This window comes from Paenibacillus sp. FSL R7-0333 (assembly GCF_038000365.1).
Taxonomy (GTDB): Bacteria; Bacillota; Bacilli; order Paenibacillales; family Paenibacillaceae; genus Paenibacillus_AQ; species Paenibacillus_AQ silagei.
The window spans coordinates 980414-1211099 of record NZ_JBBOBZ010000001.1; the positions used below are offsets into that span (position 1 = coordinate 980414).

Annotated in this window: 218 protein-coding genes, 5 tRNA genes, 1 pseudogene and 6 CRISPR repeat arrays (2 of these 230 cut by a window edge); of the genes and pseudogenes, 173 read left to right on the plus strand and 51 right to left on the minus strand. The window is 52.1% G+C overall.

What is annotated here, in order from left to right:
* A protein-coding gene (locus tag MKY86_RS04010; protein WP_076079525.1) for a helix-turn-helix domain-containing protein crosses the window boundary here: on the plus strand, positions 1-497 show its 3' portion. The gene continues 406 nt to the left of window position 1, outside the view; only the last 497 of its 903 coding nucleotides appear in the window; the start codon falls outside the window, past its left edge; it ends in the stop codon at positions 495-497.
* On the opposite strand, the gene MKY86_RS04015 is transcribed toward MKY86_RS04010, so the two are convergent.
* The 6 genes from MKY86_RS04015 to MKY86_RS04040 form a co-directional block, all read right to left on the minus strand.
* Positions 489-1583, minus strand: coding sequence for a GerAB/ArcD/ProY family transporter (locus MKY86_RS04015; RefSeq protein WP_076079527.1), 1095 nt, complete (start codon positions 1581-1583; stop codon positions 489-491). The genes MKY86_RS04010 and MKY86_RS04015 overlap by 9 nt on opposite strands.
* A 10-nt stretch (positions 1584-1593) precedes the next feature.
* On the minus strand, positions 1594-1827 hold the full coding sequence (locus MKY86_RS04020; RefSeq protein WP_076079529.1) for a hypothetical protein: 234 nt from the start codon (positions 1825-1827) through the stop codon (positions 1594-1596).
* 12 nt (positions 1828-1839) lie between these two features.
* Positions 1840-3075, minus strand: coding sequence for a Ger(x)C family spore germination protein (locus MKY86_RS04025; protein ID WP_340826255.1), 1236 nt, complete (start codon positions 3073-3075; stop codon positions 1840-1842).
* Positions 3072-4175, minus strand: coding sequence for a GerAB/ArcD/ProY family transporter (locus MKY86_RS04030; RefSeq protein ID WP_076079530.1), 1104 nt, complete (start codon positions 4173-4175; stop codon positions 3072-3074). Before MKY86_RS04030 ends, MKY86_RS04025 begins: the two co-directional genes overlap by 4 nt.
* Positions 4172-5794, minus strand: coding sequence for a spore germination protein (locus MKY86_RS04035; protein WP_076079532.1), 1623 nt, complete (start codon positions 5792-5794; stop codon positions 4172-4174). Before MKY86_RS04035 ends, MKY86_RS04030 begins: the two co-directional genes overlap by 4 nt.
* Before the next feature lie 218 nt (positions 5795-6012).
* A complete protein-coding gene (locus MKY86_RS04040) occupies positions 6013-7179 on the minus strand; it encodes a phosphodiester glycosidase family protein (RefSeq protein ID WP_076079534.1) in 1167 nt (388 codons plus the stop codon).
* Between the two features lie 196 nt (positions 7180-7375).
* Here MKY86_RS04040 and MKY86_RS04045 point away from each other — a divergent pair, with 196 nt between their 5' ends.
* Both MKY86_RS04045 and MKY86_RS04050 read left to right on the plus strand, forming a co-directional pair.
* Positions 7376-7954, plus strand: coding sequence for a histidine phosphatase family protein (locus MKY86_RS04045; protein ID WP_076079535.1), 579 nt, complete (start codon positions 7376-7378; stop codon positions 7952-7954).
* Positions 7955-8156: 202 nt separating this feature from the next.
* Positions 8157-9008, plus strand: coding sequence for a GGDEF domain-containing protein (locus MKY86_RS04050; protein ID WP_076079545.1), 852 nt, complete (start codon positions 8157-8159; stop codon positions 9006-9008).
* 87 nt (positions 9009-9095) lie between these two features.
* On the opposite strand, the gene MKY86_RS04055 is transcribed toward MKY86_RS04050, so the two are convergent.
* On the minus strand, positions 9096-9830 hold the full coding sequence (locus MKY86_RS04055) for a glycerophosphodiester phosphodiesterase (RefSeq protein ID WP_036723244.1): 735 nt from the start codon (positions 9828-9830) through the stop codon (positions 9096-9098).
* Between the two features lie 235 nt (positions 9831-10065).
* Here MKY86_RS04055 and MKY86_RS04060 point away from each other — a divergent pair, with 235 nt between their 5' ends.
* Complete coding sequence (locus MKY86_RS04060) at positions 10066-10557, plus strand: NAD(+) diphosphatase (protein WP_063830883.1); 492 nt, start codon at positions 10066-10068, stop codon at positions 10555-10557.
* A gap of 28 nt (positions 10558-10585) precedes the next feature.
* Here MKY86_RS04060 and MKY86_RS04065 read toward each other — a convergent pair whose 3' ends face one another.
* Both MKY86_RS04065 and MKY86_RS04070 read right to left on the minus strand, forming a co-directional pair.
* The gene (locus MKY86_RS04065) at positions 10586-11188 is read right to left on the minus strand and encodes a hypothetical protein (protein WP_076079548.1); all 603 of its coding nucleotides are present in this window, start codon (positions 11186-11188) and stop codon (positions 10586-10588) included.
* Positions 11189-11299: 111 nt separating this feature from the next.
* Positions 11300-11971: a sensor domain-containing protein gene (locus tag MKY86_RS04070; RefSeq protein ID WP_076079551.1), complete on the minus strand. Its 672-nt coding sequence runs from the start codon at positions 11969-11971 to the stop codon at positions 11300-11302.
* Between the two features lie 213 nt (positions 11972-12184).
* Here MKY86_RS04070 and MKY86_RS04075 point away from each other — a divergent pair, with 213 nt between their 5' ends.
* Positions 12185-12880: a copper homeostasis protein CutC gene (locus MKY86_RS04075; protein ID WP_076079553.1), complete on the plus strand. Its 696-nt coding sequence runs from the start codon at positions 12185-12187 to the stop codon at positions 12878-12880.
* Here MKY86_RS04075 and MKY86_RS04080 read toward each other — a convergent pair.
* Both MKY86_RS04080 and MKY86_RS04085 read right to left on the minus strand, forming a co-directional pair.
* Entirely contained in the window at positions 12877-14550 is a 1674-nt protein-coding gene (locus MKY86_RS04080; RefSeq protein ID WP_340826267.1) for a helix-turn-helix domain-containing protein, read from the minus strand. The genes MKY86_RS04075 and MKY86_RS04080 overlap by 4 nt on opposite strands.
* A 134-nt stretch (positions 14551-14684) precedes the next feature.
* On the minus strand, positions 14685-15668 hold the full coding sequence (locus MKY86_RS04085) for an ABC transporter substrate-binding protein (protein ID WP_076079555.1): 984 nt from the start codon (positions 15666-15668) through the stop codon (positions 14685-14687).
* Positions 15669-15951: 283 nt separating this feature from the next.
* On the opposite strand from MKY86_RS04085, the gene MKY86_RS04090 reads away from it, so the two are divergent.
* Together MKY86_RS04090 and MKY86_RS04095 are read left to right on the plus strand one after the other, a co-directional pair.
* Positions 15952-17007: an SPFH domain-containing protein gene (locus MKY86_RS04090; protein WP_076079557.1), complete on the plus strand. Its 1056-nt coding sequence runs from the start codon at positions 15952-15954 to the stop codon at positions 17005-17007.
* On the plus strand, positions 17004-17987 hold the full coding sequence (locus MKY86_RS04095) for an NAD(+)/NADH kinase (protein ID WP_076079558.1): 984 nt from the start codon (positions 17004-17006) through the stop codon (positions 17985-17987). The genes MKY86_RS04090 and MKY86_RS04095 overlap by 4 nt, the downstream gene beginning before the upstream one ends.
* Before the next feature lie 136 nt (positions 17988-18123).
* Here the strand turns inward: MKY86_RS04095 and MKY86_RS04100 are convergent, their stop codons facing one another.
* Positions 18124-18681, minus strand: coding sequence for a hypothetical protein (locus tag MKY86_RS04100; protein ID WP_076079559.1), 558 nt, complete (start codon positions 18679-18681; stop codon positions 18124-18126).
* 256 nt (positions 18682-18937) lie between these two features.
* Between MKY86_RS04100 and MKY86_RS04105 the strand changes: the two genes are divergently transcribed.
* From MKY86_RS04105 to MKY86_RS04135, 7 genes are all read left to right on the plus strand, one after another.
* Entirely contained in the window at positions 18938-19843 is a 906-nt protein-coding gene (locus MKY86_RS04105; protein WP_076079560.1) for a L,D-transpeptidase family protein, read from the plus strand.
* A gap of 122 nt (positions 19844-19965) precedes the next feature.
* The gene (locus MKY86_RS04110) at positions 19966-20571 is read left to right on the plus strand and encodes a hypothetical protein (protein ID WP_340826277.1); all 606 of its coding nucleotides are present in this window, start codon (positions 19966-19968) and stop codon (positions 20569-20571) included.
* A gap of 115 nt (positions 20572-20686) precedes the next feature.
* Positions 20687-21256 carry an RDD family protein gene (locus tag MKY86_RS04115; protein ID WP_076079561.1) on the plus strand — a complete coding sequence of 190 codons (570 nt, stop codon included), beginning with the start codon at positions 20687-20689 and terminating at the stop codon, positions 21254-21256.
* A 120-nt stretch (positions 21257-21376) separates the two neighbouring features.
* Complete coding sequence (locus tag MKY86_RS04120) at positions 21377-22129, plus strand: YjgB family protein (RefSeq protein ID WP_076079562.1); 753 nt, start codon at positions 21377-21379, stop codon at positions 22127-22129.
* A gap of 210 nt (positions 22130-22339) precedes the next feature.
* Positions 22340-23494, plus strand: coding sequence for a winged helix-turn-helix domain-containing protein (locus tag MKY86_RS04125; protein ID WP_076079563.1), 1155 nt, complete (start codon positions 22340-22342; stop codon positions 23492-23494).
* A gap of 82 nt (positions 23495-23576) precedes the next feature.
* Entirely contained in the window at positions 23577-24860 is a 1284-nt protein-coding gene (locus tag MKY86_RS04130) for an MFS transporter (RefSeq protein WP_083685149.1), read from the plus strand.
* 48 nt (positions 24861-24908) lie between these two features.
* Positions 24909-25475 (plus strand): histidine phosphatase family protein, encoded by a 567-nt coding sequence (locus MKY86_RS04135; RefSeq protein ID WP_076079565.1) that lies wholly within the window; start codon positions 24909-24911, stop codon positions 25473-25475.
* Positions 25476-26064: 589 nt separating this feature from the next.
* Here the strand turns inward: MKY86_RS04135 and MKY86_RS04140 are convergent.
* From MKY86_RS04140 to MKY86_RS04150, 3 genes are all read right to left on the minus strand, one after another.
* Entirely contained in the window at positions 26065-26844 is a 780-nt protein-coding gene (locus MKY86_RS04140) for a TatD family hydrolase (protein ID WP_076079566.1), read from the minus strand.
* Between the two features lie 27 nt (positions 26845-26871).
* Entirely contained in the window at positions 26872-27996 is a 1125-nt protein-coding gene (locus MKY86_RS04145; protein WP_076079567.1) for a stalk domain-containing protein, read from the minus strand.
* Positions 27997-28191: 195 nt separating this feature from the next.
* Positions 28192-28767, minus strand: a complete 576-nt coding sequence (locus MKY86_RS04150) for a TetR/AcrR family transcriptional regulator (protein WP_076079568.1) — start codon at positions 28765-28767, stop codon at positions 28192-28194.
* A 152-nt stretch (positions 28768-28919) separates the two neighbouring features.
* Between MKY86_RS04150 and MKY86_RS04155 the strand changes: the two genes are divergently transcribed.
* The 13 genes from MKY86_RS04155 to MKY86_RS04215 all read left to right on the plus strand — a co-directional run bounded on the left by MKY86_RS04155 (position 28920) and on the right by MKY86_RS04215 (position 42744).
* Complete coding sequence (locus MKY86_RS04155; RefSeq protein WP_083685152.1) at positions 28920-30140, plus strand: MFS transporter; 1221 nt, start codon at positions 28920-28922, stop codon at positions 30138-30140.
* Between the two features lie 287 nt (positions 30141-30427).
* On the plus strand, positions 30428-30991 hold the full coding sequence (locus tag MKY86_RS04160) for a sigma-70 family RNA polymerase sigma factor (RefSeq protein ID WP_076079569.1): 564 nt from the start codon (positions 30428-30430) through the stop codon (positions 30989-30991).
* The gene (locus MKY86_RS04165; protein ID WP_076079570.1) at positions 30988-31905 is read left to right on the plus strand and encodes a DUF4367 domain-containing protein; all 918 of its coding nucleotides are present in this window, start codon (positions 30988-30990) and stop codon (positions 31903-31905) included. Before MKY86_RS04160 ends, MKY86_RS04165 begins: the two co-directional genes overlap by 4 nt.
* A 300-nt stretch (positions 31906-32205) precedes the next feature.
* A complete protein-coding gene (locus MKY86_RS04170) occupies positions 32206-33288 on the plus strand; it encodes a LolA family protein (protein WP_076079571.1) in 1083 nt (360 codons plus the stop codon).
* 180 nt (positions 33289-33468) lie between these two features.
* Positions 33469-34650 (plus strand): alanine racemase, encoded by a 1182-nt coding sequence (gene alr, locus MKY86_RS04175; RefSeq protein ID WP_076079572.1) that lies wholly within the window; start codon positions 33469-33471, stop codon positions 34648-34650.
* Between the two features lie 211 nt (positions 34651-34861).
* Entirely contained in the window at positions 34862-35143 is a 282-nt protein-coding gene (locus MKY86_RS04180; protein ID WP_036697455.1) for a CopG family ribbon-helix-helix protein, read from the plus strand.
* 3 nt (positions 35144-35146) lie between these two features.
* Positions 35147-35497 (plus strand): type II toxin-antitoxin system PemK/MazF family toxin, encoded by a 351-nt coding sequence (locus tag MKY86_RS04185; protein ID WP_036697332.1) that lies wholly within the window; start codon positions 35147-35149, stop codon positions 35495-35497.
* A 112-nt stretch (positions 35498-35609) separates the two neighbouring features.
* A complete protein-coding gene (locus tag MKY86_RS04190; RefSeq protein WP_076079573.1) occupies positions 35610-36305 on the plus strand; it encodes a TetR/AcrR family transcriptional regulator in 696 nt (231 codons plus the stop codon).
* Positions 36306-36373: 68 nt separating this feature from the next.
* On the plus strand, positions 36374-37585 hold the full coding sequence (locus tag MKY86_RS04195; protein WP_076079574.1) for an MFS transporter: 1212 nt from the start codon (positions 36374-36376) through the stop codon (positions 37583-37585).
* A 239-nt stretch (positions 37586-37824) separates the two neighbouring features.
* The gene (locus MKY86_RS04200; RefSeq protein ID WP_445668109.1) at positions 37825-39987 is read left to right on the plus strand and encodes a Tex family protein; all 2163 of its coding nucleotides are present in this window, start codon (positions 37825-37827) and stop codon (positions 39985-39987) included.
* Positions 39988-40628: 641 nt separating this feature from the next.
* Positions 40629-41060, plus strand: coding sequence for an Lrp/AsnC family transcriptional regulator (locus MKY86_RS04205; protein WP_076079576.1), 432 nt, complete (start codon positions 40629-40631; stop codon positions 41058-41060).
* A 20-nt stretch (positions 41061-41080) separates the two neighbouring features.
* Complete coding sequence (locus tag MKY86_RS04210; protein ID WP_076079577.1) at positions 41081-41713, plus strand: LysE family translocator; 633 nt, start codon at positions 41081-41083, stop codon at positions 41711-41713.
* A 116-nt stretch (positions 41714-41829) separates the two neighbouring features.
* Positions 41830-42744, plus strand: a complete 915-nt coding sequence (locus tag MKY86_RS04215) for a GNAT family N-acetyltransferase (RefSeq protein WP_340826298.1) — start codon at positions 41830-41832, stop codon at positions 42742-42744.
* A gap of 178 nt (positions 42745-42922) precedes the next feature.
* Here the strand turns inward: MKY86_RS04215 and MKY86_RS04220 are convergent, their stop codons facing one another.
* On the minus strand, positions 42923-43894 hold the full coding sequence (locus MKY86_RS04220) for an S-layer homology domain-containing protein (RefSeq protein ID WP_076079578.1): 972 nt from the start codon (positions 43892-43894) through the stop codon (positions 42923-42925).
* A gap of 344 nt (positions 43895-44238) precedes the next feature.
* Here MKY86_RS04220 and MKY86_RS04225 point away from each other — a divergent pair, with 344 nt between their 5' ends.
* The 4 genes from MKY86_RS04225 to MKY86_RS04240 are packed head-to-tail and all read left to right on the plus strand — an operon-like array spanning position 44239 to position 48787.
* On the plus strand, positions 44239-45873 hold the full coding sequence (locus MKY86_RS04225; protein ID WP_076079579.1) for an extracellular solute-binding protein: 1635 nt from the start codon (positions 44239-44241) through the stop codon (positions 45871-45873).
* Positions 45874-45901: 28 nt separating this feature from the next.
* Positions 45902-46855, plus strand: a complete 954-nt coding sequence (locus tag MKY86_RS04230; RefSeq protein WP_083685155.1) for an ABC transporter permease subunit — start codon at positions 45902-45904, stop codon at positions 46853-46855.
* Positions 46856-46867: 12 nt separating this feature from the next.
* Entirely contained in the window at positions 46868-47797 is a 930-nt protein-coding gene (locus MKY86_RS04235) for a carbohydrate ABC transporter permease (RefSeq protein ID WP_076079580.1), read from the plus strand.
* A 54-nt stretch (positions 47798-47851) separates the two neighbouring features.
* On the plus strand, positions 47852-48787 hold the full coding sequence (locus MKY86_RS04240) for a helix-turn-helix domain-containing protein (RefSeq protein ID WP_076079581.1): 936 nt from the start codon (positions 47852-47854) through the stop codon (positions 48785-48787).
* Positions 48788-49173: 386 nt separating this feature from the next.
* Here MKY86_RS04240 and MKY86_RS04245 read toward each other — a convergent pair whose 3' ends face one another.
* Together MKY86_RS04245 and MKY86_RS04250 are read right to left on the minus strand one after the other, a co-directional pair.
* Positions 49174-50169 (minus strand): S-layer homology domain-containing protein, encoded by a 996-nt coding sequence (locus MKY86_RS04245; RefSeq protein WP_083685158.1) that lies wholly within the window; start codon positions 50167-50169, stop codon positions 49174-49176.
* A gap of 77 nt (positions 50170-50246) precedes the next feature.
* Positions 50247-51086, minus strand: a complete 840-nt coding sequence (locus MKY86_RS04250; protein ID WP_076079583.1) for an aldo/keto reductase — start codon at positions 51084-51086, stop codon at positions 50247-50249.
* Between the two features lie 269 nt (positions 51087-51355).
* Between MKY86_RS04250 and MKY86_RS04255 the strand changes: the two genes are divergently transcribed.
* The 23 genes from MKY86_RS04255 (at position 51356) to MKY86_RS04365 (ending at position 72993) form a co-directional block, all read left to right on the plus strand.
* The gene (locus MKY86_RS04255) at positions 51356-51943 is read left to right on the plus strand and encodes a TetR/AcrR family transcriptional regulator (protein WP_076079584.1); all 588 of its coding nucleotides are present in this window, start codon (positions 51356-51358) and stop codon (positions 51941-51943) included.
* 109 nt (positions 51944-52052) lie between these two features.
* Positions 52053-53282, plus strand: a complete 1230-nt coding sequence (locus MKY86_RS04260) for an MFS transporter (RefSeq protein ID WP_076079585.1) — start codon at positions 52053-52055, stop codon at positions 53280-53282.
* A 289-nt stretch (positions 53283-53571) separates the two neighbouring features.
* Positions 53572-54171, plus strand: a complete 600-nt coding sequence (locus MKY86_RS04265) for a winged helix-turn-helix domain-containing protein (RefSeq protein WP_076079586.1) — start codon at positions 53572-53574, stop codon at positions 54169-54171.
* A gap of 174 nt (positions 54172-54345) precedes the next feature.
* Positions 54346-54801: an SRPBCC family protein gene (locus tag MKY86_RS04270; protein ID WP_076079587.1), complete on the plus strand. Its 456-nt coding sequence runs from the start codon at positions 54346-54348 to the stop codon at positions 54799-54801.
* 8 nt (positions 54802-54809) lie between these two features.
* Complete coding sequence (locus MKY86_RS04275; RefSeq protein WP_076079588.1) at positions 54810-56132, plus strand: beta-ketoacyl-[acyl-carrier-protein] synthase family protein; 1323 nt, start codon at positions 54810-54812, stop codon at positions 56130-56132.
* Entirely contained in the window at positions 56129-57373 is a 1245-nt protein-coding gene (locus MKY86_RS04280) for a beta-ketoacyl-[acyl-carrier-protein] synthase family protein (RefSeq protein ID WP_076079589.1), read from the plus strand. The genes MKY86_RS04275 and MKY86_RS04280 overlap by 4 nt, the downstream gene beginning before the upstream one ends.
* Before the next feature lie 46 nt (positions 57374-57419).
* The gene (locus MKY86_RS04285) at positions 57420-57638 is read left to right on the plus strand and encodes a phosphopantetheine-binding protein (RefSeq protein ID WP_036723283.1); all 219 of its coding nucleotides are present in this window, start codon (positions 57420-57422) and stop codon (positions 57636-57638) included.
* 14 nt (positions 57639-57652) lie between these two features.
* On the plus strand, positions 57653-58015 hold the full coding sequence (gene acpS / locus MKY86_RS04290; RefSeq protein WP_445669891.1) for a holo-ACP synthase: 363 nt from the start codon (positions 57653-57655) through the stop codon (positions 58013-58015).
* A 20-nt stretch (positions 58016-58035) separates the two neighbouring features.
* Positions 58036-59235 carry an MFS transporter gene (locus MKY86_RS04295; protein ID WP_076079591.1) on the plus strand — a complete coding sequence of 400 codons (1200 nt, stop codon included), beginning with the start codon at positions 58036-58038 and terminating at the stop codon, positions 59233-59235.
* Between the two features lie 10 nt (positions 59236-59245).
* The gene (locus MKY86_RS04300) at positions 59246-59626 is read left to right on the plus strand and encodes a cupin domain-containing protein (protein ID WP_036723287.1); all 381 of its coding nucleotides are present in this window, start codon (positions 59246-59248) and stop codon (positions 59624-59626) included.
* A 50-nt stretch (positions 59627-59676) separates the two neighbouring features.
* On the plus strand, positions 59677-60642 hold the full coding sequence (locus MKY86_RS04305) for an amidohydrolase family protein (protein WP_076079592.1): 966 nt from the start codon (positions 59677-59679) through the stop codon (positions 60640-60642).
* A gap of 9 nt (positions 60643-60651) precedes the next feature.
* Positions 60652-61413 (plus strand): cyclase family protein, encoded by a 762-nt coding sequence (locus MKY86_RS04310; protein WP_340826313.1) that lies wholly within the window; start codon positions 60652-60654, stop codon positions 61411-61413.
* Between the two features lie 53 nt (positions 61414-61466).
* Positions 61467-61775, plus strand: coding sequence for a TIGR04076 family protein (locus MKY86_RS04315; protein WP_076079594.1), 309 nt, complete (start codon positions 61467-61469; stop codon positions 61773-61775).
* Positions 61776-61791: 16 nt separating this feature from the next.
* Complete coding sequence (hemW, locus tag MKY86_RS04320; RefSeq protein ID WP_076079595.1) at positions 61792-63159, plus strand: radical SAM family heme chaperone HemW; 1368 nt, start codon at positions 61792-61794, stop codon at positions 63157-63159.
* 14 nt (positions 63160-63173) lie between these two features.
* Positions 63174-63491, plus strand: a complete 318-nt coding sequence (locus tag MKY86_RS04325; protein ID WP_076079596.1) for a carboxymuconolactone decarboxylase family protein — start codon at positions 63174-63176, stop codon at positions 63489-63491.
* Positions 63481-64863 carry a radical SAM family heme chaperone HemW gene (gene hemW / locus MKY86_RS04330; RefSeq protein ID WP_076079597.1) on the plus strand — a complete coding sequence of 461 codons (1383 nt, stop codon included), beginning with the start codon at positions 63481-63483 and terminating at the stop codon, positions 64861-64863. The genes MKY86_RS04325 and hemW (MKY86_RS04330) overlap by 11 nt, the downstream gene beginning before the upstream one ends.
* Entirely contained in the window at positions 64860-66299 is a 1440-nt protein-coding gene (locus MKY86_RS04335) for a U32 family peptidase (RefSeq protein WP_076079598.1), read from the plus strand. Before hemW (MKY86_RS04330) ends, MKY86_RS04335 begins: the two co-directional genes overlap by 4 nt.
* The gene (locus MKY86_RS04340) at positions 66296-67471 is read left to right on the plus strand and encodes a flavodoxin family protein (RefSeq protein ID WP_076079599.1); all 1176 of its coding nucleotides are present in this window, start codon (positions 66296-66298) and stop codon (positions 67469-67471) included. Before MKY86_RS04335 ends, MKY86_RS04340 begins: the two co-directional genes overlap by 4 nt.
* 39 nt (positions 67472-67510) lie before the next feature.
* Positions 67511-68269: an alpha/beta fold hydrolase gene (locus MKY86_RS04345; RefSeq protein WP_076079600.1), complete on the plus strand. Its 759-nt coding sequence runs from the start codon at positions 67511-67513 to the stop codon at positions 68267-68269.
* A gap of 2 nt (positions 68270-68271) precedes the next feature.
* Entirely contained in the window at positions 68272-69555 is a 1284-nt protein-coding gene (locus MKY86_RS04350) for a B12-binding domain-containing radical SAM protein (protein WP_076079601.1), read from the plus strand.
* Positions 69556-69581: 26 nt separating this feature from the next.
* A complete protein-coding gene (locus tag MKY86_RS04355; protein WP_076079602.1) occupies positions 69582-70868 on the plus strand; it encodes a B12-binding domain-containing radical SAM protein in 1287 nt (428 codons plus the stop codon).
* A gap of 4 nt (positions 70869-70872) precedes the next feature.
* Positions 70873-72171: a radical SAM family heme chaperone HemW gene (gene hemW, locus MKY86_RS04360; protein WP_076079603.1), complete on the plus strand. Its 1299-nt coding sequence runs from the start codon at positions 70873-70875 to the stop codon at positions 72169-72171.
* A 15-nt stretch (positions 72172-72186) separates the two neighbouring features.
* Entirely contained in the window at positions 72187-72993 is an 807-nt protein-coding gene (locus MKY86_RS04365; protein WP_076079604.1) for a hypothetical protein, read from the plus strand.
* Between the two features lie 525 nt (positions 72994-73518).
* Here the strand turns inward: MKY86_RS04365 and MKY86_RS04370 are convergent.
* A complete protein-coding gene (locus MKY86_RS04370) occupies positions 73519-74457 on the minus strand; it encodes a ketopantoate reductase family protein (protein ID WP_076079605.1) in 939 nt (312 codons plus the stop codon).
* Positions 74458-74604: 147 nt separating this feature from the next.
* On the opposite strand from MKY86_RS04370, the gene MKY86_RS04375 reads away from it, so the two are divergent.
* Together MKY86_RS04375 and MKY86_RS04380 are read left to right on the plus strand one after the other, a co-directional pair.
* Positions 74605-75156: a TetR/AcrR family transcriptional regulator gene (locus MKY86_RS04375; protein ID WP_076079606.1), complete on the plus strand. Its 552-nt coding sequence runs from the start codon at positions 74605-74607 to the stop codon at positions 75154-75156.
* Positions 75157-75712: 556 nt separating this feature from the next.
* The gene (locus MKY86_RS04380; RefSeq protein ID WP_143803732.1) at positions 75713-76444 is read left to right on the plus strand and encodes a hypothetical protein; all 732 of its coding nucleotides are present in this window, start codon (positions 75713-75715) and stop codon (positions 76442-76444) included.
* A 33-nt stretch (positions 76445-76477) separates the two neighbouring features.
* Here MKY86_RS04380 and pyk read toward each other — a convergent pair whose 3' ends face one another.
* Positions 76478-77926, minus strand: a complete 1449-nt coding sequence (gene pyk, locus MKY86_RS04385; RefSeq protein ID WP_076079608.1) for a pyruvate kinase — start codon at positions 77924-77926, stop codon at positions 76478-76480.
* 121 nt (positions 77927-78047) lie between these two features.
* Here pyk and MKY86_RS04390 point away from each other — a divergent pair, with 121 nt between their 5' ends.
* The 5 genes from MKY86_RS04390 (at position 78048) to MKY86_RS04410 (ending at position 83728) form a co-directional block, all read left to right on the plus strand.
* Positions 78048-78950, plus strand: coding sequence for a LysR family transcriptional regulator (locus MKY86_RS04390; RefSeq protein WP_076079609.1), 903 nt, complete (start codon positions 78048-78050; stop codon positions 78948-78950).
* A gap of 104 nt (positions 78951-79054) precedes the next feature.
* Positions 79055-79933 carry a PhzF family phenazine biosynthesis protein gene (locus MKY86_RS04395; protein WP_076079610.1) on the plus strand — a complete coding sequence of 293 codons (879 nt, stop codon included), beginning with the start codon at positions 79055-79057 and terminating at the stop codon, positions 79931-79933.
* Positions 79934-80049: 116 nt separating this feature from the next.
* Positions 80050-81507 (plus strand): spore germination protein, encoded by a 1458-nt coding sequence (locus MKY86_RS04400; protein ID WP_076079611.1) that lies wholly within the window; start codon positions 80050-80052, stop codon positions 81505-81507.
* On the plus strand, positions 81504-82619 hold the full coding sequence (locus tag MKY86_RS04405; RefSeq protein ID WP_076079612.1) for a GerAB/ArcD/ProY family transporter: 1116 nt from the start codon (positions 81504-81506) through the stop codon (positions 82617-82619). The genes MKY86_RS04400 and MKY86_RS04405 overlap by 4 nt, the downstream gene beginning before the upstream one ends.
* A gap of 2 nt (positions 82620-82621) precedes the next feature.
* Positions 82622-83728, plus strand: coding sequence for a Ger(x)C family spore germination protein (locus tag MKY86_RS04410; protein ID WP_076079613.1), 1107 nt, complete (start codon positions 82622-82624; stop codon positions 83726-83728).
* A 102-nt stretch (positions 83729-83830) separates the two neighbouring features.
* Here MKY86_RS04410 and MKY86_RS04415 read toward each other — a convergent pair whose 3' ends face one another.
* Positions 83831-84253: a TetR/AcrR family transcriptional regulator gene (locus MKY86_RS04415; RefSeq protein ID WP_076079614.1), complete on the minus strand. Its 423-nt coding sequence runs from the start codon at positions 84251-84253 to the stop codon at positions 83831-83833.
* Positions 84254-84318: 65 nt separating this feature from the next.
* Between MKY86_RS04415 and MKY86_RS04420 the strand changes: the two genes are divergently transcribed.
* From MKY86_RS04420 to MKY86_RS04470, 11 genes and pseudogenes are all read left to right on the plus strand, one after another.
* Positions 84319-84663: a hypothetical protein gene (locus MKY86_RS04420; protein ID WP_340826328.1), complete on the plus strand. Its 345-nt coding sequence runs from the start codon at positions 84319-84321 to the stop codon at positions 84661-84663.
* A 252-nt stretch (positions 84664-84915) separates the two neighbouring features.
* Positions 84916-85836, plus strand: a complete 921-nt coding sequence (locus MKY86_RS04425; RefSeq protein WP_076079616.1) for a helix-turn-helix transcriptional regulator — start codon at positions 84916-84918, stop codon at positions 85834-85836.
* A 93-nt stretch (positions 85837-85929) separates the two neighbouring features.
* Positions 85930-86847 carry a DUF2785 domain-containing protein gene (locus tag MKY86_RS04430; protein ID WP_076079617.1) on the plus strand — a complete coding sequence of 306 codons (918 nt, stop codon included), beginning with the start codon at positions 85930-85932 and terminating at the stop codon, positions 86845-86847.
* A complete protein-coding gene (locus MKY86_RS04435) occupies positions 86844-87209 on the plus strand; it encodes a hypothetical protein (RefSeq protein ID WP_340826332.1) in 366 nt (121 codons plus the stop codon). Before MKY86_RS04430 ends, MKY86_RS04435 begins: the two co-directional genes overlap by 4 nt.
* A 2-nt stretch (positions 87210-87211) precedes the next feature.
* Positions 87212-87499, plus strand: a complete 288-nt coding sequence (locus tag MKY86_RS04440; protein ID WP_340826335.1) for a hypothetical protein — start codon at positions 87212-87214, stop codon at positions 87497-87499.
* 44 nt (positions 87500-87543) lie between these two features.
* A pseudogene (locus tag MKY86_RS04445) lies at positions 87544-87630 on the plus strand (RidA family protein); the annotation flags it as partial.
* Between the two features lie 172 nt (positions 87631-87802).
* The gene (locus MKY86_RS04450) at positions 87803-88288 is read left to right on the plus strand and encodes a ferritin-like domain-containing protein (protein WP_340826338.1); all 486 of its coding nucleotides are present in this window, start codon (positions 87803-87805) and stop codon (positions 88286-88288) included.
* A 495-nt stretch (positions 88289-88783) separates the two neighbouring features.
* Entirely contained in the window at positions 88784-89776 is a 993-nt protein-coding gene (locus MKY86_RS04455; protein WP_076079619.1) for an HD domain-containing protein, read from the plus strand.
* A gap of 160 nt (positions 89777-89936) precedes the next feature.
* A complete protein-coding gene (gene tnpA / locus MKY86_RS04460; protein ID WP_143803733.1) occupies positions 89937-90338 on the plus strand; it encodes an IS200/IS605 family transposase in 402 nt (133 codons plus the stop codon).
* Positions 90339-90344: 6 nt separating this feature from the next.
* The gene (tnpB, locus tag MKY86_RS04465; RefSeq protein ID WP_076079621.1) at positions 90345-91418 is read left to right on the plus strand and encodes an IS200/IS605 family element RNA-guided endonuclease TnpB; all 1074 of its coding nucleotides are present in this window, start codon (positions 90345-90347) and stop codon (positions 91416-91418) included.
* A gap of 554 nt (positions 91419-91972) precedes the next feature.
* Positions 91973-93590: a CRISPR direct-repeat array (repeat unit 32 nt; unit sequence GTCGCACTCTACGTGAGTGCGTGGATTGAAAT).
* Between the two features lie 93 nt (positions 93591-93683).
* On the plus strand, positions 93684-94232 hold the full coding sequence (locus tag MKY86_RS04470; protein WP_076079622.1) for an HAD-IIIA family hydrolase: 549 nt from the start codon (positions 93684-93686) through the stop codon (positions 94230-94232).
* 38 nt (positions 94233-94270) lie between these two features.
* Here MKY86_RS04470 and MKY86_RS04475 read toward each other — a convergent pair whose 3' ends face one another.
* The gene (locus MKY86_RS04475) at positions 94271-94984 is read right to left on the minus strand and encodes a hypothetical protein (protein WP_143803734.1); all 714 of its coding nucleotides are present in this window, start codon (positions 94982-94984) and stop codon (positions 94271-94273) included.
* A gap of 357 nt (positions 94985-95341) precedes the next feature.
* Positions 95342-95770: direct repeats of the CRISPR family, unit length 32 nt; unit sequence GTCGCACTCTACACGAGTGCGTGGATTGAAAT.
* A gap of 197 nt (positions 95771-95967) precedes the next feature.
* Positions 95968-96201 carry a helix-turn-helix domain-containing protein gene (locus MKY86_RS04480; protein ID WP_076079624.1) on the minus strand — a complete coding sequence of 78 codons (234 nt, stop codon included), beginning with the start codon at positions 96199-96201 and terminating at the stop codon, positions 95968-95970.
* 117 nt (positions 96202-96318) lie between these two features.
* Here MKY86_RS04480 and MKY86_RS04485 point away from each other — a divergent pair, with 117 nt between their 5' ends.
* The 7 genes from MKY86_RS04485 (at position 96319) to MKY86_RS04515 (ending at position 105379) form a co-directional block, all read left to right on the plus strand.
* Positions 96319-96960: a hypothetical protein gene (locus tag MKY86_RS04485; RefSeq protein ID WP_340826343.1), complete on the plus strand. Its 642-nt coding sequence runs from the start codon at positions 96319-96321 to the stop codon at positions 96958-96960.
* A 1077-nt stretch (positions 96961-98037) separates the two neighbouring features.
* Positions 98038-98678: direct repeats of the CRISPR family, unit length 33 nt; unit sequence GTCGCACTCCGTATGGAGTGTGTGGATTGAAAT.
* Between the two features lie 57 nt (positions 98679-98735).
* A complete protein-coding gene (gene cas6 / locus MKY86_RS04490) occupies positions 98736-99620 on the plus strand; it encodes a CRISPR system precrRNA processing endoribonuclease RAMP protein Cas6 (RefSeq protein ID WP_076079625.1) in 885 nt (294 codons plus the stop codon).
* Positions 99621-99755: 135 nt separating this feature from the next.
* On the plus strand, positions 99756-100655 hold the full coding sequence (locus MKY86_RS04495) for a DUF6602 domain-containing protein (RefSeq protein WP_083685181.1): 900 nt from the start codon (positions 99756-99758) through the stop codon (positions 100653-100655).
* Positions 100656-100658: 3 nt separating this feature from the next.
* Positions 100659-102791 (plus strand): Cas10/Cmr2 second palm domain-containing protein, encoded by a 2133-nt coding sequence (locus MKY86_RS04500; RefSeq protein WP_076079626.1) that lies wholly within the window; start codon positions 100659-100661, stop codon positions 102789-102791.
* A gap of 3 nt (positions 102792-102794) precedes the next feature.
* Complete coding sequence (locus tag MKY86_RS04505) at positions 102795-103589, plus strand: RAMP superfamily CRISPR-associated protein (RefSeq protein WP_340826347.1); 795 nt, start codon at positions 102795-102797, stop codon at positions 103587-103589.
* The gene (locus MKY86_RS04510; protein WP_076079627.1) at positions 103582-104559 is read left to right on the plus strand and encodes a hypothetical protein; all 978 of its coding nucleotides are present in this window, start codon (positions 103582-103584) and stop codon (positions 104557-104559) included. The genes MKY86_RS04505 and MKY86_RS04510 overlap by 8 nt, the downstream gene beginning before the upstream one ends.
* Before the next feature lies 1 nt (position 104560).
* A complete protein-coding gene (locus MKY86_RS04515) occupies positions 104561-105379 on the plus strand; it encodes a hypothetical protein (protein WP_076079628.1) in 819 nt (272 codons plus the stop codon).
* Between the two features lie 735 nt (positions 105380-106114).
* Positions 106115-106669: direct repeats of the CRISPR family, unit length 30 nt; unit sequence CGCACTCCGTACGAGTGCGTGGATTGAAAT.
* A gap of 203 nt (positions 106670-106872) precedes the next feature.
* On the opposite strand, the gene MKY86_RS04520 is transcribed toward MKY86_RS04515, so the two are convergent.
* The 3 genes from MKY86_RS04520 to MKY86_RS04530 are packed head-to-tail and all read right to left on the minus strand — an operon-like array spanning position 106873 to position 108898.
* Positions 106873-107709, minus strand: a complete 837-nt coding sequence (locus tag MKY86_RS04520; protein ID WP_076079629.1) for a hypothetical protein — start codon at positions 107707-107709, stop codon at positions 106873-106875.
* On the minus strand, positions 107702-108520 hold the full coding sequence (locus tag MKY86_RS04525) for an ImmA/IrrE family metallo-endopeptidase (RefSeq protein WP_076079630.1): 819 nt from the start codon (positions 108518-108520) through the stop codon (positions 107702-107704). Before MKY86_RS04525 ends, MKY86_RS04520 begins: the two co-directional genes overlap by 8 nt.
* A gap of 12 nt (positions 108521-108532) precedes the next feature.
* A complete protein-coding gene (locus MKY86_RS04530) occupies positions 108533-108898 on the minus strand; it encodes a helix-turn-helix transcriptional regulator (protein ID WP_076079631.1) in 366 nt (121 codons plus the stop codon).
* Positions 108899-109319: 421 nt separating this feature from the next.
* A CRISPR array of direct repeats spans positions 109320-110146; the repeat unit is 32 nt; unit sequence GTCGCACTCTACATGAGTGCGTGGATTGAAAT.
* A gap of 259 nt (positions 110147-110405) precedes the next feature.
* Between MKY86_RS04530 and MKY86_RS04535 the strand changes: the two genes are divergently transcribed.
* From MKY86_RS04535 to MKY86_RS04570, 8 genes are all read left to right on the plus strand, one after another.
* Positions 110406-112853: a CRISPR-associated helicase/endonuclease Cas3 gene (locus MKY86_RS04535; RefSeq protein WP_076079632.1), complete on the plus strand. Its 2448-nt coding sequence runs from the start codon at positions 110406-110408 to the stop codon at positions 112851-112853.
* Positions 112854-112894: 41 nt separating this feature from the next.
* Entirely contained in the window at positions 112895-113617 is a 723-nt protein-coding gene (gene cas5c, locus MKY86_RS04540) for a type I-C CRISPR-associated protein Cas5c (protein WP_076079633.1), read from the plus strand.
* On the plus strand, positions 113614-115557 hold the full coding sequence (cas8c, locus tag MKY86_RS04545) for a type I-C CRISPR-associated protein Cas8c/Csd1 (RefSeq protein WP_076079634.1): 1944 nt from the start codon (positions 113614-113616) through the stop codon (positions 115555-115557). The genes cas5c and cas8c overlap by 4 nt, the downstream gene beginning before the upstream one ends.
* 3 nt (positions 115558-115560) lie before the next feature.
* Positions 115561-116427, plus strand: coding sequence for a type I-C CRISPR-associated protein Cas7/Csd2 (cas7c, locus tag MKY86_RS04550; RefSeq protein ID WP_076079635.1), 867 nt, complete (start codon positions 115561-115563; stop codon positions 116425-116427).
* Entirely contained in the window at positions 116414-117073 is a 660-nt protein-coding gene (gene cas4, locus MKY86_RS04555) for a CRISPR-associated protein Cas4 (protein WP_076079636.1), read from the plus strand. Before cas7c ends, cas4 begins: the two co-directional genes overlap by 14 nt.
* Complete coding sequence (gene cas1c / locus MKY86_RS04560) at positions 117070-118101, plus strand: type I-C CRISPR-associated endonuclease Cas1c (protein ID WP_076079637.1); 1032 nt, start codon at positions 117070-117072, stop codon at positions 118099-118101. The genes cas4 and cas1c overlap by 4 nt, the downstream gene beginning before the upstream one ends.
* A 9-nt stretch (positions 118102-118110) precedes the next feature.
* Complete coding sequence (gene cas2 / locus MKY86_RS04565) at positions 118111-118401, plus strand: CRISPR-associated endonuclease Cas2 (RefSeq protein ID WP_076079638.1); 291 nt, start codon at positions 118111-118113, stop codon at positions 118399-118401.
* A gap of 156 nt (positions 118402-118557) precedes the next feature.
* Positions 118558-119988: a CRISPR direct-repeat array (repeat unit 32 nt; unit sequence GTCGCTCCTCGTGCAGGAGCGTGGATTGAAAT).
* A gap of 277 nt (positions 119989-120265) precedes the next feature.
* A complete protein-coding gene (locus MKY86_RS04570) occupies positions 120266-121399 on the plus strand; it encodes a GGDEF domain-containing protein (protein ID WP_340826363.1) in 1134 nt (377 codons plus the stop codon).
* A 1-nt stretch (position 121400) separates the two neighbouring features.
* Here the strand turns inward: MKY86_RS04570 and MKY86_RS04575 are convergent, their stop codons facing one another.
* Positions 121401-121979 carry a CGNR zinc finger domain-containing protein gene (locus MKY86_RS04575; protein ID WP_340826365.1) on the minus strand — a complete coding sequence of 193 codons (579 nt, stop codon included), beginning with the start codon at positions 121977-121979 and terminating at the stop codon, positions 121401-121403.
* Between the two features lie 165 nt (positions 121980-122144).
* Here MKY86_RS04575 and MKY86_RS04580 point away from each other — a divergent pair, with 165 nt between their 5' ends.
* Complete coding sequence (locus MKY86_RS04580; RefSeq protein WP_036723331.1) at positions 122145-122639, plus strand: DinB family protein; 495 nt, start codon at positions 122145-122147, stop codon at positions 122637-122639.
* A gap of 151 nt (positions 122640-122790) precedes the next feature.
* Here the strand turns inward: MKY86_RS04580 and cmpA are convergent, their stop codons facing one another.
* The gene (gene cmpA / locus MKY86_RS04585) at positions 122791-122928 is read right to left on the minus strand and encodes a cortex morphogenetic protein CmpA (protein ID WP_143803736.1); all 138 of its coding nucleotides are present in this window, start codon (positions 122926-122928) and stop codon (positions 122791-122793) included.
* A gap of 119 nt (positions 122929-123047) precedes the next feature.
* Entirely contained in the window at positions 123048-123407 is a 360-nt protein-coding gene (locus MKY86_RS04590) for a hypothetical protein (RefSeq protein WP_036697237.1), read from the minus strand.
* A gap of 119 nt (positions 123408-123526) precedes the next feature.
* On the opposite strand from MKY86_RS04590, the gene MKY86_RS04595 reads away from it, so the two are divergent.
* The gene (locus MKY86_RS04595) at positions 123527-124012 is read left to right on the plus strand and encodes a SprT family protein (protein ID WP_076079655.1); all 486 of its coding nucleotides are present in this window, start codon (positions 123527-123529) and stop codon (positions 124010-124012) included.
* Here MKY86_RS04595 and MKY86_RS04600 read toward each other — a convergent pair.
* Both MKY86_RS04600 and MKY86_RS04605 read right to left on the minus strand, forming a co-directional pair.
* Positions 124009-124650, minus strand: a complete 642-nt coding sequence (locus MKY86_RS04600) for a pentapeptide repeat-containing protein (RefSeq protein WP_076079640.1) — start codon at positions 124648-124650, stop codon at positions 124009-124011. The genes MKY86_RS04595 and MKY86_RS04600 overlap by 4 nt on opposite strands.
* A 26-nt stretch (positions 124651-124676) precedes the next feature.
* Positions 124677-125111, minus strand: a complete 435-nt coding sequence (locus tag MKY86_RS04605; protein WP_445669892.1) for an Lrp/AsnC family transcriptional regulator — start codon at positions 125109-125111, stop codon at positions 124677-124679.
* Between the two features lie 132 nt (positions 125112-125243).
* Here MKY86_RS04605 and MKY86_RS04610 point away from each other — a divergent pair, with 132 nt between their 5' ends.
* From MKY86_RS04610 to MKY86_RS04720, 23 genes are all read left to right on the plus strand, one after another.
* Entirely contained in the window at positions 125244-125996 is a 753-nt protein-coding gene (locus MKY86_RS04610; protein WP_076079642.1) for an MBL fold metallo-hydrolase, read from the plus strand.
* Positions 125997-126121: 125 nt separating this feature from the next.
* Positions 126122-126197, plus strand: a tRNA-Asn gene (locus MKY86_RS04615).
* Positions 126198-126203: 6 nt separating this feature from the next.
* Positions 126204-126292 (plus strand) — tRNA-Ser (locus tag MKY86_RS04620).
* 350 nt (positions 126293-126642) lie between these two features.
* On the plus strand, positions 126643-127647 hold the full coding sequence (locus MKY86_RS04625; RefSeq protein WP_076086728.1) for a Gfo/Idh/MocA family protein: 1005 nt from the start codon (positions 126643-126645) through the stop codon (positions 127645-127647).
* 43 nt (positions 127648-127690) lie between these two features.
* Positions 127691-128614 carry a helix-turn-helix domain-containing protein gene (locus MKY86_RS04630; RefSeq protein WP_076086731.1) on the plus strand — a complete coding sequence of 308 codons (924 nt, stop codon included), beginning with the start codon at positions 127691-127693 and terminating at the stop codon, positions 128612-128614.
* A 13-nt stretch (positions 128615-128627) separates the two neighbouring features.
* The gene (locus tag MKY86_RS04635) at positions 128628-129710 is read left to right on the plus strand and encodes a Gfo/Idh/MocA family protein (RefSeq protein ID WP_076086734.1); all 1083 of its coding nucleotides are present in this window, start codon (positions 128628-128630) and stop codon (positions 129708-129710) included.
* 440 nt (positions 129711-130150) lie between these two features.
* On the plus strand, positions 130151-131056 hold the full coding sequence (locus tag MKY86_RS04640; RefSeq protein ID WP_036723345.1) for a branched-chain amino acid ABC transporter permease: 906 nt from the start codon (positions 130151-130153) through the stop codon (positions 131054-131056).
* A 12-nt stretch (positions 131057-131068) separates the two neighbouring features.
* Positions 131069-132037 (plus strand): branched-chain amino acid ABC transporter permease, encoded by a 969-nt coding sequence (locus tag MKY86_RS04645; protein WP_076086737.1) that lies wholly within the window; start codon positions 131069-131071, stop codon positions 132035-132037.
* A complete protein-coding gene (locus MKY86_RS04650; protein WP_076086757.1) occupies positions 132006-132788 on the plus strand; it encodes an ABC transporter ATP-binding protein in 783 nt (260 codons plus the stop codon). Before MKY86_RS04645 ends, MKY86_RS04650 begins: the two co-directional genes overlap by 32 nt.
* Positions 132789-132792: 4 nt before the next feature.
* Complete coding sequence (locus tag MKY86_RS04655) at positions 132793-133494, plus strand: ABC transporter ATP-binding protein (RefSeq protein WP_036723349.1); 702 nt, start codon at positions 132793-132795, stop codon at positions 133492-133494.
* 74 nt (positions 133495-133568) lie between these two features.
* The gene (locus tag MKY86_RS04660) at positions 133569-134765 is read left to right on the plus strand and encodes an ABC transporter substrate-binding protein (RefSeq protein ID WP_076086759.1); all 1197 of its coding nucleotides are present in this window, start codon (positions 133569-133571) and stop codon (positions 134763-134765) included.
* A 177-nt stretch (positions 134766-134942) separates the two neighbouring features.
* Positions 134943-136076, plus strand: a complete 1134-nt coding sequence (ald, locus tag MKY86_RS04665; protein WP_076086762.1) for an alanine dehydrogenase — start codon at positions 134943-134945, stop codon at positions 136074-136076.
* Positions 136077-136245: 169 nt separating this feature from the next.
* Positions 136246-136320: transfer RNA gene (locus MKY86_RS04670), tRNA-Glu, on the plus strand.
* A 4-nt stretch (positions 136321-136324) separates the two neighbouring features.
* Positions 136325-136407, plus strand: a tRNA-Leu gene (locus MKY86_RS04675).
* A gap of 651 nt (positions 136408-137058) precedes the next feature.
* Positions 137059-137529 (plus strand): DUF6323 family protein, encoded by a 471-nt coding sequence (locus tag MKY86_RS04680; protein WP_076082374.1) that lies wholly within the window; start codon positions 137059-137061, stop codon positions 137527-137529.
* On the plus strand, positions 137529-138968 hold the full coding sequence (locus MKY86_RS04685) for a DUF6179 domain-containing protein (protein WP_076082377.1): 1440 nt from the start codon (positions 137529-137531) through the stop codon (positions 138966-138968). Before MKY86_RS04680 ends, MKY86_RS04685 begins: the two co-directional genes overlap by 1 nt.
* Before the next feature lie 222 nt (positions 138969-139190).
* The gene (locus MKY86_RS04690; protein ID WP_083685558.1) at positions 139191-139733 is read left to right on the plus strand and encodes a GNAT family N-acetyltransferase; all 543 of its coding nucleotides are present in this window, start codon (positions 139191-139193) and stop codon (positions 139731-139733) included.
* Between the two features lie 58 nt (positions 139734-139791).
* Complete coding sequence (locus MKY86_RS04695) at positions 139792-140064, plus strand: hypothetical protein (protein ID WP_076082379.1); 273 nt, start codon at positions 139792-139794, stop codon at positions 140062-140064.
* Positions 140065-140204: 140 nt separating this feature from the next.
* Positions 140205-141749 carry a response regulator gene (locus tag MKY86_RS04700; protein ID WP_340826389.1) on the plus strand — a complete coding sequence of 515 codons (1545 nt, stop codon included), beginning with the start codon at positions 140205-140207 and terminating at the stop codon, positions 141747-141749.
* A gap of 2 nt (positions 141750-141751) precedes the next feature.
* Positions 141752-143482 carry a cache domain-containing sensor histidine kinase gene (locus MKY86_RS04705; RefSeq protein WP_076082383.1) on the plus strand — a complete coding sequence of 577 codons (1731 nt, stop codon included), beginning with the start codon at positions 141752-141754 and terminating at the stop codon, positions 143480-143482.
* Between the two features lie 144 nt (positions 143483-143626).
* Entirely contained in the window at positions 143627-144973 is a 1347-nt protein-coding gene (locus MKY86_RS04710; RefSeq protein ID WP_076082385.1) for an ABC transporter substrate-binding protein, read from the plus strand.
* A gap of 76 nt (positions 144974-145049) precedes the next feature.
* A complete protein-coding gene (locus MKY86_RS04715) occupies positions 145050-145976 on the plus strand; it encodes a carbohydrate ABC transporter permease (RefSeq protein WP_076082387.1) in 927 nt (308 codons plus the stop codon).
* A complete protein-coding gene (locus MKY86_RS04720; protein WP_076082389.1) occupies positions 145973-146785 on the plus strand; it encodes a carbohydrate ABC transporter permease in 813 nt (270 codons plus the stop codon). The genes MKY86_RS04715 and MKY86_RS04720 overlap by 4 nt, the downstream gene beginning before the upstream one ends.
* Positions 146786-147002: 217 nt before the next feature.
* Here the strand turns inward: MKY86_RS04720 and MKY86_RS04725 are convergent, their stop codons facing one another.
* Positions 147003-147200: a hypothetical protein gene (locus tag MKY86_RS04725; protein WP_036697411.1), complete on the minus strand. Its 198-nt coding sequence runs from the start codon at positions 147198-147200 to the stop codon at positions 147003-147005.
* A gap of 146 nt (positions 147201-147346) precedes the next feature.
* Between MKY86_RS04725 and MKY86_RS04730 the strand changes: the two genes are divergently transcribed.
* The 3 genes from MKY86_RS04730 to MKY86_RS04740 all read left to right on the plus strand — a co-directional run bounded on the left by MKY86_RS04730 (position 147347) and on the right by MKY86_RS04740 (position 148918).
* Positions 147347-147712, plus strand: coding sequence for a helix-turn-helix domain-containing protein (locus tag MKY86_RS04730; RefSeq protein WP_076082391.1), 366 nt, complete (start codon positions 147347-147349; stop codon positions 147710-147712).
* 83 nt (positions 147713-147795) lie between these two features.
* Positions 147796-147878 (plus strand) — tRNA-Leu (locus MKY86_RS04735).
* 179 nt (positions 147879-148057) lie between these two features.
* The gene (locus MKY86_RS04740; protein ID WP_340827764.1) at positions 148058-148918 is read left to right on the plus strand and encodes a polysaccharide deacetylase family protein; all 861 of its coding nucleotides are present in this window, start codon (positions 148058-148060) and stop codon (positions 148916-148918) included.
* Positions 148919-149052: 134 nt separating this feature from the next.
* Here the strand turns inward: MKY86_RS04740 and MKY86_RS04745 are convergent, their stop codons facing one another.
* Positions 149053-149532: a glutathione peroxidase gene (locus MKY86_RS04745; RefSeq protein ID WP_076082396.1), complete on the minus strand. Its 480-nt coding sequence runs from the start codon at positions 149530-149532 to the stop codon at positions 149053-149055.
* A gap of 186 nt (positions 149533-149718) precedes the next feature.
* On the opposite strand from MKY86_RS04745, the gene MKY86_RS04750 reads away from it, so the two are divergent.
* From MKY86_RS04750 to MKY86_RS04810, 13 genes are all read left to right on the plus strand, one after another.
* Positions 149719-150138, plus strand: coding sequence for an organic hydroperoxide resistance protein (locus MKY86_RS04750; protein WP_076082511.1), 420 nt, complete (start codon positions 149719-149721; stop codon positions 150136-150138).
* A gap of 280 nt (positions 150139-150418) precedes the next feature.
* Positions 150419-150697 (plus strand): hypothetical protein, encoded by a 279-nt coding sequence (locus MKY86_RS04755; RefSeq protein ID WP_036727511.1) that lies wholly within the window; start codon positions 150419-150421, stop codon positions 150695-150697.
* A gap of 107 nt (positions 150698-150804) precedes the next feature.
* Positions 150805-151224 carry a thiol-disulfide oxidoreductase DCC family protein gene (locus tag MKY86_RS04760; RefSeq protein ID WP_076082398.1) on the plus strand — a complete coding sequence of 140 codons (420 nt, stop codon included), beginning with the start codon at positions 150805-150807 and terminating at the stop codon, positions 151222-151224.
* Positions 151225-151418: 194 nt separating this feature from the next.
* A complete protein-coding gene (locus MKY86_RS04765) occupies positions 151419-152579 on the plus strand; it encodes a hypothetical protein (RefSeq protein WP_076082400.1) in 1161 nt (386 codons plus the stop codon).
* Positions 152576-153847 (plus strand): CpaF family protein, encoded by a 1272-nt coding sequence (locus MKY86_RS04770; protein WP_076082402.1) that lies wholly within the window; start codon positions 152576-152578, stop codon positions 153845-153847. Before MKY86_RS04765 ends, MKY86_RS04770 begins: the two co-directional genes overlap by 4 nt.
* Positions 153848-153900: 53 nt before the next feature.
* A complete protein-coding gene (locus tag MKY86_RS04775; RefSeq protein ID WP_076082513.1) occupies positions 153901-154701 on the plus strand; it encodes a type II secretion system F family protein in 801 nt (266 codons plus the stop codon).
* A 19-nt stretch (positions 154702-154720) separates the two neighbouring features.
* Entirely contained in the window at positions 154721-155593 is an 873-nt protein-coding gene (locus MKY86_RS04780) for a type II secretion system F family protein (RefSeq protein WP_076082404.1), read from the plus strand.
* A 13-nt stretch (positions 155594-155606) separates the two neighbouring features.
* A complete protein-coding gene (locus tag MKY86_RS04785) occupies positions 155607-155795 on the plus strand; it encodes a Flp1 family type IVb pilin (protein WP_076082406.1) in 189 nt (62 codons plus the stop codon).
* The gene (locus MKY86_RS04790) at positions 155792-156457 is read left to right on the plus strand and encodes a TadE/TadG family type IV pilus assembly protein (RefSeq protein ID WP_076082408.1); all 666 of its coding nucleotides are present in this window, start codon (positions 155792-155794) and stop codon (positions 156455-156457) included. The genes MKY86_RS04785 and MKY86_RS04790 overlap by 4 nt, the downstream gene beginning before the upstream one ends.
* A gap of 211 nt (positions 156458-156668) precedes the next feature.
* The gene (locus tag MKY86_RS04795) at positions 156669-158858 is read left to right on the plus strand and encodes a hypothetical protein (protein ID WP_340826399.1); all 2190 of its coding nucleotides are present in this window, start codon (positions 156669-156671) and stop codon (positions 158856-158858) included.
* Positions 158859-158871: 13 nt separating this feature from the next.
* The gene (locus MKY86_RS04800) at positions 158872-159864 is read left to right on the plus strand and encodes a TadE/TadG family type IV pilus assembly protein (protein ID WP_076082410.1); all 993 of its coding nucleotides are present in this window, start codon (positions 158872-158874) and stop codon (positions 159862-159864) included.
* 25 nt (positions 159865-159889) lie between these two features.
* Positions 159890-160399, plus strand: a complete 510-nt coding sequence (locus tag MKY86_RS04805; RefSeq protein WP_076082412.1) for an A24 family peptidase — start codon at positions 159890-159892, stop codon at positions 160397-160399.
* Between the two features lie 40 nt (positions 160400-160439).
* A complete protein-coding gene (locus MKY86_RS04810) occupies positions 160440-162158 on the plus strand; it encodes a DUF6382 domain-containing protein (protein WP_076082415.1) in 1719 nt (572 codons plus the stop codon).
* 41 nt (positions 162159-162199) lie between these two features.
* Here the strand turns inward: MKY86_RS04810 and MKY86_RS04815 are convergent, their stop codons facing one another.
* Both MKY86_RS04815 and MKY86_RS04820 read right to left on the minus strand, forming a co-directional pair.
* A complete protein-coding gene (locus tag MKY86_RS04815; RefSeq protein WP_076082417.1) occupies positions 162200-163102 on the minus strand; it encodes a TIGR01777 family oxidoreductase in 903 nt (300 codons plus the stop codon).
* Between the two features lie 22 nt (positions 163103-163124).
* Positions 163125-163589, minus strand: coding sequence for a DUF2621 family protein (locus MKY86_RS04820; protein WP_076082524.1), 465 nt, complete (start codon positions 163587-163589; stop codon positions 163125-163127).
* Positions 163590-163760: 171 nt separating this feature from the next.
* Here MKY86_RS04820 and MKY86_RS04825 point away from each other — a divergent pair, with 171 nt between their 5' ends.
* The 14 genes from MKY86_RS04825 to MKY86_RS04890 all read left to right on the plus strand — a co-directional run bounded on the left by MKY86_RS04825 (position 163761) and on the right by MKY86_RS04890 (position 179737).
* On the plus strand, positions 163761-164888 hold the full coding sequence (locus tag MKY86_RS04825) for a deoxyribonuclease IV (protein ID WP_076082419.1): 1128 nt from the start codon (positions 163761-163763) through the stop codon (positions 164886-164888).
* 45 nt (positions 164889-164933) lie between these two features.
* Positions 164934-165830 carry a formyltetrahydrofolate deformylase gene (gene purU / locus MKY86_RS04830; RefSeq protein ID WP_076082422.1) on the plus strand — a complete coding sequence of 299 codons (897 nt, stop codon included), beginning with the start codon at positions 164934-164936 and terminating at the stop codon, positions 165828-165830.
* Positions 165831-166104: 274 nt separating this feature from the next.
* On the plus strand, positions 166105-166893 hold the full coding sequence (locus MKY86_RS04835) for an SAF domain-containing protein (protein ID WP_076082424.1): 789 nt from the start codon (positions 166105-166107) through the stop codon (positions 166891-166893).
* A gap of 30 nt (positions 166894-166923) precedes the next feature.
* Complete coding sequence (locus tag MKY86_RS04840) at positions 166924-167988, plus strand: hypothetical protein (protein WP_076082426.1); 1065 nt, start codon at positions 166924-166926, stop codon at positions 167986-167988.
* Complete coding sequence (locus MKY86_RS04845; RefSeq protein ID WP_076082428.1) at positions 167985-169559, plus strand: ATPase, T2SS/T4P/T4SS family; 1575 nt, start codon at positions 167985-167987, stop codon at positions 169557-169559. The genes MKY86_RS04840 and MKY86_RS04845 overlap by 4 nt, the downstream gene beginning before the upstream one ends.
* 15 nt (positions 169560-169574) lie before the next feature.
* The gene (locus tag MKY86_RS04850) at positions 169575-170612 is read left to right on the plus strand and encodes a hypothetical protein (RefSeq protein WP_076082430.1); all 1038 of its coding nucleotides are present in this window, start codon (positions 169575-169577) and stop codon (positions 170610-170612) included.
* 11 nt (positions 170613-170623) lie between these two features.
* A complete protein-coding gene (locus tag MKY86_RS04855; protein WP_143803835.1) occupies positions 170624-171493 on the plus strand; it encodes a hypothetical protein in 870 nt (289 codons plus the stop codon).
* 100 nt (positions 171494-171593) lie between these two features.
* A complete protein-coding gene (locus MKY86_RS04860) occupies positions 171594-171803 on the plus strand; it encodes a hypothetical protein (RefSeq protein ID WP_076082434.1) in 210 nt (69 codons plus the stop codon).
* A gap of 5 nt (positions 171804-171808) precedes the next feature.
* Positions 171809-171952, plus strand: coding sequence for a hypothetical protein (locus MKY86_RS04865; protein ID WP_340826409.1), 144 nt, complete (start codon positions 171809-171811; stop codon positions 171950-171952).
* 15 nt (positions 171953-171967) lie between these two features.
* Entirely contained in the window at positions 171968-172348 is a 381-nt protein-coding gene (locus MKY86_RS04870; RefSeq protein ID WP_076082436.1) for a hypothetical protein, read from the plus strand.
* A 20-nt stretch (positions 172349-172368) separates the two neighbouring features.
* Positions 172369-172866: a hypothetical protein gene (locus MKY86_RS04875; RefSeq protein WP_076082438.1), complete on the plus strand. Its 498-nt coding sequence runs from the start codon at positions 172369-172371 to the stop codon at positions 172864-172866.
* A 73-nt stretch (positions 172867-172939) separates the two neighbouring features.
* The gene (locus MKY86_RS04880) at positions 172940-173539 is read left to right on the plus strand and encodes a hypothetical protein (RefSeq protein ID WP_076082440.1); all 600 of its coding nucleotides are present in this window, start codon (positions 172940-172942) and stop codon (positions 173537-173539) included.
* Between the two features lie 12 nt (positions 173540-173551).
* Positions 173552-175834, plus strand: coding sequence for a hypothetical protein (locus MKY86_RS04885; protein ID WP_076082442.1), 2283 nt, complete (start codon positions 173552-173554; stop codon positions 175832-175834).
* Between the two features lie 747 nt (positions 175835-176581).
* Entirely contained in the window at positions 176582-179737 is a 3156-nt protein-coding gene (locus MKY86_RS04890) for a hypothetical protein (protein ID WP_143803836.1), read from the plus strand.
* Between the two features lie 78 nt (positions 179738-179815).
* On the opposite strand, the gene MKY86_RS04895 is transcribed toward MKY86_RS04890, so the two are convergent.
* Positions 179816-180460 (minus strand): hypothetical protein, encoded by a 645-nt coding sequence (locus tag MKY86_RS04895; protein ID WP_340826418.1) that lies wholly within the window; start codon positions 180458-180460, stop codon positions 179816-179818.
* A 319-nt stretch (positions 180461-180779) separates the two neighbouring features.
* Between MKY86_RS04895 and tkt the strand changes: the two genes are divergently transcribed.
* On the plus strand, positions 180780-182828 hold the full coding sequence (gene tkt / locus MKY86_RS04900; RefSeq protein ID WP_076082448.1) for a transketolase: 2049 nt from the start codon (positions 180780-180782) through the stop codon (positions 182826-182828).
* 35 nt (positions 182829-182863) lie between these two features.
* Entirely contained in the window at positions 182864-183181 is a 318-nt protein-coding gene (gene ppnP / locus MKY86_RS04905) for a pyrimidine/purine nucleoside phosphorylase (protein ID WP_036727552.1), read from the plus strand.
* Between the two features lie 82 nt (positions 183182-183263).
* Here the strand turns inward: ppnP and MKY86_RS04910 are convergent, their stop codons facing one another.
* From MKY86_RS04910 to MKY86_RS04930, 5 genes are all read right to left on the minus strand, one after another.
* Complete coding sequence (locus tag MKY86_RS04910) at positions 183264-184055, minus strand: ABC transporter permease (RefSeq protein WP_076082460.1); 792 nt, start codon at positions 184053-184055, stop codon at positions 183264-183266.
* A 9-nt stretch (positions 184056-184064) separates the two neighbouring features.
* On the minus strand, positions 184065-184895 hold the full coding sequence (locus tag MKY86_RS04915; RefSeq protein WP_076082463.1) for an ABC transporter permease: 831 nt from the start codon (positions 184893-184895) through the stop codon (positions 184065-184067).
* A gap of 18 nt (positions 184896-184913) precedes the next feature.
* Positions 184914-185729: an ABC transporter ATP-binding protein gene (locus MKY86_RS04920; protein ID WP_340826427.1), complete on the minus strand. Its 816-nt coding sequence runs from the start codon at positions 185727-185729 to the stop codon at positions 184914-184916.
* Positions 185730-186170: 441 nt separating this feature from the next.
* Entirely contained in the window at positions 186171-186662 is a 492-nt protein-coding gene (locus MKY86_RS04925) for a GNAT family N-acetyltransferase (protein ID WP_076082465.1), read from the minus strand.
* A gap of 73 nt (positions 186663-186735) precedes the next feature.
* On the minus strand, positions 186736-187635 hold the full coding sequence (locus tag MKY86_RS04930) for an NAD(P)-dependent oxidoreductase (RefSeq protein ID WP_340827765.1): 900 nt from the start codon (positions 187633-187635) through the stop codon (positions 186736-186738).
* 260 nt (positions 187636-187895) lie between these two features.
* On the opposite strand from MKY86_RS04930, the gene MKY86_RS04935 reads away from it, so the two are divergent.
* The 3 genes from MKY86_RS04935 to MKY86_RS04945 all read left to right on the plus strand — a co-directional run bounded on the left by MKY86_RS04935 (position 187896) and on the right by MKY86_RS04945 (position 190595).
* Positions 187896-189251, plus strand: coding sequence for a glucose-6-phosphate isomerase (locus tag MKY86_RS04935; protein ID WP_036700477.1), 1356 nt, complete (start codon positions 187896-187898; stop codon positions 189249-189251).
* A gap of 126 nt (positions 189252-189377) precedes the next feature.
* Positions 189378-190010, plus strand: a complete 633-nt coding sequence (locus tag MKY86_RS04940; RefSeq protein WP_076082470.1) for a YigZ family protein — start codon at positions 189378-189380, stop codon at positions 190008-190010.
* 3 nt (positions 190011-190013) lie between these two features.
* On the plus strand, positions 190014-190595 hold the full coding sequence (locus MKY86_RS04945; RefSeq protein ID WP_076082473.1) for a TetR/AcrR family transcriptional regulator: 582 nt from the start codon (positions 190014-190016) through the stop codon (positions 190593-190595).
* 144 nt (positions 190596-190739) lie between these two features.
* Here MKY86_RS04945 and MKY86_RS04950 read toward each other — a convergent pair whose 3' ends face one another.
* Complete coding sequence (locus tag MKY86_RS04950; protein WP_076082526.1) at positions 190740-191141, minus strand: secondary thiamine-phosphate synthase enzyme YjbQ; 402 nt, start codon at positions 191139-191141, stop codon at positions 190740-190742.
* 194 nt (positions 191142-191335) lie between these two features.
* Between MKY86_RS04950 and cysT the strand changes: the two genes are divergently transcribed.
* From cysT to MKY86_RS04975, 5 genes are all read left to right on the plus strand, one after another.
* A complete protein-coding gene (gene cysT, locus MKY86_RS04955) occupies positions 191336-192151 on the plus strand; it encodes a sulfate ABC transporter permease subunit CysT (protein ID WP_036727564.1) in 816 nt (271 codons plus the stop codon).
* On the plus strand, positions 192148-192945 hold the full coding sequence (locus MKY86_RS04960) for a sulfate ABC transporter permease subunit (RefSeq protein WP_076082476.1): 798 nt from the start codon (positions 192148-192150) through the stop codon (positions 192943-192945). Before cysT ends, MKY86_RS04960 begins: the two co-directional genes overlap by 4 nt.
* Positions 192946-192947: 2 nt before the next feature.
* Positions 192948-194012 carry a sulfate/molybdate ABC transporter ATP-binding protein gene (locus MKY86_RS04965; protein ID WP_076082478.1) on the plus strand — a complete coding sequence of 355 codons (1065 nt, stop codon included), beginning with the start codon at positions 192948-192950 and terminating at the stop codon, positions 194010-194012.
* A 29-nt stretch (positions 194013-194041) separates the two neighbouring features.
* On the plus strand, positions 194042-195115 hold the full coding sequence (locus MKY86_RS04970) for a sulfate ABC transporter substrate-binding protein (protein WP_076082480.1): 1074 nt from the start codon (positions 194042-194044) through the stop codon (positions 195113-195115).
* A gap of 199 nt (positions 195116-195314) precedes the next feature.
* Positions 195315-196097, plus strand: a complete 783-nt coding sequence (locus tag MKY86_RS04975; protein WP_076082483.1) for an MBL fold metallo-hydrolase — start codon at positions 195315-195317, stop codon at positions 196095-196097.
* A 104-nt stretch (positions 196098-196201) separates the two neighbouring features.
* On the opposite strand, the gene MKY86_RS04980 is transcribed toward MKY86_RS04975, so the two are convergent.
* Together MKY86_RS04980 and MKY86_RS04985 are read right to left on the minus strand one after the other, a co-directional pair.
* Positions 196202-197179, minus strand: a complete 978-nt coding sequence (locus MKY86_RS04980) for an SDR family oxidoreductase (RefSeq protein ID WP_076082485.1) — start codon at positions 197177-197179, stop codon at positions 196202-196204.
* A gap of 210 nt (positions 197180-197389) precedes the next feature.
* Entirely contained in the window at positions 197390-198328 is a 939-nt protein-coding gene (locus MKY86_RS04985) for an AraC family transcriptional regulator (protein ID WP_076082488.1), read from the minus strand.
* A 479-nt stretch (positions 198329-198807) separates the two neighbouring features.
* Between MKY86_RS04985 and MKY86_RS04990 the strand changes: the two genes are divergently transcribed.
* Positions 198808-200571, plus strand: a complete 1764-nt coding sequence (locus MKY86_RS04990; RefSeq protein WP_076082490.1) for an ABC transporter ATP-binding protein — start codon at positions 198808-198810, stop codon at positions 200569-200571.
* A 4-nt stretch (positions 200572-200575) separates the two neighbouring features.
* Here MKY86_RS04990 and MKY86_RS04995 read toward each other — a convergent pair whose 3' ends face one another.
* The 3 genes from MKY86_RS04995 to MKY86_RS05005 all read right to left on the minus strand — a co-directional run bounded on the left by MKY86_RS04995 (position 200576) and on the right by MKY86_RS05005 (position 202993).
* Positions 200576-200929, minus strand: coding sequence for a hypothetical protein (locus MKY86_RS04995; protein WP_076082493.1), 354 nt, complete (start codon positions 200927-200929; stop codon positions 200576-200578).
* A gap of 198 nt (positions 200930-201127) precedes the next feature.
* Positions 201128-201940, minus strand: coding sequence for a Cof-type HAD-IIB family hydrolase (locus tag MKY86_RS05000; RefSeq protein WP_076082496.1), 813 nt, complete (start codon positions 201938-201940; stop codon positions 201128-201130).
* Between the two features lie 141 nt (positions 201941-202081).
* Positions 202082-202993: a DMT family transporter gene (locus MKY86_RS05005; RefSeq protein WP_076082499.1), complete on the minus strand. Its 912-nt coding sequence runs from the start codon at positions 202991-202993 to the stop codon at positions 202082-202084.
* A 231-nt stretch (positions 202994-203224) separates the two neighbouring features.
* Here MKY86_RS05005 and MKY86_RS05010 point away from each other — a divergent pair, with 231 nt between their 5' ends.
* Entirely contained in the window at positions 203225-203935 is a 711-nt protein-coding gene (locus MKY86_RS05010) for a metal-dependent hydrolase (protein ID WP_076082502.1), read from the plus strand.
* Positions 203936-204042: 107 nt separating this feature from the next.
* On the opposite strand, the gene MKY86_RS05015 is transcribed toward MKY86_RS05010, so the two are convergent.
* Positions 204043-205047, minus strand: a complete 1005-nt coding sequence (locus MKY86_RS05015) for a lipoate--protein ligase (protein ID WP_076082505.1) — start codon at positions 205045-205047, stop codon at positions 204043-204045.
* A gap of 888 nt (positions 205048-205935) precedes the next feature.
* Here MKY86_RS05015 and cobD point away from each other — a divergent pair.
* From cobD to MKY86_RS05075, 12 genes are all read left to right on the plus strand, one after another.
* Complete coding sequence (gene cobD / locus MKY86_RS05020) at positions 205936-207027, plus strand: threonine-phosphate decarboxylase CobD (RefSeq protein ID WP_076081879.1); 1092 nt, start codon at positions 205936-205938, stop codon at positions 207025-207027.
* Between the two features lie 74 nt (positions 207028-207101).
* Positions 207102-208013 (plus strand): adenosylcobinamide amidohydrolase, encoded by a 912-nt coding sequence (locus tag MKY86_RS05025; RefSeq protein ID WP_083685496.1) that lies wholly within the window; start codon positions 207102-207104, stop codon positions 208011-208013.
* Between the two features lie 40 nt (positions 208014-208053).
* Positions 208054-209019: an adenosylcobinamide-phosphate synthase CbiB gene (cbiB, locus tag MKY86_RS05030; protein WP_076081878.1), complete on the plus strand. Its 966-nt coding sequence runs from the start codon at positions 208054-208056 to the stop codon at positions 209017-209019.
* Between the two features lie 95 nt (positions 209020-209114).
* Positions 209115-209855, plus strand: coding sequence for a histidine phosphatase family protein (locus MKY86_RS05035; protein WP_076081877.1), 741 nt, complete (start codon positions 209115-209117; stop codon positions 209853-209855).
* Positions 209856-210403: 548 nt separating this feature from the next.
* Complete coding sequence (locus MKY86_RS05040) at positions 210404-211867, plus strand: aminotransferase-like domain-containing protein (RefSeq protein WP_076081876.1); 1464 nt, start codon at positions 210404-210406, stop codon at positions 211865-211867.
* Between the two features lie 9 nt (positions 211868-211876).
* Positions 211877-212851, plus strand: coding sequence for a D-alanine--D-alanine ligase (locus MKY86_RS05045; RefSeq protein ID WP_076081875.1), 975 nt, complete (start codon positions 211877-211879; stop codon positions 212849-212851).
* Positions 212848-214065, plus strand: a complete 1218-nt coding sequence (locus tag MKY86_RS05050; protein WP_076081874.1) for a pyridoxal phosphate-dependent aminotransferase — start codon at positions 212848-212850, stop codon at positions 214063-214065. Before MKY86_RS05045 ends, MKY86_RS05050 begins: the two co-directional genes overlap by 4 nt.
* A 219-nt stretch (positions 214066-214284) precedes the next feature.
* Positions 214285-215346: a nicotinate-nucleotide--dimethylbenzimidazole phosphoribosyltransferase gene (gene cobT, locus MKY86_RS05055; protein WP_076081873.1), complete on the plus strand. Its 1062-nt coding sequence runs from the start codon at positions 214285-214287 to the stop codon at positions 215344-215346.
* On the plus strand, positions 215343-215906 hold the full coding sequence (cobU, locus tag MKY86_RS05060) for a bifunctional adenosylcobinamide kinase/adenosylcobinamide-phosphate guanylyltransferase (protein WP_076081872.1): 564 nt from the start codon (positions 215343-215345) through the stop codon (positions 215904-215906). Before cobT ends, cobU begins: the two co-directional genes overlap by 4 nt.
* Entirely contained in the window at positions 215903-216715 is an 813-nt protein-coding gene (gene cobS / locus MKY86_RS05065; RefSeq protein WP_076081871.1) for an adenosylcobinamide-GDP ribazoletransferase, read from the plus strand. The genes cobU and cobS overlap by 4 nt, the downstream gene beginning before the upstream one ends.
* A gap of 905 nt (positions 216716-217620) precedes the next feature.
* On the plus strand, positions 217621-219252 hold the full coding sequence (locus MKY86_RS05070; protein WP_076081869.1) for a cobyric acid synthase: 1632 nt from the start codon (positions 217621-217623) through the stop codon (positions 219250-219252).
* 2 nt (positions 219253-219254) lie between these two features.
* Positions 219255-219581 carry a YnfA family protein gene (locus tag MKY86_RS05075; protein WP_076081868.1) on the plus strand — a complete coding sequence of 109 codons (327 nt, stop codon included), beginning with the start codon at positions 219255-219257 and terminating at the stop codon, positions 219579-219581.
* Between the two features lie 450 nt (positions 219582-220031).
* On the opposite strand, the gene MKY86_RS05080 is transcribed toward MKY86_RS05075, so the two are convergent.
* Positions 220032-221720 (minus strand): methyl-accepting chemotaxis protein, encoded by a 1689-nt coding sequence (locus tag MKY86_RS05080; RefSeq protein ID WP_076081867.1) that lies wholly within the window; start codon positions 221718-221720, stop codon positions 220032-220034.
* A gap of 301 nt (positions 221721-222021) precedes the next feature.
* On the opposite strand from MKY86_RS05080, the gene MKY86_RS05085 reads away from it, so the two are divergent.
* Positions 222022-222729, plus strand: a complete 708-nt coding sequence (locus tag MKY86_RS05085; RefSeq protein WP_076081866.1) for a queuosine precursor transporter — start codon at positions 222022-222024, stop codon at positions 222727-222729.
* Between the two features lie 116 nt (positions 222730-222845).
* Here MKY86_RS05085 and MKY86_RS05090 read toward each other — a convergent pair whose 3' ends face one another.
* The gene (locus tag MKY86_RS05090; protein ID WP_076081865.1) at positions 222846-223940 is read right to left on the minus strand and encodes a M24 family metallopeptidase; all 1095 of its coding nucleotides are present in this window, start codon (positions 223938-223940) and stop codon (positions 222846-222848) included.
* Positions 223941-224115: 175 nt separating this feature from the next.
* Here MKY86_RS05090 and MKY86_RS05095 point away from each other — a divergent pair, with 175 nt between their 5' ends.
* The 3 genes from MKY86_RS05095 to MKY86_RS05105 all read left to right on the plus strand — a co-directional run bounded on the left by MKY86_RS05095 (position 224116) and on the right by MKY86_RS05105 (position 226922).
* The gene (locus MKY86_RS05095) at positions 224116-225321 is read left to right on the plus strand and encodes a PQQ-dependent sugar dehydrogenase (protein ID WP_076081864.1); all 1206 of its coding nucleotides are present in this window, start codon (positions 224116-224118) and stop codon (positions 225319-225321) included.
* 135 nt (positions 225322-225456) lie between these two features.
* Complete coding sequence (locus MKY86_RS05100) at positions 225457-226299, plus strand: SDR family oxidoreductase (RefSeq protein ID WP_076081885.1); 843 nt, start codon at positions 225457-225459, stop codon at positions 226297-226299.
* Positions 226300-226418: 119 nt separating this feature from the next.
* Complete coding sequence (locus tag MKY86_RS05105; protein ID WP_076081863.1) at positions 226419-226922, plus strand: GNAT family N-acetyltransferase; 504 nt, start codon at positions 226419-226421, stop codon at positions 226920-226922.
* Positions 226923-226941: 19 nt separating this feature from the next.
* On the opposite strand, the gene MKY86_RS05110 is transcribed toward MKY86_RS05105, so the two are convergent.
* Positions 226942-227295, minus strand: coding sequence for a winged helix-turn-helix transcriptional regulator (locus MKY86_RS05110; protein WP_036727611.1), 354 nt, complete (start codon positions 227293-227295; stop codon positions 226942-226944).
* Between the two features lie 90 nt (positions 227296-227385).
* Here MKY86_RS05110 and MKY86_RS05115 point away from each other — a divergent pair, with 90 nt between their 5' ends.
* The 3 genes from MKY86_RS05115 to MKY86_RS05125 form a co-directional block, all read left to right on the plus strand.
* Positions 227386-227646 (plus strand): YqkE family protein, encoded by a 261-nt coding sequence (locus MKY86_RS05115; protein WP_076081862.1) that lies wholly within the window; start codon positions 227386-227388, stop codon positions 227644-227646.
* Between the two features lie 353 nt (positions 227647-227999).
* Positions 228000-229448, plus strand: coding sequence for an RtcB family protein (locus MKY86_RS05120; RefSeq protein WP_076081861.1), 1449 nt, complete (start codon positions 228000-228002; stop codon positions 229446-229448).
* Positions 229449-229450: 2 nt separating this feature from the next.
* Positions 229451-230686, plus strand: partial view of an ATP-binding protein gene (locus MKY86_RS05125; protein WP_076081860.1) — the 5' portion only. The gene runs 51 nt beyond the window's last position; 1236 of the gene's 1287 nt are visible here — the first part of the coding sequence; it begins with the start codon at positions 229451-229453; its stop codon lies off the right edge, out of view.

Genomic DNA, 230686 nt, shown 5'->3' on the forward strand with positions numbered 1-230686 from the left:
TCGAGATTGATCCCCGCGTCTGCTATAAGACAAGTCCCTCGATGCATCTTCACTCCAAAGAAGAGGCTGCGCAGGACGAGAATGGTTTTGGAACCTTGATGCAGCAGTTTCAGGCAAGAGAGTATCGGGGGAGACGGATGCGCTTCTCCGGGTTCGTTAGAACGGAGGAGGTCACCGGCTGGAGCGGCCTGTGGATGAGGGTGGATGATCATCAGCAGAATATGCTGGCATTTGACAACATGCAGAACCGGAGCATACAAGGAACCACGGAATGGAACCACTATGCTTGCGTCATGGATATTCCGTCCGAAGCCGATGTGATCAATATCGGAATTCTGCTGAGCGGAAGCGGACAGGTATGGCTGGGGGAATGTGAATTCGAGGAAGTAGGCAAGGATGTTCCCGTAACGGATGGCTCTACAGGTGCGGAGAACCTTCCGTCCGGGCCGCAGAATCTGAAGTTCGACCAGCAGCCGGAGCACTCTGCTTCAAGCTGAACGCTGTAACCGGCCCCGCACCCAGATCGACAGGGCCAGCAGCAGCGGAATGGCGACCTGGAATAGCGGGTCAAGCTTCAGGCTCGGCCCCAGGCCGACGGCGATATGCTGGGTGTAATCCCGTTCCAGGAATGAGGAGCCGTAGATGACTGCCCCCACAGGGAAGACCCACCATTTGGCCGGTTTGCCGGTCAGCTCTGCAAGAGCTTTTACGGAACAGAAGTAGAAGAGCATCATCTTGATCAGCAGCCCCAGGAAGAGCTGGATCGTGACCAGAATATCAAGCCGCTCGACAAATTTGAGATTGGACAGCACCCGGACGGTTTTGAGAAAAGGCAGCTGGCTCACTCCCGCTATCGCCGGGCCGAGGACGGCCACATTCAGCGCGTTCATGAAGATCAGGAATGCGCTGATGAGCAGATAGGCGTTCACTGTGTATTTTACAGGCACACCGGGCTTCTCCCATAGCGTCCACAGCATCAGAAAAACAATCATCTGCCCGAAGGGAAATGAGACGATCTCCGGCAGTGCCGCTTGCAGAACCGGCATCAGCCCGCCCTCCATCACCGGCGCCAGACGGCTGAGATCAATCGCCCCCATGATGCTCAGCATCACAATAAGCAGGAAATAGAAGAACAGCATGACCGGCAGCAGCACCTCAGGCAGCCTGAAGACAACCTCCGCCCCCTTCCAGATGGCATATAGGGCCAGCAGCACGAACACCAGCATCGTAATGGCCATCGGGGTTCTCGGCAGCATGGTCATCGCCGTCAGCTCGCCGAGGTCGCGGACATTGCGCATGGACTGATAGGCGAAATACAGGCTGTAGACCGCGCCGATGAACGCCCCTGGAGCTGTGCCGAAATGAGCTTTAAGCATTCCGATCAGGTCCGTGCCCGGAGACCGGTGCTGAATCCACATCAGCACAAGGAGAAGGACGAAGCCCGCCGCTGAACCTGCACACATCGCCAGCCAGGAATCCTGCTTAGCGGTGCCCCCAAGCAGGAACAGCGGCGTGCTGCCGATTTCAAACAGCATAATCATGAACGCAATCTGCAGGGAAGAGACCTGTTCTTTGTTCACCATGATTGCATCTTTAGCCTCCTAACCAATAGATAATGGCTCTGCCGACAGGCTGGAAGAACGCCGTATACAGGCTGCCCAGCGATACATGAGGGGTATTGGTAATTCCGCATAGATTAAGATACGCTCCGTACCCCATAATGCAGCCAAGTAAGAGCCGTCGCCGGCGGCGCTCTTCTCCGCGTAGCTTCGTCCACCCCCAACCATAGGCAAGCGCATAGAGTAGAAGGGTAATAGCTATTTTCATAGATATGCTCCCTTACTTCTGCTGGACAGACTTGAATGATTTATTACTGAGTCCGGTCCGTTCTATCTCGATGGAGACCTGCGGGCGGAGCTCAATCTCCTGAAAGACGCTGTCCCAGCTCTTCTCCTTCTCAATCTGCTTCCAGCGCTTCGGTTCGCTCCGGTGTACCCTCACAGCAAATCCGGTGACGTCTGCCCCTAGCCGCTTGACCTCCGCCCAGGCGTTATTCATTAGCTCCAGCACCCGCTGCTCCAGCGAGGCCTCCATTTCACTGATCGCCTTGCGGTCGTTCAGATCCATGACACTGCCAAGCTCCGTCAGCACACCGCTGCCCTTGACGTTAACCTCCATCACATAATGATCCTTGTCCCAGACCGGGTGGACGGTGGTGGCCGAATTCTGCAGGATGAAGGAAGCATCCAGCTTGTCGCTTGCCCCCGGCCGCGAGGGGAAGGCGATGGTGGCAGAATCAATGTTATCGGTCAGAAAAGAAAGCCCAAACGCCTGCTTCTGGCTGAGCCAGCCCGCGAACGTATCTCCTTTAATGACGCCCAGCCTTCCCAGCGCCAGCCGCGAGGGCAGGTCGGTAACTGCGGTCTCACTGGTCTCATCCATCGTCCGGGGGCCGGTCAGCAGTATCTCCGGCAACACCGCGCTTTTGGACTCGGAGGACAGCGCCATCGCCAGCTCATACAGCCGAATTCCCGGATAGTAGGACAAGAGCCTTGATTCCTGTTCGATCATAAGCTGGATGCCGGCGCCCTGATTCTTGGTCATCTGCATCAGCTGATCCAGAATCATCCCGGCATCTCCATGGGAGATGAACACAAAGACCGTTTCTCTGGCATCCTGCTTGCGCAGGAACATATCAATCAGCTGATTGATCCCGTGTCTGGCCAGGCTCTCGCCGATGACGGTGATTCTGGAGTGGGAGAAGAACATCTCCCGCGTACTGGTCAGATTCGTTCGTTCAATGGCTTCCATGATCGTCCGCCCCTTGACGGTGAAGGTGAGGAAAGGCGGCGAGCTGGTGCTGCCTCCTCCGCTGCCACCCATCCCGCTGGCGCCTGAAGAGGGGTTAATGACCTGATAAGTCGCCTTCCATTGATTATCCTCCCAGTCGTAGGCGGAGCCGGAGGTAATGCCCAGCTCGTTAAGCTCCCGGTCATCCCAGCAGCCGGAGAGCAGAACGGATAGAAGCGGGAGGCAGAGCAGGAGGCGCAGCAGGGTGCCCGGTTTGTTCATCATGTCTCCAGCCCCTTCCGTTTAGACCGGGCCTTGTGCAACCTGTTCAGCAGTACCGCGCCCAGCGGCACCAGGACGTTGAACAGGAAGAAGACCACGAACCGCCCTTCCTGATTGTAGTTGTTCAGCTTGGCTGAGCTTTGCCAGGAGAACAGGCATTCCAGGGCAATAATCAGACCTAAAGCTCCAATGAAGGGCCGGCTGCTGCTGACCCGGAACGTCTGCTTGAAGCACTCCACTGTCACGAACAGGAAGATCGCAAATTTCAGATAGATCGACAGCACCCAGTAAGAGATGAAGAGAATATCCAGCTTCTCTATGAACCGGCCGATCCGGAGGATGCTGATGGTAGCGAAGCCGGGATAGGCACTCAGCTTAATGAATTCCGGGCCGAATACCATCAGGGCGGTGATCAGAATGAACATCATCAGGATTGCAACGAACAGCAGGCCTGTCCAGCCGATAATCTTGGCTCTCTGCGGATATTGCAGATAAGGGGCCAGAAACAGCAGCACCGCCACTTCAGACATCCATGCAGTCGGTGTCAGGCTCGCCAGGGTGATCTCAGCCAGACTATGGTCGAACATAGGCAACAGATGATGCACATTCAGGTCGTTGTACAGCCCTAGCAGATACAGCGGTACGAAGAACAGATAGAGCAGAATAACCAGACTGTTCACTCTGGCGATAGCTTCAATGCCCTGCCTTACCATATAGATGGTGATGAAAAGAATCAGAATGACGAGCACCGTGATCGGAGTATTGATCAGGACGTTGTCTTTAAGGAAATTAACGAATTCCCGCAGAATGGTTGCCGTGGTGTCCAGGTAGAACTGGAGCATCAGCAGACCGAGAATCACGGACACTACCGGAGAGCTTTTCTCCCCGACCCACTCCAGAAAAGGAGCACCGTTGCTGCTCTGAATTACCGTCCCGACAATCCACGCTATTAGCAGCCCCGCCACGGTAGACAGGATAATCGCTAGCGGAGCGTCCTGCTCTGCATAGGAGCTGATAATGATAGGAAGCACGACGGTAGCTGTCGGCAGTATGGTATTGACGACAAGCATGACGGCCTGGGTGGTGCCGATTTTTCCATTCATGCTGGACCCTCTCCCTGCGGCTTGGGCTGTGCCGGTGATGGATTAGCGGCATTTTCAACGGGCTGCGGCTTCTGGTTAGGGGCTTGTCTGCGGGTCTCCTTGCCCAGATTGGTCTTGGGACGCATATTCATGCTCCACAGCGGAACGCGGATGAAGATATCCTTCAGATAACGGGGAATCATCGGCGCTACCGGAGACAGATAGGGAACTCCGAAGGAGCGCAGGCCTGCCATATGAATCAGCAGCACCATCAGGAAGGACATAATGCCGAACAGGCCGAGCGAGGCAGCGATGAACATCATCACGAAGCGGATCAGCCGGATGGAGTTGGCGATGGCCAGTGACGGAATTACGAAGTTCGAGATGGCGGTAAAAGAAACCACAATGACCATTGCCGCCGAGACCAGCCCGGCCTGAACGGCAGCCTGCCCCAGCACCAGCGCACCGACGATAGAAATAGCCGGCCCGATGGTGCGGGGCATACGTACCCCCGCTTCACGCAGGACGTCGAAGGTCAGCTCCATCAGCAGTGCCTCTGCGAAGGCGGGGAGCGGAACGCCTTCCCGCTGGGCAGCCAGACTGATCAGCAGCGTGGTCGGCAGCATCTCCTGGTGAAAGGTAGTAACGGCAATATAAAGTGCAGGCAGCAGCATAGAGACGAAGAACGCACCGTAGCGGATCAGCCGCAGAAAGGAGGAAATATCATACCGCTGGTAGTAATCCTCGCTGGATTGAAAAAAGTTGAAGAAGGTGGACGGGGCCAGCAGCGCAAAGGGAGTGCCGTCAATGACAATCCCCACCTGGCCTTCCAGAATGCCCCCGGCCATGGCGTCGGGACGTTCGGTATTCTGAATGGTGGGAAAAGGCGTCAGTCCGCCGTCCTGTATGAATTCTTCAATATAATTGCTCTCCAGAATGGCGTCGGTATTGATGGCGTTCAGCCGGCGGCGGATTTCGGTCAGCACCTGTTCACTGGCGAGGCCCTTCAGATAGACGAGGGCAATTCCGGTCCCGGTACGCTGGCCGACGGTATATTCCTCAATCCGCAGATCAGCAGTTTTCAGGCGGCGGCGCAGCATGGAGGTCCCGGTACGCAGACTCTCGGTGAAGCCTTCCTTGGGCCCGCGGATAACCCCCTGGGAGGTCGGCTCATTAATGCTTCTTTTCTCCCAGCCGGAGGTGTCGGCGGCCAGTGCGACCTGAAGCCCCTCGAACAGAATCAGGGTATAGCCGTCAAAGAGCAGGGGCAGCAGCACCTCCAGGGTCCGGGCCTCCTTCACTCCCCCAACCGGCAGAATGTGCTCCTTGATCAGATCGAAGGCAGCTTCTGTGGTCATCTGATCTCCGTTCAGCGTGCTGTTCTCCATTAAGGACTGGAGGACCGCCTGATTGACGGTATCGGCGTTGACCAGACCGTCAATATAAATGAAGGCAAGGGTAAGTGGAGGCTTGGCTTCACTCTTATAATGGCGGATGACAATATCGGAGCTGCTGCCGATCCGGCGGTTGAACTCCTGCAAATTCTCCTCAAGGGAGAGCTTCAGCGGAAGCGGTGCAGGCACGGAGGTTTCTACAGGATCATTGGTAGTCTGGCGGCTCTTCTTCGTTTGCTGAGGCATCTCGGGGGGCTCCTTTATGCTGAAATCTGGATGTGCTCCCTGTATTATCCCCCGCTGGCGGATTCCTTATTCTGCCTGATTACAGACTGAACTGAGCCCGCTTGAGGAGCCGCTGGAATCCAAAAAAAGAAACTGCCCCTTAGGAATGGCAGCTTCGCAGCATTCCATAAAGGCAGTTTCATCAACACACTTAAGATTTACATTCTAAGCTTGGTGCATTATTTTGTCTGTACGACCAGAGCGTTGCTGATCAGGCGTCCCGGAGTCGTCAGATACTTGCCATTGTAGTACAGGCCGCTTGAGGCGCCGCCATCCAGGTTCATCGCCTGGTAGGCTCCGGCCTGCTTCATAATTTCCGCCAGCTGGGGAATAGTTGCCCCTCCGGAGGTGAGCAGAATCAGCTTATGATCGCGGGTGATGCCCAATGCGCTGCGGGCGCCACCGCCAGTCAGGATTTTGGGGTCCCGGAAGCCTTCGGCCGCTACATTCAGCGCGACTTTCCCGTTGACCAACAGCCGTGGTCCCGCCTGGAGTGCGCCGAGAACGGAACCGGAATCGAAGCGGGCCTTGAATTCACTGCCCGGAATCAGCTCAGCCAGCATATTACTGTCGTAAGCGAAGACAGCCCGTTTATCTCCGGAGCTGTTCTTCAGCATCTTCCCGCCGCTGATGATGTAGCCGTAAGGAACCTTGAAGGCGCCGTCAGTATAGGCTGCGAAGAACGTGCCGTTTATCGCGGCGGCGGCATTGCTGCGCTTGGCGATGCTGGCAAGAGCTTCTGTCTTGCCGACGGTATTCCCGGCCAGAACGGCATCCAGCTTCACCGAAGGATGCAGCAGGGAGACCGTGACGGTCTGAACGCTGAAGGAGCGGCCGCCGACCTTGTAGGTATGATGTCCGCTGACTATAGCGGGCGATCCGCTTTTGATCAGGCTGCCGTTCTGTACAGGCAGGGTGGCTGTCTCAGCGGTGCCTGTTTCAGCCCCGCTTGTCAGCGTAAGTGAACCGGCCTCCTTGTTCCACTGGAGCTGTATGCCAAGTGTCTGGCTTACAAGAGATAAGGGAACGTAGGTAGTCCCGTTCTCACTGAAGGGCCGTACACTTGCGGTAACGGGCTTGCCGTTGACGGAAGCCCCGGGCTTGCCTGGAGTGAAGCTAATGGAATTCTCGCCGCGTGATATCTCAATCTGGCCGCCGGAAGCGGTAAGCACAGACTGGATACCGGCGAAGCCGTTCAGGAAGCGGACCGGGATGAAGGAGTGATTCTCCTTGTCCACATATACGGCAAGCTTGGCCTGCGGCGCCGCAGCGGCACCGGATTGCAGTGCTGGAAGAAGGACAGCCAGCAGACAGAAGGCGGTAAAGAGGGTGAGCAGTTTTTTCATGATACACAAAATCTCCTTTGCTTATAGCAGGTTGATCTGCAGGTTAGGATGATTCTGGAACAGGCCCCAGAATGCAGCACTTGAGCTACCATCATATAATCGTCTTCCGTTACCGTCAATGGAGCATGCATCCAGCAGCGGGTTAGTTTATAATGGGAACACATTAGAATATCTGCATATAAGGGTGGTAGCGATCATGACAAGAATAGGCTTAATCCGGCACGGCAGCACTCGCTGGAATCAGGAGGGCCGGGTCCAGGGCCACACGGATAATCCTCTGGACGAGGAAGGCTTCCGGCAGGCCGGCGTGCTTGCGGAGCGGCTTAGCGGCGAAGCGTGGGATTATATCTATTCAAGCGACCTGCTGCGGGCCAGACAGACGGCGGAGACTATCGCCGGGAGGCTGGGCATCCCGCTGGCCGGTCTCCTTCCGGACATCCGGGAGATGAACGGCGGATTGATTGAAGGAACCACAGAGAGCGAGCGGATCGAGCGCTTCGGCAGCCAGTGGAAGACGATGGATCTGAAGCTGGAGAGCCAGGAACTGGCCCGCGAACGGGGAGTCCGGGCGATTGAAGAGCTTGCTGCCCGCCATCCCGGCAGCAATGTGCTGGTAGTCAGCCACGGGGCTATTCTGCGGAGTACGCTGGCCGGACTTGTGCCTTCCCTGGATGTGAGCGTGCTGCTGAAGAACACCTCTATCACCTGCCTGGTCAATGAGAATGACAGCTGGAGCTGTGAATTGTACAACAGCGCGGAGCATATGGACGGATAGAACGGGATATTTCCGAGCATTTCATTACAATAAAGCGCCGGTCCTGCCGATAATATGCTTAGTGCTGATCCGGTGGGGGTATTAATGTCCAGCATCCCCTACGGGAGTTGTTCAGAATATGTTCAGTCGGATCCTGTACAGTAGCGCTTGAAAGCGATAAAACCATAAATTCATTGATAGGCTGAAGGAGGGCGTAAGACTAGTGGAAGAGGCCCGCAATTATATGCTGACGATTCTATCCATACTTATAGGGGTCCTGACCGTATATAGCACGCTCAGATTGACAAAGGATTTCTCCAGACAACCGCAAAGAACCCGGGCGGTCCGCTCGAGTCTTGTGGTGCTGGTAATTAGTGCCGGGCTTGGCGGCATGCATCTGCTGGGCAGAAGAGCCTTAACCGGCTTCACTACAGAAGGCAGAAGCCTGCTGATCTCTTTGTTCCTGTACATGCTGACACTTGCCGGTATACTATATCTGTTCCTGCGGGTGCGCATGATCCTTGGGGAGCGTGACCAGCTCAAGGAGTTGGCATACCGGGATACGCTGACCGGCCTGCTGAACAAGAACGGAATGGATCATTTTTGGGATCACTGCAAATTGAGCGAGCAGCTTGCGGTATTATATCTCGACCTGAACCGGTTCAAATCGATTAACGATACCCTCGGCCATCATACAGGGGATCTTTTACTGGAGGCTGTAGGAACCAGCCTGCAGCAATTTACCTGCAAAGGCAAGCGGCATATTTTCCGGGTGGGCGGAGATGAATTCGTCATTATCGCCAAACGCTGCAGCCGTAAGGAGTCAGAGCAGCTTGCCCTTAAGGTTCTGGAGCGCATCACCCGGACCTATAGGCTGGAGAGCCATGAATTATTCGTGTCCGCCAGTGTAGGCGTGACGATTAGCCAGGGCCGGATTGACCCGAAGCAGCTGCTTCAGGAGGCGGATTCGGCTATGTACAGTGCCAAGCAGCTGGGAAGCGGGCGTTATGCCGTATACAAGCAGGAGAGCCGTATTCCTTCCGTGAAGCTGGTCAGCAGCTCAAGGGCGCAATAAATATTTCGTCTAAAGCCCCACTTGGTGGGGCTTTTTTGACAATAGCGGCTGCGCCATCCTATGGACAGCGCAGCCGCGTTATATCAGTCAGACGCTTCTGGCAGCCAGCAGCCCGGCCAGAACATCCGGATGATCGGTAATGATCCCCGCCACCTCAGCATCGATTAGAGCCTGCATCCGCTCGGGATCATTAACCGTCCACGGATGATAGACAATGCCTTTCTCCGCTGCGGCATTCACGAACTCCGGCAGTACCGAGGAATGATGGGCATGCAGGGCATCCGCCTGCAGGGTAGCCGCGTAATTCCAAGGACGGTACAGCCCCTCGCCGTAGAGAATACCCGTACGGATCTCCGGTGCCAGTGACTTGCAGTAGGCCAGGGAATAATGATTGAAGCTGGAGATTACCACCCGCTCACTCATACCCTGCTCCCGGACAGCGGCGATGACCTTCTCTTCCATGCCGGGATAGAGGAAGGTCCCGTTCTTCAGCTCTATATTCAGAATCGTCTCCCGGCCCTGCAGCAGATCCAGCAGCTCGTCCAGTGTCGGAATCCGTTCTCCTGCAAACTCAGGGCTGAACCAGGAGCCTGCGTCCACCTCCAGCACCTCACGAAGCGTCTTATCCTTCACATAACCGCTGCCTGAAGTGGTGCGGTTAAGACTCTCATCATGGATCACTACTACTGCTCCGTCACTGGTCATTTGTACGTCGGTCTCAATGCCGGTTGCACCAAGCTCCAGACCCTTGCGGAAGGCCGCCATTGTGTTCTCCGGTGCGGCTGCGGATGCGCCGCGATGCGCGAAATTAATGATGTTCATGTCGAGTAGTTCCCTCCATCTCTAGATGTAATGCAGCCCGTAGTGTCCAGGCCTCTTATAGTATATTCCACATCACGTCAAGAAACCCTGTCCCCTGTTCTATAAAGGACGGGTTTCTTGAATTTTACCGTGGTACGTTCGGAAGCAATCGCTTAGAATAGACAACAACTATACTACCTACAGAAAGAAGCGATAAAGCTTGAAGTTTTGTCTGGAATGCGGAAGCCGCTTGGTAATGAAGGAATGCAATGGAGAAGGTGAGGTACCCTACTGTGATTCATGCGCCGTCTTCAGATTCCCTGTGTTCAGCACAGCGATGAGTACAGCCGTACTGAACCGGGGACTCGATAGAATCCTGCTCATCCAGCAGTATAAGCGCAAGGATTACATTCTGCTCGCCGGGTATGTGAATAAGGGAGAGAACGCCGAAGCGGCCCTGATCCGTGAAGTGAAGGAAGAAGCGGGGCTTGAGGTGATTGCTTATGAATATATGCGCAGCCAGTATTTCGCCCCGTCTAATACATTAATGCTCAATTACATTAGTGTGGCTGACACGGAGGACCTGAGTGCCATGAGCGACGAGCTGGACCACGCAGCCTGGTTCACACTGGATGAAGCTGCGGACGCCATATTACCAGGCAGCCTCGCGGAGAGCTTCCTGCTTACAATTATTGATAAGCTGAGACAGGGGAGGGCTCTGGAGGATTTTACAGCGGTTGTCCGGTAATTGTGAATTCTGAAGGCTAAGGCTTCCCTTATGCAGAGACGATGTCGCGGATTCTCTCATGTACCTGCTGCGCCTCCAGGAAGGCTGCGGAATATTGAAGATCTGTTTTGCGGGCCGGCAGGCGCGCCGGGAGAAAAGGAATGGATACCACAGGCGTATCTGCGCTGCTAAAATAGATTCTGAGCGTCAGCTCGCGGATCTCTTCGGCAGGACTGCCGCCCTGGACAGGCTCTGTGAATTCATAGCTTGCGGCGGCACCTGCCCGTATTCTCGGTGCACTGGTGGTAATCCGGCTGGTCTTGCTTACCTTGCTGAGAGTCAGAGCATTCTCGACAATCTCTGCTCCAAGGATGGCATCGAACGTATACAGGGTGGCTGTCGCCGGCTCCGGCTTCCCCGGATGCAGCAGCCCGATGGCGAGCGCCTGGCCTTCTTCGTCCAGGGCAATCAGATGGGATTCGTCTGGAGTTATGAACCGCTGGGGGAATTTCAGGCTGAAGGCGGACAGGGCATGGGTAGCCCCGCTATGGCCCGCAGCCCTGGGACGGGAGAGTCTGTACTGAAGAACCGCAGCCAACAGCAGGAGAGACACGCCAAGCACAGCAAACAGATACACCAGGATCATGAGCACTGAACCGCCTCCTCACAAGGTTGTGCGGGCTGCCCTTCCTGCAATCACTTTGGGCACAACCCGCTTCGTAAGCTTTGGCAAGTGAACTATTAATAGATATGCGGGAAGAGATCAGGTATGTATGACTTCAAGCGGAGTACTGGTGGAATTCACAGGTGTTCCTGAAACTGTGTTGATCCAGGCCGCGTACAGACGTCCAAGACCCACAAGCAGCAGCGGCAGAATCAGCAGCAGTACAAATCCGGTTCCGCATAGAATCCACGAGCGTTCATCTGAGGTTGTGCCGGACAGGAAGAAGAAGAACTCCGGGTCCAGCATATTCAGATCATAGGAGAATACCGATGAACTGATTCGCTGGGCCACAGGTGACATAAGAGCACTGAAGGCCACCGCAGGCAGAACCAGTGCTAGTGTGAACCCCAGAATACCTGCGGGCAGCTGGAGGAGACTGTACAGGATTCCCCGGTACGACTCCCTTTCGCGGAGCTGGTGTCCTAATGTCCGCAGCCCCTCCCAGCGGAAGGCGGGAGCATGAGCTGCGGCAGCAGGCAGCCCTGTTCCACGTCGGCTGTTGCCGCTGGACCAGGCTTCAACTGTTTTGTGTTCACTGGACATCATGCTGCGGCACCAGGCCAAGGTCAGGGCCAGCAGCGGCAGCCCCACCCATACAATAATCAAGGGCAGGCTTGCACATAGACCTGTAACAGCAATTACGAAGGCGATGATTCCTTTGGGCAGAGAGAGGATCAGCATTGTCCACGCGTGTATACTTTGTCTTATCATTCAGGGCGCTCCATTCCGGATTTCCAAATTTCAACTTCTTCAGTATAGAGGCTTCATCCAGAGAACACACTCTCCAAAAGGCGGGAAAAATCCTGGTCGCAGGTCTAGTACTGATATAGCCAAGAATCTTCCTGCTATTTACAATGTTTATCTTTATACTAAGGGTAGAGCGGTTTATAAGGATTACGACTAAGAAGGGGAGTGCAGCAATTTATGCTGTTAGAGGTTATAGCAACTACAGTAAATGATGCGGTCATAGCGGAGCGTTATGGTGCTGACCGGATTGAACTGGTCACGGGTATCCGGGAGGGCGGATTAACGCCCAGTCTGGGACTGATCGAAGCGGTCCGGGAGAAGGTCAGTATTCCTGTGAGAGTGATGGTCAGGCCGCATGCACGCTCCTTCGTGTATGACGCATCCGATGTGGAGACCATGCTGCGCGATATCCGCCATATAGCCGGGGTAGGCGGGCTGTCTTTGGTTATGGGCATGCTCCGCCAGGACCGGACAATAGATGAAGAACTGCTGAATCGGCTGCTGGAGCGGGCAGGGGGGATGGAGGTTACCTTCCACCGTGCGTTCGACGAGGTGCAGGACCAGCTTGAAGCCCTTGAGGTCTTGAAGCGGTATCCGCAGATTACCGATATCTTGACCTCCGGCGGGACTGCTGCGGCCAATACACCCGGCGGTATGGTAAGGCTCGCCGTATTGGAACGGCTGTCTGCCGGTTCTTCGCTCTCCATCCTGGCAGGCAGCGGTCTGAACGCCGCAGATCTGAAGGATTTCGTTACAAGGACCGGAGTCCGCCGGGTACACTTCGGATCGGCGGTCAGGGAGGAGGGCGATCCGCTGAAGCCCATTGACCCGGAGCGGCTTGAAGCCATCCGTGCGCTTCTCAAGCCCTATTAGAGGCCCAGCAGTCTGGGCAGCAGCGTCAGCAGCCGCTCCCGGGTCAGCGCATCGCCGGAATTCCATTTGGCTCCATCCAGCATATAGGCATGGCCCTGCTCCACGGCAGGCAGACTGCTCCAGAGCTCCGTCTGGAGCAGCTGCTCCATGGCCTCCCGGGAGTCCTCCCGCTCTGGAATCAGCATGAACACACGGTCCCCTGCGTAGCTGTGCAGCATCGCCGGGTCCACTTCGCGGAACCCCAGATCCTTGTCCAGAATGTCCTTGATCTCCGCTGTCGGCTGCAGGCCGCCAGGGGCATACAAGGCCGTGGACAAGCCGGTCATTCCCATGGCGTATAGATGGTTGCCATGGTCATAGAACAGCGCCGAAGCTGTTTCACCCTTCAAGAGTCCCCCGGCGTACAGATGCTGCCACATGGCTGCGTTCTTGGCATGATAGGCCTGCAGCCAGACCTCAGCTTCGCGCTGCTTCCCGAGCCACTCTCCAAGAATCCGCAGCCGCTGCTCCAGCGGTGCGAAGGAGTCGAAGGTGAGTGTTGGGGCGATGCCGGATACACCCCGGTAGATCTGTTCATCCGGGCTTGCGAGGATAATCAGATCAGGCCGGATGGACCGGGTCAGCTGCGGGTCCAGCGGAAATCCGACATTAGCTAAACGCTTGATCCGGTGGCTATAGACGCTGCCCCGGGCGAACGCTTCGTCACCGCCGACAGGCTTCACCCCCAGCGCCAGCACATCGCCCAGTGTCTCCCCGTGGTAGACAACACGCTTCGGACGCTCCGGGATGTCCACCGAATGTCCGGTCCAGTCCGTGACCGTAATCCGGCGCTGCTGCGACCGGGCATATTGCCCGGGAGTCATTCCCGTCTTCTGCCGGAAGCGGCGGCTGAAGTAGTATTCGTCGGAGAAGCCTACCCGCAGGGCAATCTCGCGCAGCGGCTCGGCGGCTTCAAGCAGATAAGTCTTCGAGTGCCCAATGCGCACATCGGTCAGATAATCGAGCGGGCGCTGGCCGGTCAGTTTCTGGAAGATCGGAGTGTATTGCCAGGGGGAGACACCAGCCATCTCCGCGAGCTGCTTCACCGTGATACTCTCCCTATAATGCTGCTGCATGAAGTGTATCGTACTCTCCACCGATTGCGCCGGACTTGGCAGCTGGCGGGTGGAGTAGTTCTGTTCAAGCAGCAGGAGCAGCAGCTCTTGGAATTGGAGCTGTTGTCTGACATGCTGGAGCTCATCCCTGCCGTTATGATGCGCAAGCAGCTCTTCCGCCAGCCGGATCACTCTGGTGAAGGGGTGGACAATCAGCTCTTTTTGCCCCGGGAGCAGTTCATCTACGTAGAACGCAGGGGAATCCCCTGTAGTCAAAGCGGCGAAAGTCAACACATAAAAATAAAGCGTCAGCTCCCGGTTATCCAGACTGTATGAGGTTCCGGGAGGCAGCAGACAGCACTTGTCCGCATGCACAGAGAGTGAGGTCTGCTCAGTGATTCCGAGTTCACCGCGCCCGCCCGTAAACAGCAGGAGCGTATGCTGCTCCGCTGTCTGCACACCCGATATAGTGTCAGCGCTCTGCATCACCAGTTCAATGCTTCTGAATTGAAACAGCAGGGAACGGAGAGGGGCGGACGGGAGTGCAGACAGGTGGTCGTGGTCAGGCTCGCGCAAGGCAGGCACTCCTTTCAGGCAGCTTAGAATTGAATTATATTGAGAACGATTATCAATAAACAATATTGTATATAAAATAAAGCAACTTATCAACAGGCGTTGATAAGCTGCTTTTCAGTCTGTCTGCCCCGGAATTATTGCTTGCCCAGCATGGTAGGAATCTCGCCGAGCAGCCACTCTCTGGTGGTAGCATCACTGGAGGTCTTCGTGATGTCCTGCGTGTAGACGTAGCCGTTCTTAACGGCAGGCAGGCTGTTCCACACCGCGCTCTTCAGCAGATTGCCGGTCGATTGCTTGGCTTCGTCTGCTACCGGAGTCAGCAGGAAGATACGATCTCCGGCGTATTCCCGAAGCACTTCCAGTGAGATTTCCTGGAAGCCCATATCGGCATCCAGCACCTTTTGAATAGCCGGGGTAGGCTTGAAGCCTTGCTCTCCGTACAGTACCTGCGAGAGGCCCGTCGTTGCCATTACGAACAGCCGGTCCCCCGGATAATAAGTGAAGACCGAAGCGGTCTCACCGTCCTTCATCCCCGAAGCCTTAAGCTGGGCCCACATCGCATCCTCCTTCGCCTGATACTGGGCCAGCCAAGTCTCCGCTTCCTGCTTCTTGCCTAAAATATCTCCAATATCCAGCATCCGCTCCTTCAGGGGGGCGAAGGTATCGAAGATAATCGTTGGAGCGATTTTGGAGAGAGCGTCGTAATCAGCTTCATCAATACCGGCGTAGATAATCAGATCGGGCTGAAGCTCCAGCGTCTTCTCCAGATTGATCGGGAACCCGACATCTGCAATTCCGGTCAGCTTGTCCTCGAAGACCTGGCCCTCCCCCATGGAGAGCGGATAGCCGATGGCTTGTACACCAAGTGCCAGCAGATCGCCATACGTTTCTCCGGAATAGATAATCCGCTGCGGATTCACTGGAATCTCCGCCGTATGGCCTTTGTAATCCGTGTGTGAACGGGTGGTAGCTGCAGCTTCAGCAGTGGCTTGCGCGTCAGGTGCGGTGGTTGCTGCACTACTCCCCTGATTATTCTTATTGCTGCTGCAGGCGAGCAGTAAAGTGCCCATCAGGAAGAGCATGCCCAGGATAGCGAAGGGTTGTCGAGTCTTGTTCATTGTATGTATGCCTCCCAAAGGTATTGTGATTACCAATAATGATAATCATTATCGTTTAGACCATCATAAATTATAGCCAGTTGTTACTCAATGGACAAAACACGAGGCAGGATTTGAATATGTACAATATTTTTTTGCCTGTTTTGTTAATAACATATTGATATTATCAAGGAGGTCTGCTATGATGTTGTTAATAACAAATTAATAATAACAATTAATTAATAACTGAGTTCACCTTTGCTCAACAGATGACTCAGAATACACCCCCTAGGAGGTAATGATCATGTTTGGATTCCGGTTCGTGAAATTTCAGCCTAGTGATTATGTGCTCAAGGTGAAGAATGGCAAGGTAGTGCGTGAAGGGGTCGGTCTCTCTTTTCATTATTATGCGCCGACAACTTCGGTGGTTGTCGTGCCTGTCTCCTCAATCGATGTTCCATTCATGTTCGAGGAAATTACGGCGGACTATCAGACGGTAACCGTCCAGGGGCAGCTGACCTACCGGATTGTCGATTACCGCAAGACCACCCAGATCCTCAACTACACCTATAATCTCAAAAAGAACACCTATCTCTCCGACGATCCGCACAAGCTGGCCCAGCGGGTGATTAATATCGCCAAGGTCCTGACCAAGAAGCAGCTCGGGCAGCTCCCGCTGAAGGAGGCAATCCAGTCGAGTGAACGTCTTGCCAAGATGATTACCCATGAAATCGGCCAGAGTGCTGAGATTGAGAAGCTGGGTATTGAGCTGATGGGCCTGTCCATTCTGGCGATTGTACCGAATAAGGAGACGCTACGGGCCCTGGAAGCGCAGGCCAGAGAGGAGATGCTCCGTAATGCGGATAACGCGCTATATGAGCGGCGCAATGCTTCGATTGAGCAGGAGCGGCGGGTGAAGGAGAATGAGCTGAATACGGAGATCGCCGTTCAGACGAAGAAGAGACAGATGCGTGAGGCGCTGCTTGATTCTGACCGGTCTGCGAAGCAGAAGCAGAATGAGATGAAGGAAGAGCAGCTGATTTTTGATACGGAGCTGGAGGAGAAGAAGCAGGCGCTGATTGAGCTGGCCATAGCGAATAAGAGAGCCGAAGCGGATGCCAAGGCTTACGAGCTGACGGCGGTAATGAATTCGCTGCAAAATGTATCGCCTAACGTCCTGCAGGCGCTGACGAATGTCGGCATGAACCCGGATAAGCTGATCGCCATCGCCTTCCAGGAGCTGGCGGTGAATGCCGGGAAGATCGGCCAGCTTAACATTACACCGGATCTGCTGCAAGGAATCATGGCCGGCTCGGCAGGAGGTGGAGCCGGAGCAGAAAGAGGAGGTAACGGACGATGAGCAGCCGGGGTTCGGAGAACAAAATCATACTGATCAAGCGCAAGACACGCCTGGAGGAGCTGGTGGTCCGCTACAACACAATCCAGCAGGCCCAGTTCTATATTGAACGGCTGGGAGCCGATTTCAGCGACTATTTAAGCGAGGATTTCCAATACCGCAAGGCGGTGGAGACCGCAGTGACCGAGCTCAGCGCCATCGGCCGGCTCCAGGTGCTGGAGCGGCAGCATGTGCCGAATTTCATCTTCGGGGCTGAGGATACCGTAGTGGTCCTGGGTCAGGACGGTCTGGTCGCCAATACGCTGAAATACCTTCAGGAGCAGCCGCTGATCGGAGTGAATCCTGACCCGCTGCGCTGGGATGGCGTGCTGCTGCCCTTCAGAGTCAAGGAGGTGCGGCAAGTGGTGAGTGAGGTGCTGCGCGCCCAGCGCCAGGTCCGTGAGGTTACCCTTGCCAAGGTGGAGCTGAATGACGGGCAGAGTCTGTACGGGGTGAACGATCTGTTCATCGGCCGCCGGACCCATGTCTCGGCCCGGTATCAGCTGGAGCTGAACGGGCAGCTGGAGCAGCAGTCCTCCAGCGGCATCATTGTCTCGACCGGCCTGGGCTCCACGGGCTGGCTCAAGAGTGTGCTCGCCGGAGCCGCAGGTATCGTCAGCCGTGCCACACAAATGCAGGATGCAGCTGCTGAACAGACAGCCCGGGTGTCTGCGGAGGTTGCCGCAGTCAGTGCGGGCAGCGGGCTGGCCTGGAATCATCCGGAGTTGTATTTCACTGTGCGGGAGCCTTTTCCAAGCCGGACGACTTCAGCAGAGCTGGTATTCGGGAGAATCAGCAGCAGTTTGCCGCTGCGCATCACTTCGCAGATGCCCGAGGACGGCGTGATCTTCAGCGATGGAGTGGAGAGCGATTATCTGGAGTTCAACTCCGGGGTGGAAGCGACGGTTGGGCTCGCGGAGAAGACCGGCAGGCTGGTAGTCTAGACGAGGCGCGGGCCGTTCATGGCGGGGCGGGTACGCCAAAAGGGTTCTCTCAGCTTCCGCTGCTGCGGTCTGAGAGAACCCTTTTTAGCATACAAAACAGCCGTTCAAGCGAAGCTGCCTATGCTCCCCGCTCTTCCTACAGGAAGCTTCGTCCCTGGTTCATTGGAGCGTTATAGGAGGAGCCTGCGGACATCGGTGCCTGCATTGGCGTATGCATCGGCTGGTGGTTAATCCCCGCGTTGATCGGGCTATGCAGTGAGTTCACCGGCTGGCTGTTTGAAGCGAAGGATGGGCTAAAGGAGGAGTTATACCCTCCCATTCCTGTATTGTGGCTCTGACCCATTGGCTGGTTCTGTTCCATAGAATGCATTAGTCCCATCTGGTTCCCGGAATTGAAGCTTGGAATGCTTGTATGGGTATTGAAGCCGGAAGTCTGCGGGAACTGCTCCATCGATCTGACCGACTGCGAGATCTGCTGCAGCTGCTGCATCGCGGTCTGATGGCCCTGCAGCGCCTGCTGGATCATCTGAATGGCCTTGCTGTTATGCTGGCTAAGCTCCTGGAGCTTGGCGGCATCCTGCTGCTCCTGCTGAAGAAGCTGCTGGTAATTCTGCGTTCCCTGCTGGGTCTGTGCCATCAGCTGCTGAACGATTTGCTCGCATTCCCGGATCTGTGCAGATGAGTTGGTATTCAAAATAGTTGACCTCCTTGAGATGGGTGTTATGGTCATGCGGGCTTATTATCTCTGATGGGGCTGGCGAATATTCACGCTTCGGTTGCAAGGGAGGCGCTTCCGCCCAGAACGGTTACAATATTGCAAACGTTGCGTCACTCCGGGCGGGACGAGTTGATAAGAATAGGTACAGGCTGCTCTGCAACTATTGCGGCAAATGAACGTCTATGTAGAAAAGACAATCCAGGATCATCCATTACCCGGAGGTGGGGCAACCATGAATCAGCAGGAACAGGCAAGCCGGATTCGAAAGTATTTCCCGAAAAGTATCGCACTTACACTGGTATTTATTATGCTTTTGACCGCATGCTTCACAGGATCGGCTGCTGCGGCATCGTCTTCCTCAGATCTGATCATTGTGAACAAAAAAACGAACAAACTGGCGTATTACAGCGATGGCAAGCTGGTGAAGATTTTTCCGGTCGCTACCGGTAAAACGAAAAGCCTGACGCCTGAAGGCAGCTTCAAGATGGTGGTCAAAATCAAGAACAGACCCTATTACAAGGAGAAGATTCCCGGAGGCGATCCGGCCAATCCGCTGGGGGACCGCTGGCTGGGGCTGGAGGTCAATGACACTTACGGCACGACCTACGCCATTCATGGCAACAACAATGAATCCTCTATCGGTAAATATGTCAGCGCCGGATGCATCCGCATGCATAATGACGATATTCATTGGTTGTATCCGAAGATTAAGAAGAATACCCGGGTAATCATTACAACCTCCGGGCTTGAGATGGCGAGCATTGCCGAGAAGAACGGCTACCGTCTGGGATCTACGATGATTGCGGGAGCTTTTGTCAAGGGCGGGGAGAAGCTGCCGGTGAAGAATTCCTTCCTGCTGGAGGATGCACGGGTGTACATTCCACTGAGTGAATCCGTGAAGCTGCTGGGCGGAAGCCTGATGCAGGAGGCGGGAACCGGAGCGCTCATCATCACAATAGGCAAGAATACAGCAGTTCACAAGCCGCTTAGCACGAAGGCAAAAGTGAACGGCAAAACGGTGGAGATGCTAGCCTCCAAAAGTATAGACGGGCGCCTGTATATTCCACTGGGCAGCTTAACGCCGCTGTTCGGCCTGCCGTTCAGCTGGAATGCTAAAGAGGGAGTAGTGAAGCTATAAAGTAGCAGGGCGCTGCGCAAGGCCAGATGATCCAACCAACATGCCGCCGTATACTGCGGCTCCAGAAGCCAGCCGATCGATTATTGATGGGCTGGCTTCAATGTTTCACCAGGTGGACTAGAGTGACAGGATACATAGAGAATAGTAATATGAGAGAGATTTGTTATATTCTTGATCTGCCAGGGGAGGGACTGAAGATTAGAGTACGTATTATAGGCGGCTGCGGGAGCGGGAAGACGTATATCGCCCGGAAATTAGCTCAAAGTTACGGAATTCCGTGCTATGAAACGGATAATTTTGTCTGGGATCGCAGGGACAACACCAAGAACTCCCCGGAGGTACGGGATGCCAAGCTCGCGGAAGCTATGGATGCGGAGTCGTGGATCATAGAGGGCGTACATTACCAGTGGGGAACAGAAAGCTTCCGGCAAGCGGATCTGATTTTTCTGATTCGGCCTAAGGCTTATGTACAGGATGCCCGGGTCATCAGCAGGTTCATGAAGACCAGGCTGGGGCTGGAGCAAGGGAATTATAAGCAGTCGTTCAAGTATCTCCGGGTGATGCTGCTGGAATGGAACCGCGGCTTCAGGAGGGAGGGTATTCCTGCGATCATGGCATTAACCGAACAGTATCAGGCTAAGCGGATCATCGTGCAGGAGAATCGTGAGATTTTGCAGCATGTGGGCAGGTATGTGCAGGGGAAGAGTGTGCGGGAAACGAGTGATTAATTCGATTATATGGGAGGCCCGAGTCTCATTGCCGTTGCGCTGCTGCTGATTGTGCTGCCGGGGTTATGGACATGGACATGAATGATGAGACTACTTCTGCGTGAGGGGTGAAAGTATGGAGCCGTGGATCGAGGAAGAACTTAATTTATACGATTTTGTAGGCTTTTGGAAAAGAGTGCTGATTAATATCATTGACTCACTTATTCTTATCCTACCTACCTATTTACTGACCAGGATTTCAGTGCCGGCGGCAGAGTCTGCAGGGTCAGCTTTTCCGCTTTTTATACAGTTTGTACTGCTTATGGCGTTCAATATATTTATGGTTGTCCGATACGGCGGGACGCCGGGCAGGCTGCTTCTGGGGGCAAGAATCGTTGATGAGAATGGAAGATATCCTGTGATCAAGCAGGCTTTGATCAGGGATAGTTTTATTATTGTTAACAGCTTCCTGGCAGTGGTTGTGAGTCTGAATACCGAGGCGTTATCCGCCATACCAAGCAGTCTGGTGAACTGGAGTCCGCTTGCGGCCGATATAAATGTGTTTTTTGGCTGGGTAGTGATCGTGGATTGCCTGTTCGTCGCATTCACCCAGCGCAAACGGGCGCTGCATGATCTGATGGCTCGTACTTATGTGGTGAACAAAACGGCGCTGGACCGTGATCAGACAGGGAAATTCATAGCATAAGGCAATGAGTATAATACCTGGATCAGGAGATCTGTACCTGCAACCTTTGTTAAAGGCGCTTCGTCATAGGGTACAGTTTAGACAAAAGAGGATGGTTCCCATAACGAAGGAGATGGCATCATGACTACATCAATTAGAACAATCACAGGTATTCTTATCGTTGGGGCGATGCTCAGCCTTACAGCCTGTAATTCCGGCAAAACGGAACCATCGCCTAACAATACGGCTGCGGCTACAGCAACTGTACAGCCAGGGGATAGCGCTTCATCGGCAGCAGAAGGTGCGCAGGTAAGCGAATCCGGTACAGATGACGGCGCTGCTGCGGGCGCAGAGCCTGTAACTGCTGACCCTGAAGCCGCCGCCGGAGCCACATCAGAGTCTACGGTAACTGAAGTCGCAGGGGCTGAAGCAGATACCGTGGCTCCCGCCACCCCGCAGGAACGGAGCAAGCAGCTGAAGGAGCTGCTGGAGCTTGCTAAGCAGGGCAAGGTGCCCGGCGTCGAATATGCTGCACATACCGGACTTATTGATGAGGTGGAAGCCGCGTGGGGAGAGCCGGACCTCAAGGAATCGGCAGGCAAAGGGATCTATTCCACATATTCAGGCAAGCAGGTGGTAATCGGCTTCAATAAGGGCAGCAAGATTTTCGATGTGCGCTCCAGCGCCCCGGACCTGCGTAACCTGACACTGGAGCAGATTGAAGAAGTACTCGGCAAGCCGGATGATACTACTGTGAATGGCGAGCATAACATCTATATTTATCAGGCCAACAAGCAGTATCAGCTCAAATTCATCATCCCGGAATCAACAGGAACGGTAGATCATATCTCGGTGTTCTCGGAGCAGGACTCCATTAATAATATGGCAGGCTAGCCTCGCGTCAACAGGTGGGCCGATTAGAGCGACTGTAGTCATATCAATATTGTAATGAGAAATCCCCTTACAGCGGCAACTGTAGGGGGATTTTTTGTGAATCGAATACAATAGGCCAGTGAGAGGGTGAATGGGATATCGTGCAAGCAAGTGCAAGCTGATATAATCGACTTGTGGATTCATTAGCAGAAGAAGAAAAGAGGCACCGCCATGCATCTGGAGTTGAACGGAAGTGAATATAAGGTATCCGCCGGAGGATTAACGGTAGAGCTGCTGCCCAAGGAGTTCGCGCTCCTGCAGTTTCTGTACCGTAACCGCGGGCGGACCTTCAGCCGGGAGCAGCTGCTGGATAAAGTGTGGCCGATGGAATATCCGGTGGAACGGACCGTTGACGATCATATCTACCGGCTGCGCAAGAAGCTGCGGTTACTGGGCGGGATTGACATTAAGACGATTCGCGGATTCGGGTACAGTCTGGCAATTCCGGGCGGCCTTGCGGGCGTAGCGGTAAATCCGGCAACGAATGACCCGGAGCTGCGGGACACGATGCGTGAGGTGTTCATGAAGTTCCATGTCTACGGTCAGGGGAACTCCATGCTCACTCTTGCCCGCCAGCAGGACATCCTCGGCTACGAGCTGGACCCGCATTATTCTATGGTTGTTCATTTTGTGCAGGGAGATTTGGATTGGTTGGTCCACACGGACGAGATTCCGCTGAAGGACCGGCTCTTTTACCTCAATCTGTTCTACTTCTTCATTGGTGATCCCAGGGAGAAGGTGGCGTACGCCGAGCGCCTGATTGCGCGGAATCTGCTGAACCCGCCAGAACAAACCGAGCTTGAGATTCTGACGATGCTGGACATGTACACCCTTGCAGGTCAGCCGGAAAAAGCACTGGAACGTCTGAAGCGTTCCTACCAGGTGATCGCCGGACCCGGCTTCGAGAATTTCATCCCGGTCACGGTAATTACAGAGCTGTTCATCCATCTCTCAGCGGGAGCTGGAGATGAAGAGCTGGAACGGATGGATGAAGCCGTCAGCCGGATTTTGCAGGACAAACCCTTTTTGCGGGAGATTGGCAACTACAAGGTAGTGAAGGGACTCTGGAAGCTGCGCCGTGAACAGTGGGCAGAGGGGGAGCGGCTCATCAATGAGGGATTGCAGGTGCTGGATATGTCGGGATTCGTGCCGCTGCGCTTCTATGCACTGTACAAGATTCATCATTTTTGCCGGATGTTCCTGACCGGAAGTGCCTTGGACCGAAAGTATAGTAGCCTGTTTGCGGCCGAGCTTGAAGCTTGTGGCCTGGACAGACTAGAACACACTCTGGAGCGCATCCTGCTGCCGCTGCTGGAGACCCCATGATAATTCTCTGACAATTCTCCGTTACTTTAGAATCATAGATGGAGCTTCATCTACGATCTTAGGTAACCTGGAGGAGTGTCAGATGGAACGATCAACCAAGCAGGGAAACAGTCTGCTTCATAACAAAACGTATATGCGGGTGTACAGCGCTTTTGCCACAGCGAGCTTCGGCGACTGGTTCGATGCACTGGCGATTCAGGTGCTGGTCGGTTACCGCTGGCAGGCTGGGCCGCTGATGCTGGCCCTCATCCCGGTAGCGCTGGCGCTGCCGAGTATTCTGCTCGGCTCGATTGCCGGGGTAGCCGCCGACCGGATGAACAAGCTGAAGCTGATGCGTACCTGCGACCTGCTGACAGCGCTCTTGACCCTGCTGGTGCTGTTCGCACCGAGCATGGTCTGGCTGCTGCCGCTGCTGGCCCTGCGCTCCGCGCTGTCCACGCTGAATATGCCGGCCCAGCAGTCATTGACCCGCAGTCTGGTCAGGGAGGATCAGCTGCTGCAAGCCTCATCGCTCAACGGTCTGGTCAACCAGGGCTCCAAGATCGCCGGCCCCTTACTCGGCGGTCTGGCGCTCGCCTTCCTTACGCCGCAGTGGTGCATCCTGCTCAATGCCTTACTGCGCGGCTGTTCTTATCTGCTGCTGCTGTCCGTAAAAAACATCCATACGGAGGAAGAAGACAGCAAACAGCCGGAAGCGCCGGACAACAAAATTTCGCTCCGTACCATGTGGCGGGAAGGCTGGAGCTTCATGCTCCGCAGCCGGCTGCTGCTGAATACGATGCTGTTCGGACTTGCCGGGTCGCTGGTCATTCAGGTCGTCGACTTTCAATTCACCAGCCTGTTCCGGGTGTTCGCACCAGACCGGGAATCACTGCTTGGCTGGATGGTAGCCGCTACCGGAGCGGGAGCTGTGTTAATCATCCTAATCCTGAACAAGCTGAAACTAGCAGCCGGTTATGGCTGGAAGCTGGGTTCTGGGTATGTCCTGATCGGCGGATCGATTGCAGCGCTGGGTCTGCTTCAGCCGGGGGCATCTCTGATTTGGGTGCTGCTGATCGGGTTTGTACTGGGGATCGGCAACGGGGTATTCATGATTACTTTCAATTACTGTCTGCAAAAAGAAACCCCGCCGCACATGACCGGCCGCATCTTCGGCATTCAGAACACCGTCCTCAGCACGGTACTCATTGTGGCACCTTTGCTGGGCGGCGTGCTTGTGCAATATGCAGGTCCGGCCCGCATTTTTGTTAACATTGGCTTACTACAGCTGCTCCTGGGTCTGATGGGTGTGACGTTCAGACGGCAGCTCTGGCCGGTGTCGAGGTCTACAGCGAAAGCCGCTCAGCCAGCGGTAGAGAGTAGCTAAGAAGGTTAACGGATCACTAATTTCTGTATGGACGATTAGGAGGAGCCTATGACAACTTATATCTACATGGTAAGGCACGGAGACTCGCTCCGTACCGGGGTGGATGAATGGACGCGCGGCCTGTCGCCCAAGGGGGAGGAGGATGCCCTGCAGGTCACGGAATGCCTTAAGGATGAAGGGATAGATGTGTTGTACAGCAGCCCGTATATCCGGGCGGTCGATACGATTGCCGATCTGGCTGATAAGCTGGGGCAGGAAATCATTTTAATCGATGATCTGAGAGAAAAGGTTTGGATGGAGGGCAACCAGCAGCTATCCGACGAAGGCTTATACGATGAACTCCAGAAGATGTACACCGATCCCGATTATGCCCTGCCGGGCGGGGAATCGAACCGGGAGTGCCAGGCACGGGCAGTGAAGGCGCTGCAGAATATTCTGCGGACCCATGAAGGGAAAAGAGTGGCCATCGGAACCCACGGCATGGTGATGTCCTTGATGATGGGCCATTTTGCCCCGGGATATGGTCTGGACTTCTTACTACAGACGACCAAGCCGGATATTTATGTCATGGAGTTCAAAGAAGATGAAGTACTGGTCCGGCGGATGTCTTTTTAAACTAAGGGGTAGAATAGTTATCGTTATTACAATAAAATGGTAAAATGAGGTGAGGAGTACAAGGAGGTTAGTATGAAAAATCCATTATTTCGAAGCTTAATTGTTGGACTAATTCGGGCATGAATATAGTCCATTAGGGGGAGTAATTGAATGCTCTGGTTTAATGCTACTTGGAATAATGGTTTACTTTACTTGGAGATTTTTGAGAATAGTTACTACTAAAAAGTGATAGTCACTACGCTAAAAGGCAACAATAACTCAATAAATCCAAGAGGCAGCCGACAAATGTGATCGGCTGCCTCTTTAAAGACCGGGTTAGAGGCGGACATTCAGGGCTAGTTGTATTATGTACATTTAAAAACAGTCAAAAGGAAGGATTTGCTCTTCTAGCTGTAGTTTGTACAACTAAATTGGTCCGAGTGGGCGAGATCCCGGATAATGAGACATTTTATATGTATGAAATACAACTAAACTTATATTTGGCAGTGAATCAAACGTTTTAGTTGTACGGAATGCACTTAAGTATATAGCTTAGTTTGTACCTTAACAGATTTAAGTCTGATGCTGTACTTAAGTAGAGTGGCTAGCCCTATAGCCCATAGAATCGTTTTGTGTTGGCCGTCAGCAGGGCCTGGGCCTCTGGAACGGAATATCCATGCAGTGCTCCCCAGGCGGCAGCAACGTCATGGACCATAGCCGGATGGGTGGTGCGCCCGGCGAACGGTCCTTCAAACGGCCAGGGGCCGTCCGTCTCCGCCATGACCAGCTCCGGCGGATAGCGGCGTGCCAGCTCCTGAATCTCCGGTTCGTAGAGGATATCGGGAGTGAAGGAAATGTAGTAACCGCAGCTAATCATCCGGTCAACGGTAGCAGCGGGGCCCTTGAACCAGTGGAAATGGGCCTGCGCAAGGCCATGCTGCTCCAGCAGATCGCATACGGTCCATGCATCCTCATAGACGGCATGCAGTACTACAGGCTTGCCCAAACGTGCAGCCAGTCCAAGAAGTCTGTCCAGAAGCTGAATGTAGGGTGCCATATCCCAAGCTTCGCCACGCTCCACAGCTGCTGCCCGGGAGTAGTAGGGAAGACCGATTTCACCAATAGCGACCATATTGTCCGCATGGTCTGTAATCCATTTCAGCAGCGCATTCAGCTCTTCCTCCGCAGGCAGAGGCTGCTCGGGATGGAAGCCGTAAGCCGGCTTCACCAGACCGGGATACCTGGCTGCGAGCTCCCGGGTACGCTTGCTGGAGGCGAGATTCATGGAGACCGCGATCAGGGCCTTAATGCCCTGCTCCGGCAGTCCCTCCAGCAGGGAGGACACTACGTGATCCTCATACTGGTCAAGATGAATATGGGCATCAATCATTGGCAAGCCTCTCCTTCCGGCAGCCGATTATTTCTCCACAATGGCTTCACCCCGTTCATGCGGCTCAAAAGCAATAGACCCCAGCTCCATCCCCGTCTTGCCTGCCTTATATTCTAGCTTCAGGGTACCGACACTCTCGGTCATGCCGACCATTAAGCTGGTATCTGCGAGCAGCTTGTTATTCTCAACTTTGTAGTAAGTCACTGCGCCAATGGCCGCTTTGCTGCCGAAATACTTCAGGCCGTCCTCAGCACGGTCCGGGAGTCTCAGCGTCAGTTTGGAGGGCGCGGATCCTGTAAGCTCAAGCTTCAGCAGGACATCGTCCTTATCGAGCGAAATACTGGAGGATACTACAGCAGAAGCCGCCTTGTCCGCAGCAGGCACGGAGAGCTCCTTCCCCTGCTCCGGCTTCACGACATGAACCTCCTGTGCAACCAGCGAGGTTCCGGTTCCCAGAGTGAACACAACCGTAGCCTCCGGTTTGCCGTCCGAATCTACATCGGCATAGAAGAGCTGAGGCGGGTGCGAATAGTCTCTGGGTACGGTCCAGTTGAAGTGTTGCTTTTTCCCGTTCACTTCAAGAATGAATCCTTTGTATGTATTGCCGTTTTTGAGCGCAGCGTACAGCTTCACCTTGGGATTATTCTCTGCAACGGCAAGGGGAGCTGCGGGTACTCTGACGGTTGTGCTAAGACTGCCCGGCGTAACGGTAACCCGGCTTCCTCCGGTCTTCAGTTCCGTAACAGCTCCCGTAAGGGAGTCCAAAGTGGCTGCCGCGATATACACACGGCCTGCCTTCAGCAGAACAGGGGAGTCCACATCCTCTTGATATCCTCCATCCGTTTGCGTATAGGTTACTTGCATGGAAGCGCTACCGGGCGTAAGAATCGTCTTGTCCCAGCTTGTGGACAGAGTAAGCTGCTTGAGGGTGTTGTTCCATTGCAGCTGCATCGGATAGAACTCCAGCAGCGTGCGGGCCGGAACATACAAGATGCCGCCGGAATGGAAGGGCGCAGCATAGGGCAGGACGGCTTGTCCATCTACAATAAGAGATAGCGGTGCAGGAGCAGAAAGGGCTGTATCTATAGGTGATGCCGCAGCAGCGCCAGCGAGGAGCAGGGCAAGGGCAGTAGCAGCGAGAATTTTTTTCATAAGATAACCTCCGGAGTCTGGAAATTCCAATCTCTTGTATTATAAATGAAAAACGCCGCCTGCGGGTCACGTTCTGTTAACAAAGATAAGACAAGCCTGTTACAGCCCTAGCTCATACAGCCCATACTGCCCATACTGTATTGTGCCTATCCGCCTGCAACTTGCCATCCCTTATATAGTAGTCTTGCAGGAACCTCAAGCTTGTAGCGCCTGAAGGGCAAGCGACACCAGGGATCTGACGGAGGCCTCGCTCAGTTCTCCCCCGGTCAGCAGCAGCCGGTAAAAAATAGGGCCGTAGACCAAGTCGATACAACTCCCGATATCGAGTCCCTGCTTCAGTTCCCCCTGGGCAATCCCCCGTTCAAACAGCTTCCGGGCTTCCTCGCGGCGCGGGCCGAAATATCTGCTCCGGTATGCCTCCGCCAGTCCGGTATCGGATTGCCCTTCACCAATCAGCTCCGTAATGACTTTACCTTCCCAGCTGGTGAGGAACTGCGCGAGCGTCCCCGCATGAATCAGAATATCCTCCTTGGCGGAACCGGTATCCGGGATCGGAAGTCTCGCATTAGCAGCATACAGATATCCGTCCATCACCACCGCCGCTTTATTCGGCCACCATTTATAGATCGTTGCCTTACTGACCTGGGCCTGCTCCGCAATCTTCTCCACGGTAACTGCGCCGAAGCCGGTCTTCAGCAATAATTCATATGAAGCGTTCAGAATAGCGTTCTTGGCCTCGGTATTGCGCGGGCGGCCTCTTTTTTTCTCCATGGTGATCCCTCCTGACTGTGCTGATTCAACTATAATTGGAGTATAGCATAAAATCGCCTATTTACAATACTGAACGTTTAGTATATTATTTGCTCATAACTAATTAGTGTACTTAGCGTTCAGTATTTAAAAACTGGAAGGTGGCGCTTCAAATGAAAGCTGGAATTCCTGCGCAACAACAATCAGTATCCCCTGTTACTCAAAAGGCTGTTCCCGGCTGGATCACATTTCTGCTGGCTGTCTCCTGCGGACTGATCGTGGCGAATCTCTATTATACCCAGACGCTGGTTGGGCCCATCGGGCAGGCCATTCATCTGTCCGCTGGAGCGACAGGGCTAATCGTTACCCTGACGCAGATCGGTTACGTAGCCGGGCTGCTGTTCATTGTCCCGCTCAGTGATATTATCGAGAACCGCCGGCTGACTGTGATGTCGCTGATTCTGGTTGTGGCCGCCCTGGCGCTATCCGTCCTGGCACCGAATGCACCGCTGTTCCTGGCCGCCTCCTTGCTGATCGGGCTGGGCTCGGTAGCTGCACAGGTCCTGGTGCCGTATGCCTCCTATCTGGCCACAGAGGAAGATCGCGGCCGCGTCGTCGGCAATGTGATGAGCGGCCTCTTGCTGGGCATTATGTTCGCCCGCCCGGTTGCCAGCTTCATGGCCGGACTCTGGGGCTGGCAGTCCATCTTCATAGTCTCGGCTGTCGTAACTGCGCTGCTGACGCTGCTGCTAGCCCGTGTCCTGCCTGCCCGGAAGCCCGCTCCCGGCTTGAGATACGGACAATTGCTCCGCTCTCTGGGCACATTGCTCATGCATACGCCGGTGCTGCGGCGCCGCGCTTTATACCAGGCCAGCCTGTTCGGTGCCTTCAGTCTGTTCTGGACGACAGTTCCCTTGTATCTGTCCAGCGAGTATCACCTGTCCCAGCAAGGAATTGCCCTGTTTGCCCTGGCTGGTGTGGGCGGAGCCGTAGCTGCGCCGATTGCGGGCAGATTGGCTGACAAAGGCTGGACCCGGTTATTGACCGGTCTAGGCATTTCACTGGCCGTTCTCTCCTTTATCCTGGCCTATCTGCTGCGGGATACCTCCAATCTTACACTAGGCCTGCTGGTGCTGACGGCCATTCTGCTCGATATGAGCGTGTCCGGTAATCTGGTGCTGGGGCAGCGGGCGATCTATTCACTGGGCAATGAGACCCGGGGACGGCTGAACGGCTTGTTCATGGCGATTTTCTTCATTGGAGGCGCCGTGGGATCATCACTCGGGGGCTGGGCGTATGCTTACGGCGGCTGGAGTCTGACCACCCTAATCGGGCTGGCACTGCCAGTGCTGGCGCTGATCTACTTTTTGACCGAGAAGAAGCAGTGCGCTTGAGAAAAGCAGACATGGCGTTCAGCAATAATCCGCATAGCCAGTAATTCCTAAAAAAACTACAGTAGGCAGAGGAGCTAGATCCTCTGTCTTTTTTTCGAAATATAAGAATGTAGGTTTCACGCTATACATTATCCTTCTATTTCTCGCCGAAACGGTACCGTCCTATAAAAGGACGGCAAAGCCGTTTCCACTTGCCTGCATATGTAATGGATTTGATAGATAGAGCGTATTAGCTCATGTAAATTACTTGGCCAAGTAAATTCAGCCTGGAAGGGAGGGCTTAAGGAATGCAAGAGCGCGCATTGCTGCCTTTGATACATGACAGGGTTTCATCCCATATAGAGACAGAGCTGGAGTTTTCAGCCGTTTTCGAAGTCTATTATAAACGGATATTCAACTATATCGCCTACCGGGTGAGCTGCCGTTACACCGCTGAGGATCTGGCCAGCCAGGTATTCGAGAAGACGCTATCCAAGCTGCCCGCCTACTCCCCGGAGAAAGCGCCGCTGGAAGTGTGGCTGTTCGCCATTGCCCGCAACGTAGTGAATGATTATTACCGGAGCCGCGCGCGTCAGCGCTTCTTCTCCCTGGACAGTATCCGGGAGCTGGTGTCGGGCAAAAAAGAGCCGGAGACGCTCATCCTCGGCAGAGAGCGCAGCGATAGGCTACAGGATGCGCTGGACACGCTCAGCCCGAAGGAACGTAACCTCATCGCTCTGAAATTCGGGGCGGATCTGAAGAATACGGAGATTGCCCGGATTACCGGAATCTCGGAGAGCAATGTCGGAGTCATTCTCTATCGCAGCATGCGAAAACTGAAATCTGAAATAGGGAGTGTGGAAGAGCTATGAATAACAAGAAGAGCGCCGCACAGGCGGAAGGGTTTGAACTTCAGGAGCTTCACGAGCTGGGCGAATACCTGGCGAAGCAGGACTTCTCCCGGGAGTCCGATCGGGCGGCGGTTCTCCGCCAGGTGAGAAGCCGCTCCATTCAGAAACAACAGGAGGAAGATAAAATGAAGAACAAACAACGGATTAGACGTCCGGTGATGATTGCAGCTTCTCTGCTGGTGGCAGCCGTGGTGAGTATATCCTTCGTCAGACCCTCGTTCGCACAGGAAATGCTGGAGCGTGTGCTGAATTCAGTCCATCTGGGACATATTGAGGTCGCTCAGATGGATGGGAGCCACCCTAAGGAGTTCCCGGATGCCTGGAAAGGCAAGATATTTGACCAGGAGGGGAATCCCGTCACCTCGTTTAACCCCATGCCGGAAGCCATCTTCAATGCTGCCGGGGAGGCCATCGTCAATTTCGACGGGGATAAGCTGATTACCCTGAGCGAGCAGGAGCAGCTTGACAAGGAAGCTTCAGAGCAGAAGTTTACCGTCAAGGAGGCAGTTAAGCTGGATCAATACGCTCTCTTCAAGGTGAAGCTGCCGGAATACCTGCCAGAGGGCTTTGCCTTTGACCACGGGGAGTTCTATAAGGACGAGGCGGGTGTAAGCGGGCAGATTGTTGAATTGTTCTTCGCTAGCAAAGATAAGGATAAGCGAATCTGGATGCAGCTGCGCTTGGCCAATGAGGAGAATGCCTTTTCAATGGCAACTGACGACAAGGTGGAGCAGGTGAAGCTTAAGGGGACGGATGCGGTTCTGGTCAGTGACAGAAGCCTGGACTGGGAAGCGAACGGCGTGATGTACGGCCTCAGCACCCGCGGCCTTGACCGGGCTGAGGTTCTGAAGATCGCAGAGTCGATTAACTGGTAAGCCGCTGAGGAGCGGATAAGAGAACAGGTACGAGGCATGGGATGAATCAGAGCACCAGACTGCAACCCCGGAGCGTGGCGGGGATCGCGGGCTGGTGCTTTTTGCAATAGTGTTTCTACTATATAGAAGGAAATAAGAGGAACCATACATAGATTGTTAGATTCCCGGGTGGCGGGAGCGGATTCGCGTCTGGAATAACACTTCTCTTCATGCTTGTCATGCCCGTCTGCATATTGAGGCCAAGTCCTTCATAGACATGTACTAATCAATGCATTCAAAACAGGTTAAGGGGATGATGTCATGCGCCGGATAACATGGGTACTCGCGATCATTATGAGCGTGGCCTTAGTATTGGCGGGGTGCGGGAAGAAGGATGCCGCCTCTGTGGTCAAGGATCTGAATCAAGTGTCTGACAAGCTGGAGAGCAAGCAGGGAGCTTATCAGGGCTCAGGCACGATGACCTTGTACACCGGGGAGCAGCCGCAGGATTACAAGGTGGAGGTATGGTATAAGAATCCTTCGTATTACCGGATCAGCCTGTCGAACGTCCAGAAGGATGTGAAGCAGATTGTGCTGCGCAATGATGAGGGCGTATTCGTCCTTACCCCAAGCCTGGGCAAAAGCTTCCGCTTCCAGAGCGACTGGCCGGACAGCCAGGGTCAGGTGTATCTGTACCAGACGCTGCTGAAGGGAATTGTCTCCGACAACAACCGGCAGTTCGTGGAGGACGGGGATAATTATGTGTTCGAGGTCGCTGCGAACTATCAGAGCAGTGCGCTGGTCCGCCAGAAGATCTGGCTGAACAAAAAGACCTATGAGCCGAAGCAGGTGCAGGTATCGGATTCCGAAGCCAAGGTTGTGGTGAATGTGACCTTCGACAGCTTCAAGTTCGATCCGGAATTCACAGCAGATTCCTTCGATATGCAGAAGAATATGGCGGCCGGCAGCCCTTCCGAGAACACGATGGCGGAAGTGGACCAAGAAGGTAATCCGGTGGTCTCTGAAGATGGTGAACAGGCCGGTGAGCCGGTTACGGCCGAGCTGGGCGACTTCGGAATCATTGAGCCGGCTTACATTCCGGCCGGTGTGAAGCTGAAGGACACGAACAAAATTGAAGGCAGCAAGGACCATGCGGTGCTGATCCGCTATGACGGCGTCTACCAGTATACGATTATGGAAGCCCGTCCGCTGGACCGTGCGGTGTCGCTGGCTCCCGGAACATTGGTCGATCTGGGCTTCACGGCAGGCCTGCTTAGCGGGGATGAGCAGCAGACGCTGACCTGGATGAGCGAGGGTGTAGAGTACCGGATAACAAGCGCAAATCTGCCAGTTACGGAAATGATGCAAATAGCCGCTTCTATGGAGGAACAATCGGGTAAATAAAAAACAGTGGGCGGATACTGCGCAAGGTGGGAATCATTCCTCTACCCGCGGTATCCGTTTTTTGTCTACATCTGCTCACATTGACAGCGGCCTTCACGAGCATTACCATTGGCAGTAAGACTTCTGATCTGTGCGAATAAGGCAGAGATGTTTTACTACAATGTAAGAAGGTGACCTGAAGTGAAGGCAAGCTATCGGCCGACAGCAGCCGAGATTAACCTGGATGATTTGCGTGCCAACTACGAAGCTTTTCGCGGCGTATTGCCGCAGGAGACCAAGTTCATGGGATGCGTCAAAGGAAATGCGTATGGACATGGGGCAGTGGAAGTGACGCGGGAGCTGGAGCGGCTTGGAGCGGACTACGTCAGTGTTGCTTTTCTCGATGAGGCATTGGAGCTGCGTCAGGCGGGAATACTACTTCCTATCCTGGTGCTGGGCTATACTTCACCGGAAGGCATTGCCGTAGCCTGGGAGAACAATATTACCGTTACACTGTTCACACCGGAGGTACTGGAAGCGGTTAGCGCCCTTCCTGTAGAGAAGGAGCACCGGCTGAAGGTACACATCAAGATTGACAGCGGAATGGGCAGACTGGGATTATTGCCGGAGGATGCGCCCGCATTCATCGCTGAGGTGCATGCGGTGGAACAGGCGGAGCTGGAGGGCATGTTCACCCATTTTGCCAGAGCAGACGAACACAACAAAAGCTATACACTAATGCAGCACCGACGTTTCATGAGCGTGGCGGAAGCGCTTCGGGACATGAACATTACCATCCCGATCATACATACGGGCAATAGCGCTACGGCCATTGATACACCTCTACTATCCATTAACATGGTGCGTGTAGGCATAAGCTTGTACGGATTCTACCCCTCGGCTGAGGTGAACCGTGAGCTGGTGGCCTTGCACCCGGTAATGACGCTGAAGACGCAGGCTGTATATGTCAAAACCCTGCCGCCTGACTCAGGCATCAGCTACGGCACCCGGTACTTCACGGCAGGCGATGAGGTTATCGCTACGCTCCCCGTGGGGTACGCTGACGGATATTCCCGCATGCTAACAGGCAAAGCGGAGGTGCTAATACGCGGACGCCGCGTTCCTGTCGTCGGAACGATCTGCATGGACCAGTGTATGGTATCACTGAAATCTTTCGCTCTAGAAGCGGAACAAATCAAAGCAGGCGAAGAGGTTGTACTCATCGGCCGCCAGGGCACCGAGTCGATCACGGCAGATGAACTGGCGCTCCATTTAGGGACGATCCACTACGAAGTAATCTGTATGCTGGCTCACCGGGTACCGCGCGTGTATGTACGCCATGGTATGCTACCCAACCTCGTTAATCCCTTGCTGCAAGCCTAATACCCTGACCAGATACCTAGTACAGGAACTGAATATAAGGAACGTACCGTATAGAGCTTGTGACTTATAGTCTATACGAACCGCCATTTCTAGTTTATAATGGGATGCAGCATACTTGATATACTGGCGGCATATATTCCTTGTATAAAATTCCTTGTATATTGTAACACTGGAACACAAGGGCAGAAGGTTTGTGGGGGTGGAAGAGAAGGTGGCCAATTTGCAGAACACCAAAAGAATCATGATCAGCTTGCCCGATCATCTCTTGCAGGAAGTAGATGGGATCGTTCAACTGGAGAACTCTAACCGTAGTGAATTGATCAGGCAGGCCATGAAGCTGTACTTGAGCGATCGGAGGAAACGCACCATCCGCGAGTCCATGCAGCGGGGCTATATGGAAATGGCTAAGATTAATTTGACCATGGCATGCGAGGCCTTTCTCGCTGAGGAAGATGCAGACAGTACTCTTGGCCGCTTAGTAAGCGGGGTGTAACTATTGATTGTTAAACGCGGCGATGTTTTTTTTGCCGACCTTTCACCGGTTGTGGGTTCTGAGCAAGGTGGAGTAAGGCCGGTACTGATTATTCAGAACGATATTGGCAATCGTTTCAGCCCGACTGTGATTGTGGCAGCTATCACTGCCCAGATCCAGAAGGCCAAGCTGCCGACTCACGTGGAGATTGATGCGGCTGCACATGGCTTTGACCGGGATTCCGTGATTCTGCTGGAGCAGGTTCGTACCATTGACAAGCAACGCTTAACGGATAAAATCACCCACCTGGACGATGAGACCATGAAGCTGGTGGATGATTCGCTGCAAATCAGCCTGGGGCTGATTGATTTCTGAACCCTACGGGGATATAACATCAACCATCGTAATAAAAGGCAGGCTGGATAGATTCCGGTGCTGCCTTTTTTGGCGTTCGTCCATATATACTTATTGATATACCCGAGGATAGATGAGTAGTGGCGGCGAGGGTTGTGCATGGGCACGACCGGGTGATATAATTGTACCGATCGGTCGGTCTAGAGGAGGGATAACCATTAAGGGACGTTCAGATGGAGAAGAAACGAAGAGCCGGATTCTGGAGCATGCCACCAGTTTATTTGCGCAAAAGGGGTACGGCGCTGTAAGCATGAACGAGGTCTGCACAGCCGCGAAGGTCAGCAAGGGCAGTCTGTATCACCATTTTCCGGGCAAGGATGAATTGTTCCTGTACGTGGTGGAGGTGGATACCCAGAATTGGCTGAATGAGTGGGAGGAGCTGCGGAGCGGGATTAGCGGAACGGAGGCCCGTCTATACGCGCTGGGGGATCACTATGCAAAGGATATCCAGAATCCGCTGATTCATGCCCTGGAGGAATACGGCAGATCCCATACACTGTCGAAGGAGATCAGCGAGCGCCTTTCACATATTTTCGAATCGGTAACAGAGGCCTGCCGTGTGCTGCTGCAGGAGGGGATGGATTCCGGTTACTTGATCCGTGGTGACCTGGATAACTATGTGATCACGCTTAGCGCTATGCTGGAGGGAATCAGCCGGGTCCATGAGATCACAGGTAAGACCGATACCCCGGAGACGATCAGGGCATACTACCGTGCGGGAATTCAGATCCTGCTTCAGGGGATTGGGTCCGGGAAGATGGAGCAATGAATAGAGATAACTGATGAATTGCAACTAGAGCATATAGCAAGGCTCTGGGATATACGGAGGGAAACACCATGTCATTACTGTTAAAAAACCGGGGAGCGATGCTGCTCCTGATGTTGAATATCTTTTTGGCGTTCACGGGGATTGGTCTGGTTGTCCCTATTATGCCTACCTATATGAACGAGCTGGGCATTGGCGGGAGTGTGGTCGGACTGCTGGTGGCAGCCTTCTCGCTGACGCAGCTGCTGGTCTCGCCCTTCGCCGGAAGACTGTCGGATAAGATGGGCCGCAAAAAAATCATTGTCGGCGGGCTGGCCGTATTCGCCTTCTCGGAGCTTCTGTTCGGTCTGGCCAATGCCTCCTGGGTGCTGTTCGTATCCAGAATGCTTGGCGGTATCGGTGCCGCGATGATTATGCCTGCGGTTATGGCTTATGTGGCAGACACCACGACTTCAGAGGAGCGGGCCAAGGGCATGGGCTTTATTAACGCAGCCATTACCACCGGCTTCATCATCGGGCCGGGAATCGGCGGCTATCTTGCGGAGCTGGGCATTCGCGTTCCCTTCTTCGTCGCTGCGGGGGCAGCCGCCATTGTTGCGGTTATCACCCTGTTAGTCCTGCCGGAATCGCGTTCAGCGGAGCTGCGCGAAGAATCAAGAACGATGGAAGGCAATAAGGATAGTCTAATCATGCAGCTCATGCGCTCGTATCGTGAGCCTTATTTTTTCGGATTAATTATTGTATTCGTGCTGTCCTTCGGACTGGCCAATTATGAGACGGTATTCGGACTGTTCGTAGATCATAAATTCGCGTTCACCCCTAAGGATATTGCGTTTGTTCTGACCTTCGGCTCCATTGCCGGGGCGGTGGTGCAGATTACCGCCTTCAGCTGGATTCTGAACAAATTCGGGGAGAGCCGGGTCATTTCCGCCTGTCTGCTGATCGCGGGCCTGTCGATTCTCCTGACCCTGTTCGTGCATGGCTTCGTAGCGATTGTTTCTGTGACCTTTGTTGTTTTTCTGGCTATGGATATTCTTCGCCCGGCTGTCGGCACCCAGCTCTCCAAGATGGCAGATGATTCGCAGCAGGGCCTGGTAATGGGAATGAATTCCGCGTATACGAGCCTTGGCAACATTGCCGGCCCGATTGTGGCGGGGGTTCTGTTCGACCTGGATATCAATTTCCCATATGCGGTGGCTGCGCTCGTCTTGTTCATCAGCTTCATGTTGTCGGTTGGCTATGCCCGGCGGAGAAGAAGCAAGCAGGTTACTGCGGTGCGCTAGTATCCGGGGCATGAATAGAATAACGGACTTATGATTGCGGCTGCGCTATCCCGGTGGGGACGGTGCAGCCGCTTCTTCTTGTGTAAGGGACAAACTTTGGTCCTGCGGCAAACTGTGATAGTATTTCAGTAGAGAGTTATGAACTCAGACTGTGTATAGAAAGAGGGATCTACTTGAGCGTTGATACGAATCAGGCGGCGAAGGCGGCGGAAGATGCCGCTGCCCGTCAGGAGCAGGAACTGATACTTGCAGCTATCGCGAAGGAGCTGGGCATCAGTCTGAAGCAGGTAAGAACAACGGTGGGACTGCTAGATGAGGGCAACACCATTCCGTTCATCGCCAGATACCGCAAGGAAATGACCGGGGAGCTGGACGAGAATGTCCTCCGCGATGTCGAAGAACGGCTCGGATATCTGCGTAACCTCGGTGACCGCAAGAAGGATGTGATCCGCAGCATCGAGGAGCAGGGCAAGCTTACTCCTGAGCTGCAGGCGAGCATCATGAAGGCGGTGAAGCTGCAGGAAGTGGAGGATCTGTACCGTCCGTTCAAGCAGAAGCGCAAGACACGGGCCAGTGTCGCCAAGGAACGGGGACTTGAACCGCTGGCGGATTGGGTGATGGAGCAGAGACGCCAAGGAGTTCCGTTGGAAGAGGCTGCGAAGTATGTTGATGCGGACCGGGGTGTGGAGAGTGCCGAGCTGGCGCTGCAAGGGGCGATGGACATCATTGCCGAGAATATTGCCGATGACCCGGCCATCCGTTCCTGGGTACGCCAGTATACAGCGAGTCAGGGGATTCTGGTCTCCGAAGCCAAGGATGCCCAGCAGGAAAGTGTATACGAGAATTATTATGCGTACCGGGAGCCTGTGCACCGGATCCCGCCGCATCGTATTCTCGCGATCAACCGCGGGGAGCGGGAGAATATCCTCAAGGTCGGCATCGAGGTGGTGCCGGACAAGATCCATGCGTTCATCATCCGCAAGCTGGTGAAGGGGCCTTCTCCGGTCAAGGAGCTGCTGGAAGCGGTGACCGAGGATGCCTACAAGCGGCTGATTGCCCCTTCCGTTGAGCGCGAGGTGCGCGGAGAGATGACAGAGAAGGGGGAGACGCAGGCGATCTCCATCTTCTCAGGTAATCTGCGCAGCCTGCTGCTGCAGCCGCCGGTGAAGGGACGGCATGTTCTGGGCGTCGACCCGGCCTACCGCACCGGCTGCAAGCTGGCCGTAGTGGACGATACCGGCAAGCTGCTGGAGGTAGCGGTCACGTATCCGACGCCGCCGAACAACAAGAAGCGTGAGGCGGCGGCCAAGTTCAAGGAGCTGATTGCCAAATATGGCATCCAGCTCATTGTGATCGGCAACGGCACCGGCTCGCGGGAGACGGAGCAGTTCACGGCCGAGGTCATTGCCGAGGTCGGCGACCCTGAGCTGGCCTACCTGATCGTTAACGAGGCAGGGGCCAGTGTGTATTCGGCCTCCAAGCTGGCGCAGGAGGAGTTCCCGGATCTGGATGTGGCGGAGCGCAGCGCCGCCTCCATCGCCCGCCGCGTGCAGGACCCGCTCGCGGAGCTGGTCAAGATCGACCCGAAGGCCATCGGTGTCGGGCAGTACCAGCATGATGTGTCGCAGAAGCATCTGGAAGAGAGCCTGAGGGGCGTCGTGGAGTCGGCGGTTAACCATGTCGGCGTCGACGTGAATACCGCTTCGGCCTCGCTGCTCTCCTATGTGGCAGGAGTGAATACGACGATTGCCAAGAATATTGTGAAGTTCCGCGAGGAGAACGGCAAGTTCACTACGCGCAAGGCACTGCAGAAGGTACCGCGCCTGGGCGCGAAATCCTACGAGCAGTGCATCGGGTTCCTGCGTATCCCCGGAGGCGACAATACGCTGGACCGCACGCCGATCCACCCGGAATCCTACGCGGTGGTCGACAAGTTGTTCCGCGAGCTGGGGCTGGATGTGAAGCAGCTCGGCAGCAAGGAGGTTGCAGAGCAGCTAAGCGCTCAGGATGCGGAGGAGCTTGCAGTGAAGCTTGCGGTGGGCGTGCCTACACTGCGCGACATCCTGGAGAGCCTTCAGCGCCCGGGCCGCGACCCGCGCGAGGAGCTGCCGCTGCCCATCTTCCGCAAGGATGTGCTGAAGATGGAAGACCTGCTGCCCGGCATGGAGATGCAGGGCACGGTGCGCAACGTAATCGACTTCGGCGCTTTCGTCGACATCGGGATCAAGAACGACGGGCTGGTCCATATCTCCCAGCTTAGCGGCAGCTATGTGAAGCATCCGATGGATGTGGTCTCCGTCGGCGACAATGTCACCGTATGGGTACTCGGCGTGGATGTGAAGAAGGGCCGCGTCAGCCTAACGATGCGCCAGCCGCGTGAGGCGGGGAGCAGCGGGGAGTAGAAGTAGAGGACGTTACGGACTCAGAGGACCTTATTTTGCTGAAATCGGCGTTTTGTGGATCGTTTGCGGACTCAGGAGCCGTTAATACAGGCTTCGGAGCCTGTAATTAGGCCTGACAGCCTCATTAGCGTCTTCTGAGTCCGTTTAGGGTGACGAAAGAGGCATTTTATTGCAAATAACGGCCTCCTGGTCCGCAAACAACCGGAGAATGCAAATAAGCTGTGCTTTCCTTCAACAGGATTGCACAGTTTTTTTATTGTATAGGAAACTATAGTATCCTGCTGCTGTGGAAAAGGTGAGTGTTAATTGCTTGAACCCGTATACAATTGGCTGGTACAGCGGCATATGGACCAAATGTATATGAAAAACAGTAATGTGTTTGCACACAGGCGCATGGCCCGAATGTATGTGGAAAACAGCATATATTGTGTTCGCGCGAAGATAATCTTATTCATCCGCTAAGATGATTTGTTCTGTAATGGGAGACTTTAACTATTTAAGTTTGCCCGCGTTGAAATCTGGTAATTATTAAACTTTTTAATACAAAATCAAATGAGCTTAAAAAAATTACGTATTTACCAGGAAGTATTTTCTTATTTTATACATATTGTATAATTCACTTTAAAAAGGAGGGGGAGCACATGGATGATATTGACCTGCAAATCCTGGAGCTGCTAAAGAGGAATAGCCGGATGACCAGCTCCGATATCTCTAAACTGATTCATCTGTCGATTCCATCCATTGCGGAGCGAATCCGGAAGCTGGAACGAAACGGGGTCATAGCGCAGTTCACGGTTAAGCTGGACCGTAAGGCTATGGGCAAGAACTGTGTAGTCTATATTTTCCTGCAGCTTAGCAACTCGGTGGAAACTCAAGACTTCCGTGAGGGCATCATCCAATCCGATGAAGTACTGGAGTGTCATCATATTTCTGGTGAATATGATTATCTTCTGAAAGTGGCATTAGCAGATATATCCGGTGTTGAGACCTTCATTACGCATACGCTTAAAGCCCGTTACAGCATTGTCCGTTCAAACACCATCTTTAGTCTATCTGCCCTGAAAGAGGAATAGAAGCGAAGGAGCGGTTATCTATGCCATGGGAATGGATATCGAAGGGTATGCTGCTGGGCCTGTCCATCGCGGCTCCCGTAGGGCCTATCAGTATTTTGTGCATCCGAACGACAATTACCAGAGGATTCAGAACAGGGCTGTACAGCGGGCTGGGTGCGGCAACCGCAGATGCCATCTACGGCATACTGGCAGGATTGGGATTGACAGCTTTGACCGCAGCTCTAATGAATTACAACATTATATTGCAGGTGCTTGGCGGATTGTTTATTTGCTGCTTTGGCATAAGATCGTTACTGCGGGTTCCATCCAGGGAAGAACCGCAGTCCCCTGCCAGCCCAGGTGTACTGGGCTCTTATGCGATGACATTTCTGCTGACGCTGTCTAACCCGATGACGATTATGTTTTTTCTGGGCGTATTCGGAGCTTCTGGTGTTCTACTGTCGCATAAGCTCACAGATATGGTGTTTCTGGTTACAGGCGTGTTCCTGGGCTCGGCACTATGGTGGGTCCTCCTCTCAGGAGCGGCTGCGCTGCTTCGGAATAAGGTACTGGAGGGACCCTTTAAGCTCTCCCTATTTAACAAAATGTCCGGGGGAGTACTGTTTGTATTCGGTGTAGTTACCCTTGTGAAATCCGCAGCTGTGTTTTTGTAACGAGGACGCTAGGCGCCACCAGCTCACCAGTATAAAACAACTATAGTTATTCAAGAACAGAAGCCCCCTGCCCGGCAGTGTTATGATGGACAGAAACAGAAGGTGGCGGATGGTAATTGAGTAACAGAGTGATCCGGCAGTTTGAAGAGAGGGATATGGCGGCGCTTGGTGCGATGTACAAGCAGGTGTCGGCACAGGAGGATGTGTTGTTCTGGTGGGTCGGGGATGCGGGCAACTGGGAGAATGTCTTCTGCGCTTTTGAAGGGGAGCAGATGGTGGCCAAGGGCCAGCTGCAGATATTTAACGTGGTGCCACCGGGACGCGCAGCGGAGAGTAAACACAAGATTTTCGTGAATCTGAAGACATGGCCCGGACGGGAAAAGGATCTGGAGCTGCGTGACAGCGTCTACGCCCTTCTGCTGGAACGGGCCCAGGTGCTGAAGCGTACGCTGCCCCCGGAATATGGAACCCTCCTGTGCACAGGCAATTATGCGGCGGAGGAGAGCTGCCGTGCTTATTTCGCAAAGCATCTTGGTTACCTGCCGGATAGCTGCTTGTATACGCTCCAGCGCGACCTTCGTGAACCCGTCCATGCGGTGGAGCTGGAGGAAGGCCTTGAATTGACCAATGCGCCTATGGATTCGCCGGAGCAGCGGGCGGCTTATCTGGAACTGGAGGCGGAGATCTGGCCGGAGACCCCGCTCGGAATGGAGCGTCTGCTGGAATATCAGGAGCATCCGCTCTGGACATGGATGGTTGTGCGGGATGCAGGCCGGGTGGCGGGCAGTCTGATGGTCTGGCAGGAAGAGGAGCTTGGCATCATCGAGGATGTATTTGTCTGTAAGCCCTGGAGAAGAAGAGGCATTGCCAAGGCGCTGCTGAATCGTGCGTTAATGTATCTTCAGGAGAAGGGTCTGGAGCAGGCGCAGCTGGTCGCACTGACCACGAATGATTCCGCGCTGTCTCTGTACCGGTCAGCCGGGTTCCAGACCGGGCGTCAGGAGATCCGGTACTATAAGGAGCTGGACTAAGCGCTAACCAGCCAGCCGCAGGCCGCGCTAACCAGCCGATCCAGAGTGTGAGATCTTCAGTCCGCAACGGGTGGACTTACTGGTTCATGGATATTGTAAAATCAAGCATCACAAAGAGCGCACCGGCCGGGTATCCGGCGGTGCGCTCTTTGTGATGCATCTAGTTAGGTGGAGGCTGTTACTTTATGACTCTGGAAGCAGCGGAGGTTGCCGAGCCTGGTACAGCTTGGGCTACTGCGGTATAGCCTTCCGGCAGATAGGTGACGGCGGTGCCTGCCGAGATGACCTGCGGGTTCATGGAACCGGGCTTCGGTGAGGTGACCTTGAAGTAGATCACTGCGGTTTTGTCAGCGCCGAATTCAATCCGTTCAATGACCAGGCCATATCCCGGGTTCGGCAGATTGGATACAGTCACCGTAGCTTTGTTGACACCGGCGGCGGCTTTGTCCAGTGTAACAGCAGCATCGTATGTGCCGGACGGAGCCGCAATGTTCTCATCCATCATAATCACTTCCTTCACGAATTTGGCCGCATCGTAGACCAGGACGGCAGCTTCTGCACGGGTAACCGCCTCGTTCGGACGGAAGGTGTTGTTCTTCTCCAGCGTGACCAGTCCGGTGTTAATCAGAATTTGCAGGCTGTTCATCTCAGAGGCGGACAGCTTGCCGCCGTCCGTAATGTTGGCATACATCTCCGTATACGCGAAATCTCCTTTGTTCTGTAGCGCCTGAAGCAGCAATTGTGCGAACTGGACCCGTGTCATCACAGCATTAGGATCAATAGACCGCTCCAGCGGCAAGCCGCTTTCTTTGGCCTCCAGGAAGGCGGAGGCATACCATGCCTTATTACTAACGTTGTCAAAATAATCGCTGGCCTTCTTGCCAGAGGGTTGCTGCGGAGCAAGCTTCAGGCCGCTCACCATGAACTGCACGCCTTGCGCATACGTAAGGCTGGACTTCGGCGCGAACTTGTCGCTGGTCACTCCGTTAAGGATGCCCTCCTGATGAAGTGCATTGATTTTGGCTTCCGCCGCGTGGCCCTTCAGATCTGAGAAAGCGGAAGCCGGTGCCCCGATCGCTAAGGTTGCCGCCAGAATGCTGCAGGCCAGCGAGATTTTGGCCGTGCGCATCCGGGTTAATGTATTCTTCATTGTACATCACCTCGTATCCTCTTAGATGGGTTTCAGGAGCAAAAGGTTGCAGCCCATCACTCCATAGATGGAATTATTATTCTCTAACCCCGCAGCGGTGATTCGCCGGAGGTCCAAACAATTCATCATGTGTCAATTTTCACCTACCGAAAGTCGAATCTTCGCCTGAATTCAGCTACTTTTGCAGCCGAAAAGGTCAATATACGATGATTAAAAGGTAATATACGGTGAGACAGGGTGCGGAAGAAAAATTATAATAATGATAACGCTTTCGTAAATAATGCGATGAAGGATTGGCTTGTATTACCGATCATTTATGAATTCCTACTAAGGGGGTAAGTCAAATGAGAAAAAAGAGTATTCTTGCCTTGATGCTGGCAGGCGCTTTGGCAGGACTATCACTCACAGGCTGCAGCAGTAAGGGAAACAGCCCGGATGCGGGGAACGACGGCAGCAACACGCCGGAGGGGAAGACGAAGCTGAAGGCGATTATCGTGAAGCATTCACTGACCAAAGATGTCACGCAAATGAAATGGCTCGCTGAAATAGAAGAGAAGGCGAATGTCGAAATTGAATGGCAGCAAATCTCTGCGGACTGGGACCAGAAGAAGAGTGCCCTGTTTGCCAGCGGTGAAATTCCGGATTTGCTGTTCAATGCGACCTCTAATTCCGATTTTGTACAATTCAACGGGTTGTTCGAGGATCTGGGCCCGCTGATTGAGAAGGACGCTCCTAATATTCAAAAGATGTTCAGCGAGCACCCGGAATTGAAAACGCTTGCTACACAGATCGACGGGAAGCTCTACGGCACTCCGCGTTATAAGGGCATCTGGCCCGGCTCCACCGCCTCGATGTTCATTAACAAAACCTGGCTCGATAATCTCGGCCTTCAGGTGCCTACGACTTGGGATGAGCTGGAGACTGTGCTGCTTGCCTTCCGCGAGGGAGACCCGAATCAGAACGGGGACAAGACGGATGAGATTCCGATGGACTTCAACCCGATCGGCTGGGATTTCACACCGAAGCTGTTGCTGGGCAGCCTTGGGCTGCCTCTGTCCAACGGGGCGAGCGACGGCTACTTCACCGAAGGGGCGCAGGTTAAGAATTTCTATGTAGATGAACGGTTCAAGATACTCATGCAATTCCTGCAGAAGCTGTACAGCCAGAACCTGATCAGCAAGGAAGTGGTCACGCAGGATTACTCCAAATACCAGTCTGTTGCCCGCGGAAATGGAACTACGGCCAAGGTAGGATTCACCTGGGGCTGGGAGACAGGAGACCGCTTCGGCAATGAGCTGAAGGATCAATATGTGACCCTGCCGCAGCTGAAGCAGCATGCAGACTCTACGAATGAGCTGTACTGGAGCAATGACTACTACTACCAGAATTACGGCTCCAATGCGGTGTCGGTCAGTGCCCGTTCTAAGAACAAGGAAGCCGCGATGCGGTTCATCGATGCTTTTTATGAGCCGGTGGTTAGTCTACAGGTCCTGTTCGGCGGGATGAATGACACAGATAAGGGAATCAAGGATAACGGGGACGGCACGTATGCGATTCTTCCTCCGGCGGATGCATCCCTCGACCCGGGCTCGTGGAAATGGACGAATTCGTTCGCGGACAACGGTCCGATGTACATTGCCGATGCGCTGAAGGACAAGGTGACGCTCGGCTCGGATATGCAGAATGTGCTGAAGGAGAAGGCCGTCTATGATGAGCTGCTGAATAAGGCGGACGAGAAGAGCAATGTCTATCCGCAGAACTTCATGAAGTACAGCACAGAGGACACCAACACCCTGGCAATGAATCAGGCGAACGTCAATAATATCACGGATCAAAAGTGGGCCAACTGGCTGACCACCAAGGTTGATATTGAGAAGGAGTGGGCTGCGTATGTCGCCTCCGTCAATAGCTCCGGCCTGGAGCAGAATCTGCAAATCCGCCAAAAGGCTTATGACGAATACCTCTCGACCTTGAAATAGTGGACTTGAATGGAAGGGGCGCTCCCAAATGAAACCAGCACAGACCACGGTGCCGCATCAGACGCTGCGCGGGAACGGATGGCTTCGTAAGCAGGCCGGGCATTACCAGCTATGGCTGATGGTGCTTCCTGCGGTCATATATATCGCCATTTTCTGCTATGGTCCGATGTATGGCATCCAGCTTGCTTTTCGTGAATTTGATTTCAGCAAAGGACTGACGGGCGGGGAATGGGCCGGGCTCAAATATTTCGAGCAGTATTTCAACAGCCCGATGTTCTGGCCTACGCTGCGAAATACGTTTATCATTGCGTTTTTCTCCATCCTGCTGGGCTTCCCGATGCCGATTCTGCTGGCGCTGGTGGTTAACTCGATACGCAGCAACAGACGCAAGCGTATCCTGCAGACTACGGTGTATATGCCTTACTTCATTTCTACTGTTGTTCTGGTTGCGTTGCTGCAAATTATGCTGTCGCCTACGACCGGGCTGATCGACGGCTTCCTGAAGGCCCTGCACCTGATCCCTGCGGATACGAATCTCATTGGTGATCCCGGTGCCTTCGTTCCGGTGTATGTCATCTCTGCCATCTGGCAGGCCTGCGGCTGGAACAGCATTATCTTCATCGCCGCCCTGTCCTCGGTGGATGCGCAGCAGTATGACGCCGCCCGGATTGACGGGGCTAACCGCTGGCAGACCGTCTGGCACGTGGAGCTTCCGGCCATCCTGCCGACGATTATTATTTTATTGATTATGAATATGGGCAGCATACTGAGTGTAGGCTTCGAGAAGACTTTTCTTATGCAAAATAGTCTTAACAAGCCCGTCTCGGAGGTCATCTCCACGTATGTCTTCAATGTGGGCGTGAAATCCAACCAGTTCAGCTTCGGTTCAGCGGTCGGACTATTCAATACCCTGATCAATTTCACGTTCCTGATGCTGGCGAATGCCCTGGCCAAAAAAACTTCAAAAATCAGTCTGATGTAGGGAGGAAATGGGATGTCAAACAGTCAAGCCGCTCATTCGCAAAAGATAAAGCATTCGGGCGGCATCGCAGACAGGCTGTACACGCTGGTGGTTGCGGTCATTAGCATCGCAGCGTTCATCATGGTCGCGTACCCGCTGTATTTCATCATCATAGCTTCCGTCAGCAACTCCACCATGGTGAACCAGGGACAGGTTATTCTATGGCCTAAGGACATTAACCTGTACGGCTATGAGCAGATATTCAAGGACACCCGAATCTGGCAAGGGTATAAAAATACGATTATCTACACGGTGCTGGGCACGCTGCTCAATCTGCTGGTCACGCTCCCTGCGGCGTATGCCTTGTCCCAGCGGAAATTCCGGGCACGCAGGTTCATTATGCCGCTGTTTGTGATCACGATGTATTTTGGCGGGGGGATGATTCCTACCTATCTGCTTATCCGTGACCTGAATCTGTTGAATACGCCCTGGGTAATGATTGTGAACGGTGCCATTAGTGTATACAATCTGATTATTACAAGAACCTTCTTCGAGACCGCTATCCCGGAGGAGCTGCACGAAGCGGCTACCCTGGATGGCTGCTCGCACTTCCGTTATTTCATTTCGGTGGTGGTTCCGCTGTCCAAGGCAGTGATCTCCGTCATCACGCTCTATTATGTGGTGGGTCACTGGAACGACTTCTTCAACGCCTTGCTCTATATCAATACGGATAGCTTACAGCCGCTGCAGATCGTCCTGCGCAATATTCTATTATCCAATCAGGCGTTCGCGGGCGGAGCCGGATCAGGTGCCGGGGCCGGTGCGGGCAGCTATGCCCAGCAGTTCGCGGATCAGATCAAATATGCGGTCATTATCGTATCGACGGTGCCGGTGCTGATTATCTATCCGTTTATCCAGAAGTACTTCGAGAAGGGCGTAATGATCGGTGCGGTGAAGGGCTGAGCGTATAGCTGACGCTGCGTGCAGCATCCGGTGGGCCGGGAGGAGGGAACCTCAGTGAAAAAAAGTCTTGAACTGCTCGATTCCATCGGCGAACCTGTATCTCAAGATATGAAGGAAAAGCTTATTCATGGCAGCAGACAATTCCGCATGAGTGTGCATGTAACCAAGCTATCCTCGCTCAATAATCTGGTGCTGTATTCCCACTGGCATGAAGAGCTGGAGCTGCTGTTCATGATCAAGGGCACGGCCAAATTCCATGTGGGGCAGGAGAAGCTGGTCGTCCAGAGCGGAGAGGCGGTTTTCATTCAGCCCAATATGCTGCATTCGGCGATCCGGGTGGATCAGGAGGAGATTATTTTCTGCGCGGTGCTGGTGCATTTCAATTTCCTCTCGAGCCTGGAGAATGACCAGATTCAGCAGCAGTATGTCTTCCCGCTCTTTCTCGACAACCGGCGTTATCCGCTGCTGATCGGGCGGGAGCTGGAGGAGAAGCTGCGGCTGATTCCACTGCTGGAGGAGGTGCGGGATCTCTATCAGCAGGAGGCGCACGGCTATGAGATGCTGATTAAGGCCAGGCTGTTCGAGGTGCTGTACCGGTTGGAAAAGTGTGCGGCTGAGCATCCTCGGGCAGGACTGCCCGGGCAGTCCCGGGGCGGCAACAGCTCGATGCTGGCAAAAAAAACGCTGGCCTACGTCCAGCAGAACTACAGTAAGCGGATCACGCTCTCGGATATGGCGCAGCAGGTCAACATGAGCCCGTCGTACTTTTGCCGGTTCATGAAGAAGCAGTTCGATCTGTCCCCGATGGACTTCCTGAACGAATACCGGATCTCGGAGGCGGTCAGCCTGCTGGAGACCACGGATAAGAAGATCATGGAGATCTCCGGCATGACCGGCTTCAGCAATGTCAACCGGTTCACGGAGATGTTCAAGAAGACCTACGGCTGCCGCCCGATGGATTACCGGAACCGGCTGCGGCAGAGTAAATAGGCGCAAAGCAAGAAGAAGCTGTGCCAAAAGCCATGAAAAGGCTGCTTGGGACAGCTCTTTATTGCGGAGTAGGATCAACGTGAGTACTTACGTGGACGCTCCGCAAACGGACCGTTGTTCCAATCGCTGTGCTCTCCAGATTTTTTTCATTCCCCTTATCGGTGAAAATCCGGAGAGCAAGGCGACCGCTGACGCTTTTACACAATCGTTCCGTCCGCTCCGCTGTTTAAGCGGTATACGAAGTACCCAACCCTAAGAGAATGTCAGATAAATTCTCTTCCAAAAACAGAAAGCAGCGATTCCTTTAACGGAGAATCGCTGCTTTTGTAACGTTTAAAGTTCTTGAGAAATTTATCTACCTACAGATAGAGAATAGATATAGAAGCTTACTTCGCTGGAGCCGATGGATCAAGCCAGCGCGAACCCATTACAGGCTCAGCCGTTGCAGTGTAGCCTGCGGGCAGGTAAGTGGATACCGAGCCTTTGGTGATCACTTGCGGATACATTTTATCCGGGTCAGGCAGGGTTACCTTGAAGTAGATTACGGCTTTGGTGGCGCTGGTGAACTCTATGCGCTCTACCGCCAGACCGTAGCCGGGGTTTGGCAGGTTATCCACGGTGATGGTGGCTTTGTTAACGCCTTCAGCCACTTTGTCCAGGACTACATCAGAGACGTAATTGTTAGCCGGAACCGGCTCCGGCTCAGAAGGCTCATTGCCCGGATTGTTCGGCGTAATCACCCGGTCGGCGAATTCAGCGGCATCATGGATCATGACCGCAGCTTCAGCGCGGGTAATCGCATCGGACGGACGGAATTTCCCGTTATCCAGCGTGAGCACCTTCGTGTTCAGCAGCACCTGCAGGCTGTAATTAACCTCTGGAGTAAGTTTATCGCCATCCTCAATCATGAAGAACATCTTGGTTACCGGGAAATTGCCCTTGCTCTGCAAGGCTTGGGTCAATAGATGGGCGAATTCTGCACGGGTCATCGGTGCATTCGGGTTGATATCCTTTGCCAGTGTCAGGCCGCTCTGCTTCGCAAGGGCGAAGGAGGAGGCGTACCAGGCATTATCTTTTACATTGTCAAAAAGCTGGCTGGCCTTAGTACTGCTGTCGGAACCGGCTTTCGGTGCAAGCGCCAATCCTTTTACAAGAAACTGTACGGCTTGCGCATTCGTCACTTTGGCATTGGGGGCAAACAGGTCGTTCGTAATTCCGTTAATTACACCAGCGCTATGCAGTGTATTGATCTTGGTTTCGGCTGAATTTCCCTTGAGGTCCGAAAAGGCAAATGCGGACGCTCCGAACGATAAGCTGGCAGCCAGGATTCCGCACGCGATGCTCATTTTTTTTGCGTGCTTCGTTAGATTAGTTGGTTTCATTGTGCATCACCTCTATATACTCAGATGGTTCTTTACCGCGAAAAGTTGCAGTTGTCCGGAAAATAATACGAAAAAACTTAGGACAACGGGATAAACCGGGTGGACCACAGGTACAATTTATTTTGCGGATCGGTAAATCCTCTTTTATTCTGATCCAGGGTTGCGATTCTCTTCATCTCTTCGTCCGACAGGGAGAAATCAAACAGCTCCAGATTCTGTTTCAGCCTGGCAGGAGTAACCGACTTCGGAATCACAGCGATATCCCGCTCCAGATTCCACCTCAGGATGACTTGCGCCGCTGTTTTATCATATTTGGCTGCCATTTCGGTGAGTACAGGGTGGGTAAGCATCTCCTGGTTACCGTGTCCAAAAGGGCTCCACGCGACATGCTGGATACCGTGCTTGCTCATATAGTCATGAAGCGCCCCTTGCTGGAGCAGCGGGTTCGTCTGAATTTGATTCACTGCGGGGACAATCGTCCCCTGCTTCATGACCTTATCCAGATGCTCCTGCTCAAAATTAGATACCCCGATCGCCCGGATCTTGCCCTCTTTGTATAAAGACTCAAGGACATGCCAGCTTTCCAGATAGTGCTTGGCCGGCCAGTGGATCAGGTAGAGATCGACATAATCCGTTTGGAGCTTCTGAAGGCTGGCTTCAAAAGCTTTACGGGTCTTTCGCCCCAGGTCCGTACTCCATACTTTGGTCGTAATAAAGAGCTCGCTTCGAGGGACACCCGATTTCTGAATAGCCCTGGCTATCAATTCCTCGTTGCGGTAAGCTGCCGCCGTATCCAGATGCCGGTACCCGTTTTGAAGCGCCCATACTAGAGCGTCTTCATTATTGTCTTTGATGTTATACACACCCAGACCCACCTTCGGCATCTGGACTCCGTTATTCAAAACGAAATGTTCCATTTCGCATCTTCCTTTCCTTTTGAGTTCGTGTAACCAGCCCTCTTGGTCAACGATTATAGCATAAGAAGGCAACTAATCATCATTGGGAAAGAAAATCGAGACGGATGCACTTCGTAGGATTTTTATGAGAAAAGCAAAAAATTAATCCGGAGATAGCATGGGTTATGCTCTTTTCTCCGCTGTCGCACTCCGTATAATAATCATGCTTGCATTCCCAAATATGAACCCATATAATTAAACCGAACAGTCGGTTTTTTAGGAGGAGTGAAATGAGTACACCAAAAGGTTCGGTAAAGCGGAGTATGATCCTAGACCAGGCGTTGGAGCTTTTTGTGCAGAAGGGATATGCCGCCACCTCGATGGAGGATATCGTCAAGCACACCGGGGTCAGCAAGGGCAGCATTTATTACCATTTTTCCAGCAAAGATGATTTGTTTGTGAGTATGGTCGAAAAAATCAACCGCGAATGGGTGGAGGAGTGGTCTGAGATTCGCCGCCAATTTCCGGAGGTCGGAAGCAGACTAATGGGAGCAAGCTTGCATTTTGTGAACAGCTTCCAGAGTCCTCTGACGAAGGTGGCTGAAGAGTTCTCCATGAATATGCAGGAGGGTTACCAGGAGATACATCAGCGGCTGATTGAGATCTCAATGGTGCAGATTGAAGTATTTACCGAGATCTTCCGGGAGGGGATGGAGCAGCAGGTTTTTACTATGGCGGACTCGAGCCGGCTGGCTGTGTTATTCACCAGTATGTTAAGCGGCTTGACGCTGTATCCCCAAGTGTTCCCCAAAGACGGGATGCACCAGCATACGCAAGAAGCGGTGGCTCTGTTATTAGAGGGAATTAAGAAGAAATGAATGAAGCGCAGCCTGTTCGAGTCGTTGAACCGCAGTTCTCGGGCAGGTCCGCTTCATTTGACAATTATTAAACCGAACGGTCAGTTTTATCGAAAAAGGAGGTAATACGATGAAAGAATTGTTGCGAAATCGGGTATTTCTGCTGGTAATGGCCTCGGATGTGCTGCAGCAGGTGGGGATTTGGGTGCGCAATATGGCTTTGCTCTATTATGTGGTGCAGCAGACGCAGGGTGACCCGGTGGCTGTGTCCTTGCTTACGGTGGTGGAATACGCGCCGATTTTCTTATTTTCCCTGGTGGGCGGTGTGCTGGCTGACCGCTGGCGCCCCAAGCGCACCATGATCTGGGGCGATGTTCTAAGCTTTCTCTCCATTGTGCCAATTTTATTTGTGGTGGCATGGGGATACTGGCAGGCGGTTTTTATTGTGACGATGATCTCCGCGATTGTGTCGCAGTTCTCCCAGCCATCCTCGGCCAAATTGCTTAAAACCCATGTTCCTGAACAAGAGTTGACGGCTGCCATGGCGATGACCCAGATGGTCAGCTCGCTGTTTATCATTCTGGGCCCCATCCTCGGCACCTTTGTTTACTACACCTTCGGAGTTATGGTTTCCTTGAGCAGCCTGCTGGTAATCTTTGCGCTTTCCGCTTGTTTTTTGCTCTTCCTGCCGGATTCACCGCGCTCCATGGAAAGGTTGTCAGTGCAGGCTGTGGTCAACGATTTACGCGGAGGACTGCTCTACCTGTTGGAACATGCCAACTTGAAGGTGTTGATGGTGATGTTTGGCGTCCTTGCTCTGGGAGCCGGTCTGACCGCTCCGCTTGACATCTTTCTGGTTACGGAGCGGCTGGGATTGGCAGAAGCAGACTTGCAGTGGTTTACCGCCTTGTCCGGCTTGGGCCTCCTGATCGGGGCAATAATCGCCGCCAGCCTGTCCGGTCGCCTTAAGGGCAAAGGGGTGGTTTTCGCCGGTTTGATTTTGCTCGGGGCGGGGACGATGATTGAAGTATGGTCGGTCTGGCCCATTCTAACAGGCGGGATGCGGCTGATTACCGGTTTGTTCCTGGCTTTGACGCAGACTGTAATTGGCACGTATATGCTGACTTTGGTTCGAGCTGAATATATCGGACGGATTAATGGCCTCATCACTCCAATTTTTACCGGGTGCACGCTGATCGGGACAGGACTTTCTGGTATGCTGGTGGCGCAAAGCTCGCTTATCTTTGTCTATATGCTATCCGGTTTGATTTTGATGCTGGCGGCCTTGGTAGCGCTTCGTCTACGCTTCGACTACCCTGTAGCTAAGCAGGCAGAGGGGGTAGAAACAGCGGAGAAGTAATGCAGATAGAGGGTTGTCCGTAAAACAGAGGACCGTAGCGAAAATGCGCGGCCCTTTTTTGTTCATTTTTTAAGAAAGAAGCTATGATATTTTTCCTTTTATATCCCAAAAAATACTATATTATAGAAAATGTAATCTTGGGAAACCAAGCTTGTTTGAGAAGAATGGGATTGGAGAGAAGTTCATGCGTGTTGCGCTGGTGTGTTGTGCAGATTCCACAGAGCCTTGTGAGGATTGCAGGTTTAAAATTGTTCATTCTTTTTTTGCACAGGAGTACGGTTGTAAGGTATTGCATTTCAAGGAGCTTGAGGCGCTGGTCGATATTGTGAAGGAAGGCCTACAGCTGGATGGTGTTGTGATCAGCACCCCTGACTTCAACCCGGGCTTCATTCACACGATGCAGTACCTGCAACAGATGCTTACGCTGAGAATATTCTTCATTGTAGAGGAGATCAGCGCGCAGGGTACCCCTGTCCCTTTTCCTTCCAATCATATGTACATCAGCGGCTTCGAGCGCAACGGCTTCCAGGAGGAATTGTTCAGCCGGTTGCGCTGCTGGTTCGACGAAGGACTGGCCCCTCACACACACCACACCAGACAAATCAAGGATATCGCCCTTCATCTGCACTCCAAATCCCTGAAGGTCGGAGAATTCGTCATTGAGCTTACCTGTAAAGAGTTCGAACTCCTGGAGCTGCTGCTGGAATGCCAAGGCCAGTACATCCCTACCGAGCAGATTCTGCACCAGTTATGGGACAGGTATACTTCCCCTGAGATTGTAAGGCAGTACGTATACAAGCTGAGGCACAAAATCGAGATCATCTCCGGAAGAAGCGACATTATCCTGTTTCGCCGGGGAATCGGATATTCGGTGAATCCATTGATCTGACAGAGTTCTGTCAGGTCTTTTTTTTGTGCCCGGGAAACACATAGATTCTACTCTTCCGTAAACTCCCATAAATCAACAATAACTGTAAATTAACGCAAGTTTAACAGCCGGGTTATGTCCCCTTTCGGGCGTAGGCGTTACGATGTCATTAATACGAATGGGGAGGCAGATGGAGTGGCAACGATTCAGAACAGTATCTGGATTCACGCAGACCGGATCACCGTATTTGAGCGGACGAATGATATTGCGCACTGGACAGATTTATTCACGGAATACAAGGAGACGCGGGTGCTGGAGCAGGGGGACGCCTACATCCGGTTTGAGCTGACGACACATCCCGAGGGGAACCGGCCTTCGCGCACGTGGGAATCTGAACGCTGGCTGGACCGGCCGAACTTCCGGATTACGGCCAGACGTCTGGCGCCGCTGCTGCCGTTCAAGCATATGAATCTCGAATGGCTCTATGAGGAGCAGGACGAAGGGACGTATATGACCTGGATTCAGGAATTCGAGGTTGATCCGGCAAGCGGGCTGACCGGGGAGCAGGTGGAAGCGCATCTGAACCGCACGACCAAGGAGCAGATGACGGCGATCAAGCACAATATCGAGAAGCAAACGGTTCGGAGCTGAGGGCTTATATGGAGAATGTGACAAAAAAAAGAGTCGTGATCACTGGCATGGGGCTGCTTACCCCGCTGGGGAATACGCTGGAGCAGTTCTGGAGGAACAGCCTGCAGGGCAAGGTGGGATATGACCGCTTGCAGGGCTATGAGCATATGGCGTTGAAAAGCCGCGTTACTGGCACAATACCGCAGTTCGAGCATTTGGGCCGGACGGCCGATGAAGGGCAGCGGGCAGGTATGGGGCGGCCGGGTATTCTGGCGGTCAACGCCGCGATAAGGGCGGTTGCCGATGCGGGGCTTGCGTTCACGAAGGAGCTGCGGGAGCGTTCCGGGGTCTGCATCGCCAATGCGATTGCCGACACCCCGTTCTCGGAGCAGACCTTCCTGCGGATGACGGAAGGCGGGCAGGGGCCGATTGATCATGGACTCTGTCAGGAGGATTTGTACCGCAAAGGCATGTTCTCTTATATTGCCTTCGAAGTGGCGCATGAGTTCGGGCTTCAGGGAGAGGCACTGGTCATGTCCACAGGCTGCACGGGCGGCATTGATGCTGTCGGATATGGCTATGAGTCGATTACAGCCGGGGAACATGACGTCATGATCTGCGGCGCAGCGGAAGCACCGGTCAGCTCCATGACCATATCCTCCTTCGATGCCATCGGTGCGTTGACCTCCAGGTTCAACGATGACCCGCAGCGGGCTTCGAGACCTTTTGAGAAGAACCGCAGCGGCTTCGTTCTCAGCGAGGGGTGTGCCGTCGTTGTGCTGGAGGAGCTGGAGCATGCGCTCCGGCGGCAGGCGCCGATCTATGGCGAGGTGACCGGATTCGCCAGTACGAATAACGCTTTTCATATGACCGATCTGCCACAGGATGGGGATGCGCTCAGTCTGACGATGAACGAGGCGCTGGGCCACGCGGGCCTGACAGCGGAGGACATTCAATATATCAACGCACATGGAAGCTCGACTCCGCAGAATGATGCTTTTGAGACCGCCGCTTATAAAAGAACGTTCGGAGAGCTCGCCTACTCCATCCCGATCAGCTCCACGAAATCCATGGTAGGCCATCCGCTCTCGGCAGCGAGCGCCATTGAAATTGTGCATTGCCTGCTGGCCTTGAACGAGGGCTATATCCCGCCAACCGCCAACCTGGACGAGCCGGACCCGGCCTGTGATTTGAATTATGTGCCGAAAGAGGCGATCCAGCGCGACCTGTACCATATTCTGACCAATGCCAGCGGATTCTCCGGGATTCACTCCGCGATGATTCTGGCCGCGAACGAATACAGCAATCGGGCAGGCAAGCTTCAGACTGAACAATGGATGTGCAGCCTATGAAGAATACAGTATTCGTAACCGGAGTAGGGATGGTGGGGCCGTGCGGGAATAGTGCCGGGGCCTTCTGGGAGGGCCTCCTGAGCGGCCGTAATTATATGACTCCGCTCCAGCTTGAGGGTACGACTGGTACCGCGCCCCCCTTCGCTGGACAAGTCAGCGGGATGGAGCCGGAGCAGGTCATCTCGAAGCGTCTGCTCAAGAAATGCTCCCGCTTCTCTGTCATGTCGATCCTGGCTGCGAAGGATGCCATGGATGATGCGCACTGGGAGCTTGATCAGATGAGCCGCGAGCGGATCGGGATCTTCGTCGGCAACAACTCGGGGGGCTGGGAGAGTGCGCGGAACGGTCTGCGTGTCCTGCATACCGAAGGGGCGCCCTTCATTGACCCGAATCTGGCGAGCAACTGGTTCCCGGCGGCGGCACAAGGGCATATGTCCCTGGCCTTCGATATCAAGGGCTACAGCAAGACGGTGATCGCCGACCGGAGCAGCGGGCTGCTCGCCATTGCGTATGCGGCCAGAGCCATCCGCAGCGGGATCATCGATGCGGCAATTGTGGGCGGAGCTGAGACGCCGCTCGATCCGTGGGCGCTGTCCTTCTATAACACGGAGGGGCTGCTGAATCTGAGTGCGGACCGCCCGCAGACGGCATACCGGCCGTTCGTGGAGGGGCGCAGCGGGATGGCCCTGGCTGAAGGAGCCGCGTTTCTCTGCCTGGAATCAGAGCGCAGCCTTCAGAAGCGCGAGGCGTCCCGCCGGGTGCGGGCGAGCATCCAGGGCTTCGGCTTCACGAATGACGGCCAGGCTGCCGCTCCGCCTGAGGAGAGTATAGCGCAGTGTGCCAGGGCGATCCGGCTGGCGATCGGGCATTCGGAGACGCAGCCGGAGCGGATCGGCTATCTGTCGCTGGATGGGGCCGCCTCCGCCCGTGAAGACGGAATTGAATGCTCGGCCATTCAGGAGGTGTTCGGCAGTAGTACAGAAGCCAAGTGGGCGGGCTGCCCCAAGACCGTCTTCGGCAACACGATTGGAGCGGCAGGGGCGTTCGATGTCGCACTGAGCGTGCTGGCTATGAATCACGGGGAGCTGCCCGGCCTTCCGTATCTGGCAGAATCGGTTCAGGACAATGGCTTGAACTTCGTGCCGGGGATCAGCCGCCGGACCGCTGTGGAGTCTTCGCTGATTCTGTCCAGAGGGAGGGGGGGTGTCTCTTCGGCACTGGTTGTGAACCATGAATTGTAAAGCAAGAAGCGTAAAGCCCATTAACTCTAAAGGAAGGGTGTATCTAATGGTATTCGAGAAGGTAAAAGCAATCATTGAGGATATTGGCATTGAGGATGAGATTATCGAATCATCGCGGCTCTATGACGATTTGGCCCTGGATTCAACAGAGCTGGCGCTGGTCTCTACAGCACTTGCGAAGGCGTTTGGCATCTTCATTGAGAGTAGGGTGCTTAAGACTTATTCTGTAGCCCAAGTGATCGAAGCCGTTGCCTTGAAGGCATGATAAGAGGGATCGGCATGGATCTGGTCAGTATCAGCTTCGTGGAGCAGATGCTGGCCAAGTGCGGTGAACTCTTCATCCAGCAGTACTATTCAATGGAAGAGAGGGAGCTGTTCGCTTGTAAAAAAAGACAGGCCGAACACTTCCTTGCCGGCAGATTCGCCGCCAAAGAAGCGCTGCTGAAGGCCATCGGCACCGGGATGAACTGTGAGCTGGACTGGAATGAGCTGGAGTTCCTCAACCTTCCCAGCGGCCAGCCCTATCTGGTCCGCAGCCGAAGACTGGAGTCTTATATACAGCAGCAGGAGAGCATCCACGTAAGCATTAGTCATCACGGTGATTATGCTGCTGCATTCATCATTATTGAGAGCAGTCAATGACTGTGAGGAGGACGAATCACATGAGCAACAACAAAATATTCACACTTTTGGCCATCAACATTCTGCTTGTATTCTCTATTATGGTCAGCATCTTCCCGATCGCACCCCTGATCAGCAGTGATCTCGGCATGACCTCCGGTGAGATTGGAACCATAGCGGGCATTGCCTCGCTGGTGATGACCTTTCTGTCCATTCCGTCCGGCGTGTTCGCAGACCGGTACGGGCGGAAGAAGATTATTATCGCCTCCATGGCATTATCGGCAGTGGCCGTATTCATGGTGGCTGCATCCCACGGAGTGCTGCTGTTCACGGCTGGATGGCTGCTGTTCGGCTTCGCCAGAGGGTTCGTGTCCACGCCGATCTTCGCGGTGGTGATGGATGTGTGCAAGCCCGAGGAACGGGGCAGAGCGATGGGTATTGTGTCCGGGGCGATTGGCGCCGGGTCGGTGCTGGGGTATGTGCTTAGCGGCCTGCTGAGCAATTATTTCGGCTGGCATACCTCCTTCGCGGTGCTGGCTTCACTGCTGCTGCTGTCCACGCTGGTTACCACGGTGCTGCTGAGGGAGACCGGGGTCAAGAATACAAGCAGAAGCATCGGGCAAGCCTTCAAAAGCTCCTTCAAATGGCTGGGCGTCCGCGAAATTCTGCTGGCGGGTATTGTCGGAACTCTGTGCTTCATGGTGGGGGTGTTCACCACCTTCCTGGTGCCGTTCGCGGCTAAGGAACAGAATATCTCCCTGGTGCTGCTCAGCCTGCTCTTCATTCCGTATGAAGCAGTAGCCTCGTTCGGAGCAGTCTTCGTTGGCTGGATCTCAGACAAGGTAGGCAGACATGCACCGCTGATCTGGGCCCAGTCGATCTGTGTAGGAGCGCTTGTGCTGCTGTATGCACTTGACTTCAATCCTTGGCTGCTAACCTTCGGATATGCCCTGATCGGGCTTACGGAAGGGCCGATTATTACCCTGGTCAACACGATTATTACGGATAAGGTCATTAAGATTAATCCGATGGAGATGGGCGCGGCCTTGGGAACCTTCCGGACCCTTCAGGGGGTCGGGATTGCGCTGGGGTCCACGCTTGGCGGATTCTTCTACAGCCGGATCGGAACGCATCCGAGCTATCTGGTGGCCGCAGGGCTGATGGTGCTGACGCTGCTGATCTCACTGAGCCTTGGCAAGAAGGAAAAAGCTGGCGTCACCGAATATAAATCTGCGGGATAAGGGGTGCAGTATGAACCAGGTCTACACGAAAACAGTGGTCCATATGGATGAAGTGCCGGTGGTTCATTCCAGAGGAGGACAGATGCGCGTGCTGGCGAGTCCGGCGACAGTCGGGTCCACCCAGCTGATCATGGGCCATGTCCTGCTCCAGCCGGGAGAAGAGATCAAGGAGCATCTTCATGATTACGGCGAAGAGAATGTCTACGTCGTCCGGGGCCGGGGAACGGCGTTCATCGAGGATATTCCGCATGCCATCCGGGAGAATAGCCTGTTCATTGCGCGGAGGGGTGAGCGGCACCGGGTAGTCAATGAGGGTCCGGGCGAGCTGGAGCTGGTCTTCGCTACAGCGCCGCTGGCCCCCAGGCCGGAGATCGGGCACAGAGAGGTCTGACCTCCCTTCTAGGCAATACCAATTCTAAGCAAAGTGGTGAGAAGACAAACGTGAAGAGTGATCTTGTGATTGTAGATACCCATGCCCATTTCGCCGTCAAGGAGAATAAGAGCCTGGAGCTTAGCCTGGCCGCGGCCGGGACCGTCCCGGATTACAAGAAGCAGAAGGGCTTCGATGACCTGCAATATCTGAAAAAGATGGTGGGCGCTGGCGGAGACGGCTTCGTGGACGAGAACAATATGCTGGAGGATTACCTTGCTTGTATGGACGAGAATCAGATCGCCATGAGCTGGGTTCATCAGCTGAGCTTCGAGGATGTCTATGGCTATGAGGTGCTGTCCAATGAGAAAATTGCCGAGGCGGTCCGCGCCCACCCCGACAAGCTGCGCGGCTTCGCCAGCGTCAATCCCTATAAGGGGAAGGAGGCGCTGGCGGAGCTGGATTATGCCATTAAGACGCTGGGCATGCAGGGCTTCAAGCTGAACCCCAATGATTACGGGGGCTTCGTCCTGAATGACCGGGATTTGCTGTATCCGCTGTATGAGCGGTGCAGCGAGCTGGGCGTTCCGGTCAGCGTGCATACCGGGATTACGCCGGGCAGTATTTTTCGGATGAAGCATAATTACCCGATTCTGCTCGATGATGTTGCTGTGGATTTTCCGGACCTGACGTTGATTGTGGAGCATATGGGCCATCCCTGGAATGACCTGTGCTATTACATGGTCGGCAGACACGACAATATGTATGTGACGATCACGGCGGTAGCCAATATCCTGATTCACAATAATCCGAAGGTGTTCCGGATGGAGCTGGCCAAGATGATCTCGGTCTGCGGCAGCCACAAGATTCTCTGGGGCTCGGACTGGACGGTTACCCCGAACATCGCCGAGGTGTTGAATTACATGCAAAAGGTAGTGATCCCGCTGCCCATGAAGCTGATGATGGGGGTGAAGGAGATCAAGCGGGAGGATGTCCAGAACATCCTGGGACGCAACGCACTCAGAATTATGAAGTAGGTGAGAACTTTGGCAGTTCAGTTCATTGATTTAAGCGTGCCTATGGAGCAGAATCCGGGGGAGCTGGCCCCGTACGGGTTCGAGCAGACCGGCCATCAGGAGGGCGCGGACCGCTTCGCCCGTCAATTCGACGGGAGCCGGAAGGACTTCCCGGGCGAAGAGTTCCTGAACATGGAGATGATCACCGCGTCCACCCATACCGGAACCCACTTCGATGCCCCCCTGCATTTCGGCTCCAGGAGTGAGGGAGAGCCGGCAGCATCCATTGACGAGGTGCCGCTGGAGTGGTGCTTCGGCGACGGGGTGGTGCTGGATTTCACCCATATCCAAGCGGGTGAAGCTATTGAGAAGCAGGATATAGTGCAGGCGCTTGAGCGGATTGGATATACGCTGAAGCCGCTGGATATTGTGCTGATCCGTACAGGTGCGGACCGGCACTGGGGAACCCCCCGGTATCTTACGGATTACCCGGGCATGAGCAAGGAGGCTACGGCGTTCCTGACCGGCCAAGGTATCAGACTGATGGGCATCGACAGCTACGGGTTCGACCGTCCGTTCAAGCATATGATCAGTGATTATAAGCGGACCGGGGATAACGCCTATCTGTTCCCCGCTCACTTCTGGGGCAGAGAACAGACGTATTGCCACATGGAGCGCCTGGCGAATCTGGAGCAGATTCCGGTACCGTACGGGTTCAAGGTGGCTTGCTTTCCGATCAAGATCAGGCAGGCCGGTGCGGCCTGGGTACGGGCAGTAGCGATTATCGAGTAGCGCATTTCAGTGCAAGTGAAACGAATCACATATTATATGAGGAGGAATTAGGGATGAATTATGAATTTGAACTCAAGGTAACAGGCGTTAAAGGGCATTGCCGGGCAGGGCATAAGGAAGGGGATGTCATGAAGGTCTCCCCGCTGAACGCAGGCAATCTCTGCGGAACGGCCTTTCATGCGGTCTTCCCGATGCTGCTGGCGCTGAACATGGATGCGAAGCTGCCGTGGGACCCGGAGGGCAATATTGTACACTCGGCTTGCCCGGATATGCGCAACCAGATGACTATGGAAATCCGCCGCATCCCAGTGGATCCGTCCGAAGATTCTCCATATGCAGGCCGGATGCTGCAATCCAAATGAAGGGAGACCGCTCCATATGAATAATGCGAAGCCATACGTTGAAATGTTCAAGGAGAGAGATTCGATCTGCGTCTCGCATTATCCGGTGCCTGTCTCACAGCACACAGAGCCTGAGGTCCGGTCGCTGATGGAGCTGGATCAGGTGAATACCAAGGATACGCCGGTAGCGCTGTATCTGCATATTCCCTTTTGCGATGCGACCTGCTCGTTCTGCCCGTTCAACCGTTATCTGAAGCGGCAGGATCAGGTGGACCGCTACCTGGCCGCTGTCCGGCAGGAGATGGACAGCTATGCGGCTACGCCGTTTGGCAGCAGTATTACGGTCTCCTCCATTAATCTGGGCGGCGGGACACCCTCCTGCCTGTCCTCGGAGGAGCTGACCGGACTCCTGCAATACATGAAGCAGTCCTTCCGCGTGGAAGAGGAGGCCATGATCTTCATCGAAGGCAACCCCCGGAATTTCACGGCGGACAAGCTGGAGACCTTGGCTTTGCAGGGATTGAACCGGATCAGCGTGGGCGTGCAGACCTTCCATGAGGAGCTTGCCGAGGTACTGGGACTGTATCACAGTGTCGAGGATTCGTTCGCATTAGTGAAGAATGCGCGTAACAGCGGTATTGAGAATGTCGGCATTGATCTGATGTACAATCTGCCGGGTCAGACGCTAGATCAATGGCGGGCGGATATTCTCACCTCCATCGAGCAGGAGATTGACCATATCTGTGTGATTTCCTTCTGTGTGGTGCCGCATACGCAGATTGCTTCGCGTATAGCGGAAGGGAAGATTCCGGGGATCGGGGATGTCTACCGGGAGATTGAGCTGTATACCATCGCCAAGGAGATGCTGCTGGAGGCGGGGTATGAGCAGTACAGCGTCATTGATTTCGCCAAGCCGGGCAAGACGGACCGGCACGCCACCCTGTACTTCTCGGAGCAGGCGCATATGATCGGGATCGGCGCAGCTGCTTTTGGCATCATTAACGGCTACATGTATATCAACAGCGGCAATCTGAATGAATATATGACCCGCGTGCAGGATGGGCTGCTGCCGGTCAATTGCGGGGAGAAGGCCGACGAGCGGGAGCTGGCGCACGGGGCCATGGCCAAGGGGCTGCGGATGCTTTCCGTGAACCGTGCCGGGTTCGTGAAGATGTTCGGGCAAGAGCCGGAGGAGCTGTTCCCGGAGACGATCGAACGTCTGGTGCAGGATGGGCTGCTGATTCAGGATGCGGAAGGGATTCGGCTGACTGAGGACGGCATTATATGGGGCAACAATGTGAGCAAGCAATTTTTCTCCGCGAAATATGCGGATTACGGGCTGCAGCACCGGATGAAGCTGGCTAAGGGACGCCCGGTGCAATCGGTACAATCGGTTCAATCATAAGGAGGGTATAGCTGATGAGCGATATGTTGATGAGAGTTAATCCGCAGGTAGGGGCCGCTTTTGATAGCATGTGCAAGTCGATTGAGGATACGGGGACGCTTGAGCCTAAGGTGCGGGAATTGATCCGGCTGGCTTGCGTAGTTACAGACCGTTCTACCTACGGCATCCGGCTGCATGCGCTGAAGGCTTATGAGCTGGGTGCGAGCGCGGAGGAAGTGACAGAGACCGTGATGAATTGTCTGCCGGTGGCAGGGATTGAGGCGGTCTCCTCGGGCCTTGCTGCGGCATTGTCGGCTGTGGAAGCCAAGCGGGGTGTTCATCATGGCCGTTAAGACCACAACCCGTGAATCCTTCTACAACGTCTATCCCCATAGAGATCCTATCTGTGTGTCCCACTATCCCAATCCTGTGACCGAGGTTACCCCGGCTGATATTTACGGAACAATGGGCCTTGGTGACCAGCCTCCGGCGCATAATGTCGGCGCAGTCTATGTCCATGTTCCCTTCTGCGCCTCGGTCTGCATCTTCTGCCCCTTCAACAAGATGGCCTATCAGGAAAAGCAGGTGGAGCAGTACATGGAGGCCGTCAAAGCCGAAATCGGCATCTATGCCTCTTCCCCGTACGGTTCGCAGTCCACGATCAGCGCGGTGACGTTCGGGGGCGGGACGCCTTCGGCTCTGTCGGCTGAACGGATGGTGGAGATGCTGAAGAGTGTCCAAGCGAATTACCGGGTGACACCGGATGCACAGATCTCTTTTGAAGGCAGTCCGGCAACCTTGACGCTGGAGAAAATGCAGGCCATCCGCGCCCAGGGGGCGAACCGGATCAGCATCGGCATCCAGACCTTCAACGACAAGATGGGGCATCATCTGCGGATGAGCCATGATTCCCGGCGGGCCTTCGAGGTGCTGGAGGAAGCGAAGGAGGCGGGCTTCGAGAACATCGGGATTGATCTGATGTATAACCTGCCTGAGCAGACCATGGAGGAGTGGCTGGAAGATGTGCGAACAGCGGTGCGGCTCGGCATCGACCATATCACGGTCTTCTCTCTGTGTGTAGTACCCTTCACGGCACTGTTCAAAATGATCAAGGAAGGCAAGATTCCGCCAACCGGCAGTGTCGAGCTGGAAGTGGATATGTATCTGGAAGCCAAGCGGCTGCTTCAGGAAGAAGGCTATGTCCAGTACAGCGTGTGGGATTTCGCCAAGCCGGGCTTCGAGGACCGGCATGTCCTCTTGTACTATACCCAGCAGAAGGATCTGTTCGCGCACGGTCCGGCGGCCTTCGGGTACGTCAACAAGCTGATGTATATCAACCAGGGGGATATTCAGGAGTACAGTGACCGGCTCCAGCAGCAGTTCTTGTCCGTCTTCATTGCCAGTCCGGCGGATGATCTGGAAGCGATGCACGGGATGATGGCCAAGGGCCTGCGGATGCTGTCCGTGAAGCGGAAGGATTTCACCGGCATGTTCGGATTCCAGCCGGAGGAGGTCTTCGGTAAGACGATCGATGAGCTGGTGGCCAAAGGCCTGCTGGAAACGGATGAGCATGAGATCCGCCTGTCCGCGAGAGGTATTGTCTGGGGCAACAACGTCTGCAAGGAGTTCTTCTCGGAAGCGAACCAGCAGACCTTCGAGAGCCGTGTGAAGCTGGCACGCGGACAAAAGCCGGCTGAGGCTGCCGGAGAGGAGCTGAAGGGATGAAGCTGTCTGTCGGCACGAACTTTGATGACCGGTTGCCCATCCTGCTGAAGGATTCGCATGTGGATGTTTTCTACGGCAAGCTGTCCTCTGATCTGGTGGGCGGCGGAAGACCAACCTTTGCACTGCCAACCATAGACCGGGCGAGGGTGGAGGAGCATGTGAAGCTGCTGCATGCCTACGGGTTCAAGTTCAATTATCTGCTGAACGCTACCTGCCTGGATAACCTGGAGACCACGAAGGATTTCCATTACCGCCTGCGCGAGCTGCTGGAATGGATCGGCACGCTGCAGCCGGAATATGTGACGGTATCGCTCCCGATGCTGATTGACATGGTGCGCACCGCGCTGCCGGATGTGAAGATCAGCCTGTCTACCTTTGCCAATGTGAACACGCTCAGACAAGCCCAATATTTCGAGGAAAAAGGCGTCAGCGAGATTACCCTGCCCGAGAGCCGGAACCGTGACTTCGCCTTCCTGGAGAGCCTGCGGAAGAATACCCGCTGCGACTATCAGCTCATTGCGACCAATGACTGTATGCTGGATTGCCCGATGCGCCATAATCATGCGAATTTTCAGAGCCACGCCTCGCAGTGCAACCATGTGACCGAAGGCTTCGCGCTGGATTATTATATGCTGCGCTGTACGGAGCGTAAGCTCCAACACCCGGAGGAGCTGCTGAAGTCGCAGTGGATTCGCCCGGAGGACATGTATGTCTATGAAGAGCTGGGCTACCACAAGTTCAAGCTGACCGAGCGGATGAAGACCACGGAGAAGATTGCGGCTACTGCGCAGTCCTACTCCGAGCGGAAGTATGAGGGGAACCTGCTCAGCCTGCTCAATTCACGGATGGCGGAGGCCGACTTCGAAATGCCGAACTTCTCCAAGAACATCAAGGAGGATTTCGCACCGTCTGACAAAATGAGACAGGTCTACCGCCTGCTGTTCAGCTTCCAGGCCAGCATCGACAATGAGAGTCTGGAGGGCTTTCTGGAGGGCTTCCGCTCGAAGCGCTGCGACCGGATGGACTGTGACAAGTGCGGCTACTGTGCCGAATGGGCCAGCCGGACCGTATCCATGGCGAAGCCCGGAGATGAAGCGCTGAAGGAATTCGAGCAGCTGTTCGCGGCGCTCGCATCGGGAAGCTTCTTCGAGTCAGCGGCCGGGGCGAAGGCGGTCTGGAGCGCGGAGGGCGAGAGTCTTCTGGGTGCGGTCATTGGGCGTAAGCCTGAGTTCATCCGCGATATGGCCGGGCCTGAGATCCGGAAGAAGGCCGAGGAGCTGGCGGCTGCCCGGGGAAGTGCCCAGGTCTTACGGCAGGATGTCGCCAAGGCCAATGTACTGTGCACCCCGGCAGACTTCCGGATGTTCGCGCTTAGCGATCTGCGGGCGCTGGGCTTCGATACGGCTGAGCTGGACTTAGAGGAGGCAGCCGGATGAAGAAGATCATCGGGCTTGCCGGGTCCATGAAGAAGCATCACAGCTCCAGCGAATATCTGCTCTCCGTTGCGCTTGAAGCGGCAGCGGAGCAGGGGGTGCAGACGGAGCTGCTGCGGCTGAATGATTACAACATTCTGCCTTGTGACGGCTGCGGCAACTGCATGAACGGCAAGCACTGCCACCTGCTGAAGGACCCGGAGGATCAATTGACAGAGCTGTACGACAAGCTGAAGGAGGCGGACGGGTTCGTCTTCGCCTCCCCGGTCTATGCGCTCTCGCTTCCGGCCGTCTGGAAGAACTGGATCGACCGCTGCGAGCCGTGCAGTGACGAGGATCTGGACTTCGAGTACTACAATTATGACCGGGTGGCTGGAGTGAAGGGTAAGGCGTTCAAGGGCAAGGTCGCCGGACAGATTGTTGTCGCAGCGGGACCCGGGCATGAATGGGCGCTGGCCTCGCTGATGCCCTGCTTCACGGCGATCAAGCTGTCGATGATTGCCAGCGCGGGCATCAGCCTGATTGAATATGACGGCCAGCCGGGCATCCGCAAGCGCTCCTGGAGCAAGCCGATTGAAGAAGCAGAAGAGGCGAAGATGATGGCCCGGGCGGTCGGGATGCGGGTGGCCTCCTCCTTGGGCTTCTCTTACTTCGACCTTCCCGGGCAGTCGGGGGCAGGGCAAGGGCAGGGAAGCGGGGGGCAGGATGCTATGGAGCCGAGCCAGGAACGCGGGGTGCAGGCTGAAGTCTGGTCTGCCTTCACTGTGCAGGACGTCCGGGATGAGGAGGTTACACTCGGTGAACTGGCTTCGATTCAGCCGCGCATCTTCGTTATCGGTGATCAGCAGGCCAGCCTCCGCTGCGGGCCGCTGCTGGAACAGCTGGAGCAGCAGTTCGGCGGGAGCGCAGACTGTGCGCTGATTGCAAGAGTGGGGCAGCTGCCCCACTTCATCACGCATGAATTCGTGAAGGAGAAGACGAGCCAGACCGTTCCCGGCTTCATGCTCTACTATGACTGGGAGGATAAGCTGGCCTCACGCTGCACCCTGGCGCCTGGACAGCCGGCTATTCTGGTAGGCAGAAGCCCCGGGGAGTGGCGGTTGTTTGCAGTCGAGGAAGCAGACGGCCGGGATATAGACCGGGTCGTGGACTATCTGGAGGAAGCTGTCGTATGAGCGGCCCGGCCGGGAAGTTCAAGGGAGGATACACACTATATGCTGAAGACTAAGGGGATACCTTTATTTTATAGCCGGCAGGGCGCCGGGGAGGCCGTGCTGTGTCTGCACGGCAACCGGGACTCTTCGCTCGTCTTCGGGGACCTGGCCCGGGCACTGGAGCCTCATTACCAGGTGCTCCGCGCGGACCTGCGCGGACACGGCCAATCGGAATACGCCGGTCCGGCCTTCACCCTGGAGGACATGGTTGATGATATTCTCAGGCTGCTGGATGAGCAGGGGCTGAAGCAGGTCTCGATCATCGGGCATTCCCTGGGCAGCACGCTTGCGCTGCTGCTGTCCGCCCGTGAGCCGGACCGGGTGAAGAAGCTGGTGCTGATGGGGGCCGCCGCCACCTTCGCGGTTCCGTTCAAGCGGCCGGAGCACGGGGAAGAGATTACGCCGGAGGCTGTGCGGCAGACGAATGCGGCGGCGGTTCCGTATTTTTTCACCGAGGGGCATGAAGAGGTTCAGCATCAGATTCTGGAGGGCTGGTCCCGGCTGCCTGCCGCGACCCACCGTCTGATGATTCAGATCAAGCATCCCGATCTCCGGCCGATCCTTCAGGGCATCCGGCAGAGATCGCTGATTATTACCGGGGAGGCGGACCGGATTACGCCGCTGCACAAGGCCCTGGAGCTGAACCGGTATTTGCCGGACTCCCGGATGCATTCGGTTCCAGGCGCTGGACACTTTATGTTTCTTGAGGCGGGCGAGGACGTAGCTGCTGCCGCACTCACTTTTCTTAAGGGGGAGTGAGTATGGGCAGAGTGCTGCTGATCTCGGCGAATACGGAGAAGCGGCCCCCTGTATTCCCGCTGGGTCTTAGCTATATTCACGCCAGTCTGGTCGCTTCCGGCTGGGAGGCAGGCATGCTGGACATGACCCAGCTGGAGTACACCCGGGAGGCCGTTACGAATTACCTTAACGCCTATGCGCCCGATTACATCGGCTTGTCGATCCGTAACCTGGATAATTGCTGCATGCAGTATCCCCGGAGCTTCGTGGATCAGGTCTGCTTGATGGTGGATTGGGTGCGGGAATGGAATAGCAGGGCTGGTATCATTCTGGGCGGGGCTGGCTTCTCGCTACTGCCCAGGCAGTGGCTGCAGGAGACGGGAGCCGATTACGGCATTGTCGGTGACGGCTGTGACAGTATCGTGGAGCTGCTTAGCCAGCTGGAAGCGGGGCAGGTGCCGTCCGCAGTAAGCGGGCTCATGTTCAGGACAAGGGCCGGGGAATGGAATTACTGGTCGCCGTATGCTCCTGAGCAGCTGGATCAAGAGTATTTTCCGAGCCGCAGCGGATTCCTGCACAGCTATGATGTGGATCGTAGGGTCCGTCATAATGTATTGACCAAAAGGGGCTGTGCGCTAAGCTGTACCTATTGTGCTTACCCGTCACTGGAGGGCCGGGCCGTCCGCCTGCGGTCGCCTAAGGGGGTGGCTGATGAGATTGAGCAGATGGTGGTGCAGTATGACATCGGCTCATTTGATTTCGTGGACAGTGTGTTCAACTATCCCCTGGAGCATGCCGAAGAAATCTGCCGGGAGCTGATCGGGCGGACACTTCCGTTATCCTGGGGCTGCTTTCTGAATCCGCGGTTCTTCACGGCAGAATTCGCCGGCCTGCTTAAGCAGGCCGGGTGTACGGAGGTGGAGTTCGGCATTGATTCAGGCAGCGATATCTGTCTCAGGTCGTTCAAGAAAAACTTCCGGCAGGCCGAGATCCGGTCGGTGGTCCAGCTCTGCCGCGATCAGGAGCTGGACTTCAGCTTCTGCCTGCTGATCGGGGGGCCGGAGGAGACGCCGGAGACCCTGCACGAGACGCTGGAGCTGATGGAGGAGCTTGCGGTGCAGCGCATCTTCGGCTTGTTCGGCATCCGTATTCTGCCGTCCACCGATATGTACAGCTATGCAGGTTCGCCGGAGCCGGATGAGCTGCTTCATCCGAAATTCTTCATGTCCCCGCAGCTGAGCCTGGAGCAGGCGAACAGTATCTGTGCGCCGTACCGGGAGCGCAACCCGGACTGGATGTTCATTTGAATGAGGAAGAGCGGGTGGAGTGAAGCATGAGAATACTGGTGGTGTCTACGAATACGCTGCTGAAGCCGCTGCCGGTCCTGCCTGTCGGGGCGGGGATGGTCTACTCGGCCCTCACGGCTGCCGGATTTAAGGCACGCTTTCTGGATCTGGCTTTTGTGGCTGAGCCGTTGGAGGCGCTCCGCGAGGAGCTGCGGGTCACCGGAGCGGATCTGATCTGCCTTTCGGTGCGCAACATCGATAATCAGGTGATCCAGCAGCCGGAGAGCTATCTCTCTTTCTTACAGCAAGTCATGCAGGTATGCCGTACCTGCAGTTCAGCCAAGGTACTGCTTGGCGGGGCTGCAATGCTGGTAATGCCGGGCGAGCTGGTGAAGGAGCTGGGGGCGGATTACGGCATCAAGGGGAGCGGGGGCGAAGCGGAAGCGGTACGGCTGGCCCGAGAGATCGATCGGGGGCAAGCCCCGGAGGCAGGCACGGTACGTAATGCAGATCCCGTCTATCATCCGGTGTACAGCCGTATTCCGCCGAAGCCGCTGTTCGCTCCGCAGTATTTTATCCCGAACCCCCGCATCAAAAAAGCCTCGATGGGCTACCAGGCCTCCAGAGGCTGCAGCCGGCACTGCATCTATTGCTCGGAGGGCTATATGAATGCCGGCGCCTGCCGGATTCCTGCGGAGCAATTCAGCGAAGACATGAAGATCCTGGAGAATGACTATCAGGTGCATAATATTACTTTTGTAGATGGTGTGTTCAATCATGAGGTGGAGGAGACGGTGGAGTTCTGTAAGCTGATCGGCTGCACAAGCCCCTCGCTGGAATGGAGCTGCGCCTTGACCCCGGCTCAAGTTACGGAGGAATTGATCCGCTCGCTGAAGGAGAACGGCTGCCGCTTCGTGGACATCGGGGCCGACTCGGGTTCACGGCAGATGCTCCGGCGGATGGGCAAGCAGTTCACCCCGGAGCATCTGGTTGCGCTGGGACGCCTGCTGGAGCACTATCAGCTTCCCTATTCGGTATCGCTGCTGTTCGGCGGTCCGGGAGAGAATGTGGAGACGGTGCAGGAGACGGTCCAGGTGGTCAATCAGATGAACCCTGTGTATATTCTGGCCAGCCAAGGCATTCGTGTCTACCCTCACACCGCACTCTACCATATCGCTCTACAGGAGCAGGTGATCCGGGCTGAGGATAACTTGCTTTTTCCAGCCTACTACCAGTCCAAGGACTACAGCGCTGACCTGCTCACTGATGCTCTGTCCGCATCACGCCACATCTATAAAGATATGCTTATGAATTCAATTGGAGGAAGGACTTGATAGAATGAACAAGCCTGTGTACCCGTTCCGGGAGATCGGGATAGGGCACTATCCCATGGGGAACGCTCCGGTGTCGCCAGAGGACAGCAAACGGCTGCCGTCTCTGATGAACTTGAATCAAGCCGCGGCAAGCTCCAAGCTGGTCTATGTACATATTCCCTTCTGTGACTCGATCTGCCCGTTCTGCCCGTACCCCAAGGCGTTCAACGAGCAGGGAGCCCGCAAGGATTATCTGGCTGCACTGTTCCGCGAGCTGGAGATGTACGGGATGACGCCGCAGATCCGCAATTGCTCAGTGGAGGCGCTATATATCGGCGGCGGGACGCCAAGCGTGCTGGACGAGGAAGAGATCACAGCGTTATTCGAGCAGCTACAGGCTACACTTCCTGTGCATAATATCGAAGAGATCACATTCGAGGGCAATCCCGCCTCGTTCACCGCTGCCAAGCTGAAGCTGCTTCAGGCGCTTGGGGTGAACCGGATCAGTCTCGGGGTGCAGACATTCAACGATGAGCTGGGCAGACGTCTTGGGCTGCTTCAGACCGGTGAGGATTCCCTGCGGGCGATTCAGGATTCCAGAGAGGCGGGCATTTCGAACGTCAGCCTGGACCTGATGTACAATCTGCCGGGCCAGACGATGCAGGAATGGCTTGAGGATCTGGCGAAGGTAGTGGAGCTGGATATCGGTCATGTCACGCTGTTTCCGCTTAAGATCATTCCCGGCTTCGGTCTGGCGAAGCGCATTGCCAGCGGCGAGCTTCCGGCCTGCGGCGGACTTGAGCTGGAGCAACAGATGTATGTGGAGGCTTGCCGTTATCTGGAGTCGCAGGGCTATTCGGTGGAATCCACTTATGATTTCGTCCGTCCGGGAGGCCATCATGTGTATAGCCGCAAGCATTTCGACGATTACCTGGACTTGCTCTCTGTCGGACTGGGGGCGTTCGGCGACGTGGGCGGGTATGCCTACCAGAATGTGAAATCACTCCCTGAATATGTGAAAAAGATTACATCCGGTGACCTGCCCATTGCTTTAGGCTACGAAGTGAAGGCAGAGGATCTGCCCAACCAGTTCCTGGCGATGGGCCTGCGCCGTACAGCGATTGACCGCCACCAGTTCCGCCGCAAATTCGGCGTCTTCCCGGAGGAGCATTTCCCCGAGCTGTTCGACAAGTTCGTGAAGGAAGGGCTGATCGAGATCCGCGAGGACACCATCGCGCTGACGCGTTTCCACGGGTTGTTCTGGGGCAACAATGTATGTAAGGAGTTCTGCGAGGAGCAGATCAAGATGGCTTTTCCAAAATGATGGAGGGGTACTGAGATGAATAGTAAAGTAACCAAAAACGTCTTCTATGAGGATCTTCAGGAGGCCGGGAGGTTCGGGGAACTGGAGCAGCGTCTCATGGGTGAGTCGAACCTGCCGGGACCCCGGGCGAATCTGGGCGCGGCTTCCACCTTCGCGGATGCTTTCGCATCGGACTGGGTGGCCAGCGAAGCCTGGGAGCTGCTTGTGGAGTGGACCGGCAAGACGGAGGCGGAAGCGCCGACGGACGATCCCCGCGAGTTCCTGCCGTTCTGCGCGCTCCAGGCGATGGGCAGCTATTACCGTTATGCGGAGCCTGCCCGCCAGGAGACTATTCTGGAGCGCTGCCGGGCGGCGATGAATGACGCCCGCTGGCGGATGCGCGAGTCGGCAGCGATGGCGCTGCAGCGCATCGGGGAGCAGGACTTCGGCGTGCTCCGCGCACTGTTCGACGGCATGAAAGGAACAGCTAACGCGCTGGAGCAGCGGGCCTTCGTCGCTGCCCTGGCCCACCCGCCGATGTTGAAGGAACAGGCCAATGTCCTGTATGCGCTGGAGCTGTCTGAGCAGATCCTGGACCAGATTGCCGCCGGACAGACCCGCTACGGCGCTGAAGAATTCCGTGTCCTCTCCAAAGGTCTGGAGTACGCACTCAGCGTTTTTGTGGAACGCGCCCCCGAGCAAGGCTTCCGCATGCTCGCCAAGTTCGCAGTAACGGATGACAAGCGGATGCAGAAGATCGTGAAGTCCAACCTCGGCAAAGCCCGCCTGGCGAAGAAATTCAGCCAGGATGTGGAGCGCATTCAGGTGTTGATGAATGCTTGATGGGGGGAGCGAGGAGGTGAGTGATGCGGCCTTATATGGTGGATTGGAGGTGCAGCGTATTGCTCCTGGGAAATATGCCCTTAGAGAGAGCGAATCCGTCTTAGTCCACCCAAGTCTGCTGCTCCATGCTCCTTCGCGGACCTGAGGGCCGTTATTTTCAAACAAACATTGTTTTTTGCGGCTAGGCGGACTGTGGTGCGCTTATTGTCTCTCTGCGAGGTGTTTTCTGGTGGCATATCCATCGATAACGGCCCTGGAGTCCGCGTATGCTGCAAAAGTTGGATTTTTCGCGGAATAAGGGCCTCTGAGTCCACTTGGGAGAGCGAAAGAGAGTATCACGCTGAGGGCTTAGCAAGTAAAGGGAACAGAGATAGCCGGCCTGCATTCATAAGTATGCGGTCCGGCTTATTTGCAGTGTTTTGTGTTTATGTATTTGTTAATTTGGATGCAGTCGCACTCTACGTGTGTAGAGTGCGTGGATTGAACTCAGAATTACTCTGTTTCAATACATAGCTTAAACCACTCCTATCCTGATACCTCTACTTTGTGTTGTCCACTGTTTTCCAAAGCCGCAGCAAGCCGAGGCAAAGCTATACCTAACTTTTTCGCTTCCCGCACAACTTCAAGTATCGCAAAACCTGCTTTACTATTGTTGTATTCCATGAAAAGGCGCGGCAAGCTGCCCTTTGCAAAAACCAGCTTGTTAAACAGCGTGCCGAGCAGTGCCAGCGGGATCTTAGTCAGCAGCAGAGAAGTCGCATCAGCTTTTCCGCCTCTGGCTTTTATTACCGGGATAATCTCCCTCATATTCCTGCCAACATTTGCGAAGGAGTCGCTATGATCCAAGAGTGCCGGAAAACTTCCCCGTCTCAACACCTCGGTCTCCATCGCCGCATTCATGGCAAAGTGATTCCATAGCCAGTTTTGCATATCCTTGATCCAACGAATTTTAAAATGGGCACTTTCCAATAGCTCTTTGACCTTGTTATTAATAGTTTCAGTGCCTACCCGTGGCTGTTCCAGAAACAGCATTTTTAAAAAGCCGCCTCTAAGCCTGTTGTCCTCAATGCCACCGCCGCCTCCCGGGAATCCAAAGACCACATTGTTCATAGACAAGGGTGAGATCGATGATTTCAAATCCTGCCAAAGGTTATTAAAGATGAGGACAGGCGTGTTCCCAGCAGTAGTCGATAATAGTTGTGCTGCTGCCGGAAGCTGCTCCGTGTGGACACTTACGATAATGAGGTCATAATCAGGTCGAATCTCCTCATGCAGTTTGACGTTCCAGTGTTCTTTTATGAGCTGTTTCCCTTTTCGTGCGTCCCACATTTCAAGCTCGATGCTGCTGCCGAAGGTTTCTTTTCTCCCTTGTCTAACGTAGAACTCCACTGTATGTCCTGCCTGTTCAAAAGCCCAAGCATATTGGGTTGATATGACACCTCTGCCGAAAAATAAAATTCGCATATTAGCCTCCTGAGCCTATATATTAATCCTGGTTGATAATCCAACAACGTGTTGTATAATTTATTGTATAGATCCGCTATACGGCTATCAACCATCAGATTTTTAAGATCTGTCGTGTAAGCGATGTACGGAAACTGGAGGCAAATAATGAAAAAGCAACCTGAACTTACGGATAAAACAAGGCAAACTTTTATTAATGTATTCTGCGATTTATATAGCCAAAAACCCATTGAAAAAATAACCATCCAAGAGATCGCTAAGCGATCAGGATATAACCGCAGTACCTTTTATCAATATTTTACGGATATCTATGAGTTGTTGGATTACGTGGAAGAGCGTGTTTTTAGATCCATTAAAGAGGAAATGGCAAGCAGAGAGTTCTCCACACATACCTTCCAAGATGCACTTCAATGCCTGGAGAATGCAGAGGAAATTTCAATCCTGAAAGCCCTCTTGGGCGACTATGGTTCTGTTCATTTTATCGAACGTCTGAAAAGAGAAATTCCTTTTGAGCGATTAATTGTCGACCTTCCGGCAAATGAAGCTTTAGCACCCTATATCATTGAGTTTTACATATCCACACTAATGTCGATGTTTCGCCTATGGATACGGAATGACAAAGATCTATCGTCGGAAGAGTTGGTCAAGCTGATAGATACCCTATTTACAAACGGAATTGGGACTACGGTGATTCCTTAATGTGTTAAGATACAACAATGATATAATGAGGGGGATTGTCCTACGGTAAAAACTCAGATCAGACAGCTAACCGTCCAAGACCGGCCTTTTGTATACTGGCATGTGGGTGGTTCCCGCCTCACGTTAAATATTTCACCCAAGGAAGATAAAACCACAAAAATCACGCTCATTTTCGCAGTCACTCCACCTGAAGAGGATCGTCACACCTCCTGGGAGTTTTATGATATTTCAGCATACAAAAACAACTCCCAAACCACCATTCATCTAGGCAAAAGTTAGCGGCCGCAATCTTTTTTTGCTCATACGGAATCAAAATGCACAGGAACCGTCAAATTTCTGTTATTTTCTTTGTCCTAACTGTTTTAAGTATTATTCTTGTACTTATGCAATTTTCAGAACTAAACTAAACCAATAATTAAAATAATACCGAGAAGCCATTTCGTGACATGAATTCACAACTCTTGTCTTAATGGGGGTCCGCAATATGAATCTTAGGCCGATAAAATTCATTTCAGTTCTAATCTGTTTTGCATTGACGGTATGCGGATGTGCTGGCTTGAAAAGCAAGGGAACGGAGCATGTTAGGGCAAGTGATTTCATTATTCCCTTGAACGTTAGCGAAGTGTTGAAGCGTCCAGAGACTGGGGTTATTGAATATTTTCAAAACCGTCGTGAAGATTTTGATGTTCTAGGCCGTTATCTGTTAGAGAATGAAAAAGTGTTCCAGACTCGGCCTGTCATACTTCAACAAGATTATTCCATCGAGAACATCCAGGACCCTGAAATTCAACAAATCGCTCAAACATTGTTTCGAGAAGGTATTGTAAAGAGGATATCCTCCTTAAATGATGCCCCTAGTAAAAGTATTGACTTTTTGTTTGATGCCGAAGACAACTTGTATCAACAAGGCATAACCTACCTCAGCCTACCAGAGATGGCCAAAGGGGATCCTTCGAAATTCAGCTATGTGAATGACTATAAGAATCTGGGCGACGGCTGGTACTATTATGTCTTCCACTATGACAAACTTAAAAATGAAGATGAATTTCGGAATCTAGCTTGGGCCCAAATCTCAGAAAAGGAAAGAAGCACTTTAACCACGCCGAAAGAGAAAGCTATAGTGATCCTAGAGTCTAGTAAAAACGTTGGCTATTGGATGGATGACAGAAAGTTAGATGTTGTTGTATCCGTTCAATTTGATACGGAAATGAACGGCCAACTGGGACCGATTACAATGTTTTTTGATCCAATGACCAAAGATTTGATCGGGGGCAATCTGCGTTTCTAATAGGCTGGAGTAAAATGCGAACTCCGTTTTTATTTAAATCCCTTCCCCAACTCGGTGAACCCGCAGCAGGTTAGTGGTTCCGGCGCAGCCTACAGGGACTCCGGCGGTGATGAGCACCAAGTCGCCATTTTGCACGTATCCGGCAGACCTCGCCAGTTCAACAGCGGTTGCTATGGCTGCATCAGTGCTGGAAGCAGACTCGTCGCGGAGCATAGGAATTACACCCCAAGTCAAGGAGAGGGCATGCAGCACGCTCTCCTTAGTGGATAAGGCGATTATCGGTGCAGCGGGCTTGTGCTTGGCGATCATCCGGGCGGTAAAGCCGCTTTCGGTCAGGGCGAGAATAGCCTTGGCGGAGAGCGTGAGGGCAGTGCGGACAACGGATTCGCCAATGGCGCTGGTCACGTTGGTGCCAGTCTCGTTACTCTTGCAGTTGGAGCGGCCGTAGCTCCCCAGGACGGACTCAGCGCGGGCGGCGATGCGGGCCATGGTCTCGACGGACTCCAGCGGGTACTTACCTGCGGCAGATTCACCAGACAGCATAACGGAATCGGTGCCATCGAAGATAGCGTTGGCGACGTCACTTGCTTCTGCACGGGTCGGACGCGGGGTCATCTGCATGGACTCCAGCATGTGAGTGGCGGTGATAACCGGTTTTCCGGCCAGATTACACTTCTTGATCATGTCTTTTTGAACCAGCGGCACATCTTCTACCGGCAAGTCCACGCCCAGATCGCCGCGCGCAACCATTAGTCCGTCGGCTACGCTCAGGATGGCGTCCAGGTTCTCCAAGCCCTCGTCATTTTCAATTTTGGCGATGATTTGGATATGGTCGGCCTTATGTTGACTCAGAATATGTTTAATCTCGAGAATATCTGCAGCTTTGCGGACGAAGGATTGAGCGATGATGTCGATATTCTGCTCAACGCCGAATTTGATGTGCCGAATGTCCTTCTCAGTTACGCCTGGAAGACTGGTTTTGATGCCGGGAACGTTGACACCCTTGCGTGGCTTCAGCTTGCCGCCGTTCTTGACGAGGCAGGTAATCTCGGTGCCTGCGGAATTTACGACTTCCAAACGCACTAGACCGTCATCGATCAGGATGCTGCTGCCAGGCTTCACGTTTTGGGGTAACTGCTTATAGGTGACTTGGATGCGGTCCTTCGTGCCGAGCACTTCCTCTGTGGTTAGAACCACGGTTTCTCCTGGTACCAATTCCACGTACTCCGAGGCCATTTTGCCGATACGAATTTCCGGACCCTTGATATCGAGCAGGACGGCCACATATTGGTTTAGTTCCTTGGCTGCTTCCCGGATGTGGCGGATGCGCTCTGCGTGCTCCTCCAGCTCACCGTGGGCTAAGTTCAGGCGGGCGACATTCATACCGGCTTGGATCAGCTTACGGAGCATTTCGGGGCTTTCGCTGGAGGGGCCGATGGTACAGACGATTTTAGTTTTACTCATGAATTTTCTCTCCTTCATCGATTAATATTTAACCTTGTGAAAATTTTCCCTTATCTTTACAATAAAGCATAACGATTCATCAGAAAAATATATATAATTTCGTTCTTCATCAATTTTGATGTAGGAGGCAGATCATCTTATGAATCTTCATGCCCTTAAAATATTTCACACCATCTCTGAAAAAGGCGGAGTCACCCGAGCTGCGGAGGAACTACGGATCAGCCAGCCTGCGGTCACGGCCCAGGTACGCAACCTGGAGAAGGAATTAGGCATACAGCTGTTAGCCCCCAAGGGGCGTGGTATCTTAGTAACCGATGCGGGTCAGATGCTGGCCAGTCATGCCAAACGATTGTTTGCATTGGAGCGTGAGCTGGATGAGGCAGTGCGTGAATACAAGGCCGGGTTCAGCGGCATCTTGCGGATTGTAGCCACCTATCTGCCTGCTAATCTCCTGCTGCCGGAATGGCTGGCACTCTACAAGCAGGAGCATCCTTCCGTGGAGGTGGTCTTGAATACTGCGAATTCTCGGGAAGCGGTGGAGGGGCTGCTACAGTACGATGCTGAGGTAGCCGTATACGGAGGCGGCTGGGAGGAGCAACCGGGTATTGAATGGGAGCAGCTTCTGGAGGATGAGCTCTGGTTCATCGTCCCGAGAAACCATCCATACGGTGGACAGGAAATTACTTTAGCGGAGATGATGAAGGTTCCCTTCATTCTGCGTGAAGAGGGAAGTTCTACCCGGGAGCGTCTCTTCTCTTTATGCCGGGCTTTGAACGTGAGTCCTCCCAAGGTCGGTCTACAATTTAATGGGGTGAACGAGATGGTTCGGGCCGTTATCGCGGGCTACGGAGCCATCTTCATCTCCTCCCTGGCGGTAAGGGACAATGTGGAACGCGGGGAAGTGGAGCGTGTGATGGTTAAGGGCACTTCGCTGCTAAATCCGATTGCCGTCTGCACCCGGAAGCAGGAGGCATTGTCGCCGGCGGCGGCAGCCTTTCTCTCACTTGTCCGGGAGCAGTCAAAAGGATGGGTAAGAAATTAACTGTTCTGCTTGCAAAAGAAGAATGGCACTATTAAGACGTTATGGAGAGAAGATTGCGGTTGCGCACATCGGTTTTTCGAAGATAAAGAGAGGACGATCAGAACATGAATGTGGAAGTGTATACGTTAAATGCGTTTGCGAAAGGGGGGCGTGGCGGTAATCCGGCAGGCGTTGTCTTGGAGGATGGCCATTCTCTGGATGCTGCTCAAATGCAGCTCATAGCGAAGGAATTGGGCTTTTCGGAGACGGCCTTTATGGAAAAATCCCTGCTTGCGGATTACAAAATCCGCTATTTCACCCCCGCCAGCGAAGTTGATCTGTGCGGACACGCCACGATTGCTGCGTTTGGGCTAATGCATTCGCTGGGTTTGTCAAAGGGAGGGACCTCCTATTCGATTGAAACCAAGGCAGGGATTCTGGAAGTCGATATTAGCTCCGAGGGTCTTGTTTATTTGTCACAGGCGTTACCACAATTTCTTGAAAAGATATCCTGTGAGGAAATCGCCCCATCTTTGGGGATGGATGCCGGGGATCTGAAAACCGGGTTGCCCATCCAGATTGTTTCGACGGGTCTGCGGGACATTATGATCCCGATCCGCAGCAGGAAGCTCTTGAATGAGGTTCAGCCAAATTTTGATGCCATAACCGCCATCAGCGAAAAATATGATGTGGTTGGATATCATCTGTTCACGCTGGATACTCCAGACGATGCTGCTGCGGAATGCCGGAATTTTGCGCCGCTGTACGATATTCCCGAGGAGAGCGCGACAGGAACATCCAACGGTGCCCTGCTCAGCTATTTGTACCAACATGGCCAACGATCCTTGCGGGAAGTAGAGAATGTCATGTTCAGGCAAGGGTATTCGATGGATTGTCTTTCTGAAATCAGGGCAGGACTGCGCCTAAGCGAGAGCGGTGAAATCAATCAGGTTCGGGTTGGCGGTGCAGTGGCTGGCATTGAACGAAGACATATCATGATATAAGCGGAATCAAAAAGCCTGTTTGCAGCTACCCGGTCGTATAATTTTTCCATTTCAGGGCAAGATAAAACCGCAGGATTTTGATTTCTTTTTTGATTTCTTTAATGAAGGAGAAGACTATGGTTGAAAAATACGGCCCTCAAATGAAAAATCATCAAATGTCCACATGGATTGATGAATTAAAACAGAAATTAAACCATATGGATGATGCCGAAATTGTTGAGCTCAGAATGGGTACCAGTGCCTCAGTCCATCTTTTATACATAAAAACGTTAATCGATCCAGAGCGTTTAAACGAGACGATTATTCAGCCACTTCATCGTTCTGCTTGCAATTCGCTTTCTTCATGCATAACCAATGCCAAAGTTTCGGAAGTTCTATCGATCGAAGATGCTGAGCAAAAAATAATGCAGGGATTTATTCTTCTAAACGATTCAGTCAACGATCAGTGGTTAGGCGTCCAACTGGAAAGCCCTCTTGGTCGGGCAGTTGAACCTTCCCAAACGGAAACTGTTATATATGGAGCGAAAGACAGCTTCAGTGAACAAATCGATAAAAACATTACAATGTTGCGCAGACGTTTGCCTATAACTACATTAAAAACGGAAAGCTTTACTATTGGTTCACTGAGTAAAACGAAAGTTGTGTTACTGTACATAGACGGATTAACAAATCCAGAATTTGTTTCCCTTGCAAGAAAGAAAATTGAAAGTGTGGATTTCGATCAATTTTTAGACTCCTCTCAGCTTGCAGCTTTTATTGAAGATCATAACCATACGGTCTTTCCGCAGTTTCTACAAACGGATCGGCCGGATGCCTGCGCCTATGCCTTAGGTGAGGGAAAGCTGACGCTATTGGTTTCCAATTCACCGTTTGCTTTAATTGCTCCCATTACTTTTTTTCATCTACTCCAATCTCCGGAAGACTACTTCCTTCGTTGGCCGGTAGCCAGTTTTTTACGTTTAATCCGGTACGGAAGTTTTATTGTTTCTTTGACGATGATTCCTTTTTATGTTGCGTTAACGACATTTCATTACCAAATGGTTCCGCTGCCGCTTCTTTACGTATTATTGGAATCGAGAGGCAAATTGCCCTTTACTCCGTTTGCGGAAGGATTATTCATGATCGTAACGCTGGAAATCATCAAAGAAGCAAGTTTGCGAATGCCGACCAAAACCAGTCAAACTTTAGGGGTTATCGGTGGTATCGTCATTGGACAAGCTGCTGTAGAAGCAGGCTTTGCAAGTAAAGTATTGATAGTGTTGATGGGTATATCCGCTATTGCTTTCTTTTTAGTTCCCAACTATCAAGTTACAAAATCCATGGTACTGATGCAAATTCTTCTTCTTGTCCTTGCATCGTTTCTGGGGTTGCCGGGAATCGTGATCGGGCTGATCGGGATTCTTGCACATCTCCATGCATTAACGTCATTAGGTCAACCTTATTTAGCACCGATCGCTCCTTTTTATGGAAAGGATTGGAATGACCTCTTTATCCGCGGCCCTTTAATTTGGATGAAAACGCGTCCGAAATATCTAAAACCACTACGGAAATGGCGACAGGAGATGAAGAAGTGAAGAGTTTATCCTTATATAATCGAACTTCCACTCCTGGCGGTATCTATTTCGTTCTATTAGTGAATCGCATGCAAATGCATTATTTTATTTTAATCATGCCGGTTTATTTGGTTCATTCGTATATGGTTTGGGGAATTGTCGCGATGGGGCTACTGTCCCAACTTAATTTGATGATGATGTCCAAATGGTTTACTTCCAGTTATGCAGCGAAAGGCTATCAAGGATTTTTACAGCTTTTCGGGAAACGGACGATTCAAGTTTTCGCAATACTTGGATTTTTGATAATATTGTTAAAAATTTCAGTCATCACACTGGGATACGTTGATATGCTCCAAAATTTTATTTTTCCATCTATGGATAAAAGGTGGCTGATCCTAATCATTCTTTTGATCAGCTTATATGTGGCTTCACATGGAATGGAGAATACATTGCGTTTTGTCGTCATCGCCTTTCTTTGCGGGGCTTGGATTTCAGTCCTGTTTATTCCTTTCTTCTTTCAATCGGATGCCAATTACCGCGATTTGTATCCTCTCATACCCACCGAATGGTCAGGACAATCATGGCAAGGTTTGTTGTTTATTTGGTCGGCATTTTCCGGTCCGGTATATTTGGCTTTTATGGTTCCATGGTTGAGCTCCAACCAAAAAATATCGAAATACCTGGTCATTGGAAACATGCTGTCGATCATGGAATATTTAGTATTGTTCGTTGCTTCGGTATTGTTTTACGGTTCGTACTACTTACGCAAGATCGATTTTCCGATAGGATATATGGGAAGCTACATTCAAACGAGCGGTTTAGAACGAATCGATTACATCCTTATCTCTTTCCATATGTTTAATTATGTGTTTGACATTTCAATTCTTCTGTTATGTTTTTATGGAGCCGGAAGAATCTTTATGAGAAAAATGAAAGAACGCACGACTTGGATCGGATTATTGTCGAGTTGGTTCGTCATTTTGATAAGCATCATCTTAATGGATCAATGGTTATGGCAAACGGTTCCGGGTCAAAAGATGTTACTGAACCTTCAAATCTGGATCGGCGCATGCATTTATTTACTTATTCCTACGATCCTTTTCACTACTGTCAAACGAAAGGAGAGTATGTAGGCATGGTTCCATACAAGCACTATGGTTTATTGGCGATTGTAAGCGTTATGTGGATGGCCGGCTGTTCTTCTCCATATGTCGAGAACAATAAGATTGAAGAGATTGCTCCGGTAGTTTTCTGGTCGGTTGACAAGGGGCCGGAAGGAAAGTTGAAAATCAGCACTTTAGTACCACCGCTCATCCAAGAAAAAAAACGTCTTCTCTCCAAGGAAGTCGATCTGTTAAAGCAGGGAGATCAGAAGTTTAATTTAATTTATTATCGGGAATTAAAGCAGGGGCAGCTGCGAATGTTAATAATTAATGAGGAGCTGGCAAAAAAAGGAGGCATTGAAAAGCTGATCAATACCATACTGGTTGATCCTGATATTTCAATGCGTGTCTATTTGTTGATTGTCAGAGGCGATTTTGATGAATACATAAAAAATCAATTGACGGAGCAAGAAAACCAAGATTATTTTCTTTATCGGATGTTAAAGCATTACGAGGAGCATAATCAAGGTGAAATGAGCATCGTCAATATTCATAAATTCATGAAGAAGGTATATTCCCCTTTTAAGGATCCGATCCTGCCGGTTTTTCATTCGGATAAGAACAATTTCAATTACATAGGAACAGCCATCTTCCAAAACGATAAAGAAGTAATGGTCATTCAAGACGTGGACGATAATATTTTTCAACTTCTGGATAACGATCATTTTCTAAAAGTCTTGGCCATTCCAAAGCTATCTATCAGTTTAGGACGGATTCGATCCAATGTTCGCATGAAACTATCGAGGGACTATTCATCCTTGTCTTTACATGTGAGCTTGAAAGGAAGAATTGAGGAGTACCAGGGAGAATTGAATATTCAAAGTGAGGAACAATTGGAACATTTAATTCATGAAACTGAGGTCTACCTTGAGGAACAAACGTCAGATTTATTAAAAAGAATGCAACGTTGGAAAGTCGATCCCTTAGAGGTCGGAACCCATTCGCTTAAGCCGTTTTCTAAAGAAATAACGGATGAGCAATGGTTGAAACATTGGGAAAACATGAGAATTAATGTTGACTACGACATCAAAGTACATCCTTTGATTAATGGAGCGGTTGATGTGTTTCAAAACAAGTAAATCGTTCCGAGCCGCTTAAGAGCGCATGATAAATTATCGACGTTAATCGGTGAGGGATATTAAATCATTACACTGTAAAACGGATGAACGATCGGGATTGGGTTAATTGAACAGATTGTTATTGCTATCGGGGAACGAAAAAAGACAATACACGACTCGCCATTCGAGTTTTGAGCTGTCTTTCTTTTTGTTATTCAAAAAAAATTCCGGGAATCCGCTTAATCGAAAATCATCAGAGAATGTTAGAAAAAAGCTGGTCAAATCTCTTATTTTTTGCTCGTGATTCTTTTTGTTCGCAATTTTATTGAAAATATCTGCAAATTTGGGCTCGTAGTACTCCATTAATACCTGTTTAAGACTTTCATAATTTCTATAGAAGGCCATTCGGCTGACGCCGGCTGTTCTAACGAGTTCTGAAATCTTCAGCTCTGATATTCTATTCGTTCGCAATAGCTCCAGCAATGCAATAGTAATCCATTCTTTGGTGTCTTTTTTAATAATTTGTGCGTGATCCGTTGCTGCCATTACACTTACTGGAGAAGAAGTATCGTGTGCGGGTAACCCTTCGTGCGATGAGCAGACAAGATGAAGTGAAAGCCATGATCATGACGGGCGGAGTGACAAATATGGAGGATTTGTCTTTTGTTCAAACGGATCTCGCTGAAAAAGCTGCCTGGGATTTCATTCAACACGAAGGGAAGGGTTTGGAATTTGCAACTGTAAATCCTGTGGGTGTGATGGGGCCGATTCTAGGCAACGATTATTCACATTCAAATGTAATTGTCCGCCAAATGCTAGAAGGCAAGCTGAAGGCTGTCCCCAAAATTTATTCTGATTATGTGGGTGTTCGAGATGTTGCAGAGCTGCATATTCTGGCAATGATTCGTCCTGAAGCAAGTGGCGGAAGAAGCAATTGTAGCCACAGGCAAAAGTAGGATGAAGGTTATCAAGGGACAGATGAAGGTATAAGTTATTGCGGGGACAATTTGCGTTTAACAACTGTCCCTTCTATGTTAGGTCGCCTGCACAGCTCCGACGTTTTGGCAATCCTGCATTCCTCTCACAAATGTCATTCTGGACATCATACCGTAGGTCTGACAAGATAATGAATAGGGTGTTTCCCAAAGATGTAATATGAAAAAAATCCACCCAGAGGAGGAGACGTTACTTAGCGTCACACACCAATCATGCGAGTCAATCGATTACTCTCCATGCTGTTGATCATCTCCGGTCAAGGTACGGTAACGGGCAAGGAGCTTGCCGAGCATTTCGAGGTATCCTTGCGGACAATCTACCGGGACATCGAGAAAATAAGCGAAGCCGGCATACCGGTTGCATCGACCAGCGGCAAGGGCGGAGGATACTATATTATGGACAGCTATAATGTAAGCAACCTCTTTCTTAATGGGGACGAAGCTCATACGTTTGTAGCTGTAATGAAGAATTTACACGGCTTGTTTGGCCGGAACGAAGCTTTTAATGACATCCTGCTAAAAGTCGAACATACCTATAAGCGGGAGCCGGGGAAGGATAAACTGACTCTGAATTTGTCCCATTTCAGCATGGAGCAGGAGATTAAAGAGTTCCTCGGGATCATAAGCGAGGCCATCACGGAGAGCAGGCTGCTGGTGTTCGACTACATCAACAGGGATATGGAATACCTGGAGCGAACGGTAGAGCCGGGCTGGATTGACTTTCGTCACGGCCATTGGTATGTTATCGGCTTCTGCCGGGTCAGAAAGGACTACCGCAGATTTAAGCTTGTGCGTATCAGACAATTGGAGCTGGGGCTGCCTTTTGCAAAAAGAGATGTGCCCGAAGCACGGATTGCCGAGGTGATTGAGCACAATTATTCGCAGGCGGGTATACAGGTTGTGTTGAGATTCACTTCGCGAATCGGCGCGCAGCTTACCGAGTATTTTGAAAAAGAGAAGATTAGCCGGGGGGAAGATGGCAGCTATCTCGTCACGGATACTTTTCCTCATGAGGAGGGCCTGCTGAAATTCATTCTAAGCTTCGGCAAGGAGTGCGAGCTGCTGGAGCCTCGTGGATTACGGGCGGAGCTGCAGCAATATATGCAAAATATGCTTCTATCCTACAATGACTGACCCCCTGGTGTCAGTCATTGTGTTTTATAGTAGTTATATCGGCTGGAGAAATACATAACGCCGCTATAACTAGGTTAGGAGTGAACCGACTAGATGAAAGCCTGCATTTTGGACGAAGATGTCAATGAATGGGGTACGAAGGACACGCGGACAGAGCTGATACACAAGCTGCACAGATTGGAGGAAGAACAGTATATCCTGCGAGAGGGAGAAAGCATCCAAGACTTTACTGATCTGATGTTGCGGCATATTGGTGACCCGGGGCCGGAGCTTCGTGAGCATATTTATTCTACCTTTTACATATGGCTGAAGCGCGATAATAAGTTCACAGATGAGGAAATGCGGCATCTATTAACTGTCCTGATGGACGACCGGTATTTGTTCTACCGGATTGGAAGCGTGGATGACCACAGTGTACTCACCAGGGCATTCGCGGTTCTGCCGATCGCTCTTATTATGCAACGGGACCGGATTCAACCATTCTTGACGCCAAAAGACTTCCAGCATCTAAAGCGCTCGCTGCTTCGCTACTATCAGGAGGAGAAGGACCTGCGCGGTTATCTGGCAGCCGAAGGCTGGGCTCATGCCGCAGCTCACGGGGCAGATGCCCTGGAGGAGCTGATCCGCTATAAGGAAAGTGACATTGAGGTGCAGCACGAGGTGCTTATGGCGATTACAGGAATGCTGCATAACGGTGTCCGGATTTTTGACGAGGAGGAAGACGAACGTATGGCTAACGTTGTGGACACGATGATCAGTGAAGCGCTGCTACCACAGCAGGAGATTGCCGACTGGATTCATAGCTTGGCGCAGTGTACGGAATGGCCGGATACACGCGCACAGAGAGTTGCCAGAGTGAACGGGAAAAATATGGTGCGCAGCCTGTATTTCAGAACACTTGCCCGGCATGACGGGAATCATCGGAGACTTACCAGCGCCATGCTGGCGGCTGAAGCTAAATTAAACCGCTTTAACGGGGCAAACCCTGCATATGGAGGTAATGAAGCTTGAGTACTCACTATTATTTCAGTTGGTTTAATGATGTTTTGCCAGAGAAGCTGGTTGAGTGGCTGCAGGAGGATCTGCAAGATAGACAATCGCTTGTTATGATTAGCGCTAAACCGTCTGATTATGAAGACGAGCAGATTAACCTTGAGGCTATAACGGAATGGACATGGCTCCAACAGTCTAATCTTATGTTTGATGAATATCATTTCATCGATTACCGCATGCAGAAGGAAGAGGCCCGGCAATGGATTCAGAACGCCTCGGTCATTTTTTTATGCGGGGGAGACCCGGTTCAGCAGCACGATTTTGTGGCGGAATTAAAAACAGCAATGCCGTTATCTTGGGGGCCAGCGCCGGGGCGTTGAACATGTCTGCCAAATGGGTAACCTCGCGTAATGTCGCCCATACAGTTGAAACAGATACGATTCAGGATGGGTTGGGCTTTGAACCGTTTGCCTATGAATCTCATTCGAAACGCGATTACGCCTCTTTCGTTCAAGGCTACCTGTTCCCCTTATCGGAGGAGATCGATGTATATGCGGCAGAGCAGGAGAGTGCGATTTCGTGTAAAAGACGGCGCAATCGAAATAATGGGCCCGGTATATTTAATATCCCGCTCGAAGATTCAGAAAATAAGTGTATGATTACGAGTTAGTATGCGAAATTTCTGATCGATTGGAATGGACAAGTGTATCGTAGATACATGCACGTTCAGTCTTTGGAGCTGTTTCGGTTAGAGACAATCTTCCAATCATCATCGATTCAATATTTGAGGTTGAAAAATAAAGGAGAACCCAGGAGGATACCTTGGAATGCCGCTCATCCAGGCACCTACTACGTTTGGTGGGAGTGTTAATATAGGAACTGTGCATTAAACCTTTCTTCGAAATAATCACACTCTGGGCTTATGTGCATATAATTGATGATGTGATTATTTGCATTTCTGGAGGTTTAGCTCATGCATAGGATGTATCCTTATCCGTATTGGTGTAGATCACAATTCGTCCCCGTTTGGGCCACTACAACTCAAGAAGCACTTGAATTAATGAGGAATGCCGTACAAGGTGAACGAAATGATGAACTTTTTTATGATCAACTCATCAGACTTGCCCCGAACCAAGAACAAGTTGAAGTGATTACCTCTATTCGGAATGATGAAAGAGGACATAATCAAATGTTCCGACAAATGTATAAGGAATTAACAGGACATGAAGTAACAGGAGTTAGCAACGAAGCTCCGGATAATGTTAATTCTTATATTGCCGGGTTGCAACAAGCCTTCCAAGGTGAATTATCTGCTGTTGAGAAATATCGAAAGATATGGTTCGGTCTTCCGTACGGCATTTACAAGGATACTCTGTATGGCATTATTCTGGATGAGCAAAAACATGCGACTAAATATAACAATCTCCTGCTACAAAACTTAGCTGCAAATCAGTTCTGATCCTACGCACGAAGAGGCCTCTTTACTCACAGGGAGTGGAGGGGCCTCTTTGCTGATTAATAAGCATCTAGTGTTCACTGGCCGTATCTGGTGTAGAGTACATAAAAAATTCCCTTTCTGCTACGCCCCATACTCGGACTGCGCAGTGTGTGGACATCAGATCAAGTTAGCATGATATAATAGGTTAATTACTTTATTTGAAAATGGGGTAAAAATATGAAAAACGAAAAGAAGGAAGATCAAAATATATATAAATGGATCTCCATAATTAGTATTATATTAATACCTCTCACTGCTGGCATCGTCATTGTATTCGATATTAATCGAGGTCCAATGCAATTTCTTATTATGACTTTAGGTCTTTTATGCATCTCTTGGATAAATTGGGCAAAGTACAAAGAGAAATCTAATTCATAAATACTTCTACTTCACAGTTTGCGTCTACTGTTCACTGGTCCGTATCTAGAATTTAAGAACACAGGAGGAAACATTGGAATGGACTTTCGGTTAAGACTTGATGGTGCTTTAGATGAAATCTATGAACCTCTATGGAAGCTCAGGATTCAGCTCACTGATGAAGAAAAAGCACTGCTCCGAAGCAAGAAGGTGCGGCGGCTTCATTACATTCGGCACGGAGGAGCTTCTTTCATCAATACCCACCATACCTTCAGCCGCTTACAGCATACGTTAGGTGTATTTGCGCTTACAGCGCATTTTGAGCCGGATAATCATACGTTGCGGGCAGCAGCATTGCTGCATGATATCGGACATGCACCTTTTAGTCATACGTTAGAATCCCTTCCAGGCGTGGATCATCATGAATGGACGCGGGAGGCCGTGTTTTCACAGGAGATCGTTGACATCCTAGCCCGTGCGAATATTCGTACAACTGATGTTATGGACTATATAGATGGATCAAAGCGTAGTCTCTTGAGGAACAAGGACGGAATTCTTCATGCAGATCATCTGGACTCTTGGGTCAGAAGTGCATTTGTCGGCGGTTATCAGACTATTTCGACTGGCGAACTTTTTGAAGCGATGAGCTATACAAATGGAAGTCTCCAGTTCACACTGGAAGCTGGTGAGCGTGTCACCGGGCTCATATGGGAAGAAGCTCGTTTGCAAACTTCCCCTGCTAACATCGGCGTAAACGCGATCATGAGGAAATTGGTTGGCAGCTTAGTACATAAGGATGGATTTGAAGCGGCGAAGCTGTCCATCATGACGGATACGCATATTGAGCAGTTGCTTTATAGTGATCCAGACACACGGGAAGAGTATGAGCAGTTGCTCATGGAATCATGGCGAATTCGCGTGTCGCGGGCAAAGCCTGCTTTTCCAGTGGAACAGGCAGTATTGAGTAAGCTCTATCTCGCGATGCCGCTCATCCAGGGTGTTGTGATCACTGAATATTCGCAAGACAGCCTTGCCACGATCAACCAGCTTACAGAGTTGCTAGGCACCTACTACGTTTGGTGGGAGTGTTAAAATATGATGAATCCAGAGAATTTAACCATCAGTTGACAGAATTACCCTATTTTATTTAAGTGGGGGATGAATGGAAACGGTCTAATCTACATGGATTCTAACCGCCTAAGATACTATAATTAAAGTATTCAGTCGTATCTTGGAAAGGTCAGTGAAATCAATGAAATTAGATTCAAATAACCATTCAGTGTTCTCCCTTCATTTTCACCTTATTCTAGTCATCAAGTATCGTAGGAAAGTAATTACAGATCCAATATCCGAACGTCTGAAAGAGATATTTGCATACATTCAGCCTACTTACAATGTGACTTTGCAGGAATGGAATCATGACAGGGATCACGTTCATATCCTAATGAAAACTCATCCTAATACCGACATTTCTAAATTTCTCAACGCTTATAAGAGTGCATCATCTAGGCTGATCAAGAAGGAGTTTCCTACCCTCCGAAAATCACTTTGGAAAGAGGCTTTTTGGTCACGCTCCTATTGCTTGCTTACAACGGGTGGAGCGCCAATAGACGTCATTCAAAAATACATCGAAAACCAAGGTGTGAAAGGGTGATCGCCATTGCTGAAAGCCTACAAATACCGTATCTATCCAAGCCATGGGCAACAACACTACTTCGCTAAAGTGTTCGGATGCGTTCGCTTCATCTACAACAGAATGCTTGCAGATAAAATTGAACATTACAAGCAAACGGAAACGATGCTGAGGAATACACCCGCACAATACAAAAAGGAATTCGACTGGCTGAAAGAAGTCGATAGCCTTGCCTTAGCGAATACACAACTGAATTTAGACAAGGCTTATAAGAATTTTTTTCGGGATAAGAAAACGGGATTTCCTAAATTCAAGAGCAAGAAGACGAATAATCATAGCTTCACAACGAATAACCAAAATGGAACAGTGGCTATAGAGGATGGACATCTCAAGATTCCAAAGCTAAAAACTGGCATCAAAATCAAGCTGCACCGCCCATTCGTGGGGCTGATCAAATCATGCACGATTTCAAAAACACCAACGGGAAAGTATTATGCTTCCGTATTGGTTGAAACGGATATCGTCCAGTTGCCCAAAATGCATACGAAGATTGGCGTTGATCTTGGGCTGAAAGACTTTGCTATTACTTCAAATGGCGAAATCATATCCAATCCTAAATACTTGCGTACGTCTGAAAAGCGATTAGCGAAGCTGCAAAAGGATGTATCGCGGAAGAAGAAGGGAAGCCATAACCGTCATAAGGCTAGGCTGAAAGTTGCCAAGCTACATGAAAAAATAGCGAATCAGCGTAAAGACTTCTTGCATAAAACGTCTGCCAAAATGATAAACGAAAACCAAGTCGTCGTGATGGAAGACTTACGTGTAAAGAATATGATGCAGAATCACAAACTTGCAAAAGCGATTAGCGAGGTATCTTGGAGTATGTTCCGTTCGATGCTTGAATATAAGGCTCAATGGTATGGCAGAGAACTTATTATTGCCCCTAAGCACTATGCAAGTAGTCAGCTTTGCTCCTGTTGCGGTTATAAGAACGCAGAGGTGAAGAATCTCGCCTTGCGAGAGTGGACTTGTCCAGAATGTAATGTGCATCATGATCGCGATGTAAACGCTGCTCAAAACCTACTGAAACTAGCCATGTGATATTGCAATGATTGGGCTAGGGACTAGCCTTTGAGCTTGGGTAAACTTGGAGCAGTAGCTTCATTGACCAAGAAGCCGCCACCTCTTAGGTGGATGGTAGTTCACATTAACTGCTCTGGTTCTTGCTGTCTTTGGCTGCTACGCGCTTATTATGAGATTATTTTTCTAATGATGGTCTTATCTTCAAAAAAAGTCCAAAAAATTGTGGCCGAGTGCCTTATCGATAACATTCCATCTATCAGAGTTTTGGAGAAATTAAATTTTACACGAACCGGAATAGAGAACGGAATGATTATGTGGGAATTACTGAATATACACTAATTTATCGTCATGCAGAATGACTTGCGATGGATTAAAATAGAAAAGAGAGTCGGTGCGAATGTCAAGCTCCCATGAAATTCCCGGGAGTTTCGCACCTCAGAATTTGTCGAAAGTCTATAAATATGAGGGTAGTCTTGATAAGTCAAGGGTGGTCTTATATCTTTTCAAGAATAGAATTAGGAGCCAGATAGTGAATTAATACTGGAAAAGCATGGTTTATGCTGTTTTTCGCTGTCGCACTCTACGTGAGTGCGTGGATTGAAATTTAGAAATAGGCTGAGTTTCGGAGGTAGTGTGCGTCGCACTCTACGTGAGTGCGTGGATTGAAATCTGAGAGGGAGCACAAATACACCGCCTTTGAGCGAGTCGCACTCTACGTGAGTGCGTGGATTGAAATCTCCGTATACAGCAATGTACTGTACAGCGACTCACGTCGCACTCTACGTGAGTGCGTGGATTGAAATTATATTGACAGTCGTAGGCCGGAGAATGCCGACCGTCGCACTCTACGTGAGTGCGTGGATTGAAATAGTGTCCCCAAGGGTAGCTCTCTTGCTCCGCAGGTCGCACTCTACGTGAGTGCGTGGATTGAAATTTTTGCGTTTTATTTAAATAATCCAGCACGGAAGTCGCACTCTACGTGAGTGCGTGGATTGAAATTGTCCGATGTGGAGGATAAAGCGAAGGAAGTATTTGTCGCACTCTACGTGAGTGCGTGGATTGAAATAGGATATCGGAGATGCCGCAGGGAATGCAGCGGGGTCGCACTCTACGTGAGTGAGTGGATTGAAATGAGGCTGTTAAGCCGTTGATTGCTGAGGCATTTTGTCGCACTCTACGTGAGTGCGTGGATTGAAATGGCATGTCGCTGATTGGCCCTAATGCAAACGGCGTCGCACTCTACGTGAGTGCGTGGATTGAAATAATAGAAGCATAGGCGTTACCCATGGCTCGGCTGGGTCGCACTCTACGTGAGTGCGTGGATTGAAATAATATAACGTTTCCGAGAGTTGCCGGAGCCGAGACGTCGCACTCTACGTGAGTGCGTGGATTGAAATAATAGAAGCATAGGCGTTACCCATGGCTCGGCTGGGTCGCACTCTACGTGAGTGCGTGGATTGAAATAATGCCTTTTTCCTTGTTGATGGTCACAAATTGCTGTCGCACTCTACGTGAGTGCGTGGATTGAAATTACGAAAGAAGAGAGGTCAAGGATATATTGGCTTAGTCGCACTCTACGTGAGTGCGTGGATTGAAATATCGGTCTGAGTGACCGGGCAAAGATGGCTAAGTCGCACTCTACGTGAGTGCGTGGATTGAAATGCAAATGGATCACAAGTGAAGTCATCCCAATGATCGTCGCACTCTACGTGAGTGCGTGGATTGAAATAGTGTGATAGATGTAAATAGGTACACGCCCGGAGGTCGCACTCTACGTGAGTGCGTGGATTGAAATCCCTGCGCAAACTCGATCATATGCAGATCCCACTCCGTCGCACTCTACGTGAGTGCGTGGATTGAAATGCTCCATGCCTGCCCAGTATCCGGGCCAGCGCTCCGTCGCACTCTACGTGAGTGCGTGGATTGAAATCTAGCCCAACATCCGAAGCCGTCAAGGTGACAGTGTCGCACTCTACGTGAGTGCGTGGATTGAAATGGTAATGATGTCTGTTACCTTGCCTTTGGCAGTGTCGCACTCTACGTGAGTGCGTGGATTGAAATTTAACTCCATATTATCGTTAATGGTCTTACTTAGTCGCACTCTACGTGAGTGCGTGGATTGAAATAAACAGTTGGCTATTGCTACAGACGATGCCCGGTCGCACTCTACGTTAGTGCGTGGATTGAAGTATCTAACGAGGTGATGTCCATGAGAGGTTTTGTAATCGTTGTTTTGATTTTAGTTGTGGCTTTGGATTCTTCAGGAAGAAGAGGTGAACCCGCTTGACCCTTCAAGCTGTATTTGTGGATCGCGATGGAACCTTGGGCGGGAACGGTCATTTCATTCACCCCCGGAATTTTGAATTATTTCCATCCTCATTAGAAGCATTGCAATTATTCAAAAAATATGAAATCCCAATCATCGCCCTAACGAACCAACACAACATATCTAAAGGGTTTGCTACAGAATTAGACTTTAGGAATGAATTTGACAGTTACGGATTCTACTCCGCATACATATGTCCACATGAGCCTGAAGACGGCTGTGTATGCCACAAACCGCAACCTGGGATGCTTCTGCAAGCGGCAACCGATCATGGATTAGATTTAACCCGGTGTGCTGTGATTGGCGATGTGGGTTCAACTGATATGCTTGCAGCCGCAGCAGTGGGGGCCAGAAGAATTCTGGTAGAGACAGGCTGGGGGCTGCAGTCTTTGAATAAGTACCGTCACCTGTGGTATGAGCAAGCAGAACCAGATTACATCGCGAAAGACCTTCTGGATGCGGCAAAATGGTTAGTTAGCACAATAAAGCGGACCACGCTTGAGTAGAACTGCGTTGTCCGCTTTGTTTTGCTAGGGTCCCTCGGTTATTGCACGTTTTCCGGGTTAAACTCCGTTAGGCGGATCAAAGGCTTTTTCCTCCGAGTTCCTTTTTTCGTTGTGGTATTTCCTTGTTCGTCCGTTCTCCTCTCTACAAATCGTCCGGTCAAAAAATTGATATCATCCTCGTCCGCTTGATCCATGGTAGTTGCTCCTGTGAAGTAGCTTCCGCTTGTTGCTCCGATCAAAAACCAATCATGATCCTGGTAGCGGAATCTATATTTGTTATACCATCTCCAGTTGCTCCCCCCATAATCGCTAACCAATACAGATCCCCTATTAATAGTAATGCTCTCAAAAGGATCGCCCCAAACTCCGCCTTCATCCGCTCGCAAAATGACATTTTCGGCGATGATGGATAGGGTGTACGTATTATTTTTGCCGCCAAATGCGATTAAGAGTGACCGTGGAGACGCCTCGTCCTTAACCGTATCCTTCTCAATGACCGTTGCGAGATCTGAGATCCCGTCTTTATTCAAATCTCCTTTGGCGATAGCCTTTTCTCCCAGGACAGGCTCTAAAATGTGCCAACCTGCCGGAATTAGTGCATTGATGTTATTTACTTTGGCCTCTGGTTTTGGGGTATGGGATGGCGCTGCTTTCGCCTCCGCAGTTTGAAGTTGAGAAGGATCAGTACACCCCACTATGTAGCTTAAAAGGGCAACCATACCTACGGACCTTACTATTAGTTTTTTCATCAAGTTAAATTCCCTTCCTCATCCTGTGTTTCAGCTTAATAATTACCTGTACGACCCTTAGTATATAGAATGGATTGATGAACATGTAACACCTTACACACAACAAAAAAACTACAATATTGAGAGATTTATAGTTATGCAGAATTACTTGCGATGAATTAAAATAGAAAAAGAGAATCGGTGCGAATGCCAAGCTCCCATGAAATCCCTGGGGGTTTCGCACCTCGGAATTTGTCGAATTCCTGACAGGTTGATAGTGCTAGTTGAATGTCAAGGTGTGATTCATACTCTTCTGATATAATATTAAGGGAAAAGAAGTAAAACGATGTGTGAAATGCAGTGGTTATGCTCTTTGTCGCTGTCGCACTCTACACGAGTGCGTGGATTGAAATTTCGGTATCGCCTCCCCATCTAAGCTCATGATTGGTCGCACTCTACACGAGTGCGTGGATTGAAATGACCAATCCACTTGGATGTAATCCGGCGTATTGGTGTCGCACTCTACACGAGTGCGTGGATTGAAATCTTAAGGGCTTGTCGGCCAGGACAGGCCCTTGAAAGTCGCACTCTACACGAGTGCGTGGATTGAAATCGGTAAAAACTTATCTGATAGATTAATAATATTAGTCGCACTCTACACGAGTGCATGGATTGAAATATGGGGGTCAAGGGGATTCGGCTGCTCATGGATGTCGCACTCTACACGAGTGCGTGGATTGAAATGGCATCAGGTGCAGCCGTACGGCGATGTTAATGTGTCGCACTCTACATGAGTGCGTGGATTTAAATCTCAAGGGGAAATACTTTGGGGGTTAAAGCACTTAAATGATTGGACTTACTGTAAAACGGATAATAACGAATACGGTTGGGTCCCAGCTTTTTGTTTATCTGACTTACAGGATTCTTGTTAGCTCCTGCTCATAAGTAAAAGCACTGAATATCTGCGCAGCCGCAGGACTCAGTGCTTTTTTTTATAAAATCCTATCCTATTTCTTTCGGCGTACCTCAAATAAGTCGTTAGGGCTGACTTCAAAATAAAGACACAACTTCATGATCAACTCTGCCGATATCTTCTTCTTGTCCATGTTGGTGTTATGTACTAGTTCCATTATGGTTGTTCTCCGATGCCCAATCTCATTGGACAATTTTAGTACTGAGATATTGTGTGCCTTTAAAATTTGGTCGAGTTTACAATGGAGCGTATATTTATCAAATTCCATAGGGGACCTCCTAAATAAAAATGGTTGCACTTTAAAGGTGCATAATGTATATTGTTGATATAGAGGTTGAACTTTAAACGTGCAGTTCCCTTGAGGCAATCAAATGGAGGATGCTCTATGCCCAAACGTCGCTCTCGTAAGCTTAACACTCAAGCTATTCTTGAAATTTTCCGTAAAAACATAGTGTGGCCAGAACTTCAAGGATTACCTGATAATATTCACTACTATCACCTCATTGATGCACTGGGGCGTAAATGGCAGACCATCGGTTGTCATGTTACGGATGCGATTAAGGTTTTCAAAATGGGCGCTTACCCACCTTGGACAATGATTATTGAAAAAGCACCTGACAAGCCTGATATTACATCCCAAGAGTTGATAGCGATCCTGAATTGTGATGATAAAGCGTTGATTAGTGACATGCAAATTATTTTAAACACACCAAAAAGATGCAATCAGTTTATAAATACTATTGTTAACGTTAATCATTATAGCATTTTTACAGTGTTATATGAGCTGAAAAATGAGTATCTGTTAAATGATCCAATGCCCAATTCAGATTTTGAAGCTCTGTATAAAATAAATCCAATTGAGGCGTTATCGCGATTTTACTTGGAAAATGTAGATACGTTGGATTATTGGGATTGGCTGCAATCTGGAGGTATGGCCGAGTTAGCTGTTCATTTCAGATCCGAGAATCCTACGCTAAGTTTTATACAAGCTATCGAAAAGGCTGAGCGGAGTAACAACAATACATAGACTTCTGAGCTAGGAGTGAGCTAATTGGTTTGCAGAAAATAAGTGGTGGAGTAAGATAGGAGGGAGGGCTGGTGCGAATGCCAAGCTCCCATGAAATCCCTAGGGGTTTCGCACCTCAGTATTTGTCGAAACTCTAGCAAACAGTGAGTAATCCTGAGAAGTCAAGGGTTGATGTATATCTTATCAAGATTAGAGTTAGAGGAAACATAGAGAATTAATACGGGAAAAGCATAGATTATGCTGTTTTCCGCTGTCGCACTCTATGTGAGTGCGTGGATTGAAATCTGTAGCGTCATTTGTAGCCGATCCCGTCAGTCCAAGTCGCACTCTATGTGAGTGCGTGGATTGAAATCTGGATATGATCGGTTTAGAGTGGTCGGGCAAGATGGTCGCACTCTATGTGAGTGCGTGGATTGAAATGTCCTATTGGCCTGCAAGCGCTGCGGCAGCGTCAGGTCGCACTCTATGTGAGTGCGTGGATTGAAATAACTCATTTGATGTGTCCATAGGAGATCTATAGGTGTCGCACTCTATGCGAGTGCGTGGATTGAAATTTGGATTAAGCCCGCAGGGATCACCACAGCAGCCAGGTCGCACTCTATGCGAGTGCGTGGATTGAAATATCGTCGCGTTTTCAGATGCGCGAGAGAATGTTGGTCGCACTCTATACGATTGCATGGATTGAAATAAAATGCTACTCACAAAAGGCCATACGTGATCTAATAACGATCCATCTATGAGAGTACGTGATTGAAATAATGTACACGATTTTCCTTTGAAGTCTGTTCTCAAAGTATTACTTTTTACGAGTGCATTGGTTCAAGGAGTAGTGCAGTACTGAATGTATTATTGTCTTGCAGAATATTAGCCATAGAGTAAAATAGGAACGAAGGTAGGTGCGAATGCCAAGCTCCCATGAAATCCCCGGGAGTTTCGCACCTCAGAATTTGTCGAAACTCTACGGAAATATGATAGTACTTGAAAAGTCAAAGGTTAACATATGTTTTTTTGAGAATAGAGTTAGAGGAAAGAGAGTGAATTAATACTGGAAAAGCATAAGTTATGCTGTTTTCCGCTGTCGCACTCCGTATGGAGTGTGTGGATTGAAATTTGGAACATTGCATCAGGAGAGAAGTTGAGGGCCGTCGCACTCCGTATGGAGTGTGTGGATTGAAATGACAAGCTAACGCGCGGGGAGCTGCTGACAAACGGTCGCACTCCGTATGGAGTGTGTGGATTGAAATCTCATCCCGCTGCCGGAGTTGATCGAACGGTACAGTCGCACTCCGTATGGAGTGCGTGGATTGAAATCAAGTACACACGGAACGGCATCCAGGCTGAGAAGGTCGCACTCCGTATGGAGTGTGTGGATTGAAATGCCAGAGGCGGGCCGGAGGTGAAGCAGGCGTTTAGCGTCGCACTCCGTATGGAGTGTGTGGATTGAAATCTCCAGGAATGGTCCGCAAGGGATATGCTGATCGTGTCGCACTCCGTATGGAGTGTGTTGATTGAAATATACTTTGTTTGATCAGACGGAACACTCATAATCGTCGCACTCCGTATGGAATGTGTGGATTGAAATCCATGAATAAACTAACAGAGGAGCAGATATCAGACGTCGCACTCCGTATGGAGTGTGCGGATTGAAATATAATGATAGTCCGTATTTGCATGGTGACGTCCAGGTCGCACTCCCTATGGAGTGTGTGAATTTGAATGGATGAACTGTTCAAATCTTTAACACCTTTTAGCCACAATCAGAAATGGAGTACAGTATGAACACAAGAGCCCCTATCTTCTCGCTAGAATACTTACCGTTACTTATTCGGCTTAGAGCTAAGGAGAATGCTCGCTTGCCCGCCTTCCTTGGCTCAACGCTTCATGGTGTGACAGGGTGGGCATTAACTCAGCATTCTTCAGAATCCTACAGGTATGTGTTTGAGAATCGACGATGGGGTGGAGCGGGGCAGGATATCGTGAATCCTTATATCATTGAGCCGCCTAGGCCGAGAAGGGTATATGCTGCTGGCGATCTCCTTTGCTTCAAGCTGATCCTTTTAGGTGATGCTATCCGTTATGCGCAGCCGATTGTTTCTTCCCTCGTGCAAGCGCAGCGTTTTGGTATCGGAGCAGAACGTAAGCCGTTTGAGCTTACAGATATTTTGCAGGGGGAGCAGTATGGGGGGATCTGGAGAAAAGGTGAGCTGGATATGGATGCGGCGATCCCGGAGAATATTTCAGTTCATGCTTTGCAAGAGCCTGCTTCCTGGTGCTCTGTGCATCTGGTGACGCCTCTTCGTATTCGTCGAGGGGGAATGTTGGTGCAGAATATCGATTTCCCTACCATTATCCGAAGTATTACGAGAAGAATCCAGTTGCTGAATGAGCGTTACGGCGGTTCTATGAACACAGAGGCAGCGACGAAGGTGTGTGAGCTTGCGGGTGAGATCAGTCCCGAGTCTAAGGGATTATTCTTGCATGAGATGCATAGATACTCCAGCCGGAAGAAGGAATCCCTGGATTGGAGTGGTATGCTGGGGTCATTAACCTTCTCTGGGGAGCTGGCCCCATTCATTCCCTGGCTGAATGCTGCACGTATTTTACATATTGGAAGGAACTCTACTTTTGGATGTGGGCAGATGGATGTGATCTATTGGTGAAAAGTATAAAAAGTGACAACAAATGCTATTTGGGCTAAAGCTCAGACAGCATTTTTTTTATATGGGAATTTCAGGAGGGGTGATATACTATTCGTAGTTTCAAAATATTGGACATCAACGAAGGAGTGCGAAGCCGTGACAAAGGAATTATCTCCTGAAGAATTGGATAGAAAAAACACCATGATTACCAATGTGACAGCGAATTACAAGCAGGTAGAGAAATCTATTGTGAATCAACTTTACATGAAGCATGATCTGCATGGTACGACAGTTGGCTCTGAACGTGAGGTGATCTGGTCTCAGCTATTTGAGATGATGATTCCGAAGAAATTTGTCATAGAGTCTTCTGTATTTATTATTGATTCGATTGGCAGGGTGTCGAAGGAAGTTGACTTTGCCATTCTGGATGAAACCTATACTCCTTATATTTTCCGTTATGGCAGAATAAAGTTTATTCCCATTGAGGCCATTGCGGCAGTCATTGAATGCAAGAGCCAGAGTCTAAAACCCAAGTATATTAAAAATTGGGCGAAAAGTATTAAATTATTGAAAACCTCTGATCGTTCTATTGCCCGGTTTGCTACCGATATAATTTTAGGTGAGGGTAAAGGAGTAAAGTCCCAAAAATCCACCCGTCCGCTCCGCATCCTCTGTGCATTGCGGGAAAACTGCAATGAAGATATCAAAAAGCATTTTGACTTCACGCTGCTTGCTTCCAAGGGGGCTGGGCAAGAGGAGCAAATTGAGATTGCATATCGAACAGATGATGAATCGGAGGGTACGCTTTTCGACTGGTTTAAAAGTCTTAATTTTCATGATGCGGAAATGGACAGCGATTTTAGTGGGAAAACAATAGAAAAACTTAAAGATACTTCACTTGCGCAATATGAGGTAGTGGATAATAAAGGGAAGAATATCTCCCTTCTGACCTTCAATTTTCAGTTCAACCAGCTATTAATGTTAATCAATAATCCGTTATTATTTCCGCATCGGGCTTATGCAGAGCTATTCAGCGGCAAGGGAGGGAGCGAATAAGGTATGGAACAATACGTGGTTGCCGTTCAAATGGATAAGGTGCAATCCTTCCTGTATGATGTGCTTCAGGCCCAGATTCAGCAGAAACAGAGCAATAGCGGAACATTGAAGGAAATCATGGGGGCTTCCCGGTTCATCTCCGAGCAATTCTACAAGGACATCGGTTTGATCGGGGAAGAAGGGAAATTCTTCGGGCATATTGACTGCGAATTGCTGAAATGCTCCGGGATGTGTATATTTGTCACCCACCTTTCGGAGCGGGAGATTGCGGCTAAGCTGAAGGGTTTATTTGAGATTTATTACGAGAAATTCAGCGGGAAACTGTTCATGAAATATGTATATTTTCTGCAGGCGGACATCGGCAATAACGAACACTACCAATTAGAAGCGATTCGTGTGAGCAAAAAAAGACTTAATGAAAAAGATTGTACAAATTCAATGATCGAGCAAAATCGGGAGAAGGTATTCCGATTCCACCCTTCTCCTGAGAAGTTCGAATTCGGGGTGCTGCCGCTCAGTGCAGAACAGCCTGCTGTATTCTCTGACACCATCAACAAGCTGTACTCGGAGCAAGAGGAGCTTAACGAGAACCATTTTCGGATTGCGGTGATTAAGGCTGATCTTGACGGGATGGGGGATCGGTTCAAGCAGATTCAGAGCTATGAGACGTATAGGCAGGTTAGTGAGCTGCTATCTAAGTACATAAGCATTGATTATTTGAGTGAAATTGCCAAGAAGTATAGGGACAATGATGGGGAATTCAGACTATTTCCGCTGTATATAGCAGGGGATGATATTTTCTTTGCTGTCCCTACCTCCAAGCTGTTAGATGGCATTAACCTGTGCACCGATATATTGAAGAAGATCAATCAGGAATTTCAGGAGATTAATGAAGTAAGCCAGGAGCAGCTTCAGCCGTTGTCCGTGAGTATAGGTGTTGAGTTCACCTTCAATCGTGAGCCTATCCGATACTACTATGAGCGTGTACAGATGCAGCTTGATTATGCCAAAAGTCAACCGGGTGTAGAATCATTCGCGGGCATTGCTCCCTCGAATTGTGTGAAAATCAGTATAAACGAACATGTACTGTATCGTTACGATCTGCCTAAGGATGAATCAGCGAAGCCGGGCATTTCTCGCACCTCGCGCAATACAAATAAGGGGAAAAGTCCGCTGGAGCAATTCAAGCAAAAACATGCAGACAAAAACCAATGGGGGCATTTCGTTACACAGGTCAAACGGCTACAGGTTGCGATGGACGAGGGCTTTGCAGCGCATCACTTTTTCTATGGACTGCTTCATAAAATTACTGATCCTGAAATACGTAAAAGCCCCATGAAATACAGCAATGCAGTGCTCTATCATGTTATTCCGCAATATCTGGGTAGCAATAATAACAAATTAAGAGAGACAGAGCTTCTTGTGATGGAATCGCTGCTCAAACAGGTGATGGTCAAAAAAGATGGAGGGCGTCCAGAATCCAAGCTCTCATTCGGAGTAGAACAACAGCGGCAGCTTGAGAAGTATGTCCGGTTGTTGTTATTATTCTCCGATCCAAGATTTAAGGTCATGCAGCGTACCGACTCGAAGGCTAGAGTTCAGAATAGCAAAGATTTTGAACTCAAACGGGTTAGAAGCACGGTGTTTAACAAAACATTACGTTACTTGTTCGAGAAAAACCTTGGAGGATGGAAGGAACGTAACAGCTTTCGAAGTATTTTTGTCGAGCATATGAATTATAGTGTTGCTCCTGAAAACATCAAGAATGAAAAGAAGAGCACAAATGGAGCTAAGAACAAAAGTCCATCAACGGTTGAGGTGTACCGCACGGTGCGTTTATCCAGTTCTATGCTGCACCGCTTCAAAACTATCCATGATTTGAAACGGATTGTGGAGATGATTGAAGCTACAGATGAGAGGTCCAAGGAAGAGTTTGAAGCTCTTGAAAAAACGAGGAAAGAGGAGCATAAGGCCCCGCCTGGGCTATATTTTGATAAGGATAATTTTCTGCGAATGGCTAGGAAATTCTGGAACCAGGATTATGTAGACTCTTTGTTAATCTTCCATCAGTTAAGAGAGCAGTTGATTCAGTTCAGAACTCATCCATCGGTTGATAACAAGTCAGGGGGACAGTGACATATGGAGAACAGTAAAGATAAAATGACAGGGCAAAAGATTTCAGTCAAAGTAACAACACGCTCGAATCTGTTCATTGGAGGGGCGCCGTCTACGTTCGAAATTGGTGGTGTCGATCTATTTACTGTGACGAATGGGAAGGGTTTGCCTTATATCCCGGCTTCTTCGCTCAAGGGGACTTTGCGCCAGATTGTTCGGGAAATGCTGGATGGTCATGCAGATAGTTCAATCATTGCGGAAGCTTACAGACAATACTTAGAGAGGCTCAGAACTGAAAGTAGCGAAGAGTGTAAGAAATATGGCATAGAAAAGGAACGAATTGAACGTATGCAGCAAAGGTACAACAAGGTTATTGACAAGGCTAGCGCTGAGTACCTATTCGGTATTGAAGGGTTCAATGACACACCGAAGCTGCTGTTTAATGATCTTCTTCTGATCGACGAAGAGAAACATAAAGAGAACTGGTTCTCTATAGATTCCAAGAATAACATAGAAACAAGTGTTTCAACTAAGGACGGTTCCAGTTCACCCTCGGTTGTTGCGAATCCCCGGACATATAGAACTGTGCGTCCAGGGGTCGCTTTTACCGGAGATATCCTGTTCTATAATTTCGGGAAATTAGATGTATTGAATGAAGGGTCTACACCTAATTCGTCTATCTTGGCTCTTAGTAAGCAGTTCATCCAAGCGGCGCTGGACCAATTCAATTCAGGAATATATCGCTTGGGCAACTCTGGGAGCAGGGGATATGGACGGATAGAGGTCGAATGTATCAGGGAGGACTCCTTGCATGGCTGACTGGATATATTACCGGATTGATCTGGATGTGCAGGGTGCAATAACTCAACTTCCAGATTCACAGAAAGTATTAGGAGCGTTAATCCACCGGTTCTCAGAGACCTATTCTTCCGCAGAAGCTACTCAATTGGTACAAGGTATTAGAGAGAATACGGTACCTCTCACGTTATCCAATATCCTGCCGCGCGGCTATTTTCCGGTTCCTCATACGGAATTGCTGGATCAATTAAGCAGACAGAGTATGGATAGCAAGGATAGGAAGGGAATCTATAAGGCAGTGAAGAAACGGCTGTATGTGAAGAGAGCACAGCTTGAGGAGATCATGAGCGAACCTCAACGTGCAGCCTGTATCTATCCCTATGTATCCAGTAAGCCCACTCAGCAAATTCATGCCTCCATTGACAGCAAACGTTTCAACCTGCCGGGCCTTGATCCAGACTTGTTCTCGGTGCCTGGAGTGATTATACAAGAGGTTCGTTCAGAACAAACGAAAGAATTGATACGCGAATATTCGTTGTATATGGCGATAGAGAGAGGGACTGAAGGAGAAAGGCTGCTTGATATGTTGAAGCTCGAAGCCAACAGGGCGGGCGAGTTTGTGCTCGGAGCGCGCGGCTCACAAGGATTGAATACATTCATCGTAAAGGATGTTCTAGAAGAGATGAGGGTAGAATCGAATGCAGCTGGTTATTATTTGAATCTGGGAATGTTGCTGCCGGGAAAGATTAGCTTCGAGAAGTCTAGCCTCAAGCTATTTACTTCAGAGCGTAGACCCTATAATCCGCCGGGAGGCTGGGACAAAGCCCATCATGAAGGCCAATTCATCAGCTTCATCGAACAGGGGAGTATCATATATGCACCTGAGGGAGTTGGCCATGCCGGAGAATCTATCACATCTCCGGCGTTTACGAGGGATATTGTGTTTGGAAATGCCTTGTTATACCCGGTAAACAAGGAGGAGGCTTCCTGAGATGTCATTCAAGAAATATAAATATCATTTGGAGACGGTGTCCTCGCTCATCATGTCACCCAGGGATCATGAAGGATTGTATTTGGCAGCCAGAGATTTTCAAAGCGAACAGCTTGTGAAGTATATTTCAGCGGATGAAACTGACAAGAGTGCTGCTGCGAAAAGGATTAAAATCATCTACCCTTTTTATCAATACGGGACATATTCATATCATCCTGACAGTACGGATTACTATATTCCGGGTTCCTCCATTAAGGGAGCCTTGCTCTCCAATGATGAGGGAAGGCTTGCGCCGAAGCTGTTGGTTGATGATGTACCGATCAAGGGTACAGATTTGAGACTAACTCAGCTTCAAAAGCTGCAATATCTCTCACCGGACAATGGCAATGCAACGACGCTTGCTCCCTTTTTTCAGAATGTTGCGGTAGAGATGTTGCCGGCTGAACGTAAGTATACCGGGGAAATGTTCTGTAAGGAGGATATCCATACCTATCTGCAAGCGGCTCAGGAGAGAACAGCGATTAAGCTGTCCCAGTTACATGTTAAGTTAGCAGCAGTCCTTGAAAGAAATGAAATAGATGAAAAAACCAAGCCAAAGGTTATTCAACTAAAGGATAATGTCCAAATAATTATGGAGCGGAGTCGTGAGCGTTGCTTCCTGTTACTCGGCGGGTATAAAGGTCTTTCGTTATCGGGACCGTTCAAACAAAGAGACAAACCAGTAGATTTCGGCGCGGTGGATACCGCAGTGTACATGGATTGCTCCAGCTATCTTCCCCACGGAATCGTGGAAATTTCGGAATTTCGTGAAGTGCTTTGAGGCAGGTGCGAATGCCAAGCTCCCATGAAATCCCCGGGAGATTCGCACCTCGGAATTTGTCGAAACTTTTAAAAATGGAGAAGATTGCTGAAATGTCAAGGGTTTAGGCATACCTTTTCAAGAATAGAGTAAGGCGAAACATAATGAATTAATACGGAAAAAGTATAGGTTATGTTGTTTTCCGCTGTCGCACTCCGTGTGAGTGCGTGGATTGAAATCGGGGTTCCACGGACAGAGCCGCAGACCAGCTAGTCGCACTCCGTGTGAGTGCGTGGATTGAAATCAAACGCGCTGCTCAACACGCCGGACGGCATGTTAGTCGCACTCCGTGTGAGTGCGTGGATTGAAATCCGGACCTACGGTTTGTCCGTACGCGAAACGGCGGTCGCACTCCGTGTGAGTGCGTGGATTGAAATACGCTCAATAACGTACCCCTCTGCACCTTTAACGTCGCACTCTAATGAGTACATTGATCCAAGGAGAAACGCAGTGCTGAAATTATTATTGTAGTGCAAAATATAAGCCATCGAGTAAAATAGGAACAGAGAGCAGGTGCGAATGCCAAGCTCCCATGAAATCCCTGGGGGTTTCGCACCTCAGAATTTGTCGAATGTATATAGAAATGTAATCATTTTTCAAAAGTCAAGTTTGTAAACATATCTTTTTACGAATAAAGTTAAGGGTTCGACAATGAATTAATATGAAAATAGCATAAGTTATGCTGTTCACCGCTGTCGCACTCCGTACGAGTGCGTGGATTGAAATACTTTTTGCTTGAGCAATTCCCTGTGTTGCCTACGTCGCACTCCGTACGAGTGCGTGGATTGAAATACCAACGAATGGCAGAAATATTTTACGAAAACGGCGCACTCCGTACGAGTGCGTGGATTGAAATGTCAAAAGCTGATTGAGGATGAAACTAAATCCGTGTCGCACTCCGTACGAGTGCGTGGATTGAAATTGTACTGGTCATTCTCTTCAAGGCTCCAATCAGCGTCGCACTCCGTACGAGTGCGTGGATTGAAATTGAAAGGAATTTCACACGACTATCTCCATCAACGGTCGCACTCCGTACGAGTGCGTGGATTGAAATTTTAGGGTAATGAAACAATATATGTTTGTAGACAGTCGCACTCCGTACGAGTGCGTGGATTGAAATACAGCGATGCCTCCCTATGCTATTTGAATTATTTGTCGCACTCCGTATGAGTGCGTGGATTGAAATCCGGTCTCTCATACACCCGAATGGCAAAACATTGTCGCACTCCGTACGAGTGCGTGGATTGAAATAACCGGCAGGTGGTCGGGTTATGGCTGAAATATGTCGCACTCCGCCATGAGTGGATCAAGGTGTTTGGTCGCGCTCTATACGAGTGCAAGATTGAAATTAGAGAACGTAGTACGGGGACGCACTCTACGTGGTTGCATGGATTGAAATTGAATACACTTGATATAGAGAGTGGCCCCCCCGTTGTTACGACGCGTCTTTCTAACTAAAAAATCATTTGATAACGCTGATAATTCCTACAGATCTCCTCAAAATCGGAAGTGTGGAGCAAATGCCGGTGTAACACGGTTGTCCCATTGGGGAACGACTCTACATAAGTAGAGGAGCTTGGGTTAGGGCGCAGAGTAGAGATTTGATGAGGGTGAATGATACCTTCTTTTACAGCCAGAAATAGCAAGACATCCTTACTAAAGTAAGAAATAGGTGGCGAAATAGGCGTCCCCAGTGTAAGGGTCTTATGGGCTTCCAGAACCATTCTGTCCTTAATATTAACTATACCGAGATCACTTGAGGCAATAGCTATGTTTGACAACTGAGTAGGATAATGAGAGAGCAATGCGAAGCATAATGTTAGAATGGAGACTTCCCCTGCATTCTTTTTAGTAATCATTGTTTGCGTTTCACGGGTAAAGAAGCCTTGTTCATAGTATTGCTCGATCCAATCATCCGGATAATCCTCTGTCCCCAAACCTTTATACAGGTTGAAAAACCTCTGGGAAGGTTCATTAGGCGCTGCCAATCGAAATAACTCCATCAGCTTTTTGTCGCTGTAACCCAGCATGGGCAGATAGTCATCCACTTCATCGACGATAAAGTAAGGTTTGGGAAGAGATGCAATGTATCCAGATTTTCCCGAATGATGAGCATACTCGGCATGAACCCAGCCAGGGATAAGTACAAGATCATAGCGGTTGAAGATGAATGAGTAGGGGAGTAAGTCTCTATTTTGATAGAAAAATTGAATGTTCCCCGTATCCAAAATCAATATTTTCATTTGACTAGCTGTACGTATGCATTGTTCCAGGTCTCTGTAATTACCCATTCAAATGCTCCTTTAGTTCCTTTTGCACAGTGCTATATTTCCCGGCCCATTTCTCCACCACGCGCAGATTCTCCCGGTACAGCTCCACATCAGGGTGCGCCTCAATTTGTTCCCGTATAGCAACCATAATGGGGTGCAGATTGATAATTAGTGACGGTTTCATTAAGGAGTCATCCAACGCATAATCCTGAAAAATCGCGGCCCACTCATCCGTTGACAAATGTTTATCAAAGTACAGTCTGATTTTTTCCTGAAGAGGATCATTCCGGCTTTTTTTGGCAATCTGATAGAGTTGAATCAGCACGGCTTTGTATGGAGCCTTGAAAGATTTCATGCAATGGGCCACATTAACCAGAAAATCATCATGTCTCAGGGAGAGAAAGTAATCATACAAGTCATGACGGCCAAAAATCATTTGGCTGGCAAAATAATCAGCTTTTCGCTCATTTAAATCAAATTCGATGGTAATCTCGTAGTCCTCCGAATGGCTGTCCATTTCTTCGTGTTCTGTCAAGTGGTAAATTTCATGCCAGTAGATAAAGTATTGATACAACCTGGGTTGCGCGGTATTAATGACCGGAACGGTTATACCACTTGAGAACTTTCGGATTGCGCCTCCCCAATTCTCATCCGGGATCGGGAGTTCAATCAAGTTGTATTCTTTCAGGATCTCGTAGGCCTGCTCTTCAAGGGGGAGGGATCTCCATTTGATTAGGCGCTTGTTAATATAAGCGATGTGCTCCTCGACTTGCCGTTCAATCTTCAGATTCAGTTCCACTGTCTCATCTAAGTTTTTGCTAGTAATCCGCACGCTCCAACCCCCTCAACGTAAATACAAAGAATAGATATCCAAAATGTTATCCAGGCCATCCAATAGTTCCCTAACTACTGGGTCCTTAGCTGCACCTCCACCATGATCTGAGTAAGCATAGGCTGAGGGAGCTGAAGGGAAGGGGATTCGTGATGTAATGAAGTAGTCTTCTGGTAACTCAAAGGCATGATTGATCTTCACAATTTGCGAATTGTATTGCTTGGGGCTGGGACTTTCACCTTTAATGATTTGGTCGAGGGTTGGGCGGGAGATCCCTGTCTGTTTCGATAAAGATAATTTAGAGAACCCTCTCAGCCGCAAAAAGTTTACTACATTCTTAGCAATCGTCTCCTGGTGCTCGAAATAATTAATGGTCATGTTATACACCTCACTTTGTGTAATATACGTTGTATTATATTTTGTATTATAAAGGTATTGAAATTGATTGTAAAAATTATTTTTACAATATGTAAATTTATGAAATAGTATTGGTGAGAAGCTGGAAAAATATACTGGGATATTGAAAAGAATAGGATGAGTGTAACTAAGCGGGAGCGAGTTGAAAGAATTATTATTTGGTAGAATATGAGATATGGAGTAATATGGAAGGGAGAGCTGGTGCGAATGCCAAGCTCCCATGAAATCCCTGGGAGATTCGCACCTCAGAATTTGTCGAAACTCTATGAACATAGAAGTCTTTTTTAGAAGTCAAGAGTTTAAACATATTCTTTTGAGAATAGAACTGGGTGAAAGAAAGTGAATTAATATGGAAAAGGCATAGATTATGCTATTTTCCGCTGTCGCACTCTACATGAGTGCGTGGATTGAAATCTCCTTAAGCAAATTTGATTGTGCCGCGAATCAGTCGCACTCTACATGAGTGCGTGGATTGAAATACGGTTTGGTTGACAGAACGATTCACTCCCATATTTGTCGCACTCTACATGAGTGCGTGGATTGAAATAACTTCAGGAAATCATTGAGAACAAACATATCCTGTCGCACTCTACATGAGTGCGTGGATTGAAATTTGATGGAGTTGCTGTCCTTGGTGACGTACGTCGTCGCACTCTACATGAGTGCGTGGATTGAAATCACTCAGTGTCCGGTCGTATGTGGACGAAAAGACAGTCGCACTCTACATGAGTGCGTGGATTGAAATAAGTACAAGGGTCAAGCGGTGCAGCGGATGTATTGTCGCACTCTACATGAGTGCGTGGATTGAAATCGCATACATCCGCTGAAAGGTGCTTAACTGGCATACCGTCGCACTCTACATGAGTGCGTGGATTGAAATGCCACCGACTTTAGGGACCCAATCGGGAAAATCGTCGCACTCTACATGAGTGCGTGGATTGAAATTCATACTGCTTTAGAAATGAGACAAGCTCGCCAGTCGCACTCTACATGAGTGCGTGGATTGAAATCTGAAAGAGCTGGAGGCGCTGTCCTAATGGCGGCCGTCGCACTCTACATGAGTGCGTGGATTGAAATATTGCTATCTTGTTGGTTAGCAAGTCCCATAGCGTCGCACTCTACATGAGTGCGTGGATTGAAATTGATCCATTCGCAAAAACAGTTAGTGAACAAGATCGTCGCACTCTACATGAGTGCGTGGATTGAAATTCAAACGCTTAGGACTTTGCGTCCCCTCCGAAGAGACGTCGCACTCCACAGAGTGCGTCTATGAAATCACTTGATCACGTGGGAGTGTATTGGAATCCCGTGATCACACACTCCTCGAATTCAAATCGACTTAAAGATTGGATTAAATGGAAAATCCGATAAAAACTTTGGACGGTCTCCAAATTCCGACAGCATCTGCATTGGGGGAGGAATATGATAAAAAAGTAGTGGAAAAGACCTATATGAGAGCGGTGGTAGGATGGATTATATTGCTCATATTCGCGAAAGCGATGGGCAAGTACAGACGGTGAAGGAGCATTTGCTGGAAGTATGTGCGTTAGCCGAAGGTTTTGGTGAGAAATTGGGAGTGCGCTATATTGCGGGACTGGCTGGGCTCCTACATGACCTTGGGAAATATACAGAAGAATTTAGAGAGTACATACTAACTGCGGTTAATAACCCGGCTGCTCCACCCAGAAAAGGCAGCGTAGACCACTCGACGGCTGGCGGGAAGCTATTATTTGACTGGTTTCATCCTTCTTCGTCAGAACATGTGAAGGGGACAAGCAGCCAAAATAAAATTATTTTGGCCGAGATTGTAGGTAACGCTATTATTTCGCATCATTCTTATTTGCAGGATTTTCTGAATCGGGACTTGGAATCCAGTTATCTCAAGCGTGTTCGCGATAAAGAGCTTGATGAATTTTATCCCTTGACGGTCAAAATGTTTTTCGCGCAAGTGATGACGGAGCATGATTTTCGTCTCTATGTAGATAAGGCTGAAGTTGAACTAAGCGTTTTTCTTAAAAAAGAACCCAAGGTTACTCTTGAACACAGGGCTATGCTTCTTAGTAAATTTATTTTCAGTGCGCTAGTCGATGCTGACCGAACGAATACACGCTGTTTTGAACAGAACAAGAAGGACGAGGAGATTAACTCCAAGGCCTTGTTTGCGCAGTATTATGAGCGGCTGATGACAAAGATTGAATCTTTTAAGAACCATAAGCAGGCAGACTCCCCCATTAATCAATTAAGACGGGAGATGTCGGAGCAGTGCGATGCTTTTGCAGAAAAAACCTCTGGTATCTATACCTTGTCGATTCCAACAGGAGGCGGCAAGACACTGGCAAGCCTGCGCTATGCCCTGAAACATGCCAAACGCTACAACAAACAGCACATTATATACGTGGTGCCTTTTACGACAATAATTGAACAGAATGTTGAAGAGGTCCGTAAGATTCTTCAGGATGACCAGCACCTGCTGGAGCATCACTCGAACGTCGTTGAGGCGGAGAAGGAAGACGATGAAGAGGATGAAGGGAATGCTACGATCCAGCAAAAGCTGAGATTGGCAAAGGATAACTGGGACTCCCCGATTATTTTTACGACGATGGTGCAGTTCCTGAATGTGTTCTACGCAGATGGCAGCCGAAATATTCGCAGACTTCATAATTTGAGTGATGCCGTCATTATATTTGATGAAGTGCAGAAGGTGCCAATTCCGTGCATCTCTTTGTTTAATCAAGCGTTGAATTTCCTGAAAGCGTATGCAAACTCAAGTATAGTCCTGTGTACTGCGACTCAGCCGGAATTGGATTATGTTCGGCATAAATTGCAGCTTAGTCCTGATGCCGAGATGATCCACCACTTAGACGATGTTGTTCAGGCATTTAAGCGTGTGGAGATCATAGACAGAGCGACTGGAGAGCAATTCAACACAGATAAGCTGGCGGATTTTGTAATGGACAAGACCCAAGAAGTCGCTAATGTACTAGTCATTCTAAATACCAAATCAGTAGTGAAGGCTCTTTATAACAAGCTGCTAGAGCAAGAGTCATCTATTCCAGTTTATCACTTGAGTACTTCTATGTGTGCGGCTCACCGGAATGAGATCCTGACTGAGGTTAAAAAGCTCCTTGATGCAAAACAGCCAGTGATCTGCATTAGCACCCAGTTGATTGAGGCCGGAGTAGATGTAAGCTTTCAATGTGTGATTCGATCTTTAGCTGGACTGGATTCCATTGCTCAAGCCGCAGGCCGCTGCAATAGACACGGTGAAGATGAATTGAGACAAGTTTATGTAATTAATCATATGGAAGAGAACTTGAAGAATCTGAAGGAAATCCGGATCGGTAAAGACAGAACCGCCAAAATCCTTGTGGATTTCAGCCGCGATCCTGCAAGCCTTGGGGGCCATTTGCTGTCTGTGCAGGCAATGAAGCAATATTTTCAAGAGTTTTACACAGAGTTAGCTCCTAGTCTGAATTACCCTATTTCCAAGCTGCAACTAGAAATGACCGAACTATTGTCCGCAGATAGAGAGCATAACCCCTATCATCAGGAATATTTTGGTGAGCATGATGCCAGCTTGCCATTGTTCCTGCATAACAGCTATAAGACGGCTGCGGAGCATTTCCAGGTGATTGATAATATCACGACTTCTGTCATTGTACCTTACGGCAAGGGCAAGGAGGTTATCGCGGACCTTAATGGTCAGCACAGCATTGAAGATTTATCCAGACTGTTGCGAGAAGCACAGCAATTCACAATTAATCTTTTCAGCTACGAGAAGGAAGCACTTGGCAAGAACAATGGAATCGTTGCTTATCTGGATGGCAAGGTTCTTGCTCTTAAGGAGGGGACATATTCGAAAGAGTATGGCTTGGATTTGAAGGGGGAGAGTGTGATGGAAGTGAGCATGTTTTAAACAATATACCAAGTCCAATCCCAAGAAAGGAGGCAAACCGTATGAGAAATTCCATTGAATTTGTAGTCTACGGAAAATACGCATTGTTCACCGACCCTTTGACCAAGCTGGGCGGGGAGAAGCTGACGTATAGCGTGCCAACGTATCAGGCGCTTAAGGGAATTGTGGAATCCATCTACTGGAAGCCTACGCTGGTGATGGTTATCGATGAAGTGCGGGTAATGAATGCAATCCGCATGGAGTCCAAGGGTGTTCGTCCCATCGAATACGGTGGTGGAAATACGCTTGCGAATTATACCTATCTGAAGGAACCGCGTTACGAGGTTCGGGCGCATTTCATATTCAATGAGAATCGCCCGGATCTGGCGCATGACCGCAACGAGCACAAGCATCACAATATTCTTAAGCGATCGCTGGAGGCTGGAGGCCGGAGGGATATTTTCCTGGGGGCAAGAGAGTGTCAAGCCTATGTGGAGCCTTGTGTTTTTGGGGAAGCGCCAGGCTATTACGATAACTATGATGGTGAAATTCACTTTGGCAGCATGGTGCATGGGATCAACTATCCTGATGAGACCGGCAGGGATCAGATGGAGGTCAGGCTGTGGAATCCGGTGATGAAGAATGGATACATCCAGTTTGAACGGCCTGAGGATTGTAAGCGGGTACGGAGAATCTCGGATATGCAGCCCAAGCTTTTCGGTGAGCACAATGTTCAGTCGGCGGATGAGCTGCTCCAGGAGATTGAAGCGGGAGGGCATCTATGAGCTGGCTGCTAAATCTATATGAGACGTATGAGGCGAATCTGGGCCGTGTCGGTGTGATTGAATTAAAAGCAAATGATACGGAGTATACGCTCCTGCCTGTATCTCATACCACTCAGAATGCCCATATCACCGTCGAGATTACAGAGGATGGAGACTTTCACTCGGCAACAGTGAATGATAAAAGCGATATTAACACCCTAATTCCTTGTACTGAGGAATCCTCCAGCCGGGCCGGCTCCAAGGTTGCCCCTTACCCGCTTCACGACAAATTGAGTTATGTTGCTGGTGATTTCGTAGCATATGGCGGAAAAATCAAGAAGGAAGAGCCCTTCGCAGCATATATCCAGCAACTGGAGGCGTGGGCAAATTCCCCTTATGCCACCCCAAAGGTGAAGAGCATATACCGCTATTTAAGCAAACGAGAATTGATTCGGGATCTGGTAGCCAGCAAGGTGATCTATCTGGATGCCAATCATAAGCTTATCGATAAATGGGACAAGAAGTATGAACCCTTGCATGGGGAGAAACCACCGATCTTTGTCTTGGTTACTGCGGAGCAGGAGAGTGCATTTGTCCGGTTCAACGTGCGTAAGACGGGCGATCCTCAGGTAATCTGGAAAGACCCGGAGATGTATGACTCCTTCATCCAACATTATTCCAGTCTGCTAGGCGAAGAGGATTACTGCTTCGTAACCGGCAAAGTTCTGCCCAGTACGGACCGTCATGCAAACAAGATCAGAAATGCTGGCGATAAAGCCAAACTGATCTCTGCCAATGATAACAGCGGTTTTACGTTTCGGGGGCGTTTTGCGCAGAGCAGCGATGCGGCTAGTATCAGCTACGAAGTGTCCCAGAAGGCGCATAATGCCTTGAAGTGGCTGATTAACCGGCAAGGTAAAATCATTGATCAGCGTGTATTTCTCGTCTGGGGAAACAAGGAGTTGAATATTCCTGACCCTATCGCCGATTTCTTCACGTTGAAGCTGGAGCTGGAACCGGACTCTGAGCCAGAAGTGACACCGGTTACTCCCAAAGCAAGCACAAGTTATACCTTCAAAGAGTATGCACGGGAAGTCGCCAAAAGTCTTGGAGGATACCGGAATAGGCTGGCGTCCCGAACAAAATCGGATGTGAATATTCTGGTTCTGGACTCAGCAACCACTGGCCGCATGGCTGTCTTGTATTATCGCAATATCGAAAAGAATTTGTATGTAGACAAGCTGATTCGGTGGCATTCAACCTGTGCTTGGCTGCATAAATACCGTAAGGATGAGCATGGAGAGGTAGCTACTTTTTACGGAGCGCCGTCTACCAAGGATATCGCCTTTGCCGCTTATGGGCCGAAAGCTAATGATAAAGTGGTCAAGGGAATGATGGAGCGGGTCTTGCCATGCATCGTGGACGGACATAGGGTTCCCAAAGATATTGTGCGAAGCGCCTTCTATCGGGCTTCTAATCCGGTTGCCCTGGAGAGCTGGGAGTGGGAGAAGACCCTAAGCATCGCTTGCGCTCTAATTAATACAGAGGAGGAATACAATGTGGCACTGGATACTGAAAATGATGACCGCAGCTACCTGTTCGGGAGGTTACTAGCCATTGCCGACGTCCTGGAGAGACGGGCGCTGGACTCAGAGGAGAAGCGTTCGACGAATGCGATCCGGTACATGAACTCTTTTTCCAAATATCCCGCCAGAACCTGGAGTACGATTCAATCCTGCTTGCAGCCGTATCAAGCCAGACTGGGGACAAGGGTGAGATTCTATTCCAACCTGATCGATGAGGTGGCCTCCAAAATCAAAATCGAAGAATTTGATAATAAGCCATTAACAGGCAAATATCTGCTCGGATTCTATAGTCAGCGGCATGAGCTTAATCACTTCAAGGCGAAATCTGAGGATTCCCCTCCGGCGTCAACTAATACTAATCAAGAGGAGAGATAGAAGATGACCACACTCGATCATAAAATTGATTTTGCTGTCATTGTATCCGTTACTAGAGCCAACCCTAATGGTGATCCCCTCAATGGAAATCGGCCACGCCAGAACTATGATGGCTACGGTGAAATCTCGGATGTGGCCTTGAAGCGCAAAATCAGAAACCGCCTGCAGGACGCAGGGGAATCCATTTTTGTTCAATCCAATGACCGTAAGACTGACGCTTTCGGGAGCCTTAGAGAGCGGGCCGATGCAAACCCTGAGCTGGATAAAATTCTAAAGTCGAAAACAAGCTCGAACGAGGAGTTTGCCCGCATTGCTTGTCAGGAGTGGATCGATGTACGCAGCTTTGGACAAGTGTTTGCTTTTAAAGCAGACAGCAAGGGTTCAGGTGTATCTGTGGGGGTACGCGGTCCGGTATCGATTCATACAGCAACCAGTGTAAGCCCTATTGATATTACCAGTATGCAGATTACCAAAAGTGTGAATTCGGAACCCGGCAAAGACAGAGGCTCTGATACCATGGGGATGAAGCACCGGGTAGACTTTGGAGTATACGTATTCCAGGGCAGTATTAATACACAGCTTGCTGAGAAAACTGGGTTTACCAATGAAGATGCCGACAAAATCAAAGAAGCACTAGTGACTCTATTTGCCAATGATGTCTCTTCCGCGAGACCGGAGGGTAGTATGGAGGTACATAAGGTGTACTGGTGGCAGCATAACTCCAAATTGGGACAATACTCTTCGGCCAAGGTACACCGTTCACTGGATGTGCGTGCGAAGAAAGAAGAACCTAAATCTATCGATGATTATTCCATTGAATTATATCCATTGGAAGGATTGAAGCCTGAGGTCTTAGATGGCCTATACTGAAGAAGATGATGCGTTGATGCTCTCCGGAATACAGCATTTTCATTTCTGCAAAAGACAGTGGGCATTGATCCACATTGAACAGCAATGGGCAGAGGATATGAGAACGATTGAAGGACAGCATCTTCACCGCAATGCAGATCAGCCTTTTACACGGGAGAAACGCGGAGATAAGCTGGTCGTCCGGGCGATGTCGGTGAAGTCGAGACAGCTTGGCATTACGGGGATCTGTGATGTGGTAGAGTTCATCAAGGATGACAGCGGGGTTGAAATCCATGGAGCCGAAGGCAAATATGTGGCTTATCCGGTTGAATATAAACGGGGGAAGCCCAAGCTAGAAGACACGGATGTGCTGCAACTAACCGCCCAAGCGATGTGTCTGGAAGAGATGCTGCTGTGCGAGGTGCGGACCGGGTTTATTTTTTATAATGAGGTGAAGCACCGGATTGAAGTGCCGCTTACGGATGAGCTGAAGAGCAAGGTAAGCTCTGTGCTGGAAGAAATGCAGGATTACTACCGCCGCAGATATACACCGAAGGTCAAGACGGGAGCCTTTTGCCAGAGCTGCTCTCTTCAGCATATCTGTCTGCCTAAGCTAATGAATAAACAGACCGTAAAAAGCTATGTCGAAGGGAAAATCAGGGAATGAAAAAGCTGCAAAATATCCTATATATTACACAACCGGATGTTTATCTATCGCTCGATGGGGATAACGTAGTTCTGCTCAAGGAGCAGGAGAAGCTGGGCAGAGTTCCTCTGCATAATCTGGAGTCAATTGTCGCTTTTGGCTATACGGGAGCCAGTCCGGCATTGATGGGGTACTGTGCGGACAATGATGTTTCGCTGCTCTTTTTAACGAAGAATGGAAGATTTCTGGCCAGGGTAACCGGTGAGAGCCGGGGGAATGTTGTTTTGCGCAAGAAGCAATATGCGTTATCTGAAGACGAGACGAAATCTGCGAAGATCGCCCGGAATTTCATTATAGGCAAGATTTACAACCATAAATGGATACTCGAAAGAACAACCAGAGACTATCCGATGCGGGTGAATGTGGACCAATTCAAGGAGGCTTCCAAGCAGTTGTCTGCTCTCATCCTTGAGGTGAGAAGCTGTGAGCAGTTGGACCGGTTGAGAGGGCTTGAGGGGCAGGCGGCGATTACGTATAACAAGCTGTTTGACCCTATGATTTTGCAGCAAAAAGAGGAATTTCAATTTCATCTTCGCTCCCGGAGACCTCCGCTCGATAAGGTGAATGCGTTGTTGTCTCTGGCGTATACCTTGCTTGCACATGATGCGGCCTCTGCGCTAGAGGCGGTGGGTCTGGATGCTTATGTAGGGTTTCTTCACCGGGATCGTCCAGGGAGGGCTTCGTTAGCCCTCGATCTGATGGAAGAACTGCGTGGGGTGATGGCAGACAAGTTTGTGTTGATGCTGATTAACAAGAAGCTTGTGAACAAGGATGATTTTGTGACCAAAGAGAATGGAGCGGTGCTCCTGACGGATGAGGCAAGGAAGCGATTCCTTACCGCATGGCAGAATCGGAAGCAAGAGAAGATCACCCACCCCTACCTGGGGGAGAAAATAACCTGGGGGTTGGTACCACATGCTCAAGCCTTGTTGCTGGCCCGTCATTTGCGTAATGATCTGGATGAGTACCCTCCGTTCCTGTGGAAGTAGGTGTAATCGATGTTAGTGCTAATCACTTATGACGTAAGTACAACCAGTAGTGTAGGCCAAAGCAGGCTACGCCGGGTAGCCAAGGTCTGTCAGAATTATGGACAGCGTGTCCAGAACTCGGTATTCGAGTGTATTGTGGATGCCGCGCAATTTACTGAGTTAAAGCTTAAGCTGAAGGATATTATTGATCTTAAAGAGGATAGCCTCCGGTTCTACCAGCTAGGAAATAACTATAAAAATAAAGTTGAGCATGTGGGGATTAAGGAATCATTAGACCTTGAGGGCCCGTTGATTCTGTAGTGCGAATGTGATGCTCACATGAAATCCCCGGGAGATTCGCACCGAATTTATAGAAAAATTTGTAATTTTATTAAGATAATCTAATAAAAAATGATAAACTGTTCGATTTTGGATCAAATAAGAGGATTAATTTCCTTATTTTGATGTAAAATCGCTGTCGCTCCTCGTGCAGGAGCGTGGATTGAAATAACACGTTGCTAGATAACTCAACTTGTTTTAAGGTCGCTCCTCGTGCAGGAGCGTGGATTGAAATACTGCCGTTCAGAGAGCATTCAACACGGTAGTGTGTCGCTCCTCGTGCAGGAGCGTGGATTGAAATTAGTGGGTCAATTGACGCAGAAAGTAACGACACGTCGCTCCTCGTGCAGGAGCGTGGATTGAAATGATTAAGATTGGATGATGATCGGAAACGGATAGGTCGCTCCTCGTGCAGGAGCGTGGATTGAAATAAGAAGGTCAGTGTCAATGTTGATAATACGATTAGTCGCTCCTCGTGCAGGAGCGTGGATTGAAATCTCATAAAAATTAAGGTGCCGCTCAAAGCGATATCGTCGCTCCTCGTGCAGGAGCGTGGATTGAAATAAGTCTGTAATAACTCCGAAGTGACCCGATTCAGGTCGCTCCTCGTGCAGGAGCGTGGATTGAAATAGATCAACAAAGGGGTCAAACAACACAATGGTTATCGTCGCTCCTCGTGCAGGAGCGTGGATTGAAATATGGATGGTACTGGTATCAGTATCGAAAAGAACGTCGCTCCTCGTGCAGGAGCGTGGATTGAAATAACCAGAAGATCAACGCTGTCGTATTAGGATGAGCGTCGCTCCTCGTGCAGGAGCGTGGATTGAAATTCATAGCTGAACGAGTAATGCTTGTCCGGTAATCGTCGCTCCTCGTGCAGGAGCGTGGATTGAAATAAATACGAGGTGAGGTAAATAATGGTCGATATAGTGTCGCTCCTCGTGCAGGAGCGTGGATTGAAATTACGGAGTATGATTTTTTTGTAAATCGAGTATACCGTCGCTCCTCGTACAGGAGCGTGGATTGAAATGTTAGTGGTGTTGTGTGAATATTGATGAGTTGCTGAGTCGCTCCTCGTGCAGGAGCGTGGATTGAAATACGTCGTATGGAGGAAGGATATGACACAGGTCGTTGTCGCTCCTCGTGCAGGAGCGTGGATTGAAATCATCCGCAAGCATGTCGTTTTCGGAAGCCTTTTCCGTCGCTCCTCGTGCAGGAGCGTGGATTGAAATAACTCAGCCATTGCAACGTCAACATCGCGAATTGCGTCGCTCCTTGTGCAGGAGCGTGGATTGAAATTGTCTGAGCAGATCGGGAGGGCGAACGCGAGGGCCGTCGCTCCTCGTGCAGGAGCGTGAATTGAAATACCCTTACCCGAGAAACAGATGTATTTGTAGAAGTCGCTCCTCGTGCAGGAGCGTGGATTGAAATCAGGGCACCATGGGCGCGGGCTTTATCAATGTGCTGACGCGTCGCTCCTCGTGCAGGAGCGTGGATTTAAATAAGCAGATGCTTGAAGATGATGGTCCAATTATGTGTCGCTCCTCATGTAGGAGTGTGTATTAAAAGTGGGGGGAATCGGCACTATCACAGGGATGGTCTGGCCTGTCCTTATGTACGAGCATGTATTGAAATCGCACAAAGAATAATCGCCCTCATACAAGCACATGCCCCCAAACTCCCAACCCTACGTCCTTTCGCCCCCGATACTTCACCCTTCCACTAACCCACTTTCTCCCCCCACCCCCCGTACATATCCCACAAGTGAGTATCCGACCCGGACCCTGGCATGTTAAAATAGGAGAAATGTGTACATCCTAGTGTGAATTTAATCGGGGGGCAACAGGTGAGAGCGTGGAGATTGAGAGATTACATGGGCCCTTCGGAGACTTCGGCGCACCGGCAGGCGAAGTGGGTCAAGCGGTTTCTGTATACGTATTGGCTGGTGATTGCTCTGCATTTCCTGGCCCAGCTGGGGTCTTTTGTATGTTTGCCGTATCCCATGGGAGCGCATGAATTCTACTATGATGTGCTGCTTTATCCGACGCTACTGATGAGTGCGGTGGTCGGGTTGACGCAGCTGGTGGATGTTGCGGCACCGAAGTATTCCTTCGTGCTGCTGTTTGTGGCGGGGACGATTATCGCGATGATGATTATTCATCTGAATATGGATATCCGGATTATCGGGGCGTTGATGCTGCTGCCGATTATAGCGTCAGCGATCTTTTTTCGGCTGGATCTGACCTTGTTTACGTCTGCCCTCCAGGCGGCTGCGTTCTTTATTCTGTACCGCTGGGATTACTGGTTCAAGTATTATCTGACGGATTTCGACCTGATTGCGATCCCGCTCTTCCTGCTGGTCGGCACGCTGGTGGCGGGGATTATCATCATTAACGGGCGTGAGCTGGCAAGCGATCTGGAGGCTACTCTGACGGCGAAGCAGGACCTGATGATTGAGAATGCGGTGATCCGCAAGCTGTCTACCACTGATGCACTGACAGGACTGTATAACCATATTTCTTTTCATGAATTCTATGAAAAAGCGCTGGAATACGGCAGCCAGGGCGCCCCGTTCCATCTTGCGCTGGTGGATATCGATAATTTCAAGCAAATTAACGATAAATATGGACACCGTACGGGGGATCTGGTGCTGGCCCGGGTCGCGCAGATCATCAAGGAGCATCTCTCTGCGGCAGACATTGCTGCCCGCTACGGCGGGGAGGAGTTTGCGGTGTTGTTGTTCGAGAAGAGCTTCGAGGAGGCTTATACTCTTATGGATTGGATACGCCACCAGCTCTCGGAGACGCTACATGAAGAGATGGAGAACGGGGCGGTGACCGTCAGCATTGGCCTCAAGAGCTATGCCGAAGGCACCACCAAAGAAACGCTCTTCGAAGAAGTCGATAATCTCCTCTATACGGCCAAGCACTCCGGCAAAAATACTACGCTGACCCCGCTGACCCAGCGGAACGCTGTGTAGATTACTCCTTTGAAGCTTCATCCTCCGCCGCTTTTTTGCGTGCCCGGAACCGCCGGACCTTCATCAGATTCCCGCACAGCTTGTCGTCGCAGTACCGCTTCGAGCGGTTGCGGGTATCGTCGTAATAGACCCAGAGACAGTCAGGATTCCCGCAAATGCGGAAGCGAGAAGGTTCTTTCTCCAGCAGTGCAGCCGCAAAAGAGGCGGCAATCTCCGCCATCACCTGCCCCCAATCCGCACCCTGCGGCTGGAGGGAGATCTCTGCGTCACCTGCGGGCGTCCAGACCACACGGCGAACAACCGGCCCGTTGCCCATGTATACATTGAGCTGCGCAAGCAGCGCTGTAGACGGAGATTCTCCCGCGACCAGCCGCTGCAGCTCGTCCCACAACAATCCGCGCAGTCCTTTGAGTTGCTCCAGCTCCTCCGGCAACATAGGCCCGGCCGCCGGCAGCTTATGCTCCTCCAGCCATTCCCCCAGCCACTTGGGGTCTTCCAGCCGGTCCTGGTCCGTGCTCCGGTCACTAGTCCGCCAATTCCGCCAATAGCTGTTCATGAAATCTACCCACAGCACGTTCATCGGTCCTTTCGTTTCTTCCTTCCCTTGATTGTAACAGTTCAACATAAGTTTTGCTAGTTACTTGATCCGCTCCTGCAAATATGTTACATTGCTCATGTAACTGTTATTCGGGTTGTTTAGTCGTTACCGAAGCATGTACACCCACAAATTACAGGAGGGATACAGGTGGAAAACAAAATTAGCGATGTGCTGATCGAGAACTGGGATTATGCGATGGATATTGAGGATTGGGCACCGCCGCTTAGCGCTGCGCTGGAGGGTGTGACCAGTGAGCAGGCTCTCTGGAAGCCGGAGGGCGCTGCGGGTAATTCAATCTGGGAGAATGTGAATCATCTGACTTATTATAAGGAGCGTCTGCTGCGTAAGCTTAAGGGACTGGAGAAATTGCCTGATCTGGAGAGCAATGATGCTACATTCACTGTAACAGGAAGCGGGGAAGAGGACTGGAAGCAGGCGGTAGACAAGCTGAAGTCCATTCATGCCTCGCTGCGCGAGATTATTGTAGCTCTGGAGGAAGGCGCATATGAATGGGGTGGCTCCGGACATGCGCCGGGGGAAGAGGTAATGAGCCTGATTCTGCATGATGCTTATCATACGGGACAGATTGTACTGGTCCGCAAGCTGCAGGGCTCCTGGCCGGGCACACGCCGTTTCGATTAAGCATTATTATCACCTTCGGAGTTCTGTTTTTCCTGGTGAAATACGTATTCCCGATGTTTAAATAAGCCGGCTGCCAAGCGCAGACTTGGCCGGATTTACGCCAAAAAGCCACGATGCCCCTTAGGGGATCGCGGCTTTTTTTTGACATAACCTATACGTTCTTCTGGATCATCTCGTGGGAATCGGCGGTATTCCGGTAAAAGAACCAGCATTCATTCAGCAGTCTAATCTGACGGCAGTCCTTCTTGAAATAGGCCTTCATGAGCTGTTGGCGAAGCCATTGTGGCAAGGGTACCCCTCCTCTGCATGCTTCCTGTGTATAGATAGCATATGGGGGAATACGCCCAAAGGTGCACGGTTAGTTTCAGGTAGCCAAGCCGAATTTCACAAGGCCGCCCGGAACCAGCGTTACTGCACCCGTTCTTCTTCCTCTTCATACCATTGTTCCAGCTGGGCCTGGAGCGCCCGGATTTCGGTTAATAGTGAGATCAGCGGGTAATGCTCCTCCTTAATGGAGGCAAAAGCCTGCTCCAGCCGGTTAATATACGCCAGCCCCGACTCCAAGTGATGCTCTTCTCGCAGCAGCTCCAGCGCCTCGCATTCGGCCACCGCCCGCGGCAGTCCGGGTACATTCTCGGCTGTCAGCTTGTCGATTTCTTTGTTCAGGCGAAGATTGAGGGCGCTTAGCTGGTAAGCATATTCCTCCGGCATCTCCACGAATAGCAATTCCTGATCCTGCTGCATAATTACATAACGCATTCTAGGCATCTTTCATTCTCCCTCCGGACTTGTCTTCCTTCTTGACAGTGTAGCGTATGGGCAAGTTACAATTCAAGTAGTGATCTAATTTCAGGTGGAGAGGACCGTGAAGGAACGCTATGACCAGTATGAGCAACGGAGAGCTGCAGCAATGGATTGAGCAGGTGTCACTGAAAAGCTTTGGCGTGCCTTTCCGGCATACGGCGAGCTTTAACAGCAGACTTACGACAACCGGCGGACGATATTTTACCAAGAGCCATAATATAGAGATTAACCCCCAGCAGCTGGCGATGTACGGACGGGAGGAGACGGAGCGAATCATCAAGCACGAGCTCTGCCACTACCACCTGCATCTGGCGAAGCGGGGATATATGCACCGGGATGCTGATTTCAAAACACTGCTGGCCCGCGTAGGCGGCAGCCGGTATTGTCAGACCCTGCCGGGCGCCAAGGCCCGTAAGCCGCAGCCTTACCGGTATAAGCTGGTATGCATCACCTGTGCCACTGAATATCTGCGTAAGCGCAGGGCCGATCCAGGGCGGTACCGCTGCGGTAAATGCTCCGGCAAGCTGAAGCTGATTACGCTAGAAGCCGGCGCGGGTCCGGCCACTTAATTTTTGATAACCAGACCTAGTAGTCCGGCAAAAGAAGCCGCCTGCTCCGCAGAGATGATACAGCCCTCCAAATCCTGGAGATCCACTAGAAGGCCGGTGAACTCGCAGTCGCTCAGGTCAACGCCCTTCAGCTTGCATCCGGCCAGCGTGGCCTGCTCCAGATTACATTCCGAGAAATACAGGTCTTTCAGGGTGGACTGGTAATAATCCGCGCTGACCAGCGAGCTGCGCTCGAAGGAAGCCCCTTTGAAGTTGGCGAAACGAAACACCGCGAACTCCCCGATACATCCGGTAACCGATACATTTTGAAACCGCGCTCTGGTGAAGTCTGTACCGATCATGCGGCAATCCCTGAATTCGGTCCGGTGGATGAAGGCCTCGCTGAAATCCACATTGGACAGGTCGCAATGATCGAATATCACATCGGTAAGCTCAATACGCTGCAGCGAGGATTCCGTGATGGTGACGTTTTTGAAAAGGGTCTTATCGAAGGCTACTCGGGTAGCCTCCTGATATTCAATGAGCGCCCCTTCAATGAGGCAGCGGCTGAATTCGTCTTTTGAAGCAAGAGTGTGAATATCCTGCGGCGTAAGCAGCCCGGGATCTGGGATTCTGGGTGGTTCTATCTTGTTACTCATGTCGGCCTCCTTGGCATTTCTTATCCTTATTTAATCTGGCCCATGTCCAGGTTGATCCGGTAATTCCCATACTTCAGCAATTCGTCCAAAAAAGCGGTCAGCGCGTCCTGATCCACAGTGCGCACCCTCATCCAATAACAGCCTTCCCCGCTGATGCGGTACAGCTCGGTGACACTCTCATGGGATTTCGCAAAAGCCTGAAAAGGCGGATGATCCTTGTTGCTGCTGAGAAAAACCGTTATAAAGGCATGAGTGTTCTGACCCATCCGCAGCGGGTTATAACGGATGGTGTAGCCTTCAATGATGCCAAGCTCCCGCATTCTGCGGACACGTGCGCCAACAGCCTGGCCGGTCAGATGGACCATCGCCCCGATATCCTTATGGCTTAAGGTGGAATCATCGATAAGGAGCTGGAGGATGCGATAATCGGTATTGTCGATGAGATTAGGGGACATATTCATGAATTCCTTTCGGGCTGAAAGCAGAACGTAAGAATCTCTTTCGCGGCACAATGTCTTCTGTTCTTGCGCTGATCTATACTTATTGTATCAGAATTTGAACTTAAGGAAGACATCCGGGAAGAGGTGCATATGATGAAAATAAAGCTGATCCGCCACGCCACTCTATGGCTGGAATACGGCGGTGCGACGTTTCTGATCGATCCTATGCTGAGTGTGCAGGGCGTGAATCCGCCGATTATGAATTCGGGCGATGACCGCCGGAATCCGCTGGTGCCTCTGCCGGGGCCTGTTCAGCAGTGGCTGGAGCCGGATGCTGTGCTGGTGACGCATCTGCATCAGGATCACTGGGATGCAGCAGCAGTAGAGCAGTTGTCCAAGGAGTTGCCGGTGTATTGCCAGGAAGGTGATGGGGAGCGAATTGCTGCCCAGGGCTTTGGGCGTGTTACAGAAATTATGGATACCGGCTCTGTGTCCGTCGGCGGTGTGACCCTGACACGTACAGGCGGGCATCACGGGACAGGGGAGATAGGAGAATTAATGGGTAAGGTCTCCGGCTTCGTCTTCCGGGCGGAGGGCGAACCTGTGCTGTACCTGGCGGGAGATACCATCTGGTGCGAAGAGGTTCAGCAGGTGATAGCGGGGCAGACACCGGAGGTCATTATAGTCAATGCCGGAGGTGCCAGCTTACTGAGCGGAGGCCCCATTACCATGAATGAACAGGATGTGGTGGAGGTATGCCATTGCGCTCCGGCTGCTTCGGTAATTGCTGTGCATATGGATACGATTAATCACTGCCATGTAACGAGGGAGCTATTGAAGCAACGCCTTGAACAGGAAGGCTTACTTAGCCGTGTGGCTGTTCCGCTTGACGGAGAGTGGGTCTGACATAAGCGACACCTATAGGGATACCCTACAGATAGGTAGAGTTTGTAAACGATCTCATAATCTCTCGCTACGCGCTTGACTAACCTGTAGAATCATGATAAATTAATCCTTGTTCATGTTAATGTTCCCTGATAGCTCAGTTGGTAGAGCACTCGACTGTTAATCGAGTTGTCACAGGTTCGAGTCCTGTTCGGGGAGCCATTACTTGGAGAGATACCCAAGTGGCTATAAGGGGACCCTCTGCTAAGGGGTTAGACTGCGTAAGCGGTGCGAGGGTTCGAATCCCTCTCTCTCCGTTCTGAAATACTTCATTGCCAGGGATGAGAAGCCTCAATGGTTCGTTGGAGCATAAGCTTCGTGAGGAACTCTTCGCAATCTCTCGCGTAGCGAGAGTATCCCTCTCTCTCCGTTCTGATTAAACTTCCCTGCCAGGGATGAGAACCCTCAGTGGTTCGTTGGAGGAGCTCATGTTGAGCTCCTTTTTTGCGTCCTTTAGCGGGAACGGCTGAACCTCGGAGCGGTACGATATCCTTGTCTGATGTCGTAATTCCATATAATTGATGTCGCATTTATCTACTAAAAATCCTGCTTATTATATGATACTTTATAGGTGATGTCAGAATAATGTATATGGAGGTGCAGGCGGGTGAGCTTTAGGATTGGCAAGATCAGCTATTGGCATGTACATGCCTGGGATTATACGAAGCAGGCTCAGGAGCATAGCGATACGGAAATTACTGCGGTATGGGACGAGGATGCGGAGCGGGGCAGGAAGGTGGCAGAGAGCTTGAATGTCCCGTTCTATGATTCTTTGGAGGACATGCTTGCCCGGAAGGATATCGATGCCGTGATTGTCGACGCGCCAACCCATATGCACCGGGAGGTCATAATTGCGGCGGCCAGAGCAGGCAAGCACATTTTCACTGAAAAGGTTGTAGCTGCATCGCTGAATGAGGTTAACGAAATCCTCTCCGAGGTCGCGGAGCATGGAGTGAAGCTAACCGTGTCTCTGCCGCGGCTAAATGACGGTTACACGTTATCGGTTACAGACATTCTAAGCCAGGGACTGCTTGGGGAGATCACTTATGTCAGAGTCCGTTTATCCCATAACGGCGCAACGGCCAACTGGCTTCCCGAGCATTTCTATAGCCTGGAGCAATGCCAGGGCGGGGCTTTGATTGATCTGGGATGTCATCCCATGTACCTGACCAGGCTGTTTCTGGGTCAAGAGGTGACCGGGGTCAGCGCGAGCTTCGGATATGTGACGGGCAAGGAAGTGGAAGACAACGCAGTTGCGACGCTCTATACGGATTCGGGAGCAATCGGTGTGGTGGAAGCTGGCTTCGTGAACAGCTATTCCCCTTTTACCATAGAAGTGCATGGAACGGAAGGAACTCTGCTTTATGGTACGCCTGAAGCGAAGCTGCTGGTTAGAAGTAATAAAGCAGCAGATCAAGGGGCTGCCTGGAACGATACGCCTGTGCGGGCCAACCGGGACAGCGCTTTTGAGCAATGGGTTGGCCACATCCAGAACAACACGCTTGCTTCTGACAATATTCAAGCGGCAACGGAGCTTACCCGGTTAATGGAGGCGGCGAATCTCTCGGCGAAGGCAGGACGGGTGGTCCGGTTAGCCGAACTGAAATCTTAATCAGTTATCCGGGTACAGAGCGTAGCTCAAGCAGGAGGTTAACATGAGCCCTTTTCCCTTCGAGATTATGTTTGAGAAGATGGATCTGCTGGAAAGACTGGATATTTCCATCCTGTGGGGACATTATGAAATTTCTGTTCTCCGGTTTCATTTGACCTCTTTTCCCCCGGGGAAGGTCATTGATTTCCATAACCATGCTGAATTTGAATTTCATTTCATCCCGCAGGGCAAGGGAACGGTCATTCTTGGGGATCAGCAGTATCCTTTATCGGAGGGAATGCTCTATTTGACCGGACCGGGCGTTATGCATCGTCAGGAAGCAGATGCGGAAGAGTCGATGGAGGAGTTATGTCTGCATATCCATATTGCGGAGAAGAAGAGGGACGATGCAGACCCATGGGAGGTTGCGGAAGCAGAGGAATGCGTGGAGAAGCTGAAGAGGCTGCCGCTGATCCCAGCGCAGGATTATCACAGGGCGATGAAGTGTTTTCTGGAAGCCTATGAGGCCTGTGACGGCAAGCTTGCGGGATATTACACCTCTATCAAGCATCTCGTGATCAGTATCCTGCTGAAGGTAACCAGAGCATATGATGCAGGCGGGATGGGAGCTGCGGCACCCGTACGGGATATGGTGACCTACCGCTATCAATATGCCGTTCAATACATGGAAGCGAATTATTCAGCAGCCGTGACGCTGGAGAATGTTGCCGAGAAGCTGAATATCAGCCCGAGGCAGCTACAGCGGATATTTAAGCAGGTTGATCCGGATCAACCCTTCAGCCGGATTCTTGAAGAGATCCGGTTGAAGGCAGTGTGCAGCAAGCTTGAAGCCAGCAGCCTGTCGATTGAACATATCGCGGAGTCCGAGGGGTTCACCAATGCTACCTATTTGCATTCGGTATTCCGCAAGCGGCTGGGCATGACCCCGGCTGCCTACCGCAAGGCCCGAAAAATACATGAACAGTGAGGATGAGATGGCTATGAGCAAAGTGTATCGTGTTGGAGTGATCGGCTGTGGAGGTATTGCGAACGGGAAACATTTGCCTGCCTTAAGCAGACAGGATAAGGTTCAAGTGGTAGCTTTTTGCGATATTATCAAGGAACGGGCTGAGGCGGCTGCTGAACAATACGGCAGTGCAGAAGCTGCTGTCTATGCGGACTATCAGGAGTTATTGAAGGATGCTTCCATTGATATTGTTCATGTTCTTACTCCCAATGACGCGCATGCGGAAATATCTATTGCGGCTTTGGAAGCGGGCAAGCATGTGATGTGTGAGAAGCCAATGGCCAAAACAGCAGCAGACGCCAAACGTATGGCTGAAGCAGCGAAACGTACAGGGAAGAAGCTGACCATAGGGTATGACAACCGGTTCCGGCAAGACAGCTTGTATCTGAAAAAAGTCTGTGAAGCTGGCGAGCTCGGCCATATCTATTATGCGAAAGCACATGCCATCCGGCGCAGAGCGGTCCCTACCTGGGGTGTATTCCTGGATGAGGAGAAGCAGGGGGGCGGCCCGCTTATCGATATTGGAACCCATGCGCTGGATCTGACGCTCTGGATGATGGACAACTACAAACCGAAGGTTGTGCTGGGGACCAAATACCACGAGCTCTCCCAAAAAGAAGACGCGGCCAACGCCTGGGGACCCTGGGACCCGAAAAAATTCACCGTCGAAGACTCGGCGTTCGGGATGATTGTGATGGAGAACGGCGCAACGATTACGCTGGAAGCTAGCTGGGCGCTGAATACGCTGGATGTGGATGAAGCCAAGTGCAGCTTAAGCGGAACCGAAGCGGGGGCGGACATGAAGGACGGTCTCCGGATTAACGGGGAGAAGCATAGCAAGCTATACACGAATGAAATTGAGCTTGGTGCCGGGGGAGTGGCCTTCTATGAAGGCAAAGAAGAGAAAGCTACGGATATCGAATTAAGAAAGTGGATCGAAGCGATCGAACAGGATAAAGATCCGGTCGTGACTCCTGAACAGGCTTACGTGGTCTCCCGGATTCTGGAGGCAATCTATGAATCGGCCCAGACGGGGAAGGCCGTATATTTGGACTAACGTTACACGGCCCAGCAGAATATACCTGACAATAAGCCGACCTCCTATGTTAAGGGAGCGGCTTATTTGCCGGTTCAATCCGTTACCCCTTTAATTAATTGAAGGAATGATGCTGTAAAGAGACAAATGTTATATTAATTCCGCAGAAAAAAAGTATTGTATAAGAAAAGGAAACAACTTCTAAAACGTTCCTGCTTAAAAATCCTCTGTTTTTCTCCTGTTTTCTGCGCATTTTTCGTAAACCTACAATAACCTACCGAATCCAACATATATCATGTTATGTAATATAACACCAATAATTGAATTTTGTATTAATTTCCACAAAAATTAGTGACGATCCCTTGACCTTGTGTTAATATAAATGACATCATAATCCAAGAAAAGAGAAGCAGCACAGAGAAAGGGGTATACAAGATGAATATGGGGAGAAGGGGATGGCGATGGAGTACTTCATTCAACAACTAATAAACGGAATATCCGTAGGCAGCATTTACGCTCTGATCGCCCTTGGTTACACCATGGTGTACGGTATCATCAAGCTGATTAATTTTGCGCATGGCGATGTATTCATGGTAGGGTCGTTCATCGGACTGTACAGTGCCAAATACCTGGCGAATGCGGGATTGCCGCCTATCGTTGTACTGCTCTTGTCGCTGATGATCTCGATGACGATCAGTGCGCTGCTAGGTATCAGCATTGAACGTCTGGCGTATAAGCCGCTTCGTAAGTCCACACGGATCGCGGCGCTGATCACAGCCATTGGTGTATCCTTCCTGCTTGAATATACGGGGGTGCTGATCCTTGGGCCGCAGGCCAAGGGCTTCCCGGATATTATGGATAAGAAGCAGTATCACCTGTTTGGTTCCTCCATCCAGGTCGAATCCAATCAGATTATGATTCTGCTAACAACGATAATTCTTATGCTGGTGCTGCAATATATCGTCAGGTACACCCGAACGGGCAAAGCCATGCGGGCCGTATCCTTCGATGTTGAAGCGGCGCGGCTGATGGGCATCAACGTAGACCGCACCATTTCAGCCACCTTCGCCATCGGTTCGGCGCTGGCCGCTGCGGCGGGCGTGATTTTCGGCATGACGTACAATTCGGTTGATCCTCTCATGGGCGTAATGCCCGGGCTTAAGGCTTTTGTCGCGGCAGTGCTTGGAGGAATTGGCAGTATACCGGGTGCGCTTGTCGGCGGATTACTGCTGGGAACGGTTGAGACAGAGATTTCTTCGCTCGGGTTCTCCTCCTGGCGTGACGGTGTAGCCTTTGCGGTACTGATTCTAATCCTTATCTTCAAACCATCCGGGCTGTTCGGCAAGAATGTCCGGGAGAAAGTGTAGGGGGAAGCTGCCGTGACAAAGATAAATAAAAAATTCTGGCTGGGCATTCTTATTGCCCTTGCGTTCTATGGAATCGTAAAAGTTCTTCTAACAACAGGAATACTTAGTGATGTAAATCAGTCTATGCTGCTCCTCATCGGGGTTAATATCATGCTGGCCGTGTCGCTGAACCTGATTACCGGGATTACCGGGCAGTTCTCCATTGGTCATGCCGGGTTCATGTCGGTGGGTGCGTACACCTCGGCGATCCTTACCCTTGACTACAATGTGCCGTTCATTCCTGCGATTCTTGCGGGCGGCCTCCTGGCTGCGGTGTTCGGCGTATTGATCGGGATGCCTACGCTCCGGCTTAACGGGGACTATCTGGCTATTGCGACGCTGGGCTTCGGTGAGATTATCCGCATTATTATGCTGAATACGGAATATGTCGGCGGAGCTTCAGGGCTTAGCGGTATTCCGGCCAAGACGACCTGGACCATGCTCTTCTTTTTCACTCTGATCTCAGTCGTACTGATTAATAACTTCATTAGATCCACTCACGGCCGGGCCTGTATTGCGATTCGCGAGAATGAGATTGCCGCTGAGGCGATGGGGATCAATACGACACGCTACAAAATCATCGCCTTCACCATCGGTGCACTGTTTGCCGGTATGGCGGGCGGCCTGTCGGCCCATACGTTCTATGTTATTACGCCGGGCAGCTTCAACTTCCTGAAGTCTTTTGAAATCATCGTCATGGTGGTGCTCGGGGGGCTGGGCAGTACGGCGGGTTCTATCGTGGGTGCGGTGTTCGTTACCCTGCTGTACACCTACTTACGTGAATTCCCGGAATGGCGCATGATTATCTACTCGATTGTGCTCATTCTGATGATGATTTTCCGTCCGAGCGGCCTGCTTGGCGTAAGCAAATTCTCATTTGGCAAGTTCGGCAAAAAGGAGGCGAAGGCAAATGACGCAATCGAGAGCAGCGGTACTCCTTGATGTGAAAGCGGCCAGCCGGGCCTTCGGCGGACTGAAGGCGGTCAGTGAGGTATCCCTTCATATTGATAAAGGCGAGCTGATCGGCCTGATCGGACCCAACGGTGCCGGTAAAACCACACTGTTCAACCTGTTGACCGGAGTGTACCCGCCATCGTCGGGCAGCATTCTTTTGAACAATGAGTCTATCGGCGGGATGAAGCCCTACAAGATCAATCATAAAGGTGCTGCGCGTACGTTCCAGAACATCCGCCTGTTTACGGCTATGACCGTGCTGGAGAACGTCAAGATTGCCTTCCATCAGCATGCGAAGCACTCGTTGTTCTCTTCGATGCTACGTCTGCCGAAGCATTTCCAGGGCGAAGAGGAGATTACCCGGAAGGCGATGGATATTCTCAAAATCTTCAATCTGGCTGACCAGAGTGAGGAGGTGGCGAGCAACCTGAGCTATGGGAATCAGCGGCGTCTGGAGATTGCCCGGGCGCTTGCGGCTGGACCCAAGCTGCTGCTGCTCGATGAGCCGGCCGCCGGGATGAACCCGAATGAGACGCGTGACCTGATGAATCTGATCGCCTGGATCCGGGAGGAGTTCGACCTGACCATTCTGCTGATCGAGCATGATATGTCACTGGTGATGGGGGTCTGCAGCCGCATCTACGTGCTGGACCGCGGAATTCTGATCGCTGACGGAACGCCAGCGGAGATCCGCAACAATCCGAAGGTCATCGAAGCGTATTTGGGACAGGAGGCGTAGCGCCATGCTTACAGTACAAGGGATTAATGTCTATTACGGAGCGATACATGCTTTGAAGGAGCTCAGCATCACCGTGAAGCAGGGAGAGATCGTGACCTTGATCGGTGCCAATGGCGCCGGCAAGTCTACACTGCTTAAGACGCTCTCGGGGCTGCTGAAGCCCAAGACAGGAAGTATTGAATTCCTCAATAAATCGATAGCGAATCAGAGTGTACAGGCGATTGTCAAAGAAGGGCTGATCCATTGTCCCGAAGGACGGCGCGTATTCGCTAATATGTCGGTCGAGGAGAATCTCGAATTAGGCGCTTACCTGCAGGATGGAAGCAGCCTGGCTGCTGACTTCGAGAAGGTGTACAACACCTTCCCGCGTTTGCTTGAGCGCAAGAAGCAGCAGGCCGGAACCTTATCCGGCGGGGAGCAGCAGATGCTGGCGATGGGGCGGGCTATTATGGGCCACCCGAAGCTGCTGCTGCTGGATGAACCGTCGATGGGGCTGGCGCCGCTGCTGGTCCAGGATATTTTCCGGATTATCAAGGAAGTCAACGATGCCGGAACCACTGTCCTGCTGGTTGAGCAGAATGCCCACCAGGCGCTCAAAATCGCCGACCGTGCCTATGTCCTGGAGACAGGCCGGGTAGTGCTTGAAGGGGATGCCAAGGAAATGGCCGATTCCGATGAGATCAAAATGGCTTATCTCGGGCACTAGCAGGCTATCCATACTACAGCAGCATCACAGAAACAACATATATAAACTAAATAATCAGGAGGCTGGGAGAAACTATGAAGAAAATTGGGGCCATTATCTTGTCGACAGTATTGACTGCGGTATTAGCATCCGGCTGCGGCAACAACACAGAGAACAGCGGTAACTCTGCAAGCGGCGGGAACAGTGCCGGAGGCACGATCAAAATCGGGGCTGACCTGGAGCTTACCGGCGGCCAGGCTTCTTTCGGCGACTCGGCCTCCAAGGGCGCGAAGCTGGCGGTGGACCAGATCAATGCCGCAGGCGGTGTACTCGGCAAGAAGCTCGAACTGGTAGTAGCCGACAATGCATCGAAGTCTGAAGAAGCTACCCAGGCGGCACAGAAGCTGATCACCAATGACAAGGTCGTGACCATTATCGGCGCCTCCACTTCGACCAACACGCTGGGGATCGTTCCGGTAGCTACGGAGAAAAAGATTCCGCTTGTCTCGGTAGGGGCTACCAATCCAAAGGTTACTGTGGATGAGCGCAGCGGCAATGTCAATGAATTCGTGTTCCGCGCGGCGTTCATCGATCCGTTCCAGGGTGAGGTAATGGCTAACTTTGCGCTCGATTCCCTGAAGGCTAAGACGGCTGTTATCTATACCGATACTTCGTCTGACTACTCCAAGGGTCTGCAGAAGTTCTTCGAAGAGACCTTCAAGGCCAAAGGCGGCGAAGTGCTGAGCCAGGAGTCCTACCAGCAGAAGGATTCGGACTTCAAAGCAGTACTGACCCGAATCAAAGCAGCGAATCCGGATGTCATCTACCTGCCTGGTTATTATGAAGAAGTAGGTAAAATTGTGAAGCAGGCCCGTGAAATGGGTATCACCGTTCCATTCCTGGGCGGCGATGGCTGGGATTCCCCGCAGCTGGCGGAAATCGCCGGTGCCAAAGCGCTGGAGAATACGTTCATGTCCAATCACTACTCGCCTGAAGATACAGCTCCTGAAGTAACCAGCTTCGTAGACGCCTACAAAGCGGCTAACGGCGGAGCGGTTCCCGATGGTATGGCGGCCCTAGGCTATGATGCCCTGAAGCTGGTGGCTGATGCGATTACCCGTGCGGGTGAAGCTGATCCGGCCAAGATTACAGAAGCGCTGGCAGCGACTAAGGATCTGCAGCTCGCTACAGGCAAAATCACCCTGAACGACAAGCATGACCCGGTCAAAGCAGCAGTTGTGCTGAAATTCGTGGACGGGAAGCAAACCTTTGAAACCAAGGTTAATCCTTAAGCTGCGAAATTGCATATACTAAGGTGAAGGAACGGGGGAGCCGGTCCGCAGGAGGCCAGGGAGCCTCTTGCCTAACCTTAACCATGAAGAGGAAGGCCCCGAATGGGAGCCTTTCTTTTCGCATCTTACAGGGATACAATGTTGACTATAATAGAACAACTTTGAGGGGGAATCGGCATGATTATTGGCGTACCCGCAGAAATCAAGAATAATGAGAACCGCGTCGCCATCACCCCGGCCGGGGTGGAAGCGCTCCGTAAGGCAGGTCATGAAGTGTATATTCAAGCTTCTGCCGCAGCGGGCAGCGGCATGGGTGACAAGGAGTACTCAGATAAAGGTGCAGTGATACTCGATACGGCTGCTGAGGTCTGGAACAGGGCAGAGATGATTATCAAAGTGAAGGAGCCGCTGCCGGAGGAGTACGGTTATTTCCGCAAAGGACTGATCCTCTTCACCTATCTGCACTTGGCACCTGAAGCAGAGCTGACCAAAGCACTGGTGGATAGCGGTGTGACCGCTGTGGGCTATGAGACGATTCAGCTTGAGGACGGCTCGCTGCCGCTGCTGATTCCGATGAGTGAGGTCGCCGGACGGATGGCGGTGCAGATCGGTGCCGGACTGCTGGAGAAGCCGCATGGCGGCAAAGGCGTTCTGCTGGGCGGTGTGCCTGGCGTACAGCCGGGAGAGGTCGTCATTGTCGGCGGCGGCATCGTTGGCACCAATGCGGCCAAGATCGCGCTGGGCATGGGGGCGCGCGTCACGGTGCTGGATCTGAATGCGGGCCGTCTGCGCGCGCTGGATGATATTTTTGGCGGACGGCTGGTGACCGTGATGTCGGATTCCTATCATCTGGAGCAGGCTGTGCGCCGGGCGGATCTTCTGATCGGGGCGGTACTGATTCCCGGTGCCCGCGCCCCGAAGCTGGTTACAGAGGACATGGTGAAGCAGATGGAGGAAGGCTCTGTAATTGTGGACGTTGCGATTGATCAGGGCGGCTCGATTGAGACCATTGACCGGATCACCACCCATGAGAACCCGACCTATGTGAAGCATGGCGTGGTCCACTATGCTGTAGCCAACATGCCTGGAGCGGTCGCCCGGACCTCGACACTTGCGCTGACCAATGTGACGATCCCCTACGCGCTGCAGATTGCCAATCTGGGCATTCATGCGGCGGCAGTCCAGAGTGCGGCGCTTGCGCGTGGCCTGAATGTAGTGGCAGGACAAGTGACCAATGCTGCGGTGGCGAAGAGTCTGGGGTATGAATATGCGGATGGAATCCGCGTGCTTGCTGCTGGCGGGGAGCAATAATCGTCGGAATTAGCTAAATTGCCCTGCGGGAAGGCAGGGCAGTATGGGGGAGAATCAAGGGCTAATCGCCTGCGGTTCTCCCTACTTTTTTGTCAGAAATAATGCTTGTCAAATCGGACAAGGTTTGATATACTCATTTTTGTTGTGACAAACACATAAATGATAATATGGCTCGTTGGTCAAGGGGTTAAGACACCTCCCTTTCACGGAGGTAACATGGGTTCGAATCCCATACGAGTCACCAATATGCGGTAGTGGTGGAATGGCAGACACGCTATCTTGAGGGGGTAGTGGGTGTATACCCGTGGAGGTTCGAGTCCTCTCTACCGCATAATATGTTAAAAGCAGAAAAACCTTGATGATTCAAGGTTTTTCTGCTTTTTTTGTTTTAGGCGTGCCCAGAGGCACGCATTATCTAGTTGGTGCAAGTCCAACCAGGGGAGGGGCCAAACCACTCTTGGAGCTAGGATGCTTGCGCATAGCGAAATTTGTGTGTTAAAACATGATGTTAATGAAGTGAATCCTGTTATGTTGGGTGCCGATTCCCTCTACAATGGACGAGAGCCAAGGAGACCAACAAGCGGATGAAGTTTGTACGGTTCCGTCCTACCGGAAGAACTTTGAGAAAATTAGACGCTCGTTTGAAGAGGTGGGAGGTTAAGCAGGCAGTTGCGGATATTGCTGAAGAAGATAAAAGGTATTAGTTAAAGCTCATATCTCCATAAAAAAAAGCGGTTCTTACGTATGTAAGGCTGCTTTTTGATCGCAAATATTAAAATGAATGCAAAAAAACCAAATTTTGTTTGACAAAAAACCAAAAATATTTATAATATAAAATGCACATTATTTTTTAATATATCATATTTAAAAACAAAAGTCAAGATAATTTTTTTCTGTTTTGATTTTTTTGTGAGAGGAGTTAGAGGGATTAACAGCTTATTTCCTTGGAGAATAGCACAAATTAAATGAGGGAGGAATTCTTATGTTTTTGTCGCGTATATTCAACTCCTTAAATATTTCCATGCAGGAACAGGCTATGGTCCAGATCCTTGAGCTGAACGAGAAGACGAAAGAATATGGGCTGATGTTGTCTCCTGAAGAAGTGAAACAAATGATTCTTGCCAGGAATCAGGTGCTGATCAGCTATGGACGAGTGGAACTGAGTATTGAAGTGACTAAGGATTTAATTGAAATGTTTTCCGCGTCTCCCTATGTTCATGAGGATGACTATGCCTCTACATTGAATGAGCTGCATGAAATTTTTTACTATCTCAAAAACGAAACCGAGGACAAGATCGGAGATTACAGGCTGATTGAAATGATGAGAGAGTTCTATGACAACGACTGTGGAGGTTCTGTGGATTTACTGAAGAGCAGGCTTGAAGAGTATGCTGAAGTATTCAGGAGAGAAATACAGCAGAACGAAGCTATGCTTGAGGGAGATGATAACTAGTGGGGACAGAGGACTACAATGATTTTCAATCACTGGTCACCAGGGGGGACATCAAAAGAAAAAATCTTAAACAAAACCAGTACACGGTTTCGCTTATGAATGAAGGACTTCGCACTGGGCTGCTGAACAGTCAGGAAACATACGGTATTCAAAATAGGCTGATGCTGGTCCTGCAAAATCTGATCAAACGCTACACACAAGGAGAAAGTTCATCGGTTACCACAGAAACAGCGGAAAGCCTCCTTATCTCTATGATCTATGCAGTCGACGCTTTTCTTAAGAGTATGGAAACGCCTGAGGAGGCGATGACTTGTCTTAAAAAGGTTGATACTCAAAGCATCTACGAAAACGGTGTGAAGATTGTAAGCAAATGCTTTGAAGAGACAAAACAACTCTACAATGAAGTCAAAAAGAACAAGCTTGATGTCCCGGTAGATGCCTACAACATGACTATAGATGAGTCTTTGCCCGTATTTATGAAGAAATACGGAATCATCTTTGACGCACATAACACAATGGCTAGCATTGATTATCCTCTCGCGATCGACGATATGCGGCTTCAGGGTGTATTTTACATTAGACAATATTTAGAGCGTCTTCAGATGGAAACTAACTTTTGCCGCTTCTTCAGCCACGAAGACCTTCTCCATATGCTTGTGAATTTCGGGAGAGTAAGCCGGTTTGATTATCGTATCGAATTATTCAACATCTATGAACTAATGTTACATAATGCAGTCTTCTCTGTTATATCGGGCGGTGAGGCAAGCCAGGTTAAGATTTCGGAGTGTCAATTCGAGCGGTTGGAGCGGGAATTGACTCAGGCTACTCCGAGTCAAATTGATTTGCTTGTCCGCGAAGCGATGGTCCGTCTTAAGAATGAACTGTATATCATCGACCCTTCATTAACAGAGTACATGGATCGATGCAGAGATACGCTGGTACAACGTATCGTCAATACAGCACATTCCCGCAGCCTTCATGCCCTCATTTTAACTCGGCAGGAAGAGAGACTCAAGCCACTTGAATTTTCTTTGAATCCGGATGACCATTTGAGCGATATTGAACTGCGGAAATTGCTGGCTGAAATCATGAAGAGGGACAAGAAGGAAGATAAGGCCCTTTTAATCAAATCGAGTCTGTATTCGCTTCATGATTATTTGGATGTTTTTGAATCTGATAGTCTTTACGGGGACGAATATGAGGCGGTATTCTTTCTGTTTGGAGATACGGAACTAGCGATCTTGGCCAAGATCGTTTTTTATGAGGACCTTCGGAGCGACTTCCTGGATTTTGAAACGATTGTAGCAGACAGCAGCGGAAGCGATGGTGATTGGAGGTCACACTATATTGAATTTATGCAAAGATTGGATGTGGATCGTCTGCGGTCCATTGAGAAACTCATCAATATGATTGATTATGAGGAAATCAAATTTTATTGAGCCGAAAAAATATTCTAGGAGGGACTTCCATAATGATATTTCATACATAGAGAAAATGCTGATGACGAAGAAGTTATAATTGAATTAGACGCTATATTAATTTAATCTCATGGAAAGAAATACGTGATTTACAAAGAATTCTAACTTGATCACGCTCTAGCTGGTGACAATTACCTGAAACCTTTAGAATGGAGAAACGAAGATGAATGAAAGGGAGATCCTATGTTACTGGAAACGGAAAGGCTAATTGTTCGTGGATTTTCAGAAAACGACTGGAGCGATTTACACGAGTATTTGTCATTGGAGCAGGTGCTGAAATACGAGCCTGACGGTGTAAGCGGTGAAGAGGAATGCAAGAATATGGCCAGGGAACGTGCGGAAGGAGATTGTTTCTGGGCAGTTAGCTTGAAGGAGACCAATAAAATGATCGGTCATGTTTATTTTGGGCAACAAGAGCCTGCTGAATTTAAAACATGGATGATAGGTTACATCTTCAACCCTAATTTTTATGGAAAAGGCTATGCCACTGAGGCTTGTCAAAGAATTTTAGAATATGGGTTTGAAGCATTAGGGATTCATCGGGTGGTGGCTATGTGTAATCCTGAGAACGCGTCTTCCTGGAGATTGCTGGAGCGATTGAATATGCGCCGTGAAGGGCATTTCAAGAAAAAAGCCTTTTTCAGAAGAACAGATGACGGGCAACCCGTATGGCATGATGCGTATCAGTATGCAATTCTAAATGAAGAGTGGAGTTCTATCGTATAATCCTATCAATCTTGGAGACAATACTAGTAAACGCCTTATTGGGAGGTAGTCTACGGTAATGAATTACTCTGAGATCTATGATCTTCACCTTCGATTGTTAAAAGCTTACTCTGCCCATAACAACGGAGAGTACTCGGCCTATCAAAGGGAAATCGATTACTACACGAATCAGCTGCGTTTTGCGGAGGATATAGTGCAGCGGGTTTTTGTTCTGAACCAGCTAATCAAGATTCATGAAAAAGAGCGGGATGACCTGATCCGGTGGTGTTCAGAAGCATATTTTCATAAAAGCTACGATGTTAACGACTCACCGGATGGCAGTCTTGGATAATGCCAACCGGTGAGTTTTTTGTGTGGAAGACTCCGGCAATCGGCAATTTATTTAGGAATTCATTTCCATTGACAGCCCTTCCATGTTCCGTTATACCTGCATATATATCAGGATTGGACAGGGACGGGGGGATTTCTACAGTGAATTCATTAATTTCAGTCATGCTCGTAGATGATGAGCCGCTTGCACTAGATCATCTGTACAACTCGGTTGCTTGGGAAGAGAACGGCTTCCAGGTGGTCGCTCAGGCAACCAGCGGGCGCATGGCGCTGCGGAAATTCGAGGAGCTGCGGCCGCAGATTGTGATTACCGACATCTCCATGTCCCCTATGGACGGGCTGGAGCTGGGACGTCATGTAGTTCAGCTTGCTCCCAGGACCCGGCTGATCTTTCTCACCGCTTACCGTGACTTTGACTATGCCCGGCAAGCGCTGGAGCTGCGCGCGGCCCATTATCTGCTTAAGCATGAGATCAGCCGCAATCGCCTGTTGGAACAGCTGAAGCTGCTGAAGGAAGGTCTGGCAGCGGAGGCCGCTGAGGAAGAAGGGCACGGACATGCGCTCCATATCCTGCTTAAGGATATGTTAGCAGGCAAGTATCAGGCTCCTGCAGGAAATCAGGAATCCCGGCTGCACCGTCTCGTGGCAGATTATCAGCAGGGTCAGCCTGGACTGCTGTATTTCGAGCTGGAGGCCGCATTGAAGCTGGACGGCAGCCGGAGTAATGCACGCAGTACCACTGCCCTGGTATGGAAGAATATCGAAGAAGAGATCCGCCGTCAGACAACGGGCTTGGAGGAGCTTCAAGTTCTGGAGATGGATGAAGGCGGATACATCGTGCTGCTGAAGTTAACCTCTTCCAGCAGTCTGCTGCTCCAGCACTACAATTTGCGGCAGGCCGCAGCACAGCTGCTGGCCTGTATGGAGACCGCTTATGATGGCAACCTTCCCAGAGTGATCCTCTCAGCAGGCAATGGTGCAGAATTGCCGGACCGCCGATATTCGGCGATGAGACAGGCCTACGATTATTCCGTGTTTTTGCCGCCCGGCGGTGTGTTTCTGCTAGAGCAGGCCGTTTCTGCCGGAGAAGCTACTGGTCTTGCCCAAGAGGTCAGGCAATACCTGCTATCCCCGGAACGCAGCCTGCTGGAACGGCTGAAGACCGGTCTGGACCACATCGCCACCCAGGCCTACTTGGGAGATTTGCGCGCCGTCATAGGTGAGATCAATGGTGCAAGCCGTAAGGACGGAAGCCCCAGCCCTGATCAAGTGCTGGGTACAGACGCGCGGCAAGTAGTTAACAGCTTGTACCGGATTCTCGAAGACTGCTTGCAGCAGCCGCAGAGTCCGAAGCGGTATTCCCGCTGGGTGAACAAAGCGATGGAGTATGTTGCCGGGAATTACGCCGATCCTGATCTGTCCCTGGAGACGGTCGCAGGCCATCTGCAGATCAGCAGCATCCATCTGCGGACAACCTTCAAGCGGGAGACGGGCCAGTCCCTCCTCGACTACACGACGGAATATCGGATCGGGCTGGCGAAGCAGTTCCTGCAGACCGGTGAGTACAAGATCTACGAGGTATCGGAGAAGGTAGGGTACAAAACCAGCCAATACTTCAGCCAGGTCTTCAAAAAAACCACGGGTATACAGCCCAAGGATTTCCTGCAACAGAGGGGCAGGGAATAGCTATGCGAAAAATTAAAAATAAAATTCTTGGCAGCGTGATTCTGATCGTTACGCTGTCGGTAACGGCCATCAGTGCCCTGGCGTATGAGCAGTTCTCTTCGATTCTCGAAGCGCAGGCCCTGCGTGAGGATACCATCCATCTGGAGCAGACCACGAATCAGATGAACCATCTGATTGACGATGTGCAGAAATATGCCGCCAATATGGTCAACGATGAGCTGCTTCAGCAGTTCGCTACAAGGTTGAAGTATTCCTCTACGTATGACGAGCTTAGTGCATACCGCGATGTGGTCACTCAGCTGACCAAATTTAATGTGCTGCGTGACTACCTTGAGAGCTCGGCCATCGTCCGCTCTGATGGGAAGATTTTCTGGTCCTCGCTGTATATTGATCCGTATTTTGAACGGCTGCTGCAAGAGGACTGGTATCAGGATGCCTTGAAGAACAATGCCAAAAGCGGGTTCACAGCCCCCCATCTGATCCAGGACCCCGAGAGCAAAAAAATTGTCAGCTTCTTTATCCGTTTTGATCCCCAGTATGGTGGAGTGCTGCTTTTGAATATTGATTACGCAGCTTTTGAGAGTCTGTTCCAATACTTGGGCCAGTCCTTCGACCAGGTAGCCTGGATCGGCCCGGGTCAATCATTGCTCTATCAGCAAGGCACCGCTACAGAGCTGCCTGCCCCCACGCTGAGCGCAGACAGCCCGGACATTCAAGTTGTTAAGCATGAGAAGGGTTATTATTTGGCCAGCGCTTTTGAGAAATCGGACTGGTCCGTCTCCACGTTTACCTCCAATGAACGGTTCTATGAATGGGTGGGTTATATTGTCCGCTACTGGGCGATCTTCCTCGCCTTGTGTCTGGTGCTCTGCTTCCTGTTGTTCCTTCCCATCATCTCAAATATTATCCGGCCGATCCTGCAGATGACCAAAGCGATGAAGCAGGTGTCTATGGGCAACTATAATGTTCAGCTCTCGTTCCGCAGCAATGATGAGCTGTCTGTGCTGAAGAATGGGTTTGAGACGATGCTTGGTGATATTGAGCAGCAGATGAGCGAAAGGGTGGAACAGGAGCGCTGGAAACGTAAAATGACGGCAGAGCTGTTATTCGCCCAGATCAATCCCCATTTTATCTACAATACTCTAAATACGGTTGTGTATCTGGCCCGCAAAAAGAATTACCCGGCTATTGAAGAAATGGTTGAATCCTTCATTGGCATTCTGCATGATGCTGTCAATATCGGTGATACCAGTCTGTATATCACGGTGGAGCAGGAGATGAGCATTATCAATCACTTCGTAACGATTCAGAAGTACCGGTATGCAGACCGGTTTGAGGTAGTCTGGAGCGTAGAAGAGGAAGCGAAGGGTGACTATATTCCGAAAAGCCTGATCCAGCCGCTGGTGGAAAATGCTATTTTTCATGGATTCTCAGAGAAAGAGACTGTAGGCCATATAGAGATCATTATCCGCAAGCGCAGCGGAAGGCTGCTGGTCTCGGTCAGAGATGACGGCTGCGGCATGAGCCAGGAGAAGGCCCGGTCTATTATGAAGGGAACCCTGCCGCCCGCACGCCTCCCTTCAGGGGCTATGAAGCAGATTGGATTATGGAATATCCGGGAACGAATCGAGTATTTGTACGGGCAGGAAGGCCGCCTCGTCATCCGGTCAAGTGAGCAGGGTGGCACCAAGGTGTCTGTTCTCCTGCCCGTCCGGCAGCAACCGTCCGAGTGAAAAGCACTATCATTATTTATACAAAATCATCAGATCGTCTAATTGTTGGGTGATCCCTTCAAGCTTATAGTTCTACTATACAGACGGACGGAAGACATTACAGGAACCGCCCGCTGTCACAACAGATGCAAGGGGGATCTTAATTTGCACAATCTATTCAGTAAAAAAGCATCGGCTATAGCGCTTGTCTTAACGTTATGCTTCACCTTGGTGCTGGCCGGCTGCGGCAATGGAAGCAACAACACTTCGGGAGACTCCAGCAGCACAAACCCTGCGAATACCCCAAGTGACCCTGCAACCGCTTCCGGTAAATTAACCGTGTGGGGCTGGGACAAAGCCTGGTTCGAGGGTACCGGAGCGAAGTTCAACGAGAAGTTCCCGAATATCAAGCTGGAATTCGTCGAAGTCTCGGCGGGGGATTATCTGAAAAAAATCCAGACCTCCATCGCTGCCGGCTCGGGGCTGCCGGATATTATCTGGGGAGAAGCGGCCTTCCGCGGCGCTCTCTATGAGCTTAACGTACTGCAAAGCTTGTCCGAAGAGCCCTACAATTTCGATACCTCCAATCTGCTCGACTTCGAGCTTCCGCTGCTGACGAACAGCAAGGGAGAGCTTGTCGGTCTGGAGCAATCCGGCTCGCCTGGAGCACTGGCTTACAAGCGTGATCTGGCTAAAGAATACTTCGGGACAGATGATCCTGATGCATTGACTGCAATGTTCCCTGATTGGGATACCTTCATTGCCAAGGGCAAAGAAGTCTATGAGAAGAGCGGCGGTAAGACATTCATGCTGGGAAGCCTGATGGATGCGTATACCATCCTCTCCAACCAGGGTACAACCGCAGTTGTGGACGGAACCAAGGTGAATACTCAAGAGCTGCTTAGGATCTTCACTCAGCTGCAGTCCATCCGCGACAATAACGCAGAGGGCAAGCTGGCAATGTGGTCACCCACCTGGAATGCTTCGTATTCGCAGGACAACGTAATCTTTTATCCGTCGGCGAACTGGTCGCCAGAATTCGTAATCAAGCCTAACGACAAGGCCAGTAATGGCCGCTGGGGTCTGATGGTGCCTCCGGAAGGCGGATATCCATACGGCGGTACTACTATCGGCATTTGGAAGGACAGCAAGAATAAAGATGCGGCCTGGGCGTATCTCAACTGGCTGTTAGGCACGGACGAAGGCGCTGAAGCCAACTTCGCCGTCTCCGATTACATTTTGCCGCTGAAATCCTTCTTCAAGGATACCTCCAAGCTGTCTTCCGGGGCAGATGAATATTTCGGCGGACAGGATCTCGGCAAGTTCTGGGTAGAGAAGGTGTTCCCGAACATGAAGTCCAAAGCGGTGACCAAATACGACCAGGATATCTATAGCTCCTCTGAGCTGGTGCTGCAGGTTATGGCGCAGGATAACAGCTTCGATGCCAAGCAGGCCCTGGATAAGTGGGAAGAGCAGCTGAAGAAGAACCACCCTGAGCTGACATTTGAATAGACCATATACTATATAAAAAGCGGCGGCCCGCTCGAAAGAACAGGCTGCCGTTTTAACGGATAGGAAGTGAAGAATTATGAAAACGAAGGGAATCAGCAGCAAAAATAAATGGCCGTACCTGTTCATCACGCCTTATTTCTTATCCTACGCCGTACTGAGCTTGTTCCCAATTCTCTTCACTCTATATATCAGTCTTACCGACTGGGATTTGTACGGCAACCGGAATTTCATCGGATTCAGCAATTACACGCAGTTATTTTTCCATGATGCCTTCTTCTGGAAATCCCTGCTCAATGTCATGATCTTCATGGCGGTATACCTTCCGGCCCTTGTCCTTATGGGAATGCTGGTAGCCAGCCTTATCGAAAGCAAGCTGATCCGCCGCAAAACCTTGTTCCGGCTCAGCGTATTCAGTGCCTATATGACGACTCCGGTCGCTGTCGGGATTATTTTCTCCCTGTTGTTCGACTGGCAGGGCGGGTTCTTCAATAATATGCTGATGGAGCTGGGCATCATTCAGGAGAAGATTAATTGGCTGGGCTCCGCAAGCTCCTCCCGCTGGGTAGTCATCCTGATGGTCTTCTGGAAAAATCTTGGGTATTTCGTCATGTTCTACACGGCGGGGATGGCCAGTATTGATACTTCTATCTACGAGGCCGCAGTCATTGACGGAGCCTCCTCCAAAGATGTGTTCACGCGCATTACGATTCCGCTGCTGAAGCCGATCAACCTGTTCCTGATTATTACTTCTATTATCAGCGGCTTGCAGCTTGTCGAAGAACCGATGCTGCTGTTCAGCGGCTGGGCTTCCGGCTCCAGTATGGTAGGGGGGCCAGACGGTTCCACCTTCACACCGATCTGGTACATGTTCGATGCTTCCTTCAACGGCAGTGCGTTCAAGTACGGCAAAGGGGCAGCGATTGCTTACGGCACCTTCCTGTTCATCGCCTTGTTCTCAGTAGTTGGCATGAAATGGATCAACAGGGGCGGTGACGACAAATGAGAGCGAAGAAATTCTTTACCGTATTGCTGCTTAGCCTGATCGCTATCGCGTTCCTGTTCCCGTTCTATATGATGATTGTGATGGGAACCTACTATTCCGAGGACCTGTTCAAGCAGCTTCCGATTCTGCCCAGCGGCTATCTGCTGGAGAATCTGCAGACGATCATGTCCGCCAGCTTCCTGCGGAATTATTGGAACAGCTTCTATGTTGCCGTGTTGTTCACCCTGGTGACAGTTGGGGTGGCCTCGATTACCGGGTTTGCTTTTGCCAAATATGAATTCAAGGGTAAAAATGCGTTGTACGGCTTCATTCTGCTGACGATGATGATTCCGGGACACCTGGGCCTGATTGCTTATGTCATGGAGATGAAGTGGTTCCACCTGAACAACACCCATGCGCCGCTCATTCTGGCCGGACTGAATAATGCCTTCGGCGTATTCTTCATGACCCAGTTCATTCGCTCCTCCGTCCCGACAGAGGTTATTGAGAGCGCGCGGATCGACGGCTGCTCGGAACCGGCTATTCTTACAAGAATTGTTGTTCCGTTCCTCATGCCGGCCATCAGCACCCTGGGGCTGATCTCCTTCCTCGGGTCCTGGAACGGCTATCTGCTGCCGCTGGTCACGATCAACAAGCCCGAGCTGTACACGCTGCCGCTGGGCATTGCCAATCTGTCCACTGTGTTCCGTACGGATTATTCGGCGAGTATTCTGGGGCTTACCCTCGGTACACTGCCGCTGATTATTCTCTTCCTGTTCGGCTCCAAGACCCTGGTCAGAGGACTTACCGGCGGAGCGGTCAAAGGCTAACTCACTAAATTAGGTAAGAAACCGGAAAAAACAGGAAAGAAACCTCTCTTGTGGTGAAATGGAGTACGCTCAGCCATTTCACCGGAGAGGTTTTTTTGTGTATGAATAGAGTGCGCGGGAAAAGAAGGATTTTGCCAAGATAAGGTAGAATAACAGTAGCTACAAGAAGAATAATGCCGGTCGGTCCACACATGGAGAACTGCTGCTCCAACTGGAACTAAGATGGCGGCAGATTCAACAATTCAGCGACTTGACGGCGGTATCTGTCTGCCTTGCGCGTGCCGTGAATCAGGTTGGACAGCCGATAGGGTGGGATGTCATGTAATTCACAGAATTTCTTCTGATCCAAGTGCAGTTCTGCCAGACGCTGCTTAATGGCCCAGCCGTAGGCAGTAATAGGGCGTTTGCTGTTCAGATTGCTCACCTCGTATCGACTATCCAGCCGGTATGATATAAAATAGGTAAAGATATAATAATAGTTAATTATATACTTTTTTACGTCATTTTTCAATAAAAAATAACGTTTTTACGTATTATATTTTTTGGGGAGGCAGTTGACTGATGCAATCCATCTATGAACGTATTGAACTATTGATTAAACGGCAAGGAATTACGAAGAAATCCTTCTGTGCACAGCTCGGAATCAGCACCGGCAATATGGGAGACTGGAAGCGTGGCAAATCTACGCCTGGTACACATAAGCTGATTGAGATTGCTGCATTTTTTCATGTGAGCTTAGATTGGCTGATCCTGGGCAAACAGCCCCAAACGATTCAGGAAAGCGGCGAGGATTATTTTTTTGGCCAAATGCGGCAATTGAATTGCCAAACCGAGGAATTGCTGCCGGAGGAAAAGAACTTTATTAAGGAATATCTGGCCTTCACCAAGTACCGGAAGGATCAGGATACGAAAGGCGAAAATTCTTAAGCGGGTATCTTTACTTTTGAGCGCAACCGATTTATAATATTGAATGTTGGCCTCAAACAATGCTTCAACGTTAGACACACCGCGCGGTAGTGGTGGAATGGCAGACACGCTATCTTGAGGGGGTAGTGGGTGTATACCCGTGGAGGTTCGAGTCCTCTCTACCGCATTCAATGTACAGCAGAAACCTGGAATTCCTTGATTTAAGGGACTTCAGGTTTTTTGTTGTTTGTTTGTGTTTTGAGCTGTAAGTAAGTGCAGAAGTACACGTAAAGGGGTTGAGGATATGTGTGTAGAACAGAATGGGGAATTTAGGGGGAATGGCCTCTGAACGAGCGCTGCCTGATTATTACTGCGGATGATTTCGGTATGTGTCATTCTATGAATGCGGCGATTATGGAGTTATGGAGGGATCAGGCGATTACTTCATCCATGATTATGATTCCAGGTCCCTGGTTGAAGCAAGCCGCTGATTATGCGGTACATAATCATGAAGCCAATATCGGTGTGCATCTTACGCTTACTTCCAGTTTCCTGCAGTATAAATGGAAGCCGGTAACGGGAGGGGCGGGTGTTGAGTCACTGATTACGGCGGAAGGATATTTCTGGGGAACACCGGCAGAAGTGGAACTGTATGCTTCTGTAGAAGCGGTCAGGACAGAATGTCGTAATCAGATTGAAGCTGCTATAAGGTTAGGAATTGATCCGACCCATCTGGATAGTCATGAGGGCAGTCTATTGGGACTTGCGGGGGGAAGGGACTTTTTGGAGCTGGCCTTTGATCTCTGTGAGGAATACCAACTCCCGTTCAAATTACCCCGGAAGATTGTGGACCAGCCTTTTTTATCCCCGTATATGCGTGAGTTGTTCCGGTCGAGGATTGCCTCGGCGGACCGGCGGGGAATTCCTTTAATAGATGATTTATTAATTCTGCCTTATGAACAAAACGATGGTGAAAAATACGCAGATGTAAAGCGTGAAATAGTAAAGGCCATTCAAGAAATGAGTGGTGGAATAACGGAACTGGTCATCCACCCTTCCCGGGACACTGCCGAAATGCGCTGCCTAACGCCTTCCTCTGCTAAAAGAGAAATGGAATATCATATGTGTATCGACAGGGAGTTCCGGAAGTTGTTAGAGGATGAAGATATCCGGCTGATTTCATGGAAGGATGTACGTGACCATATGCGGTTACGCCTGGCTAGATGATGCAAGGCTTGCTACCGGGGCTGATTACAGACAGTTCACCAGCGAGTTTATGAAGAAAACACCCTTTTGAACCGTCGTGCATTCTGGCCAAAAGGGTGTTTGTATATTGCAGCATATAGTCGAATTAGGATGCTCTAGCGCAGCAGCTTCTCGATATCCTCTTCGATCTGATCCGGTGTAGTCTGCGGGGAGAACCGCTTCAGTACACGGCCTTCCTGGTCCACCAGGAACTTGGTGAAGTTCCATTTGATGCTCTTCGAGCCGAGCACTCCCGGTGCCTCTTTGGACAGATATTTGAATAAAGGATGGGCTTCGCTGCCGTTGACATTAATTTTCTCATACATGGGGAAGGATACACCGTAATTGATCTCGCAGAACTCGGCAATATCCTCGCTCTCACCCGGCTCCTGTCCGGCAAACTGATTGCTGGGGAAGCCCAGAATCTCAAAACCGCGGTCTTTGAATTTATCGTACACTTCCTGGAGACCCTTATATTGCGGGGTGAGTCCGCACTTGCTGGCTGTATTCACGACGAGCAGAACCTTGCCTTTGTACTTGGAGAGTGATTCTTCCTGGCCCCGCAGGGTGTTGGCTTCAAAATCATGGACATTCATGAATGATTCCTCCCGAACATTGATTTATCACAATTTAATTGTACACTATTCACCGCCGGAAGCAAGTTTTAAAAGGTAATAATGTGCCTGGTCGTTTCAAAAATGTGAGGTTGTTTAAGTTAAGGATAAGTGTTCTTACAAAATTTGTGTTAAAAAAGGAGAAGATTAAAGATGAGTACAGTGAAACTGAAACCCCTATATACTGCTACAGCCAAGGTTCGCGGAGGCCGTGAAGGTTCGGTGGAATCGTCCGACGGAGCGCTGAAGCATGATCTCAAAATTCCGAAGGAGCTTGGAGGTCCTGGTGGTGCAGGTACAAATCCGGAGCAACTGTTCGCGGCAGGTTATGGTGCGTGCTATGAGAGTGCCCTTGCTAATATTGCCCGTAAAGAAGGCGTAAAACTGCAGGATGTCGAGATTACCTCGAATGTGCTGATCGGCAAGGACGAGAGCGACGGAGGCTTCAAGCTGGCCGTGAAGCTGGATGTGAAGCTGCCGGGTATTGAGCGCTCTGTGGCAGAGGATCTGGCTAAGAAAGCCCATGATTTCTGCCCGTACTCCAAGGCGACCCGCGGAAATATCGAGGTTGAACTGAACGTTCTGTAGAGATAGATAGCAATGTTCAATTGAATAGCATGCTTATTCGTAAGACCAGACAGTCAATGTCTGGTCTTGCGTTATGTAGAGCCGCAGAACCACGGGTAGGAATGGACAAAGCTGGGAATAATGGCTAAATAGAGTCTGAGAAGGCCGGAAGTGTGGTAAATAGCTTGCAGGAGCCTGTACTTTGGTTGACATCACCCCGGAAATTCTTTAATATGTCTAAGTATCTGTTAATGTCGCGCGTGCTATTAACTACCAAAAATTTAAATAATGGGTGATGAAGATGTCTTACAAACCGAGTATTACGAATGTGACCAAAGCCAGCAGCAATGATAAGGAAGGATTGTACGAGTTCATTATCAAGCTTGCTGACGGAACGGAGTGCCGCGCGTTCTACAACCGGTTTCCGGAATGGAAAATGACGAACATCAGCCGCCTGCTCAAGACTCCTTGTCCGGTATGCCGCAAAGATTTCATCTGCAAATGCATGGAATCCTTCACTGCTGATTTCGAAGAGCAAATGACCGGGGACGAATGGATTAACAAAGCAATTGCTGAATAATTAGACGAACGGACGTTGTAGGCGCGGGAGCTATCCCGCGTTTTTTGCTTTTTTTTCAAAAGGGGATATGAATGTTACACTATGCTTAAGCGGAAGGGGGCGGCGATGTGGCTGAAGAGCGGAAGGAATTGCAGGGCGAAGCTATTGTGCTGATCGATGGGGTGTGTCATCTGTGCCAGGGAGTCGTCCGGTTCATTATTCCGCGTGATCCCAAGGCGCACTTCAAATTCGCCTCCTTGCAGAGTGAAGCGGCCCGGGAACTGCTTAAGACAGGCGGTCTGCCCGAGCATCAATTAGATACTGTGGTGCTGATCGAGGACGGCAAGTATTATACAAAATCGGCAGCAGTGCTGCGGATTGCCCGCAGACTCCGGTTCCCGTGGCCCGCCGCCTATGTGTTCATCCTGATTCCGGGACCGCTGCGTAATGCTATGTACAGGATTGTGGCCAGGAACCGCTACCGCTGGTTCGGCCGGGATGAGCAGTGTCTGCTGCCGACACCGGATATGAAGCGCAGATTTCTGTAGAGTGAAGGGGGATTCTGAGGAATTCTCTCAAATAGTGGTGAAAAAGATATTGCCGACCTCTTGTATATATGCTACTATAGCAGTAAATTACAGGAACAGTAACGGAAGCACCGTTCAATGACCGTATTCACGGTTATTGGCGGTGCTTTTTTGCTGTTCTTTTTCCCATGTATTCAAGAGAGGAGGAGAAGTTCATGACGGCAAGAATCGTGCTTGCAGTCCGGGAGAGCCAGTATATTGAACCGCTGCTTCATTACCTGCATCATAGCGAATATGGGGAGATGCTGCGGATTACGGCTTTCAGCAGACTGGACGCTTTTATGGAATTTATGACAGGTGACGAGCTGCCGGATGCGGTTGCCGGTGACCCGTCCTTCATTGAAGCTTGGCTGGTGGAAGGGAGAAGTACGGTTCCCTGGGCTGTCTTAAGTGAAGGCGGAGAATTGCCGAATGGCCGGGACCTGGCTGGGGGAAGGCATATTGCCAAGTATCAGGCACTGCCATCGCTGCTGGAAGCGATTCTCCAGCTGAGTGATCTGAAGCGGGTACGGACAGCAGCTCTGCCTAAGGAAGCAACGCTGCTGCTCGGGATCGTCTCGGCCAGCGGCGGCAGCGGCAAAACCACGGTAGCGTTGAACATGGCGAAGCAGCTTGGAGCGGTGGGCCTGTCCGTGTTCTATCTGAACCTGGAGAGTGTGGACAGCAGCGGCTTCATCCTGCGTATGCCGGGGAGTCATGTTCCCGGTCTTGAGCGGCTCTTGTATGAGCTTAAGGCCGGAGGGCCAGAGAATAAGAGGGGGAGAGGGCAGCCGAAATGGACTGATTATGCGTTCAGACATGACAGTCTGCGGTGTGATGCCTTCCGGCCTGTGGAGAATTTCAAGGAGATGCTCCAGATGTCCCGGCAGGACACGCTGGATCTACTGGAGGGGCTGGCCGGAGCCGGAAGCTATGATGTGGTTATTGTAGACACCGGCGCTATTGAGGAAGAACGGGCCCAGGCTGTTCTGAACAGGTGTGGCATTCTGCTGTGGGTGCTGAAGAATGAACAGGCCGGTATCCGCAAGACCGAAAGCTGGCTGGATTATATTGCAAGTCCGCACTCCGGCATGCAGCCGGAGCTGGTGAACAGGAGCCGATTCGTCATGAACGGCTGGACCGGAGCGAAGAATGAAGGGCCGCTATCCTCAACACTCAGGCTGGATGCTGTACTTCCGTATATTCCATCCTGGGGGTTACAGCATTATGGAGAACTCTGTCTAAGCTCTCCCCAATTCATTGACGGTATACAGCAGCTCTCCAGAGCTATAGTAGAGCCTGCATTGCCTGGGGTGTTCACCGGGATTCCAGTATGAATGAAGAGATGTTCCGCGCCCTGCGCAGCGACATCCGGGCAGGGCTGGATGTGACCTCGGTCATCGGGAATGATGAGCTGGCTGCTTATATCGAACGGATCATTCTGGAGCGGGAACAATTACGCCTCCTGACTGCTCAGGAGAAGCACGAGCTGGTGAAGAAGCTGTTCGATTCCTTCCGGGGGCTGGATATTCTCCAGCCGCTGGTGGATAATCCGGCGATCACCGAGATTATGATCAACAGCCATGAGGAGATTTTTATCGAGGAAGAGGGGATGATCCGCAGGCTGCCGCTGGCTTTTGAATCGGGGAGTAGGCTGGAGGATATCATTCAGATTATTGTCTCCGGCGTCAACCGTGTGGTTAATGAATCGTCGCCGATTGTGGATGCACGGCTCCAGGATGGCTCGCGTGTCAATATCGTACTGCCGCCTGCCGCGCTGAAGGGTCCGGCTATGACCATCCGCAAATTCCCGGAGACCCCGATGACGATGGAGGAGCTGGTGAGGCGTGAAGCGCTCTCGGAGGAAGCGGCTGAGCTGCTGCGGATTCTGGTTGCTGCCAAATACAATATTTTTATCAGCGGCGGTACTGGCTCGGGCAAAACAACCTTCCTGAATGCCCTGTCGCAGTTCATCCCGCCGCAGGAGCGTGTCATTACGGTGGAGGATTCGGCAGAGCTGCAGATCGTTACGGTTCCGAATCTGGTCTCCCTGGAGACCCGGAATGCTAACACAGAGGGGCGGGGCGAGATCACGATCCGTGATCTGATCCGCACTTCGCTGCGGATGCGGCCTAACCGTATTGTCGTCGGCGAGGTGCGGGGCGCTGAATGTCTGGATATGCTGCAGGCGATGAACACCGGCCATGACGGGAGCTTGTCAACGGGGCATTCGAACAGTGCGCTGGATATGCTCAGCCGCCTGGAGACCATGGTGCTCAGCGCTGCTGATCTGCCGGTAACCGTAGTCCGTCAGCAGATTAGCTCAGCGATCAATATATTCGTGCATCTGTCGCGGCTGCGTGACCGTTCACGCCGGGTGATGGAGATCAGTGAAGTTGCTGGTATCCGCAGCGGTGAAGTCATCCTGAATCCTCTATATGAATTTCGGGAATCAGGTGAACAGGATGGCCGGGTGCAGGGGAGGCTTGAGGTGTGCGGCAACCCTCTTCTGCATACAGACAAGCTGCGGATGGCCGGAATCCTTGATTATCCGCTCAAGCAGTATGAGAGTAGAAGCTCTGCTGAGGAGGAGAATGTACCTTGAACGTCATGAAGAAGAGAGACCGGCATCCCCCTGTAAGGCAGAACAAAGGGTTCATGAAGAGTACACTGCCCGTACTGCCGGTTAGCGGATCTCAAGGGGGAGAGCAGATACTGTTGCCGGATTATACCGTATACGAGTTGACCTCCCTGCAAAGAATGCTGGTCATTCTGGGTGCCGGAGCTCTGTTGTTCGGTATTGGTTACTTGTTCTATCACCGGCTGCTCCTGGCGGCACTGCTTGTCCCCGGAAGCGCCTATGGGCCGCGGCTTCTGCGCGAATATCTGCTGCAGCGCCGCCGGGCTGCGCTGAATCTGCAATTCAAGCAGATGCTGTTCTCACTCTCTTCGTCGCTCTCTGCCGGACGTTCGGTGGAGAATGCTTTCCGTGAAGCCGTGCAGGATCTGCGGATGCTTGACCCGGAGGGCGCAAGTGACATGATCTCCGAGCTGAATATCATCTGTGCCCGGATGGAGAACGGGGAGCCGATTGAAGATGCGCTGTACGAATTCAGCAAAAGAGCAGGAATGGAGGATGTGGAGCGCTTCGCAGATGTATTCATGGTCTGCAAGCGTACGGGCGGGGATCTGGTTGAGATCGTACGCCGCACCTCATCGATCATCGGCGAGAAGCTGGATATCCAGCAGGATATCGCAGTCAGTATCGCCCAGAAGAAATTCGAGGCGAAGGCGCTGCTCGTCTCTCCACTGATGATGGTGATGTTCATGAGTCTGAGCGCCGGAGACTACATGCAGCCAATGTACACAGGTGCAGGAATAGCCGTGTCTACACTGGCGCTGATTGCACTGTTCCTCTGTTACCTCTGGACCAATAAGATCATGGATATTCCGCTGTGAGGGAGGGTGAGTGAAGGGGATGTCTTTGATCTGCGGTGCGATTCTGCTTCTGCTCGCAGCAGGCTGGCTCATTCTGAGGTTGAGATGCGGCAGCCGTTATGCTGCTCTGCGGGAGCTGCCTATGGAAGGCCTGCGGCTGCGGCGGCTGGGTGAGCCTCTATTGTTGCTAGTAGAGAAGGGAAGAATCGCCAGTTATCTCCCGTCCGTAATGTTCAGGATACAACGTTCGCTGCAGCGGATCTATGGTATGCGCTACAGTGCAGAACGTACCTTGCTGTTCATAGGGGAGATGCTTAGCTACAGCTGGCTGCTTGCAGCAGGCGGAAGTGCGCTGACAAGCTTTACGGGAGAGCAGGCGGGAATCATCCTCGGAGGGCTCTTGGCAGTTGCACTCCCGGTGGCGATGGTTAGCGATCTGCACAAAAAGGTACGTGTACGGGAGCAGAATATTATGCTGGAGCTTCCTGAGCTGCTGAACAGTATTGTTCTGCTGGTCGGCGCAGGTGAGACCGTTCAGCGGGCGATTGTACGCTGTGTGAACAGCCGTCATGGGGATAGCGCTCATCCGCTCTACGCTGAATTAATGAAGATGACAGCTGAATGGGACGGCGGTTACTCCTTCCAGCAGGCGTTCGAGAACTTCAGTAAGCGCTGTGCTGTACAGGAGGTCTCCATCTTCACAACTACAGTGCTGCTTAATTACCGCAGAGGCGGGGCCGACTTTGTTCTGTCACTGCGGGATCTGTCACGGATGCTCTGGGAGAAGCGCAAGGCGATCAGCCGCACACGCGGCGAACAGGCATCGTCGAAGCTGGTTTTTCCGATGGTGGTTATCTTCTTGATTGTGATTGTGCTGGTGGGAACACCGGCGATTATGATGTTAAAAATGTAGGAGGTAGAGGTGTATGTTAACACAGATGGCAGAAGGAGCAAGAAGTTTTTGGAGAGATGAAGAGGGGCTGGGAACACTGGAGATGATCCTGATCATTGCTGTCCTGATTGCGGTCGTTCTGGTATTCCGTGAGGAGATTGTGAAGGTGGTTAAGGATCTGATCGGCACTGCCGGAGATAAGAGCCAGGAAGTCTTTGAGTGATTCCGCTGCGGGAGGATGAGGGGAGCTTCACTATCGAGGCTTCGCTTCTGCTGCCGATTGTTATGGGGATTACGATGGTGCTGCTATTCTTCTCCTTATATACCTATCAGAAGTCGATGCTGCTGCAGATTGCCTCAGCTACTGCGGAGCGGGCTGCTTATAACTGGGAGAATAGTAACCGGGCGGTAAGCGGAGAATTCCAGACTGGAAATGTTGATCCGCTGTACTGGAGAATCGGTGAGGATGGACTATTGGCTTCGCTATTCGGTTCAGGAGCAGAGAATGGCAGTACGGCCATTACGCTGCCTGGTAATGCTGAAGAAGGAGGGCCCCTGCCGGTAGTGAAGCTGCGCCGGGCATCACAGATGGTGCCTGCCGGATTACAGGGAGAAATGAGTTATGTCTACGGATTGACTGGCCGCAGAATCAGTACGGAGCTGAAGAAGGTGCTACATCTGCCTGTTCTGGATAATCTGCTGGCCGATAGAGCCGCACCTGAGGTGTATGCCCGCTCCTACGTTACGGAGCCTGTTGAATTCATAAGAACGGTGGATCTCATGCGTTACTACGGATCGAAGTTCAAACAGGATTCCTCCGCCGGTAAGGAGGGCATCGGCATGGAGAAAAAGCATGCAGCCCAGATGCTTGATAAACTGCATTAAGGATGACTGGTGATGGAGCAGCTTGGGCCGGGCTGCTCAAGAATAAGGTTAAGGGGAAGTTCGGATGCGTATTTTCAGTCACAGCAGGTGCTTAAGCAAATCGCCTGGCCGGAGCCGCTGCTTGGATTACGGCGGTGATCCTATTAGCAGTAGTACATCCCAAGGCATAGGCAAATGGTTACCTGGATATATTGTCAGATGTCTTTGCTCAGTGGAAGGTTCGGTATCGGTCTTTCTTATTATGGTGGTGGCGTTTGTATTTCTGTTTAATGCTGTGCTGATCGATTACGCACGGATTGCGGCGGTGAATGTGCAGGAGGAACGTCTGGCGAGAGCCGCTATACGCTCTGTAATGTCGGCATATGACATTGAGCTGCGCGAGAACTACGGCTTATTCGCCTTCGGCGGCGGGGACGGCAATCAGCTGCTATCGAAGGTGCTTAACGACAATCTGTACGAGAGCGGACGGGGGGATGCCTTTAACCTGCTGCCCGTGATGGTGGATTCCTCTTCGCTGGACTGGAGCCACCCGCTGGGCACCTATGAGGTCTTCCGGCGGCAGATTATAGAAGAGATGAAGTACAAAGCGCCGGTTGATTTCGCCTTGGAGCTGGCGGGCAAGCTTAAGCCATTATCGGCGGCGATGACTGAGGCTTCACGGACAACAGAGATACTGGGTGACTTGCAACCCTTATATGATCAACGTGAGGAAGCTCTGGATCTCATGCTGAAGAAGCGCAAGGAAGCTGCTGACAGTGCACAGAACCTGCAGAAGCTGCTGATGAATCCTCCGGGTGACAGTATTCCGGCGCGTTCGCTCGCAACCTTGGCCGCAAGCTCCGATATCCCGGCGATGTACGGGGATTATGTGAACAAGTATTATGACGATTATTACCGTCCCCCCAAGACGTGGCCAAAGTACACGGCAGTGCTATCACAGTATCAGGTTCAGATTGGTGAAATAACAGGCAAGATACCAGTAGTTCTGGCTGACTTCCAGGAGAGAAACGGCCGTCTGCTGGATGAAGCAGAGGCTGCACTTGAGCAGGTGAATGCGCTGAACCTTCAGATGAAGAGTGTCATTGATCAGGCGGAGGCGGATGCCAGCACTGCGGGGGATGATCCTGCCCATAACTGGGACATTCCGGACACGGCCGGAGAGCTTAGCTCAGAGCCTCTTAAGAAGCTGAGAGCACAGGTGGAGGGACTTATCCTTCCTCCGGCTGAGCTTAGCGGGCTGGGGAATAACATCGGGATACAGCGAAGTACCGCGCTTCCCTTGGAGCCGCTGGTCTCCGGCTTGCCGTCTATATTAAGTACAGCATCCGGGCTGTATGCCGACTATTCTCTTATGAGCGCAGGGGTTCTTAATGCTTCCCGGGCAGTGCACGGCTATATAAGCAGCTACGGGCAACACGGTACTGTTATAACACAGGAAGCGGAACAGATTGAGAGCCGCCGCACTGATGACAGCCAGCGCAAGCAGATAGAAGGGCAGGCGAAGAAGAAGCTTGGAGATGCGATGAAGCTGCTGGATCAGATCCGCGCGCTGGGAAGCAGCGCACATGAAGCGATGGAGCAGTATGGTAGTCTGCGTCAATACTACCAGCAGAATGTGGCCTTTAACGAAGGTCTTGAACAGGAGCCGGGGGCTGCTGTGAATACTGGCGATCAATACGCTGCGGGCAAGTCGTCTATGAAAGATATGGATGGGATATATGCTGCTATGGGCAGTGTGTTGGCAGGAGCCAGAGACCGGCTGTACCAGACGGAGTACTCTGCGATGTATTTCCGGCATTTCGATCTGTCTGCGCTAACCTCACTGGCCTCCGGGTCTGCTGAAGGATTCGGTGAGCAGCTGGGAGAACAGCTGAAGCCGCAGGCGCAAGAGCTGGAATATATTTTGTACGGATTCTATAATCCTGCAGGCAATGTGGCAGCCGCTTATGGCGAGATCTTTGCTCTGCGGCTGGCTGTGCGGACGATGGAAGGCCTGATTGAGAAATCTGGTATGGGAAATCCGCTTGTCGTCCTGGCTGCTGCACTGCTCTACGGTATTGAGCAGGCTATCCAGGATATGATACAGCTCTGCACCAAGGGGGAGATTCCCTTATCCAAATACATGACCGCACAGCTAAGCTATCGTGACTATCTTCGGCTGTTCCTCCTGTTGCATGGGGGAGGGGAAGAACAGTTGTCCCGGATGCTTGCGCTGATCCGCCTGAATACCGGTATCAATCCGGTAGAGAAATATACATATGCCTCCGCGCGGATCACGATGGGGATGCAGCTTTGGTTTTTGCCGGGTGTAGTGAAGCTGGTGAATTACAGTGCCGGACTGCCAGGGGATGTGCGGGGCAAAGTTTATTTCAGACAAGCAGTGGCTGACTTTTCTTACTAAGGGGGAGGGTAGAATGAAGCGGTGGCGGAGGAAATCGCCGGACCCTAAGGATGAAGGCAGCATGGTTGTGGAGGCGGCATTGATTCTGCCTGTGTTCCTGCTATTTGTCCTGTTCCTCATCTTCATCATCCAAATGACCTTGTATTCAACAGCGCTGCAGAGTACGGCTTCTGACACTGTCAAAATAATCTCAACCCATATGTATCCGGCAGCTCTGGCCATGCAGCAGCAGGAGGGGGGAGGTGGAGAGGAAGCCGGAGAAGCAGGTGAGGCTGAGCACTCAGATGATGCGGACTCCTCCAGCATCTGGAGCATACCGCGGCTGTCGATAACGGAGTGGAGTGAGGACTACGTGGAGAAGCTTCCGCAGCCGATGGAATCCTGGGTCAAGGCTGTGATCCGGGAGGGAGAAGGGCCGCTGCAGAAGGTGCAGGCGGGAGCATCCGAGGCTGCGCTGGATTTGGTGCTTAAGCCGATGCTCCGGCCATATCTATCATCGGACTGGCTTGAATATAGCAGAATTCATGTATCCAATGTCACTGTACCCGATCTGAGGCAAGGGACGCATCCATATTTCGGCATGGTAGTCAGCTATGAGCTGCCAATGCGAGTCCCGTTCCTGAATGAAAAAATCGTGCTGGAGGCCAGCGCAGTTGAACGCTTATGGGTCGGCAACACCGATTCAACCGGGGAAGGAAATCCGGCTGAACCTGCTGAGGAGACCGGAACCATTATGATCCTGGAGAAGCCGAATCCGGGAGTAGCGAATCACCAGGGCATTATCAAGGTGAAGGTGCCTCCCGGGGCATCGGCCAATCTGTCGATCTTTTACAAGAGTGGTCAGAGTACCGCCAAGTATCTGGGCTGGAAGCAGGCAGATGAACACGGGTACATCGAATGGGAATGGAAGATCGGCGTGAATACTACGCCGGGTACCTGGCCCTTCGTGGTTAGTCTGGCTGATGGAGCTACGCTTCAGGCGACTTTTACAGTGGTGAACAAATAAAAGAGTAGAGAAAAGAGGAGCACGGATGACGGAATGGGCGTTATGGGGCTGCCTGCCGTTCCTAACAGCAGCATTATTCACAGATATACGCTGGATGAGAATTCCTAACTGGATTACACTGCCTGCGCTGATTGGCGGACTGCTACTGCAGTTGATTATCAATGGCTGGCAGGGGCTGCTGTTTTCACTTTGCGGCAGCGTAGCAGGCTTCCTGCTCCTGCTGATTATGTATTTTATCGGGGCGGTGGGGGCTGGCGATGTGAAGCTCTTTGCGGCTATCGGCGCTTGGACAGGAGTGCTTTTCTCGCTTCAGGTTATTGTCTATTCGGTGCTCTTGGGGGCAGTCGTAGGCTGGATCTTCATTCTCTACAGGAGGGAGACAGGACGCAGGCTACGCAGCATGATTAGCAGAACAGCCGGGTTCCTGCTGCTCCGCAATATGAGTCTGGCCAAGGGCCGGGAGGGGGAGTTACTCCGGTTTCCCTTTATGCTGGCCGTGTTTCCGGGCTTCATCTGTGCTTATATTTATTTCTGACTTGGAGCTTATCGTTGACAAGCTTAGGAGGTGAAGAGACTTGTTAGGACTGGAACGGGATTTCATCCAGCAGGACGGAATAACGATGCTGCTGGGCAAATCCGGGGGGCTGAGCGCAGGAGAGCTGAATATGGTGCAGGCCCGGATGCTGATGACCAGCGGGATACCGCATCATTTACGCTTGCTGCTTAGAGAAATAGATCTGCAGGTTACCCTGGAATACACGGTTGCAAGACGTAAAATGCTGGGAGCGCTGCTTAAGAGCGGGAAGCTGAGCATGACGGAATTCTTCGGGCTGATGCTGCAGATCGCTGCCGGGATGGAGGAGGGGCAACTGTATATGCTGCGTACAGAGCAGTATGCGCTCCATGAGGACTTTATCTTTATCGAAGGTACGCTCAGCAGCGGCAAGGTCTTCCTGACCTATATTCCGCTGGAACTCACTGAGCCCGCATTGAAGCCGGGAGAAGCCTTGAAATCGCTGATCATGGTCTTCATGGGAGCCATTCAGGAGTTATCGGGTGACGGGATTCAGCGGCTGCTGCAATATTGCGGGGAAGAAGCTTTTAGTCCGGCGGGGCTGAAGGAGCTGCTCGCAGAAATGCTGACGGAGGTTACACCCCATAAGGCCCATGCTGAAGGAGCGGAGCCTGCACATCTAAGTCCTATGGCTGGCCTAGGCACTTCTGCCGCTGTACCAGGAACGAGGATAGACTGGGCGCAGCCTACGGATCGCAGGCTGGAGGAACCGGGAAGGGAGAGGTCCGCGGCCGCAGCGTTCTCCCGTGTACATGGAGATAAGGAGGCGCAGCCATCCGGTTCGATGCTTAATCCCACGCCTTGGATGAGCGGTATGCCGCAACTGAAGCGTAAGGAGGGATTATCAAGAGTTCAGACAGCAATGGATGCAACAGTTGGACCTGTTCAGGCTGAGGACAAGCAGAGTCCTTACAGGACATATATATTGCTGGGGGCATTATTAGGTGATGCGTTACTATGGAAATTCCTCTATCTGAATGATCCCCGGACAGTTTGGCTGGCAGTATGTGCTGCGGGAACTCTAATACTTGCGGCTGTGTGCTGGCTGGTATGGAGTGGAAGGCTGGCTTGGGGCGAAGCTGAGGAAGAGATGGACACTCTGGAGGAGGGGGCAGAGGATTATAACAGTACAGTCCGGAACCGTAAGCTGAGAAGCGATCTGGAGTGGGATTTCGGCAGAAATCCGGTAGATCGGCATCGTCCTCCTGCCCCGGTCTACACTCCTCAGCAACAAGAAGCAACTGTGGGAGTCAACGGCTTCACAGCTACACCGGCTGGCAGACAACAGGCTCCGCCGGGGATGGGGATGGCCGCCAGCAGTCCGCAGAAGAAGGAAGCGGCGATGCCTACAGCGCTGCTGACCCGGGAACCCGTTCAGGCTACAGGCAGCAGTCTTCCCCAGGCCGGAAGGACAGTACCTTATCTGGAAAGAAGCGACCCGGATGACGTTGGAGCTATTGAGAGAATTGAGCTGAACCGGCCCAGCTTCATTATTGGACGCTCCTCTGAAGTGGCCCAGTACATTGAGAAATCGGAGGGTGCTTCACGGGTTCATGCTGAAATCTCCAGAGCCTCAGGAGGATACATTCTGAAGGATCTGGATTCCAGGAACGGGACGCTGCTTGCAGGCGAAGCTATGGTTCCCTACAAAGAATACCCGCTGACCGAAGGCACCGTGTTCACCATTGTTAAGGGTACCTACACCTTTCGGACAGCGTAGCAGAGATAGATGGGACGGATGGAATGATGCGTTTGCACAGCCTACTGGTTTTTCAGTTGTTCCAATGCAGGCTGTAGCGTGGGATAGTTGAAGGTGAAGCCGTGGTTAATTGCTTTGGAAGGAAGCACACGCTGGCCTTCCAGCAGAATCTCTGACAGCTCGCCAACAGCGGTTTTTAGCAGAAACGCCGGAATCGGGAACCAATGCGGACGATGGTAGACTTTGCCGATCATCCGTCCGAACTGTTCATTGGTGACCGGCTGTGGAGCCGTGGCATTAACGGGACCTTCGATCTCAGGCTGAAGAATGCAGAATTCGATCAGGCGCACAATGTCTGTAAGGTGAATCCAGGACATCCACTGCTTGCCGGTGCCGATTTTGCCGCCGAAGCCAAGCGAGTAAGGCAGCTTCATTTTGGGAAAAGCACCGCTCTCATTGCCAAGCACAATCCCTGTGCGCAGCTTGACCAGACGGATACCGGCATAGGCCTCATCTGCAGCCTCCTCCCAGGTCTTGACCACCTCGGAAGGGAAATCGATCACCCGGGTCTCGGAAGCTTCGGTGTAGGTGTCCTGCACAGATGTACCATAAATGGCGACGGCTGAGGACTGGACGATCACGCTTGGCTTATGCTGGAGTGAATTTAGCAGCTTCCCGGCAGCGGTAACGGTTTCAAGACGCGATTCCATAATAGCCTGCTTCCCCTTAGGGGTCCAGCGCTGGCTAAGCGAAGCTCCGGCAAGATTAATCAGCGCATCTGCGCCTTCTGCCGCTTCAGGATTGGCTGCCAGGCTGTCCCAGGTGAGATAGCTAAGCCCCGGATGCTCCAGCTTGTTCTCGGGGTTCTTGCGCCCGACACTGATGATCTGATGTCCGCTCTGCAGCCAATATCCGGTAAGCTCGCTGCCGATGAATCCGCTGCCTCCGCAAATGATATATTTCATAGGGCTTGCTCCTTAATATGCTTTATTTGACCAGATGCTTGTAAGGCGCGTAGTCGATGCCGTTCTTCTCCAGGAAGGTGATCAGGAACCTGTTGTCACGCCGGGGCGTAGCAATAATGTACCCTTGAATACAGTGGTCACGGGTAACCTCAGTTGCATGACTCTCTACAGCCAGCTTGCCGATCTCAGCGGCGATAGAGTGCTTGGCAATATCGCGGAACGGGCTAGGCACCGGCTGTACAAGCTGGTCCAGAAAAGCCTTCATCTCGTCGCTCCACAGCGGACGGCTGCGTTCCACCCAGTAGTTCTGCCAGTCCAGCTTGGATTTGCCGTCAGCCTTGGGCAGCACCTTCAGGAATTTGCGGAACATAAAATAGCCGCCGATGCACATGCAGCCCAGCAGTAAAAAGGTCCAAAATGCGATGGAGTTCATAAACCAGTTGCTTGGAGATGTGGATAATAAGCTTGAGGGTAAATGGAAATGCATGAATACACCGCCTTTGACAATGATGATTGTCACTTTCCTTTTGCTCCTCTTGAGTATAGCGTATTTCCTTAGGTTTGCGAAGCGGAAGCGGCCTTTCGGGGCTTGCCTAGATTTATTCTCCCGATCACGGTAGAATAAGGGTTAATTCGTGAAGGAAAGAGGGAAATAGGCATGCTGAAAATAGGTTCACATGTGTCCTGCGCGGACAAGGGTCTCCTGAGCGCGGCCAATGAAGCAAATGAGTACGGATCTACCTCGTTTATGATATATACGGGAGCGCCGCAAAATACGCGCCGGAAGCCGATTGAATCGATGTTCCCCGAGGAAGGCAAGCAGAAGATGCGGGAGAATGGCGTCGGCGAGATTGTGGTTCACGCCCCTTACATTATTAACCTGGGCTCCTACAAGGAAAATACCTATCAGCTGGCAGTAGACTTCCTGCAGGAGGAGATCCGCCGGACCCATGCGCTTGAGGTCAAGCATATTGTCCTGCATCCGGGTGCATTCACTGATAAGGATGCTGATTACGGCATTCAGCGTATTGCAGACGGTCTGAATGAGGTGCTGGGCGGTACGAATGAGACCGATGTGCATATCGCACTGGAGACGATGGCTGGTAAAGGCACAGAGATCGGCCGCACCTTTGAGGAGCTTGCCTCCATTATAGATAAGGTCGAATTTAATCAGCGGCTATCGATCTGTCTTGACACCTGTCACATTCATGATGCCGGATATGACATCGTGAACGATCTGGATGGGGTGCTGAAGAAGTTCGATGATACCATCGGCCTGGAGCGGCTCGGCGTGATCCATCTTAATGACAGCAAGAACCCGCGCGGAGCGGGCAAAGACCGTCATACACCAATTGGCTCCGGCTACATAGGATTCGAGACGATCAACAATGTAGTCCAGCATGAAGCACTGGCAGGTCTGCCGTTTATTCTGGAGACGCCTTGGATCGGCAAAGACGCCAAGAAGCTCCGTCCCATGTATGAAGTAGAAATCGCTCTGCTGCGCGGCAATGTTGCTGAACGCTTCGGTGCGGAATTCCTGCAGGAGCTGGAAGAGCTGCATGCCTTTTTTGCCAAGCAGGAGCTGGATTCACGCCGTTATGTGCTGGAGGTGTGGGAGCTGCTGAAGAATGACGCCAAGGCTAAGAAGGCGGATCCCCGGGAACCGCTGGAACGTCTCTATGATCAAGTCATAGCTGCCGGATTATTCCCTCAGCTTAGTGAGGAAGCCGTTAATCACCGGCTGATCGCCTGGCTTGCAGGCAAACAGCTGCTCGTGAAGGCATAGACCCGCATAGATAACGCAAGCAGATGAGAGGATGAACGGAGAACTATGGAATTACATGTGAAGAGAGAGCATTCAACAGGCAGACCTTATCCCGACCGGGCGCGTATGCTCATATCTTGTCCTGACGGACCGGGGATTGTAGCGGCGGTATCGCATTTCTTGTATCAGCATGGCGCGAACATTGTGCAGTCGGACCAATATACGATGGACCCGGACGGCGGAATGTTCTTCATGAGAGTAGAGTTTGACCTGCCTAAGCTGGATGAGCGGCTGGAAGAGGTACGTAACATCTTCGGCGGTGTTGCCGAGCGCTTCAAGATGAACTGGCAGATCTTCAAGGTGAGCCACAAGAAGCGGCTGGCGATCTTCGTCTCCAAGGAGGACCATTGTCTGGTGGAGCTGCTCTGGCAGTGGCAGGCGGGCGATCTGGATGCAGATATCGCGCTTGTGGTCAGCAACCATACCGATATGCAGGCTTATGTGGAATCCTTCGGCATCCCGTTCCATCATATTCCGGTTACCGCAGAGACGAAGGCTGAAGCTGAAGCGCGTCAACTGGAGGTTATCGGTGAGGATATCGATGTGATCATACTGGCCCGGTACATGCAGATTATCTCCCCTTCATTCATCGAGCATTACCGGCACCGGATCATCAACATCCATCATTCGTTCCTGCCTGCCTTCGTCGGCGGTAAGCCGTACGCCCAGGCCTATCAGCGCGGAGTCAAGATCATCGGGGCAACCGCCCATTACGTGACCGAGGAGCTGGACGGCGGGCCGATTATCGAGCAGGACGTTCAGCGGGTTAGCCACAGCGATGATGTGAACGAGCTGAAGCGCATTGGACGTACCATTGAGCGGGTCGTTCTGGCCCGTGCCGTTAAATGGCATATTGAGGACAGAATCCTCGTGCATCACAACAAAACCGTAGTATTTAATTAATCAGCTAATCTTGCCGTAACCGTTACAACCACTCCGGTAAAAGTCAGCAACCCTGCGTAACGCAGGGGATATGGAACAGCGTTCTGGTCTGGCTTTTACCGGCATTCATCTTCAGCGGGAGCTTCCCGCAGCCTCAGGCTTCACAACCTCACAAGGATAATCTAATACACTTCTCAACCACTAAGGTAAAAAAGCATTTTACCGGCATTTTGGACATAAGCGCCAAGATGTATTTTGCTATGTGCAGAAATCACATTCAAAGGGGGTAAAGGGCTTGTCAACAAAGCACGGACGTCTATTAAAACGCAATTATTTCTTCGCCGGACTCATCCTGCTCATTGGCTTCGGCGGACTGCTCGGCTATGATCTGTATTTCAAGCCTTATGTACTGTCACAGACCGTTGTCAAAATCAAGGTGGACGGGGGCGGCTTCCTGCCGAAGAATCATGAGCTGACAGCGGAGAATCTCTATCTGGATTCCGTACAGACCAAAGACATCCCGGCAGGGGTCGTCCGTAGTCTGGAGCAGGTGGAACAGAAGATTACGAATGTTAATCTGACGGATGGCAGCATTCTGACCGAGTCGCTGGTGGATGTAAGCGAACTGGAGCCACAGCAGGACGAGGGGATTTTCCCGATTCCCAAAGACGCGATCTATGCCATCAACGGTTCTCTCCGCAGCAGGGATAAGGTAGATATCTATTTGGTCGAAGGAGACTTACCCGCAAAAGAACGCAGAGGATACAGTCCGGCTGCATCCGCATCTGCATCTGTAACTGCTACTGGAGGAGGGCAGACCTCAGACGCTTCTTCGCTGCCGGAAGCAGAGGTTCCGCCGGAAATCCCTGCGCGCAAAGTATTCTTAAGCGGAGTGACAGTAAACTATGTCCGTACGGAAGATAACAACGATGTACTCGACTCGGAGAACGGCAATAACAATAACCGTTTTACTTCAACCGGGAAGGTGGCAGCCCCGGAGCTGAAGCTGAAGAAGAGCGACGGTGAGCTGCTGGGAGCTTATCTCGAACAGGGCAAGAAGCTATGGATTGTCCGGGTGGAGTAGAAGAGCATACAGAAAGGAGGAGGAATAAACTTGAGAATATTCAGTCTGGGTATAGATCAGTTGACGATTAATGAGATTAAGCTGGCAGGCTTCACCGTTATTGCTCAAAGTGTGCTGCCGGAGCCTGAGCATGCCGGAGGGCATCTGTTAATGGTAACGAGCGAGCAGGTACCGGTAGCGGAATTAAGAGAGCTGAGAGGGAGGTATCCGGACTCTTCAATTTTGTACATCTATCTGCAAAAGGGGGTGCGGGGTTACCAGGCCATACATATGCAGTGTGAGAGTCTGGGCATATTCTTCATGCCTCCGCGCTGCACCTCAGCGGCAATCATCGATAAGCTGCGCTATATGCTTGAAGATGAGCACAAGGAGAGTGGTAATGTGGTAGGCTTCTTCGGTTCAGGGCCGGGGATTGGCTGCACGAGTATTGCCAAGCTGTTCGCCAGGAGGATTGCCGCTTCAGGGCTGCGGGTGATTATGCTGGGTCTCGACCTGTACGATCCGGGCTATGACCGGAAGACGGCGGTTAGTCTGGACAGGCTGCGGCCGCGGATTACGGGTAAAATGCTGCATGATGAGGACTTCAGCGCGCTGGTGAAGCGGGAAGGCTATGCCTATCTGCCAGGGAACTTCGATTATCTAAGCGCTCAGGATTATCAGGAGGAGGAGATCGAATATCTGCTGGCGAGAGCAAGTGAAAGCGCCGATGTGGTGATTGCGGACTTCGGGTCGATTCCCGAGAGCGCCGCGTGGTATGTGGGAATGCAGAAGTCGCTGCTGCGCATGATCGTTACACACCCGCGGCATGAACACAGGCTGCAGCCCCTGATGGAGCTGGCCGGACATATGGACCTGCATCCGCAGGACTTCCAGTGGATAATTAACCGCAGCAATGTGGAGGAGCTAACATCACCGAAGAGCCTGGCCCTGCGTTTTGGCAGCGAGCTTTTGCTGGAGCTACCGTATTATCCATCTTTTCCAGAGAGCCTGCCACTGGGCAAAAAAGAGCTTCAGCAAGTGGACGATAAGGTCCACGCATTGCTTGTATCACTTGGCCTCGCCCAGGAAACCCGCAAGAAGGGGATATTTCAATGATGAACAACAAGGATGAAAGCTTGCCGTTGCAGCAGAAGCGTGTGCTGTCCGGATGGGCTCCGCTGGACCCTGAACAGGGCAGGCGGCAGGGACAACGGGACGAGTGCTTACAGGCGGTGCCTGGACTCGCGGACGGAACGCAGAGCAGACGGCTATTCTCACTGAAGCAGAGTGTACTGCGTACCAGCAAGCCCGGCAAAGAGGACTTCTACAGCTTCCTGCACACCATGAAAAGTGAAATGAACGCCGGGCTGGAGCGTGAGGATGACGGCTATTTCGAACTGAATGCGAAGGCGCTGGTTGGTGATCCGCAGGCGGTCAGCTTTTTCATGAACGAGATTGAGAAATACCTGCGCCGGACCCCGTTTACCGGAAAAGTGCCGGAGGCTTACCGCACAGCCGCTGAAGCGCTGTTTCATGAATGGAAGGGCTTCGGCCCCGCCTACCGCTGGTTCACAGACCGTGCCTATAGCGAATCCACCGGACTGCAGATGATCGGGCGGCAAATTTTTTATAACCATCAGGGGAGGTTTGTGGCGTATCCCTATGAGATGCCTTCGCTGGACCGGGTGGAGCAGCTCAAGCGCTCTCTCCTCAAGAGTGATCCGGGCAAGAAGCTGAACAAGGATAATCCTTCCGTTGAATTCAAAATGGATGATCCCCTCTGGCCCGGCCGATTCATTCGTCTAGCCATCTGGGTCTCCCCGCGGGTCTGGGAGGGCTTCACTACCATCTCGCTGCGGCGGCAGGTCGTTGAATTTCTGGATCTGGATGATCAGGCCGGCACGGAATGTATTCCTGCGGAAGCGATTGATCTGATTCGTGCGCTTACCGGGACGTTTCGAAACACGATTATCGCGGGGGCGGTTGGCTCGGGCAAAACTACTTTTGCCAACACAATTGTCGGCGAGCAGTTGCTCGGCTCCTCTTCCTGTATGGGCGTCGTGATGATCGAGAAGCATCCGGAGTCGATTTTACCGTACCAGATCAAAGGCCACCGGATCATTCCCATCCAAGCTTCCAATGAAGAATTGATGGAGGTCGGAGTGGAGTCGCTGCGGCATGACCCGAACATTCTATACATGACAGAAATGCGTTATAACGAGTGGGAATTCTATTTGTGGAGCGGGGAGAAGGGCTATGACGGCATTACGGGCACCTTTCACACCGTAGATTCGGAGGATATTCCTTATCAGGGGGCGTTTGCAGTATCTACACGGATCGGCGGCAGCCTGAAGGGGCATTTAATCTCAGCGCTGAAATCCTGTGAGCTGGTGTTCATTCTGGAGAGTGTCCCGGATGGGAAGAAACGGCTTGTGCGGATCTCCGAAGTCTTTTATGAAGAGGCCAGTAATTCAGTCTTCGCTAATGATCTGATGCGCTGGGAACCGGAGCAGGCGGGCTGGACCTATAATGACAGGCTGACCCAGGCGCTGATCGATAAGATGAAGAAGAAGAATGCCAGAGCGGCACGGATGCTGCTGCAGGAGCTTGGACATCTCGCTGCGCAGAAGCCGATGACTGACCCGCTGAAGGAAAGTCTGAAGTCCAAAATCGTTTTGAACGAATGAGAGGAGGGAGAGCCTGTGGGGCTGCTGTTCTATATTATCCAGTTTGTGCTTCACCTGCTCGTTGCAGGCGGACTCTGGCTGCTGGTCAAGCCGCTGATTGAGCGGCATTTATGGCAGTGGGGGCAGAAGCTGGATCTGCGGATGAACCTGTTCGGCCACAAGTTCAGCAGCGCGAAGAGGAAAGTGTGGCTGTACCGCCATCTGGATGATCTGCTGTATTTTGCCCATAAGCGATACGAGCCGGGCATCAGTGTGCTGCGCTTCGTCACCCGTTCGGGGATGCTGTTCCTCGGTGTATTCCTATCGAGTCTGCTGACTCTTAAAGAGCTGCCGGGGCAGATGAGCTTCAGCAATCCTTTTCTGGAAGGCATGGTGTTGAATGACGGCGCACCTGTGGCGAATGCCTGGCGGCTTCCGCTGTTTCTGGCGGTGCTCTCGGCCTGTATTCCTTATCTGCGGATGAGATATACCTATGCCCAGCGCAAGGTGCGGGGGAGCTACGATCTGCTCGATGTGATCAAAATCGCCACCAAATTCACGCATTTGTCTGCGGATTCCATTTTGTCCAAGACCAGTGACTTGCTGCCGGTGGAGAATGTGCTGAAGACGCCCTTGAGGCTGCTGGGTGCAGCGTTCGCCGGCTATAGTAATGAACGGGAGCTGAATGAGGAAGCCGGGCGTTTTGCCGGAGCGATTGGCACGACGTTTGCCGTTGAATTCGTATCTGATCTGCTCTATTGCGAGAAGGAGGGCACCCGTTATCTCAAAAGCTCGCTCATGACGCTTAACCGCTCAATGGAGCTGCAACGGGAGACTATTCTGACGGTGAAGGCCAGCAGCCGGGATGCGATCAGCCTGGGACTGTACGGTAATCTGATAGTGCTGGTATCTTCTGTGGGAACGTTCATGTACATGCTGAAGCCGGATGTGTATTTCAAATTGCAGTTCGAGACAACGATTGGACTTACTTTTATGATGGTGATCCTGACGGGCCTATTCATCTCGTTCATGATCAGTACCATCCTCGCCAGACCCAGACTGGACTACCATTAAGGTGATGAATGATGGATAGATTACTACTTTTGATAGCTGTAACAGGTATTGTGTATCTTGCCTTACTGGTCTTTATCAGCAGCAGCAGCCGTCAGCAGCGGTATGTGCTCCGTCTGGGCCAGCAGTGGAAGGCCTTCGGGGAACGTGTGCACAATGAGCGGCTGCAGCAATTGCTCAATCAGAGCGGACTCTCTATATCAGCAGCCAAAATCACCCTGTTCCGATATTCGGCGGCTTTTCTCTATCTGCTGGCCCAGGTAACGGGAGACTTCTTACGTTCAGAGCCAATGTCAATATACGATCCTCTGATTGCTCTGCTGATTCTCGTGATTACCAGTCCGCAGCGGGCGCTGCCGTTTGGCTGGCTGCTGAGCTGGCTGCATCAGAAGACACTGATCCAAAAAGACGGAGAGCTGATCTCCTTCATCCGTCTCTATGAGAATAACCGTCTGCGCAAGCGGGGGTATGTAGAATTTGGCGCCTTCTGCGCCGGGACGGCCAACCATTTCAGTTACATCCGCCAGGATCTGTATGAGCTGTCAGAGCGGGCGGTGGATGAGGGGACGGAGCGGGCCATTGAATGGTTTTGCAGCAAATTCCCGGAGAACCACATGTTTATCAACGATATCCGTTCAATTCTGCTGGCGACAGAAGGGATGGATGATGACCATGAAGCAGCAAAGTATCTGCAGGAGCAGGGCAAAATTATTACCAAAATCTCAAGTGACCAATATCTGAAGAAGTGGTCCTTTATCGGGGACATCTCCACGATCATCAATGTCATTCCGTCGATCGCCACCTTTCTGATGATTGTGTCGCTGGCGATGCAGTACATTATGCTGATCAAAGGGAATTTTAACGGCGTAGGGATGTTCCAATGAGCTAATTAGGCAGGCTGGAAGCAAGAAAATAAACGAAGTGAAATTTTTGTTATATTCAAGAATCATTTTAAAATATACAATCAAAAGGGAGATATTAACAATGAAAAAAGACGCTATTTCTACTGGTTTATTTATCGCAATCGGGTTCCTGTGTGTGGCTATCGTAATTGCCGTATTGATTCCTGTGGTACGGGATGTAATCGATAAAGCGGATGACAACAGACCTGAAATCCCGAAGGTTAGTCTGGTTCAGCCCGCAGATTTCGTGGAAGCAGCTGTAACGTATACGATCGCCAGTCCTTTGGTGTAACAGAGATGAAGAAGGACTCGATTTCCGTCGCGCTGTTTCTGGCTATTGGCTTTGTGATTGCCGGGATTTTTATCGCTGGGGCTACAAGCATGATCGGCGGCAGCCAGGATGATATTATTACCCATGTCAAAGCTGTCGAGAAGTATTAAAAGGAGGCGCTGCGTTTGAAGGCAACCGTCCTCCGGGCCTTGTTCATGTGGCTGGTGTTGTTCATTATCCTGCAGCCGATTTTTACGTACATCGATTATTTGCTCGACCTGCAGGTCAAAGCCAACACCTCGTATATCACGCAAAAGGCAGCCACAGAAGGGAGGGTCACTGTCTCCATGAAGGCGGAGGTCATTTCTAACCTGAAGGCTGTAGGATTTCCCGAAGGCTCGATCAAGATAACCAGCGGAACAGAAGTGATCCTTGAGCGTAAACAGCGGATTGATGTGTATGTGACCGCACCGCGGGTGAACCTGTTCCCCTACAATTTCTCCGGCGTATCCCAGCCGGCACAGTACTATGGACATGGCTCGATTATGAGTGAATATCTCGATTAATTAAGGGATGAAGCTAACCTATGGATTATATTATTAAGCTGGCCTTTGTCCTGTTGATCTTTATTTATTCCTGGTTTTTTCAGATTCAGAATCAGGAGTGGGACCAGGTGCGCAGCATGCTTAAGGATGCCAACAATATGGCCGTCCATGACGCATCACAGGAGTTGAACGAAGCAGCGAGGGCCCAAGGCCGTCTGGTCATTGATCCCGCTGAGGCCTATGCCACCTTCCGCCACACCCTGCAGAGTAATCTGGGACTGGATGACGGCTTATCCCCCTTGGCGGGGAGCCGGCTTCAGGCTCAAGTGAAGATCGTCAAATTCGACATCGTGGATGAATCTACGGGCGATACTTTTCCGCTGCTCTATGAGGACAGTACTTACGGTATCACCAAATACATACAAGGTCCTTCGGTCATCGCAGTTATTCAAACGCAGCACCCGGTGCTGATCTCCAGAAGCAAGGTTCAGGAGGCCATTACTGTGCCGGCGGTTCAGGAGTATAAGATGAATCGATGAAGTATCCGGCAGGGTAATCCTACCCTGAGGCGAGCCTTAGCAGGTCGTACAAACTACTAAAGGAGAGATTTAGATGAAAAAGATAATGATGAAAACAATGTTAGCAACTGCACTGTTAGCAGGTTCGATTTCAGGCCAAGTAGGATCTGCACATGCGACAGCTGCAAAACCGACGGCAGCTCCGATTATGAGAGACAACCTCTCTAAGTTCGGGTTGGTGAAGGATGTGGAGCTGCCAGTTACGGTTACGGCCGGCGGGCTGAGCTATACGTTGGAGAAGATTATGATCTTTGATGCGAAGTCGAAGGATGCCCAGGCGTTGGCTAAGCAATATGGTTACAATCTCAACGGGACTCAATATTTTATCTGGACAAAGATCACTGTGGAAAACAAAGGCGGGAACGTTGTTCAGCAAAATATTAAAGATTTAAGTGATAAGTGGCGCTTAAACTTTGGAGATCTTTTGAGAGGTGAAGCTTCTTCTGCTATGCCAGATAAATTGGTTGATGTAAAAAATAGCAAAGATGCCCTTTGGGATTGGACTTTAAAGCCAGGACAAAAACTCAGCACCTACCAAGGATTTCGTTATACCGGTACAGTTAACTACTTTAAACTGAGCGTAGATTACAAAGGTCAATTTGTCTCAAAATACATCGTAGAGCCGGAAGCGTAAGGAGCCGAGCAGATGAAAACTAAGCAATTTTGGATTAGCACATTGGCTGTTCTCTTGACATTTGGAATGCTTGAGCCGAATTACACCTATTCTGCAGAGAGTACAGGGGCTAAGCAAGGTAGCGTCAGCATACCGGTGACAACCGGGTTAACTGGCTCAGGAAATAGTGCCAAGACGTTTTATCTGGATCTGCCCAGCGGGGTCACTGGCCCCGCGATTAAGGCAGGCACACTGAAATATTCAGGAAACAACAGTACTGTAGGAGCGCTCACTGTCGAGAACGGTAAGATCAAGGTTACGCTGAAGGGGAATGTGAAGGATGAGAGCTTTCCTGTGGTAGGAACAAAGAGTGGATTTGAAGATCCTTTTGTGAGTAATCCCGGAAATTCTATCTGGCGCTATTCAGACGGACGGCGTTGGCAGATCAATGACTACAAAGAGGACAAGGGGCACAACATAAGCTATAACAAAAACGCAGAAGATTACGGAATGCCCTCTACGACACCACCTAAAACAAAGGTTTCAACAAAGTCTGACCCAGTAAATCCTAGTGAAGCAACCTGGTATAAGATGGATAAAACGCCCGTTCCATATAGTAGCGTGATTCAATCGAGCATTCGGCTTAATCCGGGTGAATTAAAAGATGATCTGGGAGCTGTTAGTGTTAAAAATGGAAAGTTTGTGATTACTTATAGTGTCCCTTCTGTAAAGAAAAGACCTGAAGAGGTATCCGAAGGTTTTGGACGAGGCGGTCATGCTCAAGGATGGCTATATTATATTACCCTCCCTTATTACTTCGATGCTACTGCCAAGGTCACATCCTACAGCTACGCCGGTTCGGTCACCTTTGATTATTCCCCACCTGACCAGGCTACGTTGAACGGAACGGCCACGCTAGAGAAGCCGAGTCCAAACCCAATCAAGCTGGAAGGCAGCAAGGTCGATGTGAAGATCAACGTTAAAGGCGAACTGCTGGGTTACACAAATTCCTCTAACATCGAAGAATGGGTATTTTATGCCAAGGAAAAAGACAGTTCAGCGAAGGCTGATATGAAGAAAGAATACGGAAAAATGCTCACCGCATCGAAAAGCTTTGACTTCCAGATCCCGGCCAGCCGGGTGACCAGTGACAGCTTCAAACAGGATTACGCGCTGACGGTGATCATCCGGTTCAAGAATCCTGTGGTTACTAAGTCCGGTTCGATAACCTCCTTGGAACAGAAAATGGAAGTCTCGGCCGGAGTGTACAAGAAGGACAACCCCATTACCTATCCATCCATACCGGGAACGCCGAGCAAGCCGGAAGGTAAGCCACCGATTGCCCGAATCAGCGCACCCAAGTACGTCAAAGCCGGTTCAGACATGATGGTATACGGAGGGAGTTCCTCTGATCCAGACGGATACATTACGGACTATGCCTGGGGAACTCCTGGAGCAGAGGGCGGGATTGAAAATACAGCCAGAGGCTATGTGTGGTACACACGGGACAAGGTTGGACAGACATTCCCCATAATGCTTACCGTTGTCGATAATGACGGGCTGATCGGGAGCACCAGTACCGAGGTAACGGTTATTGAACCGATTCCATCCGCAACCTTGGAGATCACCGGATCGCTGAAGCAGAACCGGAAAACCACGCTCACCAACAGCAGCACAAGCCCGACACGATTCCCGATCATTAAGTCTAAAACTCAGGTCACGATCAGCGCAGTCAGCGGCGGGACTAATGCAGATATCAAATACAGCGGCAGTCTGGCCGAGCTGGAGAGCAAGGACGTTCTCTTCCGGAAGCCAGGAAAATACAAAGCAAATATTCATGTTGAGAATACAGCCGGCTATGGTGCAGATGGGGAGATCACGTTCGATATTGCACCGGATGAAGTTCCAAGTGTGTATTTTGACGTTGCCCAAAAAATGTATCGGGACCCGGAGAAGGGGAATAGAGCGATCATCCAAATTACGGACAGATCCTTTTCCACAGACAAGGATACCCTGAACCGGCGGATCTGGGAGTATCGGTACAACTCCAATAATGACGGTCGGTTTACCGATGAGAATTGGGAGATCTTCAATAATGGAAATGAGATTAATCCTAAGCTGGAATTGACTCAGGTTGGGAGATATGAGATCCGGTTGACGGTCTTTGAAGAGTTTGGCCAACCGACCATCGAGGATTATGTGACGGAGGCGGACCGGCGTTCTGCAGACTCTTATACCGACCCCATTAAGCAAGCATTGGTGGAGCGGACGATAGAGATTGATAACCGCGCGCCAGAAGTCGATTGGGATTTGTAAGGGGGAGACACGCAGACCATGAAGAGGATTCATTTTTTCAAAAGAAGCATTATTTTACTTATGACTTATCTGCTGCTGGTTCCCGCACTGCCGCAGCCTGCAGTCGAAGTGACAGGGCTAGTTAGTACAGTGCAGGCTGCAGAGGATAATTTCATTTATTATCGGGATATTATTTTTGAAGCTGGGCGAGGGGGACATGCCAATCAGGATGATAAGGTTGTCATTGATTTCCCTGCTCTGAAGGTAACCAATCTTAAATTTAATAAAACGACCAAAAGAATGACCTATGATATTGTTCCAGGATCTAATTTGCATGTTACTTATACAACGGGAAGACCTGATTGGGGCGGATATACTGAGCCAATGAAAATCGAAATGTGTAGTACTATGTATACCAAAGCTGCATATCAATATGAATTAAACAGAAATGCTTATGGTGATGATAATTTATGGACCTGTAACGATCCTAGAACACCTGATTATTATGGTCAATATTACAACTGGTCAGCAGATTGGGGGATGTTACACGCCAATGCAGTAGCATCACAAGGATATTATATGCCTGCTGTTCTTGATGTAGATATGTCCAAAATACGGGAGTTAATGGCGAACACCTATCCTAATGAATATGCACAAGGATATAACTATTATCAGCCAAATGAATATACTCCAGGACTAGCGGATGATCCAGAATTATTCCGGTTTCGAGTGCTGGCATGGACAAACACCTATTGGTGGTCACCTTACATGACTAGAGTTGCAGAATTGATACCCAATTATGCCCCTAGCCTGTCCGTAGGAACAGCAAATGGGATTACCCTGGTTAATGCCGCAGGCTTAAGCGGAATCAATATCGAGGGGTATGTCAGCGATCCAGATAACGAGGACGTTACCGTCACCGCCGAGATCCCTGGTGTCTTCTACAAGAAGACGGTGGTCCCTCAAGCCAAGATGTCCAAACCATTCAATATCCCACTGGATGTGCTGCAAGATTCGATCCCGCCGGGAACCTACACCATGAACATCACGGCCTCCGACCCGTCGGGGATGACCGCGAAGGCTGCGCTTACGATCAATGTCAGACAGCAGATGAGGAATAAGTCCTTTGTCCTGGTCAATACCCCTGTAGAAACCAGAACGAAATTCTTTGACTCGGAATGGGACCCTAAACGGGAAGAGCGGTACAGATTTGATCATGACCCATACTTCTTTGACAATTCGATGGGGATCATTGGGGATTCCGGATTATGGCGAAGTTCACCCTATACGACCTTCCCGTTTAGCGGTTCCTACGTGGCCACGTTCCAGGGTCGTGACAATCCCAAGGATGACGACCGGTTCGATGTGTACCGGAAATGGAGCCGGAATAACCTCTCTTCGATGACCTTCCATGTGCATCGCAAGCCGATAGCCTTGTTTAGTGCCAGGTTGTCAGGCGGATGGCTGCAGATCACGGACAGCTCCTACGATTTGGATCATGTCACTGCCTCCAATAAAGGGATCATGGATTGGCAATGGCAATACAAGAAGACAGAAGGGCAAGTCTGGACGGATGGATATCCGCCGGCACAACTGCCGACCAATGACCAGTATGATATCCGGCTAAGAGTGCGGGACATCGATGGCGAGAATGGGATTGGCGTCTGGAGTGACTGGTCGCAGCAAACGGTAGGGGCGGCCGGCAACCTGCCGCCGGTAGCGCTGTTCACCGTAGAGCCCAACATTGTATCGTACCGTAAGGCTACAGCGGTCACGGACAAGTCCTTCGACCCGGACAATGATCCACTGGACGTATACAGCTGGACAGTGATTAAGGATGGCTGGCAACAGGTATGGAGTCATTCGGGCGGTGCGGCGGTGCCGCCGAATATCGCAGCCTACGGCGTGGGGAAGTATCAGTTAACCCTTCAGGTCCATGATAACCGCGGGCTATGGTCGCAGCCCTACAGCCAAACGGTACAAGTCCTGAATCACCCGCCAGCAGCTGCCTTCAATATGCCGGTGGAAGTATACCGGGATACGGTCATTACGATGGAGAATATGACACCTGACCCGGATGAGGATGGGGATTGGCTAAGCTATGCCTGGAATGCCCGGATCAATAGCAGCCCGTACTATTATGCCGGAGGTAACCGAAACCAGGTGATGACAATCCGGGATCTGATCGCGCGTAGCGGCATTTCACCACAACAAGCCATTTCAGATGGCTGGGAAATGCGCCTGACCGCCTCAGACGGGTCGCTTTCCTCGAATGCGACACGGACGTTCAAAGTCCTCAACCATGTCCCTACGGCCGCCATCAATGGGCCAGGGGCGGTGTATCAGTTTGATACGAAGCAGTACACATCATCTGATTTTGATGAAGATCCTTCGGACATCGCCAGTCTTCAATATTTTTGGAAGGTGACAGACAGCGACAGCACCACCAAGTTATATAAGACGCCGAGTATCAATATCAGTTTTCTGGAACCGGGAATATACACGCTGGAGCATTGGGCAGTGGACCAGATTGGGGCGAAGTCAAATATTGAGTCACTCAAAGTGAATGTAATTAAAAACGAAGCCCCATCCATGACGATCACTTCTCCTCAGGGTACAACCGCGAGCCCAACGGTCCTGGATGCAGAGAAGCAGGGGGACCCGTTGATTCAGTGGACCTACTCCGATCCGGAGAATGATCCGCAGGAAAAGTACAGGCTAGAATTTTTCACCAAAGAAGGGTTATCGGAGAAAACGGTAGAGAATACAGATGGCAGCGGATCGATCCGCCAGTATCAAGTGCCGAACCCAACCTTCAATCGCTTCGAATATTTCACCGTATTGGGGCGGGCGTATTCCAAAGGTTCCTGGTCGGAGATATCCAATGAAAAAATGTTCATCATCGACAACCCGCCAAAGCCAGGCTTCACCTTAACCACGGATACCGGAAAGGATGCTACAAAGGTACCAATCTACCGGACGGATGTGCTTAATATCAAGAGCACGGCAACAGATGAGGATATTCCGAAAGGAGACATCATAAGTCATCAGTATTTCTTGAAGCCGGCGGCTGGTGTAGAGGGGCTTGTGAGCACAGAAGGCGATTTTAACAAAAAGTTTACTACAAACGGTACCTTTACGTATCGGCAGCTTGTTACGGACTCCCTGGGACTGTTCAGAGAGCTGTCCCATAGCATTACCGTGTTGAACCGGTTACCCAAGGTCTCAATTACCTATCCGACAAGTGATAGCCCCAACAAGCCAACGATTGCCAGCACACTGACGCCGATCATCAAGTGGGATTACCAGGATGAGGACGGGGATCAGCAGCAGCGCTTCCGGGTGCGGATAATTAATCTGGCCACAGGTGCGATTAAGGTGCAGACCGGTGACCAGGTATCCAGTTCAAAACAATGGAAGGTACCAGATGGAGCCTTAGCAGAGTACGAAAAATATGCTGTTGAAGTTGAGGTCTTCGATGGATTTGAGTGGAGTGTTGTGTCCGCAAGAAAGTACTTTATGGTTAACCTGCTTAGCATCAAGGGGGCTGTCCGTCATACAGAGGAGTGGAATGGCAACCGTCAGGCGTACAATCTGAAGCAGAGCGGCTCGCCTGAAAGCCCGCGGGGGTATAGTGTCTATTGGGCTGGCGAGAAATTTGTGCTGCAGGGGACAGCTACCGGACTACCGGATACCGTGCAAGTCACAATGACTGGAGGATACACGGCGGCGCTGAGTCCGACCGGGAGTGATAAGACCTTATGGACGGGTGAGCTGGCCGACCCATCGTTCGAACAGCTGCCGGATGGTCCGGTTACTTTTACCTTTACCGCAACCAATGAGTATCAGACCAAGGTGGATACAGTGGCGGTAACGATTCTCGGAGATTGGACAGAATATTATCAGAGCCATCGTGTAAAATAACGCGGGACGCAATCCTTATGCCTTATGTGCTACTATGATTTTGTTTTACTTGGCATCAAGCGGGCGGAGGGTGATCGTTCAGACGATTCCCTCGGTCCGTTCTTCATGCAGCCGCAGTCTAGGAGCCGCAAAATCTGCCGGATTAGTAGTTTGGGGGTTATGTAGACTGGAACCTCTGAGGTCCGCAGAATGACTCCGGTCCATATAGTAGGAGAGTTTGCCGCTGAATATTTTGTGGGCACACAGGGATGAAGCGAAATCCTCCGGAGTGACGAAGCAGGAGGGCTTGGCTACCGGATGAACAGTAGTTTCCTCCAATACAGAGGCTACGAACTGGGAGCAGAAAAAAGCATTCTCCCGGTCAATCCGGATGTTCAACAGCACACCGACCAGACCGAGCAGGTGATATTTATAACGCTCCTGATTCTGCATCATACCCTGGACATGGTTATACATAGTATTGTACTCTTCCTCACTGACTCTGAGCTGGTAGATGGCACAGTCTGCACTGTTGTAGAACGGATGGATGAAGTTCTCATGGATAAGTCCGGCAATAAACGGGTTGTACACTTTTTTTCGGCCGAAGCTGTAGACCTCACGCAGCTCACTGTCAAAAGCAATCGAGGCATGATTCAGCTCCGCTTTGGTGAACCATTTAATAATTCCGCTGAAGGCCGTGCCTGTTCCGGTCAGCACAATATAAATGTCTCTGTTTGCAGTCATCTTCTGAATTCCTTTCTGCTGGAAATTATGGATAATCCGGCTAAAATTCCGCTGTGGTACTTCCATCTTACTGTATAAATCCGCTTTGTAAAACAAACTTTAGTCTTAATTAGAAACTAGACTTAAGGCTAAGTTTCCGGATTCCCATCCGTATCTCCAAAAAAGAACCTCCTGAAGCACCGTGAATCTGGCACAGGCGTGCATAGACCCGACAGAAGCCGCTAAATATAAGCTGCAGCAAAAACAATTGGAAATGCTTCCACTTCCGTGATACAATAATAGTCAAAATGACATTCTTGATTCGAGGAGGATTATTGTAATGACTGAACAAGCAAAAGATCAAGCCATTCATAAAGAAGAAAACTCAACGGTGGACAACCTGGCCATCACTACGATCCGTACACTTGCCATTGATGCCATTGAAAAGGCAAACTCCGGACATCCGGGTATGCCGATGGGCTCCGCACCTATGGGATACCAATTGTTCGCCAAGACGATGAATCATAACCCGGATCACCCGACTTGGGTCAACCGTGACCGCTTCGTGTTGTCTGCCGGACATGGCTCCATGCTCCTCTACAGCCTGCTGCACCTCAGCGGCTATGATCTGCCTATGGAAGAATTGAAGCAGTTCCGCCAATGGGGCAGCTTAACTCCGGGACATCCGGAAGTCGGCCACACTGCCGGTGTAGATGCGACAACCGGTCCGCTTGGACAAGGTATCGGTATGGCTGTAGGTATGGCAATGGCTGAAGCGCAGCTGGGTGCGACTTACAATAAAGATGAACATAATGTGATTGACCATTATACGTACGCCATCTGCGGCGACGGTGATTTGATGGAAGGGATCTCTTCCGAGTCTGCTTCACTTGCCGGACACCTGAAGCTGGGCAAGCTGATTGTAATGTACGATTCGAATGATATCTCTCTCGACGGCAAGCTGAACCTTGCATTCTCCGAGAATGTTGCTAAGCGTTTTGAAGCTTACGGCTGGCAGGTTCTGCGCGTAGAAGACGGTAACGATCTTCCTGCACTGGCTAAGGCTCTTGAAGAGGCTCAAGCAGACAGCAACAAACCGACGCTGATCGAAGTGAAGACAGTCATCGGCTACGGCAGCCCGAACAAGCAAGGTAAAGGCGGCCACGGCGGTACCCACGGCTCCCCGCTGGGTGCTGATGAAACGAAGCTGACGAAGGAATACTACAAATGGGTATATGAAGAAGATTTCTATGTACCGGATGAAGTCCGTGCCAGCTTCGCTGAAGTGAAGGCCAAAGGAATCGCCGCTAACAAAGCATGGGATGAGAAATTTGCAGCCTACAAAAAAGCATACCCTGAGCTTGCTGCACAGCTCGAAACTGCACTAAGCGGTGAGCTTCCTGCAGGATGGGATGCCAATCTGCCGTTCTACAAAGCAGAAGACAAAGCCGTATCCACCCGTGTGGCTTCCGGTAATGCGCTGAACGGATTGACTGGCGGTATCCCGCAGCTGGTTGGGGGTTCTGCCGATCTGGAGAGCTCGACCATGACGCACTTGAACGGTCTGTCCCAATTCACCTCTGAATCCTATGACGGCCGTAATATCTACTTCGGCGTACGTGAATTCGGAATGGCTGCAGCCATGAACGGGATTGCACTGCACACTGGTCTTAAGGTGTTCGGCGGTACGTTCTTCGTCTTCACAGATTACCTGCGTCCGGCTGTCCGTCTGGCTTCCATCATGAAGCTGCCGGTAACCTACGTGCTTACTCATGACAGTATTGCTGTTGGTGAAGACGGTCCTACCCATGAGCCGATTGAACAGCTTGCTTCCCTGCGTATCATTCCAGGTCTGACGGTCATTCGTCCGGCTGATGCCAACGAAACCTCTGCCGCTTGGGCGTACGCTATGGAGAACACCGCTAATCCGGTAGCACTGGTACTGACTCGTCAGAACCTGCCGATCCTGGCTGGAACTGTAGACGGTGTGCGCGACAACATCAAACGCGGCGGGTATGTGGTCTCTGATTCCAAGAACGGCACTCCACAGGCACAGATCATTGCTACAGGCTCTGAAGTACAGCTGGCGGTTAAGGCTCAGGCTGCGCTTGCCGAAGAAGGCATTGATGTTCGTGTCATCAGCTTGCCGAGCTGGGATCTGTTCGAGAAGCAGGATAAAGCATACCGCGATTCCGTTATCCTGCCTGAAGTGAAAGCCCGTCTGGCTATCGAAATGGCGCAAACCTTCGGCTGGGAACGTTATACAGGCGACCAGGGCGATATTCTGGGAATCACTACCTTTGGCGCTTCCGCCCCTGGCGACACCGTAATCAGAGAATATGGCTTCACTGTAGAAAATGTAGTCAGCCGCGTAAAAGCGCTGCTATAATAGACGGATCTAACGACAAAGGGGAGAATAAGCACATGAGTCAGTTCACCAACGCGACAATTCAAAAAGCAGCCAATATTTACTACGACGGAAAAGTGACCAGCCGTACAGTTACACTGGAAGACGGCACTAAGGTGACACTCGGCATTATGCTGCCTGGCGTATACGAATTCGGCACCGATGGCCCCGAGACGATGGAGATTCTCTCCGGCAAGCTCAAGGTGCTGCTTCCCGGCACTGAAGTGTGGAAGGACATTGACGGAGCGGAGACATTCCATGTTCCCGGCAACTCTAAATTTGCCCTGGAAGTATTCGCATTAACTGATTATTGCTGTTCTTACCCGATTGTATAAAAGAAAGTGGCAGAAAAAAAGCACCCCTGGAAGATTCATGGTCCAGGGGTGCTTTTTTTTGTATTGTCAGCTTCAGCGGAGCTCAGCTCCCCGTGCTTTTGTAATGCCTCACGCCTATGCGCCATACCAGCAGAGACACTCCGAGGAAGGCAGCTCCAGAGGGAAGCGAGAGGAAGCCCAGCCAGTGGGGATAATCCCAGCCGCAGACGGTGGCCGCCGGATAGAAGCTGATGAACAGCATTGGGAGCACAAAGCTGAACACGGATTTTAGCATTCGCGGCAAATAGGGCTCTGGGCAGCGGGTAATCTGGTAGCTGGCGTTGGTCAGCAGAAAGATCCAGTCCAGCCCTTTGATCGTGAAAAAAGCAAGACCTGAGGTTAGCACGAACACTCCGCAGTACATCAGACAGCCTCCGGCCAGCGCCATCGCCAGAATGCCGAGTCTGCCGGGCGTCAAGGGAACGCCGAGCTGTCCCAGCGCCCAGCCCGCAGCACAGATCCCTGTAAACGGCCGGACCAGCCGGTGCAGATGGAATCTGGAAGCGGCGACCTGCACGAACAGGGACCGCGGGCGGAGCAGCAGCCGGTCGAAATCGCCGGAGCGCAGCAGATGCCACGGGAAATAATCAAAGCCGCGGCATACGCTCTCGGCAAGTCCGAAGGAAGCCACCGCCAGCGAGTACACCAGAATGATATGGGCGACGGTCCATTCGCCTATATTGCCAAAGCGGGAGAACAGCAGGACGGTGGCTATAGGATCGGAGATCACCACAGTAAGCACCTGAATCAGCATCAGCCACCAGCCCTTATATTCCATGCCGGACAGCAGATGCATCCGCAAGTATTTGCAATAAATTTTACCTTCAGCAAGCATACGGTACTCTCACCCTCCCTGGACGATAATGCTGTGCAATCTGCGTTTCATGATCATCCGGCCCGCCGCGATAAAGATAAGGCTCCAGAGGAGCTGTAAGCCGATGCCGGGCAATGCGGCGGCAGGAGCTACGCTACCTATATATAGCTGCAGAGGGATGTCGGCGAATCCGCCAAACGGCTGCAGGTACAGGAAGGTCTGCATGAAATCAGGCCACAGCCGCAGGGGGAGGTAGGTGCCGGACAATATGCCGCTTAACAGTAGAAGCATATAGGTCGGTCCGTCCCCCCAAGTGATATTCAGCCGGATCGCAGTCACAAGCATAGCGAAGGCCGAGCACAGCACAAACGCCATGACCACCGACAGAAGGAAATAGAATAGTGCAGGCAATGAGGCAGGGCCCCCTAAGGCATATCCGGCAGGCATCAGGAACCCGGCGAGTACGGTGGCCAGCCCCCTGATCCAACTGGTGCCGAGCTTGCCGGCCGAGCTTTTGACAAACCAGTGGGTGTACAGGTTCATGGGCCGGCACAGCTCGATACCGACGTCACCGTTGTTGATTTTGCCCATAATTTCGCTGTCGATGTTCATACTCTGGAGTACAAACAGCCCCTGAGCCAGCCAAACATAGGATATGGCCTGAGGGAGGCTGAGTCCGTTATTGTTCCAGGAGCCATTCTCGCTGTATGTATAGAACACGGTGAACAGCACACATTCTATAAGCGCCCAAAACACACCTACCATCGTGCCAGATATGGCGGACACCCGGTACTGGAGCCCTTCTGCCATGCGGATTCGGAAGAGGGAACTGCAGGCCCGCCATGTATTTCTAACATTCATTGTGCACCTCCTGATGGGTTAGCCCAAAGCCAAGTCATTGTACATAGCCGCAATCATCGCATCCGTGTTCACTTTCATGACGACCTCCGGCGCATATTTCTGCTGCAGACCTGAGAGTTGCCCGTCATAGAGCAGTTGGCCGTGCCCGATCACCATGACCCGCTGGCATAATGCCTCAATATCGTCCATATCGTGGGTGGTCAGCAGCATCGTAATCCCGTACTTCCGGTTCTCTTCCTTCAGAAAATTGCGCAGCGCGAGCTTGGATACCGCATCAAGTCCGATGGTTGGCTCATCCAGAAAGAGAAGCTTCGGCCGGTGCAGCAGCGCTGCTACCAGCTCACAGCGCATCCGCTGTCCGAGCGAAAGCTGTCTCACTGGGGTCCTTAAGAGCGCTTCCACACCAAGTGTTGCCGATAGCTCGGATAATCTTAAGCGGTAGTCGCCTGGAGGAATAGCATAAATATCCTTCAGCACGTCAAAAGAGTCTGCCACCGGAACATCCCACCATAACTGTGAGCGCTGGCCAAACACGACGCCGATCCGGGATACATGCTCTATGCGGTGCTTCCAGGGAATCTTGCCCAAGATGGTGCATTCTCCGCTGTCGGGTGTCAGGATGCCGCTCATTACCTTGACGGAGGTGGATTTGCCGGCGCCGTTCGGGCCAATGTAACCTACCAGTTCACCCTCTTCAATATCAAAGCTGATGCCACCGAGCGCGTCCACCTGGGTAACATTCCGCATAAACGCTCCTCTCAGAAGTCCCCATTTTCCTTCGGGCCGTTTGTACACCTTGAAGCTTTTGCGGATATCTCTCAGTCTAATTTGCATATCAGTCGCCTCCTTCGCGCAGAAGATCATATCATCAGGGGAGGAGAGGGGGACAGCCGCGTCTGGCGCCTTCTTGATCCTTGCTGCCAGGCTGACAGGGGGAGAATCATTTATTTTCTTCATTTTCCATAAAAATGCTTGTTATGTTGACATTTCTGTGCTATATTAATTTTATAGTTAACGCAAGGAAAACGTATGTTTTTTTGTATACGTACTGTAAAATAAACTTCTCGTACCGGTGATTAAATCACCGGTACTTTTGCGTTCTCACTCCTGACAAGAAGACCATGCTCGCATAGTAAAAGGGCGCAGCCGATACTGCCTGGCTGCGCCCTGATTACGAGTTACATATGCAGAATGTATGCGGAAAACCGAACACAATAGGCTGGGCGTCGGCACATGGTCCATTAGCATGATTCGCTCGGTAAAGTGATTCTGTTCTTAGCAGCCTGCCTCTGCCAGCGGACCTGTCCCCTCATATTCCCAGATGCTCTGGCTGCTCTCCGCATCATAGATCTCTCCGGTACGGACGAAGCCGTGCTTCTCATAGAAGTGATGGTTCCGGACGGCCCACGAAGGGGTATCCAGCGTCCAGCGCGTAGCCCTAGGGTACTTAGCCAATAAGAAATGCAAAGCTTCATGCCCGAAGCCTTGATTCTGGTAGAGCGGATCGATAAAAATCCGGCCCAGATGACATTCCTCTTCTGTGGGCGACGGGAAGATTATCATCCCGCCGACAATTCCACCGTCTTTCAGAAGCTTGTAGTAATGGCCCTGCTGCATTTGTTCCGCCTGCCAGGGCACCGAATCATAACCGGGAGGGCCATCCTTCTCTTTATCCTGATATCGGCTGGCATCATCATCGAAGGTTCTTTTTTGTACATCCGCCAACATGGCCGCATCTTGTGGCCGGGCGAGTTCAAAGGTCAGCATTGAAACTACCTCCCCTGTTTACAATAGTGTGTGAAACACCATCATAAACAGATTCTGAAAAGTCGCCGTTACATTAGTTACCTTCGCCGATCTTCTTCCCGATCCAGTCTTCGTAGGATTTGACCACCGCGGACAGGTCCTCGTCGCCGTAGCCGTGGTTGAAGCCTGCCTGGAACAGGCTCTTGGCTACGCCGAGCATAGGGGAAGGGACGCCGGTGGAATCACTGAGCGAGGAAGCCAGCTTGAGATCCTTGAGCATCAGGGCAAGGGAGAACTGGTTGCTGAAGTCGTTATCAATGATCTTCTGGCCCTTCAGCTCGGCCTGCTTGCTGCCTGCTGATCCGTTCTTCACCAGCTCCAGGAACTTATCTGCGGGTACCCCGGACTTCACCGCAATGGAGAAGCCCTCAGCGAGCGCGACATTGTGAATGCCGACCATGGCATTGTGAGCCAGCTTGGCTACAGCGCCGCTGCCGTTAGCGCCCATATGCAGCAGCAGACGGCCCATAGAGTCGAAGAGATCCCGGTGTTTCTCAATCACTTCGGCATGTCCGCCGACCATGAAGACCAGTGTGCCGTCGATAGCTGCCGGCTTGCTGCCGGTTACAGGGGCATCAAGGAAGCTGCCGCCCCGTGCTTCTACTTCAGTGGCGATCTCCTTTGCAAGGCCGGGGGAGATGGTGCTGGAATCGATTACGGTTGTTCCCGGCTGAAGGGTGGCGAGAATGCCATGGTCACCGTAGAAGACTTCACGGATCGAATCATCGTTGCTGATCATGGTAATAATAACATCCTTGCCTTCCGCTGCTGCCTGCGGTGTGGCGGCTGTCTTCGCACCTTCCTGTTCCAAAGGTTTGCATTTCTCTGCTGTACGGTTGTACACCGTAACCTCAAAGCCGCTTCGCAGCAGGTTCGACGCCATAGGTGCTCCCATTGTTCCGAGTCCGATAAAGCCGATGTGCTTCATTTCAATTCCACCTTTGCTTTCCTGAGATCATATTATAGAAACTAAGTTTGCCTTCATTCTATCAGAAGGTTACGGCCTGTTCCACAGAACAGGTCTGCTTGTCTGCTTGGTAACCGCTTTCAGTTATTTTTTCATAAACAGGGTTCGGAAAGCCGGGGATATGCCTTAAGACCTTGCCAGTCAAGGCAAATTAAAGTATTCTAGATTATAATGTTGCAACACACGGTGTCAAATCTAAAGAGATAAACAGGAGGCTACCATTACCGATGTCCAAGAAGATTAATTTTGACTACACCAAAGCCCTTTCCTTCTTCAGCCAGACCGAGATCGACTACTTCGCCGCTCCGGTGAAGCTGGCCCACGAACAATTGCATAACAAGAGCGGAGCAGGCTCCGATTACCTGGGCTGGATTGATCTCCCTACAGCTTATGACAAGGAAGAGTTCGCCCGCATTCAGCAGGCCGCCAAGAAGATTCAGAGTGATTCCGAAGTGCTGATCGTGATTGGTATCGGCGGCTCTTATCTGGGGGCACGCGCAGCTATTGAGGCGCTTTCGCATTCCTTCTACAATAACCTGTCCAAGGACAAGCGCAAGACACCGGAGGTTTATTTTGCCGGTAATAACATCAGCTCTACCTACATCACACATCTGCTTGACCTGGTAGAAGGCAAAGACTTCTCCGTGAATGTAATCTCCAAATCTGGTACAACTACCGAGCCTGCTATTGCTTTCCGTATCTTCCGCGCAGCACTGGAGAAGAAATACGGCAAGGAAGAAGCACGCAAACGGATCTACGCTACAACAGATAAGGAGAAGGGCGCACTCAAGAAGCTGGCTAACGAAGAAGGCTATGAGTCGTTCATTATCCCAGATGATGTAGGCGGACGTTATTCCGTACTGACACCGGTAGGCCTTCTGCCTATCGCCGTAGCGGGAATTAACATTGAAGAAATGATGCAAGGGGCCGCAGCCGCAGCCGATGAGTTCAACAACCCCGATGTGGCTACGAACCAGAGCTATCAATATGCTGCAGTACGTAATGCGCTCTACCGCAAAGGCAAGACGACAGAAATCCTCGTGAACTACGAGCCGTCCCTGCACTTTGTCTCTGAATGGTGGAAGCAGCTGTACGGCGAAAGTGAAGGCAAGGACTTCAAGGGAATCTATCCGTCTTCGGTGGACTTCTCGACTGACCTGCACTCCATGGGCCAATTCATTCAGGAGGGTAACCGCAACATCTTCGAGACGGTTATTCAAGTGGAGAAGGTACAGCATCATGTAACGATCGAGAATGATCCGGACGATCTGGATGGCCTCAACTTCCTGACCGGCCAGACCATGGACTTCGTGAATAAGAAGGCATTCCAGGGAACTATGCTGGCGCATACCGATGGGCAGGTGCCGAACCTGATCGTTACCATTCCTGACCAGACGCCTTATACTTTTGGCTATCTGGTGTACTTCTTCGAGAAGGCTTGCGGGATCAGCGGATACCTGCTGGGTGTGAATCCGTTCGACCAGCCGGGTGTTGAAGCCTATAAGAAGAACATGTTCGCACTGCTGGGCAAACCAGGCTACGAGAAAGAAAAGGCAGAACTGGAAGCAAGACTTACCGAATAGTCCCACTCTAACCGCAGATCATTCAACCTAATGTAAGTCATCAGGGAGCAGTCCATAGGTAACCACTACCAGGGCTGCTCCTAATATATATCAAGTCATCACATGTAGAGTAAGGAATGGACAACAATGCTGGAACAATACCGGACGGTACGTACCCCCGGCTCGCGGGAGGTCGTAATCCGTAAATCACGCTTTATCGGGCATGTTATGCCGGTGGAGAACGAGGAAGAAGCTGTGCAATTTATCGATTCGATCAAGAAGCAGCACTGGAATGCTACGCATAACTGCTCTGCTTATATGATCGGGGAGAGGGATGAGATCCAGAGACAGTCGGATGACGGGGAACCGAGTGGAACGGCCGGGAAACCGATTTTGGAAGTAATCCGCAGCCAACAGGTGAAGAATGTCGCTATTGTTGTTACCCGTTATTTCGGAGGCATTATGCTGGGTGCAGGCGGGCTGATCCGGGCCTATACCGATGGCGCTGTACTGGCGCTTGCGGCCGGAGAGGTCATTACACGTGTGCTGAGGCGGGAGGTATTCGTGGAAATCGAGTACACTTGGCTGGGCAAGGTGGAGAATGCACTGCGGGGCCGGAATATTGAGACCGGAGAGACTTTGTTTACGGATAAAGTTACACTGCTGTGTCTTCCGCGCAATGATGAAGGTGACGCATTTATCGCATGGATAACCGATCTTACGGAGGGGCAATCCCTCGTTACGGAAGGGCGGCGGCTTTACTACAGCGAAGGGGAATAGATTATGGCAAGAAGAGCAGTGGAACAGGAGTTGTCGAGAGAAAGAATTCTGGAGGCGGCGAGGCATCTTTTCATCACCAAAGGGTACCGTGCCATTTCGATGCGCAGCATTGGTCAGCACCTGGGTTACAGCCACGGCTCCCTGTATTACCATTTCAAAGAGAAAGCCGAACTCTTCTACGCCATTGTCGTTGAGGATTTCAATCATGTGGCTTCGCTTCTGAATCAAGCTATGACCACTCCGCCCGAAGAGGGAATGACCCGGGTGGAGCAGCTGATTATGGAGTTCATCCGGTTCGGGCTGGACCATCCGTATCAGTATGAGATCATGTTTATGATCCGCGACGAAGAGCTGCTGGCGTATTGCCGGGCAGAACAGGGCCGATGTTTCGAGTTGTTTGCGAGCATTGTCCGCCGTCATATGAAGGAAGAGGGATATGTAACGGAGGACTGGCAGAACGTTCCGCTGACCTTATTCCTGTCTGCTCACGGATTTATTTCGTATTATATCCAGGATAAAGTGTTGTTCGAAGATGTGAAGCAAGCTGCCCTGACACATGTCAAGGTATTAAGCCGCAGTTTATAAAAAGCTGTTTTTTTTAACAGTTCGTACTTTAGAGCGTTGCATTGGTATAACTTTGCATGGTGAAAGTGTTACAGGAACTATAAATTGTATAGAGAGCAGCTTCGCGGTTCATGCGTTGCTGCTCTTCTACAAGGGCAGGCAGTGCTAGCCTTCCATAATTTTGAGGTGGCACTGGCGTTGCCTTGGACCATCGAACTCGCAAAAATAGATGCCCTGCCAGCGGCCCAGCAGCACAGCCCCTTCATGAATAATTAGGGTCTGCGAAGGACCGGCCGTAATGGATTTCAGGTGGGAAGCCGTATTGCCCTCCGCATGGCGGTATTTAGGATGCTCCCAAGGATAGACCTCTTCCAGACGCATCAACACATCGCGCTTCACATCAGGATCGGCGTTCTCGTTAATCGCAATCCCTGCGGTGGTGTGCGGACAATAGACAATCAGCAGTCCGTTAAGAACTCCGCTATTCTTCACATAAGCCTGAACCTCGCGGGTAATATCCCGCATTTCATCCCGTTTGCTGGTGGTGATCTCCATAGTATGCAGCATCATGAACAGCCCCTCTCTGGTTTGGATATAACAAGTGCTACTTATACTTTAACCCAAAAACTAACAAAGTAATTGACGGCAGCAAGCGGTATTTGGTAAAGTAGGAATAACTTTAAACCAAGTATATTAATAGGAATAATCAAACCTTAAAGTCGAGTATACCGACCGGTTATCCGGAGGTGGGAGGTTGACCATTGAATTCGCTGATCAGGCACAAGGGCTGGACCTGGGGATTTAGATCAACGGTTGTACTGTATTTCGTCATTCTGATTGTGCTGCCGATCCTTGGGGTCTATTACAATTCATTCTCATCCGGGCTCGGAAGCTTCACTGAAAGTGTGAGCGATCCGATTGCCTGGAAGTCGGTCCTGTTAACACTCAAACTGGCGGTCATTGCGGCTCTTACGAATGTGCTGCTGGGCACGATGATCGCCTGGGTCCTTATCCGTTATAAGTTCCGGGGCAGGGCGCTGCTGAACAGCCTTGTTGATCTCCCGTTTGCCCTGCCAACTGCGGTGGGCGGACTGATGATTCTGCTGCTGCTGGGCCCGGGAAGCCTGATTGGGGGCCTTGCGGAATCGCTGGGCTTCACGATTGTTTTTCACCAGCCTGCCATTGTGATTGCCATGGTCTTCGTCACATTCCCCTTCGTCATCCGGGCGGTGCAGCCGCTGCTGGAGGAGCTGGACGCTTCGGAAGAAGAGGCAGCCTATACGATGGGAGCGAAGCCAAGCAGGGTCTTCCTACAGGTGATCTTGCCGTCTATGGCACCTGGCATGATCGGCGGCGGGATGCTGGCCTTCTCGCGGGCGCTCGCTGAATTCGGTGCGGTAGTTCTCGTGGCAGGCAATATTCCGGGGCGAACGCTGGTGTCTTCTGTTTATATTTTCGGAGAGGTCGAAAGTGATAATCCGGCGGGAGCTGCCGCGGTGTCGATCATCCTGTTGACCTTATCCTTCCTGATTCTCTGGCTGATCAGCCTCATGCAGATGCGGGGGAGAAGATCATGAGAAGATTGTGGATTGGACTGACCTATCTCGTGTTCTTCGTCCTGATTGCAGCTCCGCTTGGCAGGATGACAATGGGGGCCTTCAGCGAAGGCTGGAGCGGCTTCTGGAACGCCCTGACCCGGCCCGAGGCGCTGCATGCGCTGCTGATGACCGGATATGTTGTAGTGGTTGTGACGCTGCTGAATACGCTGTTTGGGATCATGACGGCCCTGTATCTGGTACGGGCGAACTGGCTGGGCCGGCGCCTCAAAAGCCTGCTGAACAGCATTGTGGATCTGCCTTATGCGGTATCGCCGGTGATCGGCGGGCTGATGATCGTTCTGCTGCTCGGGCCGGACAGTGCGCTGGGTGCGTTGTTTGAGCAAATTGGAGTGAAGATTGTGTATGCTTTTCCGGGAATGGTGATTGCTACGCTGTTCGTCACGTTCCCGCTAATGGTGCGTGAGGTGATGCCGGTACTGCAAGAGATCGGGTCCCAGCAGGAAGAGGCCGCGTCCACACTTGGCGCATATGGCTGGACGACCTTCTGGAAGGTGACCTGGCCTTCGATCCGCTGGGCGGTCATCTATGGAGTGATTCTGACGGTGGCCCGCTCACTGGGTGAGTTCGGTGCGGTGCTCGTCGTCTCAGGCAATATTATGAACCGGACCCAGACGGCCACCACACTGGTCTATCAGGATGTCGAGAATTTCAATGTTACGGCTGCGGGCGGGATAGCACTGGTGCTGGCCGCATTCTCCGCAGGACTGCTGCTGCTTATGGAATGGAGCAAGAGAAGAAAGGGAGGGCACTAATTATGCATGTAGAGGTCCGGGGACTCGATAAGCATTTTGGCGATTTTCATGCGGTGAAGGATGTCCATTTCGGCATTACCAAAGGCCATCTGATCGGGCTGCTTGGCCCAAGCGGCGGCGGCAAAACCTCCATCCTGCGGATGCTGGCGGGCCTTGAGACGCCGGACAGCGGCGAGATTATTTTCCACGGCCGGGCGGTGAACCATCTTCCGCCGCAGGAGCGTGAGATCGGCTTTGTCTTCCAGAACTATGCGCTGTTCAAGCATATGACGGTGTTCGAGAATATCGCCTTCGGCTTGAAAGTCAAGAAAGCTAGTAAGTCAGTCATCCGTGACCGTGTCACCGAGCTGGTGGAGCTTACCGGACTGAAGGGCTTCGAGAGCCGGTATCCGCATCAGCTGTCCGGGGGGCAGCGCCAGCGGGTGGCTTTTGCCCGGGCGCTGGCCCCTGAGCCGCAGCTGCTGCTGCTGGATGAGCCGTTCGCCGCGATTGATGCGAAGATCCGCCAGGAGCTGCGTTCCTGGCTGCGGGAGCTGATCGAACGTGTCGGGATCACCTCAATCTTCGTCACCCACGACCAGGATGAGGCTATTGAAGTTGCGGATGAGATTATGATCATTAACCAGGGGCGGCTGGAGCAGAAGGGTACGCCTTGGGATATCTATAAAGAGCCGAAGACACCGTTCGTGGCCACCTTCATCGGGGAATCGACGCTGATCGAGAGTGCTTCCGAGCTGAAGGGCTTCGAAGACGCAGGCGTCGGTAAGCCGACCAAGGCGCTGATCCGTCCGGAATATATTGAGGTGGGCCATCTGCATGAATTCAAAATAGCTTCGGCCACGGAGCAGGGCGTTGTGAAGCATCTGCATTTCCGCGGCAGTGAATGGCTGGTGGAGGTTGAGATCAATGGACATAAGCTGGTCACCTACCGCTCTCTGGAGAAAGAAACGCTGACTCCGGGCCAGGAAATATCTGTGCTGGTACACCGCGCCTACCTGTTCAATGAGGAGCGGAGCTGGATTCAGGAGAATGGGCTGAAGAAAGATCCGATGCCTGTATTTATCTAAAAAATAAATGAGTGGGATGTGTCGCCGGTATGTGGCTTATCAGAAGGAGCAGACAACTGCACGGATGGCTGACGGTCTTACTGCTGGCGGTGTTCGCCCTGACCGCTGCCGGCTGCGGGAATGAGCAGCAGGCTGCAGGAGAGGCAGGTGCACCGCCGCAGGGAGATCTAACGCTTGTGGTGGGTGCCTACAGCGTGGTGAAGGATGCCATGGGCGAGATTCTCCCCGGGTTCGCGGAGAAGTGGAAGGCGGATACCGGTCAAACGATCGTATTCCAGCAGTCCTATGAAGCTTCAGGCACTCAGGCGAGGGCAATTGCCGGCGGCTTCGAGGCGGATGTTACGCTGCTTGCCATGGAAGGCGATGTCGGGAAGCTGGTCAAGGCGGGCCTTGTGGAGAAGGACTGGAAGCAGCGGGGCGGCGAGGCGGGCATGGTGACGCGGTCGGTTGTGGCCCTGGGGACGCGGGAGGGCAATCCGAAGGAGATTCATGATTTTGCCGATCTGGCGAAGCCGGGGGTGAAGGTGCTCTACCCTAATCCGAAGACCTCCGGCGGTGCCCAGTGGGACATCAACGCGATCTACGGGGCCGGTCTGAAGCGTTCTGAGGAGCAGGAGGGGGCGAAGGACCCTGCGGCTGCCAAGGCCTTCCTGGAGAGCATACACAGGAACGTCGAATCTCTGGATAAAAGCGGGCGGGCCTCCATGGCTGCCTTCGAGTACGGCGTAGGCGATGTGATCGTCACTTATGAGAATGAGCTGCTGGCGCGGATTGCAGAGGGTGTGAAGTATGAGGTGGTCATCCCGAAGAATACGATCCTGATCGAGAATCCTGCGGCCGTGGTGGATAAGTATGCGGATAAGCATGGTACCCGTGCAGCCGCAGAAGCGCTGGTCGATTATCTGACGACGCCTGAGGCGCAGGAGATATTCGCCAAGTTCGGCTTCCGTCCCGTGAACCAGCAGGTCTATGCGGCACATGAGAGTCAGTATCCGGTTCCTGCCGGGCTGTTCGATATTAGCTATCTTGGCGGCTGGGAGGAAGTCCGCACCACGCTGTACTCCAAGCGGGGCATATGGTATCAGGTGCTGGCCGGGATCTAGGCGGGTAGATGAGACGGAAGAGGATTAGAAGACACCTGCTTATTGTGGAGTGCGAAGGATTAAGGGAGCTGTTCTACGGCCGGATCAGGCTGAAGGGCAGCTCTTTACTGTCTTACGGGCCGGGGTGCAAAGGACCGGCTCCTGTTCTATAATGAACTGACGGATATTCGAGAAAAAAGACGATGAGGTGGGCAGACATATGGATACATTAGTGTTCCTTGGAACAGGGGATGCCATGGGCGTACCCCGGGTCTACTGTGATTGTGAGACCTGTACGGAAGCAAGAACCACCGGGCGCAATAACCGCCTCCGTTCTTCTGTGCTTATAGATAACGGCAGCGGCTTCCTGGCGATTGACTGCGGACCGGACTGGCGGAGACAGATGGAGCTGCAGGGGCACCGCACCATGAAGCGTCTGCTCGTGACACATGCGCATTTTGATCATATCGGCGGGCTGCCGGAATGGGCGGACAGCTGCCGCTGGATGGGCTTCCGGGGAGAGCTGTACGCTCCGGCGGAGGTCATTCCCGTCATCCAGCGGCAATACCCGTGGCTAAGCGGGCATATCGACATGATCCCTTGCGATGACGGCATTACGCTGGATGGCTGGCAGATTAGCACATGGCGGGTGAACCATGGCAAGAATGGTTACTCCTATGCCTACAGGCTGGAGAAGGAGGACTATGCCTGGGTGTACTGCCCGGACTCGATCTCTCTGACCACGGAGGAAACCAGGCGTATGCATGGAGCGGACCTGCTGGTGCTGGGAACCAGCTTTTATTATGAGGCAGCTGAATTGTCCACCCGCTCTGTGTATGATATGACTGAAGCCGCCGATCTGCTGGAGACGGTCCAGCCGCGCCGTGCGGTCTACACACATATGTCGCATGACATCAATCTGGACAAGGATTATATTCTGCCGGAGAAGGTTACGCTTGCCGTTACAGGCATGAAGGTTCCGCTGTATAGGGAGGAGTCCTGAACAGTAGGATCGGCAGGCTAGTCCGGGTTGACGGACATCACAATAGGAGCTTTCCGGAAAGTCAGGATGTGCTGACTTCCCGGAAAGCTCCATTTTGAATTCGCTTAGCGGGGCGATGAGCCGGCAAAATAATCACCATGCTCCATTTCCGCCATCAGATCGCGCTCAACCGGACTCCAGCCGTAACGCTCGCGGGTAAGCGTTGAAGAGACAGGATTGTCGGTTGCCGCAAAAGGACCCAGCCAGCCGAAATAGGAGCCGGCTTCTTCCTTATGGATCTGCTTGGACGGCAAGTTCGCCTGCCGGGCAATCGCCTCGGCTATGTGCCTGAAGGGAACACCTTCCTCTCCTACAGCATGCAGCCGCGAGCCGGCGGGAGCCTGCTCGGCAGCCAGCTTGAACAGACGCGCTGCGTCAAGCCGGTGCACAGCAGGCCAGCGGTTGGCGCCTTGTCCGATATAGGCGCCCGCGCCTTTGGATCTTGCGCTGCGGATCAGGCTCGGCAACAGGCCGCCCCGGTCGCCCGTGCCGTAGACGATTGGCGGCAGACGCACCAGCGACGCCCGGACGCCTGACCCGGCCAGCGCCAGCAAGGCGTTCTCCGACGCCACACGTCCTCCTCCGATGGATGAGGCATCTCCCCGGTCATCCTCGGCCGCCAGCCTGCCGGGAGTAAGCGTCATGGTCGGCATCGCGATGACAAGCGCGCCGGACCGCCCGGACAGCACGGCTCCAAAGGCTTCGATGGCGCGCAGTTCTGTTTCTACCGCTGCCGCCATGAAACGGGCCGGCGTACGGGCCGGACTTCCGCCCAGCATAATCCGCAGTTTTGCCGGCAGGCCGGCATGGGAGAACTTATGATAGAATGCCGTATGCACAACAGCATCGGCCTGAGCTGCTTCCCGGCGCAAAAGCTCGGTATTCTCAATAGAGCCGCGAACAGCTCTCGTTCCAGCCGCCTCCAGCCGCTCGGCCGCTTCCTTGGAGCGTACCAGCCCGGCCACTTCATGTCCGCCCTCAAGCAGTTCCCGGACCACTGCCGACCCGATAAAGCCGCTTGCTCCCGTTACAAAAATCCGCATTCCGGTATCCTCCTTATAGAATCAAGCCTCTAAATCCCTGTACAAAGCAGCTTGTTCCAACGATGATTTCCGCTTCGCCGCTTGGCTTATCCGGATAAGATCAGTATAGACGGCCCGATACCCTTTCATTTGACTGTTCTGCTTGATTTCTTGCCCGATTCAACGGAAAAGCCCTCCGTTGACAAGATCGGAGGGCTTGCTGGGTAGCATTCAGGAGATGAGGCCCGATTTCCACTTGGCGATATCCCGGCTCGGCGGATTGCCGAAGAAGCGGCTGTAATCCCGGCTGAACTGGGAATCGCTGATATATCCGACCAGTTGGCACGCCGTGGTAATATCCCGCCCGCCGGACAGCATCAGCCGCTGCGCTTCCTGCAGCCTTAGCGCTTTCTGGTACTGGAGCGGGCTCATGGAGGTCACCGACTTGAAATATTCGCGGAAGGAGGACTCGCTGAGATGGACCATGTCTGCCAGCTCGGCGATTCTCAGCGATTCGGCGAAGTGGCTCCGCAGCCAGTCGATCGCTTTGGCGACGCGCTGGACATCCGAGCCGGCCAGTACGGTCTCGGCGACATAGACGCCGATGGGACTGCGCAGCAGCCGGATGAAAATCTCATCCGCCGCAAGCGAGGCCAGCAGGCCGTTGTCGCCGAATTCGTCCAGGCACGTTACCAGCCGCGTCACCGCGCCTATCAAGGCCGGTTCACCTTCCAGCACATAGCTTGCGCTGCGCTTGCCGATCTTCGGCAGGCCGTTCGGGAAGACCTGAGGGATAAGCGCAGCGATTCTGCGCGGATCGAGATAGACGCCCACGCCGAGGAACGGTTCCGAAGCGCTTGCCTGAATCGTCTGCATGCGGATGGGCACCGCTACGGGAGCAACCAGAATGCGCGATCCGCTGTATTCGGAAGTGGCTTCGCCGATCTTGATCATTTTGGTGCCCTGGGCGGCAATGCCCACCGTCGGCCACTGCATCGTGTGCAGGTAATCGGACGGTTCCGTTTGCGAGTAACGGTTGAAATACAAGCCTTGGATCGGTGTTTCGGCTGTACCGTCACGTGTAACATGAGCCTCAATCAGACGGGCCAATCTAAGCGTTTCCAGCCTTGTTTGCTCTTCTGCTGATTCTTCCATATGTGTTTTGGCCATGACAATTCCTTCATCCTCTCTTAACCAACCATGCTTTGTGCAAGTATACAATACGCTCCCCCATATTTCCCCCAAGTAATCACCAAGCATCGGCGATGATTTTCGCATAATCCCGCATAACTCCGCAGTGTCTTTTGAAGCTACAGCGTTCATTTTCTTCAGGACTCTTACAATGTATTTCAGCCCTAAGACCGATACGGGAATCCGCCCCCCGCCGCTGGGGCCCTTTCCAGGGGGCTAGTACACTAGTGGCATCGGAGCCGCAGAGAGTGAGCCCACGACGGGGCTGACTTCCAGTTTTATGAATATGATGCGTATATTTCTTTATTTTCAAAAAGAGAAGGAGGTACTATACTAAAACGATGTGCCAGTGGGGATGGCATTCTCCACAAAAGTACCCGCGGGCCGTACGGGGAACTCCATGACAGGAAGGTAATGCCAAGGTGCGGGGTGCGGAATTCTAAAGAGGAGCTGATGTTGTGAGAAAGAAAGGTGCTTTTGCCAGATTAAGTACATACATGCTTAGACATAAGCTGATTTATGCCGTGTTGCTGTTGGTGACGTTATTCAGTATTGTGCTTGATCTTACGATGGCCTGGTTCCTGGCCCGGATTACGGATGCTGCTGTCCGGCTGGATGTGGAGGCGTTCAAGGGACTTACCTGGTTCGGGATTCTATTCTTGCTGGTTACGGGATTGAATACCTTCGTCAGTGCGTATCTCAAGACCAATGTATCGGCCAAAATCAGAAATGAGCTGCGTCAGGACATGATGGGGCATACGCTGGCCTTGCCGCAGTCTTATTTCGACCGCAATCATTCCGGTGATTTGTTGTCCCGGTTCACGAATGACAATCAATCGGTCGGTGAAGCCTGCGGGCAGGTGATGCTGGATCTGCTGCGCAACCCGCTGCTGGCGGTAGCCTCCTTCGGCTATCTGCTCTATATTAACTGGCTGCTGGCGCTGATCTGCCTATCCATCGGTCCGCTGCTGTTCCTGACCGGTAAAATCTTCGGCAATGCGATGCGCATCAACAGTGTGCGGGTGCAGGAAAGTATGAGCCGGACTACGGCTTTTCTGAACGATATTCTGGGCAGCAGTATGGTGTTCAAGGCATTCTCCATGGAGCGCAGGCTGCAGAAGCAATATGTTGGCTACAGTGAGGATATTGCCTCAGGAGAGAAAAAGAAAGCGAGAATCGAAGGAGCCACCGGAGCGATCTCCTCCTTGCTGGGGAATCTGACCTTCCTGCTGGCTCTGGTGATTGCCGGGTGGTTCGTGGCGAATGGAAGACTTGAGGTCGGGGCGATGATTGCCTTCATTCAGCTGATGAATTATCTGGTTGGGCCGTTCTCGTCCCTGCCGGGCCTGGTCGCTTCCATGCAGCAGTCGCTGGGTGCGGCGGAGCGGATCTTCGAGGTGATGGATGCGCCTGCTGAGGTTGAGGTGCTGCCTGAGGTCCAGGCGGAGCTGCCGGGGTTCGGGGAGCTTCAGCTCGCAGAGGTGTCATTTAGCTATCCGGGCAGTGAGAAGCAGAGCCTTAACAAGGTCAGTCTGGAGCTGGCACGCGGCCAGCAAATGGCCGTAGTAGGTCCGAGCGGCGGCGGGAAATCCACCCTGTTCAAGCTGCTGCTGGGCTTCTACCAGACGGATGCAGGTGAGGTTGCGATCAACGGCCGTCCGATCAGCGGAATACCACTGGCAGAGCTGCGCAGCTACTTCGCCTATGTGCCTCAGGAGTCGGGCCTATATTCCGGGAGCATCCGGGATAATATCGAGAGCGGCAAGCCTGGTGCGTCAGACGAAGAGATTATCGAGGCGTTGCGGCAGGCGAATGCGTACGAGTTCGTGACGGAGCTGCCGGAAGGCATACACACGGATATTGGCGAGCATGGCTCCCGGTTGTCCGGCGGTCAGAGGCAGCGGCTGTCCATTGCCAGAGCGATGCTCAAAAATGCGCCGATTCTGCTGCTGGATGAGGCTACGGCGGCACTTGATAATGAGTCAGAACGAATGGTCCAGCAGGCCATCCGCAAGCTGATGAAGGATAAGACAACGCTTGTAATCGCCCACCGGCTCTCAACGATCCAGAATGCCGATGTCATCCTGGTGATGGAGAACGGGGAGATTGTGGAGCGGGGCGGACATGAGGAGCTGCTTGCGGCGGAGGGACGGTACTCTGAGCTGTATCATTCCCAGCTGGAGCAGGAGGCGGCGGAGGAACTCTTAGCCCCTATAGCCTAGCTTCTTAGAGAGTCATGGCCTGGATGACCTGTCCGAGCGCCTTCAATCTTCTGTCCAAAAGCGTCCGCTGAGGGCTCCCGGCCTTAGACTTAGCATAACTGGATTCTATGGATGGGATTAACCCGAGAAGAACATGGCGGGCTTCTGCCAGCTCGGCAGGGGGATAAGAGAGCGGCTTCTGATTCCAGACATGGTCAAGAACAGCTAACCCGATGTGCATAGCATTTAGACGTTTCTGAACCAGAGTAGTGTTGGTGCCGCTGTGCGTCATCTGGGTTAAAGCGCTCTCAAGCTTACGGATTGTCGATTGTATAGAGGCTATGGATTGCAGTTGTTCCTCATTCGATATCTCTTCCATGAAGGCACTTCCTTTCTACTTAGTATAAAAGGGTGGCGCACCGCAGTTCGTACCATGAACCTGCGGGGTGCCACCCTTTTTTGGAAAGATAATTTAGATGTTCTGGGGTCCCCGCAAAGTACCTGGATATACATCGAAGCTAAAGCCCCACTTTGTGGGGTTATTTAGCATAAGCTGTTCTGCTGTTGTTGCAGCAGCTTATGCTTCTTGACCTGCGTTAAGAATGAACTTATCAATGGCGTATTTCACGCCGTCCTCATTGTTGCTGAGGGTAACGAAATCGGCAATTTCCTTCAAGGCTGGAATGGCGTTCGCCATCGCGACACCGAGGCCGGCAGCTTCAAGCATCTCATGATCATTCCAGGAATCGCCTACAGCGATGGTCTCGGACAGGTCGCAGCCGAAATGCTTAGCCAGGAATTCAAGCGCCAGGCCTTTGGTGCCTTCATGGTGCATAATCTCCAGGAAATGCGGCTTGGACTTCGTAATATGAACCGAATCGCCGAGCAGGCTGCGCAGGATCGGGGACAGCTCATCGAGGAAGTCCGGATCGTCGATAATGAGCATTTTTGGTGTTTTTTGCGGAACCAGCTTCGCTTCCCAATCCGGTTCGATATAGTACTGTGTCCCGTTCAGGGTGGAATAATCAATCAGCTTCTGGTTCTCTTCACGGGCATACAGCTTATCGTCGATATAAGTCTGCAGGTGCAGGTTATGCTCCACACAATACTGGAACAGCTTGCGCACCGCGTCCTGCGGCACATAACGCTCATAGAGCACTGCTTCATCGAGCAGATTCTTCACCAGTGCGCCCTGATAGGTAATGATCGGCACGTTCAGACCGGTCTGGCGGGCAATCGCCTGGGCAGAAGCATAAGCGCGTCCGGTAGCCAGAGTAACTACTACGCCAGCGGCTACAGCCTGCTCCAGCGCGGTTTGGGTGGCCGGGGTCACTTCCTTGTCGTCGTTAATCAGGGTATCGTCAATATCAATGGCAATCAATTTGTACATTTGGGTTCTCTCCTAAGTATGGTTTGTAGTCCGGCTATCCGCTATAACTTCTATAGGAAGGGGAACGGTAGCACGGCTCTCTGTCTGTAGCAATGGAACTTATTAACGTGAAGTCTGGCAAAAGGGTCCGCGGATTCCGGCTCAGCCCTGCGCCTGCGTTCCTGACGGCGCGGGGCTGAGCTCCGCCAGCAGCATAGCGGCCAGAATGCAGCCGCAGCCGAGCAGTGCGGATACGCCCAGCGTCTCTCCGCCGAAGAGCAGACCGGTGACGGCAGCGAACACTGGCTCCATGGCATAGATGATCGCCACCCGGGATGGGGTGGTGTACTTCTGGCAGGCCGTCTGAATCCAGAAGGCGAAGGCGCTAGTCGGGCCGATGGAGATCAGCATAGCAGAGAGCACCTCCGGCTGGCGGAGCAGCTCTCCGCTATGCAGCAGCGGGCCGCTTCCATCCACGAGCAGGGAGGCGGCGATGCTGAGCAGGCCTACGAAGCCAAGCTGAAGCGCCGCCAGCGGCAGGGCCGGATAACGCGGCGCGTATCTGCCGGTATACGCGATCTGCAGCGCAAAAGCCACGGCGCAGAGCAGAATCAGGCCATCGCCCTTATTCAGGGAGAAGGCAGAGCCGGTAAAGGTCAGCAGATACAAGCCCCCCGCTGCAAGCCCGGCGCTCAGCCAGGTATATCTGGAGATGGCCGTCTTCAGCAGTGCCAGAGACAGGAACGGGACCAGCACCACCGACAGCCCGGTGATAAATCCCGTGTTGGAGGTGGTGGTGTACAGCAGCCCGACGGTCTGGAAGCCGTAGCCGAGGAACAGGAATAGGCCCAGCAGCAGGGCGTGCATCACCATGCGTAAGCTCAGCTTACGCCATTCCTGGCGGTAGAAGACAGCGGTAATCAAGGCCAGCAGCACGGCGGCACCTGTAAACCGGATGCTGTTAAAAGCAAGCGGCGGCAGCACCCGCACGGCAGACTGCACGATCAGAAACGTGCATCCCCACATCATCGCCACCAGTAGCAGACTTAGATCGGCGATTCGGGAGCGATTCACAGGGTTCATCCTTTCAGGGCCAGTTGAGTTGTCCAAATTGTATCCTAAAACAGGGGGCAGGACAAGCCGAAACTGTGCGGCATCCTTGGCCCCGCGGGCGTGAAGAGCCTGGAAACTACATATAAGCTGGACAAAAAAGGAAAGCCTTGGTATACTTCGGTAACCGCACACCTGTTCTTATTTCAAGACATCCAGAAGCATTTATACTTTCATCTAAGGAGCGGATTCACCATGATGGGCAAATCCCATTTAGTTATCAGCACCGGGGTTACCCTGTCCGCCATGAGCCTGCTAGGGCATGCTATTACCCTTCCGGCTGTTGCTGTCGCCGTCGTCAGCTCGCTGCTGCCCGATATCGACGAGCCGAATTCCATGCTGGTACGCAAGGCCGTGCCGGAGTTTTTGCTGCGTATTCTGCAGGTAGCGCTGATCGGAGCGGGCATTTATCTTTATTTTGCCGGGATAGCGGAGCCGCCCTGGAATATCGCACTGGCGCTGCTGGTGGGCAGCGTATCCTTCCTGCCCAGCCGCAGGCTGCGGCATCTGGTGATGCTGCTGATTGCGCTGGCCTTGTTTGCTTTTGCCGATGCCTATGATCCGTGGAACTATATCGCCGCCTGTGTGCTGGTCGTAGCTTCCATAGTTCCTCACCGGGGAATCACGCATACGCTGTATGCCGTTGCCGGATGGGGGGCGCTGCTGTACTTCGTCTCCCTTGACATGAATGACGGCGGCAGTCTGTGGATTGCCGGGAGCCTGTCCTACGGGCTGCATCTTCTCGCCGACTCCCTGACCCAGCGCGGGATCACCCCGCTGCCTCCGATTCCATTTAAGCTGCGGCTGAAGCTGATGAGCACCGGCACGAAGAAGGGCAACGCGGTGGAGAAAGTATGCGTGATGCTTACGCTGGCGCTGGTGTTGTATGTGTTCGTGCTTGTATAGCAGCGAACCCAGCAAGCATACGAAGGCAAAGAACCCCACTAGCTCTGCGCAGGATGCGGCAGGTTAGCGGGGTTCTTTTTAAAATATAAAATTTGACTTGCTATGAGCTATTCCTCAAGAAACACAAGTCCGATGAAGTCCTCCGGCTCAATACGGCCGAAGTAATGCTTCAGATCGAGATCAGCCAGCGCCTGGCGGACCTCTGCTTCCTCATAACGCTTGCCGCGCAGCGCGTTCTCCACATCTGCCACATCGCCGACGCCGAAGAAGTCGCCGTAGATTTTGATCTCCCGGATGACCGAATCTTCAATATCCATACGGATATCCACGAGCCCTGCCGGGAATTTGCGGGTGTGCTTCACGTTGCTCTTAGGCGAAAGACCGTAGTTCCAGTCCCAATTCTGGTAATGCTCCTTGGAGATTTCATTGATCCGCACCCAGTCGTCCATGGTCAGCTTGTACTGCGGAACGTCAGCGGCCTCCATCCCGAAGATGGAACGCAGCAGCCCTTCGCGGAATTGTTCAATCGTCATGTCAGGATTGCCAAGCAACTCCTTGATATTGGCGACCCGGCTGCGGACCGACTTGGTGCTCTTCGACTTGAACTTCTCGGGATTCACGTTCAGGGAAGCTTGCACATCATCCAGATTCAGATCGAACATCAGGGTGCCGTGGCTGAACATGCGTCCACGCGAGGAGAACTGGGCATTGCCGGAGATTTTCTGCTCCCCGACCTGAAGGTCATTGCGTCCGCTCAGCTCGGCATTCACGCCCATGGATTGCAGATAGTCAATCACCGGCTGGGTGAATTTCAGGAAATTATGGAAGGACTGGCCGTCATCCTTGGTAATGAAGCTGAAGTTGAGGTTGCCGAGATCATGATACACAGCGCCGCCGCCGGACAACCGCCGTACGACCTGAATGTTGTTGTCCTTCACATATTCCTGGTTGATCTCCTCGATCGTATTCTGATGCTTGCCGATGATGATCGACGGGCTGTTAATATAGAAGAGCAGGTAGCTCTCGTCCATCGGCAGGTTTTTGAGCGCAAACTCCTCAATGGCCAGATTGATCGATGCGTCTGTAATTCCGGTATTATCGATAAAAAGCATTCGTGATTCCTCCGCGTGACCATAGTAAACTGCTGTACTTATTCTAAACTAAAAGAGAGATTTCTTCAAAAGGGAAGGGGGAATTGCGGGTGGAGGGGCGGGGGCATAGGTGAAGGGGGGATAGGGAGGGAGTCGAGTAGATTGGTGACGGATGAGAGTTGCTCGGGGGATATAGAACCAATCTACTTCCTCAGTTCCTCACTAACTAACTGACTAACCCGCAAATTCGATAACCCGTGACCCGCAAACTCGATAACCCGTGACCCGCAAACCAGCTCGACCTTCCTCTCGCAGAATAATCACTCCATTCCTCAGCGAATAGAGCAGACAGATAGAGTAATGAGGTGTGTGCAGCAGGTAGCAGTTAATGACACCTAGGTGCAGTTAGATGTATTTCTTACAATTAAACCTCGGAGAATTCCCCGCCGGGGCAACTTAAGTGCATTTTGTACAACTAGAAGTGTGGGGGAGGGCTGATTTTCGCAAAAAGGCGGTTTTTAGTTGCAATAATGCAATTAAAACGTCTGAATGGTTCATTTCGGTCACTTTAGTTGTACAAAGTGCAGTTAGGGGGTACGCGCGGGGCCGTTGCAGCAGAGCTTGAGGGATAATCTTGAAGATTAGCGGCCTCCGGCAGGGAAGTGGGTGATATAGCATTGACGGATTTCCGGCAATCGGCCAATAATTGGGAGAACGGCGTTGGAGCTATGGATTAGTAGCGGGCCTTATATAGAAGTGAATGAACTGATGGAGCTTGAATGGACTATGAATAGTGTGGACAGGGAGGATGTATGGTGGGGAAATATGGACATGGAGGCTATATAGGACTGGAAAGATGGACGCGGCGGATATATACAATGGGGAAATATGGACATGGAGGCTATACATATGCTTGAAAAATACGGCCACGGCGGTGATCTGCTGACCGCAGCCGAGTTATACGGGGACAACGGCAGCGGCTTCCTGGATTTCAGCGCCAATATTAACCCGCTGGGTCCGCCGCCGGGTGTGCTGGAACTGCTGCGGGATGCGGTCTCCGCGATCACCGCATACCCCGATCCGGGCCATCGCAGGCTGAAGTCACTGCTGGCGGAGGACCTGGGTCTTGGCACGAATTGGATTACCGTGGCGAACGGGGCGGCAGAGTCGATGGCGCTGCTGCTGCTGGCGGTGGCTCCGCGCCGGGTGGGCATCGTGGAGCCGTGTTTCTCCGAATACCGCCAGCTCGCGGAGCAGTTCGGCGCGGAGGTCCTGTCCGTTCAGGGGACCAGCCGGACGGATTACCGGGCTGCCGTGGACAGCGTCTCCGCCCTGCTGGAGCAGGTCGATCTGCTGTTCCTCGGCCAGCCGAATAATCCGAACGGCGTCCAGTATCCGCTGGACGAGCTGCGGCAGCTCGCGCAGCAGGCAGAGGCCTGCGGGACGGTGCTGGCGGTGGATGAAGCGTTCATCGACTTCATCCCGGAGGCGGACCGGCAATCCCTGCTGCCAGAGCTGGGGGCTTATCGTCATACGGTGCTGGTGCGCTCGATGACGAAGTTCTTTGCCATTCCGGGGCTGCGGCTGGGCTTCACTGCCGCGCATCCGGCGCTTGCCGCAGCCATGACCGGCAAGCAGGTGACCTGGAGCGTGAACGGCCTGGCGCTGCTGGCCGGGGAAGCTTGTCTGCGCTGCGGCGACGGCTACGGGCAGGAGACGCGCGCGCTGATCGCAGCCGAGCGGCAGCGGCTGCGGGAGGGCTTGCTTGAGCTCGGCTGCGGCGTGCCGCCGGGCGAAGCGAACTTCCTGCTGCTGCGGCTGCCCGCTCCGTGGAGCGCGCAGGAGATGCAGCAGCGCCTGGGTGCGCGCGGCATCCTCGTCCGCAGCTGCGCGATGTACCCCGGCCTTGAAGCCGGGCATATCCGCGTCGCGGTCAAGGGCCGCGTAGACAACGACCGTCTGCTGCGGCAGATGGGGGAGCTGCTGCGGGCGGGAATGTGAGCAAGAACGGCGGCAGTGCAGGCTGCGAGCGCGCGAAGAGGGCTAATCGGAGCGAACGGAGAGGAGCGAAGGATATGAATGAAGCAAAGGAAGTGCAGGAAGCGAAGGTAGCGAAGGTAAAGCTGCCCTTTAAGGCCGAAGACGGGGAGAAGACGTACCGCAGTAAGGTGTGGCCCGGGCTGACGCTGGAATGGCGGGAGGGCCATCTGCTGGTGGAGTTTCCGGCTGAAGCGGATAGTATATCAAGTGCAGTATATGGTGGAGGCGCGGGGCGTCTGAAACGTGCGGTGAACCAATACGTCAGCCGGGACTACGAATGCAGCAATCCGGTGCAGGATCTGGAAAACAAGCTTCAGGAATGGGGCTACCCGCTGGAAGGCTGTGCGGGTCTGATGACAGCGGTTCCCCTGGAGCACGCCGCTGTTGCCGAGGAGGATACGGGATCAGCGGGCATATTCTGCTGCGTAACAGCGGCGGCGGGCAACGCGGCCCGGGCCGGGTCGAAGCGTAGTGTGCTTGCGGCCTACCGTCCGGGCACGATCAATATCATGCTCGGCATCGACGGCTGGCTGTCCCAGTCGGCCATGGTCAACGCTGTCATGACGGCCACGGAAGCGAAGGCTGCGGCGCTGGCAGACCTCGGAATCACGGATTCCGAGAATGGGCTTGGCGCAACGGGAACCACTACGGATGCCATTGTGATTGCGGTGAGTGGAAGCCGCCGCTATGCTGCGGAGCATGTGTATGCCGGAACGGCGACTGACCTCGGAGGAGCCATTGGCAGACTGGTGTACAGCGCGGTGACGGAGAGCCTGCGCTCAGTGAAGGCAGCGCAATCCCAGAGCAGAGCAGAGGCGGAAGCATTGCAGGCTGTACACGGAGTAGAAGAGAAAGGACCGCAGGATGCACACGGAGTCGACGCGGAAGCGTCACAGGCACCACGTTCTGCGCTGCCCCGTGTCTCTCAGAGCGGCGGCCGGGAATGACGAATACGGACTGCTATACAGAGCGGAGGGGTGAGCCAAGGTGAAGCTTGCTATCATCCTGCTCTCTGCTTATATTGTGGACCGGGTGGTTGGTGATCCGCGCAGCCTGCCCCATCCGGTTATTTACATAGGGAAGGTCATTAGTGCTCTGGAGCGGGGGATTCGCCGCTTCGCCGCAGCTCCAAGTGCTCTGAAGCGTGCCGGTATTCTTCTTCCGCTGCTGGTGGCGGGCGGCGCTTGGGCGCTGACCGCGCTGCTTGTTATGCTGTTCGCCCGCTTGTCTCCCTGGCTTGCCGGGCTTGCCGAAGTCTGGCTGATCTCGACCACCATCGCCTCCAAGGGATTGAAGGATGCAGGCATGGCAGTATACGCCGAGCTGCGTTCAGGAGATATTCCCGCCGCGCGCCGGGCGCTGGGGATGATCGTGGGCCGGGATACGGCTCATCTGGACAGCCCGGAGATTGTGCGCGGTACGGTGGAGACGGTTGCGGAGAATATCGTCGATGCGATCATTTCTCCGCTGTTCTTCGCCCTGCTGGGCGGGGCGCCGCTGGCCATGGCTTACCGTGCGGTGAACACGCTGGATTCCATGGTCGGCTACAAGAACGATAAATACCGCGACCTCGGCTGGGCATCGGCCCGCTTGGACGATGTCGCCAACTACATACCGGCGCGGTTGACCGCACTGCTCTTAACCTTATGTGCTGCGCTCCTGCGGCTGGACTGGCGGAGATGCTGGCGCACCGTGCGCCGGGATGCCCGCCTTCATCCCAGTCCAAACAGCGGCTACCCGGAATCGGCAGTTGCCGGGACCCTCGGCATCCGGCTGGGCGGCGAGAATGTATACCATGGAATCGTCTCCTTCCGCGCTTACATGGGTGATCCGCTGCGGACGATGGAGCCGGAGGATATTATTGTGACCTCGCGGATGATGATGTGGTCTTCCGCAATATTTGTCTGCATCTGTGCAGCCGTTGCCCTGCTATGGCACGGGATCGGGGGCTGAGCGGGGTGAAAGCTGACCATTGCCAAGCAGAATGGAGTGGAGGTTCTCCTCGGGGAAATTCCAGCGCGCCAAGAAACCTGTTACAGCCAGTGCAAATGGAACTGGTGCTGTTGCGTCACGGCTATACGCAGTGGAACAAGGAGCGGCGCTATTTAGGCAGGACAGATCTCCCACTGCTACCGGGGGAAGCGCAGCGGCTTGCTGATCTTCGGTTGCAGCCAGCACTTAGCGGGGAATTTCAGCAAGTCTATTGCAGCGACCTGCGCAGGTGCCGGGAGACTCTAACAATCCTGGCTCCGCACCTGGAGCAGAAGGCGGTCTATGATTCCCGGATGCGGGAGATGGATTTCGGTGCCTGGGAAGGCTGCACCTATGAGCAGCTACAGGATAATGGACATTACCGCAACTGGATCGATCATCCCGAATCGGTAACGCCGCCGGAAGGGGAGTCATGGGAGGACTTCACGGGCCGGGTGGAGGCTGTCTGGGGTCAACTCCAGCGGGAAGCAGGGCTAGGAATTGAAGCAAGAGCAGAGACAGACGCAACAGGGTCTGTTGCTGCGCTGCCAGGTGCGGATTCGGCAAGCCAAGAAGAGTGCGTCCAAGGAAGAGATATGCTAAAGACCACAGCACGGGAGCTAGAGTCATCGCAGGCACCCGTGGTTTATCGTGTGCTATTGGTAACGCATGGAGGCGTCATCCGGCAACTGCTGGCGCGGTTCGTCGAAGGGCTGACCTTCTATACCGCAGCGGCACCGGCTCCAGGTGAAGTTACTGTATTGAACCTTCTGAGCGATACCGGAACTTGGAGCCGGATAGCACGCGAAGTACAGTGAGCATCCAGAAGGATCTTGCGATTATTTATGAGGTGATTGCACTTTATACATCAGAATTCGTGAAAAAGAACTTCAAATCACATTCTATTGTATTTCCTGCAGTAGAATCTTGGAGATCGGCCCAATTCGAGTGGAAATCCTAAATTCTAGTGTACAAAGTGCAATAGTACATGAGAAAAGGATAACTTTACACTAATTCAACTGTATAAAATGCAATAGATCATCCAGGGGAACCTCGAAAGGGAGTTGAGAGGAATTCTGGTAGTCCGAACACGAAATGGGAGTCCATATCACGTTTGCCTATTATCTCCCAGCCCCGGCTGGTACTCTTCAGCGCCACATTACTCCCAGCCCTGGCAAGTACTCCTCAGAGCCACGTTACTCCCGGCCCTGGCAGGTACTCCTCAGAGCCACGTTACTCCCGTCCCGCTTGCATCCCCCGGCCTACCCGGTCTCCCACAGAACCACGCCCGGAAGAAAATCCCGGGGCGGTGGTTCTTTTTTTACGGCAAAGTCTGTGCCATGATAGCTATGGAGGCGATCACAGGATGTTTAAGGATTTCAAGCTCATTGCCGGGCGTCCGGTATCGATCCAGGTGAAGGATTACATGAAGCATCTCATCATCAAAAGCGCGCTCCAAGGCGGGCAGAAGCTGCCCTCGACACGTGAGCTGAGCACCTTGCTGAAGGTCAGCCGGAACTCGGTAATCTCCGCTTATGAAGGTCTGGAAGACGATGGCTTCGCCTATACCGTACAGGGCCAGGGGAGTTACGTCGCACAGGGCGCAGCAGCGGGGCAGGGTGAACCGGAAGCGGCAACCTGGAGCATGGACTGGACAGAGCGGCTCAGCAGCCAGGCGCTGCTCGCAGAGGAGCTGGATATTATGAAGCGGGGGATACGCGCGGAGAAGGGCACGATTTCTTTTACCAGCATCGCCCCGGATGAGCGTCTCTTCGATCTGGATCATGTGCGCAGAGCGTTCCTGGAGCGTATGTCCGTAGAGGGCAACGTTCTGCTGAATTATGGATATGCCAAAGGCTATAAGCCGTTAATAGACTATCTCAAACAATATATGGAGCATAAAGGCGTAGATCTGCGCGGCAAGGATCTGCTGATTACGAACGGGTTCACGGAGGGCTTCGACCTGGTGCTGTCGGCTCTCGGCAAGCGTCATGGCACAGTGGTCTGCGAGAATCCGACGCATCATACGGCGATCAAGAATCTGAGGCTGCACGGCTTCGGAATTCACGGAGTCACGATGGAGCGGGACGGCATCCACCTCGGGGAGCTGAAGCAGGCGCTGGAGGCGCGGCCATACGACTGTGCTTATCTGGTTCCCTCCTACCATAATCCCACCGGCATCGTCATGTCTCCCGAGAAAAGACAAAGGCTAATGAAGCTGATGCAGGACTACAACGTGCCGGTGATTGAGGACGGGTTCAATGAGGAACTGCGGTATTCCGGCGCCCATGTGGCTCCGTTAATTGCGGCGGCGGGCGGCGGGAACGGCGTGGTGTATCTCGGCAGCTTTTCCAAAGTCCTGTTCCCCGGGCTGCGGGTGGGCTGGGTGCTGGCGGATGAGAAGCTGATCTATTATCTGGAGAGTGTGAAGCGGGCGCGGACCATTCATACCTCGACGCTGGACCAGTCCATTCTGTATCAATATCTGCTGGGCGGCAATCTGGAGAAGTATCTCAAAAAAGCCCGGCTGGAGTATAAACGCAAATACGAGCTGACCCTGGCCTGCTGTAAGGAGCATATTCCATATGCCTCCTTGTCGGGTGATGGCGGGCTGCATCTGTTCGTAACGTTCGCGGAAGGCTTCAATACAAGGGAATTGCTGGCGGCTTGTCATGCGCGGGGGGTTATTTTTACGGCGGGAGACATCTTCTTCACAGACGGTGCAGGACAGAATACGTTGCGGCTGGGATTCTCCAGGGTGGCGGATGAGGATATCGTGAGGGGTATTGCAATCATCGGGAAGACAGCACGGCAAATCATGGGAGAATGAGGTGCGGATATGCTTAGAGTAGGGGTTATTATGGGCGGGGTGTCGTCCGAATATGAGGTATCACTGAAGACCGGCAGGGAGATGCTGAAGGCGCTTGATCCGGCAAAATACACAGCGGTTCCGGTACACATTACCTCGCGCAAAGAGCTGCTGGAACGGGTAGCGGGACTGGACTTCGCTCTGCTTGCCCTGCATGGGGCCTACGGAGAAGATGGTACGGTGCAGGGAGCCCTGGAGACGCTCGGAATTCCGTATTCCGGGAGCGGGGTGCTCGCAAGCAGCTTATGTATGGATAAAGGGCTGGCCAAGACGGTCATCCGCAGCAAAAGCATCCCCACACCCGATTGGCTGTGCTGGGACAGCATGGATGAATATGCCCCGGAAGCCGTGCAGCGGCTCGGTTATCCGGTGATGGTGAAGCCAAATTCCGGCGGGTCCAGCATCGGCATGACCAAGGTGAATCATCCGCAGGAGCTGGCGGGCGCGGTAGAGAAAGCTTTTGCCTGCGCCGAAGAAGGCTCTGTGCTCATTGAACACTATATCCCGGGACAGGAGATTACCTGCTCCATCCTGGGGGGAGAAATGCTGCCGGTCATCGGCATTCAATCGCTGGGTGCGGACTGGTTCGATTATGAGGCCAAATACGAGCAGGGCGGCGCGGAGGAGCGGATCATCCGGCTGCCTGATGCGTTGCAGGAACAGGTGCAGACGGCGGCGTTAACCAGCTATCGGGCGCTCAAATGCGCAGTGTATGCACGGGTGGATATGCTGTTGAAGGATGGCATCCCTTATGTGCTGGAGGTGAATACCCTGCCCGGAATGACGGCAACCAGTCTGTTGCCCCAGAGTGCAGCGGCAGCCGGGATGGACTTCAGCAGCCTGTTGGATGAGATTATTACCAGATCACTGCGGGAGCGCGGGGGGCTGCAAGGTGCATCTGGAGAGGGAGTGCAGACTGTAGAATATGGAGGTGTCAGGCTATGAACACGATGAGAAGGGACAATGCCTCCATCATTAATCCGCGGTTACAAGAGATTCCGCCTTCGGGCATCCGGGCTTTTTTTGATCTGGCTGCGGGTAACAATGATATTATATCGCTGGGAGTAGGCGAGCCGGACTTCGCAACACCCGCACAGGTTAGAGCTGCCTGCATTCGCGCGCTGGATCGCGGGGAGACGGGGTACACCTCTAACAGCGGACTGCCGGAGCTGCGGGAGGAGATTGCGGGCTATATGCAGACCCGCTTCGGATTGGGTTACGATCCTGCAGATGAAATTTTGGTTACGGTGGGCAGCAGTGAAGCGGTGGATCTGGCGCTACGGGCCTTCATGGCTCCCGGGGATGAGATTCTGATTCCTTCTCCGGGTTATGTTGCTTACGCGCCTATCGCCTACCTGAACGGCGGGACGCTGGCACCGGTGGAGACGAAGGTGGAGGAAGGGTTTAAGCTCACTGCCGAAGCGCTGCGTAAGGCGGTAACGCCGCGTACGAAGCTGCTGATGGTGAATTTTCCAAGCAATCCTACGGGGGCGGTTATGACTTACGAGGACTGGCTGCCGGTGGCTGAAGTGGTGAAGGAGCTGGGGCTGATCGTCATTTCCGATGAGATCTACGCCGAGCTGACCTACGACAGCAAGCATGTAAGCATCGCTTCCCTGCCCGGGATGCAGGAGCGGACGGTGGTGATCAGCGGGTTTTCGAAGGCTTTTGCCATGACGGGCTGGCGGGTGGGCTATGCCTGCGGGAACCGTGAACTGCTCTCGGCCATGCTGAAAATCCATCAATACACCGCCATGTGCGCCCCTGTACCGGGACAGATTGCTGCTGCTGAAGCCCTGCGCAGTGCGTTGCCGGATATGGAACGGATGAAGGCATGCTTCAAAGAACGACGCTCGCTGCTGGTGGAGGGCCTGCGGTCCGCCGGGTTGTCCTGCCATATGCCGCAGGGGGCCTTTTATGCCTTCGCTTCGATCGGCCGCACCGGGCTCGGGTCAGAAGAGTTCGCCATGCGCCTGCTTCAGGAGGCAGGGGTTGCCGTGGTGCCGGGCCATGTGTTCGGGGCTGGCGGGGAAGGCTATATCCGCATCTCCTACGCCGCTTCTACGGCGAAGCTGACGGAAGCGCTGGAACGGCTGGAAGATTTCATGAAGGTGACCAGGCTGCATAGTATTGCAGGTAAAAATGTAATTGTAAGATGATTTCATATCACCTATAATCCTTAAAGGAAGAAATAGGGATATTGTAACAGCATTCCGGCCCGCCGCCGGATCAGGAAGCCCCCTTCTTCATTTGGAGGGGGGCTTTTGGGCTTGTATTGGGGGAAGGCTAAACAACTTCAACGTAACCTGATCAGCAGACACAGATGTATTCTTGCAGCGGGAGTCCGCTTCCGCACTATCTAATAGGAGGCATTATTAATGATCTCAGCCATTCAAGAAGTAACCGGACGGATCGCCCCGCCTGACGAAAAAGCTACACTGCGCGCGGTGCTCCGCCTGAACAGTCTGACCAAGCCGCCCGGAAGCCTCGGGCGGCTGGAGGCGCTGGCTGTCCGGTTGGCCGGAATCTCCAAAGTAGAGCAGCCCTGCTACAGCAAACGAACGGTAGTGGTTATGGCCGCAGACCATGGGGTCTGCTGTGAAGGCGTCAGTGCTTTTCCGCAGGAGGTCACCATGCAGATGGCCTATAACTTCCTCAGCGGCGGGGCGGCGGTGAATGTGCTGGCCCGTCAGGGCGGTGCTGAGGTACAGTTCGTGGACATCGGGATCAACGGCGATATCGAGCACCCGCAGCTGATTAACCGTAAGGTCCGCCGGGGCACAGACAATATGGCAGCAGGCCCGGCGATGAGCCGGGAGGATGCACTGCGCGCGATTCTGGCCGGAGTTCATGTGGCGCAGGAGGCGGTGAAGAACGGAACGGAGATTTTCATTACCGGGGAGATGGGCATCGGGAATACGACAGCCAGTGCGGCGGTCTTGTGCGCACTCGAAGGCATTCCGGCAGAGACGGCGGCTGGGCGGGGGACAGGCATTAACGATGAGCGGCTCCAGCACAAAATCTCGGTAATTGAACGTGCCCTCGAGGTGAATAACCCTGACCCCGCAGATCCGGTTGATGTGCTCGCCAAGGTGGGGGGGCTTGAGATTGCCGGGCTGGCCGGGCTGATTCTCGGAGCGGCGTCCCTGCGGATTCCGGTCATTCTGGACGGCTTCATCTCCGGGGCGGCAGCCTTGATCGCCCGGGCGCTGGCGCCGGAATCCACAGCGTATATGATCGCTTCCCATGTCTCTGGTGAGCAGGGGCATAAGCTGATGCTGGACCGCCTCGGTCTGGAAGCGCTGATTGATATGGGCCTGCGGCTGGGAGAAGGCACTGGGGGTGCGCTGTGTTTGCATTTCATCGAAGCGGTCTGCCGGATTATGCGTGAGATGGCAACCTTCGAGAGTGCGGGCGTCTCCGGATCGGAGAGCGTATGAGCATTCTGGTCACGGGAGGGGCACGCAGCGGCAAAAGCGGCTTCGCCGAGCGTCTGACCCGCAAGCTGGCTGACTCGCGGCAGGCGGTCTATGTGGCAACCGGACAGGCTTTTGATACGGAGATGGAAGCGCGGATTGCGTTGCACCGGCAGCAGCGGCAGGCGGACGCGGACGGCTTCCAGTGGGAGACACTGGAGGAGCCGCTTAAGCTCGCAGCGCTGCTGGAGCAGCTCTCCGGCAGCAGCCAGATTGTGCTGGTGGACTGCCTGACGCTTTGGCTGTCGAATCAACTGCTGGCTGTGGAGGAGCGAAGTGACAGGCAGGAATTAGCAGAGGCTGCAATTGCCGAACTGGAGCAGGTCGTCTCCGGCTTCGAGGGAACGCTGATCCTCGTTACCAATGAGGTCGGCGGCGGCATTGTGCCGGAGTATCCGCTGGGCCGGTTGTACCGTGATTTGGCCGGAAGGATGAACGCCCGGCTTGCTGCCTGGTGCGGGCAGGTATTTCTTGTTACCGCCGGAATCCCGGTTGAGCTGAGAAGCCGGGAGTATCTTCTGTGAGTGCGCGGGGGAGCGCCGCAGCCGCGTTTCAGTTCCTGACGCGGTTTCCGGTCAGAAGCAGCGGGGAGTTCTCGCCGGAGCTGCTGCGCGCGAGCGTGGTCTATTATCCGCTCGTCGGGGCAGCCATCGGCCTTAGCACCGCACTCGGCGCCGCCGCAGCAGGCTGGCTGCTGCCGGCTTGGCCTGCCGCTGTCATCACCCTCATCCTGTGGGTGGGGCTGACCGGCGGGCTGCATTTGGACGGCTGGATGGACAGCGCCGATGCGCTGCTCAGCTACCGCTCCAGGGAGCGGATGCTGGAGATCATGAAGGACAGCCGTGTCGGCGCTATGGGCGTGCTGGCCTGCGTGCTGCTATTGCTGCTGAAGGCCTCGCTGCTGGCGGCATGGCTCGAAGGCGGCAGCTTCAGCCTGCTGCCGCTGCTCCTGCTGCCGCCGGTTTGGGGCCGCTGGTACATGGTGCGGGCGATGGCCCGCTATCCCCTGGCCCGCGGCAATGAAGGGCTGGCCGCCACCTTCGGCGGGCTGCCTGCCCGGCAGGAGCGGCGCGCGGGCCTGAGCGCCGCACTGCTGACGCTGGCCGCTGCCGCTGCGCCTCTGGCGCTGGGCGCGGGCAGCGGGGCCTGGCCGCTGCTGGCGGCTGCGGCGATCCTGGCGCCGCTGGCGGCTGCAGTCTGCGGCCGGCTCGCGGCGCGGCGGATTGGCAGCCGGCTCGGCGGGCTCACCGGCGACGTCTACGGCGCGCTGGGCGAGCTGCTGGAGACGGTGGTCCTGCTTGTGCTGGTACTGGTCCAGCACAACTTACCTTAGCGGGCTGCGCGGCAACTGCCCGCGTCCCTCTGAATGATGCGCCGTGCCTACGCAGCATTTATGCATCGCTTCGCGCCGCGCCCGTAGCGAACAATCAGAGATAAATGGATTCTGTGCAACTAAAAACAGTGAAACGGCAGGCTGTCTTCTTCTAACTGTAGTCTATACAACTAAATTTGCCTGAATGGGCGAAAATCCAGATATAGAGGCGGTTTAATTGCACGAAATGCAGCTAACCGGAGATTCGGCGGCAGACAAGGCGATTTAGTTGTACAAATTGCAATTCCGCCACCCCTTGCATCCCTAACCGGGGCACGGCGAATTCTCAGCCAGCGATAAGTTAAAGCGGTGGTCACAATTATAGATCTGATGATTAATAATGCATAATCAGATTTACACTTGCGGGTGGGCATGATGAACCCTAAAAGGACTAAATATGAAATCATTGGGCCAATGTATGCGAAAAACAGCATACAATTTGCAGGTTTGGAGTGTTTGTGGCTCGAATGTATGTTGAAAACAGCATACAATTTGCAGGTTGGGGTGTTTGTGGCTCGAATGTATGCTGAAAACAGCATACAATTTGCATTTATGGTGTTTGTGGCTCGAATGTATGCTAAAAACAACATACAATGTGTAGGTGGGGGTGTGCGCCGCCTGGATGTATGCGGAAATCCGAACACAATGTGCTGGCGCGAAGGTAAGGGGCCCGAGGTATACGAAAAACCGAATACATTAGCAGGTGCTGTACCAGTGTTCCTAGTTGCGCCGTCCAGCCCATGTGCACCGCTTCGCCCGGCGCATGAACCGGCCGCGCCGGCCCTTCACCTATACGCCGCACCACCCGGCGACCAACACCTGCGCGCCGACAAGCCGGCAGCAGCAAGAAAGCGAGGAAGATGAACATGGAAGATACAGCCGCATACACAGGCGCAGCCCGGGCAGCGGAAGCCGGGCTGCGGCGGCCCGGCGCCGTGCTGATGATCCAGGGGACGGCCTCCGATGTCGGCAAAAGCCTGGTCACCGCCGCCATCGGGCGGATTATGACCCGGGACGGCTACCGGACCGCCCCGTTCAAGTCGCAGAATATGGCGCTGAATTCCTATGTCACAGCGGACGGCAAGGAAATCGGCCGCGCCCAGGGGATGCAGGCGGAAGCCTTCGGTATTACGGCTACCAGCGATATGAATCCGATTCTGCTGAAGCCCTCTGGGGAGATGAGTGCGCAGATTGTCGTGCATGGGGTGCCGCATGCCGCCCTCAGCGCGAGGGAATACCGCGAGAAGTTCCTTCCCGAAGCTAAGGACACCGTAATGGATGCGCTCGGGAGGCTGCGGGAGGCTTATGATATTGTGCTGATGGAAGGTGCGGGCAGTCCGGCGGAGATCAATCTTAAGAGCCGGGATATCGTCAATATGAATCTGGCCGGCTGGGCAGATGCGCCGGTGCTGCTGGTCGCCGACATTGACCGGGGCGGCGTCTTCGCCTTCATCGTCGGCACCCTGGAACTTCTGGAACCGCATGAACGCGCCCGGGTCAAGGGCTTCATCATCAATAAATTCCGCGGGGATGTCTCCCTGTTACAGCCCGGACTGGACTGGCTGGAGGAACGGACAGGCATTCCGGTGCTGGGAGTGCTGCCGTTCCTGCCGCAGCTGCGGATTGAGGCAGAGGATTCCGTAGTACTGGAAGGAACGTCCCGCCGCCAGCGGGAGGAGTCCGCGAAGGAGCTTGATATCGCGGTCATCCGTTATCCGCGGATCTCCAACTTCACCGACTTCGATCCGCTGGAGGAGGAGCCGGATACCGTCTTACGCTACGTGCAGTCGGCAGATGAGCTGGGAACGCCCGATGTAATTATCCTGCCGGGCACGAAGAACACCGCTGCTGACCTGCAATATCTGCGCGAGCAGGGTTTCCCTGCTGCAATCGAGCGTGCGCTGGAGCGGGGAACGCAACAGCTTGCCGGAATCTGCGGCGGGTATCAGATGCTGGGCTTGAAGCTGCTGGATCCCCATGCCGTAGAGAGTGCGGAGCCGGGAGAGAGCGAGGGACTGGGATATCTGCCGCTCTCGACAGCTTTTCTCCAGCACAAGACCACGGTGCGGGTGAGCGGCGGGCTGGCTGCGGATCATCCCCTGCGGTTAAGCACCACAGCCAATGGTGTAACACCGGAAGTTTTGTCTGTCGCTGGTTATGAGATACATATGGGAACAACCACGAACCACGATCCGTCTTCTGTACTCAGTCTCTTTACGCTGGCCGGACCGGAAGGACAGGCTGTGCCGGAGGGTTGGGGAACCCGGGACGGTAGAGTCTGGGGCAGCTATCTGCACGGGCTGTTCCATAACGATGCCCTGCGCCGGAGCTGGCTGAACGGACTGCGCAGCTCCAAGGGGCTGACACCGCTAACGGCGACCTTCTCGGCTGCCGAACTCCGTGAACAGGAATTTGACCGGTTGGCAGATGCTGTGGAGTCCCATTTGAATATGGCTGCGGTATATGCAATCATGGGTCTGCCTGGAGGGGGAGAATAGCCATGCTGCTTGCAGTGCTGCTGTTTGTTGTAGCTGGTCTCGCTGAGATCGGCGGCGGATACCTCATCTGGCTCTGGCTGCGGGAATCGCGCCCGTTATGGTATGGATTAGCAGGTTCGGTTATCCTGATCGCCTATGGCATCATCCCGACCCTGCAGAAGTTCCCTTCGTTTGGCCGGGTTTACGCCGCTTATGGCGGAGTATTCATCGTGCTGGCTGTACTATGGGGCTGGCTGGTGGACCGCAAGACGCCGGATCTCTACGACTGGGTCGGAGCGGGCATCTGCGTCATCGGGGTATCCGTAATTTTATGGGCGCCAAGGCACTGAGCAACAACCTTCACTTTTCCAAAAAAAAGCAGTTCCAAAGGCCGCATCGCCTCGGGAACTGCTTTTCTATTGTATTAGCTGGTCCGGCGGATCTTCAAACTCTGTATCAGCATCAGTATCAGCGTCAAAAATAGTTGGATTTTCGGCACTTGTTCATGCACCACTGGCACCTTACCAAGCAATAGTTGGAAAAAAGGCACTTAAAAAAGCTGGAATTACCGAAAAAAGAGAATTCATCCGAATATAAGTTACACTTTTCCAACTAAAACCCTCTAACGTTCCAAAATTGCCGAATTAAGATACATTTATCCAACTAAATCCTGCATCACGCTAACGGCAACAGCATTCACAGAGGTCCCAGCACTCCCTTCCACTAAATAAGATACCGTTTGAAAATCAATTCACACTATAAGCGTTCCCGCTATCTCCACATGACCGCTCTTAGCACCCTTAAATCTTAAACTGCTGAGCGGCCTTCTGCAGCTTCACGGCCTGCTGGTAGAGGTGCTCGACAGTTAGGGCGTGGCCCTCCAGTTCTTCATGCTGGCGTGCAGAGTTGTCGGCAAGCGTGTCTGCGTTCTGCTGCGACTTGGCGGTAATCTGCGCCGTTTCTTCTACAGAGGCACTGACTTCCTCGGTACCTGCTGAGATCTGCTGGGTTGCGGCAGAGACGGACTGGATGCTGTGATTGATGCTCTGAATGAGGATCAGCAGGTGGTTGAAGGCGTTGCCTGCTTCGACCACCTTATTCACTCCGGAAGCCACTTCAGCGTTGACATGGTTCATTTCGGATACGGACTGGTTCATATCCTCCTGCAGACTCAGCAGGAATTCACGGATCTGCTCATTGGATTCCTTGGACTGCTCGGACAGCTTACGCACTTCCCCGGCCACCACAGCGAATCCGCGGCCATGCTCCCCGGCACGGGCAGCCTCAATGGAAGCATTCAGCGACAGCATCTGAATCTGCTTAGTAATCTCGGTAATCCCCTGCACGACTTCACCGATCATCAGCGAGCGTTCGTTCATCAAGCGGAACTGCTCCAGCGACTGTTCGGAGGCCTGCTCTACCTGGCGCATCTGCTCCACTGCACTCTGGGCAATATCATTGCCGCTCTGGGCTTCGGTGGAAGCCTCGCTGATCTGCTCGGTGACCTCACCGGCGGCGGAGGCAATATGCTGGATGCCCATATTGATCTCATCCATGGCGCGGGAGTTATCCATCGCGCTGCTGGCAATCATGGTACTGCCCTTGCCGATCTCTTCCACAGAGGCCGCTGAATGTTCAGCCATCTCATTAAGGATCTGGACACGCGTCTTCAGATCATTGGAATCGGCCACTACTGTCCCGGAGGTATCCAGCACATGTCCAATCATCTCCTTCAAGCGCTCACTCATGATGCGGAAGCTCTCGGAGAGCTGTCCGACTTCATCGGTACCCTTAAGCGTGAGCGCTTCGGTGAAGTCGCCGCCCGCCAGCTTGTTGCTGTAGGCCGCAAGCTTAGAGATCGGACGGGTGATTCTGCGGCTCATGAAGCCAGCGGCAGTGACGCCTACCACCAGCGCCAGCAGGGTAATTCCTGCGCTTGTCCATAGGATGCTGCTCATTTTGTCTTGGACGAAGTTCATATCGGCGCTTGCGGCTACAATCATGGTTGTTCCGGGAACACCGACATAGGCACTTTTATGTATACCGTGGCTATCACTATAGATTTCACTAAGCCCTGTCTTTCCTTTGGAGGCTTGCTCCATGGCAGGCGATACTTCTAAGGCTTCATCCGGCTGGAGCTTGGCGCCATGATCCGCGGTCAGGACAGTGGCCTGGCCATCCTTCAGATTGATGAGGAAAAGGGTATCCACATCCAGCTTTTTACGCTTGTCCTCCAGATAGAATTCGACATTGGTCCTGGCCTGCTCGTTCTTGTTCAGGGTCTGCTGCGCACTGGTAGCATTCAGGTTCTTATAGGTATCCTGGGCGGCGGCAGTCAGAGACTTGTCGATCTGCGGAATGACATAGCTGTTAATGGTGCCGATAGATATAATGTAGAAGCTGATACTCAACGTAAGAGAAGTGAGTAGCAGAACGACGAACAGCAACAGCGTAAACTTGCGACTAATTGATTTTTTGAAGCCAAACATGGCATTCGCTCCTTTTTACGTGAAATGCATCTTAATCTCATTATTCTATAGAATTAACCTCCGGTTGAATAGTGAAAATTTGCAATAAACTGCATTATTTTCAGAAATAACTGAATATTTAATGACTCTATCACCATTTCGCCAAAAAGATGCAAAGAAATGCCGTTTTTCTGAAAATTTAAAATTTCATAGCATGTTAGCTTTGTATGTGATAGAGTAGTAATGTTTTGTTTCATGACTACTGCGATCCGCGGTTCGTAACCATCCCGCGTAACCAAAACTAGGAGGAATACCAGGCATTATGTTTAATTTGTTGTGGGGCGTTTGTTTTGTCGTCGTTAATTTTGGTTTTTTTCTGCTGTGCTACCGCTTATTCGGTAAAAAAGGGCTCTACGCCTGGGTCGGCATGGCGACTGTAGTCGCTAATATCCAGGTTGCCAAGACCATTGCGATGCCGTTCGATATCGTGATGACGCTGGGCAATACGATGTATGTCACGCTCTATATGACCAGTGACCTGCTCAATGAGCGGTACGGCCGGGCTGAAGCGCGGAGCGCTGTGTGGTTCGGCTTCTTCACGCTGCTGATGACGACCGTCATTATGCAGATGGTGCTGGTGTTCAAGCCGCAGGAGACTGACATTGCCCAATCCGCGCTGCAGACGATATTCGGCCTGATGCCGAGACTGGCGCTGGGCAGTCTGACCGCTTATTTTATCAGCCAGTTCCTGGATGTACGGCTCTACGCCTGGATTCGAAAATATTACGGCAGCTCTAAGCAGCTATGGATCCGCTCGAACGGCAGCACGATGATCAGCTCCTTTGTCGATACGCTGATCTTCTGCACGATTGCTTTTGCCGGAACCTATGACATGAAGGTATGGACCGAGATTCTGCTGACCACCTACCTGTCCAAGTTCATCCTCACGGCCGCCGGTACGCCGGTGCTGTATCTGGGCCGTTCCTTCAAGTTTGCCGAAGAAGAGCAGAAGCCTGTTAGCCGGGACTAAGCCTCCCGATGATTAAAGCCCCAGCCCCCGAAGATCCGGGAGCTGGGGCTTTTGTGTGCCGTGATGTATAGTGGGCTCGCGCGCTAAGTTTGAGGCTTCCTGAACGCTCAGCAGAATTACAGGTTAAGTACTGTCCATTCTTTGGGGAAGCGGGTCAGCGTCTGTGGACCTTCGGCGGTGACCAGCACATCGTCCTCAATGCGCACACCGCCGAGACCCGGCACATAAATTCCCGGCTCTACGGTGAAGACGTTGCCGTTCTGGATGATATCCGTATTCAGCCCGTGCAGCGAAGGATATTCATGGGTGTCCATGCCCAGCCCGTGTCCGACACGGTGCATGAAGTACTCCCCGTAACCTGCGGCTTCAATCACATCACGTGCCGCCTTGTCGACAGAACCGAAGGACGCTCCGGCCACGGAGGCGGCAATGCCCGCTTCATTGGCAGCAAGCACAGCATTGTATATATCACGCAGTCTGCTGTCCACTTCGCCTACCGCGAAGGTGCGGGTAATATCGGAAGCGTAGCCTCCGGCATACACACCGAGGTCGAACATAAGCAGATCGCCCGGCTGAATAAGGCGTTCGCCCGGTACGCCGTGCGGGAGGGCCGTTTTCGGACCGGACAGCACCATCGTGTCGAAGGAGGGGCCGGAGGCACCGGTTTTTTTCATCAGATACTCCAGCTCCGCTACCAGTTCAATCTCGCTGACTCCGGCTTTGACATGCGCCAGACCCTGACGGAGAACCTCCTCCACCAGCTCGGCGGCATGCTGCATGATGCGCACTTCCTCCGGGGTCTTGACCGCGCGCATCGCCCGTAGCAGATGGCCGATATCCTGGTAGGAACCGGCGGCGACCGCTTCTGTGAGGAGTTCATACCGGCTGACGGAGAAGTGTTCCTTCTCGATGCCGATGCTGCCCGGACTAACACTGCCGAAGCGTGACTTCAGCAGAGCGTACGGGTTGTCCGTGTCGCTGTGTGTCAGAATCGTCTTCACCGAGGAGGCGGCATGCGCGGCTTCGGCGTCCAGCGCCGGCACAATCAGCACCGGGTTCTCGCCCCGGATCAGCAGCAGGCCCAGAAAACGTTCATGCGGGTTGCTGGCAAAGCCCGTCAAATAGTACACATGCTTGGGATCGGTTACGAGCAGGGCATCCAGCTTACCGGCTGCCATGTCCTGCTCCAGTTGTTGCAGAGCTGCATTCATTTCATTAGTTCCCCTTTCGTCTACACGCTTGAACAGCAATGTTCCTATTATAATTCATACAAATGGATGCTGCACCTCCCGTTATCGCTGCCGCCTCAGTCGTTTGAGGAAGAGAAGCACAGGGTAATAGTTGCCACAATCAGGATCTGATAATACCTGAAGGAGGTTAAGGAATATGACTGGAGCCAAAATAAGGCTGCTCTCCCGTACCTGTCTGCTGCGTGTAACACTGGTCTTGCTGATGACGTTGTTGTCAGCCTGCACTTCCGCTGCAAAGGAGGATAAGCTAGAGGAGAATGGAGCAGAAGGCAGTCCGCAGGTTAATGCGCAGCCTGACGAAGCTCCGGGTGCATCCCCGGACTTTCCCTATACTGCCCAGACGCTGGCCAGCGGGCTGGAGGTTCCCTGGGAGATGGCATTTGCACCGGATGGACGGATTTTTATTACGGAGCGTACCGGCAGCCTGCGTGTCATGGAGAACGGCAAGCTGCGCGATGCTCCGCTGCTGAAGCTCTCTGATCCTTTGGTCAGCAAGGGAGAAGGCGGGCTCTTGGGTCTCGCGCTTGATGCTGATTTTGAGCAGAACGGACGGGCTTATGTCTATCACACCTACCGTACCGTAGAGGGCGGGACGGCGAACCGGGTGCTGCGGATCGTAGTTGGAAGCAGCACAGCTGAGATCGACCGCGTCCTGTTGGATAACATACCGGGCGATACGAATCATAACGGCGGACGGATCAAGATCGGGCCGGACGGGAATTTGTACATCACCACAGGTGACCGCTATGAACCGGAGCTGGCGCAGGACAAGAATAGTCTGGGCGGCAAAATCCTGCGGATTATGCCTAGCGGCTCTATCCCCGAAGACAACCCGTGGCCCGGATCGCCGGTCTACAGCATGGGCCACCGCAATGCCCAGGGTCTGGCCTGGCAGCCGGAGAGCGGGGCGCTCTACAGCTCCGAGCATGGCCAGTCCAGTCACGATGAGCTGAACCTTATCGAGGCCGGAGCCAATTATGGCTGGCCGCTGATCGAAGGCGATGAGACCGAAGACGGCCAGCCCAAGCTTGTGACTCCGCTGGTTCACAGCGGGAAGGAGACCTGGGCTCCGTCAGGAATGACCTTCATTACGCAAGGACCCTGGGCCGGTGAGCTGCTGGTTGCCAATCTGGCGGGACAGCAGCTCCTAAGGGTATCGCTGCCGCCTGCGGGCGGAACGCCTTCAATGACTAGCCTGTTCAAGGAAAAGTACGGGCGAATCCGTAATGTGGCGGAAGGGCCCGATGGTACCCTGTACCTTATGACCAACAACCGCGACGGCAGAGGCGGCCCGCAGGCGCAGGATGATCGGCTGATTGCGCTCCGGCCGGACTGGAAGTGAAGAATGGCCGTTTTTTGACTATGTTAACCCTCTGAAATGATGTAACATAACCTTAACTAGCATATACTTACTCGGGTTAGGCCAGGCCGCTACAATTGCCTATAGGACCTATATGCAGGAGAGGGGAGGATGTCCATGCAAGGCAAAACCGTGCTGGTCACTGGTGCAAACTCCGGGATGGGGCTGGCTACAACCGTGGAAATGGCCCGCAGGGGAGCAACTGTCATTATGGCCTGCCGCAGCCTTAAGCGGGGGGAAGAGGCTCTTGCCGAAGCGGTGCGGCAGAGCGGCTCCAGCCAGATCCGGCTGATGCTGTGCGATCTTGCTTCCTTCGATAGCATTCGCGCTTTTGCCGGGGAGTTCACTGCCGAATATCCTGTGCTGGATGTTCTGATCAATAATGCAGGGGTAGTCGCGCTGAAGCGTGAGCTGACAGCAGACGGCTACGAGCTGGATCTGGGCGTGAATCATCTGGGGCACTTCCTGCTGACCCGCTTGCTGCTGGATAATCTCAAGGCTGCTGAACAGGGCCGGATTGTGGTTGTAGCTTCAGGAGCATATAAGCTCGGCAAGCTGTATCTGGAGGATCATACATTATCCCGCGGCTTCAATCCGGCGAAGGCGTATGCCCGCTCCAAGCTGGCGAATATTCTGTTCACCCGTGAGCTGGCTTCGCGCCTGAAGGACACCCGGGTTACTGTGAATTGTCTGCATCCGGGCGCGGTGGGAACGAGTATCGGGGTGAACCGGGAGACCGGCTTCGGGCGCGGAGTGCTGAAGCTGCTGTCCCGCTTCTTCCTGACGCCTGAGCAGGGGGCGGATACGGCCATCCTGCTGGCGACTGCGCCGGAGCTGGACGGGGTAAGCGGGCAATATTATTACCGCCGCAAGATCAAGGAACTGACGCCACGGGCGGAGGATGCTGAAGCGGCCGCACGATTATGGAAATGGAGTCTGGAGCAGACCGGGCTTGAATAATGCTGTTTCAGTGAGGTTGCTTCAGCTTTACTGAAACTGTAGAACTGCTGCGTAATAAGACCGGCTTGGAGTATAATTACTCTACGGATGTTCATACCACAATTAGGAGGACGTACAGCATGGATTGGCAGGCTTACAGTATAGAGGATGCAGTGATAGAGGATTTGGAAGCAATTGTGGAGATCTATAATTCGACGGTTGCCGGAAGAGTGGTAACTGCGGATCTTGAACCGGTAAGCGTAGAGGAGCGGGTGGGATGGTTCCATGAGCATAACAGCCATCACCGGCCGCTGTGGGTACTGAGACAGGGGGGCGAGATCGCCGCCTGGTTCAGCTTCCAGTCGTTCTACGGACGTCCGGCTTACAATGGAACAGCAGAGATTAGTGTCTATGTAAATGATAAATTCCGCGGCAGCGGTGCGGGAAGTATTCTGCTGGCCAAGGCGGTGGAGGAATGTCCGCGCCTTGGGCTGCAGAATCTGGTCGGGTTCGTATTCGGCCATAACGAGCCCAGCCTCGCCCTGCTGCGGAAGTTCGAATTCAAAGAATGGGGGCTTTTGCCGGGAGTCGCGGTGCTTGACGGCATCCCGCGCGATCTGGTCATCATCGGCCGCAAGCTGTAAATATATAAATCGACAGGCTTTATTGAGGTTGCGGAGGAGCGCTGAAGGCGGAACGGCATTCCTCTTCCGTAATCCATGATTCCGACCAGACCTGGAGATCGCGGATGACGGATTCCAGCGCCCGGCCTTTGCCTGTAAGCGAATACTGGATGCGGACGGGGGTCTCAGGGAATACCTCGCGCAGCACGATGCCTTCCTGCTCCAGCTCCTTCAGCCGTTCGGACAGCAGCCGGCCGCTGACAGGCAGCGAGGACTCAATTTCCCCGAAGCGCTGGGGACCCTGCAAAAGCTGATAGATGATTAAGCCCGTCCAGCGTCTGCCGATAATATCCATGCTTTTTTGTAATCTTGGACATAACTCTGTGGATTTCATTAGGCTCACCTCTTACTGTACATTATAAACGAAAAGCCCTGTGCCTAAAACAAATTTGAAGGATTATAGCCGCATGAAAGGATGATTCCCATGGCAAAAAAGAAGAAGAATACACCGGTCCCGCGCCCTGCGGCAACGGATGCTCCGGCAACCCTGAAGGATATGCTGAGCGGCGAGGTTCTGGAGAAGCTAAAGGCGCAGTCCGATGCGCTCAAGGCAGAAGAACGGGACAAGAAGGAGGCTGTCCTAAAGGCAGCCGAGGATAAGCGCAAGGCGGAGCAGAAGCGGCTGGAGAATGATTTCGGCCATCTGCTGGAGAACAGCAATCAGGACTGGTCCAAATTTAAGTAAAATAATTTTTTACCAGAATAAGGGTTGACAATCTGCTGTAAGGCCATATATTATTGGGTTTATCATTTAGAGAAGGGAGGCTGATGGATCATGATTGGAACAAATGAACGGAACAGACAGCAGGATCACCTGACAACCGCATATGTACGATCTGATCTCATCGCCTTCGTCCGGAAGACATAATGCGCAGGGTATTGCTGCTGATGTCTGAACTGAATACGGGTGTGCTTTGAACGGGTGCAAGCTTCAACGGGAAGCTGCACTTAGCGCGCCGGGAGCCGCATGATCAGAACTGGTCTGCGGCTCTTTTTTGTGTACCTGGAAACCCAACCTGAGAGGAAATGAAAATAGATATGAATAGCATGAAGCAACAAGCGGAAGAGATGTCCCGCTATAAACATGAGGTGGCCCTTCCGGGCGGCGACCTCAAAATCTACGCCAGTGAGCAATTATTCGGCACGCTGGATTACAAGGTCTTGGAGATGGCTAATAACAATCTTCAGATACCAAATATCGAATATATGAGCTATACCCCGGATGTACATGTAGGCGTCGGAACCTGTATCGGCACTACGGCTGTATGGGATGCCGAATCAGGCTATGTGTCGCCGTCCATTGTGGGCAGCGACATCGGCTGCGGAATGCGTGTGCATCTGACCAACCTGCACGTGGATGATCTGCGCGAAGTGAAGCTGCGCCGCAAGCTGGTCCGCGCGATTGAGAAATATCTGCCGATGGAGGCTCAACAGCGCGGCCACTACAGTGATATCCGGCTGGAGAATATCGTACGCAAGGGACTGCACGGCCTGCCCAACAAGTATATCCCGGACAGCTACACACCGAAGAAATCAAGTGCGCTTTCCCACGTGGAGATCAGCAAGCTGGGCTTCGACGAAGAGATTCTGAATGAGCTGCCGGACATGGCCTGGCACCGGGGCCACCGCCAGCTCGGAACTCTTGGCGGCGGCAATCATTTCGTGGAGATTCAGGCGATTGAGATCGCGGAGGAGCAGCGGGAGGTGGCGGAAGCCTGGGGGCTTCAGGACGGGCAGATTGCTGTCATGATCCACTCCGGCTCACGGGCCTGGGGCGGCATGGTCAATCAATTCTGCACCCCGGCCTTCGCCAAGGTCATGGGCCAGCTGGGGCTGGGCAGCGCCGACCCACGCTTGATCTATGCGCCTCTGGCGCATCCGCAGGCGCAGCGCTATGTTAATCTGATGTACTCGGCACTGAACTATGCGGTAGTGAACCGTCACCTGATTGCTTATGGAGTCCGTGAGGGCTTCCATGACGTCTTCGGCCCGAAGTGCGAATTGCGCACTCTCTACGATCTGATGCACAATTATGCCTGGGAAGAGAAGACTTCCGCAGGCAGCAAGTTCGTCCACCGCAAAGGAGCCACCCGCGCTCTGCCTGCGGAGCATGCGGATAATCCGCGCCCTTATGCGGGGACCGGACATCCGGCGCTGATTCCCGGCTCGATGGGCACCGCCTCTTATATCATGGTCGGCCAGCCCGGAGGGGAAGAGAATTATTATTCCATCTGCCATGGTGCAGGACGTATCCGCTCCCGCTCGGCCACGAAGCGGCTGGTGAGTGTCCAGGAATTCTCCCGGTCGATGAAGGTGGGAACGGAAGACGAGATTGTCGTGAACCAGCATTCCCTGGAATCTATCATTGACGAATCCCCCCAAGCCTATAAGAATGTAGATGAGATCATAGAAAGCGTTACGGGCGCCGGCCTGGCTGCCGTGGTGGCCAAATGCAAGCCGCTCGCAGCGATAAAGGGGACGAAATAAGGATGGAGCAGGAGAACAAGAAACCGGCTGTAATCTATGAATATGATGAAGAGAGAGCCGGCATTATCAAAGGCTACGATGTGTATGCCCGCCTGGTGGACGGTATCCTTGAAGCCCTCTACACCCGGTACGGTGTCCGTTACGAGCTGTATGCCAGCGATGATCCCAACAGTGAATACTGGAAGCTGCTGGAGAACGATGTGCAGAGCGGGAATGCCGGGGTGGAGCATGTGGCGCGGATTTTTGACCGCCTGGAGGACCGGACCTTCGTGTTCGATGATGAGAAGGAGCAGCCGGAGTACCATATCCATCTGTCGGTCCGCAATAATGTGCTCGCTTATCCGGCGATGGGCATTGCGCTGGCGCGGGTCCCGGTGTTTCAGGAGAACGGGATTAACTTTCAGGATTATGTATTTGCCGCATCGGATCAGCAATTGCAGTTCTTCCTTGGCAATGTACGCAAGCGTCAGCGGGAGCAGAATATTAACAAGGTGACAGTGTTCACCGACCGGCGCAACGGAATTTCCCGGGAGGATGAGCCGATTACGCGTGCGGTTAGGCGTGAAGAAGTGATTTTGGATGCCGGTATCAAAAAAGAGATCTACCGCTCGCTCGACCAGTTCTTCGACAGCGACCGCAGCTTCTATGTAACCTATGATATCCCGTACAAGCGGGGGATTCTGCTCTACGGGCATCCGGGCAACGGTAAGACCACGCTGGTCAAATCCATTGCCGGAAGCGTGCCGGGACCGGTGCTCTATTGGCAGATTACAGAGTATACGAGCAGCGAATCAGTGAATGAGGTGTTCGAGGCTGCGGCCCGGCTGGCGCCGATGGTGCTCGTGATTGAGGATATCGACTCCATGCCGCAGGAGGTGCGCTCCTTCTTCCTGAACACGCTGGACGGGGCCACCTCCAAGGAGGGAATCTTCCTGATCGGCACGACCAATTACCCTGATAAAATCGACCCGGGTCTCATGAACCGCGCCGGGCGCTTCGACCGGGCCTACGAGATCAAGATGCCAAGCGAAGCGCTGCGCCTTGAATATCTGCAGCTGCGCGGTTTCTCCGCCTTCGCAGGTGAGGAAGGCACGGCCACTGCTGCGCGTCTGACCGGGGATTTCTCCCTGACCCAGCTCGGCGAGCTGTATGTCAGTGCCGCACTGGAATGGCATGAGAACGGCACGGCAGATGTGGAGCTTCTTGTGCGCGGCATGCGCGGCGAGCTGGACAAGGGC

Coding starts and splice junctions, on each gene's coding strand:
- tnpA (WP_143803733.1), top strand. CDS start 89,937: ATGAAATTAGATTCAAATAACCATTCAGTGTTCTCCCTTCATTTTCAC.
- MKY86_RS04095 (WP_076079558.1), top strand. CDS start 17,004: ATGAGCAGCCGGGGTTCGGAGAACAAAATCATACTGATCAAGCGCAAG.
- MKY86_RS04250 (WP_076079583.1), bottom strand. CDS start 51,086: ATGGAACATTTCGTTTTGAATAACGGAGTCCAGATGCCGAAGGTGGGT.
- MKY86_RS04315 (WP_076079594.1), top strand. CDS start 61,467: ATGAATTATGAATTTGAACTCAAGGTAACAGGCGTTAAAGGGCATTGC.
- cas6 (WP_076079625.1), top strand. CDS start 98,736: ATGAACACAAGAGCCCCTATCTTCTCGCTAGAATACTTACCGTTACTT.
- MKY86_RS04230 (WP_083685155.1), top strand. CDS start 45,902: ATGAAACCAGCACAGACCACGGTGCCGCATCAGACGCTGCGCGGGAAC.
- MKY86_RS04340 (WP_076079599.1), top strand. CDS start 66,296: ATGAAGAAGATCATCGGGCTTGCCGGGTCCATGAAGAAGCATCACAGC.
- MKY86_RS04690 (WP_083685558.1), top strand. CDS start 139,191: ATGTTACTGGAAACGGAAAGGCTAATTGTTCGTGGATTTTCAGAAAAC.
- MKY86_RS04485 (WP_340826343.1), top strand. CDS start 96,319: ATGCCCAAACGTCGCTCTCGTAAGCTTAACACTCAAGCTATTCTTGAA.
- MKY86_RS04190 (WP_076079573.1), top strand. CDS start 35,610: ATGAGTAGTGGCGGCGAGGGTTGTGCATGGGCACGACCGGGTGATATA.
- MKY86_RS05045 (WP_076081875.1), top strand. CDS start 211,877: ATGCTTAGAGTAGGGGTTATTATGGGCGGGGTGTCGTCCGAATATGAG.
- MKY86_RS05015 (WP_076082505.1), bottom strand. CDS start 205,047: ATGCTTTTTATCGATAATACCGGAATTACAGACGCATCGATCAATCTG.
- MKY86_RS04610 (WP_076079642.1), top strand. CDS start 125,244: ATGAAAATAAAGCTGATCCGCCACGCCACTCTATGGCTGGAATACGGC.
- MKY86_RS04415 (WP_076079614.1), bottom strand. CDS start 84,253: ATGGCAGCAACGGATCACGCACAAATTATTAAAAAAGACACCAAAGAA.
- MKY86_RS04125 (WP_076079563.1), top strand. CDS start 22,340: ATGCATCTGGAGTTGAACGGAAGTGAATATAAGGTATCCGCCGGAGGA.
- MKY86_RS04590 (WP_036697237.1), bottom strand. CDS start 123,407: ATGCCTAGAATGCGTTATGTAATTATGCAGCAGGATCAGGAATTGCTA.
- MKY86_RS04970 (WP_076082480.1), top strand. CDS start 194,042: ATGTGGCTTATCAGAAGGAGCAGACAACTGCACGGATGGCTGACGGTC.
- MKY86_RS04055 (WP_036723244.1), bottom strand. CDS start 9,830: ATGAACATCATTAATTTCGCGCATCGCGGCGCATCCGCAGCCGCACCG.
- cobU (WP_076081872.1), top strand. CDS start 215,343: ATGAGCATTCTGGTCACGGGAGGGGCACGCAGCGGCAAAAGCGGCTTC.
- MKY86_RS04965 (WP_076082478.1), top strand. CDS start 192,948: ATGCATGTAGAGGTCCGGGGACTCGATAAGCATTTTGGCGATTTTCAT.
- MKY86_RS04020 (WP_076079529.1), bottom strand. CDS start 1,827: ATGAAAATAGCTATTACCCTTCTACTCTATGCGCTTGCCTATGGTTGG.
- MKY86_RS04335 (WP_076079598.1), top strand. CDS start 64,860: ATGAAGCTGTCTGTCGGCACGAACTTTGATGACCGGTTGCCCATCCTG.
- MKY86_RS04960 (WP_076082476.1), top strand. CDS start 192,148: ATGAGAAGATTGTGGATTGGACTGACCTATCTCGTGTTCTTCGTCCTG.
- MKY86_RS04755 (WP_036727511.1), top strand. CDS start 150,419: ATGTCTTACAAACCGAGTATTACGAATGTGACCAAAGCCAGCAGCAAT.
- MKY86_RS04210 (WP_076079577.1), top strand. CDS start 41,081: ATGCCATGGGAATGGATATCGAAGGGTATGCTGCTGGGCCTGTCCATC.
- tkt (WP_076082448.1), top strand. CDS start 180,780: ATGACTGAACAAGCAAAAGATCAAGCCATTCATAAAGAAGAAAACTCA.
- MKY86_RS04530 (WP_076079631.1), bottom strand. CDS start 108,898: ATGACCATTAATTATTTCGAGCACCAGGAGACGATTGCTAAGAATGTA.
- MKY86_RS04765 (WP_076082400.1), top strand. CDS start 151,419: ATGACGGCAAGAATCGTGCTTGCAGTCCGGGAGAGCCAGTATATTGAA.
- MKY86_RS04035 (WP_076079532.1), bottom strand. CDS start 5,794: ATGCCTCAGCAAACGAAGAAGAGCCGCCAGACTACCAATGATCCTGTA.
- MKY86_RS04680 (WP_076082374.1), top strand. CDS start 137,059: ATGTTTTTGTCGCGTATATTCAACTCCTTAAATATTTCCATGCAGGAA.
- MKY86_RS04170 (WP_076079571.1), top strand. CDS start 32,206: ATGCGCCGGATAACATGGGTACTCGCGATCATTATGAGCGTGGCCTTA.
- MKY86_RS04825 (WP_076082419.1), top strand. CDS start 163,761: ATGCTGAAAATAGGTTCACATGTGTCCTGCGCGGACAAGGGTCTCCTG.
- MKY86_RS04520 (WP_076079629.1), bottom strand. CDS start 107,709: ATGGGTAATTACAGAGACCTGGAACAATGCATACGTACAGCTAGTCAA.
- MKY86_RS04575 (WP_340826365.1), bottom strand. CDS start 121,979: ATGAACGTGCTGTGGGTAGATTTCATGAACAGCTATTGGCGGAATTGG.
- MKY86_RS04220 (WP_076079578.1), bottom strand. CDS start 43,894: ATGAAGAATACATTAACCCGGATGCGCACGGCCAAAATCTCGCTGGCC.
- MKY86_RS04720 (WP_076082389.1), top strand. CDS start 145,973: ATGAGAGCGAAGAAATTCTTTACCGTATTGCTGCTTAGCCTGATCGCT.
- acpS (WP_445669891.1), top strand. CDS start 57,653: ATGGATCTGGTCAGTATCAGCTTCGTGGAGCAGATGCTGGCCAAGTGC.
- MKY86_RS05035 (WP_076081877.1), top strand. CDS start 209,115: ATGGAACTGGTGCTGTTGCGTCACGGCTATACGCAGTGGAACAAGGAG.
- hemW (WP_076079603.1), top strand. CDS start 70,873: ATGAACAAGCCTGTGTACCCGTTCCGGGAGATCGGGATAGGGCACTAT.
- MKY86_RS04160 (WP_076079569.1), top strand. CDS start 30,428: ATGCAAGAGCGCGCATTGCTGCCTTTGATACATGACAGGGTTTCATCC.
- MKY86_RS04245 (WP_083685158.1), bottom strand. CDS start 50,169: ATGAAACCAACTAATCTAACGAAGCACGCAAAAAAAATGAGCATCGCG.
- MKY86_RS05120 (WP_076081861.1), top strand. CDS start 228,000: ATGAATAGCATGAAGCAACAAGCGGAAGAGATGTCCCGCTATAAACAT.
- MKY86_RS04345 (WP_076079600.1), top strand. CDS start 67,511: ATGCTGAAGACTAAGGGGATACCTTTATTTTATAGCCGGCAGGGCGCC.
- MKY86_RS04060 (WP_063830883.1), top strand. CDS start 10,066: ATGAAGGAATGCAATGGAGAAGGTGAGGTACCCTACTGTGATTCATGC.
- MKY86_RS04770 (WP_076082402.1), top strand. CDS start 152,576: ATGAATGAAGAGATGTTCCGCGCCCTGCGCAGCGACATCCGGGCAGGG.
- MKY86_RS04255 (WP_076079584.1), top strand. CDS start 51,356: ATGAGTACACCAAAAGGTTCGGTAAAGCGGAGTATGATCCTAGACCAG.
- MKY86_RS04400 (WP_076079611.1), top strand. CDS start 80,050: ATGGTTGAAAAATACGGCCCTCAAATGAAAAATCATCAAATGTCCACA.
- MKY86_RS05080 (WP_076081867.1), bottom strand. CDS start 221,720: ATGTTTGGCTTCAAAAAATCAATTAGTCGCAAGTTTACGCTGTTGCTG.
- MKY86_RS04355 (WP_076079602.1), top strand. CDS start 69,582: ATGAGAATACTGGTGGTGTCTACGAATACGCTGCTGAAGCCGCTGCCG.
- MKY86_RS04715 (WP_076082387.1), top strand. CDS start 145,050: ATGAAAACGAAGGGAATCAGCAGCAAAAATAAATGGCCGTACCTGTTC.
- MKY86_RS04935 (WP_036700477.1), top strand. CDS start 187,896: ATGTCCAAGAAGATTAATTTTGACTACACCAAAGCCCTTTCCTTCTTC.
- MKY86_RS04730 (WP_076082391.1), top strand. CDS start 147,347: ATGCAATCCATCTATGAACGTATTGAACTATTGATTAAACGGCAAGGA.
- MKY86_RS04860 (WP_076082434.1), top strand. CDS start 171,594: ATGAAAAAAGACGCTATTTCTACTGGTTTATTTATCGCAATCGGGTTC.
- MKY86_RS04775 (WP_076082513.1), top strand. CDS start 153,901: ATGAAGAGTACACTGCCCGTACTGCCGGTTAGCGGATCTCAAGGGGGA.
- MKY86_RS04120 (WP_076079562.1), top strand. CDS start 21,377: ATGACTACATCAATTAGAACAATCACAGGTATTCTTATCGTTGGGGCG.
- MKY86_RS05040 (WP_076081876.1), top strand. CDS start 210,404: ATGTTTAAGGATTTCAAGCTCATTGCCGGGCGTCCGGTATCGATCCAG.
- MKY86_RS04995 (WP_076082493.1), bottom strand. CDS start 200,929: ATGGAAGAGATATCGAATGAGGAACAACTGCAATCCATAGCCTCTATA.
- MKY86_RS04085 (WP_076079555.1), bottom strand. CDS start 15,668: ATGAACAAGACTCGACAACCCTTCGCTATCCTGGGCATGCTCTTCCTG.
- MKY86_RS04820 (WP_076082524.1), bottom strand. CDS start 163,589: ATGCATTTCCATTTACCCTCAAGCTTATTATCCACATCTCCAAGCAAC.
- ppnP (WP_036727552.1), top strand. CDS start 182,864: ATGAGTCAGTTCACCAACGCGACAATTCAAAAAGCAGCCAATATTTAC.
- MKY86_RS04260 (WP_076079585.1), top strand. CDS start 52,053: ATGAAAGAATTGTTGCGAAATCGGGTATTTCTGCTGGTAATGGCCTCG.
- MKY86_RS04040 (WP_076079534.1), bottom strand. CDS start 7,179: ATGAAAAAACTGCTCACCCTCTTTACCGCCTTCTGTCTGCTGGCTGTC.
- hemW (WP_076079595.1), top strand. CDS start 61,792: ATGAATAATGCGAAGCCATACGTTGAAATGTTCAAGGAGAGAGATTCG.
- MKY86_RS04805 (WP_076082412.1), top strand. CDS start 159,890: ATGACGGAATGGGCGTTATGGGGCTGCCTGCCGTTCCTAACAGCAGCA.
- MKY86_RS04070 (WP_076079551.1), bottom strand. CDS start 11,971: ATGATAAGACAAAGTATACACGCGTGGACAATGCTGATCCTCTCTCTG.
- MKY86_RS04635 (WP_076086734.1), top strand. CDS start 128,628: ATGAGCAAAGTGTATCGTGTTGGAGTGATCGGCTGTGGAGGTATTGCG.
- MKY86_RS04195 (WP_076079574.1), top strand. CDS start 36,374: ATGTCATTACTGTTAAAAAACCGGGGAGCGATGCTGCTCCTGATGTTG.
- cobD (WP_076081879.1), top strand. CDS start 205,936: ATGCTTGAAAAATACGGCCACGGCGGTGATCTGCTGACCGCAGCCGAG.
- MKY86_RS04410 (WP_076079613.1), top strand. CDS start 82,622: ATGGTTCCATACAAGCACTATGGTTTATTGGCGATTGTAAGCGTTATG.
- MKY86_RS04705 (WP_076082383.1), top strand. CDS start 141,752: ATGCGAAAAATTAAAAATAAAATTCTTGGCAGCGTGATTCTGATCGTT.
- MKY86_RS04880 (WP_076082440.1), top strand. CDS start 172,940: ATGAAAAAGATAATGATGAAAACAATGTTAGCAACTGCACTGTTAGCA.
- MKY86_RS04865 (WP_340826409.1), top strand. CDS start 171,809: ATGAAGAAGGACTCGATTTCCGTCGCGCTGTTTCTGGCTATTGGCTTT.
- MKY86_RS04745 (WP_076082396.1), bottom strand. CDS start 149,532: ATGAATGTCCATGATTTTGAAGCCAACACCCTGCGGGGCCAGGAAGAA.
- MKY86_RS04390 (WP_076079609.1), top strand. CDS start 78,048: ATGAATCTTCATGCCCTTAAAATATTTCACACCATCTCTGAAAAAGGC.
- MKY86_RS05100 (WP_076081885.1), top strand. CDS start 225,457: ATGCAAGGCAAAACCGTGCTGGTCACTGGTGCAAACTCCGGGATGGGG.
- MKY86_RS04650 (WP_076086757.1), top strand. CDS start 132,006: ATGACGCAATCGAGAGCAGCGGTACTCCTTGATGTGAAAGCGGCCAGC.
- MKY86_RS04845 (WP_076082428.1), top strand. CDS start 167,985: ATGATGAACAACAAGGATGAAAGCTTGCCGTTGCAGCAGAAGCGTGTG.
- MKY86_RS04025 (WP_340826255.1), bottom strand. CDS start 3,075: ATGATGAACAAACCGGGCACCCTGCTGCGCCTCCTGCTCTGCCTCCCG.
- MKY86_RS04855 (WP_143803835.1), top strand. CDS start 170,624: ATGGATAGATTACTACTTTTGATAGCTGTAACAGGTATTGTGTATCTT.
- MKY86_RS04455 (WP_076079619.1), top strand. CDS start 88,784: ATGGACTTTCGGTTAAGACTTGATGGTGCTTTAGATGAAATCTATGAA.
- MKY86_RS05115 (WP_076081862.1), top strand. CDS start 227,386: ATGGCAAAAAAGAAGAAGAATACACCGGTCCCGCGCCCTGCGGCAACG.
- MKY86_RS04075 (WP_076079553.1), top strand. CDS start 12,185: ATGCTGTTAGAGGTTATAGCAACTACAGTAAATGATGCGGTCATAGCG.
- cas5c (WP_076079633.1), top strand. CDS start 112,895: ATGAGAAATTCCATTGAATTTGTAGTCTACGGAAAATACGCATTGTTC.
- MKY86_RS04915 (WP_076082463.1), bottom strand. CDS start 184,895: ATGAATGTTAGAAATACATGGCGGGCCTGCAGTTCCCTCTTCCGAATC.
- MKY86_RS04280 (WP_076079589.1), top strand. CDS start 56,129: ATGAAGAATACAGTATTCGTAACCGGAGTAGGGATGGTGGGGCCGTGC.
- MKY86_RS04275 (WP_076079588.1), top strand. CDS start 54,810: ATGGAGAATGTGACAAAAAAAAGAGTCGTGATCACTGGCATGGGGCTG.
- MKY86_RS04985 (WP_076082488.1), bottom strand. CDS start 198,328: ATGGCCAAAACACATATGGAAGAATCAGCAGAAGAGCAAACAAGGCTG.
- MKY86_RS04205 (WP_076079576.1), top strand. CDS start 40,629: ATGGATGATATTGACCTGCAAATCCTGGAGCTGCTAAAGAGGAATAGC.
- MKY86_RS04780 (WP_076082404.1), top strand. CDS start 154,721: ATGTCTTTGATCTGCGGTGCGATTCTGCTTCTGCTCGCAGCAGGCTGG.
- MKY86_RS04300 (WP_036723287.1), top strand. CDS start 59,246: ATGAACCAGGTCTACACGAAAACAGTGGTCCATATGGATGAAGTGCCG.
- MKY86_RS04225 (WP_076079579.1), top strand. CDS start 44,239: ATGAGAAAAAAGAGTATTCTTGCCTTGATGCTGGCAGGCGCTTTGGCA.
- MKY86_RS04500 (WP_076079626.1), top strand. CDS start 100,659: ATGGAACAATACGTGGTTGCCGTTCAAATGGATAAGGTGCAATCCTTC.
- MKY86_RS04140 (WP_076079566.1), bottom strand. CDS start 26,844: ATGATTGATGCCCATATTCATCTTGACCAGTATGAGGATCACGTAGTG.
- MKY86_RS04165 (WP_076079570.1), top strand. CDS start 30,988: ATGAATAACAAGAAGAGCGCCGCACAGGCGGAAGGGTTTGAACTTCAG.
- MKY86_RS04800 (WP_076082410.1), top strand. CDS start 158,872: ATGAAGCGGTGGCGGAGGAAATCGCCGGACCCTAAGGATGAAGGCAGC.
- MKY86_RS04145 (WP_076079567.1), bottom strand. CDS start 27,996: ATGAAAAAAATTCTCGCTGCTACTGCCCTTGCCCTGCTCCTCGCTGGC.
- MKY86_RS04875 (WP_076082438.1), top strand. CDS start 172,369: ATGGATTATATTATTAAGCTGGCCTTTGTCCTGTTGATCTTTATTTAT.
- MKY86_RS05095 (WP_076081864.1), top strand. CDS start 224,116: ATGACTGGAGCCAAAATAAGGCTGCTCTCCCGTACCTGTCTGCTGCGT.
- MKY86_RS04515 (WP_076079628.1), top strand. CDS start 104,561: ATGTCATTCAAGAAATATAAATATCATTTGGAGACGGTGTCCTCGCTC.
- MKY86_RS04350 (WP_076079601.1), top strand. CDS start 68,272: ATGGGCAGAGTGCTGCTGATCTCGGCGAATACGGAGAAGCGGCCCCCT.
- MKY86_RS04600 (WP_076079640.1), bottom strand. CDS start 124,650: ATGAGTAACAAGATAGAACCACCCAGAATCCCAGATCCCGGGCTGCTT.
- MKY86_RS04605 (WP_445669892.1), bottom strand. CDS start 125,111: ATGAATATGTCCCCTAATCTCATCGACAATACCGATTATCGCATCCTC.
- MKY86_RS04375 (WP_076079606.1), top strand. CDS start 74,605: ATGAAAAAGCAACCTGAACTTACGGATAAAACAAGGCAAACTTTTATT.
- cas4 (WP_076079636.1), top strand. CDS start 116,414: ATGGCCTATACTGAAGAAGATGATGCGTTGATGCTCTCCGGAATACAG.
- hemW (WP_076079597.1), top strand. CDS start 63,481: ATGGCCGTTAAGACCACAACCCGTGAATCCTTCTACAACGTCTATCCC.
- MKY86_RS04370 (WP_076079605.1), bottom strand. CDS start 74,457: ATGCGAATTTTATTTTTCGGCAGAGGTGTCATATCAACCCAATATGCT.
- MKY86_RS04660 (WP_076086759.1), top strand. CDS start 133,569: ATGAAGAAAATTGGGGCCATTATCTTGTCGACAGTATTGACTGCGGTA.
- MKY86_RS04975 (WP_076082483.1), top strand. CDS start 195,315: ATGGATACATTAGTGTTCCTTGGAACAGGGGATGCCATGGGCGTACCC.
- MKY86_RS04425 (WP_076079616.1), top strand. CDS start 84,916: ATGCGAGTCAATCGATTACTCTCCATGCTGTTGATCATCTCCGGTCAA.
- MKY86_RS04130 (WP_083685149.1), top strand. CDS start 23,577: ATGGAACGATCAACCAAGCAGGGAAACAGTCTGCTTCATAACAAAACG.
- MKY86_RS04135 (WP_076079565.1), top strand. CDS start 24,909: ATGACAACTTATATCTACATGGTAAGGCACGGAGACTCGCTCCGTACC.
- MKY86_RS04535 (WP_076079632.1), top strand. CDS start 110,406: ATGGATTATATTGCTCATATTCGCGAAAGCGATGGGCAAGTACAGACG.
- cas7c (WP_076079635.1), top strand. CDS start 115,561: ATGACCACACTCGATCATAAAATTGATTTTGCTGTCATTGTATCCGTT.
- purU (WP_076082422.1), top strand. CDS start 164,934: ATGGAATTACATGTGAAGAGAGAGCATTCAACAGGCAGACCTTATCCC.
- MKY86_RS05025 (WP_083685496.1), top strand. CDS start 207,102: ATGAATGAAGCAAAGGAAGTGCAGGAAGCGAAGGTAGCGAAGGTAAAG.
- MKY86_RS04235 (WP_076079580.1), top strand. CDS start 46,868: ATGTCAAACAGTCAAGCCGCTCATTCGCAAAAGATAAAGCATTCGGGC.
- MKY86_RS05070 (WP_076081869.1), top strand. CDS start 217,621: ATGGAAGATACAGCCGCATACACAGGCGCAGCCCGGGCAGCGGAAGCC.
- cas2 (WP_076079638.1), top strand. CDS start 118,111: ATGTTAGTGCTAATCACTTATGACGTAAGTACAACCAGTAGTGTAGGC.
- MKY86_RS04285 (WP_036723283.1), top strand. CDS start 57,420: ATGGTATTCGAGAAGGTAAAAGCAATCATTGAGGATATTGGCATTGAG.
- MKY86_RS05075 (WP_076081868.1), top strand. CDS start 219,255: ATGCTGCTTGCAGTGCTGCTGTTTGTTGTAGCTGGTCTCGCTGAGATC.
- ald (WP_076086762.1), top strand. CDS start 134,943: ATGATTATTGGCGTACCCGCAGAAATCAAGAATAATGAGAACCGCGTC.
- MKY86_RS04940 (WP_076082470.1), top strand. CDS start 189,378: ATGCTGGAACAATACCGGACGGTACGTACCCCCGGCTCGCGGGAGGTC.
- MKY86_RS04695 (WP_076082379.1), top strand. CDS start 139,792: ATGAATTACTCTGAGATCTATGATCTTCACCTTCGATTGTTAAAAGCT.
- MKY86_RS04890 (WP_143803836.1), top strand. CDS start 176,582: ATGACTAGAGTTGCAGAATTGATACCCAATTATGCCCCTAGCCTGTCC.
- MKY86_RS04640 (WP_036723345.1), top strand. CDS start 130,151: ATGGAGTACTTCATTCAACAACTAATAAACGGAATATCCGTAGGCAGC.
- MKY86_RS04920 (WP_340826427.1), bottom strand. CDS start 185,729: ATGCAAATTAGACTGAGAGATATCCGCAAAAGCTTCAAGGTGTACAAA.
- MKY86_RS04440 (WP_340826335.1), top strand. CDS start 87,212: ATGTCTGCCAAATGGGTAACCTCGCGTAATGTCGCCCATACAGTTGAA.
- MKY86_RS04895 (WP_340826418.1), bottom strand. CDS start 180,460: ATGACTGCAAACAGAGACATTTATATTGTGCTGACCGGAACAGGCACG.
- MKY86_RS04510 (WP_076079627.1), top strand. CDS start 103,582: ATGGCTGACTGGATATATTACCGGATTGATCTGGATGTGCAGGGTGCA.
- MKY86_RS04115 (WP_076079561.1), top strand. CDS start 20,687: ATGGAGCCGTGGATCGAGGAAGAACTTAATTTATACGATTTTGTAGGC.
- MKY86_RS04090 (WP_076079557.1), top strand. CDS start 15,952: ATGTTTGGATTCCGGTTCGTGAAATTTCAGCCTAGTGATTATGTGCTC.
- MKY86_RS04155 (WP_083685152.1), top strand. CDS start 28,920: ATGAAAGCTGGAATTCCTGCGCAACAACAATCAGTATCCCCTGTTACT.
- MKY86_RS04015 (WP_076079527.1), bottom strand. CDS start 1,583: ATGGTGAACAAAGAACAGGTCTCTTCCCTGCAGATTGCGTTCATGATT.
- MKY86_RS04430 (WP_076079617.1), top strand. CDS start 85,930: ATGAAAGCCTGCATTTTGGACGAAGATGTCAATGAATGGGGTACGAAG.
- MKY86_RS04105 (WP_076079560.1), top strand. CDS start 18,938: ATGAATCAGCAGGAACAGGCAAGCCGGATTCGAAAGTATTTCCCGAAA.
- MKY86_RS04150 (WP_076079568.1), bottom strand. CDS start 28,767: ATGGAGAAAAAAAGAGGCCGCCCGCGCAATACCGAGGCCAAGAACGCT.
- MKY86_RS04595 (WP_076079655.1), top strand. CDS start 123,527: ATGAGCAACGGAGAGCTGCAGCAATGGATTGAGCAGGTGTCACTGAAA.
- MKY86_RS04505 (WP_340826347.1), top strand. CDS start 102,795: ATGGAGAACAGTAAAGATAAAATGACAGGGCAAAAGATTTCAGTCAAA.
- MKY86_RS05010 (WP_076082502.1), top strand. CDS start 203,225: ATGATGGGCAAATCCCATTTAGTTATCAGCACCGGGGTTACCCTGTCC.
- MKY86_RS04045 (WP_076079535.1), top strand. CDS start 7,376: ATGACAAGAATAGGCTTAATCCGGCACGGCAGCACTCGCTGGAATCAG.
- MKY86_RS04295 (WP_076079591.1), top strand. CDS start 58,036: ATGAGCAACAACAAAATATTCACACTTTTGGCCATCAACATTCTGCTT.
- MKY86_RS04885 (WP_076082442.1), top strand. CDS start 173,552: ATGAAAACTAAGCAATTTTGGATTAGCACATTGGCTGTTCTCTTGACA.
- MKY86_RS04815 (WP_076082417.1), bottom strand. CDS start 163,102: ATGAAATATATCATTTGCGGAGGCAGCGGATTCATCGGCAGCGAGCTT.
- MKY86_RS05050 (WP_076081874.1), top strand. CDS start 212,848: ATGAACACGATGAGAAGGGACAATGCCTCCATCATTAATCCGCGGTTA.
- MKY86_RS04980 (WP_076082485.1), bottom strand. CDS start 197,179: ATGCGGATTTTTGTAACGGGAGCAAGCGGCTTTATCGGGTCGGCAGTG.
- MKY86_RS04950 (WP_076082526.1), bottom strand. CDS start 191,141: ATGCTGCATACTATGGAGATCACCACCAGCAAACGGGATGAAATGCGG.
- MKY86_RS05090 (WP_076081865.1), bottom strand. CDS start 223,940: ATGAATGCAGCTCTGCAACAACTGGAGCAGGACATGGCAGCCGGTAAG.
- MKY86_RS04785 (WP_076082406.1), top strand. CDS start 155,607: ATGTTAACACAGATGGCAGAAGGAGCAAGAAGTTTTTGGAGAGATGAA.
- MKY86_RS05085 (WP_076081866.1), top strand. CDS start 222,022: ATGTTTAATTTGTTGTGGGGCGTTTGTTTTGTCGTCGTTAATTTTGGT.
- MKY86_RS05000 (WP_076082496.1), bottom strand. CDS start 201,940: ATGTACAAATTGATTGCCATTGATATTGACGATACCCTGATTAACGAC.
- MKY86_RS04910 (WP_076082460.1), bottom strand. CDS start 184,055: ATGCTTGCTGAAGGTAAAATTTATTGCAAATACTTGCGGATGCATCTG.
- cas1c (WP_076079637.1), top strand. CDS start 117,070: ATGAAAAAGCTGCAAAATATCCTATATATTACACAACCGGATGTTTAT.
- cobT (WP_076081873.1), top strand. CDS start 214,285: ATGATCTCAGCCATTCAAGAAGTAACCGGACGGATCGCCCCGCCTGAC.
- cas8c (WP_076079634.1), top strand. CDS start 113,614: ATGAGCTGGCTGCTAAATCTATATGAGACGTATGAGGCGAATCTGGGC.
- MKY86_RS05110 (WP_036727611.1), bottom strand. CDS start 227,295: ATGAAATCCACAGAGTTATGTCCAAGATTACAAAAAAGCATGGATATT.
- MKY86_RS04480 (WP_076079624.1), bottom strand. CDS start 96,201: ATGGAATTTGATAAATATACGCTCCATTGTAAACTCGACCAAATTTTA.
- MKY86_RS04325 (WP_076079596.1), top strand. CDS start 63,174: ATGAGCGATATGTTGATGAGAGTTAATCCGCAGGTAGGGGCCGCTTTT.
- MKY86_RS04945 (WP_076082473.1), top strand. CDS start 190,014: ATGGCAAGAAGAGCAGTGGAACAGGAGTTGTCGAGAGAAAGAATTCTG.
- MKY86_RS04030 (WP_076079530.1), bottom strand. CDS start 4,175: ATGAATGGAAAAATCGGCACCACCCAGGCCGTCATGCTTGTCGTCAAT.
- MKY86_RS05105 (WP_076081863.1), top strand. CDS start 226,419: ATGGATTGGCAGGCTTACAGTATAGAGGATGCAGTGATAGAGGATTTG.
- MKY86_RS04630 (WP_076086731.1), top strand. CDS start 127,691: ATGAGCCCTTTTCCCTTCGAGATTATGTTTGAGAAGATGGATCTGCTG.
- MKY86_RS04925 (WP_076082465.1), bottom strand. CDS start 186,662: ATGCTGACCTTTGAACTCGCCCGGCCACAAGATGCGGCCATGTTGGCG.
- MKY86_RS04450 (WP_340826338.1), top strand. CDS start 87,803: ATGCATAGGATGTATCCTTATCCGTATTGGTGTAGATCACAATTCGTC.
- MKY86_RS04395 (WP_076079610.1), top strand. CDS start 79,055: ATGAATGTGGAAGTGTATACGTTAAATGCGTTTGCGAAAGGGGGGCGT.
- MKY86_RS04655 (WP_036723349.1), top strand. CDS start 132,793: ATGCTTACAGTACAAGGGATTAATGTCTATTACGGAGCGATACATGCT.
- pyk (WP_076079608.1), bottom strand. CDS start 77,926: ATGAAGGAGAGAAAATTCATGAGTAAAACTAAAATCGTCTGTACCATC.
- MKY86_RS04365 (WP_076079604.1), top strand. CDS start 72,187: ATGAATAGTAAAGTAACCAAAAACGTCTTCTATGAGGATCTTCAGGAG.